General features: G+C 37.0%; 242 protein-coding genes, 4 tRNA genes and 1 other annotated feature (2 of these 247 only partly in view). Of the genes, 211 read left to right on the top strand and 35 right to left on the bottom strand.

The window, feature by feature from the left end; all coding sequences use genetic code 11:
- From LKF16_RS00280 to LKF16_RS00295, 4 genes are all read right to left on the bottom strand, one after another.
- Nucleotides 1–1,420, bottom strand: partial view of a hypothetical protein gene (locus LKF16_RS00280; protein WP_291471820.1) — the 5' portion only. It extends 278 nt beyond the left edge of the window; 1,420 of the gene's 1,698 nt are visible here — the first part of the coding sequence; its start codon is at nt 1,418–1,420; its stop codon lies off the left edge, out of view.
- Between the two features lie 206 nt (nt 1,421–1,626).
- Nucleotides 1,627–4,596, bottom strand: a complete 2,970-nt coding sequence (locus LKF16_RS00285; protein WP_291471822.1) for a hypothetical protein — start codon at nt 4,594–4,596, stop codon at nt 1,627–1,629.
- Nucleotides 4,597–4,761: 165 nt separating this feature from the next.
- Entirely contained in the window at nt 4,762–6,111 is a 1,350-nt protein-coding gene (locus LKF16_RS00290; protein WP_291471823.1) for a sensor histidine kinase, read from the bottom strand.
- Nucleotides 6,089–6,787, bottom strand: a complete 699-nt coding sequence (locus tag LKF16_RS00295) for a response regulator transcription factor (protein ID WP_291471824.1) — start codon at nt 6,785–6,787, stop codon at nt 6,089–6,091. The genes LKF16_RS00290 and LKF16_RS00295 overlap by 23 nt, the downstream gene beginning before the upstream one ends.
- Nucleotides 6,788–7,068: 281 nt before the next feature.
- Here LKF16_RS00295 and LKF16_RS00300 point away from each other — a divergent pair, with 281 nt between their 5' ends.
- Nucleotides 7,069–9,363 (top strand): glycosyltransferase family 39 protein, encoded by a 2,295-nt coding sequence (locus tag LKF16_RS00300; protein WP_291471825.1) that lies wholly within the window; start codon nt 7,069–7,071, stop codon nt 9,361–9,363.
- A 43-nt stretch (nt 9,364–9,406) separates the two neighbouring features.
- On the top strand, nt 9,407–10,375 hold the full coding sequence (locus LKF16_RS00305) for a glycosyltransferase family 2 protein (protein WP_291471827.1): 969 nt from the start codon (nt 9,407–9,409) through the stop codon (nt 10,373–10,375).
- 902 nt (nt 10,376–11,277) lie between these two features.
- Here the strand turns inward: LKF16_RS00305 and LKF16_RS00310 are convergent.
- Nucleotides 11,278–12,252: a GMP reductase gene (locus tag LKF16_RS00310; protein ID WP_291471829.1), complete on the bottom strand. Its 975-nt coding sequence runs from the start codon at nt 12,250–12,252 to the stop codon at nt 11,278–11,280.
- Nucleotides 12,253–12,550: 298 nt separating this feature from the next.
- Between LKF16_RS00310 and glnA the strand changes: the two genes are divergently transcribed.
- Complete coding sequence (glnA, locus tag LKF16_RS00315) at nt 12,551–13,879, top strand: type I glutamate--ammonia ligase (RefSeq protein WP_291472178.1); 1,329 nt, start codon at nt 12,551–12,553, stop codon at nt 13,877–13,879.
- 101 nt (nt 13,880–13,980) lie between these two features.
- On the opposite strand, the gene LKF16_RS00320 is transcribed toward glnA, so the two are convergent.
- A complete protein-coding gene (locus LKF16_RS00320; protein ID WP_291471831.1) occupies nt 13,981–14,484 on the bottom strand; it encodes a hypothetical protein in 504 nt (167 codons plus the stop codon).
- Between the two features lie 173 nt (nt 14,485–14,657).
- Here LKF16_RS00320 and LKF16_RS00325 point away from each other — a divergent pair.
- From LKF16_RS00325 to proC, 3 genes are all read left to right on the top strand, one after another.
- A tRNA-Gly gene (locus LKF16_RS00325) sits at nt 14,658–14,728 on the top strand.
- 108 nt (nt 14,729–14,836) lie between these two features.
- Nucleotides 14,837–15,178 (top strand): DUF2628 domain-containing protein, encoded by a 342-nt coding sequence (locus LKF16_RS00330; protein WP_291471832.1) that lies wholly within the window; start codon nt 14,837–14,839, stop codon nt 15,176–15,178.
- 128 nt (nt 15,179–15,306) lie between these two features.
- Nucleotides 15,307–16,104: a pyrroline-5-carboxylate reductase gene (gene proC / locus LKF16_RS00335; protein ID WP_291471834.1), complete on the top strand. Its 798-nt coding sequence runs from the start codon at nt 15,307–15,309 to the stop codon at nt 16,102–16,104.
- 39 nt (nt 16,105–16,143) lie between these two features.
- Here proC and LKF16_RS00340 read toward each other — a convergent pair whose 3' ends face one another.
- Nucleotides 16,144–16,458, bottom strand: a complete 315-nt coding sequence (locus tag LKF16_RS00340) for a hypothetical protein (RefSeq protein WP_291471836.1) — start codon at nt 16,456–16,458, stop codon at nt 16,144–16,146.
- Nucleotides 16,459–16,888: 430 nt separating this feature from the next.
- Here LKF16_RS00340 and argF point away from each other — a divergent pair, with 430 nt between their 5' ends.
- The 3 genes from argF (at nt 16,889) to LKF16_RS00355 (ending at nt 20,804) form a co-directional block, all read left to right on the top strand.
- On the top strand, nt 16,889–17,926 hold the full coding sequence (argF, locus tag LKF16_RS00345) for an ornithine carbamoyltransferase (protein WP_291471838.1): 1,038 nt from the start codon (nt 16,889–16,891) through the stop codon (nt 17,924–17,926).
- Nucleotides 17,927–18,178: 252 nt separating this feature from the next.
- Nucleotides 18,179–19,873, top strand: a complete 1,695-nt coding sequence (gene argS / locus LKF16_RS00350; RefSeq protein WP_291471839.1) for an arginine--tRNA ligase — start codon at nt 18,179–18,181, stop codon at nt 19,871–19,873.
- A 13-nt stretch (nt 19,874–19,886) separates the two neighbouring features.
- Complete coding sequence (locus tag LKF16_RS00355) at nt 19,887–20,804, top strand: prenyltransferase (RefSeq protein ID WP_291471842.1); 918 nt, start codon at nt 19,887–19,889, stop codon at nt 20,802–20,804.
- An 88-nt stretch (nt 20,805–20,892) separates the two neighbouring features.
- On the opposite strand, the gene LKF16_RS00360 is transcribed toward LKF16_RS00355, so the two are convergent.
- Together LKF16_RS00360 and LKF16_RS00365 are read right to left on the bottom strand one after the other, a co-directional pair.
- Nucleotides 20,893–23,016, bottom strand: coding sequence for a hypothetical protein (locus LKF16_RS00360; protein ID WP_291471844.1), 2,124 nt, complete (start codon nt 23,014–23,016; stop codon nt 20,893–20,895).
- A gap of 375 nt (nt 23,017–23,391) precedes the next feature.
- The gene (locus tag LKF16_RS00365; RefSeq protein WP_291471846.1) at nt 23,392–24,291 is read right to left on the bottom strand and encodes an RluA family pseudouridine synthase; all 900 of its coding nucleotides are present in this window, start codon (nt 24,289–24,291) and stop codon (nt 23,392–23,394) included.
- Between the two features lie 88 nt (nt 24,292–24,379).
- On the opposite strand from LKF16_RS00365, the gene LKF16_RS00370 reads away from it, so the two are divergent.
- The 5 genes from LKF16_RS00370 (at nt 24,380) to LKF16_RS00390 (ending at nt 31,424) form a co-directional block, all read left to right on the top strand.
- Complete coding sequence (locus LKF16_RS00370; protein ID WP_291471848.1) at nt 24,380–26,455, top strand: PBP1A family penicillin-binding protein; 2,076 nt, start codon at nt 24,380–24,382, stop codon at nt 26,453–26,455.
- A 9-nt stretch (nt 26,456–26,464) separates the two neighbouring features.
- Entirely contained in the window at nt 26,465–26,803 is a 339-nt protein-coding gene (locus LKF16_RS00375) for a YlbF family regulator (protein WP_291471851.1), read from the top strand.
- Nucleotides 26,804–26,864: 61 nt separating this feature from the next.
- Nucleotides 26,865–28,037, top strand: coding sequence for a metallophosphoesterase family protein (locus LKF16_RS00380; RefSeq protein ID WP_291471853.1), 1,173 nt, complete (start codon nt 26,865–26,867; stop codon nt 28,035–28,037).
- Nucleotides 28,034–30,487, top strand: a complete 2,454-nt coding sequence (locus LKF16_RS00385; RefSeq protein ID WP_291471855.1) for an ATP-binding protein — start codon at nt 28,034–28,036, stop codon at nt 30,485–30,487. The genes LKF16_RS00380 and LKF16_RS00385 overlap by 4 nt, the downstream gene beginning before the upstream one ends.
- On the top strand, nt 30,480–31,424 hold the full coding sequence (locus tag LKF16_RS00390) for a 3'-5' exoribonuclease YhaM family protein (RefSeq protein WP_291471857.1): 945 nt from the start codon (nt 30,480–30,482) through the stop codon (nt 31,422–31,424). Before LKF16_RS00385 ends, LKF16_RS00390 begins: the two co-directional genes overlap by 8 nt.
- Before the next feature lie 81 nt (nt 31,425–31,505).
- On the opposite strand, the gene LKF16_RS00395 is transcribed toward LKF16_RS00390, so the two are convergent.
- From LKF16_RS00395 to LKF16_RS00405, 3 genes are all read right to left on the bottom strand, one after another.
- Nucleotides 31,506–32,411, bottom strand: coding sequence for a peptidylprolyl isomerase PrsA (locus LKF16_RS00395; protein ID WP_434735171.1), 906 nt, complete (start codon nt 32,409–32,411; stop codon nt 31,506–31,508).
- A gap of 115 nt (nt 32,412–32,526) precedes the next feature.
- Complete coding sequence (locus tag LKF16_RS00400) at nt 32,527–32,826, bottom strand: hypothetical protein (protein ID WP_291471860.1); 300 nt, start codon at nt 32,824–32,826, stop codon at nt 32,527–32,529.
- Between the two features lies 1 nt (nt 32,827).
- Nucleotides 32,828–33,256 (bottom strand): HIT family protein, encoded by a 429-nt coding sequence (locus tag LKF16_RS00405; protein WP_291471862.1) that lies wholly within the window; start codon nt 33,254–33,256, stop codon nt 32,828–32,830.
- Nucleotides 33,257–33,345: 89 nt separating this feature from the next.
- Between LKF16_RS00405 and LKF16_RS00410 the strand changes: the two genes are divergently transcribed.
- From LKF16_RS00410 to trmB, 3 genes are read left to right on the top strand one after another with little or no spacing between them, the layout of a single operon-like run.
- Nucleotides 33,346–34,077, top strand: coding sequence for an ABC transporter ATP-binding protein (locus LKF16_RS00410; RefSeq protein WP_291471864.1), 732 nt, complete (start codon nt 33,346–33,348; stop codon nt 34,075–34,077).
- Nucleotides 34,078–35,307, top strand: coding sequence for an ABC transporter permease (locus LKF16_RS00415; RefSeq protein ID WP_291471866.1), 1,230 nt, complete (start codon nt 34,078–34,080; stop codon nt 35,305–35,307). It begins immediately after the preceding gene.
- A complete protein-coding gene (trmB, locus tag LKF16_RS00420) occupies nt 35,307–35,954 on the top strand; it encodes a tRNA (guanosine(46)-N7)-methyltransferase TrmB (protein ID WP_291471868.1) in 648 nt (215 codons plus the stop codon). Before LKF16_RS00415 ends, trmB begins: the two co-directional genes overlap by 1 nt.
- Before the next feature lies 1 nt (nt 35,955).
- Here trmB and LKF16_RS00425 read toward each other — a convergent pair whose 3' ends face one another.
- Nucleotides 35,956–36,270 (bottom strand): hypothetical protein, encoded by a 315-nt coding sequence (locus LKF16_RS00425; protein ID WP_291471870.1) that lies wholly within the window; start codon nt 36,268–36,270, stop codon nt 35,956–35,958.
- Nucleotides 36,271–36,397: 127 nt separating this feature from the next.
- Between LKF16_RS00425 and LKF16_RS00430 the strand changes: the two genes are divergently transcribed.
- Genes LKF16_RS00430 through murC form a run of 3 tightly spaced genes read left to right on the top strand, consistent with a single transcriptional unit; the run spans nt 36,398 to nt 38,719 of the window.
- The gene (locus tag LKF16_RS00430; protein ID WP_434735172.1) at nt 36,398–36,727 is read left to right on the top strand and encodes a thioredoxin family protein; all 330 of its coding nucleotides are present in this window, start codon (nt 36,398–36,400) and stop codon (nt 36,725–36,727) included.
- A gap of 19 nt (nt 36,728–36,746) precedes the next feature.
- Nucleotides 36,747–37,379: a YtpR family tRNA-binding protein gene (ytpR, locus tag LKF16_RS00435; protein WP_291471873.1), complete on the top strand. Its 633-nt coding sequence runs from the start codon at nt 36,747–36,749 to the stop codon at nt 37,377–37,379.
- An 8-nt stretch (nt 37,380–37,387) separates the two neighbouring features.
- Complete coding sequence (murC, locus tag LKF16_RS00440) at nt 37,388–38,719, top strand: UDP-N-acetylmuramate--L-alanine ligase (protein ID WP_291471875.1); 1,332 nt, start codon at nt 37,388–37,390, stop codon at nt 38,717–38,719.
- Between the two features lie 46 nt (nt 38,720–38,765).
- Here the strand turns inward: murC and greA (LKF16_RS00445) are convergent, their stop codons facing one another.
- The gene (gene greA, locus LKF16_RS00445) at nt 38,766–39,233 is read right to left on the bottom strand and encodes a transcription elongation factor GreA (RefSeq protein WP_291471877.1); all 468 of its coding nucleotides are present in this window, start codon (nt 39,231–39,233) and stop codon (nt 38,766–38,768) included.
- A gap of 206 nt (nt 39,234–39,439) precedes the next feature.
- On the opposite strand from greA (LKF16_RS00445), the gene polA reads away from it, so the two are divergent.
- The 23 genes from polA (at nt 39,440) to LKF16_RS00560 (ending at nt 60,330) form a co-directional block, all read left to right on the top strand.
- On the top strand, nt 39,440–42,097 hold the full coding sequence (gene polA / locus LKF16_RS00450; RefSeq protein WP_291471879.1) for a DNA polymerase I: 2,658 nt from the start codon (nt 39,440–39,442) through the stop codon (nt 42,095–42,097).
- Nucleotides 42,098–42,113: 16 nt separating this feature from the next.
- The gene (gene mutM, locus LKF16_RS00455) at nt 42,114–42,941 is read left to right on the top strand and encodes a DNA-formamidopyrimidine glycosylase (protein ID WP_291472180.1); all 828 of its coding nucleotides are present in this window, start codon (nt 42,114–42,116) and stop codon (nt 42,939–42,941) included.
- On the top strand, nt 42,938–43,531 hold the full coding sequence (gene coaE, locus LKF16_RS00460) for a dephospho-CoA kinase (protein WP_291471880.1): 594 nt from the start codon (nt 42,938–42,940) through the stop codon (nt 43,529–43,531). The genes mutM and coaE overlap by 4 nt, the downstream gene beginning before the upstream one ends.
- A gap of 20 nt (nt 43,532–43,551) precedes the next feature.
- Nucleotides 43,552–44,034 (top strand): transcriptional regulator NrdR, encoded by a 483-nt coding sequence (nrdR, locus tag LKF16_RS00465; protein ID WP_291471882.1) that lies wholly within the window; start codon nt 43,552–43,554, stop codon nt 44,032–44,034.
- 11 nt (nt 44,035–44,045) lie between these two features.
- Nucleotides 44,046–45,413, top strand: a complete 1,368-nt coding sequence (locus LKF16_RS00470; protein ID WP_291471884.1) for a replication initiation and membrane attachment family protein — start codon at nt 44,046–44,048, stop codon at nt 45,411–45,413.
- Nucleotides 45,414–45,415: 2 nt separating this feature from the next.
- Nucleotides 45,416–46,327: a primosomal protein DnaI gene (dnaI, locus tag LKF16_RS00475; RefSeq protein ID WP_291471886.1), complete on the top strand. Its 912-nt coding sequence runs from the start codon at nt 45,416–45,418 to the stop codon at nt 46,325–46,327.
- 297 nt (nt 46,328–46,624) lie between these two features.
- Nucleotides 46,625–48,574 (top strand): threonine--tRNA ligase, encoded by a 1,950-nt coding sequence (thrS, locus tag LKF16_RS00480; RefSeq protein WP_291471887.1) that lies wholly within the window; start codon nt 46,625–46,627, stop codon nt 48,572–48,574.
- Between the two features lie 129 nt (nt 48,575–48,703).
- Nucleotides 48,704–49,504, top strand: a complete 801-nt coding sequence (locus LKF16_RS00485) for an HAD family hydrolase (RefSeq protein WP_291471889.1) — start codon at nt 48,704–48,706, stop codon at nt 49,502–49,504.
- A 216-nt stretch (nt 49,505–49,720) separates the two neighbouring features.
- Nucleotides 49,721–50,248: a translation initiation factor IF-3 gene (gene infC, locus LKF16_RS00490; RefSeq protein WP_291472181.1), complete on the top strand. Its 528-nt coding sequence runs from the start codon at nt 49,721–49,723 to the stop codon at nt 50,246–50,248.
- Between the two features lie 14 nt (nt 50,249–50,262).
- Nucleotides 50,263–50,460, top strand: a complete 198-nt coding sequence (gene rpmI, locus LKF16_RS00495; protein ID WP_291471891.1) for a 50S ribosomal protein L35 — start codon at nt 50,263–50,265, stop codon at nt 50,458–50,460.
- Between the two features lie 34 nt (nt 50,461–50,494).
- The gene (gene rplT, locus LKF16_RS00500; RefSeq protein ID WP_076615968.1) at nt 50,495–50,851 is read left to right on the top strand and encodes a 50S ribosomal protein L20; all 357 of its coding nucleotides are present in this window, start codon (nt 50,495–50,497) and stop codon (nt 50,849–50,851) included.
- Nucleotides 50,852–50,918: 67 nt separating this feature from the next.
- Entirely contained in the window at nt 50,919–51,446 is a 528-nt protein-coding gene (locus LKF16_RS00505) for a YqeG family HAD IIIA-type phosphatase (protein WP_291471898.1), read from the top strand.
- Nucleotides 51,433–52,548, top strand: coding sequence for a ribosome biogenesis GTPase YqeH (gene yqeH, locus LKF16_RS00510; protein WP_291471900.1), 1,116 nt, complete (start codon nt 51,433–51,435; stop codon nt 52,546–52,548). Before LKF16_RS00505 ends, yqeH begins: the two co-directional genes overlap by 14 nt.
- Nucleotides 52,549–52,557: 9 nt before the next feature.
- Nucleotides 52,558–52,872, top strand: coding sequence for a YhbY family RNA-binding protein (locus LKF16_RS00515; RefSeq protein WP_291471903.1), 315 nt, complete (start codon nt 52,558–52,560; stop codon nt 52,870–52,872).
- Nucleotides 52,873–52,891: 19 nt separating this feature from the next.
- Entirely contained in the window at nt 52,892–53,524 is a 633-nt protein-coding gene (locus LKF16_RS00520) for a nicotinate-nucleotide adenylyltransferase (RefSeq protein ID WP_291471905.1), read from the top strand.
- On the top strand, nt 53,521–54,123 hold the full coding sequence (gene yqeK / locus LKF16_RS00525) for a bis(5'-nucleosyl)-tetraphosphatase (symmetrical) YqeK (RefSeq protein WP_291471907.1): 603 nt from the start codon (nt 53,521–53,523) through the stop codon (nt 54,121–54,123). The genes LKF16_RS00520 and yqeK overlap by 4 nt, the downstream gene beginning before the upstream one ends.
- 1 nt (nt 54,124) lies before the next feature.
- Nucleotides 54,125–54,490, top strand: a complete 366-nt coding sequence (gene rsfS, locus LKF16_RS00530) for a ribosome silencing factor (protein WP_291471908.1) — start codon at nt 54,125–54,127, stop codon at nt 54,488–54,490.
- The gene (locus LKF16_RS00535) at nt 54,480–55,211 is read left to right on the top strand and encodes a class I SAM-dependent DNA methyltransferase (protein WP_291471910.1); all 732 of its coding nucleotides are present in this window, start codon (nt 54,480–54,482) and stop codon (nt 55,209–55,211) included. Before rsfS ends, LKF16_RS00535 begins: the two co-directional genes overlap by 11 nt.
- An 8-nt stretch (nt 55,212–55,219) precedes the next feature.
- Entirely contained in the window at nt 55,220–56,326 is a 1,107-nt protein-coding gene (locus LKF16_RS00540) for a nucleotidyltransferase (protein WP_291471912.1), read from the top strand.
- Nucleotides 56,326–56,865 carry a YceD family protein gene (locus LKF16_RS00545; protein WP_291471914.1) on the top strand — a complete coding sequence of 180 codons (540 nt, stop codon included), beginning with the start codon at nt 56,326–56,328 and terminating at the stop codon, nt 56,863–56,865. The genes LKF16_RS00540 and LKF16_RS00545 overlap by 1 nt, the downstream gene beginning before the upstream one ends.
- 74 nt (nt 56,866–56,939) lie before the next feature.
- Nucleotides 56,940–58,361, top strand: coding sequence for an NADP-dependent phosphogluconate dehydrogenase (gndA, locus tag LKF16_RS00550; protein WP_291471916.1), 1,422 nt, complete (start codon nt 56,940–56,942; stop codon nt 58,359–58,361).
- 212 nt (nt 58,362–58,573) lie between these two features.
- A complete protein-coding gene (locus LKF16_RS00555; protein ID WP_291471918.1) occupies nt 58,574–59,260 on the top strand; it encodes a response regulator transcription factor in 687 nt (228 codons plus the stop codon).
- On the top strand, nt 59,257–60,330 hold the full coding sequence (locus tag LKF16_RS00560) for a sensor histidine kinase (RefSeq protein WP_291471920.1): 1,074 nt from the start codon (nt 59,257–59,259) through the stop codon (nt 60,328–60,330). The genes LKF16_RS00555 and LKF16_RS00560 overlap by 4 nt, the downstream gene beginning before the upstream one ends.
- Before the next feature lie 26 nt (nt 60,331–60,356).
- On the opposite strand, the gene yidC is transcribed toward LKF16_RS00560, so the two are convergent.
- Nucleotides 60,357–61,343: a membrane protein insertase YidC gene (gene yidC, locus LKF16_RS00565; protein ID WP_291471922.1), complete on the bottom strand. Its 987-nt coding sequence runs from the start codon at nt 61,341–61,343 to the stop codon at nt 60,357–60,359.
- A 56-nt stretch (nt 61,344–61,399) separates the two neighbouring features.
- A complete protein-coding gene (locus tag LKF16_RS00570; RefSeq protein WP_291471924.1) occupies nt 61,400–61,675 on the bottom strand; it encodes an acylphosphatase in 276 nt (91 codons plus the stop codon).
- Between the two features lie 63 nt (nt 61,676–61,738).
- Here LKF16_RS00570 and LKF16_RS00575 point away from each other — a divergent pair, with 63 nt between their 5' ends.
- The 14 genes from LKF16_RS00575 to menC all read left to right on the top strand — a co-directional run bounded on the left by LKF16_RS00575 (nt 61,739) and on the right by menC (nt 74,847).
- Nucleotides 61,739–62,500 (top strand): TrmH family RNA methyltransferase, encoded by a 762-nt coding sequence (locus LKF16_RS00575; RefSeq protein WP_291471926.1) that lies wholly within the window; start codon nt 61,739–61,741, stop codon nt 62,498–62,500.
- A 275-nt stretch (nt 62,501–62,775) separates the two neighbouring features.
- The gene (pheS, locus tag LKF16_RS00580; RefSeq protein ID WP_291471927.1) at nt 62,776–63,822 is read left to right on the top strand and encodes a phenylalanine--tRNA ligase subunit alpha; all 1,047 of its coding nucleotides are present in this window, start codon (nt 62,776–62,778) and stop codon (nt 63,820–63,822) included.
- Between the two features lies 1 nt (nt 63,823).
- The gene (gene pheT, locus LKF16_RS00585) at nt 63,824–66,232 is read left to right on the top strand and encodes a phenylalanine--tRNA ligase subunit beta (RefSeq protein ID WP_291471929.1); all 2,409 of its coding nucleotides are present in this window, start codon (nt 63,824–63,826) and stop codon (nt 66,230–66,232) included.
- A gap of 53 nt (nt 66,233–66,285) precedes the next feature.
- Nucleotides 66,286–67,434 carry an endolytic transglycosylase MltG gene (gene mltG, locus LKF16_RS00590; protein WP_291471931.1) on the top strand — a complete coding sequence of 383 codons (1,149 nt, stop codon included), beginning with the start codon at nt 66,286–66,288 and terminating at the stop codon, nt 67,432–67,434.
- Between the two features lie 133 nt (nt 67,435–67,567).
- Nucleotides 67,568–68,044 (top strand): transcription elongation factor GreA, encoded by a 477-nt coding sequence (gene greA / locus LKF16_RS00595; RefSeq protein WP_291471933.1) that lies wholly within the window; start codon nt 67,568–67,570, stop codon nt 68,042–68,044.
- A 61-nt stretch (nt 68,045–68,105) separates the two neighbouring features.
- Nucleotides 68,106–68,402 (top strand): HesB/YadR/YfhF family protein, encoded by a 297-nt coding sequence (locus LKF16_RS00600; RefSeq protein WP_291471935.1) that lies wholly within the window; start codon nt 68,106–68,108, stop codon nt 68,400–68,402.
- Between the two features lie 26 nt (nt 68,403–68,428).
- Nucleotides 68,429–70,543, top strand: a complete 2,115-nt coding sequence (locus LKF16_RS00605; protein WP_291471937.1) for a peptidoglycan D,D-transpeptidase FtsI family protein — start codon at nt 68,429–68,431, stop codon at nt 70,541–70,543.
- An 84-nt stretch (nt 70,544–70,627) separates the two neighbouring features.
- Nucleotides 70,628–70,777 carry a 50S ribosomal protein L33 gene (gene rpmG / locus LKF16_RS00610; RefSeq protein WP_291471939.1) on the top strand — a complete coding sequence of 50 codons (150 nt, stop codon included), beginning with the start codon at nt 70,628–70,630 and terminating at the stop codon, nt 70,775–70,777.
- A gap of 48 nt (nt 70,778–70,825) precedes the next feature.
- A complete protein-coding gene (locus LKF16_RS00615; protein ID WP_291471941.1) occupies nt 70,826–71,383 on the top strand; it encodes a 5-formyltetrahydrofolate cyclo-ligase in 558 nt (185 codons plus the stop codon).
- Between the two features lies 1 nt (nt 71,384).
- Nucleotides 71,385–72,059: a rhomboid family intramembrane serine protease gene (locus tag LKF16_RS00620; RefSeq protein ID WP_291471943.1), complete on the top strand. Its 675-nt coding sequence runs from the start codon at nt 71,385–71,387 to the stop codon at nt 72,057–72,059.
- Nucleotides 72,052–72,288 carry a YqgQ family protein gene (locus LKF16_RS00625; protein WP_291471944.1) on the top strand — a complete coding sequence of 79 codons (237 nt, stop codon included), beginning with the start codon at nt 72,052–72,054 and terminating at the stop codon, nt 72,286–72,288. Before LKF16_RS00620 ends, LKF16_RS00625 begins: the two co-directional genes overlap by 8 nt.
- A complete protein-coding gene (locus LKF16_RS00630) occupies nt 72,285–73,247 on the top strand; it encodes an ROK family glucokinase (RefSeq protein WP_291471946.1) in 963 nt (320 codons plus the stop codon). The genes LKF16_RS00625 and LKF16_RS00630 overlap by 4 nt, the downstream gene beginning before the upstream one ends.
- Before the next feature lie 13 nt (nt 73,248–73,260).
- Nucleotides 73,261–73,665: a rhodanese-like domain-containing protein gene (locus tag LKF16_RS00635; RefSeq protein WP_291471948.1), complete on the top strand. Its 405-nt coding sequence runs from the start codon at nt 73,261–73,263 to the stop codon at nt 73,663–73,665.
- 54 nt (nt 73,666–73,719) lie between these two features.
- Nucleotides 73,720–74,847, top strand: a complete 1,128-nt coding sequence (gene menC, locus LKF16_RS00640; protein WP_291471950.1) for an o-succinylbenzoate synthase — start codon at nt 73,720–73,722, stop codon at nt 74,845–74,847.
- A 70-nt stretch (nt 74,848–74,917) separates the two neighbouring features.
- On the opposite strand, the gene LKF16_RS00645 is transcribed toward menC, so the two are convergent.
- Complete coding sequence (locus tag LKF16_RS00645; RefSeq protein ID WP_125769889.1) at nt 74,918–75,112, bottom strand: DUF3042 family protein; 195 nt, start codon at nt 75,110–75,112, stop codon at nt 74,918–74,920.
- An 89-nt stretch (nt 75,113–75,201) separates the two neighbouring features.
- On the opposite strand from LKF16_RS00645, the gene miaA reads away from it, so the two are divergent.
- Together miaA and LKF16_RS00655 are read left to right on the top strand one after the other, a co-directional pair.
- Nucleotides 75,202–76,122 (top strand): tRNA (adenosine(37)-N6)-dimethylallyltransferase MiaA, encoded by a 921-nt coding sequence (gene miaA, locus LKF16_RS00650; RefSeq protein ID WP_291471955.1) that lies wholly within the window; start codon nt 75,202–75,204, stop codon nt 76,120–76,122.
- Nucleotides 76,123–76,234: 112 nt separating this feature from the next.
- Nucleotides 76,235–76,308, top strand: a tRNA-Arg gene (locus tag LKF16_RS00655).
- A 59-nt stretch (nt 76,309–76,367) separates the two neighbouring features.
- Here LKF16_RS00655 and LKF16_RS00660 read toward each other — a convergent pair.
- The 3 genes from LKF16_RS00660 to LKF16_RS00670 all read right to left on the bottom strand — a co-directional run bounded on the left by LKF16_RS00660 (nt 76,368) and on the right by LKF16_RS00670 (nt 77,789).
- On the bottom strand, nt 76,368–77,048 hold the full coding sequence (locus LKF16_RS00660; protein ID WP_291471958.1) for a hypothetical protein: 681 nt from the start codon (nt 77,046–77,048) through the stop codon (nt 76,368–76,370).
- A gap of 14 nt (nt 77,049–77,062) precedes the next feature.
- The gene (locus LKF16_RS00665; protein WP_291471960.1) at nt 77,063–77,440 is read right to left on the bottom strand and encodes a hypothetical protein; all 378 of its coding nucleotides are present in this window, start codon (nt 77,438–77,440) and stop codon (nt 77,063–77,065) included.
- 145 nt (nt 77,441–77,585) lie between these two features.
- Nucleotides 77,586–77,789 carry a hypothetical protein gene (locus LKF16_RS00670; RefSeq protein WP_291471962.1) on the bottom strand — a complete coding sequence of 68 codons (204 nt, stop codon included), beginning with the start codon at nt 77,787–77,789 and terminating at the stop codon, nt 77,586–77,588.
- Between the two features lie 287 nt (nt 77,790–78,076).
- Here LKF16_RS00670 and LKF16_RS00675 point away from each other — a divergent pair, with 287 nt between their 5' ends.
- The 14 genes from LKF16_RS00675 to recN all read left to right on the top strand — a co-directional run bounded on the left by LKF16_RS00675 (nt 78,077) and on the right by recN (nt 88,601).
- Nucleotides 78,077–78,337: a hypothetical protein gene (locus LKF16_RS00675; protein WP_291471964.1), complete on the top strand. Its 261-nt coding sequence runs from the start codon at nt 78,077–78,079 to the stop codon at nt 78,335–78,337.
- 98 nt (nt 78,338–78,435) lie between these two features.
- Nucleotides 78,436–80,109: a DUF6541 family protein gene (locus LKF16_RS00680; RefSeq protein ID WP_291471966.1), complete on the top strand. Its 1,674-nt coding sequence runs from the start codon at nt 78,436–78,438 to the stop codon at nt 80,107–80,109.
- Between the two features lie 58 nt (nt 80,110–80,167).
- Nucleotides 80,168–80,234, top strand: a sequence feature (ribosomal protein L21 leader region).
- Between the two features lie 9 nt (nt 80,235–80,243).
- Nucleotides 80,244–80,555 carry a 50S ribosomal protein L21 gene (rplU, locus tag LKF16_RS00685; protein WP_291471968.1) on the top strand — a complete coding sequence of 104 codons (312 nt, stop codon included), beginning with the start codon at nt 80,244–80,246 and terminating at the stop codon, nt 80,553–80,555.
- Between the two features lie 5 nt (nt 80,556–80,560).
- Entirely contained in the window at nt 80,561–80,902 is a 342-nt protein-coding gene (locus LKF16_RS00690; protein ID WP_291471970.1) for a ribosomal-processing cysteine protease Prp, read from the top strand.
- A 16-nt stretch (nt 80,903–80,918) separates the two neighbouring features.
- Nucleotides 80,919–81,191 (top strand): 50S ribosomal protein L27, encoded by a 273-nt coding sequence (gene rpmA, locus LKF16_RS00695; protein WP_291471971.1) that lies wholly within the window; start codon nt 80,919–80,921, stop codon nt 81,189–81,191.
- Nucleotides 81,192–81,323: 132 nt separating this feature from the next.
- Nucleotides 81,324–81,887, top strand: coding sequence for an elongation factor P (gene efp / locus LKF16_RS00700; protein WP_291471973.1), 564 nt, complete (start codon nt 81,324–81,326; stop codon nt 81,885–81,887).
- A gap of 25 nt (nt 81,888–81,912) precedes the next feature.
- Complete coding sequence (locus LKF16_RS00705) at nt 81,913–82,329, top strand: Asp23/Gls24 family envelope stress response protein (RefSeq protein WP_291471975.1); 417 nt, start codon at nt 81,913–81,915, stop codon at nt 82,327–82,329.
- A gap of 5 nt (nt 82,330–82,334) precedes the next feature.
- A complete protein-coding gene (nusB, locus tag LKF16_RS00710; RefSeq protein WP_291471977.1) occupies nt 82,335–82,742 on the top strand; it encodes a transcription antitermination factor NusB in 408 nt (135 codons plus the stop codon).
- A gap of 36 nt (nt 82,743–82,778) precedes the next feature.
- Nucleotides 82,779–83,627, top strand: a complete 849-nt coding sequence (folD, locus tag LKF16_RS00715) for a bifunctional methylenetetrahydrofolate dehydrogenase/methenyltetrahydrofolate cyclohydrolase FolD (protein WP_291471979.1) — start codon at nt 82,779–82,781, stop codon at nt 83,625–83,627.
- Entirely contained in the window at nt 83,620–84,972 is a 1,353-nt protein-coding gene (gene xseA, locus LKF16_RS00720; protein WP_291471981.1) for an exodeoxyribonuclease VII large subunit, read from the top strand. Before folD ends, xseA begins: the two co-directional genes overlap by 8 nt.
- Nucleotides 84,965–85,204: an exodeoxyribonuclease VII small subunit gene (locus LKF16_RS00725; RefSeq protein WP_291471982.1), complete on the top strand. Its 240-nt coding sequence runs from the start codon at nt 84,965–84,967 to the stop codon at nt 85,202–85,204. The genes xseA and LKF16_RS00725 overlap by 8 nt, the downstream gene beginning before the upstream one ends.
- Nucleotides 85,205–85,206: 2 nt before the next feature.
- Nucleotides 85,207–86,055: a polyprenyl synthetase family protein gene (locus LKF16_RS00730; protein WP_291471983.1), complete on the top strand. Its 849-nt coding sequence runs from the start codon at nt 85,207–85,209 to the stop codon at nt 86,053–86,055.
- 9 nt (nt 86,056–86,064) lie between these two features.
- Nucleotides 86,065–86,892, top strand: coding sequence for a TlyA family RNA methyltransferase (locus LKF16_RS00735; RefSeq protein ID WP_291471985.1), 828 nt, complete (start codon nt 86,065–86,067; stop codon nt 86,890–86,892).
- A gap of 11 nt (nt 86,893–86,903) precedes the next feature.
- Nucleotides 86,904–88,601: a DNA repair protein RecN gene (gene recN / locus LKF16_RS00740; RefSeq protein ID WP_291471986.1), complete on the top strand. Its 1,698-nt coding sequence runs from the start codon at nt 86,904–86,906 to the stop codon at nt 88,599–88,601.
- Here recN and LKF16_RS00745 read toward each other — a convergent pair.
- Nucleotides 88,593–88,925, bottom strand: coding sequence for a hypothetical protein (locus LKF16_RS00745; RefSeq protein WP_291471987.1), 333 nt, complete (start codon nt 88,923–88,925; stop codon nt 88,593–88,595). The two genes, recN and LKF16_RS00745, sit on opposite strands and share 9 nt — an antisense overlap.
- Nucleotides 88,926–89,102: 177 nt before the next feature.
- Between LKF16_RS00745 and gmk the strand changes: the two genes are divergently transcribed.
- The 10 genes from gmk to LKF16_RS00795 all read left to right on the top strand — a co-directional run bounded on the left by gmk (nt 89,103) and on the right by LKF16_RS00795 (nt 99,725).
- Nucleotides 89,103–89,717, top strand: a complete 615-nt coding sequence (gene gmk / locus LKF16_RS00750) for a guanylate kinase (protein ID WP_291471988.1) — start codon at nt 89,103–89,105, stop codon at nt 89,715–89,717.
- Between the two features lies 1 nt (nt 89,718).
- Nucleotides 89,719–89,973, top strand: coding sequence for a DNA-directed RNA polymerase subunit omega (rpoZ, locus tag LKF16_RS00755; protein WP_291471991.1), 255 nt, complete (start codon nt 89,719–89,721; stop codon nt 89,971–89,973).
- Nucleotides 89,974–90,057: 84 nt separating this feature from the next.
- A complete protein-coding gene (gene priA, locus LKF16_RS00760; RefSeq protein ID WP_291471993.1) occupies nt 90,058–92,472 on the top strand; it encodes a primosomal protein N' in 2,415 nt (804 codons plus the stop codon).
- Nucleotides 92,473–92,486: 14 nt separating this feature from the next.
- On the top strand, nt 92,487–93,440 hold the full coding sequence (gene fmt, locus LKF16_RS00765) for a methionyl-tRNA formyltransferase (protein WP_291471995.1): 954 nt from the start codon (nt 92,487–92,489) through the stop codon (nt 93,438–93,440).
- Nucleotides 93,433–94,755, top strand: a complete 1,323-nt coding sequence (gene rsmB / locus LKF16_RS00770; protein ID WP_291471996.1) for a 16S rRNA (cytosine(967)-C(5))-methyltransferase RsmB — start codon at nt 93,433–93,435, stop codon at nt 94,753–94,755. The genes fmt and rsmB overlap by 8 nt, the downstream gene beginning before the upstream one ends.
- 18 nt (nt 94,756–94,773) lie before the next feature.
- A complete protein-coding gene (locus LKF16_RS00775; RefSeq protein ID WP_291471997.1) occupies nt 94,774–95,517 on the top strand; it encodes a Stp1/IreP family PP2C-type Ser/Thr phosphatase in 744 nt (247 codons plus the stop codon).
- Complete coding sequence (gene pknB, locus LKF16_RS00780) at nt 95,518–97,485, top strand: Stk1 family PASTA domain-containing Ser/Thr kinase (protein ID WP_291471999.1); 1,968 nt, start codon at nt 95,518–95,520, stop codon at nt 97,483–97,485.
- Between the two features lie 8 nt (nt 97,486–97,493).
- A complete protein-coding gene (gene rsgA / locus LKF16_RS00785) occupies nt 97,494–98,381 on the top strand; it encodes a ribosome small subunit-dependent GTPase A (RefSeq protein WP_291472183.1) in 888 nt (295 codons plus the stop codon).
- A gap of 11 nt (nt 98,382–98,392) precedes the next feature.
- Nucleotides 98,393–99,064 (top strand): ribulose-phosphate 3-epimerase, encoded by a 672-nt coding sequence (rpe, locus tag LKF16_RS00790; protein WP_291472001.1) that lies wholly within the window; start codon nt 98,393–98,395, stop codon nt 99,062–99,064.
- 1 nt (nt 99,065) lies between these two features.
- Nucleotides 99,066–99,725, top strand: a complete 660-nt coding sequence (locus tag LKF16_RS00795) for a thiamine diphosphokinase (protein ID WP_291472002.1) — start codon at nt 99,066–99,068, stop codon at nt 99,723–99,725.
- A gap of 113 nt (nt 99,726–99,838) precedes the next feature.
- On the opposite strand, the gene rpmB is transcribed toward LKF16_RS00795, so the two are convergent.
- The gene (gene rpmB, locus LKF16_RS00800) at nt 99,839–100,024 is read right to left on the bottom strand and encodes a 50S ribosomal protein L28 (protein ID WP_048703405.1); all 186 of its coding nucleotides are present in this window, start codon (nt 100,022–100,024) and stop codon (nt 99,839–99,841) included.
- Between the two features lie 177 nt (nt 100,025–100,201).
- Between rpmB and LKF16_RS00805 the strand changes: the two genes are divergently transcribed.
- The 14 genes from LKF16_RS00805 to rplS all read left to right on the top strand — a co-directional run bounded on the left by LKF16_RS00805 (nt 100,202) and on the right by rplS (nt 115,512).
- A complete protein-coding gene (locus LKF16_RS00805) occupies nt 100,202–100,570 on the top strand; it encodes an Asp23/Gls24 family envelope stress response protein (protein ID WP_291472005.1) in 369 nt (122 codons plus the stop codon).
- Nucleotides 100,571–100,594: 24 nt separating this feature from the next.
- A complete protein-coding gene (locus tag LKF16_RS00810; RefSeq protein WP_291472007.1) occupies nt 100,595–102,283 on the top strand; it encodes a DAK2 domain-containing protein in 1,689 nt (562 codons plus the stop codon).
- 62 nt (nt 102,284–102,345) lie between these two features.
- Nucleotides 102,346–104,385 carry an ATP-dependent DNA helicase RecG gene (gene recG, locus LKF16_RS00815; RefSeq protein ID WP_291472008.1) on the top strand — a complete coding sequence of 680 codons (2,040 nt, stop codon included), beginning with the start codon at nt 102,346–102,348 and terminating at the stop codon, nt 104,383–104,385.
- 12 nt (nt 104,386–104,397) lie between these two features.
- Nucleotides 104,398–105,405, top strand: a complete 1,008-nt coding sequence (gene plsX, locus LKF16_RS00820; protein ID WP_291472009.1) for a phosphate acyltransferase PlsX — start codon at nt 104,398–104,400, stop codon at nt 105,403–105,405.
- A gap of 80 nt (nt 105,406–105,485) precedes the next feature.
- Nucleotides 105,486–105,728: an acyl carrier protein gene (gene acpP, locus LKF16_RS00825; RefSeq protein WP_291472010.1), complete on the top strand. Its 243-nt coding sequence runs from the start codon at nt 105,486–105,488 to the stop codon at nt 105,726–105,728.
- Between the two features lie 86 nt (nt 105,729–105,814).
- Entirely contained in the window at nt 105,815–106,504 is a 690-nt protein-coding gene (gene rnc, locus LKF16_RS00830; protein WP_291472011.1) for a ribonuclease III, read from the top strand.
- 10 nt (nt 106,505–106,514) lie between these two features.
- Nucleotides 106,515–110,060 carry a chromosome segregation protein SMC gene (gene smc, locus LKF16_RS00835; protein WP_291472012.1) on the top strand — a complete coding sequence of 1,182 codons (3,546 nt, stop codon included), beginning with the start codon at nt 106,515–106,517 and terminating at the stop codon, nt 110,058–110,060.
- Between the two features lie 8 nt (nt 110,061–110,068).
- Nucleotides 110,069–111,580 (top strand): signal recognition particle-docking protein FtsY, encoded by a 1,512-nt coding sequence (ftsY, locus tag LKF16_RS00840; RefSeq protein WP_291472013.1) that lies wholly within the window; start codon nt 110,069–110,071, stop codon nt 111,578–111,580.
- A gap of 1 nt (nt 111,581) precedes the next feature.
- Nucleotides 111,582–111,923 (top strand): YlxM family DNA-binding protein, encoded by a 342-nt coding sequence (gene ylxM, locus LKF16_RS00845; RefSeq protein ID WP_291472015.1) that lies wholly within the window; start codon nt 111,582–111,584, stop codon nt 111,921–111,923.
- Nucleotides 111,924–111,935: 12 nt separating this feature from the next.
- A complete protein-coding gene (gene ffh / locus LKF16_RS00850) occupies nt 111,936–113,375 on the top strand; it encodes a signal recognition particle protein (RefSeq protein WP_291472018.1) in 1,440 nt (479 codons plus the stop codon).
- A gap of 86 nt (nt 113,376–113,461) precedes the next feature.
- Nucleotides 113,462–113,734 (top strand): 30S ribosomal protein S16, encoded by a 273-nt coding sequence (rpsP, locus tag LKF16_RS00855; RefSeq protein WP_291472020.1) that lies wholly within the window; start codon nt 113,462–113,464, stop codon nt 113,732–113,734.
- Between the two features lie 68 nt (nt 113,735–113,802).
- Nucleotides 113,803–114,318 (top strand): ribosome maturation factor RimM, encoded by a 516-nt coding sequence (gene rimM, locus LKF16_RS00860; RefSeq protein ID WP_291472021.1) that lies wholly within the window; start codon nt 113,803–113,805, stop codon nt 114,316–114,318.
- Nucleotides 114,318–115,046 (top strand): tRNA (guanosine(37)-N1)-methyltransferase TrmD, encoded by a 729-nt coding sequence (gene trmD / locus LKF16_RS00865; protein WP_291472023.1) that lies wholly within the window; start codon nt 114,318–114,320, stop codon nt 115,044–115,046. The genes rimM and trmD overlap by 1 nt, the downstream gene beginning before the upstream one ends.
- A gap of 112 nt (nt 115,047–115,158) precedes the next feature.
- Nucleotides 115,159–115,512, top strand: a complete 354-nt coding sequence (rplS, locus tag LKF16_RS00870) for a 50S ribosomal protein L19 (RefSeq protein ID WP_291472024.1) — start codon at nt 115,159–115,161, stop codon at nt 115,510–115,512.
- A 57-nt stretch (nt 115,513–115,569) separates the two neighbouring features.
- Here rplS and lexA read toward each other — a convergent pair whose 3' ends face one another.
- Nucleotides 115,570–116,193: a transcriptional repressor LexA gene (gene lexA, locus LKF16_RS00875; protein ID WP_291472026.1), complete on the bottom strand. Its 624-nt coding sequence runs from the start codon at nt 116,191–116,193 to the stop codon at nt 115,570–115,572.
- A gap of 89 nt (nt 116,194–116,282) precedes the next feature.
- Here lexA and LKF16_RS00880 point away from each other — a divergent pair, with 89 nt between their 5' ends.
- The 13 genes from LKF16_RS00880 to purD all read left to right on the top strand — a co-directional run bounded on the left by LKF16_RS00880 (nt 116,283) and on the right by purD (nt 128,356).
- Nucleotides 116,283–116,525, top strand: a complete 243-nt coding sequence (locus LKF16_RS00880) for a DUF896 domain-containing protein (RefSeq protein ID WP_291472028.1) — start codon at nt 116,283–116,285, stop codon at nt 116,523–116,525.
- A 59-nt stretch (nt 116,526–116,584) separates the two neighbouring features.
- Nucleotides 116,585–116,806: a YneF family protein gene (locus LKF16_RS00885; RefSeq protein ID WP_291472029.1), complete on the top strand. Its 222-nt coding sequence runs from the start codon at nt 116,585–116,587 to the stop codon at nt 116,804–116,806.
- Between the two features lie 224 nt (nt 116,807–117,030).
- The gene (gene purE, locus LKF16_RS00890) at nt 117,031–117,516 is read left to right on the top strand and encodes a 5-(carboxyamino)imidazole ribonucleotide mutase (protein ID WP_291472030.1); all 486 of its coding nucleotides are present in this window, start codon (nt 117,031–117,033) and stop codon (nt 117,514–117,516) included.
- On the top strand, nt 117,509–118,636 hold the full coding sequence (gene purK / locus LKF16_RS00895) for a 5-(carboxyamino)imidazole ribonucleotide synthase (RefSeq protein WP_291472032.1): 1,128 nt from the start codon (nt 117,509–117,511) through the stop codon (nt 118,634–118,636). Before purE ends, purK begins: the two co-directional genes overlap by 8 nt.
- 8 nt (nt 118,637–118,644) lie before the next feature.
- Nucleotides 118,645–119,352 carry a phosphoribosylaminoimidazolesuccinocarboxamide synthase gene (gene purC / locus LKF16_RS00900; RefSeq protein WP_291472034.1) on the top strand — a complete coding sequence of 236 codons (708 nt, stop codon included), beginning with the start codon at nt 118,645–118,647 and terminating at the stop codon, nt 119,350–119,352.
- Nucleotides 119,352–119,606: a phosphoribosylformylglycinamidine synthase subunit PurS gene (gene purS, locus LKF16_RS00905; protein WP_291472036.1), complete on the top strand. Its 255-nt coding sequence runs from the start codon at nt 119,352–119,354 to the stop codon at nt 119,604–119,606. Before purC ends, purS begins: the two co-directional genes overlap by 1 nt.
- A complete protein-coding gene (gene purQ / locus LKF16_RS00910; protein WP_291472037.1) occupies nt 119,606–120,283 on the top strand; it encodes a phosphoribosylformylglycinamidine synthase subunit PurQ in 678 nt (225 codons plus the stop codon). The genes purS and purQ overlap by 1 nt, the downstream gene beginning before the upstream one ends.
- The gene (purL, locus tag LKF16_RS00915) at nt 120,284–122,497 is read left to right on the top strand and encodes a phosphoribosylformylglycinamidine synthase subunit PurL (protein ID WP_291472039.1); all 2,214 of its coding nucleotides are present in this window, start codon (nt 120,284–120,286) and stop codon (nt 122,495–122,497) included.
- Nucleotides 122,482–123,900, top strand: coding sequence for an amidophosphoribosyltransferase (purF, locus tag LKF16_RS00920; RefSeq protein ID WP_291472041.1), 1,419 nt, complete (start codon nt 122,482–122,484; stop codon nt 123,898–123,900). Before purL ends, purF begins: the two co-directional genes overlap by 16 nt.
- A 21-nt stretch (nt 123,901–123,921) precedes the next feature.
- Entirely contained in the window at nt 123,922–124,956 is a 1,035-nt protein-coding gene (purM, locus tag LKF16_RS00925) for a phosphoribosylformylglycinamidine cyclo-ligase (protein WP_291472043.1), read from the top strand.
- Entirely contained in the window at nt 124,953–125,516 is a 564-nt protein-coding gene (gene purN / locus LKF16_RS00930) for a phosphoribosylglycinamide formyltransferase (RefSeq protein ID WP_291472044.1), read from the top strand. Before purM ends, purN begins: the two co-directional genes overlap by 4 nt.
- Nucleotides 125,517–125,530: 14 nt before the next feature.
- Nucleotides 125,531–127,078, top strand: coding sequence for a bifunctional phosphoribosylaminoimidazolecarboxamide formyltransferase/IMP cyclohydrolase (gene purH / locus LKF16_RS00935; RefSeq protein ID WP_291472046.1), 1,548 nt, complete (start codon nt 125,531–125,533; stop codon nt 127,076–127,078).
- A 15-nt stretch (nt 127,079–127,093) separates the two neighbouring features.
- Nucleotides 127,094–128,356, top strand: coding sequence for a phosphoribosylamine--glycine ligase (purD, locus tag LKF16_RS00940; RefSeq protein ID WP_291472048.1), 1,263 nt, complete (start codon nt 127,094–127,096; stop codon nt 128,354–128,356).
- Between the two features lie 24 nt (nt 128,357–128,380).
- On the opposite strand, the gene LKF16_RS00945 is transcribed toward purD, so the two are convergent.
- Nucleotides 128,381–129,019, bottom strand: coding sequence for a lysophospholipid acyltransferase family protein (locus LKF16_RS00945; protein WP_291472050.1), 639 nt, complete (start codon nt 129,017–129,019; stop codon nt 128,381–128,383).
- A 51-nt stretch (nt 129,020–129,070) separates the two neighbouring features.
- Here LKF16_RS00945 and LKF16_RS00950 point away from each other — a divergent pair, with 51 nt between their 5' ends.
- From LKF16_RS00950 to LKF16_RS01085, 28 genes are all read left to right on the top strand, one after another.
- Complete coding sequence (locus LKF16_RS00950; protein ID WP_291472052.1) at nt 129,071–129,796, top strand: tRNA1(Val) (adenine(37)-N6)-methyltransferase; 726 nt, start codon at nt 129,071–129,073, stop codon at nt 129,794–129,796.
- The gene (locus tag LKF16_RS00955; protein ID WP_291472054.1) at nt 129,786–130,052 is read left to right on the top strand and encodes a GIY-YIG nuclease family protein; all 267 of its coding nucleotides are present in this window, start codon (nt 129,786–129,788) and stop codon (nt 130,050–130,052) included. Before LKF16_RS00950 ends, LKF16_RS00955 begins: the two co-directional genes overlap by 11 nt.
- A 143-nt stretch (nt 130,053–130,195) precedes the next feature.
- Entirely contained in the window at nt 130,196–130,990 is a 795-nt protein-coding gene (rpsB, locus tag LKF16_RS00960; RefSeq protein ID WP_291472055.1) for a 30S ribosomal protein S2, read from the top strand.
- A gap of 57 nt (nt 130,991–131,047) precedes the next feature.
- Nucleotides 131,048–131,926 (top strand): translation elongation factor Ts, encoded by an 879-nt coding sequence (tsf, locus tag LKF16_RS00965; RefSeq protein WP_291472057.1) that lies wholly within the window; start codon nt 131,048–131,050, stop codon nt 131,924–131,926.
- Between the two features lie 179 nt (nt 131,927–132,105).
- The gene (pyrH, locus tag LKF16_RS00970) at nt 132,106–132,834 is read left to right on the top strand and encodes a UMP kinase (RefSeq protein WP_291472059.1); all 729 of its coding nucleotides are present in this window, start codon (nt 132,106–132,108) and stop codon (nt 132,832–132,834) included.
- Nucleotides 132,835–133,395, top strand: a complete 561-nt coding sequence (frr, locus tag LKF16_RS00975; RefSeq protein ID WP_291472061.1) for a ribosome recycling factor — start codon at nt 132,835–132,837, stop codon at nt 133,393–133,395.
- Between the two features lie 20 nt (nt 133,396–133,415).
- A complete protein-coding gene (locus LKF16_RS00980; protein ID WP_291472063.1) occupies nt 133,416–134,159 on the top strand; it encodes an isoprenyl transferase in 744 nt (247 codons plus the stop codon).
- An 18-nt stretch (nt 134,160–134,177) separates the two neighbouring features.
- Nucleotides 134,178–134,972 carry a phosphatidate cytidylyltransferase gene (locus tag LKF16_RS00985; RefSeq protein WP_291472065.1) on the top strand — a complete coding sequence of 265 codons (795 nt, stop codon included), beginning with the start codon at nt 134,178–134,180 and terminating at the stop codon, nt 134,970–134,972.
- A 19-nt stretch (nt 134,973–134,991) separates the two neighbouring features.
- Nucleotides 134,992–136,263: an RIP metalloprotease RseP gene (rseP, locus tag LKF16_RS00990; protein WP_291472068.1), complete on the top strand. Its 1,272-nt coding sequence runs from the start codon at nt 134,992–134,994 to the stop codon at nt 136,261–136,263.
- A 15-nt stretch (nt 136,264–136,278) separates the two neighbouring features.
- Nucleotides 136,279–137,985 carry a proline--tRNA ligase gene (locus LKF16_RS00995; RefSeq protein WP_291472070.1) on the top strand — a complete coding sequence of 569 codons (1,707 nt, stop codon included), beginning with the start codon at nt 136,279–136,281 and terminating at the stop codon, nt 137,983–137,985.
- 37 nt (nt 137,986–138,022) lie between these two features.
- On the top strand, nt 138,023–142,327 hold the full coding sequence (locus LKF16_RS01000; protein ID WP_291472072.1) for a PolC-type DNA polymerase III: 4,305 nt from the start codon (nt 138,023–138,025) through the stop codon (nt 142,325–142,327).
- 106 nt (nt 142,328–142,433) lie between these two features.
- Nucleotides 142,434–142,901 carry a ribosome maturation factor RimP gene (rimP, locus tag LKF16_RS01005; protein ID WP_291472074.1) on the top strand — a complete coding sequence of 156 codons (468 nt, stop codon included), beginning with the start codon at nt 142,434–142,436 and terminating at the stop codon, nt 142,899–142,901.
- A gap of 10 nt (nt 142,902–142,911) precedes the next feature.
- Nucleotides 142,912–144,087: a transcription termination factor NusA gene (gene nusA / locus LKF16_RS01010; protein WP_291472075.1), complete on the top strand. Its 1,176-nt coding sequence runs from the start codon at nt 142,912–142,914 to the stop codon at nt 144,085–144,087.
- Nucleotides 144,088–144,104: 17 nt separating this feature from the next.
- Complete coding sequence (gene rnpM, locus LKF16_RS01015; RefSeq protein WP_291472077.1) at nt 144,105–144,413, top strand: RNase P modulator RnpM; 309 nt, start codon at nt 144,105–144,107, stop codon at nt 144,411–144,413.
- The gene (locus LKF16_RS01020) at nt 144,410–144,709 is read left to right on the top strand and encodes a L7Ae/L30e/S12e/Gadd45 family ribosomal protein (RefSeq protein ID WP_291472079.1); all 300 of its coding nucleotides are present in this window, start codon (nt 144,410–144,412) and stop codon (nt 144,707–144,709) included. Before rnpM ends, LKF16_RS01020 begins: the two co-directional genes overlap by 4 nt.
- A 13-nt stretch (nt 144,710–144,722) precedes the next feature.
- Nucleotides 144,723–147,563 (top strand): translation initiation factor IF-2, encoded by a 2,841-nt coding sequence (infB, locus tag LKF16_RS01025; protein ID WP_291472081.1) that lies wholly within the window; start codon nt 144,723–144,725, stop codon nt 147,561–147,563.
- 12 nt (nt 147,564–147,575) lie between these two features.
- Complete coding sequence (gene rbfA, locus LKF16_RS01030) at nt 147,576–147,932, top strand: 30S ribosome-binding factor RbfA (RefSeq protein WP_291472083.1); 357 nt, start codon at nt 147,576–147,578, stop codon at nt 147,930–147,932.
- A 64-nt stretch (nt 147,933–147,996) separates the two neighbouring features.
- A complete protein-coding gene (gene truB / locus LKF16_RS01035; RefSeq protein ID WP_291472085.1) occupies nt 147,997–148,905 on the top strand; it encodes a tRNA pseudouridine(55) synthase TruB in 909 nt (302 codons plus the stop codon).
- Between the two features lie 11 nt (nt 148,906–148,916).
- Nucleotides 148,917–149,852, top strand: coding sequence for a riboflavin biosynthesis protein RibF (ribF, locus tag LKF16_RS01040; protein ID WP_291472087.1), 936 nt, complete (start codon nt 148,917–148,919; stop codon nt 149,850–149,852).
- Between the two features lie 199 nt (nt 149,853–150,051).
- On the top strand, nt 150,052–151,098 hold the full coding sequence (hrcA, locus tag LKF16_RS01045; RefSeq protein ID WP_291472089.1) for a heat-inducible transcriptional repressor HrcA: 1,047 nt from the start codon (nt 150,052–150,054) through the stop codon (nt 151,096–151,098).
- A 14-nt stretch (nt 151,099–151,112) separates the two neighbouring features.
- On the top strand, nt 151,113–151,694 hold the full coding sequence (grpE, locus tag LKF16_RS01050) for a nucleotide exchange factor GrpE (RefSeq protein WP_291472091.1): 582 nt from the start codon (nt 151,113–151,115) through the stop codon (nt 151,692–151,694).
- 28 nt (nt 151,695–151,722) lie between these two features.
- The gene (gene dnaK, locus LKF16_RS01055; protein ID WP_434735152.1) at nt 151,723–153,594 is read left to right on the top strand and encodes a molecular chaperone DnaK; all 1,872 of its coding nucleotides are present in this window, start codon (nt 151,723–151,725) and stop codon (nt 153,592–153,594) included.
- Nucleotides 153,595–153,703: 109 nt separating this feature from the next.
- Complete coding sequence (gene dnaJ, locus LKF16_RS01060) at nt 153,704–154,843, top strand: molecular chaperone DnaJ (RefSeq protein ID WP_291472095.1); 1,140 nt, start codon at nt 153,704–153,706, stop codon at nt 154,841–154,843.
- A gap of 67 nt (nt 154,844–154,910) precedes the next feature.
- The gene (lepA, locus tag LKF16_RS01065; protein ID WP_291472096.1) at nt 154,911–156,755 is read left to right on the top strand and encodes a translation elongation factor 4; all 1,845 of its coding nucleotides are present in this window, start codon (nt 154,911–154,913) and stop codon (nt 156,753–156,755) included.
- Between the two features lie 86 nt (nt 156,756–156,841).
- The gene (locus tag LKF16_RS01070; protein WP_291472097.1) at nt 156,842–157,801 is read left to right on the top strand and encodes a quinone oxidoreductase family protein; all 960 of its coding nucleotides are present in this window, start codon (nt 156,842–156,844) and stop codon (nt 157,799–157,801) included.
- Nucleotides 157,802–158,204: 403 nt separating this feature from the next.
- Entirely contained in the window at nt 158,205–159,689 is a 1,485-nt protein-coding gene (locus tag LKF16_RS01075; protein WP_291472098.1) for a hypothetical protein, read from the top strand.
- A gap of 395 nt (nt 159,690–160,084) precedes the next feature.
- Nucleotides 160,085–161,524: a proline--tRNA ligase gene (gene proS, locus LKF16_RS01080; protein ID WP_291472100.1), complete on the top strand. Its 1,440-nt coding sequence runs from the start codon at nt 160,085–160,087 to the stop codon at nt 161,522–161,524.
- Nucleotides 161,525–161,649: 125 nt separating this feature from the next.
- Nucleotides 161,650–162,978 (top strand): dihydrolipoyl dehydrogenase family protein, encoded by a 1,329-nt coding sequence (locus LKF16_RS01085; RefSeq protein WP_291472102.1) that lies wholly within the window; start codon nt 161,650–161,652, stop codon nt 162,976–162,978.
- A gap of 29 nt (nt 162,979–163,007) precedes the next feature.
- On the opposite strand, the gene galE is transcribed toward LKF16_RS01085, so the two are convergent.
- Nucleotides 163,008–164,000: a UDP-glucose 4-epimerase GalE gene (galE, locus tag LKF16_RS01090; RefSeq protein WP_291472104.1), complete on the bottom strand. Its 993-nt coding sequence runs from the start codon at nt 163,998–164,000 to the stop codon at nt 163,008–163,010.
- Nucleotides 164,001–164,179: 179 nt separating this feature from the next.
- Between galE and LKF16_RS01095 the strand changes: the two genes are divergently transcribed.
- The 4 genes from LKF16_RS01095 (at nt 164,180) to LKF16_RS01110 (ending at nt 167,878) form a co-directional block, all read left to right on the top strand.
- The gene (locus LKF16_RS01095; protein WP_291472106.1) at nt 164,180–164,842 is read left to right on the top strand and encodes a class A sortase; all 663 of its coding nucleotides are present in this window, start codon (nt 164,180–164,182) and stop codon (nt 164,840–164,842) included.
- A gap of 62 nt (nt 164,843–164,904) precedes the next feature.
- Entirely contained in the window at nt 164,905–167,217 is a 2,313-nt protein-coding gene (gene recJ / locus LKF16_RS01100; protein ID WP_291472108.1) for a single-stranded-DNA-specific exonuclease RecJ, read from the top strand.
- A gap of 19 nt (nt 167,218–167,236) precedes the next feature.
- Nucleotides 167,237–167,755, top strand: coding sequence for an adenine phosphoribosyltransferase (locus tag LKF16_RS01105; RefSeq protein ID WP_291472110.1), 519 nt, complete (start codon nt 167,237–167,239; stop codon nt 167,753–167,755).
- A gap of 35 nt (nt 167,756–167,790) precedes the next feature.
- Nucleotides 167,791–167,878 (top strand) — tRNA-Ser (locus LKF16_RS01110).
- Nucleotides 167,879–168,098: 220 nt separating this feature from the next.
- Here the strand turns inward: LKF16_RS01110 and LKF16_RS01115 are convergent.
- The 4 genes from LKF16_RS01115 to LKF16_RS01130 all read right to left on the bottom strand — a co-directional run bounded on the left by LKF16_RS01115 (nt 168,099) and on the right by LKF16_RS01130 (nt 171,268).
- Entirely contained in the window at nt 168,099–169,238 is a 1,140-nt protein-coding gene (locus LKF16_RS01115) for a site-specific integrase (RefSeq protein WP_291472112.1), read from the bottom strand.
- A gap of 70 nt (nt 169,239–169,308) precedes the next feature.
- A complete protein-coding gene (locus tag LKF16_RS01120; protein WP_291472114.1) occupies nt 169,309–170,469 on the bottom strand; it encodes an Ltp family lipoprotein in 1,161 nt (386 codons plus the stop codon).
- A gap of 61 nt (nt 170,470–170,530) precedes the next feature.
- Nucleotides 170,531–170,929, bottom strand: a complete 399-nt coding sequence (locus tag LKF16_RS01125) for a M48 family metalloprotease (protein WP_048703794.1) — start codon at nt 170,927–170,929, stop codon at nt 170,531–170,533.
- A gap of 3 nt (nt 170,930–170,932) precedes the next feature.
- Nucleotides 170,933–171,268, bottom strand: a complete 336-nt coding sequence (locus tag LKF16_RS01130; protein WP_291472118.1) for a helix-turn-helix domain-containing protein — start codon at nt 171,266–171,268, stop codon at nt 170,933–170,935.
- A gap of 258 nt (nt 171,269–171,526) precedes the next feature.
- On the opposite strand from LKF16_RS01130, the gene LKF16_RS01135 reads away from it, so the two are divergent.
- Nucleotides 171,527–171,706, top strand: coding sequence for a hypothetical protein (locus tag LKF16_RS01135; protein WP_291472120.1), 180 nt, complete (start codon nt 171,527–171,529; stop codon nt 171,704–171,706).
- On the opposite strand, the gene LKF16_RS01140 is transcribed toward LKF16_RS01135, so the two are convergent.
- Nucleotides 171,699–172,103, bottom strand: coding sequence for a hypothetical protein (locus LKF16_RS01140; RefSeq protein ID WP_291472122.1), 405 nt, complete (start codon nt 172,101–172,103; stop codon nt 171,699–171,701). The genes LKF16_RS01135 and LKF16_RS01140 overlap by 8 nt on opposite strands.
- 51 nt (nt 172,104–172,154) lie before the next feature.
- On the opposite strand from LKF16_RS01140, the gene LKF16_RS01145 reads away from it, so the two are divergent.
- Entirely contained in the window at nt 172,155–172,886 is a 732-nt protein-coding gene (locus LKF16_RS01145; protein WP_291472124.1) for a phage antirepressor KilAC domain-containing protein, read from the top strand.
- Between the two features lie 233 nt (nt 172,887–173,119).
- On the opposite strand, the gene LKF16_RS01150 is transcribed toward LKF16_RS01145, so the two are convergent.
- Complete coding sequence (locus LKF16_RS01150) at nt 173,120–173,512, bottom strand: DUF2513 domain-containing protein (protein ID WP_048702603.1); 393 nt, start codon at nt 173,510–173,512, stop codon at nt 173,120–173,122.
- 62 nt (nt 173,513–173,574) lie between these two features.
- On the opposite strand from LKF16_RS01150, the gene LKF16_RS01155 reads away from it, so the two are divergent.
- From LKF16_RS01155 to LKF16_RS01390, 48 genes are all read left to right on the top strand, one after another.
- Nucleotides 173,575–173,778 (top strand): helix-turn-helix domain-containing protein, encoded by a 204-nt coding sequence (locus LKF16_RS01155; protein ID WP_048702604.1) that lies wholly within the window; start codon nt 173,575–173,577, stop codon nt 173,776–173,778.
- An 11-nt stretch (nt 173,779–173,789) separates the two neighbouring features.
- Nucleotides 173,790–174,122 (top strand): DUF771 domain-containing protein, encoded by a 333-nt coding sequence (locus LKF16_RS01160; RefSeq protein ID WP_291472129.1) that lies wholly within the window; start codon nt 173,790–173,792, stop codon nt 174,120–174,122.
- Nucleotides 174,123–174,252: 130 nt separating this feature from the next.
- A complete protein-coding gene (locus LKF16_RS01165; protein WP_291472131.1) occupies nt 174,253–174,423 on the top strand; it encodes a hypothetical protein in 171 nt (56 codons plus the stop codon).
- Nucleotides 174,424–174,810: 387 nt separating this feature from the next.
- Nucleotides 174,811–175,398, top strand: coding sequence for an NUMOD4 motif-containing HNH endonuclease (locus LKF16_RS01170; protein ID WP_291472133.1), 588 nt, complete (start codon nt 174,811–174,813; stop codon nt 175,396–175,398).
- Nucleotides 175,399–175,455: 57 nt separating this feature from the next.
- Complete coding sequence (locus LKF16_RS01175; RefSeq protein ID WP_291472135.1) at nt 175,456–176,268, top strand: recombinase RecT; 813 nt, start codon at nt 175,456–175,458, stop codon at nt 176,266–176,268.
- On the top strand, nt 176,234–177,046 hold the full coding sequence (locus tag LKF16_RS01180) for a PD-(D/E)XK nuclease-like domain-containing protein (protein ID WP_291472137.1): 813 nt from the start codon (nt 176,234–176,236) through the stop codon (nt 177,044–177,046). Before LKF16_RS01175 ends, LKF16_RS01180 begins: the two co-directional genes overlap by 35 nt.
- Before the next feature lie 9 nt (nt 177,047–177,055).
- Nucleotides 177,056–177,928, top strand: a complete 873-nt coding sequence (locus LKF16_RS01185; protein ID WP_291472139.1) for a Lin1244/Lin1753 domain-containing protein — start codon at nt 177,056–177,058, stop codon at nt 177,926–177,928.
- Nucleotides 177,929–177,937: 9 nt separating this feature from the next.
- Nucleotides 177,938–178,699, top strand: coding sequence for an ATP-binding protein (locus LKF16_RS01190; RefSeq protein WP_291472141.1), 762 nt, complete (start codon nt 177,938–177,940; stop codon nt 178,697–178,699).
- Between the two features lie 2 nt (nt 178,700–178,701).
- Nucleotides 178,702–179,022, top strand: a complete 321-nt coding sequence (locus tag LKF16_RS01195) for a hypothetical protein (protein ID WP_291472143.1) — start codon at nt 178,702–178,704, stop codon at nt 179,020–179,022.
- The gene (locus tag LKF16_RS01200) at nt 179,006–179,428 is read left to right on the top strand and encodes a RusA family crossover junction endodeoxyribonuclease (RefSeq protein WP_291472145.1); all 423 of its coding nucleotides are present in this window, start codon (nt 179,006–179,008) and stop codon (nt 179,426–179,428) included. Before LKF16_RS01195 ends, LKF16_RS01200 begins: the two co-directional genes overlap by 17 nt.
- Nucleotides 179,429–179,430: 2 nt before the next feature.
- A complete protein-coding gene (gene ssb / locus LKF16_RS01205; RefSeq protein WP_291472147.1) occupies nt 179,431–180,000 on the top strand; it encodes a single-stranded DNA-binding protein in 570 nt (189 codons plus the stop codon).
- A gap of 11 nt (nt 180,001–180,011) precedes the next feature.
- Nucleotides 180,012–180,176: a LuxR C-terminal-related transcriptional regulator gene (locus tag LKF16_RS01210; RefSeq protein ID WP_291472149.1), complete on the top strand. Its 165-nt coding sequence runs from the start codon at nt 180,012–180,014 to the stop codon at nt 180,174–180,176.
- 65 nt (nt 180,177–180,241) lie between these two features.
- Entirely contained in the window at nt 180,242–180,751 is a 510-nt protein-coding gene (locus LKF16_RS01215) for a hypothetical protein (protein ID WP_291472739.1), read from the top strand.
- Between the two features lie 117 nt (nt 180,752–180,868).
- Nucleotides 180,869–181,276: a hypothetical protein gene (locus tag LKF16_RS01220; RefSeq protein ID WP_291472153.1), complete on the top strand. Its 408-nt coding sequence runs from the start codon at nt 180,869–180,871 to the stop codon at nt 181,274–181,276.
- A gap of 48 nt (nt 181,277–181,324) precedes the next feature.
- Nucleotides 181,325–181,672, top strand: a complete 348-nt coding sequence (locus LKF16_RS01225) for a hypothetical protein (RefSeq protein ID WP_291472155.1) — start codon at nt 181,325–181,327, stop codon at nt 181,670–181,672.
- Nucleotides 181,669–181,881: a hypothetical protein gene (locus LKF16_RS01230; RefSeq protein ID WP_291472157.1), complete on the top strand. Its 213-nt coding sequence runs from the start codon at nt 181,669–181,671 to the stop codon at nt 181,879–181,881. The genes LKF16_RS01225 and LKF16_RS01230 overlap by 4 nt, the downstream gene beginning before the upstream one ends.
- Complete coding sequence (locus LKF16_RS01235; RefSeq protein ID WP_291472159.1) at nt 181,871–182,101, top strand: hypothetical protein; 231 nt, start codon at nt 181,871–181,873, stop codon at nt 182,099–182,101. Before LKF16_RS01230 ends, LKF16_RS01235 begins: the two co-directional genes overlap by 11 nt.
- A gap of 108 nt (nt 182,102–182,209) precedes the next feature.
- The gene (locus LKF16_RS01240) at nt 182,210–182,623 is read left to right on the top strand and encodes a transcriptional regulator (RefSeq protein WP_291472184.1); all 414 of its coding nucleotides are present in this window, start codon (nt 182,210–182,212) and stop codon (nt 182,621–182,623) included.
- An 86-nt stretch (nt 182,624–182,709) separates the two neighbouring features.
- Complete coding sequence (locus LKF16_RS01245; protein ID WP_291472161.1) at nt 182,710–183,423, top strand: DUF559 domain-containing protein; 714 nt, start codon at nt 182,710–182,712, stop codon at nt 183,421–183,423.
- Nucleotides 183,424–184,045: 622 nt separating this feature from the next.
- Nucleotides 184,046–184,106, top strand: a tRNA-OTHER gene (locus LKF16_RS01250).
- A 164-nt stretch (nt 184,107–184,270) separates the two neighbouring features.
- Nucleotides 184,271–184,453, top strand: a complete 183-nt coding sequence (locus tag LKF16_RS01255) for a hypothetical protein (protein ID WP_291472162.1) — start codon at nt 184,271–184,273, stop codon at nt 184,451–184,453.
- Nucleotides 184,446–184,949, top strand: a complete 504-nt coding sequence (locus tag LKF16_RS01260; RefSeq protein WP_291472164.1) for an HNH endonuclease — start codon at nt 184,446–184,448, stop codon at nt 184,947–184,949. The genes LKF16_RS01255 and LKF16_RS01260 overlap by 8 nt, the downstream gene beginning before the upstream one ends.
- 97 nt (nt 184,950–185,046) lie before the next feature.
- A complete protein-coding gene (locus tag LKF16_RS01265; RefSeq protein WP_291472165.1) occupies nt 185,047–185,529 on the top strand; it encodes a phage terminase small subunit P27 family in 483 nt (160 codons plus the stop codon).
- 4 nt (nt 185,530–185,533) lie between these two features.
- The gene (locus LKF16_RS01270; RefSeq protein ID WP_153494105.1) at nt 185,534–187,402 is read left to right on the top strand and encodes a terminase large subunit; all 1,869 of its coding nucleotides are present in this window, start codon (nt 185,534–185,536) and stop codon (nt 187,400–187,402) included.
- A gap of 222 nt (nt 187,403–187,624) precedes the next feature.
- Nucleotides 187,625–188,824, top strand: a complete 1,200-nt coding sequence (locus LKF16_RS01275) for a phage portal protein (RefSeq protein ID WP_048702631.1) — start codon at nt 187,625–187,627, stop codon at nt 188,822–188,824.
- Complete coding sequence (locus LKF16_RS01280) at nt 188,802–189,389, top strand: HK97 family phage prohead protease (RefSeq protein WP_291472166.1); 588 nt, start codon at nt 188,802–188,804, stop codon at nt 189,387–189,389. The genes LKF16_RS01275 and LKF16_RS01280 overlap by 23 nt, the downstream gene beginning before the upstream one ends.
- Nucleotides 189,379–190,572 carry a phage major capsid protein gene (locus LKF16_RS01285; protein ID WP_057766093.1) on the top strand — a complete coding sequence of 398 codons (1,194 nt, stop codon included), beginning with the start codon at nt 189,379–189,381 and terminating at the stop codon, nt 190,570–190,572. The genes LKF16_RS01280 and LKF16_RS01285 overlap by 11 nt, the downstream gene beginning before the upstream one ends.
- 63 nt (nt 190,573–190,635) lie before the next feature.
- Nucleotides 190,636–190,983, top strand: coding sequence for a head-tail connector protein (locus LKF16_RS01290; RefSeq protein ID WP_291472167.1), 348 nt, complete (start codon nt 190,636–190,638; stop codon nt 190,981–190,983).
- Nucleotides 190,967–191,320, top strand: a complete 354-nt coding sequence (locus LKF16_RS01295; protein ID WP_125705976.1) for a hypothetical protein — start codon at nt 190,967–190,969, stop codon at nt 191,318–191,320. The genes LKF16_RS01290 and LKF16_RS01295 overlap by 17 nt, the downstream gene beginning before the upstream one ends.
- Nucleotides 191,307–191,741: an HK97 gp10 family phage protein gene (locus tag LKF16_RS01300; protein WP_291472168.1), complete on the top strand. Its 435-nt coding sequence runs from the start codon at nt 191,307–191,309 to the stop codon at nt 191,739–191,741. Before LKF16_RS01295 ends, LKF16_RS01300 begins: the two co-directional genes overlap by 14 nt.
- A gap of 1 nt (nt 191,742) precedes the next feature.
- Nucleotides 191,743–192,108: a DUF806 family protein gene (locus LKF16_RS01305; RefSeq protein ID WP_291472169.1), complete on the top strand. Its 366-nt coding sequence runs from the start codon at nt 191,743–191,745 to the stop codon at nt 192,106–192,108.
- A gap of 1 nt (nt 192,109) precedes the next feature.
- Nucleotides 192,110–192,739, top strand: a complete 630-nt coding sequence (locus tag LKF16_RS01310) for a major tail protein (protein WP_291472170.1) — start codon at nt 192,110–192,112, stop codon at nt 192,737–192,739.
- Nucleotides 192,740–192,843: 104 nt separating this feature from the next.
- Nucleotides 192,844–193,452, top strand: coding sequence for a hypothetical protein (locus tag LKF16_RS01315; protein WP_291472171.1), 609 nt, complete (start codon nt 192,844–192,846; stop codon nt 193,450–193,452).
- Between the two features lie 53 nt (nt 193,453–193,505).
- On the top strand, nt 193,506–193,943 hold the full coding sequence (locus LKF16_RS01320; protein WP_291472173.1) for a hypothetical protein: 438 nt from the start codon (nt 193,506–193,508) through the stop codon (nt 193,941–193,943).
- A gap of 44 nt (nt 193,944–193,987) precedes the next feature.
- On the top strand, nt 193,988–194,377 hold the full coding sequence (locus LKF16_RS01325; RefSeq protein WP_048702640.1) for a hypothetical protein: 390 nt from the start codon (nt 193,988–193,990) through the stop codon (nt 194,375–194,377).
- A 14-nt stretch (nt 194,378–194,391) separates the two neighbouring features.
- A complete protein-coding gene (locus tag LKF16_RS01330) occupies nt 194,392–194,622 on the top strand; it encodes a hypothetical protein (protein ID WP_048702641.1) in 231 nt (76 codons plus the stop codon).
- Nucleotides 194,623–196,035: a phage tail tape measure protein gene (locus tag LKF16_RS01335; protein WP_291711579.1), complete on the top strand. Its 1,413-nt coding sequence runs from the start codon at nt 194,623–194,625 to the stop codon at nt 196,033–196,035.
- A gap of 305 nt (nt 196,036–196,340) precedes the next feature.
- A complete protein-coding gene (locus LKF16_RS01340; RefSeq protein WP_291467952.1) occupies nt 196,341–199,991 on the top strand; it encodes a phage tail tape measure protein in 3,651 nt (1,216 codons plus the stop codon).
- Between the two features lie 2 nt (nt 199,992–199,993).
- Nucleotides 199,994–200,833: a phage tail domain-containing protein gene (locus tag LKF16_RS01345; RefSeq protein ID WP_048702643.1), complete on the top strand. Its 840-nt coding sequence runs from the start codon at nt 199,994–199,996 to the stop codon at nt 200,831–200,833.
- On the top strand, nt 200,833–202,041 hold the full coding sequence (locus LKF16_RS01350; RefSeq protein ID WP_291467955.1) for a prophage endopeptidase tail family protein: 1,209 nt from the start codon (nt 200,833–200,835) through the stop codon (nt 202,039–202,041). Before LKF16_RS01345 ends, LKF16_RS01350 begins: the two co-directional genes overlap by 1 nt.
- Nucleotides 202,038–202,994, top strand: coding sequence for a hypothetical protein (locus LKF16_RS01355; protein ID WP_291467957.1), 957 nt, complete (start codon nt 202,038–202,040; stop codon nt 202,992–202,994). The genes LKF16_RS01350 and LKF16_RS01355 overlap by 4 nt, the downstream gene beginning before the upstream one ends.
- Complete coding sequence (locus LKF16_RS01360; RefSeq protein ID WP_291467960.1) at nt 202,991–203,434, top strand: hypothetical protein; 444 nt, start codon at nt 202,991–202,993, stop codon at nt 203,432–203,434. Before LKF16_RS01355 ends, LKF16_RS01360 begins: the two co-directional genes overlap by 4 nt.
- On the top strand, nt 203,435–205,033 hold the full coding sequence (locus LKF16_RS01365; RefSeq protein ID WP_291467962.1) for a BppU family phage baseplate upper protein: 1,599 nt from the start codon (nt 203,435–203,437) through the stop codon (nt 205,031–205,033).
- A 541-nt stretch (nt 205,034–205,574) separates the two neighbouring features.
- Nucleotides 205,575–205,880 (top strand): hypothetical protein, encoded by a 306-nt coding sequence (locus tag LKF16_RS01370; RefSeq protein ID WP_291467964.1) that lies wholly within the window; start codon nt 205,575–205,577, stop codon nt 205,878–205,880.
- Nucleotides 205,867–206,100: a phage holin gene (locus LKF16_RS01375; RefSeq protein WP_291467965.1), complete on the top strand. Its 234-nt coding sequence runs from the start codon at nt 205,867–205,869 to the stop codon at nt 206,098–206,100. Before LKF16_RS01370 ends, LKF16_RS01375 begins: the two co-directional genes overlap by 14 nt.
- On the top strand, nt 206,081–207,205 hold the full coding sequence (locus tag LKF16_RS01380) for a GH25 family lysozyme (protein WP_291467967.1): 1,125 nt from the start codon (nt 206,081–206,083) through the stop codon (nt 207,203–207,205). Before LKF16_RS01375 ends, LKF16_RS01380 begins: the two co-directional genes overlap by 20 nt.
- A 184-nt stretch (nt 207,206–207,389) precedes the next feature.
- Complete coding sequence (locus LKF16_RS01385; RefSeq protein WP_291467969.1) at nt 207,390–207,695, top strand: hypothetical protein; 306 nt, start codon at nt 207,390–207,392, stop codon at nt 207,693–207,695.
- A 1-nt stretch (nt 207,696) separates the two neighbouring features.
- The gene (locus tag LKF16_RS01390) at nt 207,697–208,119 is read left to right on the top strand and encodes a hypothetical protein (RefSeq protein ID WP_291467971.1); all 423 of its coding nucleotides are present in this window, start codon (nt 207,697–207,699) and stop codon (nt 208,117–208,119) included.
- Nucleotides 208,120–208,145: 26 nt separating this feature from the next.
- Here the strand turns inward: LKF16_RS01390 and LKF16_RS01395 are convergent, their stop codons facing one another.
- A complete protein-coding gene (locus tag LKF16_RS01395) occupies nt 208,146–208,298 on the bottom strand; it encodes a hypothetical protein (RefSeq protein WP_291467973.1) in 153 nt (50 codons plus the stop codon).
- 566 nt (nt 208,299–208,864) lie between these two features.
- On the opposite strand from LKF16_RS01395, the gene LKF16_RS01400 reads away from it, so the two are divergent.
- Nucleotides 208,865–210,019, top strand: coding sequence for a hypothetical protein (locus LKF16_RS01400; RefSeq protein WP_291467975.1), 1,155 nt, complete (start codon nt 208,865–208,867; stop codon nt 210,017–210,019).
- 200 nt (nt 210,020–210,219) lie between these two features.
- Here the strand turns inward: LKF16_RS01400 and LKF16_RS01405 are convergent, their stop codons facing one another.
- Nucleotides 210,220–210,507, bottom strand: a complete 288-nt coding sequence (locus tag LKF16_RS01405; protein ID WP_291467977.1) for a hypothetical protein — start codon at nt 210,505–210,507, stop codon at nt 210,220–210,222.
- 187 nt (nt 210,508–210,694) lie between these two features.
- On the opposite strand from LKF16_RS01405, the gene LKF16_RS01410 reads away from it, so the two are divergent.
- The 4 genes from LKF16_RS01410 (at nt 210,695) to LKF16_RS01425 (ending at nt 214,084) form a co-directional block, all read left to right on the top strand.
- Nucleotides 210,695–211,789, top strand: coding sequence for a DNA alkylation repair protein (locus tag LKF16_RS01410; RefSeq protein WP_291467979.1), 1,095 nt, complete (start codon nt 210,695–210,697; stop codon nt 211,787–211,789).
- A gap of 48 nt (nt 211,790–211,837) precedes the next feature.
- Nucleotides 211,838–212,146, top strand: a complete 309-nt coding sequence (locus LKF16_RS01415; protein ID WP_291467980.1) for a DUF2628 domain-containing protein — start codon at nt 211,838–211,840, stop codon at nt 212,144–212,146.
- An 86-nt stretch (nt 212,147–212,232) separates the two neighbouring features.
- Nucleotides 212,233–213,180, top strand: coding sequence for a zinc-binding dehydrogenase (locus LKF16_RS01420; protein ID WP_291467981.1), 948 nt, complete (start codon nt 212,233–212,235; stop codon nt 213,178–213,180).
- Between the two features lie 97 nt (nt 213,181–213,277).
- A complete protein-coding gene (locus LKF16_RS01425) occupies nt 213,278–214,084 on the top strand; it encodes a MerR family transcriptional regulator (RefSeq protein WP_291467982.1) in 807 nt (268 codons plus the stop codon).
- Between the two features lie 40 nt (nt 214,085–214,124).
- On the opposite strand, the gene LKF16_RS01430 is transcribed toward LKF16_RS01425, so the two are convergent.
- Both LKF16_RS01430 and LKF16_RS01435 read right to left on the bottom strand, forming a co-directional pair.
- A complete protein-coding gene (locus tag LKF16_RS01430; RefSeq protein ID WP_291467983.1) occupies nt 214,125–214,496 on the bottom strand; it encodes a hypothetical protein in 372 nt (123 codons plus the stop codon).
- A gap of 88 nt (nt 214,497–214,584) precedes the next feature.
- Nucleotides 214,585–215,694 carry a lactate oxidase gene (locus LKF16_RS01435; RefSeq protein ID WP_291467984.1) on the bottom strand — a complete coding sequence of 370 codons (1,110 nt, stop codon included), beginning with the start codon at nt 215,692–215,694 and terminating at the stop codon, nt 214,585–214,587.
- Between the two features lie 156 nt (nt 215,695–215,850).
- On the opposite strand from LKF16_RS01435, the gene LKF16_RS01440 reads away from it, so the two are divergent.
- From LKF16_RS01440 to LKF16_RS01505, 14 genes are all read left to right on the top strand, one after another.
- Nucleotides 215,851–216,627, top strand: a complete 777-nt coding sequence (locus tag LKF16_RS01440; RefSeq protein WP_291467986.1) for a hypothetical protein — start codon at nt 215,851–215,853, stop codon at nt 216,625–216,627.
- Nucleotides 216,628–216,703: 76 nt separating this feature from the next.
- On the top strand, nt 216,704–217,201 hold the full coding sequence (locus LKF16_RS01445; RefSeq protein ID WP_291467988.1) for a DoxX family protein: 498 nt from the start codon (nt 216,704–216,706) through the stop codon (nt 217,199–217,201).
- A gap of 115 nt (nt 217,202–217,316) precedes the next feature.
- Nucleotides 217,317–218,285, top strand: coding sequence for a LacI family DNA-binding transcriptional regulator (locus LKF16_RS01450; RefSeq protein ID WP_291467990.1), 969 nt, complete (start codon nt 217,317–217,319; stop codon nt 218,283–218,285).
- A gap of 182 nt (nt 218,286–218,467) precedes the next feature.
- On the top strand, nt 218,468–219,823 hold the full coding sequence (locus LKF16_RS01455; RefSeq protein WP_291467992.1) for an SLC45 family MFS transporter: 1,356 nt from the start codon (nt 218,468–218,470) through the stop codon (nt 219,821–219,823).
- A gap of 14 nt (nt 219,824–219,837) precedes the next feature.
- The gene (locus LKF16_RS01460; protein WP_291467994.1) at nt 219,838–222,093 is read left to right on the top strand and encodes a glycoside hydrolase family 65 protein; all 2,256 of its coding nucleotides are present in this window, start codon (nt 219,838–219,840) and stop codon (nt 222,091–222,093) included.
- Nucleotides 222,094–222,150: 57 nt separating this feature from the next.
- On the top strand, nt 222,151–222,840 hold the full coding sequence (gene pgmB, locus LKF16_RS01465; protein ID WP_291467996.1) for a beta-phosphoglucomutase: 690 nt from the start codon (nt 222,151–222,153) through the stop codon (nt 222,838–222,840).
- Nucleotides 222,833–223,837, top strand: coding sequence for an aldose epimerase family protein (locus LKF16_RS01470; protein WP_291467997.1), 1,005 nt, complete (start codon nt 222,833–222,835; stop codon nt 223,835–223,837). Before pgmB ends, LKF16_RS01470 begins: the two co-directional genes overlap by 8 nt.
- A gap of 177 nt (nt 223,838–224,014) precedes the next feature.
- Nucleotides 224,015–224,308: a type II toxin-antitoxin system HicB family antitoxin gene (locus tag LKF16_RS01475; RefSeq protein ID WP_291467999.1), complete on the top strand. Its 294-nt coding sequence runs from the start codon at nt 224,015–224,017 to the stop codon at nt 224,306–224,308.
- 110 nt (nt 224,309–224,418) lie between these two features.
- Nucleotides 224,419–225,051, top strand: a complete 633-nt coding sequence (locus LKF16_RS01480) for a pentapeptide repeat-containing protein (protein WP_291468001.1) — start codon at nt 224,419–224,421, stop codon at nt 225,049–225,051.
- 112 nt (nt 225,052–225,163) lie between these two features.
- Nucleotides 225,164–227,095 carry an elongation factor G gene (locus LKF16_RS01485; protein WP_291468003.1) on the top strand — a complete coding sequence of 644 codons (1,932 nt, stop codon included), beginning with the start codon at nt 225,164–225,166 and terminating at the stop codon, nt 227,093–227,095.
- 47 nt (nt 227,096–227,142) lie between these two features.
- Nucleotides 227,143–227,823, top strand: a complete 681-nt coding sequence (locus LKF16_RS01490) for a L,D-transpeptidase (RefSeq protein ID WP_291468005.1) — start codon at nt 227,143–227,145, stop codon at nt 227,821–227,823.
- A 34-nt stretch (nt 227,824–227,857) separates the two neighbouring features.
- On the top strand, nt 227,858–228,154 hold the full coding sequence (locus LKF16_RS01495) for a bacteriocin immunity protein (protein WP_291468007.1): 297 nt from the start codon (nt 227,858–227,860) through the stop codon (nt 228,152–228,154).
- Nucleotides 228,155–228,265: 111 nt separating this feature from the next.
- Nucleotides 228,266–229,888 carry an ABC-F family ATP-binding cassette domain-containing protein gene (locus LKF16_RS01500; RefSeq protein WP_291468009.1) on the top strand — a complete coding sequence of 541 codons (1,623 nt, stop codon included), beginning with the start codon at nt 228,266–228,268 and terminating at the stop codon, nt 229,886–229,888.
- A gap of 125 nt (nt 229,889–230,013) precedes the next feature.
- Nucleotides 230,014–230,686, top strand: partial view of an aldo/keto reductase gene (locus LKF16_RS01505; RefSeq protein WP_291468011.1) — the 5' portion only. The gene runs 134 nt beyond the window's last position; 673 of the gene's 807 nt are visible here — the first part of the coding sequence; its start codon is at nt 230,014–230,016; its stop codon lies off the right edge, out of view.

Below are 230,686 nucleotides of genomic sequence, written 5' to 3' on the forward strand. Positions count from 1 at the left end.
ATGAACGAATTACATTATCTTGTTTGGAACCTTTTCTTCGGTGATCACGTAAAAATGTAATGTCTCTAAAAGTATACCCTTGAAAATTATCAATGTATTTATTCCCAACGTTCTTAAATTCAGTTGTAATGATTACTGAATTATTTTCATCAAACTGTTGAGTTGTTGTAACTTGAATTGCATAGCCTTTCTTTAAAACTTGGCGATAAACTATCCGTTGAGCAACAAAATGATGCTGATTTTTGCCAGAGCCCACTGAATATTGTTTTACATAAAATCTGGCACTTTTTTCGTCCAAGCCCCAGTCACCGCTGAGTTTTTCAAAATCTGGACCATAAATTGCAGGTTTCATTATATTTCCAGTTGGCTTATAAAAATCAAAAACATTCGTGGTGGTCCAATTTCGCTGTGAGCCTCTATAGACAGCATCAGGACGGAATGCAGTACCATCACCGAAAAGCAGACCGTCACCAAATGTAAAATTTAAAAATTTGTTAGGGTCATTTTTCTTTTGTTGTTCAGCATCAACATTCCCGTTTTTTGGAACATTAATAATACCTGAATTAGCAGCCGTAATGTTATTTTTCCTTCCAGACCCTAATCCGACAGCACCTGGACGTCCACCAACCGAATCATATACTTTGGTATGATTTAGGGCATAATTTAGAGCTCCAAAATAGAGCACAGGATATGAAGTTCTACCATCATCCAATTTTTTTGGAATTCCCATTGATATTAATAAATTATCTTGTTTCAACCAATCTTGATTCCAATCTTCCCCGCCAGGGACTAGTGGAGGTTGTTTGTAATCCAAATTGGAGTCTGTGATTTGAGTTGTTTTATTTGCTGAGTTATCTTCTCGTGATGTTTCCTCCGATTCAACATCGTGTAATTCATCAATATTAGTATTTTCAGGTGTGTTATTATTGGCATTCTCAGTCCCAGTAACAGTATCATCAGCTGATTCTAAAGCTGTTTCTGGAATAGTTTTTTTACTATATAGTAAATTTTCATTTAAATCTGCAATTTCTATGTCTAAATCATCTTTACCAATTGCAGTTATTTGAAATTTGCCTAGGCCATTTTGATTAATATTATCTTTTAGATTTACATGTATTGAATTGTTATCTAAATCTAAACCAATATTTTTTTCACCTAATTCTTTTTTTAATGAATTAAGGTCAACACGTTTTACATCTCTTGAAAAAATTGTGATTAATGGATCATTAGGAGTTAGCGTATATTTAAATTTGTAGCTAATTTTATTTTGTGCAATAATTTTGTTACTTAATTCAATTTTTGAGTTGGTCGTTTTATCTTTTGCTTGCGAGTTGGAAATAGGGGAGTTGCAGAGGAATATTCCAAAAAAGCAAATAGTCGCAAACAATAAGGGGATAAAGATTGTTTTTTTTATATTCATTGTTTTCTCCTTTGGCTAGACTGATTTTTCAGAGATTTATAATATCATTTATGTATAAGTTTTCGATGTTAAAAACCATAAGGAATCGTATTGTGAATTGTTTCTTTTTTTAAGATAATTTTCATGTTAATAATGAAAAAAGCGTAACTCGTTTGAGTTACGCTTTCATAAATTAAATAAGAATAATTTTTTGGTATAAACCATTGTTAGAGGGAATTTATATTGGACCATGTCCAGGTACTTTTGTATGTACCTGGCTTGTTCGAATGATTCTTTTTGAATTTCATTTTTAGATTCTTTTCTAACAATTTAGTGTAATCATGAACAGTTTCCCATTCACCTTTGACAACTGAGATGTCATTAATAATGATGTTTGAGGTTCCGAACGAAAGTGGTTTGTTGTTATACATAATATTGTGGTTGAGTTTTTCGTTAGTTCCTTCTTCCCTAAATTCGGTCATTTGTAGAGTCAGAGGAACTGACGGTTCATCATCTTTTCGCCGATCAATTACTTTAAAAGAGCCGTTGAATTCAGAATCAACAATTTTGTGTCCACCATTTATTGGATGGTGTGATCCGAAATTAATTTTAGAAGGGGCGGTAATTTCAATTTCACCAGCTCGACGTTGAAACCAGAAAACAACTGTGTCATCGGGTGTGCTATCATCTCCGTCATTTATCGTAAATGTTAAGTGGTGTAGTTTAAAGTCGTTTATGTCTTTAATGGAGAAGTCATGTAAATACCACGGCATAACGTCTCCCTTGTTGTTTTTCCCGATGTTTGGAACATTGTACACTGGACCAGATCCGTCTAATTGATAAGTTATTTTTACAAAATCACTATCTAGATCAGAAAAGCCTCCTTTGAGATTAAGAACATCACTAGTGGGCATGTACGGGTTATTTTTTGTAATATCATTTGGAGACATGATTTTAATCTTTGGTTCAATTGTTGCCTTGCTTGGTTTGTTTATTACTACTTCCTTGATTGAAGAATATCGTTTGGGTGTATTTTCATCGACTGCAACGATATTTATATGATGAATCCCAGGAGGTAGATTACCTACAGGAATCTCAGTTTCCCATGGGAATCTTTTACCGACCTTTTGCTCAGCTTCAGTCTGTGTGTTCTTAGAAATATTTTTTCCGTGTTTAATAATTTCTTTAGGATCAGAGATGTTGTTCGATCCGATGATGTATTTTATTTCGACATTTTTATGTCCAAAATGAAACCAGCCACCGTCAATTTTGTATTTTTCTAAATCAGGTTGAATCACATCTGGATTTTCTTTGGTTCCTTTTTGATGCAATTCAATCATTGGATTATCGCTTGAAGGAGCAACATCAGTTGCATATGACATAGAAACAGATTGTCCAACTTTGAGAGTTTGATTTTTTGTATGCATGGAAATTCCCGAATCCCATCCTCTTTGGCCTTCTTCTCCAGCCCAGCGATTACCTAATCCTGGATCACGGTCCGGGTGGTTATCACCAACATCATTTACATCTTCGAATGCGTTAGGTTTTCCAAATAATTCTGTTGAATTAGAATTCCAAGGAAAATTCTCATCTTTACTTGAGAACCAAGTGGATTTTGTGCCACGTGCAGACCAGGCATAGGGGGCATCTGAAAATTCATTCATATGAAATTCAATACTACCGTTAAAGTTTTTTCTAGATGCGTATATTCCACGATTGGCACCTAATGAACGAAGGACGTTATCTTTTTCAAAATCATTAAAATCGTAATCTTTCATAAAAGTAATATCTCTAAAGGCATAACCAGTAAAATCAGGCAGATCTATATTTCCGATATTCTTGAATTCAGTTCGCACGTATATAGATCCATCTTCGGAAAAGCCTTGTGTAATTGATATTTTTACTCGATAGTTTTTCCTACCACGTTGATATAGCTGATGGAATACCATTCTTTGCTGCAAGTAACCTTTACTGTTTCGCGGATCACGACGAACGTATAAATTAACAGAATCTTCAACCATGCCAATCTTATCGTCCTTTGCAAAATCTGGACCTGCGATATTCGGCATGTTTTCTTTTTCACTCTTATGAGAATAATTGAGTAGGTTAGTTGTAACAAAATTTCTTTGAGATCCATAGTATCCTTTCACGTTGTGTCCATCTTTTTGTAACATTCCGTCCCCAAAAGTATTTGTAAACCAATGGTTCTTTTTCTTACTACGAGTTTGTTCGTCAGTAACTTTTCCGCCGTCTGGAACAATGATAACTGCCGAATTTGGAGCAGTTATATTATCTTTTCTCCCTTTTCCGGAACCAAAGGCAAGAACACTGTCGAGATCACCAGGTAAATCGGGTAACAACGATCCGACTAAATCACCGATAATAAAACCTCCTGGCCTGTCATCCACAGCATCGCCACCCCACATGCTTCTAATCCATAAATTTGATAATGCATAATTAAGAGCACCAAAGTAAATTACTGAAACAGCCTTAGAACCATTTGGAAGGGCGTGTTCCGGGCCAGTTGTGATCAATAATTGTTTGTGCCTCTCCCAACCGGATTTAGAATCTTCTTCATTATCGTTAATCTCATTACCTGGAGATTGACTTATATTGCTGGAGCCTTTGCGTGAGGAATCAACATCAGTTTTTTCCGTAGATTCATCTTTGATTGGTTCATTTTCGGTTGTATCTTCAGTATTATTTGATTCTCCATTGTTTGGGCCTAACTGTGAATCACTTTCTGTCGTTTGAAATTTATTAATTGTTTTTTCTTGAGTTACTTCATTGTCAAAATCAGATGCTTTAATTGTCGTTTTGTCCTGATTTTTTGTCTCAAGTTTCAATTCGCCTTTACCGCTTGTATCAGTTATGTTCTTTAAATCCAGTGTTAATAAGTGTTTTTTTAAATCTATATCGAGGTTATTTTTTCCTATTTCGTCTGAAAGCTTATCAATATTCAAATTGTTAAGTGGGTCGATTTCAATTAACATTGTTGGGTTTTCCACTGGAAGTTGGTAGGAAATTTTGATTTTAGTGGAATTATCATTATGTTTTATTTCAGAAATATCTATTTTTTTTGAAAAAATGATCTTCTCTGCGCTGATAGTGTGCGTTGATGATATACCAATACAAATTGTCAGAATTGTTAATGATATCGAAATTATGCTACTGATTATTATTTTCTTCTTATTCATGTTGATCTCCTTAGTGGGGGATTCGAATACGAATTGAAATAATAACATTTATGAATTAGCTTTCTTAATCAAATCGAGTTGCATTTTCTATTCTAAAAAAACGCTTTCATCAAAATTAAATTTGTTCGTTATACAAAAAAAGCATCACTCGTTTGAGTGATGTTTTTATATTTTGTGCTTGATAGGTAGTTCAACAATGAATTTGCTTCCGGTTGGTTTGTTATCTTCGATATAGATTTTTCCATGGTGAGTGTGAACGATTTGTTGAGCAATCGATAACCCTAGTCCATGTCCGCCGGTAGCTTTGGTACGTGATTTATCGACTCGATAGAAGCGGTCAAAAATCTTAGTTTTATCTTCGTCAGAAATACCAACGCCGGTATCGCTGACCGTTAAATAATATTTTCCATTATCGACTCGGTCGGATATCCTGATAGTCCCGTCTTTTGGCGTGTACTTTGTGGCATTATCCAACAGGATGATAATTAGTTGCTTAATTTTATCTCGATCGACATTCAAGTTAACTTTTTGACTAATATCGATTTCAAAGTGTTTGGATTGAGATTCAACAATGTCTGTGAAAGGCTTGATTGGATCTGGCAAGAAGAAGTCTGGCTGCGTAATCTTAAATTCAAATTTAGATGACGCTGCATCGGCTCTGGCCAATTCCAACAGACTGTTGGTCAACGAATTTAGTCGACTGACTTCATCCAGCGAAACTGAAATCGATTCGGCTTCGTCCAAAATGGTGTCATTTGGTTTAGTTAACAAATATTCCATTTTTCCTTGAATGATTGCTAATGGCGTTCTCAATTCGTGGGCCGCATCGTTGACGAATTCGCTTTGCTGTTTCCAAGAACGAATAATTGGACGCATGGTGATATGGGTCAAGAAGTATGAAAGAATCAATGATATCAACCAAAATGCTCCAAATGAGATGATCAAAATTCTTTCAAAGTTTTCTAAAGAAGTTATTTGATTATCAATATTTTGGACGACCATAACGTAATTGCCGGCATAAAATTGGTTGTTGTTATCTTTTGAAACCTTGATCAACTTAGTTCTAAAATTCATTCCGCTAATCACGATAGTCTGTTTTTTATTTAACTGCGATTTTCGCAATGGTAAGTGTTTTAAAAGTGTGTATCGATTACCCAAGCTACTCTTATTCAGTAATTTCCCCTTGGAATTATATACCAAAAGTGAAGTTTGAAAGGGAGAATGTGGTGAGGGTTCTTTGTGTTGATCCGCTGGATCTGGCGAGGGACCATCTTGACCAGGGGCACGAATATTATCTTGAGGCTTGGTGAGTTTTTTGTTGTCTCCTTGGATCAATTTGACTTGATTATTAATGCCGTGGTCAATTCCTTCATATGTATCGTTTTCAAATGAATTGTAGACGATCATTCCCAAGGTAATGAACAAAATCGCAAAGGTCGCCATTACGAGTAAAAATTGTTGACGCTGTTGTTTGCGGATAATCCGACTTAATCTAGTTTTTCGCTTTTTCTTCATTTTGGAAAATATACCCAACATTTCTGATTGTCTTAATTAGATAATCATTATTTGATGCACGTAATTTTTTACGAAGGTTGCTCATGTAAACTTCTACGACAGTGATTGAAGTGTCAGAGTCAAAGCCCCAGATTCTTTCAAAAATTTGGTCTTTTGTTAAGATAGTATTTTTGTTTTGAACTAAATAAACTAGCAAATCATATTCTTTACCATTTAAGGAAATAGGTTGGTTTTCAATCATTACTTCGTGATTGTTCAAATTGATCTCAATATCATTGATCTTCAAAATTGAATCATCAGCCAAGGCGCCGCTTCTTTTGAGTAAGGCGCGAACTCTAACTTGTAGCTCCTCACGATGGAATGGCTTAGTTAAGTAATCATCAGCGCCTAAGTCGAATCCACGCAATTTGTCATCTAATTCAGCTTTTGCGGTCAAGATGAGAACTGGCGTGGTGATTTTTTCTTTTCGAATGTCTTTTAAAATGTCGTATCCATTCATTCCTGGAAGCATTAGATCCAAAATTATCAAGTCATAGACGCCCTCAACAGCATCGAATTTACCTGATAATCCATCGTTTTCAATATCGACTTGTGCAAAGTCGGAAAGGAATGATTCCACATTGTTAGCGAGATCTACGTCGTCTTCAACGACTAAGATTTTAATATTATTATCCATACAAAACTCCTATCTATTTATCAATTGTTGTATTCATTATAAATGACTGCCATGAATATTATTTCATTTTTAATCAAAAATCAAATTTTTTTGGAATATTAAAATCATTTAAGTTTAATTTAAGTTGCGTCAATTATTCTGTATTCAACGTTGAAAAAGGGAGTGAAACAAATGAAAAAGTATTTTAAAAAAACAACACCAATTTATGTGTCGATGCTGTTATATACCGCAATTTGTTTCCTAATCAATATTGCCCTTTAAAGATTGGAGAATAATAATCAATGGAATCAAAGGAACCGCGTAACACAAAACGGCAAGATGGGTTTCTTGCTAAATTGAAAAACGTTAAGTGGGATTACTGGTTAATTGCAATATTAATTTTAGCCGCATTCCTATACGCATGGAATATTTGGGAAGCTGGGGAAGCTAATAACTTCTATACTGCAGCTATCACAAGTATGACTCAGAACTTTAAGAACTTCTGGTACGCCAGTTTTGACCCAGCTGGATATATCACGGTCGATAAACCACCCGTAGCTTTATGGTTTATGGCAATTTCAGCTAAGATCTTCGGTGTACATGGATGGAGCGTTGTGCTTCCATCAATCCTCTTCGGGATTGGATCAGTTTATCTGATCTACAACTTGATCCATAAGAGATTTGGTCGAGTTCCCGCAAGAATTTCAGCCTTGATCATGACATTAACACCTATCGTGGTCGCTGACTCAAGAACTAACAATATGGATGCGACATTAGTATTTTTCTTACTACTGTCAATCTGGTTCGTTCAAAAAGCTGCTTTAAAGAATCAACAACGTTATCTTTGGATCGGCTTTGCATTAATGGGTGTTTCATTTAATATCAAGATGCTTCAAGCATTTATGATTTTACCAGCACTATATTTCTACTATTGGATCGCTACCAAGATCAGTTGGAAGAAAAAGATTGGTCATTTAGCGATTGCAACTATCTTTTTAGCAATATTTACTTTGATTTGGCCATTATCCGTAGATATGACTAACTCAAATAATCGTCCTTATGAAGGTGGTTCAGAACACAATTCAGCTCTTGAACTAGCTTTTGGATATAACGGTACTGAACGTTTGCTTGGTCAAACAACCGGTACTGGTGGAGCATTCCCAGGTATGGGTAACAATAAGAAAGGCTCTTCAGAAGGAATGCCAACACCTCCAGGTGGAAGTTCTAAGAAGGGTTCTACACAAGGTAATCCTCCAGGGATGCCTGGAAGCAACAGTAAAAAGGGTTCTCAAGGTGGACCTGGTGGTCCCGGTGGAAACTCTAAAGGTAATAAACAAATGGCCGGAGGTGGCGGTGGTGCATTTAACATCGGTACAGCTGGACCGTTAAGACTTTTCCAACAAGAATTAGGACCTCAAATCAGTTGGTTATTAATTGTAGCAATTTTAGGATTCTTCTCAAGTTTCTTCTATTATAGAGGCTCAAAGATGAAACACTGGTGGTCATTAACGCCACAAAGAAAAGAACTTTGGCTATGGGCAGCATGGATGGTTCCAGTCTTTGGATTCTTCTCAGTTGCTAGTTTCTTCCATCCTTACTACACGATCATGTTGGCACCAGCAATTGCTACTTTAGGTGGTGTTGGATTATACACAATGATCAAACAATGGATGCATAAGTCCGGCTGGTCATTAATGCTTCCAACTGCAATTCTTGGAACAAGTTTATTGCAAGCTTGGTATCTATACGAAACTTACCCAGTTTGGACTTGGATTTTAGTAGGATTAGGAACATTAGTTTCAATTATTTTATATGCAATGCCATGGATCTCTAAAAAAGCTGCCAAAGCTTATACTTGGCCAGTTATTGGTTCGATTTTAATCATGATCGCACCAGCTTGGTGGTCATTAACACCAACCTTAGCTGGGTCAAGTGATGGTATTCCTTCCGCAGGACCATCATTACTTCAATCATCCGGAATGGGTGGCGGAGGAGGAATGGGTAATTCCCAAACTAACTCTGAACTATTGAAATACGTTGAAAAACATCAAGGCAATGCCAAATATCTTTTTGCAACAGATGATTCAAGTACTGCAGCACCATACATTATCAAGACTGGTAAAGCAGTTATGGCAATGGGTGGATTCAATGGTACTGATCCAGCCATCACGTTGGCTCAATTTAAGAAATTAGTTAAGTCAGGACAACTCAAGTATTACTATTCAGGTGGAAAATCCGGTAGTGGTAACTCTGAAATTGTTAGTTGGATCAAGAAACATGCTAAGAAGGTAACTTTGAAGAGTACATCTTCAACTACTTCAACAATGGGCGGCGCAACAACTAGCTCATCAACGAAGAAACCATCTGCTGCACCAGGTGGACAACCTGGTGGTCAAGGTGGCCCAGGTGGACCAGGTGGACAAGCTCCAAGTGGTACCAAAGCACCATCTGGAACTAAACCAGGAACTAAACCATCAGGCACCAAAGCACCAAGTTCATCAAGTTCAGAATCGTCACAGGGTGGAATGCCAGACGGTGGAATGGGTGGATCAGGTCAATCAGGTACACTTTATGATTTAACAAGCATTTATAAATAAAACTAGGTAGCACCAATTGAGAAATAAAGAAAGGAAGTCAATTATGACAGATACAATTTCAATCGTATTACCTGTCTTCAATGAAGAAGAAGGTATCAAAACAACAATTGAGACCCTTGAAACATATGTTTCAAAGCAACCAGAAGAATATGAATTAGTTTTCGTTGACGATGGTTCAAAGGATAGATCAGTTGAAATCATCAAATCCGAATTAGAAAATTATGACAACATTAAGTTAGTAGAATTTTCGAGAAACTTTGGTCATCAAATTGCCATTACTGCCGGACTTCAATATACATCTGGGGATGCAGTTGTCGTTATGGATGCCGATTTGCAAGACCCACCGGAAGTTATTCCGGCCATGATCGAAAAGTGGCATGAAGGCTACGATATCGTTTATGGAAAAAGAAAACAGCGTGATGGAGAAACATTTTTTAAAAAGATCACTGCAGCTATGTTTTACAGAACCTTCCAAAAATTAGCAACTATTGATATGCCGCTCGACACAGGTGACTTCAGATTGATGAACCGCAAGGCCGTCAATCAAATGCAACGTTTGCATGAACAAGATCCATTCGTTCGTGGACAAGTCACTTGGATTGGATTCAAACAAACCAGTGTTGAATATCATCGTCATGAAAGAGTGGCAGGCGAAACTAAGTACCCATTGTCAAAAATGATCAAATTAGCTCTTGATGGAGTTACATCATTTTCAATGAAACCACTACAATTGGCAAACGTATTTTCAGCCTTGCCATTAGTGGGTGGATTGGTCTACTTGATCTATCTAATAGCAACCGGTGGTTTCACAGCAGCAACAGTCGGTATTACATTAATGTTGTTTAGTGTTGGTTTCATCTTCTTGTCACTAGGCATATTTGGAAGTTATTTAGGAAGAGTTCTGGATCAAGTAAACGATCGTCCACGCTTTATCGTTAGAGATACCGTGGGTTTCGAAAAAAGAGCAAGTAGCATTCATCACCTTGATACCAGACAGAGAGCAAGTAGATAGAATTGCATTTAGTAATGATAATACTTAGTTTCTTGATCTTAATTGGAATACTTTTTTTACCTAGCGATAGAAATGATGTAAGACATTCTAAGAAAACATTTTTTGTGAAAAAAAGAGTTCACATAAGGAGGTGATGTTTGATTCTCTCCTAATCTTTAAAAGCACAAAGTGAGTTATGGTAGGATATAACTCATGACAAATACAATTGGATGGAATGTGAACAATTTGAGCAAATCCACTATATAATTTAGCAACTTTATGTTACAGTAATGTTAAATTTGATAGGAGGGGTATCTAGTTTTCTGAGCTACGGTCAGTAAACTTCATACTTGTTTGTCAAATTGAACAAAGAACTATCCCATTCATTAAAACCAACGATTACCCAGTCGTTGGTTTTTTTTGGCCTTCAAGCGCTCCACCGTTAGGTGGAGCCGTAGAAGGCTTACGCGAACGAACGAAAGTGAGTCCGCGATTCCGCTAAAAAGAAACTAGAGTCCAACAGAAGAAAAGGCAAGGCGGAGGAGGTTCCAATACTTAGTAAACACACAAATCTTCCCCAAGGGGAATCTTAGAAGGACATACGCGAAGGAACGAAGTGAGTCCGCGATTCCGCTAAAAAGAAACCAGAGTCCAGCAAAAAAAGAGGCAAGTCGGTTGATGTTCTAATACTTGGAGAACGTACCAAGCTTCCACCGGAGGTGGAGCCGTAGAAGGACATGCGCGAACGGACGAAAGTGAGTCCGCGATTCCGCTAAAAAGAAACTAGAGTCCAGCATGAAAAGCTGCAAGACAGTTGATGTTCCAATACTTGGAAAACGTACCAAGCTTTAACATTAAATTTCAAACCAAAAAAATAGCTCTATCAATCTGAAAATGATTGATAGGGCTATTACTTTTTATTTTTACATATCGCCATTAAAAATTGAGTTTCTTACGATCACATAATCAACGTGACGAAGCGAGTCTAAATCTTTTCCACCTGCATATGAGATGGATGACTGGAGATCTTCTTGCATTTCACGCAAAGTATCAGCAATGTTTCCACGACACTTGATCAACATCTTTTTACCTTCAACGTTCTTGTAAACGCCTTTTTGATATTGAGATGCTGAGCCGAAGTATTCTTTATACTTGACGCCATCCTTCATAACTGTCTCACCAGGAGATTCTTCGTGGCCTGCTAGTAATGAACCAATCATGACCATACTTGCTCCAAAACGGACGGATTTTGCGATATCGCCATCGTTTCTGATACCGCCATCAGCGATGATCGGTTTTTTAGCTGCTTTGGCACATAATCTGATTGCAGCTAGTTGCCAGCCACCTGTACCAAAACCAGTTTTAATTTTTGTGATACATGCACGACCTGGTCCAATACCAACTTTAGTAGCATCAGCTCCAGCATTTTCAAGTTCACGTACACCTTCTGGGGTGCCGACGTTTCCGGCAATTAGGAAAGTATCAGGGAGTTCGTTTTTAACGTGTTTGATCATATCGATCACGCGGTCGCTGTGTCCATGGGCAACATCGATCGTAATATAATCAGGATGCAAATTATTGGCAACCACATCATCGATGAAAGAAAATTCTTCATCTTTAATACCTAAACTAATTGATGTAAAAAGATTCTTTTCATTCATAGTTTTAATGAAATCAATTCGTTTATCAGGTTCAAAACGGTGCATGATGTAGAAATAACCATTTTTTGCAAGGTATTCAGCCAATGATTCATCGATCACGGTCTGCATATTAGCAGGGACTACTGGGATCTTAAAGGTCATTGGGCCAAACTTTACACTTGTATCGCATTCAGAACGACTATTAACGATACATTTATTCGGAACTAACTGGATATCTTCGTAATCAAAAACTTCCATATCTTTTACACACTCCAAAATGCGAACTTTTATTAAAATTTTCGCACATTTTGTTCGCATATATAATTTAACTGTTATTCATCTTTTAGTCAATCGAAAATGTTAAATAATTTTTTCTAAAATTTACCCTAGTTTACTCATATTTCGTGGTAAATTAGAATTGGTTTAAAATATTAGTATATAAGTTTGACAGTTATAAATGAAATTGGTATTATCGTTTTATTGTTAAAAATTAGTTATTGGAGTAACGGTTTTTAGTGACGAAACACGATTGGTATATACAAGAAGGAGCGATATGATGCACAATTATAATGCAGACGATATTAGAGACATGGTCAGCAAAGAAAATGTAGAATTCATTTGCTTGATGTTTACTGATATCAACGGAATGATTAAAAATGTTGAGGTGCCTGTATCTCAACTAGATAAGGTTTTAGCTAATAAGATTACTTTTGATGGTTCTTCAATCGATGGTTTCACACGTATTGAAGAAAGTGATATGTTACTTCATCCTGATCTAAGTACATGGATGATCTTCCCATGGGGTTCTGAACATGGAAAAGTTGCACGTTTGATTTGTGATATTTATGGAACTGATGGCAAGCCATTTACTGGTGACCCAAGATATAACTTAAGTAGAATCATTACTAAGATGCGCGACAAAGGCTTTTCAAACTTTAACATCGGACCAGAACCTGAATTCTTCTTATTCAATACTGATGAAAAAGGTCGTCCAACATTACAACTTAATGATGATGGTAGCTACTTCGACTTCTCACCAGTTGATTTAGGTGAAAACTGCCGTCGTGATATCGTAATGATCCTTGAAAAAATGGGATTTGAAATTGAAGCTAGTCACCACGAAGTTGCTCCTGGACAACAAGAAATCGACTTCAAGTACGAAGATGCCTTATCAGCAGCTGATAGTATCCAAACTTTCAAATTAGTTGTTAAAACAGTTGCTAAGCGTCACGGTCTATATGCAACATTTATGCCAAAACCACTACAAGGTATCAATGGTTCAGGTATGCATATTAATATGTCACTATTCAAAGGAGACGATAATGTCTTTGATGATGAAAATGACATGCTTTCAGATACAGCCAAGAAATTCTTGAGTGGATTATTAACACATGCACGTGCATTGACTGCCATTAATAACCCAACAATCAATTCTTACAAACGTTTAGTACCAGGATTTGAAGCTCCAACTTACATTGCTTGGTCAAGTAAGAATAGATCTCCATTAGTTCGTGTACCAGCTGCCAAAGGTAAATCAAAACGTCTTGAAATGAGAAGTGTTGATCCAACAACAAACCCATATCTTGCAATTGCTGCTATTCTTGATGCCGGACTTGATGGTCTCGATAATGAATACAAGCTAATGCCAGAAGTTCAAGAAAATATTTATGCAATGACAGACGAACGCCGTGAAGAATTAGGTATCGATGAGCTTCCATCAACATTGCACAACTCACTAAAAGCTTTGAGAAAAGATAAATTCGTTCAAAGCTCACTAGGTACTTCATTAACAAATAGTCTATTCGCTGCTAAAAATGCCGAATGGGACCAATATTGTCAAACTGTTTCCCAATGGGAAAGAGACACATATATGCCTTTATACTAATTATAATTGTCACTCTGAAAACGTCCGAAAGGGCGTTTTTTTGCGTCTAAAGATAAAAAAACACGGCTAAGAATTAACTTAGTCGTGTTTGTAGTTGAAAATTATTGAGCGTCTTTCATGTTCTTAGCTTGGTTTTGTGCATGCTTTACAACATCTTTTTTGCTACCATCGAATAATTTCCATGATTGTTTGTTTTCTGTTGATTGGATTGTTGTCTTGCCAGTCTTCTTGAAGTTGTAGTGGAATTCTGGTTCGGCCATGATGTTCATTCCACCGTCAATCTTAAATTTCTTAGGATCTTTCTTGTTGATAACCAATTTTGAAGCAGGTTTCTTTAGGTAATATGAAATAGTCTTTTGTGAACCATCTTTTGATACACGGTTATGGAAAATAGGTTTGTCAGTTCCGTTGTAGAATGAGATATATTGGTTCTTGTTGTCCTTGCTTGTACCTACGTAGTATTGGTTCTTAATTTCAGCCTTTGTGATCTTGCTTGCTGAATGTTGTTCTGTTTGTTCAGTCTTTGCGTTTGAACAAGCAGTAGCAAGTGTGGCAGTACCCATTAATGAGACTGCTGCTAGCAAAGTAACTATAGTTTTTTTCATTTCCCTTAACTCCTCAATGAAGATAATATTAGATAGACATCTATCGTTATCTTCGATTTTAGGTTAGAAGGTGAAAAAAATCAATTTTTATTCATATTTGAGAACTCAATTTAAATTTTATTTATCATTTTCGTAAAATTTAAGGTATAATAATTAGTTGTGAAGTAATAGATGCGAACTTAGTTTAATGGTAAAATACCAGCTTCCCAAGCTAGTGTCGCGAGTTCGATTCTCGTAGTTCGCTTAATTTTTTTACAATCAGGCTGCCGACGGCAGTCTTTTTTGTTGCATAAATCTTTTCCATTAGATAAAGTTAATGTTAACTATAAGTATACTGTCAAGGGGAGATTTTATGATTATTAGAATGAGAAACGAACAGACTGGACAAGTTCGAGAAACTAAGGTGGGGTATTCTTGGACGACATTGTTGTTTGGCTTTTTTTCAGCATTGTTTAGGTCTGATTGGAAGTACGCAATTATCCAATTCTTGACTGCACTGGCAGTGGGGACTGTCACAATGGGATTTGGAACTCCATTAGTTCCGGTAGTATTTTCATTTATTTACAACAAATTGTATATCAATGAATTGATTGCAAATGGATTTACGCCAGCTGATCAATATTCAAATGACACACTTCGTAATGAGGGCTTTGCGGTGGAAACATCTAGTTCTGTTGATGTCGAAGCAGATTAAAATAATTTTTCATGAATTAAAGATACTTGGTAATACGACAAGTATCTTTTTATTTTGCCTATCCATTCAATAACAAATACATTTATAATGAAAATATAATAATCAATTGGAATAGGGAGGCATGATTTATGAAATTAGGTTTTATTGGTGCAGGTAAAATGGCGACCGCAATTGTTACCGGCGTGATCAATAGTGGTGCAATGGATAATGCAGACGTAGCGATGTATGATCCAAACCCAGATAAACTTGAGAAGTTAGAAGAAGATCTTGGTATTAACGTTGCTAATTCAAACGATGAACTAGTTAAATCCAGCGACATCATTTTAGTGGCTGTTGGTCCAAAAGTTGCATTAAATATTTTAGCAGAACAGAAGGGTAATATTGATGCAAGTAAGACGGTGGTCTCGATTGCTGCAGGATTAGAATTGCATTCGATTGCTGAACAATTAAACGCTGGTATTCCGATTATCAGACTAATGCCAAATATCAACGTTGTCGTTAATGAAGCAGGGATTGCTTTGACTTCAAATGAATACGTTGATGAAAAAACTGTTGCTGAGGTCAAAAAACTGTTTAGTAGCGTGGGAACAGTCTATGAACTTCCTGAATCACAATTTGATGTCTTTACAGCAATCTCCGGCAGTTCACCAGCTTATGCATATTTGTTTATCGATAGCATCGCACGAGCTGCCGTTGAAAACGGAATGGCTAAGGACATCGCCACTGATATTGCGAGTCAAGCAGTGCTCGGCAGTGCCAAAATGATCCGAGATACTAAGGAAGAACCATGGACATTGATCAACAACGTTAGTTCACCAGGTGGGACAACTGTTGCAGGATTGGTCAACTTGGAAGATAACAAATTTATTTCGACCGTCATCAAAGGTATTGATGCAACTATTCAGAAATCAAATGAACTAAAATAATCAAAATAAAAGGATGCCGAGTTTTTTCGACATCCTTTTTTAGAATCCTAATTGTTCTGACAAAAAATCAGACCATGCGCTGTGTTTCATATCTTTCCAGTTGGAAAAGTTAGTATTATTTTGAATATGTTCCTCTAATTTGTCGTCGGGAACATTTTCAAAATCTTCATTAGTCTCAACACCTAATGGTGCCATGAATTCTTCAATGCTGTTGCATTGTGTATGAATTTTCATAAAAGTTTCTGGGAACAGATCATCAAAGGTGATTTCCGCCTTATCTGATAACTTGCCTGCATTGCTGCAAATGAGTGAAAGCTGATTTTCTAATTTGATATTATTCTTTCTAAAACTCATAATAATCCCTCCAATTGCTACTTAACATAACACCGAATTATACACTAATTATCTGACAATGCTACTATTATCTATCAAAAAAATAATCCTAAAATATAAATGTAAAATATCGCACTATTAAAACAATGTAATTGCTTTCATAAACGATTACGTTTACAATTAATTTGTTAAGTTATTTTAGGTCGAAGGAGTGACATTAATGTTCAAATTACAAACAAAATTGGGCTCATTGATTGGTTCATTTGGCGGAGATGTTTTAGGAACAGCATTTAATATCTACGACAAAATCACAGAAAAGAAATAGTTTCAACTATGCTTAGGATCAGGTCCTAAGCATTTTTTGTGACCACTTTGAAAAATCTGGCTGGAAATATCACAAAATTAAACTATAATTAGAATAATATTAAAAAGATTAAGAGGAGGAATACACTTGGCTTATCAAGGGAAAGAAAATTCGGTGTTTCAAGGACGTAGCTTTTTAAAGGAAAAAGATTTTACTCCTGCAGAATTTGAATATTTGATCGACTTTGGTCTACATCTGAAGGCATTAAAGAAGCAAAACATTCCACATCACTATTTAGAGGGCAAGAACATTGCTTTGCTTTTTGAAAAAACTTCTACTAGAACTCGTTCAGCATTTACCACTGCTGCAATTGATTTAGGGGCACACCCAGAATTTTTAGGATCAAACGATATTCAATTGAATAAGAAGGAAAGTGTTGAAGATACCGCCAAAGTTTTAGGTAGTATGTTTGACGGCATCGAGTTCCGTGGATTCAAACAACAAACAGTTGAGGATCTTGCAAAATATTCTGGAGTTCCCGTTTGGAACGGTTTGACTGATGAATGGCATCCAACTCAAATGATTGCTGATTTTATGACAGTTAAAGAAACATTTGGAAAATTGAAGGGAATCACTTTGACGTTCGTTGGTGATGGCCGTAACAATATGGCTAACAGTTTCTTAGTTGCTGGTGCAATGCTGGGCGTAAATATTCATATCGTTGCTCCAAAACAATTACATCCTGCACAAGATATTGTTGATCTTGCCCAAAGTTACGCCGATAAGTCAGGTAGTCAACTTTTGATCACAGATGATATTGATAAGGGCGTCAAAGGTTCTAACGTAGTTTACACAGACGTTTGGGTCTCAATGGGTGAAGAAGACCAATGGGACGAACGTATTAAGCTGTTGAAACCTTATCAAGTCAACATGGAATTACTCAAAAAAGCCCAAATGCCTGATGATGAACTGATCTTCATGCATTGTTTACCTGCATTCCATGACGTAACTACTGAATATGCTGAAAATATTCAAGAAAAATATGGTTTGACTGAAATGGAAGTTACTGACGAAGTATTTAGAAGTAAATATGCTCGTCAATTTGAAGAAGCAGAAAATAGACAACATTCAATCAAAGCAATCATGGCAGCAACACTCGGAAATCTATTTATTCCAAAAGCATAAATTAAAAAAGGTTGAGAGATAAGCCCCGATGTGCTAATATTTTTATGCACAAAAGAAGGATTAATTAATCGAAAAATTTTTAGCGAGATCAGATTTGGTGTGAGCTGGTCAATTATTAGATTAAGTCGCACCTCTTTTATAACTAAATATTAGTAATGAGTGGATATTAATCAATTAGAGTGGTACCGCGGGAAAATCTCGTCTCTTTCAATATACTGTATTGAAGGGGACTTTTTTATTATGGAGGAAAATATGGATTCGAAAATATTAGTCGTAAATGCACTATCTAAAGTAGTTCCAGCAGAAATTACTGCTGATCAAATTCAAAATTTAATTGAAAAACCTAAATCATCAGACTTAGGCGATTACGCCTTTCCAACTTTTATCTTGGCAAAATCATTGCATAAAGCACCTAACATGATTGCTCAAGAACTAGTTTCAGAAATCAGTCAAGATGGCTTTGAAAAAGTTGTTAATACTGGAGCTTATATCAACTTCTTCTTAGACAAGAGCAGTTTTTCAAATGATATTTTACACACTGTCTTAAAAGAACAAGATGATTATGGTAATCAAAATGAAGGCAATAACGGAAATGTTCCGATCGATATGTCTTCACCTAATATTGCTAAACCTATGTCAATGGGTCACTTGCGTTCAACAGTTATTGGTAATTCAATTGCTAAGATCATTACTAAATTAGGATATCAACCAATCAAGATTAATCACTTGGGTGACTGGGGAACACAATTTGGTAAGTTGATCGTTGGTTACAAGATGTGGGGTTCAAAGGAACAAGTCGAAGAAGATCCTATCAACAACTTGCTTAAATATTACGTTCGTTTCCACAAAGAAGCTGAAGATAAACCTGAACTTGATGACGAAGCACGTGCTTGGTTCAAGAAGATGGAAGATGGCGATGAAGAAGCCCTAGCACTTTGGACTTGGTTTAGAAAATTATCATTGGCCGAATTCCAAAAGATCTATGATCGTTTAGGCGTAACCTTTGATTCATACAACGGTGAAGCTTTTTACAATGACAAAATGGATGCTGTAATCAAAACCATTCAAGATAAAGGCTTGTTGCAAGAAAGTCGCGGTGCAGAAATCGTTGATTTATCAAAACTTGATCTTTCACCAGCCTTGATCAGAAAAACTGATGGTGCTACTTTGTACATCACTCGTGATCTTGCTGCAGCTATTTATCGTAAAGATACTTATCACTTTGTTAAATCTCTTTATGTTGTTGGTAGCGAGCAAGCTGAACATTTCAAGAAATTAAAGGCCGTCTTGAAGATGATGGGTTACGATTGGGCTGATGATATTCATCATATCGAATTTGGTTTGATCACAACTGGCGGTAAAAAGCTTTCAACACGTAAGGGCAATGTTATCCTACTTGAAAACGTATTGAACGATGCTGTCGATCTAGCTAAGAAACAAATTGAAGAAAAAAATCCTAATCTCAAGAATAAAGATGAAGTTGCTGAATCAGTTGGTGTCGGAGCCGTTGTCTTCCACGATTTGAAGAATGAAAGACGTGACAGCTTTGACTTCAATCTTGAAGAAGTCGTTCGTTTTGAAGGTGAAACTGGACCTTATGTTCAATATACAAATGCTCGTGCATTAAGTATCTTGAGAAAAGCTGGTAACACTGACTATCAAACTGCATCTGATCTAACTCTTTCAGACCCTGAAGCCTGGGATACTATCAAAATGATTCAAGAATTCCCAGAAATTATTAGTCGTGCAGGTGCCAAATATGAACCTTCAGTTGTTGCTAAATATTCATTGAAGCTTGCCAAGAGTTTCAATCAATATTATGCTCATAGTAAGATTCTGACAGACGACTCGGGATTAAATGCACGTTTGGCACTGGTTAAATCAGTGTCGATCATCTTGCAAATGTCTCTAGCCTTATTAGGTGTGAAGGCACCAGAGGAAATGTAGTAGGTGTAAAAATTTGGATTGGAAACTTTTTAGAGAACTTTCTGATGTGAAATCAGCATTACTAGATTTATGTTTAATGATCTTGGTCATAAGCTATTCATTTATGAAGTTTATGACCTTTGATTTTGTCAACGGACTTTTAGGACTATTGGCAGTGATCATTTTTCACATGATCATTAATTTTCATAATAATTACAACGAGTATAAATCGGCAAAGTCGAGTGTATTTTTAAAGAAGATCCACGAATTGGGAGTTAATCGAGAAGCACTTTCTCACGCCAAAAGAATGGTTTATGTTTTGGCATTTATTCCCATAGTGATCACAGCATATTTGGTATATACGACTGGTTGGTTCATCCTGGTGATTGCCATTCTTGGTATCGTGATGGGTATTTTGTATACTTCTGGTCCGAAACCCTTGAACCAAACTGTGATCGGTGAATTTGTGATGGCAATTGCCACAACGGTCATCATTCCAGTTGCCTTTATTTATTTGGGATTGGCTAGTTCCGGTAAGATCGATTCAAGTACGATCATCGATATCATTGTTATTTGTTTACCAAATACATTTGCTGTGTTCTCAGCAATTATTGCTGGGAACGTGACGCAACTTGAAAAAGACTCATCAAAAGCTGATAGCTTGGTAGAACGTATCGGTTTTCACAATTCGATCAACTTGTTTAGAGCCAGTTGGGCACTTTCATTTCTACTAGTTCCAATTTTAGCAATCATGCAAGTTGTTCCATATACAGCCTTGATTCTGATTTTGTTTTATCCGGGAATTTGGGATAAATTTAGACCATTTTTAAAAGAACCAACGCAGGAACACTTTGATACAGTCTTGGAGGCAACAATTAGACTAGCAGCGTATTACGTGGTACTAGTCGCACTTGGAGCCATCATTACTGTGATCATGAAGCTCGTAAGTTAACGATTTTAATTAATATTTATCAAAAAAAGTCCCTTTGAACTGTATCCGCGCCAAATCGGCGTCTGGATAGTTAGTTCAAAGGGATTTTTTATCGATAATTTTGAATATGCGAAGTCAGGATAAATTCATTAGTTGAAACACGGTAATGCGGTTTTTCCTTATCACCTAAATAGGCAATTCGGTCATATTTCCAACTAGTACTTTTTCCCAAGCTACGGTGTTTGATAGCACTATTATTGCTATCCACTAGTGAGGTGAAATCACCAGAATCTTGAGTGGTAATGACACCATTGGTGCTTTCGTATCGATAAACATCAGAAATCTTGCACCATTCGTTGGTTGATACTCGATAGTATGTTTGACCATCGATGTTGATCTTTTGATCAGATGCCCAATCAGAATGCGCAGCTAGAGATCTATTGCCTAACGTAGCCACGCCATCGTTAATTGAGTAAAGTGGTACGTTTTTCTTATGGGTTCCTAGAAAGCCGTCAAAATCTTCTGGAACAGGGAATTGTGGGGCAGGAAGTGGGCTAGGATCAGGATTTGGTTCTGGATCTGGGTTAGGCGATGGGCTTGGATTTGGTGCAGGAGAAGGTGCTGGATCGGTAGTTGAAATTTTAGTATATTCAACTTTTTCATCAGTGGTGATGGATCCATCTTTATTAACCTTAGCCTTTACAGTTGCCTTGTTTGCCTTGTATCCTGGCAATTCTGGGACGGCAACGACGACTGTATCGCCAATGTGACCCTCAACGTCTTTCACAGTTACTTTTCCTAGGTTGCTTTCAATTTCAACGTCAGCAGATACTTTTTGGCTATCTTCATTTACTTTAGTATAAGTAACAAATTCGTCAGTGATGATCTGTCCATCGTCAGTAACCTTAGCTTTAACTGTTTTTTTATCAGAAATGTAACCATAGACTTGAGGGACATCGATCGTAATAGTGTCACCCTTTTTACCGTAGACATCACGGACTATTTGATCACCCAGATTGGATTTTATGATAACGTCACTAGTAACGGCATTTTTGGATTTGTAGTAAATATCCAGCGTGATTTTTCTGCCGGCAAATTCTGGATGCAAGTAAGTGTGGCCACCATATTCAGTGTTGATAATATTGAGATACGATGAATCATCGATTCCGCCATTTTGAGCAACGTGTTCGTTGTTATCGATCAATGCTTGAAACTTATTATAAATTAATTCTCCACCGGCAAAAATCCTTGATTCAGGGTTATATGACCAGTCAATCGTCAATTGAGTTTTAGATTTATCTACCGATGCTAAATCTGCATCAGGAATCTTGTTTTGCTCGTTTGATCGATATTTTTCGAATGTCGAATACTTATCGTTCTTGGAATCATATAATTTTCCATCTAAATAAATATTTACGTGACCGTTGAACTTTTCAGCTTTTTTCAGATAATAAGTTCTCTCAGAATTCTTATCAGAAAAATCAGACGGATCAAAGTAATCAGTTTTTTCTTTAGTATCAAAGTAAGTTAAATCATCGCCATTCAAGCTATCCTCAGGATCAAGTATTAGGTAGTCCTCAGTATCAAAATATCCAATAGGGTATTTATTTGTCTTATCAACTGAGGGGATGTTGAACTCACCACTATCGGCATCATTTGGTCTGACAAAAATTTTTTCAGTCGCAAATTCTTCTTTTGTATCTTCTTTAACAAAATGTACTAGCAAGGTATAGCCGTCAATCCTATAACGAAGAATACCAGAATCACCTTCAAGCTCAAGGGCTTTAGTTTGATTGTTGTATCTTAAATAATCTGAATTATCGTGAATAAATATAATGTCTCGACCAGATGGGGAAGTTTTGGTGATTTTCTCGCCATCGATTCTAATTCTTTTGCCATTCTTTAAATCTGAAATTTGTGATGCAGTTAAACCTTCAGATTTACAAAATCCCAAGTCGATTATTTTGGCATTTTTATCTTTGTCAAAAAATTCTGCGTCAGCTGGCATTTCGACTTGATCTCCAACTTTAAGAGATTGTAGGTCGATTGGTTCCGTCAGCTTGTGGATAGTTCCAGAGTTAGGATTAGATTCATCTTTTGAAGAATTTTTTGAGATGATTTTTGAATCTGCTGGTTTATCAATTGGTTGTGCTTGTACAGCCGTCGGCATTATGGAAGGAACAACAAATCCTCCGAGCACGATAGCTGACATAAACATTGTTTTTGCTTTCATTTTAGAACTCCATCTTTGAATTGTGGTAGGGTTCTACAAGTCGTGGCACTTGAATTGTTACAAGTATAACAAATGGTTTTGCACTATGAAACGATAATAATTATATATACCAATTAACAATTGGACGTGGAAATGATATTTATACTAAAATATATTCCTCCAATATTCACATAGTGAAAATGTTGATTTATCAGTTAACGTCAACAGAAATTCAAATTACAAAATCTGTTCTTTTAACAACTTGACCAGTTATTTGATATGGATGGTTAATATTATTAATAAGGATTGATTTGATGGATATAGATATATTAATCACAATCTTTTATAAAAAAAACGGCAGAATTGATCATCTGCCGTTATGTTTATGAGTAAATTTTAAAATTCATTTTTTAGATGATGGTTGGTCAAAAAATCCATCATCTGGTCATCAGGTTTTATCTCGGTCGTTCGATATTCATCGGAAAATGGAATTTGATAACTCAGTCTAAACGCACAGAGCATCATTTCTCCATCAGGTGAATCCCGGTTGTACAAGACGTCATTTACAATCGGCCATCCCATGCTGGCCAGATGAATCCTGATCTGATGTGTTCTGCCAGAATGCAGAGTCAATTGGATAAGTGCATATGAATCATTTTTAGAAATTACTGAGAAATCAGTTTGTGATGACAAGCCACTATCGCTGATGGTCTGTTTTCGAATATCAGTTGGATCTGACCCGATAGGTTTATCGATCGTTCCAGAATTTGGGATTGGATTATTCAATTTTACGATTGCCAAATATTCCCGATGCAATATTTTGGTCGTTAACTGTCGGTTAAAAATCGGAACGAGATAGGGAGTTTTCGAGATCAAAACTAATCCTGATGTCAGCATGTCGATCCGATGGACCATATAGGGATGTCCTGGTGCCAAATAAGTTTGCACATCGTTGAATAACGAATCATTTTCAGTTGATAAGTTCGGATGAGTTTTGACTCCAGCTGGTTTATTGACAATCAAGACGTCTGCATCTTCATATGAGATATTTATTTTTCTTTTGCCAGGTAGATAGTTTTGAGATTCCGTCCGCGGAGGAAAATCGAATTTTAACGTCACACTATCTTGATCATGCACTAGCTCGTTAAAAGAATGATATTTTCCGTTTATCAAAATGTTTCGTTCAATCCGTAAGAAATGTTGCCATTTTTTGGGGATGAGCCATTTTTTGAGCAATTCACGGATCGTTGGTTCATAATTATTTTTCGAGTGAAAAATTATTGTTCTTTGATACACGTTTTTACGGACTCCTTAAAGATTGGATTGAAATAATAAAACATCTCGATTATATGGTAAAATTTGTTTTTACAGAGGTAGGACAACTATGAATAACAATCGAGGATTTTGGAATTGGCTGAAGCCAAAACTAAAAGTTGCTTGGTCATACATTAAAAGATATTGGCGTAGATTTCAAATCACTAGATGGATAATACTTTTATTTTTAACATTGATCTTAGTATTAAGTGGATTTTGGACTTATAAAGCAAAGACTTCAAATATCGAGGATTTAAAAGCCTCGCTGCAAACTAAAACGACCGTTTTAGACAAAGATGGGGACAATGCTGGTGCATTGTACTCACGAAAGGGTACATATGTTGGATTAGACAAGATTTCACCAAACATTCAAAATGCGGTGATCTCTACCGAAGATCGAACTTTTTGGACTAACCCAGGATTTAGTGTCAAAGGATATGCCAGAGCCGCTGTTGGATACTTGTTACACCGAGGTATCAGTGGTGGTAGTACCTTAACGCAACAGTTGGCAAAGAATGCCTTGCTGACACAGAAACAGACACTGTCGAGAAAGGGAGAAGAACTATTTCTCTCAATTGAAATAAACAAGGTTTACTCTAAAAAATCGATTTTAGCAATGTATTTGAACAATGCTTATTTTGGGAATGGTATTTGGGGAGTTCAAGACGCATCCGAAAAATATTTCGGAAAAAATGCATCTGAATTAGACCCCGGAGAAGGTGCAGTTTTGGCTGCTATTTTGAAGAGTCCCAACGCATACAACCCAATTGATAGTATGTCTAACTCTAAAGCTAGACGTAATTTGGTCTTGAGTTTGATGGCTGACAATAATAAGCTAAGTTCTCAACAGGCTAAATACTATCAGAGCACACCTATCGACTTAACTGATAACTATCAAGAGTCAAGTTCATATAAGTATCCTTATTTCTTTGACGCTGTGATCGATGAGGCCGTTAATAAGTATGGTCTTAAAGAAGATGACGTTTTAAATAAGGGATATAAGATTTACACGACGTTGGATCAAAATATGCAAAGTGCAATGGAGAAATCGTTTGATAACAGTTATTTGTTCCCAGCTAACGCGACTGATGGCAAGGAAGTACAAGGGGCATCAATCGCTGTTGATCCTAAAACTGGTGGCATTTTGGCAGTAGTCGGCGGTCGTGGCGAGCATACCTTTAGAGGTTATAATCGTGCCACGCAAATGCAACGACAACCAGGATCGACAATCAAGCCATTAGCCGTATATACTCCAGCTATTCAAAATGGATACAGCTATGATTCTGAATTACCGGATCAAATTACTAGTTTTGGTAAAAATAAATACAGTCCAACCAATGCGGATGGTCAATATCAAGATGAGATCCCGATGTACAAAGCATTGGCCCAAAGTGAAAACGTGCCGGCTGTTGCATTGTTGGATAAGATCGGGGTCAAAAAAGGCGTTGCATCCGTTGAAAACTTTGGTATCAAGGTCAATAAGAACGACCAAAACTTAGCTTTGGCACTAGGTGGATTATCAACCGGTGTTTCGCCATTGCAAATGGCACGAGCATACACAGCATTTGCCAACGAAGGAAAGTTAGCTGATACGCATTTTATTACTAAGATCGTTGATGCAACTGGAACTGTGATCGTTGATAATACCAGCAATGCAACTAAGCAGATCATTAACAAGGATACTGCTAAAGAAATGACTAGTATGATGTTAGGTGTTTACAATGAAGGAACTGGTTCTGCAGCAAAACCAGATGGTTATAAGATTGCCGGTAAGACTGGTAGTACTGAAGTGCCGCGTTCATGGGGTCAAGACGGGACCAATGATCAGTGGATGATTGGCTATACGCCAGACATCGTGGTCGCAAACTGGATCGGGTTTGATACTAGAAGCGAGACCCACTTTATTCCAGGTACGAGTGAAAACGCAATTGCTCCACTTTATAAAAATGAAATGGAAAACATTTTGCCTAATACTAACGGAACTTCTTTCAACACTAAGGATGCCGCGGAAATTGCTAACGAGGATAGCCAAGATAGCAACGGAAACAACAATGATTTTATTAAATCTTTTGAAGATGACGTAAACGGCGTGAAAGATAAAGCTAGCCAATGGTATAATGAAATCAAGAACTTTTTTGGTCAATAGGAGGACTATATGAACATTTATGACAGTGCCAACAAATTGGAACAAGACTTACGAGCATCATCAGAAGTAGCTGAATTAAAGCTTGCTTTTGAAGCTGTTAAAGCTAACGATTTAGCATACAAGCTTTTTGATAAGGTTCAAAACGAACAATTTGCTTTGCAACAAAAGCAAATGCAAGGTCAAGAAATTACTGATGCTGACATTGAAGAAATGCACAAGTTAACAGATCAACTTCAAAACTTTTCAGAAATCAGCAACTTAATGGATAAAGAAAAGAAAGTTGATTCAATGATGCAAGAATCGAACAAAATTATTTCAAAGCCAATTGCAGAAATTTATCAAGGCTAATTGTTGAAACTCTAAAGACTGGGCAAATTCTTGCCTAGTCTTTTTTTCTAGGAGGAAGTAAATGAAATTCATTCATGCAGCTGACCTACATCTCGACACTCCGTTTGTTAACGTCAAAAGTTTTTCAAAACAACTTCAAAATAATTTGCAGAAATCGACTTATACGGCGGCCACCAAAGTCTTCGACACTGCGATCCGAGAAAGAGTTGATTTTGTTATTCTGGCGGGGGATACGTATGACAACACGCAGAGATCGTTAAACGCACAAGCATTTTTAAAAAATCAATTTACGCGCTTGAAAGAGAATAACATTCAAGTTTATTTAATTTATGGAAATCATGATTATTACCGAAATAACTTTTCGGTAATTGAATTTCCCGCTAATGTTCATATTTTTCCCGAGACCGTTTCAACAGAGACGTTAACTAGCCGTGATGGTTTGAAAGTAGGAATTACAGGATTTAGTTATCACCAACAGCATATCTCTGACGATATGGCTCAAAATTATCCGATGAGAGAAGCTTTTGACTATCAGATAGGGATTTTACATGGAAGTGTCGGAAGCGGCGAGTATGCACCATTTATGGTAAATGAATTGATTTCAAAAGGTTATGACTATTGGGCTTTAGGCCATATTCATAAACGTGAAGTCATAAATGAGAATCCCGACGTAATTTATTCAGGGGATACCCAGGGACGAAATCCCAATGAGACAGGTGAAAAAGGATTTTATTTGGTAACTGTTTTGAATCAGCGAACAACGCTAGATTTTATTGCCAGTTCTAGCTATGTTTGGACAAAACAAACAATCGATGCTGTTTCTGATGACAATTTGGATTCTTTGATCAATAAAGCCACGAAATTTCTTGATACAGAAACTCCTGAGTTGATCTCGTTTACGATCAATAATGCTCAACGTTTAGATCCAGAAATCATTCGAGCAATTCAACGTGATGAACTGTTGACATATTTTAGTCATCAAACTTTGAATGGTGTCATGTATCAGTTAACGCTTGAATTTAAACAAGAACAACGCTTGCAAAACATTGATCAAAAATATTGGGACGAAAGTGCTGAACAAGTTTTTGATTTAAATGACATTAAAGAGATGGATCAAAAATTATACAACATTGATTTGATCAGAGAGCATTTGAATGATCCGGAATTTATACAATCTATCAAAGCTGCCACTCAAAATATTATTAATCAGAAACATATTGGAGAAGAATCGTGAAATTAATTAAAGTTAAAATTTATGGCTTTGGTAAATGGGTCAATCAAGAATTTTCAATCGACCCAGATTATCAAATTGTGTTTGGTCATAATGAAGCTGGGAAAACGACATTTTTGAATTTCATCAAAAGTATTTTATTTGGTTTCGCGACTGCTCGTGGAGCCAATAAATATCAGCAGTATAAGCCCAAAAATGGCAATGCCTATGGCGGTGAGTTGACCTTTCAAGATGATCAAGGAATCGAGTGGTTAGTCAAAAGAGTTGGTGGTAAAGCTGAAGGAGAGTTGTCCCTGTTTAGAGACTCTCAATTAGTTCCGAATGCACTGTTGGATAAAATCACTGCTGGGTTTAGCAAGGATGATTTCGAATCAACGCACGTGATCGATGAACAAAATATACGCTCCATTTACGATCTAGATTCCCAAACTCTCGAGACACAAATACTTTCATTAGGAGCCGCGGGAAGTCGACGGTGGCTACAAACTGCTGAAGAGTTAAATTCAGACAGCGAAGAAGTTTATAAACCACGCGGGTCGAAACAACCTTTGGCAAAATCGATCAAACGATATCAACAATTACAGCTCGAGAAGAATAATTTTGAAGATCAACAAACGCAATATCGAGAGATCACTCAAAAATTATCGGTCTTAAAAAATAGTCTAGAAGATTCAAATAAAGAATTATCTGATCTTCGAACCAAACAGACTAGAATACACGAGTTAGTCGATAAGCTTCCTAAATATCGGCAATACCAAGGACTAAATCGAGATTTTGTTCAGTCAGATCAGTCGATTTCTGACACCGATTGGGACGATTTCTTGAAATTGGATCAACAGATCAAAACGTTGCAGATATCACAGAAGCAGCAGTCAGAAAATCAGATCAGTCAAGCTGAAAAGCAAACGTTAGATAACTATTACTCTAATCAAGCAGATATCGATTATTTGAACAATCGACGAATTGACCTACAAAATAATGTTTTTGACAATCGTCAATTGCAACAACGGTTGCGCAAATCTGATTTTGAGACAGATCAATTGATGGAACAACATTCGAATTTAACTGATCAAATGACGCTTTTATCTGACGAAGAATTAAAATTGATCGGCAAACAATCTAAATCAACCGTGAATCTTCCGATAGTATCAGTTGGATTGATCTCGTTGATATTAATCTTATTTTTGCCAATGACGTTCAAGATTATTTTTGGAATTATTTTTTTATTAGCAATTGGATACGGCATCTATCAATATAAATTGGTCAACGATAACAATCAGAAAATTGCCAGAGTAACGAATGAGATTTTGGAAAAGCATCATTTTGCTGGAAAATCCATTGAAGAGGTCCAACAATTACAACCACTGATCATGCAATTGAATCAGCAAAAACTGGAACAATTTGAATTAGATAAGAAGCTCTCTGAAAGCGACAAAGAATTGAACAAATGGAAGAATTTGTTATATCAAATTGGGATTTTAGATCAGAATTTAAGTCAACCTGATTTTATCCCAGTAATTGATCAGTATTTTCAACATTTGAATGAAGTCAAAACAAAACAGGAAATGTTAGATCAGGATCAAGTAAATCGAGCTCAGCATTTACAATCAAACGAATTGAATCTGACCGACCTTCAACATAGAATGCAGACGTTATTGGGGAATTATTCAGTTAGCTCTGCGAGTGAATTTGAGCAAAAATATGAATTGCAACGAAGTCAGCAACAACAAATTCAACAGTTTGATTCGATCAAGGAATATCTTGGAAATGATTTGGAGACTTTTGAAAAAATACCTGATGCCAACCAGTTAACAGATAAGTCACATGAAATCGATCAATCAGTGGAATCCGTTACGGCTCAACAAAATGAATTACTGACGAAAAAAGGATACTTGGAAAGTTCGTTAAAACAAGTTTTTAATGATCAAGCATATCAACGTGTGATCGATGAGTTGACTCAGGTCAAGGCAGAATTAGTCAATCAATACGATGAATGGTTAGCTGATAAATTAGCTAGCAATTGGATCAAATCAATGTTGAACTTGGCTAGCCAAAATCGTTATCCAAAGATGATCAAGCGAGCAGTCGGATTCTTCACAACATTGACTAATGGCAATTATATTGATATTAATATGAATAATACCAATACCTTGTCGTTAATGCGCAAGGATAAGACTATCTTTGATGTCCATGAATTATCAAAAGCAACTACGGTCCAGCTATATATTGCATTGAGACTTGCATTTGTCATTGAAATTTCGGATGTGGTTGATTTGCCAATATTGATCGATGATGCCTTTGTTGATTTTGATCAGGAGAGGTCAGATACGGTTTATAAATTGATCAGGGATGTTTCCAAAGATAATCAAGTGATTTTTGTGACAGCTAACTTAGATCCGAAGTTGTCACAAGAACATGTGCTAAGTTTTGAGGGGGATAAAAATAATGGCTAAAAGAATTACTGACTATAAAAATGGGGAACAGATGAGTTTGGAAGCAGTTATCAAGCTTTCTGATTATCGTCTCGCTAAGAATGGCAAAAACTTCTTATCATTAGTTTTTGAAGATAAATCTGGTCAAATCCCAGGTAAGTACTGGGATGCCAGTGAACAAAATGCCAAAGACTTTAAGGTTGGCGCAGTGGTTCAGCTTGATGGTAAAAGAGATCTCTATCAAGGTAAGCCTCAGGTGACTATCAGTCGTTTAGGCGTAATTGATCCCGCTACCGTTGATATGTCACAATTCGTTCAAACAGCACCTGAAAAGATCTCAGACATGGAAAACGAATTTGAAGACGTCTTTTTACAAATAACCAACGGAACATGGAGTAGGATCGTGCGATATTTATTCAAGAAATTTCATGATCAATTCTTTACTAGTCCGGCTGCAAAGACGAATCATCATGATTTTCAAGGTGGTTTAGCATTTCACACTCTGAGCATGGTTCGTTTGGCTGAAAAAATTTCTGATCAATATCCTCAAGTAAATCGAGCTTTATTGATTGCTGGTGCATGTATTCATGATCTTGGTAAGGTCATTGAATTAAAGGGGACCTTAGGGATTGAATACACCTTTGAAGGCAACATGATCGGACATATCACGATTGTTGATGAAGAAATCGTGCTTGCTGCTAAAGAACTGAACATGACCATGGATTCAGAAGATTTGATTCTACTACGTCATATGGTACTTTCGCATCATGGATTGTTAGAATATGGTTCACCAGAACGTCCTAAGCTATTAGAAGCCGAGATCTTGCATGATATCGATGTGCTAGATGCTTCGATCAATATGATCACAAAGGCGTTAGATAAGACAGATCCTGGTAAATTCTCAGAAAGAATTTTTGGAATGGATAACCGTTCATTTTACAAGCACTCAGAAAAATAAAATAAGGTATCAACTGGCTTAAGTCAGCTGATACCTTATTTTTGTGAAAAAAAATAACCCCGAAAGGGGTTATTGATTTAATTATTTAGAAGAACTTGATGATGATTTAGAACTTGTGTTTGAAACATATCCTGCAAGAACATCTTTCAAATCGTCATCCTTGATTGAAACGTCAGCCTTCTTCAAGACTTTAGAGATAACAGATTGCATTACTGTTGAATCTTGCATCCAACCAGCATAAATCTTGCTCTTAAGTTCAGCTGTATGGTCGCTCATCTTACCCTTAGCAGGTTTCTTGTCTAGCTTGATAACACTGTAACCATATTGAGTCTTAACTGGTTCTGTTGAAATGTCGCCAGCTTTCTTAAGTTTGAAGGCAGCTGATTTCAATGATGTATCAACACTTGAGCTATCGCTATCAAATGGTGTCATCTTGCCACCCTTGTTCTTTGTAGCTGAATCTGTTGAATATTGTTTTGCTAACTTAGTGAAGTCTCCACCATCGTTAAGTTTGTCAATAACTTCTTGAGCAGTTGCTTTCTTAGCAACTAAGATTTGAGAAACTGTGATCTTAGGTGAGTAAGTCTTCCATTGTTTCTTAAGGTCGGCATTTGTAACTTTCTTGTTGTCTTCAAGAGCTACTTTAGTAAGTAGGTTAGTACGAATGTTCTTCTTGAATTGAGCAGTTGTCATACCATTTTGTTGAAGAATTGAACTAAATGAAGAACCGTATTGGCTCTTGTATTTGTTGTATTCTTTATCAACTTGCTTGCTTGAAACTTTCTTACCATATTGGTTTTCAAGAGCTTTAGAGATGATCATTGTTTGTAGTTGTTGCTTACCAGCAGAGGAATTCTTCATTTCCTTGTAGTAATCATTTTGAGTGATTCGACCACCCTTTAATGTAGCAACGGTTTTATTACCGGAACAACCAGCAACAACTGTTACTAATAATAGACCCGCAATTGCTAAGATCCATCTAGTCAATCGTTTGTTCATCGTTTTACACATCCTTATTTAATATGTCTACAATTGAAGAGAATACCATAAAACAGGGCGCTTTTATTAGTTATTAAGAAAAAAAGCACAAAAAATTCATAATTTACTTGTTCAGATTCTGAAGTTTTTCTAGGTTTCCCTTCAATTCTGTGACTGAATCACGTAACTCTGAAACGTTTGGCTGAATATCTTCGGCATAATTTTTAACATCGTTAGTAATGTCTGAAACTGTACTTGCAGCGTCTTTTGATTGATCTTTGAGTTGGACTAAATCATCCTTTAAATCTTTTATATTCTTGATTATGTTGTTATGATAATGTTTAGGTGTTGCATAGGTTGACTGGTAATACTCAGCTCCAACTCCAGATATGCCTCCCAAAACTAATCCTAGAATAAAACTCATATTAAGCCTCCAAGTTTTTCTTGATATTGTCAGCACGTTCTTGGAGTTGCTCGTTAGTTGCTTTACCAGTGTTGTCTCCCCAAGTCATTGAGAAGTCATCATTCTTCGAGTAACGAGGTACCAAATGGACGTGTGAGTGCATGACGCTTTGATATGCGATCTCACCATTGTTTTGGCAAATGTTCATACCGATTATATCCTTGTTCGAAGCTTTGATAGCACGAGCAAGCATAGGAATCTTTCTGAAGACTTTTTCAGCTAATTCCTCATCATATTCAAAAATATTTTGAACATGTTTCTTTGGAACTACTAATGTATGTCCGGGTGTAACTTGCGAGATATCGAAAAAGGCCTTGATATCATCATCTTCATAAATGGTGATGTTGGGAATCTCATTTCGAATTATTTTACAAAAAATACAGTCGTCCATGTAAATTTCTCCTTCCAAAAACAGCATTAAAATTACCTTAATGCTATCATAAATAAGTTATTATTAAAAACAGTATAGGTGGTTTATCCATGACTTTAGAAATTAAAGATTTAACAGGTGGCTATGGTCAAGTAGCTGTCCTTAAAAAAGAATCGTTTACAGTCCAAGATGGTCAAGTTGTTGGTTTAATTGGATTAAACGGTGCCGGAAAATCAACGACGATCAAACATATCATTGGTCTTTTAACGCCCCGAGGCGGACAAATCTTGATTGATGGGATGAGTCTGAATCAAGACGTCGAAAATTACCGTAAAAAGATTGCTTACGTTCCAGAAATGCCGATCCTTTATCCAGAATTGACTTTGAAAGAACATATTGAATTAACAATTATGGCGTATGGACTTGATCACGACAAGACTTGGGAAAGTGCTAATCGCTTGTTGAAGACTTTCCGTTTAGACAATAAGTTAGATTGGTTCCCACAAAACTTCTCAAAGGGTATGAAACAAAAAGTTATGATCGTTTGTGCGTTCATGACTGATGCAAGACTTTTTATCATTGATGAGCCATTTACTGGTTTGGATCCATTGGCAGTCAATGATTTGTTGAATATTGTCGAAGAAAAGAAACAGCAGGGATGTTCAGTATTGATGTCAACGCATATTTTAGCGACTGTTCAAGACCATGCTGATAAATTCATTCTGCTTAATCACGGACAGGTACGTGCTGATGGCACATTAGATGAATTAAAGGCTAAGTTTGATATGCAAGATGCAAATCTTGATGATATCTACATTAAAATGTCTCACGAGGATTTATAGATGATAGAACTGTGGAAAGAAAGATTAAGAAGACATCAACTTGATCAATTTAAATATTTACGTTTAATTTTTAACGATACCTTTGTCTTAGCATTCATTGTCTTGTTAGGTGCTTTAGGATTTTGGTATTCAAACATCTTAAAAACAATACACGGTGAATTATGGTTCGGGAAAATTGTTGTCGTGTTGTTATTGTTTATCGGTGCCCAAGCTGGACATTTGGCAACATTAATGGAAGATCCTGATAGTACTTTCCTATTAGTTAGGGAGAAGGAATTTTATCAGTACTTCAAATCAGCTGAAAATTACAGTCGTGCTGTTCCGATTGTGCTGATTGCAATTGTGACATTTTTACTATCGCCATTTGCATTTCAAGCTGCCTCAATTTCGGTCCTAAATATTGTGTTACTAGGGGTCTCCGCTGCAGCATTTAAAATGTTAATGTTGGATGTTGAATTGCTGGGATTGTATAACCATCATTCTATATTTGGAATCAACTTACGCTTATTTGTTAACGTAATTTATTTGATTCTCCTTTTTGTATCGATCTACACATTCCCAGCCATCGCTGCGATTGTTTCCATCATCGCTTGGCTAGTCGTTACTACACAAACTAAGAAACTGGCAGAATCAGGTCAGTTACAATGGCAAAAAGCAATTTCAGATGAGAATCAAAGAATGTTCAGAGTCAAAAGATTTTATAACTTATTTACTGACGTACCAGGTGTTACCAGCAAGATCAAACGTCGTAAATGGCTTGATTTCTTATTTAATGGTATCAAGCTTGATCATAAGAACACTTACTTATATTTGTTTGCTCGTGGAGTGGTCAGAAACAATGAATACATGGGATTATTTGTTCGCTTAACTATCGTTCAAGTAGTTTTGTTGGCATTGATCGATAACTTCTATATCTCATTGATCTGCGAAATGCTGTTCATTTATTTGGTCGGTTTCCAATTGAAACCTTACTTTAAAGAAGTTATGCAAAACTTAATGCAGAGACTTTATCCAGTCAGCTCACAAAGCAAGATCCATGACTTTACTAAAATCAGTAATATCATGTTGCTGATCCAATGGTTCGTTAGCATTTTTGCAATTGTCTATAAATTTGGTTTCAGTACCAACAGCGTGATAATCCTAGCAGCAGGTTTAGTAGTTATTATTTTCTTGAATTATTTCTACATGCCTCATCAATTAAAAAAATATTTAAGTAACGGAGAGTATTAATGCGATTAAGAAATAAGCCTTGGGCTAAAGACATGATCAATGAAAACTTAGACTTGATCTCAATTCAACCAGAAGGCATGCAAGGTAAGTGGCAATCAAAATTTGAAAAAGAACAGCCACTATTTTTAGAAGTTGGTTCTGGCAAAGGTAGATTCATTACAGAATTAGCCAAACAGAATCCTCAAAATAACTACATCGCCATGGAAGTTCAAGAGGGAGCGATTGCTTTACTTCTTAAAAAACAAGTTGAAAATCGTTTGCCCAATTTACAATTGCTTTTAGACAATGGTTCAAAATTGACTGAGTTATTTGGTGAAAGCGAAGTTGATGGAATCTATTTGAACTTTTCAGATCCATGGCCAAAAACTAGACACGAAAAAAGAAGGCTTACATATAAAGCCTTCTTACAACAATATAAGACCGTTTTAAAAGATGACGGTTACGTTAGATTCAAGACGGACAATCAGGGATTATTCGAATATTCATTGATCAGTATGAATAATTTTGGAATGAAGTTTGATGAACTATCATTAGATCTCCACAATGATGAAGCTTTGAATCAAAACAACATTCAAACTGAATATGAAGAAAAGTTCTCAAAAAAAGGCTTCAGGATCAATTACCTGAAAGCCCATTTTGAAAAATAGATTATTGTACTTTTTTAATGTTAAGTAGTTCGCCTGAAACAGCATCAGCAATGAAGTGATATTGTGAAACATCGAAATCATCCATAGTTGTTACGCCACCGACAATTCCCCATGATGATTGTCCATTAACATCTACGCGTTGATAGAATGGTTCAACCCATGATCCGATGACTTTACTATCTTCTCCGAGAACTGATTTTACTTTGTCGATGATTTTTTCGCTATCTAAATGATGTTTAACTAGAACGGTTGCAGCTGCACCAGCAACTAAAACGGTTCCAGCAAAAATAACTGAACCAATACCTTTTTTACTCATATCTAAATCACTCCTTGATGTTTTATAGTTTCATATTAACACTATTATGTATTATCAGGCTATATAAGAGCTGTTTAATTGACCGTTTTGGTTGAAAAAAGTATATTCAAATTACGAGGTGAAGAAAATTATGAAAAAATTTGAAGATTTTGGTACTACTGACTTGAAAGCGGTAACTAAAGAGGGCAAGTATATATTATTTTTCTATGCTGACTGGTGCCCAGACTGCAAATTTATCGAACCAAAACTACCAGAGCTTGAACAAGAATATTCCGATTTCCAATGGATAAGTTTTAATCGCGATAATAATATGGAAATTGCACGTGATTTGGATATCATGGGTATTCCTAGCTTTGTTATTATTGAAAATGGCGAAGAAATTGGTAGACTAGTTAATAAAGACCGTAAAACAAAAGATGAGGTTGAGTCATTTGTAAATTCGGTCATTAATAAATAATGTGAGTGAGGGCACTAACTTGTTATTAAGTTTTTATAATCCGGACGTTTTAGGTGACGTCTTAATAGTAGAGTTGGCAGATGATACCAACGTTAAACAAGCTTCCACTAAGAATGATGATGTTGTTAGGATCTACAACAGCGAAACTAATGAAACCATTGGTTTTAACTTTTTTGGAGTAGCAGAAGAGCTTAACTTGACTGAAAATGGTCAGTTGCATCTGGATGCTGGACAAGTAGATATTCTTAACTCTCACATTCTTGAAGCAGGTTTCAAGGATACATTAGCAGAGGATAATGCTCCTAAGTTTGTCATCGGTCACGTTGATGAGATGGTTGCCCATCCAGATTCAGACCATTTACACATTACACAGACAGATGTTGGACTTGATAAGCCCGTTCAAATCGTTTGTGGCGCACCTAATATCGATCAAGGACAATTAGTTGTTGTTGCTTTACCTGGTGCAGTTATGCCTACTGGTATGGAAATCTGGCCCGGTGAATTACGAGGGGTAGATAGTTACGGAATGATTTGTTCTGCAAAGGAACTAGGAATACCAAACGCGCCTAAGAAGCGTGGAATCCTAGTTTTAGATGAGGGAAAAGCCGGCGATGCTTTTGATTTCGTTGCCGCAGAAAAAATGTTCGAGTAGGAGTAATTATGGAAAAGACAGTTTATCATTTTGTTGGAATTAAAGGTACAGGAATGAGTGCGTTGGCACTTATTTTGAAAGACTTAGGATATGAAGTCCAAGGTTCAGATATTGATAAATATACTTTCACGCAACGTGGACTAGAGCAAGCTGGCATCAAGATCATGCCGTTTGATGAAAAAAATATACATGAAGGCCTAACTGTTATTAAAGGTAACGCCTTTGATGATGACCAAGTTGAAATCAGAAAAGCTCGCGATTTGGATCTACCAATCGTTACATATCCACAAATGGTCGGTAAGCTCGTGTCTGAATACACTTCGATCGGGATTGCTGGATCTCATGGTAAGACGAGTACTACAGGTCTTTTAGCTCATACCTTAAGCGGTATTGCAAAGACTTCTTATCTTATCGGTGATGGTACTGGTAAAGGTGAAAAGGATGCAAAATTCTTCGTGTTTGAAGCTGACGAATATCGTCGTCACTTCTTAGATTATTCACCAGATTACTTAGTTATCACTAATATTGATTTTGACCATCCAGATTACTTCTTTGGTGGAATCAATGATGTTGTCGATGCTTTCGAATCAGAAGCTCGAAAGACTAAGAAGGGTATCTTCATTTGGGGCGAAGACAAGCACGCCAGAAATATCAAAGCAGACGCACCTATTTACTACTACGGTTTAAATGAATCTGATGATATCAGAGCTACAAACATCAAACGTACAGTTAAGGGATCATCTTTTGATGTCTCAATCAAGGGTGAAGATATTGGTAACTTCCAAGTTCCACTATTTGGCGAACACAATGTCTTGAATTCACTTGCAGTTATTGGCGTTGGTCATATGGAACATTTGGATCATGCTTTGATCAATCGTGAATTGCAAACATTCAGTGGCGTTAAGAGACGTTTCAGCGAAAAACAAGTTGCTGATATGACAATTATTGATGACTACGCTCATCATCCACAAGAAATCAAAGCTACGATTGATGCCGCTAGACAAAAGTATCCTGACAAAGAGGTAATTGCTGTTTTCCAACCTCACACATATACAAGAACATTAGCTCTCATGGATGATTTTGCTAAATCATTGGACTTAGCTGATAAAGTTTATCTAACCAATATTTTTGGTTCGATCCGTGAGAAGCATGGTGATATTTCAAGTAAAGACCTTGGAAACAAAATCCATAAGGGTGGAGAGGTATTAACACTCGAAAATATGTCCCCACTTTTGGATTATCACAATGCCGTAATCATCTTCATGGGTGCTGGGGATGTTCAAAAATATGAAACAGCATACGAACATCTACTAAGTACCTTGAATCCTAATCAACAATAAAACAAAAACTTCAATTCACACATTTGCGAATTGAAGTTTTTTTGCGCTATTTATTTAGTTTAATAATTTTTACCTGATAAGATCCATTTGGAGCTGTGACGGTTACAATATCGTTTTCCTTATGATTGTTTAACGCTTTGCCAATTGGGGACGTGAAGGAAACCTTATTTTGATCCAAATTAGCCTCATGTTCGCCCACTAATTGGTAAGTTTCTTGCTCGTGATCGTCCATGAATTCAATCGTGACATATTTTCCAATATCCAGTATGTCGTTATCAGCGGGTTTTACAACGTTGGCATATTTCAATTGTTTTTCCAAATAATGCAAACGCCCATTCAACTGTCCCAAATCACGCTTTGAACTGCTATATTCAGCGTTTTCAGAACGGTCGCCTAAAGCAGCAGCTGCCGCCAATCTTTTGATCAAACTGGGACGTTTTTGTTTCAAATCAACAATTTCTTGTTCGATATCTTTGTACCCGTCAGGAGTCATTTTGTGGAAAGTTGGTTCCATAATAAAACCTCGAATCTATTGAGTTTCTGGGAACAATTTACCGCAAAATCTATTTTTGGTAAAGAAACAGATATGAATGCCGAAAAAATTCACATGAATTGTCTTTAGGCTACCATCAATTCCGTCAGTATTTGTCAAATGCTGTTACAAAGGTTAGTGAACTGTTAAAATAGTATTAGTTAATTTCAGTTAAAATTGGAGGAAATATGACACAAAATAACAAATTACTTTTAATTGATGGAAATAGTGTTTCTTTCAGAGCATTTTTTGCCATGCACAATGTTTTAGATAAATTTGTCAATGGCGATGGTATTCATACTAATGCTTTGTACGCCTTCAATAACATGTTAGAGATAATTTTAAAAGAAGAAAAACCTACCCACGCATTAGTTGCATTTGATGCGGGTAAAACAACGTTCAGAACTAAGATGTATTCAGAGTACAAGGGTGGCCGCGCTAAGACACCACCAGAATTGACTGAACAATTACCTTTGATCAAGGAATTGTTGAATTTACGTGGCATCAAGACTTACGAGCTTAAGGATTATGAAGCTGACGATATCATTGGGACCATGGCCAAAAAAGGTGACGAAGATGGCATGGACGTTACCATCGTCACTGGTGACCGTGACTTGACCCAGTTGACAACTCCTAAGGTTACAGTACGAGTAAATGTTAAAGGTGTGACTGAAACAGAAGCTTACACGCCTGAACACGTCAAAGAAAAATTGGGCATTACACCTGACCAGATTATCGATATGAAGGGACTAATGGGGGATAATTCTGACCATTATCCTGGTGTTGAAAAGGTTGGCGAAAAGACTGCCATTAAGTTATTGACTGAATACGGCAGCATGGAAGGTATTTACGATCACGTTGATGAAATGAAAAAAAGCAAGTTAAAAGAGCATTTGATCAACGATAAAGACCAAGCTTTTTTGAGTAAAAAGTTAGCAACCATTAACCAAGATGCTCCGGTCGAATTGAAATTGTCAGACTTGGAATACGCTGGTGATAATCAAGAACAGTTGATCCAGTTTTATCAAAAGCTCAATTTCAATTCATTTTTGGAGAAACTGAATGTTGATACGACGTCTAATGTTGAAACATTAGCAGAGATTGAATTTGCTGAATTGAATGCGGATGCGGTTGATAGAATTGTTCAAGACAATGGTCCACAAACGGTTGTAGTTGAGAATTTGGGTGAGAATTATCATACTTCGCCTATCATCGGATTGGCGGTGGCTAGCGGCGATAAATATTATGCTACCGATGATATTTCGATACTTGAAAATGATGAATTCAAAAAATGGCTTGAAGACGACAGTAAAGAAAAATTTGTTTTCGATTATAAGAGAACAATTGCTTTATTGAACCGTTATGGATGTCAGTTAAAGGGCGTAACCTTTGACATGTTATTGGTGGCTTATTTGTTGGACACAAATGATAACAAAACTGATATTGGCTTAGTAGCTCAAAACTACGGCCACCAACTCCCAACAGAAGATGAATTTTATGGCAAGGGTGTTAAAAAGGCAATCCCAGAAGATACTCATAAATTCTTGAATTATTTGAGTCAACAAGCTCAGATCATCAATGTTTTGCACGATCGAATGATGCAAGAACTTAAAGATAATGATCAAGATAGTTTATACGACGAAATCGAATTGCCACTGACAATTGTTTTGTCAGATATGGAAATTCAAGGAGTTACCGTTCAAGCTTCAAAACTAAAGGAAATGCAAAACGATTTTGCTCAGCGTTTAGTGGATATTGAAAAAAATATCTACAAAGAAGCTGGACAAGAATTCAATATTAATTCACCTAAACAATTAGGTGTCGTTCTCTTTGAAGATTTGAAATTGCCAGTCATTAAGAAGACTAAAACTGGCTATTCAACAGCCGTTGATGTTTTAGAGAAATTAAAAGATAAATCTCCGGTTGTTCAACAAATCTTGGACTACCGTCAATTGTCTAAGATCAATTCTACATACGCAGTCGGATTACAAAAATTCATCCAACCAGATAACAAGATCCACACGATCTACCAACAAACTTTGACTCAGACGGGACGTTTGTCATCGATCGAACCTAATTTGCAGAACATTCCAATCAGAATCGACGAGGGCCGTCAAATTCGTAAAGCCTTTGTACCACAACATGATGATTGGGAAATGTTTTCTGCCGATTATTCCCAGGTTGAATTACGTGTCTTGGCCCATATTTCTGGTGATGAGAATATGCAAGAAGCCTTTAAAGAAGGTTATGACATTCATGCCCACACCGCGATGAGAATATTTGGCTTAAATAGCACTGACGAAGTTACACCAGACATGAGACGAAAGGCCAAGGCTACAAACTTCGGAATTGTTTACGGAATTAGTGACTATGGCTTGTCGCAAAATATTGGTATTACAAGAAAAGAAGCCGCTTCATTTATTGAAAACTACTTCGAACAATATCCTGGCGTTAAAAAATATATGGACGATATTGTTAAATTTGCACGTGAAAATGGCTACGTCGAAACGATTATGCATCGTCGTCGCTATTTACCTGATATTCATGCTAAGAACTTTGCATTGAGAAACTTTGCCCAAAGAACTGCAATGAATACACCGATTCAAGGTAGTGCTGCCGATATCATCAAGGTAGCCATGATCAATATGGAAAAGAAGCTCCGTGAAGAAAACTTGCAAGCGAATCTATTGCTACAAGTGCATGATGAAATGATTTTTGAAGCACCACAATCAGAGATTCCAATTTTAGAAAAACTAGTTCCAAGTGTCATGGACTCTGCCGTTAAGTTAGATGTGCCACTAAAAGTGGGAACTGCACATGGCAAGACATGGTATGAAGCTAAATAGGTGGTAGGTGAAAATAGTGCCAGAAATGCCAGAAGTTGAAACAGTCCGCCGAGGTCTGTTGACACAGGTTAAAAATAAACGAATTGAAAATGTTGAGATACGTTATCAGAATTTGATCACAGGGGATGTCTCAGAATTTGTTGAGACAGTCACTGGTGCCAAAATTACCGACGTTGGACGTCGGGCTAAATTTTTGTTGATCCATTTGGATAATGGATATACCATCATCAGTCATTTGCGGATGGAGGGTAAGTACCGTGTTTCAGCTGATAAAACAGCTATCGATAAACACTCTCATGCAATTTTTACATTGGATGATGGTGAAATGCTGATTTATAATGACGTGCGAAAATTCGGTCGCATGCAACTATGGCCGACGGCCACTTTGGATGAAAATAAATCGTTGAAAAAGTTAGGCCCTGAGCCGCTATCAAGCAGGTTTACCTTTGAAAATATTAAACCTCGAATTATCAAGCATCGAAAGGATATCAAAACGGTCTTATTAGACCAGTCCGTTATGAGTGGCCTAGGAAATATTTATGTTGATGAAGTTCTTTGGCAGTCAAAGATACACCCTGAAACACCTGCCAATCATCTGACAGATGATGACATCAAAAAGGTCATCGATTGTTCTAATGATGAAATCAAACTGGCCATCGAATCTGGTGGTTCCACAGTTCGTTCATATCTGGATGCCAATGGACACAAAGGTAATATGCAAGACCGACTTAAAGTTTATGGCAAAGAGGGTACTCCATGTCCGAGATGTGGAACCGAAATCGAAAAGATCAAGGTCGGTGGACGAGGAACTCACTTCTGTCCAACTTGTCAGGTGATCAAATGAGTAAGATCTATGGTTTGACTGGGGGCATTGCAGCCGGAAAAACTACAGTTTTAAAGATCTTTAAAGAACTGGGATGCCGAATTTTTGATGCTGACAAGGTTGCCCGACAGGTAGTTGAGCCCGGTACTCCAGGATTAAAACAAGTTGTTAAACAATTTAGCAAGCACATCCTTTTACCTAATGGCTCGCTTGACCGAAAAAAATTAGGCCGCATTGTTTTTTCTGATAAACGTCAGCTGAAAATATTGAATAATATTATGGGGCCGTTACTAAGGTCAACCATCGTTCAAATAATTGACGATGCAAAAAAAGACTCAAGTTCAACGATCAATATTTTTGAGATCCAACTGCTATTTGAGGGTTCTTATCAGGAATATTTTGATGCTACGATTGCAGTTTATGTTGAACCGGAAATCCAACTTGAACGCTTGATGAAACGAAATGATTTGAATAAACAAGCCGCTTTAGATAAAATTAATTCACAAATGCCGATGACGGAGAAAAAACAATTAGCTGATTATGTACTTGATAATTCGCATGACATTGCTAGTTTGAAAAACGAAATCAGCCAATTGTTAAAGCAGCTCTAACATAGAAAAGAGGAACGCTTATGATATGTCCACATTGTCACCATGACTCGTCAAAAGTTGTCGATAGTCGACCTAGCGATGAAGGTCGTGCCATTCGTAGAAGAAGAGAATGTGAATTTTGCGGCACCCGATTTACAACTTTTGAAAGAATCGAGAAATCACCGCTTTTAGTAATTAAAAAGAACGGAAATCGTGAAGAATTTCGGCGTGAAAAATTATTGCGTGGCCTAGTCCGTGCTGCCGAAAAACGTCCAGTTACCATGGATCAAATGAATGCGATCGTAGACCGGGTTGAAAACAAGATTCGTGCAACCGGCGAAAATGAAGTTAAGTCTCAAGAAATTGGCGAATATGTTATGAAGGAATTAGCTGACGTTGATGACGTAACTTACATTCGTTTTGCCAGTGTTTACCGTGAATTCAAGGATATGAGTGGATTTATGAATGAAGTTCAAGAAATGATGGCAAATGACAAGAGCGATAAGAAGGATTCTAAGAAATAAGGAGGAGCAGCGTGAGTTTAAATGCAAATAAAAATAATTTAACTCCTTTGACTGGCTATTGGTGTTTACCCAATGGTCAAATCAGCGACGTTGATCGTCAAGTATTGACAGATTTATACTTGCCGCTCCTTGGAACTCGTGCCTTTGGAATTTATCAATTGCTTTGGCAACAAATCCCCAATAAACAATTGGTGACTGATCGTCAAAGTCACTCGATACTTTTGTCGTTATTGGATATGGATATCAATACTTTTTATCAAGAACGTCTAAAATTAGAAGCATTGAGTTTGGTTTCGACTTATTCAAAGACAGATGAGATTGGGACGTTTAATATTTATCAGCTTTTTCCACCATATTCACCAAAAGTTTTTTTTGAAGACGACTTGATGAGTATTTTTCTGTTGGAAAAAATTGGTGAAGATCAATATTCTAAATTGGTCGATAAGTATCACCAGTCAGAATCAGTTTTAGACGGTTCGAAGAATGTTTCAAAAACCTTCATGCAAGTATTTCAATTAAGCGACAGTGACATCGTCGATAAACCAAATGCTGTTCAAAAAGCTCAAACTGATTTTAATAATGTATCTAAGCAAGGTAGACCTCAATTGGATGCAACTCAAGATGATAGTTTTGACTTTGAGTTAATTTGCGAGAGAGTGGAGCAAGTTTATCAGGTCAGTCATGAGAATCTATTAGAAAACCAACAGCTTTTGCTCAGCTTGCATGAGTTTTACGGAGTTCCCGATGTTTCTATGATTGAAATGATTGGTAAAACTGTTGATATCACGACTAACGAAATCGATCCAGATGCACTCAAACGTCTAGTTCAGAATCGTTTTGAAAGAAAAGCTAATTTATCCGCCCGAGTAGAGCAGGCTCCTGTCGAACAATCGGCAGTTACAACAAACAGCAATGATCCTGAACGACTGCTATTGCAACGGGCTAAAACTATGCCGCCAGCTGATTTTCTGGCTGACGAAAAAAATCGTCTCGGCGGATTCACGGGTAATTCTGAAGCTAGGGCATTGCGGACTTTATCTTCTCGTTCATTATTGCCAATTCCAGTTCTTAATATTTTGGTGCACTATATTTTGCAAAACTCACCAACATTAACTTTGGCATTCATGGAAACCGTTGCTAATGACTGGAAGCAAAATAACGTTACGACACCAGAAGCGGCTCTCAAGAGAATCACTGAGTTTCAAAATCGACCCCGTAAAAATAATAATCAACGACGTTATTCCAAAGGTCCAAGGAAGGTCGAACAGGCTACTGACTGGACCAAGGTCAAAAGTAAGCCGGTCGAACAAAAAAATGACTCTCAACTGGAACAAAATCGTTTAGAAATGCTCCGTAAATTACGGAATAAAGGTAAATAATTATGGAAAAATTTAGCGATGCTTTAGCGGCAGGCTTGAAGAATTATCGTTTCAGCAATGCTGATTATCAAAAATTGATGAATGAAGCACTACAGGATCCCGATGTAGAAAGCTTTTTGGTACAAAACCAAGATCAAATCAGTCAAGAAGGAATCGACGTTTCAGCGGCCGCAATATACGAATTTTATAATCAAAAAAAGAACGGCAGCGAATATACTAAAAATTATGATCCCAAGCTAATTGTCAGCAATCACAAAATTGAAGTGGCTTACGTTCCTAACCAACGTAAGATTGCAAGTGACAACCGCAAGAATTATGAGTCAGGATTTGCCTTGCTGGATATTGCTCCCGATGTCAGAAATGCCAGTCTAAATGATTATGATGGTGCAGGCAGACAAGAAGCCTTTGCTGCAGCAATCAATTTTATCGACAAATACGACCCAAACGGTAAGTTTGTTCCAGGTCTATATTTAGCAGGCGACTTCGGAGTCGGGAAAACTTATTTATTAGGCGCCATCGCTAATGAATTATATGCTCAAGGCGTAAAATCAATGATGGTGCATTTCCCAAGTTTTGCTAACGACATTAAAAAGGGGATTCGCGATAATTCGGTTGGTGATCGTGTCGACCGAGTTAAAGATACTCAGATCTTAATGATCGATGATATTGGTGCAGATTCAATGTCAGCTTGGATGCGTGACGAAATCTTTGGAGTGATCCTGCAATATCGGATGCAAGAAAATTTACCAACCTTTTTCTCATCTAATTTTTCAATGAAAGAATTGGAAACTTATTTGGCGGATACGACCGGTGGAGACCATGAGCCCGTTAAGGCTGCCAGAATTATGGAGCGTGTTAAATATCTATCTCGTGAAGTGATCGTGACTGGGCCAAATCGTCGCCCTAAGGGGTAAAAACCTTGCAAATATAAATAATTAATGTTTCAATAAACACATGAAAGATAACACTTCGGTTCTATTCAGGGAGGGTACGTCAACTGAAAGCTTACCCATTACTGAAGTTACCACTTCCATGTTTTAACGTTTATTAAAGTTGGTTACTTTACAACCGTAGAGCGAAAGCTGTGATAAACAGTTTTAATGTGGGTGGAACCGCGCAAAATGCGTCCCTGAAGTATGAATACAATTATTGTATTTGTACTTCAAGGACGCATTTTTTTGTTGTCTAAATATTAGGAGGTTACACGGATTATGTCAGAAATCAAATTAACATTCCCAGATGGAACAGTTAAGGAGTTTGATCAAGGCACAACTACTTTAGATGTTGCTAAGTCGATCAGTACATCACTTGGTAAAAATGCTATCGCTGGTAAACTAAACGGTACATTAGTTGACTTGGAAAGACCTATTAAACAAGATGGAAAGATTGAAATTATTACTGGTAAAGACGATGAAGATAGTCTAAAAGTATTGAGAAATACTGCTAGTTTAATTTTCAGTGCTGCTGCTAAAGAGTTTAAGGCAGATCTTCATTTTGGCGAAAAGCATTCTAACGATGATGGCTTTTATGTTGATACTGATGACAAGGAACAAATCACAGTTGACGAGTTACCTAAGATCGAAGAGACAATGAACAAGATCATCAAGAACAATGACAAAGTTGAAAGAACCTTGATGGACAAGTCAGAATTAGTTGAAATGTTCAAAGATGACCCATACAAGTCATCATTACTTGGTGCAATCGATGCTGTCCAAGTTCCTGTTTATAAACTAGATAACTTTATCGACTTTGGTTACGATGCAGTGCTTCCTAACGTTAAGAATTTGAAACACTACAAATTGCTATCCGTTGCTGGTGCTTACTGGCAAGGTAAGTCAAGTAACCCAATGCTTCAAAGAATTTATGGTACATCATTCTTCAAACAAGAAGATCTTGATGCAGATATGAAACGTCGTGCAGAAATCAAGGAACGTGACCATAGAACAATTGGTCGTGAACTTGACTTGTTCTTCGTTGACCCAGAAGTTGGTGCAGGTCTTCCATATTGGATGCCAAATGGTGCAACTATTCGTCGTGTAATTGAAAGATATATCATTGATAAGGAAGTTGCTTGGGGATATCAACACGTATATACACCAGTTTTGATGAACTTGAATGCTTACAAGACTTCAGGTCACTGGGAACATTATCGTGAAGACATGTTTCCACCAATGGACATGGGTGACGGCGAGATGCTTGAACTTCGTCCAATGAACTGTCCTTCACATATTCAAATTTACAAGCACCACACACGTTCATATCGTGAATTACCAGTTCGTATCGCTGAATTAGGTATGATGCACAGATACGAAAAATCAGGTGCTTTAAGTGGTCTACAACGTGTACGTGAAATGACATTGAACGATGGTCACACATTTGTTGCACTTGACCAAATCCAAGAAGAATTCAAACGTACGCTTCAATTGATGGTTGAAGTATACAAAGACTTCGATATCACAGACTACTCATTCAGACTTAGTTATCGTGATCCAGCTAACACTGAAAAATACTTTGATGATGATGAAATGTGGAACAAATCACAATCAATGCTTAAAGCTGCTATGGATGATCTTGGCTTGGATTACTACGAAGCAGAGGGTGAAGCTGCATTCTATGGTCCAAAACTTGATGTTCAAACAAAGACAGCACTAGGTAATGATGAAACATTATCAACAATTCAACTAGACTTCATGCAACCAGAGAAGTTTAAGTTGACATATGTTGGTGCTGATGGTGAAGACCACCGTCCAGTTATGATTCACCGTGGTATTGTTTCAACAATGGAAAGATTTATCGCTTACTTGATCGAAATTTACAAGGGTGCATTCCCAACATGGCTAGCTCCTACACAAGTAAGAATTATTCCAGTTAACAAGAAGTACCACGAAAACTATGCTCAAAACTTGCTAGCAGAATTACGTCGCAAGAATATTCGTGCAGTGATCGATGATCGTGACGAAAAGATGGGTTACAAGATCCGTGATGCACAAACAATGAAGATTCCATATACAGCTGTGGTAGGTGACGATGAAATGGCAGACGCAACCGTATCAGTTAGAAAATATGGTGAAGAGAAGTCAGAGTCAGAATATGTTGCAATGTTCGTTGATTCTGTGGCTGCAGATATCGCAAACTTCAGTCGTACAGGTGAAGCTAAATAATTATTCAAAAAGTCGAGGAGATCTCGGCTTTTTTTGTGCCTAAGATTGTTCATATCAGTAAAAATCCGTTATTATTGAAGAGATGATAAATTGATATTGATGAAATAAATATGAAAGAGGCATAATTTAATGATTAAATTAATCGCCACAGATATTGATGGCACATTTTTTGATGATGAGCATCAATACAACCATGAAAGATTCAATAAACAATTAGAGATGCTCCATGAAAAGGGAGTTAAGTTTGCAATTGCCAGCGGTAATTATTTAGGCCATCTACAAAGAGTGGTTCAATATTCGCCAGTTGATGCGTTTGTATCTGAAAATGGCGCCCACATCATGGTCGGCGACAAAGAAGTATTTGCTGCTTATTTAAAACCTGATGTCGTGAATGAAATAATTGACAGTCTAGATTATTTAGGTGACAATTTAAAATCCTATATTGTATCAGGCGAAAAAGCCACTTACGTTGATAAACAATATGAGTCGGTCTTGAACAAATACTACATTCACAATTACAAGTTAGTTGATGATGTAAAAGCTGTTCAAGATGATATCTTTAAAGTGAATATTAGTTTGAATAATGATAAACTTTCAGAAGTCGAGCAATATTTGAACAAGCGTTTTAGTGACGACATTCATGCAACGGCTAGTGGATTTGGAAGCATTGATGTTATCTCCAAGGGAATCAACAAGAGTTTTGGTCTCCAACAATTAACCAAATATTATAGTATAGATTTAAAAGATGTCGTTGCATTCGGCGATAACAGCAATGATGATGAAATGTTACAGGAATCCGGTCTAAGTTTTGCAATGAAGAATGCTAAGGAATCAACTAAAGAAGCTGCGGATAAGATCACAGAATTCGACAACAATCACGAAGGTGTACTTAACCAAATAGATGAATTGTTTGGATGGGATACTAAATAATATTTGAGACATAAATTCAATAAAAAATATCATTCAATGATTGACAACTACAGATACGACTGGTATTATTAATACCTGTTGAGATTAAGCAGAAGCGCCCGCTTCTCACCTATGCGTAAGCCTCTAGGTAAATATACTGTATATAACAATTATATTAGTGGGCGTGCGTATGCACCCCACTTTTTTAGTGGGAACATTTTTCGGAGGTGACTACTCATAGCAAGAGATTTATTAGTAAACGATCAAATTCGTGCAAAAGAAGTTCGATTGATTACAGAAAATGGTGATCAAGTTGGTGTTAAACCTAAGGCAGAAGCACAACGTCTAGCAGACGCAGCTAATATGGACTTAGTTCTAATGTCACCTGGAGCAAAGCCTCCAGTAGCAAGAATCATGGACTACGGTAAATATAAGTTTGAACTTCAAAAGAAAAATCGTGAAGCTCGTAAAAAGCAAAAGGTCGTCAGCATCAAGGAAGTTAGACTTAGTCCAACTATTGAGGAAAACGACTTTAACACAAAGCTTAACAATGCCCGTAAGTTCCTGAGCAAGGGCGATAAGGTCAAAGTTTCTCTTCGCTTTAAGGGTAGAGCTATTACTCATAAAGAGATAGGAAAAGAAGTTTTAGATCGAGTAGCTGACAAGACAAAAGATATTGCCAATGTCACTACAAAACCTAAGATGGATGGCCGAAGCATGTTCTTAATGCTTGATCCAATTAGTAACGATAAAAAGAAAAAATAGTGGAGGGATTTTCAATGCCTAAACAAAAAACACACCGCGCATCAGCAAAGAGATTTAAGAAGACAGCATCTGGTGAGTGGAAGAGAAGCCATGCTTATACAAGTCACCGTTTCCACGGAAAGACAAAGAAGCAACGTCGTCAATTGGCAAAATCAGGTTTAGTTTCATCAAGTGATATGAAACGAATCAAACAAATGTTAGCAACATACTAATTTAACAGTTTAGCAATTCAAAGGAGGAGTCATTATGCCACGTGTAAAAGGTGGAACAGTAACTCGCAAGCGTCGTAAAAAGGTTTTAAAATTAGCTAAAGGATATCGTGGTTCAAAACATATCACTTTTAAAGCAGCTCATACACAAATCATGGTTTCATACCGTTATGCATTCCGTGATCGTCGTCAAAGAAAGCGTGATTTCCGTAAGTTATGGATCGCAAGAATCAACGCTGCTGCAAGAATGAACGAAATCAGTTACAGCAAATTGATGCATGGTTTGAAATTAGCAAATGTTGACATCAACCGTAAGATGTTAGCTCAATTAGCTATTGAAGATCCAAAAGCATTTACAAGTTTAGCAGATACAGCTAAGAAAGCTTTAGCTTAATTATTAAAACGTAATTTGGACAATCCAAATTACGTTTTTTTACTAAGTATACGAATGAGGGCAGATTATGTTTAAACCTAATATTATGTTAAATAAGATCACTGACATTGATGTTGAAGATCTAAAAGAGAAAAATATTACTACTATTATGACGGACCTGGATAATACTATCCTGCCTTGGAATAGTAGTGAATATAGCTTGTCATTGAGAAAATGGCTTAATATAATGAAAAAGGCAAATATTGAAGTTTTAGTCGTATCAAACAATAGCTACAAGCGAATTGAAAAAGCAGTCAGCGACTTACAAATCGGAATTGTTGCTCGTGCTAAGAAGCCACTGCCTTTTGAAATTATCAAATATCTTAAAGAGAATCAGATTGACCGTAATTCAGTTTTATTTGTTGGCGATCAAGTTTTGACTGATGTACTTGCTGGTTCATTATCAGGAGTAGCAACAGTATTAGTTAAACCAATCGTTGATACAGATGCCAAAAAGACTCGTGTAAATCGATTTTTTGAACGACCAATTTTGAAATATCTACAACATAAAGACAAAAACTTATACTGGAAGGATTCATTAAATGACAGAAAGTAATGAAGAATTATTTTGTATCGGCTGCGGGGCAAAACTTCAGACAACTGATAAAGATTTACCCGGCTACGTGCAACAATCAACGTTAGATAAATATTTGGAGGATGATTCCAAAGAATTATTTTGTAAACGTTGCTTCAGATTGAGAAATTACAACGAGATCACAGATGTTAATATTGATGACGACGAATTTTTGAAATTATTGGATTCGATTTCTAGCAAAAAAGGTTTAATTGTCAGCGTAGTTGATATTTTTGACTATGAAGGTAGTGTTATTCCCGGACTTCAGAGGTTCGTTGGTGATAAGAACATTCTAGTTGTTGGTAATAAAGTCGATTTATTGCCACATTCAGTTAATCAAAATAAACTACTGAATTGGCTTCAACAAAAGAGTAAGGAAAATGGTATCAAATCAGTTGATCAGATCATGGTTTCAGCTGAAAAAGGGACCAACATTGATAAGTTAATGCGTTTGATCGAAAAATATCGTGACGGTCAAGATGTATATGTAGTCGGAACTACAAATACTGGAAAATCAACTTTGATCAACAAGATCATCAGTGAAAATTCTGACGTCAAAAATTTGATCACCACATCGCGTTTTCCAGGAACAACCTTAGATAAAATCGATATCCCGCTGGATGACGGACATTTCCTAATTGATACACCAGGTATTATTCATAAATATCAACTTGCTCATTACTTAGATGAAAAAGAACTCAAGGCAATCACTCCTAAAAAGCCTTTGCGTCCAGCAACTTTTCAACTTCGTGATGGTCAAACGATATTTGTGGCAGGATTGGCTCGTTTCGATTTCTTAGATGAAAAAACTAACGTTGTATTCTATGTCAATCAAGGTTTAGTATTGCATCGAACAAAGACGGTTAATGCTGACGAATTTTATCAAAAACACTTGGGTGAATTGTTGAATCCGCCTTATGATGTCAGTGAATTTCCTAAACTAAAAAAAGAAGAGTTTACGTCACATAAGAAGTCAGATATCGTCATTTACGGGTTGGGATGGGTAGTTATCCCAGCTAACTGTAAAGTACGCGTTTATGTACCAGAAGGAGTTAGCGTCTCAATGAGAGATGCAATCATTTAAGGAGAAACTATGATTATTAAAGGTAAACAAAATCGTTATTTGCGTAGCCAAGCTCAAACAATGAAACCTGTTGTTCAAGTTGGGCGTGACGGAATTAGCGACAATTTATTAAAGCAGATTTTACAATTGCTTAATAAGGATGAATTGATTAAAGTAACATTATTACAAAATACTATGGTTGGTTCTGAACAATTAGTCGCAGCATTGAATGAAATCGATGGTGGCGTTGCACATGTTCAGACAATCGGTTCAAAGGTGATCTTGTACAAAAAGTCATCTAAGATCAAGAATCGCAAATATTCTTTAGAACTTGAAAAAATTTAGTATTAAGTGAAGATGAATAATGAGAACAAATAAGCAAATTTTAACTCAAGTCAAACCAGAAATAAGGTCAACTCAGCCAAAGAGACACGTTGGTATCTTGGGAGGTACTTTTAATCCCATACATACTGGTCATTTGGTGATTGCTGAACAAGTTTTTCAACAGTTGCATTTAAATAAAGTGTTATTTTTACCTGACAATATTCCACCTCATCGTGGCGTCCAAAAGACTAAACCAATCGGTGGTAACGAACGAATTGAAATGATCAAATTAGCGATTGAAGATAATTTGCATTTTGATTTGGATTTAACCGATGTTAATCGTGGTGGAGTCAGTTATACGTATGAGACTGTCAAAATTTTGAAGCAACTAAACCCTAACACGGAGTTTTACTTTATTATTGGTGGAGACATGGTCGAAAATTTGCCAAAATGGTCTCACATTGATGAATTGGTCCAAATGATCCACTTTGTTGGAGTTTGTCGAAAAGGTTTTGAAAAAAGTTCTAAATATCCTATACTTTGGGTAAATACTCCTGAACTAGAAATTAGTTCAAGTATGATCAGAGAATCAGTTAGAGAGGGTAGATCAATTAAATATTTGGTCCCCGAACGAGTTGAAGACTACATTTTGGATAAGGGGCTTTACCGATGACAGACTTTAATTATGATAAGATCGTACCAGGATTTGATCGCGAAGCTGTGGTCAATCGCATGAAGACGCAATTAAGCGACTTTCGTTTCGGTCATTGTCTGCGTGTTGAAAAAGAGGCACGTGGATTGGCTGCGGAAAATGATTTAGACGTTGAGCGTGCGGGCTTAGCTGGTCTTCTGCATGATTATGCAAAAGAAAGATCAGATGATGAGTTCATTGATGTTATCAAACGTAAGAATTTGAACAAAGAGTTATTAAATTATGGAAATGCAATTTGGCACGGAATCGTAGGTGCCGAAATTATTAAAGATGAACTAAATGTTTATGATGAAGATGTCTTAAATGCCATCAGAAGACATACTGTTGGTTCCACAACAATGACTGGAACTGATAAATGTACTTTTATCGCCGATTTTATTGAACCAGCGCGAGACTTTACTGGCATCGATGAAGCACGAGAATATGCCGACAAATCTTTAGACGCAGGTGTTGCTTTTGAATTAAAGCATTCAGTTCAACATTTGATCAATAAAAATAGACAGATTTATCCAGCAACTTTTGCAAGCTACAACTACTGGATAAATAAGGGAGAATTATAATTTGAATTCAAAAGAAATTATGGAAGTTGCAGTTAAAGCTGCAGACAGTAAGCATGCAAACGATATTGAAGTTCTCGATATCAGCAAGGTAAGTATCATGACTGATTACTTTGTCATTATGGATGCAAATTCACAACGACAAGTTGATGCTATTGTTCAAGAGATCTTGGACAAAGCCGGCGAGAACAATATTGAAATTGGACATGTTGAAGGTAAAAGAGATTCAGATTGGATCTTGATCGATTTACATGACGTGGTAGTTCATGTCTTTACAACTGAACAACGTGAATTTTACAACCTAGAAAAGTTATGGTCAGATGCACCATCAGTCGATATTTCAAAATTGGTGACTGTAAATGATCTATAATTCGTTTGCTCGCGTATACAGCGAATTAATGGATGATAGTTTATATGCAAAATGGGCCAATTATGTCCGCAATCAAACTGATTCTTCTGCTAAGACGTTATTAGACGTTGCTTGTGGGACCGGAGATCTGACAATTTTGCTGGCAAATGACTTTGACGTAACCGGAACGGATTTGTCAGAAGAAATGTTGAATATTGCCGATGAAAAAGCTAATCAGGCTAAGGTCAACATTCCTTTTGAACAAAGCAATATGATGGATTTATATACCTTTGATAACTATGATGTCATCACTTGCTTTGATGATTCAATTTGTTATCTAGGAGACGAAGATGAGTTATATATTGCTGCAAAACAGGCTTATGATCATTTAAATGATGGTGGTAAATATTTGTTTGATGCTCATTCGCTTTATCAAATGGATGAGGTCTTTCCTGGTTATATGTTTAATCACAAGGCAGAAGACTCAGCGTTTATGTGGAGTAGCTATGAAGGTGAATATCCACATAGCATTGAACATGAGTTAACTTTTTTCAATTGGGATGACAAGATCGGTGGATATAAAGCTAATACAGAAATTCATCACGAGAGAACTTACCCAATAGAAACATTTTTGGAAATTTTGAAGGACGTGGGTTTCAAAAACACTCACGTTTCCGCTGAATTCGGTGAATCAGAAGTTAAGGATGATTCAAATCGTTGGTTTTTTGCTTCAGAGAAATAGGTGAACAAATGACGAAAATTTTTGGAATTGTGGCAGAATTTAATCCATTTCATAATGGTCATAAAATGTTCGTTGACATGATCCGTGAAAAATATCACCCTGATGTGTTAATTGCCGTAATGTCAGGCAATTTTGTGCAGCGGGGTGATTTTGCTGTATTAGATAAGTGGAAGCGAAGTCAGATTGCAATTGAAAATGGCATTGATATCGTAATTGAATTGCCATTTTCGAGTGCTGTTCAACCGGCAGATATTTTTGCTCGAAAGTCAGTCGAACTTTTAAATCAAATCGGCGTGACCGACATAGTTTTTGGTACTGAAGAGAAAATTGATTTTGTTGAAGCTGCCGATAAGTTGATTAACAACAAGGGTCAGTTTCAACAGCAGTATGATCGAAGTTACGCAGAAAATTTGAATGAACAGCTTGAATCGTTGGGAATCAATACAATCGGCAAGCCAAATCAACTGTTAGGATTGAATTATTCACTTACCATTGTAAAAAATCATTTTCCAATCTCTATCCATTCACTGGTCCGTCAACCAAACGGATACAGTGCAACACGAATTCGAAAACAATTGTTGACCAGTCCCGAATTGACAAAAAGTTCAGTCCCCGATGAGATGTTTGAGTCATTAAAATATTCGTCAATTTATACATGGAATGATTTTTATTCATTTTTAAGGTATAAAATTTTGACGAACTCTACTAATGAATTACAATTGGTGTATCAAATGGTGGAGGGGTTGAACTTTAAGTTAAAAAAAGAAATTAAGAATGCAGATTCATTTGATCAATTTCTGAGTGCAGTTAAGTCTAAACGCTATACTTTAGCTAGGATTAGACGACTATTGCTGTATGTATTAATGAACATTAGTACAAAGGAGATGACTGCTGCATTAAATTCTTCATATCTACGAATTCTTGGTTTTAACGATACTGGTCGACAATATTTGAATAATAATAAGAAACAAATTAACATTCCACTGATAACTCGAGTTGGTAAACAAGAAACTAGTTTGTTGGCAACGGAACTAAAGGCTGACAGCGTTTGGCAACTTATCAGTGGCAAGGAACAAAATTTTGGAGTCATTCCTTATATTAAGGGGGAAAATTAATGCTTAACTGGGATGTTCAAGAGGTACGCAAGTACAAGGATAAACCCTTTGATTTTAAAGAAAAACTTGATCTAGCTAAAGAACTTAAGGAACGTTATCCCGATATTATTGATGCTAAAGAAGTTGATATTGACGGAAACCTTTTTAATGATCGTGGCTTAGTAATATCAGATGTTAAAGTTAATACTAAAGTCGTTGTTCCATCAACGAGAAGCCTTGAGCCAGTTGAACTTAAATTAAATTTTAGGATCAATGAAGCATACAACATTGATAATATCGATACCGAGGAAATTGATGATTATTCAATTATTATTCCGATAGATGAAGATAATCCAACTATCAATGTTTATGAGTCAATTATTGATAACATTTTGTTAAATATTCCAACTCAAGTTTTAACTGAAAAAGAGAAGCAAGATGATGTGATGCCATCTGGAAAAAATTGGACAGTCATATCTGAAGATGAATTTAATCAACAAAAAGAAGAGGAGCATGTTAATCCTGAATTTGCCAAATTGAAGAATTTGTTCAAAGAATAGGGTCAAACATGAGCCTCTTTTATTATTTTTTGGTAATATATATTATGAAATAACTTATTATTGGAGGTATACGTATGAGCAAACCACAAATTGGTGTTGTTGGAATGGCTGTAATGGGTAAGAATCTTGCCTTGAACATTGAAAGTCGCGGATATGAGGTTGCTATTTATAATAGAACTGCATCAAAGACTGAAAATGTTGTTAAAGAACATTCAGAAAAGAAATTAGTTCCAAGCTACACAATTGAAGATTTTGTAAACTCACTTGAAAAACCACGTCGTATTATCATGATGGTTAAAGCTGGTGCCGGTACCGACGCAGTTATCAACGAATTATTACCATTACTAGATAAGGGCGATGTCTTGATTGATGGTGGTAACACATTCTTTGAAGACACTATGGAAAGAAACGAGAGACTCGACAAGTCAGGAATCAACTTCATCGGAATGGGTGTTTCTGGTGGTGAACTTGGTGCTTTGCATGGTCCTTCATTGATGCCAGGTGGACAAAAAGAAGCTTATGATCTAGTTGCTCCTATTTTGGAACAAATTTCTGCAAAAGCAGACGAAGATGGAAAACCATGTGTTACTTACATCGGTGCCAATGGTGCTGGACACTATGTCAAAATGGTTCACAACGGAATCGAATATGGTGACATGGAATTGATTTCAGAAAGTTACAACTTACTTTCACATCTATTTAACAACGATTTAAATAAAGTTGCCGAAACATTCAAGGATTGGAATAAGGGCGAACTATCAAGTTATTTGATTGATATCACAGCTAATATTCTAACTAGAAAAGATGATCAAGGCAGCGACGACTTCATCGTTAATAAGATCATGGATAAAGCTGGTAACAAGGGTACTGGTAAATGGAGTTCACAAAGTGCCTTGGAACTTGGCGTTCCTCAATCACTAATTACTTCAGCCGTATACTCACGTTACATTTCTGCATATAAAGACGAACGTGTTAAGGCAAGCAAGGTCTTGAACGGACCAAAGGAATTGCCAGACGTTGACGTTAAAGAATTAGTTGAAAAGATCCGCAAAGCTTTATACTTCAGTAAGATCATGAGTTATGCTCAAGGATTTGCACAAATGAAGGCAGCCGGAGAACATTACGACTGGGATCTTGACTTTGGTAAGATTGCTCAAATCTGGCGTGCCGGATGTATCATTAGAGCTCAATTCTTACAAAAGATCACTGATGCTTACGACAAGGATCCTAAATTGGATAACTTGTTGCTTGATGACTACTTCAAGAATATTGTTGAAGATTATCAAGATGCAGTTAGAGATGTGGTCAACTTTGCCGTTAAAGCTGGTATCCCTGTTTCAGGATTTATGTCAGCTGTTTCATATTACGATCAATATCGTTCAGAAGTATTGCCTGCTAACTTGATCCAAGCACAAAGAGATTACTTTGGTGCTCATACATATGAGCGTAACGATAAACCAGGTATCTTCCATTACACATGGTATACAGAACAATAAACATTTTGTCTTGAATATTAATGCCAAAGTGCCCCGCAAGGTGCTTTGGTATTTTTTTTTGAATTCTTCTTAAAAATTAAAAAAAGAGTGCTTTAACTATTTTTAATATTTATGATATGGTAAAATCATTAGTGCATTGCCTTGCAAAAGGCAAAAAAACGGTTAATAATTAAGGATAATTAAATTTAATTTAATATACGGGAGAATTTAGTATGGCTAAGATATTAGTTATTGAAGATGAAGAGAATATGGCCAAGTTTGTTCAACTTGAACTTCAACATGAAAATTACGAAGTTAAAGTTGCTGCGGACGGTCGTACTGGTCTCGATGCAGCATTAAATGAAGACTGGGATTTGATCTTGCTTGATTTAATGTTGCCTGAACTAAACGGTATCGAAGTATGCCGTCGAGTTCGACAAGAAAAGAACACACCGATCATTATGATGACCGCAAGAGATTCAATCATCGATCGTGTTTCTGGTTTGGATCATGGTGCCGACGATTATATTGTCAAACCATTTGCAATCGAGGAATTGCTTGCACGTATCCGGGCCTTGTTAAGACGTATTGATTTGGATATCGATGTTACTAGAAATAATGACCAAGTTTTGAAGTACAAGAATTTGGTGATCGATAAAACTACCCAAACGTCAAAACGTAATGGTGAAGTTATCGACTTGACTAGACGTGAGTATGACCTTCTTAGTGCATTAATGGAAAACGTTGGTACTGTTTTAGGCCGAGACGACTTGTTGGAACGTGTTTGGGGAACAGGTTCTAGCACTGAAACTAATGTTGTGGATGTTTACATCAAATATTTGAGAAATAAGATCGATCGTGGAGGAGCACCTAGTTACATTTCTACTGTTCGTGGTAAAGGATATGTGATGAGACGATGAGAATATCAATTAGGTTCAAATGGACCTTTCTGATATCACTGGTAATTTTAGCGGCATATTTGATTGTTGCCTTTATTGCCTTCAATACTGTCAACAACGTTGCCAGTGCGGCAGTGGTCCATCATTTTGTGACAAAACTTATTTGGGTCGGAATCTTCGTTTTGGTAGTCGGCATCGCAATCAGTTTTTTTGCAGTATCTTTGGTATTACGAAATATCAAGGTGATCAACAATACAATTGACGATTTAAACAAGAAACCCGATTCTGATTCACGTATCAAGATCAGGAAAAGAAATGATGAAATTTACGACCTGACGATCAACATCAATAAAATGCTCGATCGTATGCAAGCCTACACTAATCAGCAAAAAGAATTCGTTGAGGATGTTTCTCATGAGTTGCGTACGCCTGTTGCTGTGTTAGAGGGCCATTTAAGCATGCTGCAACGATGGGGTAAAGACGATCCAGAGGTATTAAATGATTCGATCAATTCATCGATGCAAGAGTTAAAACGCATGCAATCATTGATTCAAGAAATGTTGGATCTGACTAGAGTTGAACAGATTGATAGCGAATATCTTGAGCAGGAGACTGAAGTAAAACCGCTTTTCACGCAAGTTTACAATGATTTTAAAATGCTTCATCCTGATTTCGTGGTCAATTTTGATGATGATATTCAAAAGGGTAGCAAGGTCAAGATCTATCGTAATCATCTTGAACAGATTTTGGTGATACTACTAGACAATGCTTTCAAGTATTCTGGAGAACGAAAAGAGATCAACCTTTCAGCATCTACCAATGAAGCTTTATTAGAATTCGTTGTGCAAGACTTTGGTGTAGGAATCGATAAAAAGGACCTTAAACAAGTTTTTAACCGTTTTTACAGAGTTGATAAGGCACGCTCTAGAAAACGTGGAGGGAATGGATTAGGCCTTTCTATCGCTAAAAGATTAGTTGAGATATATCATGGTACTATCACGGTCGAAAGTGTACTAGGTTCTGGTACCGTATTTAGAATTGAACTGCCAATCGTAACTGAACCTATTGATGATGCACAAAAAAATGACTAAACCGAAATTTTCGGTTTAGTCATTTTTTATTTGTCTTTTGGTTTTTGTTGTTTGCCTTTGTTTAACTCACGAATGTTCTTGTGGAGATCAGTGTGACTTTCGTCATCGTCTGAATTACCATTTGATGAATTGCTTGAACCAGATTCGTTCATTAATTTAGCAATTGATTCTTCAGTAACGACAATTTTCACAGGATTCTTTTCAAGATTTGCATCAGCTTGTTTTCTGATCCTTGGAGTAATGATGTAGTTTGTAATCAATTGTTGGATCAAAATTACGATACCACCAACCAAGAAGTAAAGTGCTAGTGCAGCAGATGAAATCATTGAAATAAAGAATGTGATCAATGGGTTCATCAATAGCATAGTAGACATTTGACGTCTTTGCTCTTGAGGAACGATCTGTAGAGATAACCATGATTGAATAACATAAAAGACCGTAGCAACAAGTGCAATCACTAGACTAGGTTTTCCAAGTGGAATACTCAAGAACGTAGCGACACCAATTTCTTGTGAATATTGAACCGCTTGATAAATTGCAATCAAGATCGGCATTTGAAGAAGCAATGGAAGACAACCGATACCGCCAGTCAAACTGATGTTATTTTGCTTATAAACATCCATCATCAATTGGCTGATCTTTTGTTGAGTTGCCGGATCCTTAGCTTCTTTTTGTTTTTCTTGGATCAATTTCAACTGAGGTTGAATAGCACGCATTTTTTCTTGTTGTGCAGTTGATTTGTATTGTTGATTAAGTGAAAGAGGTAGCAATAAGAGTCTTACAACAAAGGAAATAATCATAATTCCCCATGCATAGGCATCTCGACCTCCAACATGTTTTGCCGTTGCCAAAATCAAGTTTTGAAATGGCACGCCAAGCCACTTATAGATGAACGCGTAAGGTCCACTGGTTGGAGCATGTTGAACGCCGCTTTGGGCACAACCAGAAAGGACAACCGCAAACACCACAATAAGTGATAGTACGGAGACGTACTTCAGTATTTTTTTATTCAATTGTAAACCACCTTTTAAAAATCATATAAACAATATACGTTAACTTAAATAGCGTTTCAACCAATGACCCGAAACTTTTTGTAATTTTCAAGGTTATCAGAAAAACTGTAATCAACGGTCTTAACTTTTGCAAAAGGGGAAGGAGATTGTCTTATTTTTGTGAGAAATGAGTACAGTTTCATTTCTTCTCCTTCAGCTTCAATCTTGACCGAACCATCCATTTCATTTTCAACAGTTCCAGTTACATCGCTTTCGATAGCAACTTGCAGAGTTGAATATCTAAATCCGACTCCTTGGACTAAACCGTATACATGCATGGAAAGATGTTTCATATAAATCACTCCAAATTCATGAATATGTTACCCTTGTATTATAAATCAAGAAGGAAGAAATTTATGAAATATATTGAATCCAAGAAAAACGAAGAAATCAAACAGATCAATAAGTTGAATAAGACTAAAGAAATTAAAAAGACCGGAACTTATTTGATTGAAGGATTCCACCTTGTCAGAGAAGCTGATCAAAATGGCCAAGATATCGTTACGATTTTGGCAACTGAGAAAAACCAAGAAGATCGACTTGTGAAGAAATACTATGATGACGCAATTATCATATCTGAAGATATTGCCTCGATGTTGTCCGATACCAAGACTCCACAAGGAATCTTTGCCGTGATCAAATTGAATGAAGATCAAGAACTTCCGGAACTCAAGGGTCAATGGGTCATTTTGGCAAACGTTCAAGATCCAGGCAATGTTGGGACTATTGTTAGAACTGCTGATGCTGCGGGATATGCTGGTGTGATCACTAGTTTAGATACTGCAGATATTTATCAACCTAAAGTTCAACGTTCGATGCAAGGAAGTCAATTTCATTTGCCCATTTATAGAATGGACCTTCAAAAAGCAATTTCTGATGCTAAAGATGCCGGTTTAACGGTATATGGCTCGGAAGTAAATGACCAAGCTGTACCATATAACACTTTAGATAAAATTGATAATTACGCTTTGATCATGGGTAACGAAGCACATGGATTAGATGAAAATACGTTACAAATGACAGATCAAAATATTTATATTCCATTGTTAGGAAAAGCTGAATCACTGAATGTTGCAGTGGCTGCCGGAGTTTTAATGTATGGATTGAAAAAATTCTAAAACTTGCAAAACATTTTTCATTTTGTATAATTAATTCATATGAATATCGTAGGTGTTGAAGAAAAATAGTAGCTGAATCGATTTGAAACAGGAAGAGTCGTTAACTGAGAAGACTTGCCAAATCAATCAGTGAATTCACTTTCGGAGCCTAAATAGTTAAGTTACTATATAACTTTTGAGTGCACGCAAAAGTTGCGTGAACTAGGGTGGTACCGCGAGTCCTCGTCCCTTTTTTGGGAGAGGATTTTTTTTATGCAATAAATTAGGAGGAAATTATGTCATTAAACGATAGATTAAAAGAACTCCGTGAAAACGGTATAAACGATGCTAAACGTGCTGAACATTTAAAAGAACTGAATGATTTGCGTGTTCAGTTACTAGGTAAAAAAGGACCAATTACTCAAGCCTTGCGTGGTATGAAAGACGTGCCTAAGGAAGAACGTCCGGAAATTGGTACTTTGGCAAATAATGTCAAAAAAGATATCCAAGAAGCCATTGAAGGTAGAATTGCTGAAGTAAATAAACGAATCATTGCTCAAAAGTTGGAAGAAGAAACACTCGATGTTACGCTTCCTGCTGAGTCTCATAAAATTGGAACAGAACATATTCTTAACCAAACGATTGAAGATATTGAACAATTTTTCATTGGTTTAGGTTATGAAGTTGCGCCTGGATATGAAGTTGAAGAAGATCATTATAATTTTGAACGTTTGAATATTCCTAAGGACCATCCTGCTCGTGACATGCAAGATACTTTTTATATTACTAACGAACTATTGATGCGGACTCAAACATCTGCTCAAGAAGGTCGTGATATGGATGCTCACGATTTTTCAAAGGGTCCACTAAAGATGATCTCACCAGGTATCGTTTACCGTCGTGATGATGACGATGCAACCCATTCACATCAATTCCATCAATTAGAAGGACTAGTTGTTGACAAGAATATTTCGATGGCTGATTTAAAGGGTACCCTTGAAGCACTTTGTCGCCACGTCTTTGGGCCTGACCGTGAGATTCGTTTCCGTCCTAGCTTCTTCCCATTTACCGAACCATCTGTTGAAGTAGACGTTTCATGTTTTAACTGTGGCGGTGAGGGATGTCGCATTTGTAAATATACCGGTTGGATCGAAGTATTAGGTGCTGGATTGACTCATCCAAATGTTTTGAAGATGTCAGGTATTGATCCACAACAATACAGTGCATTTGCCTTCGGACTTGGACCTGAGAGATTTGCAATGTTGAAATATGGTATTGATGATATCCGTGATTTTTACACGAACGATATTAGATTCTTAGAACAATTCAAAGGAGTAAATTAGTATGAAAATTTCAATTGATTGGTTAAAAGAATATATTCCCGTCAAACATTCAGTTGATGAGATTGCTAACAAAGTATCACTGACCGGTATTGAATCTGGTCCAGTCAAGTTAGGTACTGATTTATCGAATTTAGTTGTTGGACACATCAATAGTATCAAACCACATCCAGATTCAGATCATTTGAATCTTTGCCAAGTAGATGTTGGTGGTTCTGAGGATATTCAAATTGTCTGTGGGGCACCAAACGTTGCTCAAGGACAATATGTGATCGTAGCACTCGATGGTGCTGAACTTCCTGCTGGCAAAAAAATCAAACGCGGTGAGATCCGTGGACAAGAATCTAACGGTATGATCTGCGGATTGGATGAATTAGGAGTCAAAGAATCGCTAGTTCCTAAGGCATATCAAAAGGGAATTTACGTTTTCCCTGCTCCTGAAAAAACCGGAGCTGATGCTAAACACTTGTTGGGATTAGATGACGAGATGGTTGATTTAGATATCACTCCTAATCGTGCTGATACTTTGGGTATGCACGGTGCAGCTTGGGAAATCGGCGCTACTTATGATGAAAAGCCATCATTTACCGAACCAAGTATTGCCGATGTGCCAGTCAAGGATGTTGATGATGTGCAAGTAAACATTAAAGCTGACGAGTTAGTAACGGATTATTTAGTAAGAACCATCAGCAATGTTGAAGTCAAAGAAAGTCCACTTTTTATCCAAAGACGTCTTTGGAACCAAGGTATTCAGCCTGTTAACAATATTATTGATGCTGCTAATTACGTCATGATCGAATACGGCGAACCAATTCAAGTTTACGATCTTGATAAATTAACAGATAAAACAATCAATGTTGAAATGGCAACTGACGGTCACAAGTTAGATCTTGGCGATAAAAATGTTAAAGATTTAAACCATGAAGACTTAGTAATTAATTCTGGTTCAACTACTGTTGGGTTGGCTGGGGTTATTGGCGCCAAGAATGCTGCCGTTACATTTGATACAAAGAATGTTCTGGTTGAGAGTGCTATTTTTGATGGCACTTCGGTTAGAAAAGCTGCCCAAAGACATGATTTACGTGGAGAAGCTTCAAGTAGATTTGAAAAGGGTGTCGACACTGGTGCAGTCAATGTTTCACTTGAGAGAACAATTCAACTCATCAGTGAAAATGCTAAATTAGACTCAATTTCACAATTGATTGTTGGCAAACAAACTCCAGCTTTACAAACGGTTATCACTGCTTCTGTCTCACACATTAATCGTTTGATGGGAATTGAATTGTCTGAATCGGAAATGATCAAGATCTTGGATCGACTAGGTTTTTCAGTTCAACAAGATGATGATGATATTACTGTTACGATTCCAAGCCGTCGTTGGGACATGACAATTGAAGCTGACTTGGTCGAAGAGATCATGCGAATTTATGGATATGAAAATCTTAAGGGCACACTTCCTTCTGGAAATGAGACTAGTGGAGGCTATATCCCAGTTCGAGAATTCATCAACAAACTCAAGAGCGTGCTATTGAGTGAAGGTATGGATGAGACAATCAATTTTGGATTAGTCAGCAAACAAGAAGCCGATGATTTCAATACTATTGAATCCGAGCATACTAGGGTTTTGCATCCGATGACTGAGGATCATGAATATCTAAGATCAAGTTTAATTCCTGGTTTAATCAAAAATATTGCTTACAATAAAGCTAGAAATAATAGCAATATTAGTATTTTTGAAGAAGGTCGTATTTTTGATCGTCTTGAAGGTACTGATCGTCCCAAAGAAATTGAATACATTGCCGGTGCATTAAGTGGAAATATTGGAGACGATACTTGGAATACCTCATCTAAGACAGTTGATTTTTACGATATAAAAGGTATTGTTCAAGAATTGTTATCGTTTATTAACATCGATGCTGATTTTGAATTTAAGGCTACAGACGAGATAACGAACATGCATCCTGGACAAACGGCTCAAATCATTGTCGATGATCAAGTGATGGGATTTGTAGGTAAGATACATCCAGAATATGAAGCAAAACATGATATTGACGACACGTTTGTCTTTGAATTAAACGTCGATGCATTATTCGGATTAGGCAAGAAGAACGTTAAGGCCCAAAGTGCTCCTAAATATCCTAGTGTAAGTCGCGATTTGGCTATTTTAGTTGATAAGCAAATTGCAAGTGGCGATATTGTCAAAAATATTTTTGACAATGGTGGTGAATATCTTCACGACGTTAATATCTTCGATGTTTATGAAGGTAGCAATATCGAAACTGGTCATAAATCACTTGGATATCATTTGATTTTCCAGAACCCTAATGATACATTGACAGACGATACTGTTGAAAAAGCATTCACTCAAATCAAAACTGGTCTAATTAACCAATTTAACGTTGAAGTTAGATAATTGAGTTGAAAGTAATGGTATAATTTTATTAAATCAAACCAGGAGGCTGCATCTTGAGTCAAAAAGATGAAAAAAAAGATGCACTAAAACGTGAATCCCAAGATAAGATAACAACTCGCGCCCGTGAACGTTCGGTAGCTAATCACATAGCTTATTGGATCGTTGGTGTTATTGCAGTTTTAGCAGTAATAGTTGCTATCATTGGATTTAATTACGTTAATAGTTCACTTCAACCTTATAATTCCAATAGTAAAGAAGATATGATCGTTAAGATTCCCGCAGGATCATCAAGTAAAGATATTGCTAAGACACTTGAATCAGACAAAGTCATCAAGAGTGCGACTGTATTCAATTATTACATCAAGGCACATAACTACACTGATTTTCAAGCCGGTTACTATACTTTCAATCAATCCATGTCAATGAGCGATATTGTTAATCAGCTTCAAAAGGGCGGAAGTGCCGAACCAACTGGTACTTCATCTAATACAGTCCTTGTTCGTGAAGGTGTAACAATTGATCAAATTGGTGATCAGATTCAAAAGAGTACTAAGTTCAAGAAATCTGACTTTTTAAAACTCATGAAAGACCAATCTTACATGAAACAATTGCAGAAGAAGTATCCTGAATTGTTGGATTCTTCAATGGCAAATAAGAATGTCAGATATCATCTTGAAGGTTACTTGTTCCCAGCTACATATGGTGTCTTCAAGGGAATGACTTTGAAGCAATTAGTTGACCAAATGGTCGCAAAAGAAAATACAGTCTTGCAACCATACTATTCACAAATGAAGGAAAAGGACATGACTGTCCAAGAGACATTGACTCTTGCTTCTCTAGTTGAGCGTGAAGGACTTAACATGAAGGATCGTCAAAAGATTGCTGGTGTATTCTACAATCGTTTCGATGCTAACATGCCGCTTCAATCAGATATTTCAGTAATGTACGCCTTGAATACTCACAAAACGAGTTTGAGCAACAAAGATACTAGTGTAAAATCTCCTTATAACTTATATAAGAATCGGGGATACGGACCTGGTCCATTTAACTCGCCTAGTTTGCAATCCATTCAAGCTACATTGAATCCAACCGATAGAAGTGCTGGATACCTTTACTTCTTCGCTAATTTGAAGACTGGTAAAGTTACATATTCAACAACCTTCAGTCAACATCAAAATAGGTATGATACGCTTGATCAATAGTGTAAAATGTAAATAGTTTAAAACTGTCATCTAATCAAATTTTGGTTAGATGACTTTTGAAATTATGAGATTGGTTATGAAACACCTTACGTTTTCAAATATTAATGAATTAAAGATTTATGGAGGAATTACAATGGCAGACAAAAGCTATCCAATGACAGCAGAAGGAAAGAAGAAACTTGAGGAGGAATTAGAAGACCTCAAGAAAGTAAAACGTCCTGAAGTTATCAACCGTATTAAAATCGCTAGAGGTTTTGGCGATTTGTCAGAAAACTCAGAATATTCAGCAGCTAAAGATGAGCAAAGTGTCGTTGAATCACGTATTTCACAAGTTATTGAAATGCTTCAATATGCGGATGTTGTTGATACTAACGAAATTGCTCATGATGAAGTGTCAATCGGTAAGAAAGTAACAGTCCAAGAAGACGATGATGATCCAGAAGTTTATACTATTGTAGGTTCTGCTGAGTCAGATCCTGACAATGGTAAGATCTCGAACGATTCACCAATTGCTCAAGCTTTAATTGGCAAACGTGTTGGTGATGATGTGACAGTTCAAACGCCTGCTGGAAGTTACACGTTGACAATCAAAGCCGTAGATGTTGCCTAAAGAAAACGTTTTCTGGTAAGCTTACTTCGTGTGGTTTAATATAAACGATGAGGTGAGTCAAATGAAAATCGAAATTAGTGAAAAAGCAGCAAAGTGGTACGAGGAAAATGTTGGTCTAAAAGCTGGAGACGGCATTAGATTTTACGGAAAAGTTTACGGAAAAACTATGGTACATGAGGGTTTCTCCATCGCATTTAGAAAAGAAGAACCAGTTAAGCCGGAGTCAAGTACAGTCGTGGATGGTATTACGTACTTTATTACGGATAATGACACTTGGTTTTTTGCAAGATACGATTTGGAAGTAGAATATGACCCAAGTATTGATGGTCCACAGTATATTTTTAAATCAAATGAATAAGGATTTAGTATTTTGAAGGGAAACCTATGAAGAGAATACTGGAATTAATAAGAAAAAGAACAGGTAGTCAAGCGAAGTCTACTATTCCGTTTCGTTTAAACCTGCTTTTTTTTATTGTCTTTGCATTGTTCGCACTTCTAGTCGGACAATTAGCTTATCTACAAATAGTTTATGGTGGTAAGTTTCAAGCAGAGGTCGATAGAACAGACAAAACTGTAATGCAGGGTAATGTTCCACGAGGGATGATCTATGATTCCAAGGGAAGATTATTAGTTGGTAATTCAACTCAAAGTGCAATTACCTACACTAAGAGTGCGGGAGTAAAGACTAGCGATATTTATCAAATCGTTAATCGTTTGACTCAATACGTGAATATTAAAAAAGGCAAGTTGACTGAGCGCGATAAAGCAGATTATATTTTGGCGGCGCCAAATAAATCCGCTAGCGTAGCAAAACAAATGCCAAAATCTTATTCACAAGATTCAGATGGAAATGCTTACTCTGCTAACAAGATATATGCTAACGAAGTCAAGTATATTCAAGAACAAGGTATCCATTTATCAAATAAAGAACTTGCTAAAGCTACTGCCTTTAAGACAATGAGTTCGGCATATTCTCTATCAACAGTTTTTGTTAAAGATGAGGGTTTAACATCCAAGGAAATTGCCCAAGTCAGTGAACATTTAACTGAGTTACCAGGTATTTCAGTCGGAAGTAACTGGAATCGTGATTATCCACAAGGAAAGTCAATTGCTAGTATCATTGGTGGCGTATCGACTGAACAAGAAGGTATTCCCAATGATGAATTGAATATTATGCTTGCATCTGGATATTCACGAAATGACCGTGTTGGAACTAGTTACCTTGAAAAGAGCTATGAATCGATTTTGGCTGGAACGAAGAGTCAAAGACAGGTAGCAATCGGTTCAAACAATCAGATCAAGAGCAGTAAAGAAATCTATGCTGGTCAAAAGGGTGGCAACCTTAATTTGACGATTGATTCTGCCTTCCAGAAAAAGGTTCAAAGTGCGTTAGATACACAGTTTGCTGCTGCTAAGGGTGCAGGAATTACTCAATATTCCGATGGTGCCTATGCTGTAGCAATGAATCCTAAGACTGGTGCAATTTTAGCCATGGCCGGGACTCGTAATGATACCAATACTGGTAAGACAACTGAGGATTCTCTTGGGGTTATCAATCGGACATTCGTTATGGGTTCTGCTGTTAAGGGTGCCACAGTTTTAGGTGCCTTGATGGACGGAGTTATCACACCGGATAACAACACGTTACCTGATCAACCAATTTATCTACCAGGCACACCAGTCAAGAAATCTGTCTATCCAATTGGGACTTATAGTGCCTTGAGTGCTGAAAAAGCCCTTCAAGTATCTTCTAACGAATACATGATGGCTTTAGCAATCAAAGAAGGTAAAGCTACGTACACGCCTAACACAGCGCTTCATCTAAGCAATGATGTTTTCGATGTTATGCGTGGATACTTTAATCAATTCGGACTAGGTGTCAAAACTGGGATCGATATCTCTGGTGAGACGACAGGTATTGAAGGTGCAAGTAGAACTAGCGATGGTCAATTAAAGACTGGTTCTGCACTGGATTTGTCCTATGGTAACTACGATGCCTATACGTTAATTGAAATGGCTCAATACATTTCAACCATCGCAAATGGTGGATATCGGATGAGACCATACATCGTACAGTCTGTTCAAAAGACTCAAAATGATGGTAAAAAGGGTGCAATCGAATCAGTTACAAAGCCAAAAGTTCTCAATCGTGTTGGCTTTACTGATGCAGATTTAAGGGTTGTTAAGAACGGTATGTACAATGTAGTTCACGGAACTGATCCATGGACTACAGGTACACTATTGAAGGATATTAGCCCTTCAGTATCTGCCAAAACAGGTACAGCTCAATCGTTCTACTATAATCCAGAAGACCCTAACAATCCGGATCCTCCTGCAACTATCACTACTAGTTTGGTATCATTTGGTCCTTCAGATGATCCTAATATCGCATTGGCCATTGTATTTCCAAACTTGTCATCTGAAGACGGTAACTACCCACAACAGGTAGCTAAACAAATCTATACTGATTACTACAAGATGACTAATCAAAGTAAATAAAAATTCACTCTTTTAAATTAAGTGAAAAAATGCTATATTTAATTAGTTGAATTTAGTTAAGAATTATGAAAGGATGTTCCAATAATGAGAGTAAATATAACTTTGGAATGTACTTCATGTCATGAACGTACATATCTAACAAGTAAAAGCAAACGTAATAGCCCTGATCGTTTGGAGCTTAAGAAATATTGCCCACGCGAACGTACTGTTACATTGCATCGTGAAACAAAATAAACAACAGGTATAATTCCTGTTGTTTTTTTTTACTGGAGGTGCCTCTTTTTGGATAAAGTTAGTTTTAGAAAACAACAACTTGATACAGTTAACAAATTTATGAAAACTGAACAAGCACAAAAAGAAATTAACGAAATTTACTTGCAGCTATTCTCAAATCCTGATTTTCAGACCGCAAAATCAATCGGGATAACTTTGAGTATTGATAGCGAAATCCCTACATTTCCGATTATCAACAAATGTTGGGAAGATGGTAAATCTGTTTATATCCCGAAAACATTCAATGATTATTCGATGACCTTTGCTCGTTATCAAAAAAACACTGAATTGGAAATGAACTCGTTTGGGACTAATGAACCAAAGGATTTTACGACTGATACGTTGAATCCCCCTGAGTTATTGATTGTTCCTGGAATTGCATTTTCTCGAGAAGGTCACAATCGTTTGGGATTTGGTTCTGGATATTATGACCGGTACTTGGCACAATATCCAACCAAAACAATCGCTTTGGCTGTTTCTAGACAGTTTTTCGTTAAGGCACCTTGGCCAATTTATACATTGGATAAACCGGTAGACCAAATAATTTCAGTTGCAGAGGGTGAGTAATATGTCAAATAGACGACAACAACCATTTGTGACCTGGGCACTGCTGTTGATCATTGCAGTTGTCTTTGTATTTGAATCAATGATGCCTGGAGGTTCCACCAGTGTAAGCACTCTGATTAAAATGGGAGCGGAAACTAATTCCTTAGTTCAATCTGGGGAATGGTGGAGATTGATCGTTCCAATGTTCTTGCATATTGGCGTTGCTCATATCTTGATGAATGGTGTTACACTGTACATTGTTGGTCAAATTTTAGAGCCACTGATTGGACACGTTAGATTCTTCGTGATATTCATACTTAGTGGTATCACCGGTAATTTAGCTAGTTTTGCATTTGGCTCAAGCAATTCGATTTCCGCTGGTGCAAGTACTTCTTTATTTGGATTATTTGCGGCATTTTTGGCACTGGCATTGGTTTACCGTGAAAATCATTTTCTAAGTGAATTAGGTAAATCGTTTTTAGCATTAATTATCATTAACTTGTTGCTCGACTTTACGATGACTGGCGTTGACATTTGGGGACACATTGGTGGCGCTGCTGGCGGATTTTTATTAGGAATCGCCCTAGGCTTGCCAGGAATCAGAAGACCAAATGTTTTTATTCGTGTCATTGCGGTCATTGCATGTCTAGTAATGTCTTACTTCATGTATTCAAAGGGTATGGTAGTTTATGGATAACAAGAATTTACACTTTCGAACCCTGTACGACGTTCAGCAACTGCTGAAAAGGTTCGGGACCTATGTCCATTTAGGAAAAAGGCTTTGGGACATAGAACTTATGTCAATTGAGTTGAAAAATATATATAATAATGAAATGATAGATAAACAGACATTTATCAATGCTCAGATCGTTTTAAAATCAGAGCACAGAAAAGAAGAAGAAAAGGAAGAGGAACGTTCGAAGTGACAGATAAAAAGTTAATCGGTGTTGACCTTGGTGGTACAACAATTAAATTCGCTATTCTCACACCCGAAGGTGAGATCCAACAAAAATGGAGTATTGAAACTAACATCCTTTCTGATGGACAATTAATTATTCCTGATATTATCGATTCAATTAATCACCATCTTGATATGTATGAAATGAAAGCAGATCAATTTGTCGGAATCGGTTTAGGTTCACCCGGGACAATCAATTTCAAGAACGGTACGATCAAGGGTGCCTACAATTTAAACTGGAAAGATTCAGTTTATCCAGTTAGAGATATTCAAGAAGGAACAGGTATTCCTGTTACGATTGAAAATGATGCTAACGTTGCTGCACTTGGCGAAAGATGGATGGGTGCTGGTAACAACGCTGATGACGTCGTATTCGTTACATTGGGTACAGGTGTCGGTGGCGGTATTATCGCTGACGGCCATATCCTTCATGGTGCTGGTGGTGCTGCTGGTGAAATTGGTCATGTAACTGTTGATCCTAATGGATTCATGTGTACTTGCGGCAAACGTGGCTGCTTAGAAACTATCGCTTCAGCAACTGGTGTTGTTCGCGTTGCTCGTGATCGTGCATCAGAATATGCTGGTAAATCAGAACTTAAAGCTATGCTTGATGATGGTCAAGATATTTCTGCTAAAGATGTTTTTGATTTGGCTAAACAAGATGACGACCTTGCATTGATCGTGGTTGACTATGTCTGTGACTCATTAGGTTTTGCTTTAGCAAATATCGCTAATTCATTGAATCCTAAGTATGTAATTATTGGTGGCGGAGTTTCAGCTGCAGGTAAGTTCCTAAGCGATAAAGTTGATGCAGCAATGAGAAAGAATGAATTTGCTACAATCAAAGATTCAACTGAGTTGAAATTAGCTAGTTTGGGTAACGAAGCCGGTGTAATTGGAGCTGCTTCACTGATTAAAGTTGATTAGAGGGATTCTTTAGATGCAAGTGTTAAATATTGTTTTATATATAATTGTTATTGGTATATTCGCTTATATGGGTGGATCTTGGTTATATTACCGATATCAGGGAAAGAAACTTGGCGGCTCTATTACCCAAGAGGAATTTGAAGAAAATATGCGTAAAGCACAAATTGTTGATTTGAGGGAGAAGAATAACTTCGATTCAAAGCACATCCTTGGTGCCAGAAATTTACCATATTCACAACTCAAATACGTTGAGGGCGAACTGCGTCCAGATCTTCCAGTTTACTTATATGATGAACGTAAAAATATTTGTATTCGAGCAGCTTTGAAATTCAAAAAATGGGGTTTCACTGATGTTCATTGGCTAGAAGATCGTTTTTCCGATTGGACAGGCAAGACTAAGAAAACTACTAAGATATAACAAATAAGAGGGGCTGAGACAATTGTTTCAGCTCCTATTTTTATGGTGAGAAAAATGCAGATAGTAGAATATAAAATGGTTCAATTTTTGATGAGATTGAAAAAACCCTATCGCTTCGCAGAATCGACGTACCAAACTCGGCCAATCAATATATTAGCTTTAAAAGACGAGTTGGGTAACGTTGGTTTAGGCGAGGTAGAAGCATTTCAATTTCCAAATTATATTGATGAAACTCAATCAGAATGCGTACGGATCTTAAATACTCGGATCTTGCCGTTATTAGGGTCAAAAAAATTTGATACTCCCTTTGAATTCAGTAAGTTTATCGACTCCACTAATGGACCATATATGGCTCGCGCGGCCGCAGAAATGGCTATCTGGGATCTATTTGCAAAGCGTAACGGAGTTTCAGTCCAGAAGCTAATGATGTTAGCTTTAGGTCGAACTGACGCAGTTAAGCCAGAAGTTTCTGTCGGTGTTGCTATTGGAATAAAAGATGAGACAAGTGAATTAATTGCTGAAATTCGCCGACAATTGGAATTAGGTTATACGCGCATCAAGTTGAAAATAAACCCAAAATACACGGTCAAGATGTTAAAAGAGGTCAGGACTGAATTTCCAAATCAGCTGATGATGATCGATTGTAATTCTCAATATGGATTAAAAGACAAATCATTTTTTCAAAATATCGATGGTTTAAACTTTGCAATGATCGAACAGCCTTTAGCAAAAAACGATTTTAGAAATCATGCGAAATTGCAAGCACAGCTGAATACTGATATTTGTTTGGATGAAAATATTTTTAACAGCGAAGACATTTGGAAAGTGATCAACTTACAAGCTGGCCGAGTTATCAATATGAAGATAGCCAGAGTAGGTGGCATTTCAAATGCATTGGCTCTTACAACGTTGGCTGAGAAACATGGACTAAAAGTTTGGTGTGGCGGTATGTTAGAGACTGGAGTTGGACGAGCATTTAACTTAGCGTTAGCAAGTATGCCGCTTTTCAGTTTTCCAGGCGATATCTCCGCTTCAGATCGTTATTATGAAAAAGATATCGTGAATGAGAAATTTTCAATTGTGAATGGAAAAATCAGGGTGCCTGATACACCAGGCCTCGGAGTATCGTTGAACGAGTTTGCACAAGCTAAGTTCAATGAAATAGAATGGACTAAGATTTAATTTTCAATCAAATTTTTCCAACAAAAAAACGATACCAAATGGTATCGTTAGAAAATTTATGTTTAGTTGATTAGCCTTGATGAGCTTGTAGGCTCTTTCTGTTGGCACGACGGCGATTTGCTTCGATTCTTTCGTTTTCAGCATCTTCTGGTTCAATTACTGACTTTTTGAAGGCATGTAATGCACCATAAACTGCTGTAGCTGTTGTTACAGAACCGAATAAAAATCCCTTAACAAAGCGGAAACGTTTTTCTTTTTTAGCCATGATAATTCCTCCAATCTTCAATACCATTATGACTTACTTTGTTAAAAATTTCTATAAATTCCGAATAATTATACAGAAGAGGTGTTTTTGTGAAAAAATCTATTGCAATCGTTGGTCCCACTGCAGTTGGGAAAAGCGCACTAGGATTAAAACTTGCCCAGAAATTTGATGGTGAGATCATATCTGGGGATTCGATGCAAATTTATCGGCATTTAGACATTGGTACTGCTAAAGACTCTCCTGAAGAGTTGGCTGCAGTACCACACCATTTAGTTGATATATGCGATGTCTCTCAAAGATACACAGTTAAAGATTTTCAGGAAAACGCTGAAATTGCGATTGATTCAATTATTTCACAAGGGAAAACACCATTTATTGTAGGAGGAACTGGATTTTACTTAAATTCGTTGTTGAAAAATCTTCATCTTGGTGGAAATAACGATAGTGATCCCAATTTGCGTGAACAGTTATTAAAGCAAGAAAAAGAACAGGGAATCGAATCTTTGCAAACTCAACTTATTTCCTTGGACCCTGTCGCAGCAAAATCGATCGATATGGATAATCCGCGTCGTGTTATTAGAGCAATTGAAGTGTTCAAAACTACAGGACGGTCAATTGTTGAGCAGGACAATGGTGATAAAATTGCTGATTTTAAGATCATTGGTTTGACCGATGATCGACAAAAACTCTACGATCGAATCAACCAACGAGTGGATAAAATGGTTGAGATGGGCTTATTGGCTGAAGCTAAGCAAGTTTATGAACACCAAGACGAAATACCACAGGCCAAGAATGGGATTGGATATAAAGAACTTTTTCCTTATTTTGCGCATCAAGCTGATTTAGATTCGTGCCTAATTGAATTGAAGAAAAATTCTCGTCATTTTGCTAAGAGACAATTGACATATTTTAGAAATCAAATGGATGTGGATTGGTATAACATTACTGAACAACCAGATTATTATCAGTCGGTAGTTGAGGATATTCAAAAATTTCTATTGGAAAAATGATTTTTAATAACGATCAAGATTGGTAAATAAAAGTACGGGAAATATTTCCAATATTTTTTGAAATCAATCGTTGACATCTAAAGGTACATTTCTCTATAATAGTACAAGTGATGTCACAGTGGCTCAGTTGGATAGAGCAACGGTCTTCTAAACCGTAGGTCGTGAGTTCGAATCTCACCTGTGACATTTTTTCTTTACAGTGAAAAAGAGAGCCAGATTTGTTATTCAAATCTGGCTCTCTTTTTTTAATTTATATTTAGTGAATTGGTTATTTTATTAATCGATTTGGTGGAACTTATTTTGTTAAGTTTACGATTATTATCTTGGAATGGTTGATAGAGGTAGTATCCATCAGCGTTCTTAAATAAATTCGTGTAATTTCCAGAACCGACATAATCAGAATAGTTACTATTAAGCGATTGAATATTATCCTGGGTAAAATACAATGCGAATGAAACTTTGTTTGAAGTCTTTCCAGAATTAGTTTCGTAAGGATCACTGCCGTAGAAGATAATTCCGTTTTTTGCCAAATCATAGCTTCCTAAAGACTGCATCTCGTCAGTAAGTTGGCTAAATGAGTTTGATGCACTATTGTTTGACGAAACGTCGACATTATTGACCTTCACCATTAAAATGTTTGAGTTCTTTGCGATCGAAATCGTGTCGATGGTCGAGGCGTTGTTGTCTGAGAATTTGTGGTTAGCGTATTTTTGAATCTGCGCAGTGGTAGCATTTGGACCGGGTGCTTGTGGGGTAGCATTTTTGTTATTGGAAGCAACCCAAACAATTATTGCCACGATTATAACAATTGCCACGATGAGAATCATCAATGCGGTTCTGATTGCCATTCTTTTGTTGATGCTTTTTTGAGCTTGTACTTGAGTTTTATCCCATTTAGGGAGATTCTTATCATTTTCATTTTTCATGATGAAACCTCATTTCACAAAATTGATAGTGGGTAACGTTGTTTATAAGTTTGATTTGTAATGATATCAACATACGTCAATTCAATATCGAGCGTTGATAGTTGTTTGTCAGGAATTGATAGTTTGGCCGTTTGTCCGGGAACAAATGTAAAATCGTTTAGGCTATCAAAATATTTTGATTCTGGTTCTAAAAAAATATTTAAAATTTTTGCTGCTGAATCGCCATTATTCTTGATCAACAGGGTGTTGTTCTTTTTCTTGAGCACTAAGTAAGGACGATGCGATCGTTTTTGAAAGTTTCTCATTTTAAATAATGGGATGGCAATCAAGATAACACCACAGACGATACCGATTGCAATTATGAATAGAAAAATTTGTTCTAAAATAAGCAAATGTATCCCTCCATTGAAAAATAATTATTATTGATTATATTTTACAACTTGATTTGTAAATTTATCACTTTAAATGAAAATAATCACATATTCTAAGTGAAATGGAGTCAGTTTTGTTACATTTCCAAATAAAAAAAGCGTAAATCTATTGATTTACGCTTTCAGGAAAATGACTCAATTCAGTTCTACGAGACTTAATAATCTTCTCAAGTTCGTCCAAGTCTTCAAGAGTAGACTTCTTTCTGATGAAGCTTCTTGCAGATGATCTCATCGCAATGTAGTTTGCTCGTTTGCGGTTTTTTCGATGCCACTTTTCATTGGCTCTTTTTTGTGCTTCTGTTAGTACCATAATTACTCCCCTAAAACTTACTAATGAAAAGATTATAAACGGTTATTAGGTGTGAAAGCAAGGAATTATAAAAATAATTATGCAAAATGCGCAAAAATATTGAAATTTACAAAAAAATTGGCAAATCATTTGAGTTAAAATGCCAAAATTTGTTAATTATTTCGAATTATTAATTTAAATTTAATGATTTGTTGTTGCATTGTGCAAAAATTAATTTTAATATATATCTTGAAATGTGTATAATATAAAAGTTGCAGTATATTCTAGGGATTTACGAGGTGGGATACTTGAAAAGAAAGTATTCGTTTGTGTTTACGATTGCGTTTATCATGGTTGACTTGGTCTTTGCTGTATTAGCGCAGACAGGTCGGATCAGTGACTTTGTTGGCATTATCGCGGGGATTATATTAATTGTTTCTCTGTACGTCATAACTAGGTTATTTGCTCGAATCAACACTCAACGAGGACGATTTGCTTTATCGCTTCTGAGTGCGGTGTTCATCTTTTTAACCGTTGTACCACTTGCAGCAACTTCGATCGCTGCATAATTTAGAAATTAAATATGGATTAAGACATGCGTTTTGCCTTAATCCTTTTTTTATACCGTCGTATACTAACTTTATAGATTGTTTGTAGGGGAGCATAAATGAAAAAACGCACATTAAGAACTATTATTTTAAGCATCATTTTTATAATATTGAGTATTTTATACACTTGGTTATTTGCTCCGCATGGATACATTCGCCTGATGGATAGTTACGACATGTTATTCCACTTAAATCGAGTTTCGAGTTTAGGCAATATCTTTGTGTCTCCCGTTAATTTTGATTATTGGGGACACGTCGGCAATATGACTAGTATTTTTTATCCATGGCTGACAATGCTTCCGGGATTTTTGATCTTTCAACTCTCCGGAAATCCAGTCACAGGATATTTGATTTTTTTAACAATGATCACATTTTTAACATTTGTCAGTTCGTACTACTTCATGAAAAAGTTTTCTGACAATACATTGCAGTCATTTCTCTTCTCAGTAATTTATACATTGGCATTCTTTAGGATGGCCAGCGTATTTTATCGAGCAGGGTTAGCTGAATATACTTGTTATATATTTATTCCAATGCTTTTTTACGAGCTATATCAGCTCCTTAAGGGGCATTTTTCAAGTTGGCCTTGGTTTGCGTTAAGTTTTGCATTGATCGTATTGACACATCCATTGACTGCCTTTACGACAGTTATAATTATGATTCCTATCGTAGTTTTGGCATTGTTTTCGAAGGTGTCTCATCACTGGAAATATTGGGGATTTTTGATTTTGTCGGGATTAGCAGCCATAGTTTCTGTAGTTATTGTTACCGCTGGATTTACCATTCCAATGATCCAACAACAGAAATATATTTCAGTCAATCGACCGGCACTCTTAGATCTTGCATCTACTGCTAAGGTACCCAGTCAATTATTCTCCAATGCATTAGGAACGGATCTTAGAAACTATTCTTTTGGTTCGATCATGATTTTAGGATTGATTCTGTTGGTTTTCTTTGTCTGGAAAGATAAGCTCAAGTATCGAATCATTGGGTTTGAAATGTTGTTTGCCTTGTTATTATCGACAAATTTGATACCGTGGAATCAGTTACAGCACACATTTTTTAATTATCTGCAATTTCCATGGCGCTTTTTAAATCTGTTTACGTTCTTTGCCGCCATCTACATTAGTTATGGCTTGACTAAATTGGTTGATAAGCATTCATCATTGCTGAAATTATTGATGATGATAATTGTCTTAGTTGGGTGCTCTACACAGGCGTATATCAGTGGAGACCAATTAAATCATCAAATAACTTTGGCTAAGCCTTTATCTAAGATAACAACCAAAGACGCTCAAAAAAATGTTCAGAACTATCAACAGACCGATTATTACCCACAGAGAAGTCTGAAGTATCAAGATGAGTTAAAAGGTCATGTATCAGTGGTTGATGGCAAGAGGACCAACTTGCATGGATCATGGAATAGCAACAAATATTCTGTTAGTTACTACAACCAAAAGCCGGAGACAATTGATTTACCAATTCTGGTTTATAAGGGTCTTAACTTAAAAATCAATAACGAAACGGCACACTATCAAATTTCAAAACGCGGTACAGTCGAATTCAAGACCAAACCTGGTCAAAACCAAATTGATGTAGCTTACAGTTATTCTTCTGTCGCCAAAGCAGCATTGATCGTTAGTGCAACTGGTATGATTGCGTTGATTTGGTTAGGAATCAACAACGGACGGATCCTGTATCGAACTAGGCCTAAAGAACAGGATTCGAAATAACTTAAAAGTATTGAAATCTAAGCAAATATTTGATACTATTTACAAGTTGCAATCACTATTGCATCTACAACCGCTCAAAATTAGGTTTAAGCGCAAGCACCTAATTGGCGAGTCTTAGAAGGGAGTGTACTTATATGTACGCAGTAATCAAAACAGGTGGTAAGCAATATAAGGTTGAAGAAAAAGACTCAATCTTTATTGAAAAACTTGACGTTAAAGAAGGAGACACAGTTACATTTGACGATGTAATTCTTGTTTCTGACGGAGACAGTGTTAAAGTAGGAGACCCAGTAGTTAAGGGAGCCTCAGTTACAGGTAAAGTTGAAAAACAAGGTAAGGACAAGAAAGTTGTTACTTACAAATACAAACCTAAGAAGCACTCACATACAAAGACTGGTCACCGCCAACCATATACTAAAGTAACTATTGATTCTATCAAGGGTTAATAATTATGATTAGGGCAAGTTTTCATCGGAATGACGATGCTTTGATTGATTCTTTCTTGATACTAGGACACGCTGATTCAGGGCCTTATGGTCAAGACTTAGTCTGTGCTGCAGTGTCAGCTGTGACAATCGGGACCATCAACAATCTGGAGAAGCTTACAAAGATCCAACCTCAAGTTGTATTAGATGAGGTCAATGGTGGCCATCTCGGCTGCCGAATACCTGATCAAGTGTCTCACGACACTGCATTATTACTCGAGAACCTATTTGAAATATTGAAAGATATTGAAGGTAGCTATCCTGATAATATTCAGGTAAAGTCACAAGAAAATACAATTGAATTCTAATTAGGAGGTAAACTTCATGCTTAAAATGAATTTACAATTTTTCTCTCACCATAAAGGTGGAGGTTCAACAACTAACGGCCGTAACTCAGCTGGACGTAGATTAGGTGCAAAGCGTGCCGATGGTCAAGCTATTACTGCTGGTGCTATCATTTATAGACAACGTGGAACAAAGATTCACCCTGGTTCAAACGTTGGTCGTGGTGGCGACGATACATTGTTCGCTCTTAAAGATGGCGTTGTTAAGTTCGAAAGACTTGGCAAAGACAAGAAGAAAGTTTCAGTATACTAAGATATACCGTAAAAGAGGACAATGTCCTCTTTTTTTTATATAAACAAACTACATATTATTGCCATAAAGCTATTAGTATTGGTAAAATAAAGGGAACGTTGTAATTTAACCATAAATATTGAGGAGATAAATATGTCAATTTCAGTAAACGAATTTAAAAACGGTTTGACAATTGAAGTTAAAGACGGCATTTGGCGTGTTATTGAGTTCCAACACGTTAAGCCAGGAAAAGGTAGTGCCTTTGTTCGTTCAAAACTTAAGAACTTGCGTACAGGTGCTGTTCAAGAAATGACTTTTAGATCAACAGCTAAAGTTGAAAAAGCCAACATCGAAAACAAGAAAATGCAATATCTTTATGCCGAAGGTGAAAACTATGTCTTCATGGATATGACGACATATGAACAATTGTCACTTTCAGGTGACCAAATTCAAGATCAATTGAAGTACTTGAAAGAAAACATGGAAGTTAACGTTGTTATGTACGGTGGCGAAACACTTGGTGTGGATCTTCCTAACACAGTTGACCTTAAAGTTGCTGAAACAGAAGCTGGTATCAAAGGTGATACACAATCAGGTGGTTCAAAACCTGCAACTATGGAAACTGGTCTTGTTGTTCAAGTTCCATTTTTCGTTAACGAAGGCGACATGTTAACAATCAACACTCAAGATGGTACTTACATTTCACGTGCAAATTAATTTATAGTTATTGGAGATAAAGTTTATGGCTGATCAAAAATACGTAACATTACAAGATGATGGCAGAGTCAAAGGCAATGTTGAGATCTCTCATCAAGTCATAGAAATTTTACTTGGTATTGCAACTAGCCAAGTTGATGGTGTCTATGAAATGCGCGGTACAATATCTAACCGTATCAATTCACTATTTGGTAGAATGAATCATGGAAAAGGTGTTGACGTCGTCTTTAAAGATGATAAAGTTACTGCTGATGTTTTTGTATATCTGGAATATGGTGTTTCGATTCCAAAAGTATCATTGGAAATCCAAAAATCAGCTATTGAACAGCTTAAATTCATGACCGATATTGATATTTCACAAATTAACGTGCATGTTGTAGGCTTGATTGCCAAAAAGGCTAATGGAGACATTGAACAAGTTACAACAGACAAAAAGGAATAATACCATTGAGTATAAACAGACATGAAATCAGAGAACTTGCAGTACAATCACTATTTTCTATCGATACGACCAAAGCAGATGCTGAGACTGCAATCAGATCAACGCTTGAATTATCAGATATGAGCGATGTTGAAGTCCCAGATTATCTTACTTTTTTAGTATCAGGAACTCTTGAAAAAGAGAGTGAATTAGACGAACAAATTTCTAAGAAATTAAAAAACAAATGGACGATAGCTCGTTTGTCTCGTATTGACCGTGCAATACTTCGCATGGGATTATTTGAAATGCAAAATAGCTTAGAAGTTCCAAAAAAAGTAGCGATTGATGAAGCAATTGAGCTTGCCGGAGATTTTGGCGACAAGGATTCAAAAGCATTTGTCAATGGTATCTTATCTAACTTTGTTGAAGGGTAGGCTGGTACAATGTACCAGCCTTTTTGGGTAAAAAACATGATTAAATTAGATGGTAAAAAGGTCGCCGCAGCACAGGATGAGAAAATGGCTCAACGTGTGGCTGATCTTAAAGATAAAGGCGTAACTCCTGGCATTGCTGTTATTTTGGTAGGTGATAACAGTGCTAGTGCGGTATACGTTCGCAATAAGCAACGTCGTGCTGAGAAATTAGGAATGAACTCTCAATTGATTCACTTCCAAGCAGACGTCACTGAAAAAGAATTACTAGAGAAAATTGACGAACTAAACCATGATCCAGAGATCGATGGCTTTTTAGTACAATTGCCATTGCCAGACCATATTGATGAAGATCGAGTAATCAACGCAATCGATTCAAAAAAAGACGTTGACGGATTCGCTCCTGAAAATGTTGGGCATTTATGGATCGGTGAGCCTCAAACTAAACCAGCAACAGCAGCTGGTATCTTAATGATGCTGGATTATTATGATGTTGATCTTGATGGTAAAAATGTGGTAATTATTGGACGGAGCAATATTGTAGGGAAACCTGTTGCAGCTATGATGTTAGATAAAAATGCTACGGTCACAGTAGCCCATTCTCATACTAAGAATTTGAAAGAATTGGCTAAGACTGCAGATGTTTTAGTAGTAGCAATTGGTCGTGCAAAAATGATCAACAAAGATTACGTCAAAGATGGTGCAGTAGTTATCGATGTCGGTATGGACCGCGATGAAAACGGTAAGTTGTGTGGAGACGTCGATTTTGACGATGTTGAAAGCACTGCTTCTATGATGACACCAGTTCCTGGTGGCGTTGGTCCGATGACAATCACAGCCTTAATGGATCAAGTTATTGAAATTGCAGAGAAGAGAGCAAATGGATAATACAGAACAATATTTGACGGTTACAGCTTTAACACAATACATTAAAAGAAAATTTGACGTGGACCCATATTTGGGCCACGTTTATTTGACTGGTGAGATTTCTAATTTTAGGATGCGTCCAAATGCACACCAGTATTTTACTTTGAAGGATGATAAAGCTAAAATTTCCGCAATAATGTTCAAGGGTGCTTTCAATAAAATCAAGTTCCGACCAGAAGAGGGTATGAAGGTTCGTGTCCGCGGAAGAGTTGGATTATATGAACCTAGTGGTTCTTATCAAATTTACATAGACTCAATGGAACCTGATGGATTAGGCGCTTTGTATTTAGCTTTTGAGCAATTAAAGGCTAAATTAGCTAAAATGGGCGTCTTCAATTTACCTAAAAAACCGATTCCAATGTTTCCTAAAAAAATTGCAATTGTCACTTCTGAATCTGGTGCCGTAATTCATGATATTATGACAACAGTTCAACGTCGATATCCAATCGTTCAGCTGGTTTTATTTCCAGCGGTGGTTCAAGGAGATGCTGCAGCAGCGACGATTGTTGAGCGGCTAAAGCAGATCAACGAGATCGGAGATTTCGATACGATAATCATCGGACGTGGCGGTGGTTCAATCGAAGATTTGTGGCCGTTCAACGAAGAAATCGTGGCTGAAGCAATCGTTCAGAGCAAGATTCCTGTAATTTCATCTGTTGGACACGAAACTGATACGACTATTGCTGATATGGTTGCCGATCAACGTGCGGCAACGCCAACGGCGGCGGCAGAATTAGCCACGCCAGTCTTGAGGGATGTTTTACAACATATCCAAGATTTGAATTCTCGGCTTTATGTTGCACAAAACAATTTATTGAGTAATTATCGTAAACAAGTGCAGAAGTATTCACAGAACGTTTTTTTACATCATCCTGAGCGAATCTATCAAGTTTATTTACAAAATGTTGATATGCTCGAAAATCGTATGCAGCAAGCTGTTAGTCGTCAACTGAACAAGCACAAAGAAGAACTGTGGAATTATGAGAATCAACTGGTTCGATTGTCTCCACAAGGTCAGATAAACTTGGATAAGAATTACGTTTCTAATTACGTTCAAAGAATGAACATGACCATCACGTCAATGATCAACAATAAACGTAACTATTTTAGTAAACAGGCAGCAGCTTTAGATTCCTTGAGTCCTCTGAAGACTTTGAGTCGTGGCTATGCAATTGCGACCGATGATCAAGGAAAGGTCTTAAAGAAGGCCAGCGACTATCAAAAAGATCAGTCGATCAACTTAAGAGTTGTTGATGGAACAATTACAGCAGTAACAAAAGATATTAGTGAGGAAAACAATGGCTGAAAAGAAAAAAACTTTTGAGGAAAATTTAGCAGATTTAGAAACTATCGTTACAGATCTTGAAGCAGGTAATGTTCCGCTTGAAGAAGCGATGGAAAAGTTCAAGGCAGGGGTCACTTTAAGTAAAAGCTTAGAGAAGACTTTGTCGGACGCTGAACAAACTGTAACGAAAATCATGTCTAAAGATGGCAACGAAACTACCATGAATGACGATGATAGTAAGGACAATGAATAATATTGGATATCAAAAATTTTCAAGATTTTCATAAACAATTACTCCCACAATTTGATCAGTTTTTGACTGATAAGTTGACTCAAGAGGTCAAACAACCATTAATGCTGGAATCAATGCTTTATTCCTTAAATTCTGGTGGTAAAAGAGTTCGTCCTATGTTGATGCTGGCAACAGCATATTCTTCAGGTGTCAAATTTGAAGATCTGCCAAAGTATTTTGATGTAGCGGGTTCGATCGAACTGATCCACACATACTCATTGATTCATGACGATTTGCCAGAGATGGATAATGATGATTACCGTCGAGGAAAACTAACTTCTCACAAGAAATTTGGAACAGGCCCAGCTGTCCTTGCTGGAGATGGATTGTTAACTCAGGCATTTTACTGGATCGCTAAGTCTAGCTTGGATACTAGTAAGCGGATGGCGGCTGTTCGTATCTTGGCACACAATGCTGGTCCAATGGGGATGGTTGCTGGTCAAATGACTGACATCACTAAGGACGATAAACAGTTAAATATTGATGAGTTGACTCAACTCCACAAGCAAAAAACTGCAGATCTGATTTCTGCAGCAATTACGATCGGAGCTTCTTCTGCTGATCACAAATTATCAAAAGAATTGGTTGAATATGCTGAAAAAGTTGGTTTGGCATTTCAACTCAAAGATGACCTTGATGATGCAGATGACGGTGAAGATGTCGACAAAAATACTTTTCCAAATTTAATTGGAAAACATGCAACTGAAGAAAAATTGCATAATTTAGTTAAGGACGCATTAAATGCAGTTTTGAAGGAAGAGAAATTTGATAAAAACTTACTCGTAAGTTTCTTAGATTATTTCAAGAAGTAGGAGAAAAAATTGGCAAAAAAACGTGTTGATGTTCTCTTGGTAGAACAAAATCTATTTGAATCGCGTGAACGAGCAAAACGATCAGTCATGGCTGGCGAAGTTTATAATCAGGATAACTTGCGCTTTGATAAACCGGGTGAGAAAGTAGACCCTGATACGGTTTTTCACGTCGTTGAAGGTGCACATAGCAAATATGTTAGTCGTGGTGGGTATAAGCTTGAAAAAGCCGTCAAATCCTTTGATATCGACTTACAGGACAAAATTTGCTTAGATATTGGTTCATCAACTGGTGGATTCACTGATGTTGCACTGCAAAATGGTGCTAAGTTAGTTTATGCGTTAGACGTTGGATATAACCAGCTAGCATGGAAACTTCGTAGCGATGAACGTGTGGATGTAATGGAACGTGTCAATTTTCGTTACAGTAAGCCGGAAGACTTTCACGATGGATTGCCTCAATTTGCGATGACAGATGTCTCGTTTATTTCTCTCGAACTGATTTTGCCACCAATGTTCAATATTATTTTGCCCGGCTCTGAGGCCGTTTGTTTGATCAAGCCTCAATTTGAAGCTGGTCCAGAAAATGTTGGTAAGCATGGAATTGTCCGAGATCATAAAGTTCATCAAATGGTTTTGGAAAAGATTTTAAATTTTGCGGCAGCAACAGGCTTTATCGTGGAAGGATTAGATTTTTCACCTATCAAAGGTGGAGAAGGAAACATTGAGTTTTTGATGCATATTCAAAAACCAATTGACCTGAATCAAACTGGTTCGATCAACGGCGACGTGTCAATTCCTGATACAATGGACGCTGCTTATGCAAATCTGAATAAATAGCAGGTGATTTTTTGTTAAAGAAACTCATTATTAATAATTTTGCTATTATTAGTCAATTACAATTAGATTTTAAAAATGGGATGACTGCCTTGACTGGTGAAACTGGTGCTGGTAAGTCAATCATCATTGATGCGTTAGGTCTTTTAGTCGGCAGTCGTTCGTCAGTCGACTTTGTTCGGACGGGTCAAAATAGTTTAACAGTGCAGGGATTATTTGAGGTTTCCAAAAATAGCCCTGTTTTTGCTATCCTGGATGGTTATGGAATCAAACATGAGGACAACATTCTGATCATCAAACGTGAAATCAATCGTAAAGGACGTAACGTTTGTCGGTTAAATAATGAATTGGTCAAAACTAACGTGCTCAAAGAGGTTGGTCGCTATCTGGTAGAGATTCATGGTCAAAATCAATCCCAAGAATTGTTAGATGAAGACAACCACATTGGTATCTTGGATCGATATGCCAATCCATCATTTGAGGACTTGATCGTGCAGTATCAAGAACAATTTCAAATCCTTCAGGAAAAGAAGAGTCGATTGAGGGCGATTCAAAAGGATTCGCAAAATATTGCTCAAAGAATCGATATGCTGAAATTTCAAATTGACGATATTGACAGTGCCCAACTGCAAGCGGGGGAAGATGATTCACTTGAAGAAGAGAAAAATCATTTAGCTAATTTTGAAAAAATCAGTACCGCCTTACAAACTAGCTATGAGATTTTGTCAGAGAATAATACTGGTGCAGTAGATGCTTTAGGAAACGTGCGTCAACAACTTGAAGATATCAAAGAATATGACCCTGAATATCAAGAATTATATGAGTCGATCGATGGAGCATATTATCAAATTCAAGATGACATGGCGACAATTTCCGAACAGATCGATGGTTTAGATTTTGATGAGAATCGTTTGGATAACATTCAGAAACGATTGATCGTGTTGGATAATTTAAAAAAGAAGTACGGTCCATCATTAGATGAAGTCATTCAATTTGGTAAAGATGCTCATGCTGAATTGTCCAAAATCGATATGGATGACAATTCTGAAGAACAATTGATCAAAGTAATTGCCAAACAACAAGACAAGGTCTTTAAGATCGCCGAAAAAATTTCCAAAGCTCGTCATCAAACTGCCAAGACTTTGGTCAAGTCGATCAACCATGAACTCAAAGATCTCTACATGAAAAATGCTAAATTTGATGTAGATTTCACGGTTCTATCTGCTGATAACATGACTGACATGGGAATAGATCAAGTTAGATTTATGCTCAAAACCAACGTCGGTGAAGATTACAAGCCCTTTGTAAAAGTTGCCTCTGGTGGTGAATTATCACGTGTTATCTTAGCGTTTGAATCGATCATTGCTGAGAAGATGAATGTCGAAACGATCGTATTCGATGAAATTGACACTGGTGTCAGTGGCCGGGTTGCACAATCGATTGGTGATAAAATCTATCGAGTGGCTCAGTCGCTACAGGTATTATGTATCACTCATCTGCCACAAGTAGCAGCAATGAGTGATCAGCAGCTTCAAATACAAAAAAAGACTGCCAACAACAAAACTGAAACTGAAGTTTCATTGTTGAACAGTCATGAAAGAATTGAAGCAATTTCTTTGATGTTAGCTGGGACAAAGATCACCGATCTAACGAGAGACCACGCAAAAGAATTATTGGAATTAGCCCAAGGCGAACAAGAGAAGCTAGATTGATGCTAAATTAATTGATTTGAGTTCATCAATCTCAAAAATTTTGTAGAAACCAGAAGTGATCTTCATTATATATTTATTGGGAGTAACGGACTTGATTAACTTGCCTTGAAACTGCTCTTCGTTTAACATAGTTACTACAACTAAATATTTATTTTGAAGGCTTTGCTGAGCTAGAAGGTCTAGTTGATTAGTAGGCATTTGCATTAGTTTTGTGGGATTGTTGTCTCCAAAATTAATATCAAAAGTGCGATCGATAAAGTCGGTTGTGGTTTTGATCAGATTTTTGGCGAATTGGTTATTAGTTATACGAGTTTGACGTTGCATTTGTATTCCCCCGAACATTTGTTTGTATCTACATTATACGAACCCATGTTCGCATCGGCAAGCTTATTTTAGATTTTCTTAATCTTTTTATTTTGAAGTGTCCGTAAACCCTTGAAATGAACGCAATTCTATTGCAAGATAGATAACAATATATATTAGATAGTAGGGATAGTTAATATGTCAACAAAGGGAATGTTAATAGTTTTATCAGGTCCTTCTGGCGTCGGTAAAGGTACCGTCAGAAAAGCCATGCTAGAAAAGTCATCGATCCGTTTTGATTATTCAGTTTCTATGACAACTCGAGATATGCGACCAGGTGAAGAAGACGGTGTGGATTATTATTTCCGCACAAATGAAGAATTCGAACATGAAATCGAAACCGGTGGGATGCTCGAATACGCAAAATACGTTGACCATTATTATGGAACGCCATTAAAGTATGTTAATCAAAAACTAGAAGCAGGAACAGATGTATTGTTAGAAATTGAAGTAAATGGTGCAATGCAAGTTCGTGAAAAAATGCCAAATGGCGTCTTTATTTTTCTAACTCCTCCTGATTTGCCGTCACTTAGACGTCGCATCACTCATCGTGGTACTGACGATCAAAAGACGATCGACAAACGTATGGAACAAGCTAAAAAAGAAATTGCTATGATGTCAAACTATGATTATGCCGTGGTAAATGATAAAATACCTAACGCAGTCAAAAAAATTGAAGGTATAATTAGAAGTGAACATTTAAGTGTGCCTCGAGTAATTGATAAATATAGAAAAATAATAGGAGAAGACTAATATGATAAGTTATCCATCAATCGATAAACTCTTAGATAGAGTTGATTCAAGATATTCACTTGCAGTACTTGCTGCTAAAAGAGCTCATGAACTTGAAGATGGCGACATTGAACTTTTGAACCATTACGAATCACCAAGAACAATTGGTAAAGCATTTGAAGAAATTGCTGACGGCAAGATTGAAATTGATCCTGATTCAATTCTTCTTGAAAAAGATGCCGAAAAAATTGAAGAAGAGAAAAAAGAAGAAAATTAATTTTGATTCCTTCACAGATTGTCGAGTAGATGATTGTGAAGGTTTTTTTTTTAATGTTATGGTTTATGTAAGGGTGGTGGAAAAATGACCGTAGCAGCAGTCATAGTTGACGTACCAACTATGCAGACTAATCGTCCATTTGAATATGAAATTCCGGAAGAATTAAGCGATGTCGTTGTTCCTGGTATGCGAGTCGAGGTAGGATTTGGCCGCGGTAAACGAAAGATTCAAGGCTTTGTAATGGAAGTCAAGGACCATAGTGAGTTTTCAGGCAAACTCAAGCCCATCATTAGGGTGATCGACGTAAAACCCGTATTGTCTCCAGAAATGATCAAGCTGTCATACTGGTTGGCAGACCGTACTTACGCTTTTCAAATCTCGTGTTTACAAACTATGTTGCCAAATGTTATGCGGGCAAAATATAAGCAATTCATTCAGGCAGCAGTCGGATTTGAAGATGATCCTGAAGTTAAGGACTTATTAAATGATCATTTAGTAGTGGAATTGACTAATGACACAACTGATTCAACTATTAGAAAAATTGCCCACCTTAAGAAATTAAACAAGCTGGATGTCGAATATGTGGTGGAAAATCAGGCCAATTCTTTAACTAGGCAGGCAGTTACTACTAAGCTGACCATTGAACAGCTCAAAGATAAGCGACAAAATTTGCGAAGTAATGCTAAGGCACAATTTAAGCTTTATGACTTTTTGATTGAACATTTAAAGGATCTGCCAATTGAGACCAGTGAATTCGAAAATAAATTTCATATCACCAGGCCAACATTAAAAACAGCCGAAAAGAATCAAATTATCGAGTACGTTGAGGTAACCAAGCGTCGTAAGCCAGTCGGTATTATTCCTGAGAAACAATCGATTCCTGAATTGACCGATGAACAAACAGCTGCTGTTCAAATGATCAACGATTCAGTTGATAATAATGAAGCACAAACTTTTTTGATTGAAGGAGTCACCGGAAGCGGAAAGACGGAAGTTTACTTGCAGACGATCCAAAAGGCAATCGAAAATGGACAAACGGCTTTGATGCTAGTTCCAGAGATATCTTTGACGCCACAGATGGTTAATCGGGTTATTGGCAGATTTGGAAATCAAGTTGCCGTTCTTCATAGCGGTTTATCAAGTGGAGAACGATACGATGAGTGGACCAGGATCGAAGACGGATCGGTTAAGGTGGTCGTTGGTGCTAGAAGTGCTGTATTTGCCCCATTGACTAATATTGGTGTCATTATAATAGATGAGGAACATGAGGCTAGTTATAAACAAGATGATAATCCTCGCTATCATGCTCGTGATGTTGCAAAATGGCGCTCAGAATATAATAGTTGTCCACTTGTATTAGGAAGTGCAACGCCTAGTTTGGAATCACGTGCTCGGGCTGAAAAAGGCGTTTATAAGCTAATATATATGAAGAAACGAATTAATGATCATCCATTGCCTCACGTTCAGATCGTTGATATGAGGGATGCTGAGAATTCAGCCACAAAGGGTGATTTTTCACCTCTCTTACAAGATAATATTTGGCGTGCTTTGAAACGTAAAGAGCAGGCAATCGTGTTGTTGAATCGCCGTGGATACTCGTCATTTTTAATGTGTCGGGAATGCGGATTCGTATTGAAATGCCCCAATTGCGACGTTTCGTTAACTTATCATAAGAACTTAGGAAAAATGAAATGTCATTATTGTGGACATGAGGAACCAGTGCCACATATTTGTCCAAACTGTAAAAGCAAAAAAATCGGATTTTATGGTACCGGAACAGAAAATATTGAAAAGCAGCTTAATGAATTATTTCCTGAAGCACGCGTTTTGAGAATGGATGTCGACACAACACGAAAAAAGGGTTCACATGCTGCAATCATTAAGAAATTTGGCAATCATGAAGCTGACATTTTACTGGGTACTCAAATGATTGCTAAAGGGTTGGATTTCCCAGACGTCACGTTAGTCGGAGTTGTGAATGCTGATACTACATTAAGTATTTCTGACTATCGTGCGAGTGAGCGAACTTTTCAACTACTAACGCAAGTCAGTGGTCGTGCTGGACGTGCTGATAAAGAAGGACATGTTATCATTCAGACGTACAACCCTGATCATTATGCGATTCGGGATGCAGCCAAGCAGGACTACGAAACTTTTTTCAAACAAGAGATGTATTTAAGACATCAATCAGGCTATACGCCTTATTACTTCACAACTTTGATCAGCGTTGCACATCAAGATGAAGGACAAGCCATGAAGCAAAGCTATTGGCTTAAAAAACAGCTTGAGGGCGTACTTTCTGATAGTGCTAAGCTATTGGGGCCAAGTCCAACGATGATTTCCAGAAAACAAAACAAATATTTTTATCAAATTATTGTAAAATATAAGCGTGAATCCAATTTGCATCAGAAACTATTAGAAATATTATCTGACACGCAAGCCGAGACGAAAAAAGGCTTTACAATTGCAATCGATAATGAACCACAACATATAGATTAACGGAGGTCGATTAAATGACGAATGTTATTTTTCTAGGTACACCAGAATTTTCTGCGACAGTCTTAAAGGGATTATTGGCTGCTGATTATGACGTAGCTGCTGTAGTTACTCAACCTGATAAGCCAGTTGGTAGAAAACAAGAATTACGCGAGAGTCCGGTAAAAGTACTAGCTCGCGATGAAAATATTGAAGTTTATCAACCAGCAAAATTATCTGGTAGCGAGGAGCTAGAGGTTCTCAAAAAAATCAATCCTGATTTGATCATCACTGCAGCTTATGGACAATTTTTGCCCAATTCATTCTTGGAATCTGCCAAGGTTGCTGCAATCAATGTCCATGGATCACTTTTGCCAAAATATCGTGGCGGGGCACCGATCCAGTGGTCTTTGATCAATGGCGATAAGGAAACAGGAATTTCGATCATGTATATGGTCAAAGCCATGGATGCCGGTGACGTTATTAGTCAAGCTAAGATTGAGATCGAGCCTACTGACGATAATGGGACATTGTTCAAGAAATTGGCGATTGTCGGCCGTGATCTGTTGTTAGAGACGATTCCCGACATCATGTCAGGCGACATTACTCCAGTTAAACAAGATGAATCTCAAGTGGTATTTTCACCAAACATTTCGAAAGAAGAAGAGCATCTTGATTTCCACAAATCTGCAGAACAACTTTTTAATCAGATTCGTGGATTGAGCCCTGAACCAGGCGCTTGGGTCAATATTGATGGCAAGCGTACTAAAATTTATCGCAGTCAAGTCGTTACCGTTGACGGAGACTTTAAACCAGGAACAATTGCAGAAATCTCCCGTAAAAAATTAGTTATCGTGGCTGGTGATGGATCTGGTCTCTCAATCCAGATCATTCAACCAGCTGGTAAGAAAGTTATGGAAATTGCTAATTACCTTAACGGTATGGGCAAGAATCTAGAAAAAGGACAAGTAGTGGTCGACATAAATGAATAATTCTCGAGCCTTAGCAGTAGAAGTTCTTCTAAAAGTACTCAGAAACAAAGCTTATTCCAACATCGAAATCAATAACGTCTTAAAGGGCAGCGACCTATCAGATGCTGATTCGCGTTTAATGACGAATATTGTTTATGGAGTTTTGCAGCATAGATATGTTTTGGAATATCAGATCAAACCTTATATCCAAGATAAAAAAGTCGAACAGTGGGTCATGATTCTTTTGATGACTGCAGTCTATCAAATGCAGTACTTAGATAAAATTCCTGAACATGCGATTTTTAACGAATCGGTTGAAATTGCTAAAGCTAACGGAAACAAGGGTGTCGGTAATTTTGTTACTGCTGTTCTTAGAAATTATCAACGTCATGGATTTCAAGAATTACCCAAAGGAAATTCAACTTATGCTTTAAGCTTGCGTCACAGTACGCCACAATGGCTAGTTGACCTATTGATCAATCAACAAGGTTTGAACAAAGCCAAAAGCGTTCTAGAGTCGATTAATCAAGCATCAGATATTTCAATCAGAGTTAATACCAATAAGATATCTGTTGATGAATTGATGACTAAAATGAACAATCAAGGTTTTGACATGAAAAAGAGTCCGATTTCCTCAGTTGGGTTAACTTGCCCTCATGGGAATTTAGTTAACACTCAAGAATTTGAAGAAGGTCTCTATACGATCCAAGATGAGAGTTCAATGACTGTTGCTCCGGCACTTGACCTTCAACCTGATGACCAAGTTTTAGATAGCTGTGCTGCACCAGGTGGTAAAACGACTCATATTGCTAGTTATTTGGAAAATGGTTCCGTAATGGCACTTGATATCCATAAGCCAAAAACGAAATTGATTCAAGAAAATAGCCACCGTTTAGGTTATGAGGATATAATTAAGACCAAAGCACTTGATGCCCGTAAGGCGAAAGATGCTTTTGAGCCACAATCATTTGATAAAATTTTAGTTGATGCACCTTGTTCTGGTTTAGGTTTAATTAGAAGAAAACCAGAACTGCGTTACTTTAGAAAACCAGAAGATCTGTTGGACCTGCAAAAGATTCAATTGCAAATTTTGGATAGTTTAACAGAGTTAGTAAAGGTCTCAGGTTTGATTGTCTTTAGTACTTGTACTTTTGATGCTGAAGAAAATGAAGATGTGGTCATCAAATTTTTACAAACGCATGAAAACTTTGAAGTTGTTCCGGTTAAGCATGAAAAGGGCTTGGACAAAAATGTTCATGACGGTGTCCTTAAATTGATGCCTGATGATTATTTCACCGATGGCTTCTTTGTATCGGCTTTTCGTAGAAAAAAATAACGAGGTAAGGTTAAATAAATGGATTATGCATTACTAACTGACGTCGGAAAATTAAGAGAAAATAACCAAGATTACGTAAATGTCTTCAAGAATCAAGAAGGCATAATTTTTGGTATTGTCGCAGACGGAATGGGTGGCCATCGTGGTGGCGATGTTGCTTCTGACATGGCTGTATCACATTTAGGACACACATTTGAAGAAACGAAAATATCAGATGTTGATGACCTTAGAGAATGGATCATCAAGGAAATCAGTAAAGAAAACGATCGAATCATCTCAGTTTCAAATCAATTTGATGATTTAAATGGTATGGGTACGACTATGGTCGGCGTCTTTTTCACTAAAGACAAAATGATTGTTGTGAATGTCGGCGACTCGCGCTGCTACATTTTTAAAAATGGTAAGCTAGATCAACTCAGTGTTGATCATTCTTTAGTACATGAGCTAGTTGAAACTGGTCAAATTAGTCCTGAAGAGGCTGAGAATCATCCACAAAAAAACATCATTACGCAAACCTTAGGCGTTTCCCAAACGGTTCAGCCTAGGATCAAAAATTTTGATTTGGTAGATGATGCGATTATTTTGCTGTGCTCAGATGGTTTGACGAACATGGTCTCTGAAGCTGAAATTGCTGAAGTCTTGTCACGAGACATTAGTTTAGATGCAAAATGCCATATCTTAATCGATAAAGCAAATGAAGGCGGTGGCCGAGATAATATCACAGCCCTTCTTTTTGCCTCAGAAAATGGGGGTAAGAAGTAGATGGACAAAGGTTACCTAGTAGGGAATCGTTATGAGATAATTCGTACCCTTGGTGAAGGTGGAATGGCCAATGTCTATTTGGCTAACGACATCAAGACGAATCAAAAGGTAGCCGTTAAAGCTTTACGTTATGATTTACAAGATGATGAATCAGTTAAAAGAAGATTTGAACGTGAGGCCAAGGCGACCGGTACGTTGTCTCATCCCAACATTGTTAATGTCCTCGACGTTTGTAACGATAATGGCAAACAGTACATTATTATTGAATACGTACATGGACCTAATCTAAAAAAATATATTCGTGATAATTTTCCGATTCCATATCATGAAGTGGTTGATATCATGGAGCAAATCACTGCTGCCGTTGCAGTTGCACATGCTCATGGAATTATTCATCGTGATCTGAAACCCGAAAATATCTTAGTGGACGACTCTAAAGATCCTATTCAAGTCAAAGTATCTGACTTTGGTATTGCATTGGCGCTGAGCGATCGTTCAATTACTAGAACTAACTCGCTTTTAGGGTCGGTTCACTATATGTCGCCAGAGCAAATTCGTGGAGGTTCAGCCACTGAATTGTCAGATATTTATGCTCTAGGGATAATTTTGTTTGAATTACTAGCTAAAACGGTTCCGTTTCAAGGGGATACCGCTGTAGCAGTTGCTTTAAAACATTCAAAAGAAGACATTCCTGATCTACAAAAAATTGATTCTCATATCCCACAGCCATTGGAAAATGTTGTTTTAAAAGCAACTGCCAAAGATCCTGGTCAGCGTTATCAATCTGTTAACGAAATGCACAAAGATCTTGAAACTGTGTTGCTACCAGAAAGAGCAGGGGAAAAGAAGTTTGTTCCTGATCCAATGGCAGGTCGGAATTTAGATGAAACACGGGTGATGCCACCCTTGCATGAGTCAAAACAAACTGAAGAGTCAAAACCTGAAAAGAAAAAAGATCACAAACGTAGGAACATCATCATTGCAGCAGTTGCAGCTGTACTAGTTCTGATCTTGATCATTTTCTTTGCAGTCAGGGGAAATCAAGAAACAACAGTTCCTGATTTAAGCAACTTGACGCTCAAGCAAGCTAAAGTGATGTTACGAGGATCCAACTTGCAGGTCGGAAATATTTCCAAAGAAAATGATGATGACGTTGAAGCCGGGCATGTTATTCGCTCTATTCCCAACAAGGGATTAAAGCTAAAGAATAATGCTGACGTAAATTTAGTCGTCAGCTTAGGAGCAACTTATTATAAGATGCCTAACTTAGTCGGCAAACAATATGAGGATGTTTCTGATAATTTGGATAAGCGTGGATTCAAAGTGAAACTCAAATACATTGCTAACAACAACTACACTTCTGGTACGATTCTTAAACAAAGTATTCAGTCAGGAGAGCAAGTGGTTGCCAAAAAGAAGACGTTGACATTGACCTTAGCTAAACCGCAGACTGCCAAGAAGAAGGTAACTCGGGTTCGCGACCTTACAGGCTATAACTTAAAGAGCATTCAGGATTATGCCAAAGAAATCAATGTGACACTAGACGTTTCATACGCATACTCTGATAGCATCGCAGATGGTATCTTAATCAGTCAGAATCCAGAAGCTAATAGCGTTATCAGTTCAGGCGGAACGCTGTCAGTTACTATGTCCAAAGGTCCTGAATCGTCAAAGGGCAATTCATCCAACAATAATGATAACGACAGTAACTCCAGTTCAAGCAATTCTACTAAAAACATCACGCGAAACATTACGATTCCATATACCAATGATGGTTCGGGGACCCCTAATAAAGTCACGATTTATTTAGGGGATGCAAATCATAATATTTCAAATCCCTACAGAACCATGAATATTTCTCAAGATACACCGGTGCTATTAAGTTTCAACGTAAAAGATGGACAGACAGGGAACTACACGGTTGAAAGCAATAATTCAACGATCTTAAGTGGTTCAGTTAGCGGGTAGTTGACATGATAAGACAAGGAAGAATTATAAAATCGATCAGTGGTTTCTATGATGTTATCGATAATGAAAACGACAAATTGATCAGAACCAGAGCTCGAGGAAATTTTCGTAAACGTGGGATCAAGCCGATTGTTGGCGACATGGTCTCATATGAAGATGGCGGAGACTTAGGTTACATTTTGGAATTGTTGCCAAGGACTAACAGTCTAGTCAGACCACCAATTGCTAATGTTAATCAGGCAATTGTTGTAACATCGGCAATTGAGCCAAAATTTTCCAGTAATTTATTGGACAAAATTTTGATCAACATTGAGCATAACGATATTCAACCGTTGATTTATTTAACCAAGTCAGATTTGATTTCTGACAATGAATATCAAGATTTAAAAAAGATTTTATCCGGCTATAACGAAGCCGATTATGTAGTATTTGATGATCAAGATAGTTATAATAATGAACAATTGTTAGCATTAGAAAATCATTTTGCTGACAAGGTCACAGTATTCACCGGACAGTCTGGTGCCGGCAAATCGACATTGCTGAACCATATTAATCCGGAGTTAAATATTGCGACAGCGGCGATTTCACAGACGTTGAATCGTGGTAAACATACAACTCGGCAAGTTTCATTGTTTGAAATATCAGGTGGATTAGTTGCCGATACGCCAGGATTTTCTTCACTTGACCTAATTGATATAGACAAAGAGGAATTGCCAAAACTTTTTCCTGAGTTTGTTAAATACAGTCCAGAATGCAAGTTCAGAGGTTGCATGCATGTTAATGAACCTGGCTGCAAAGTCAAAGAAATGGTTGAAGAAAATGTCATTATGAAGAGTCGTTACGATAATTATTTGTATTTCTTGAATGAAATCAATTCATATAAAAAAAGATACTGAGGGGCGAAACTATGACAAAGAAGATTGCACCATCAATTTTAGCGGCAGATATTATGAACCTTGAAAGAGATGTCAAGGTAGCAGAACAGGCTGGAGCAGATTTATTCCACATCGATATTATGGACGGACATTTTGTTCCTAATATGTCATTTAGTCCAAGCGTTGTTGAAGGAATGAAGAGAATCACCGATAAGCCTTTAGACGTTCACATGATGATCGACAATCCAGATCAATTTATTAAGCCGGTCGTGGATGCGGGAGCAGACACAGTTTTGATTCATACCGAAAGCACCAACCATATTTATCGCTCAATTGAGTTGATCAAGAGCCTTGGCGCCAAAGCAGGGGTGGTTGTTAATCCAGGAACACCTTTGGAAAATGTTAAATATCTTTTCCCAATCATTGACCAAATCTTAGTTATGACTGTTAATCCTGGCTTTGGTGGTCAAAAGTTTATTCCTGGTATGTTGAAAAAGATTCAACGTCTTGACCAACTGCGTCAAACTACTGATGACGACAACTTTAAGATTGAAGTTGATGGTGGAATCAACCCAGAAACTATCCAATTATGTTCAGAAGCAGGAGCTGACATTTTTGTTGCTGGTTCATACTTATTTGAGGGCGAAGGAGAATCTGAATTTTCAGATAAAATCCAAAATTTAAAAAAGTTAGCGGCAGAATAATATGAAACGAGTAAATGTTCTTTTAGGAGGCCCTACAAGCGAGTATCCCAACGAATTATTAAATAACGCATCAATTATACCTGGTAAGTGGGTTGGAGCTGACAGGGGAAATCTGTACTTAATTTCTCATGGTGTTATGCCAGCCATTGCTGTCGGAGATTTTGATTCAATTAATAAAAAAGAACAAAAGTTAGTGAAGGACAATATAGCTGACTTTGAAAAGTATCCACCTGAAAAAGACGATACTGACTCACAATTGGCAATTCTGGCAGCGCATGATAAGTTTGATCCAGATGAATATTATGTCTATGGTGCTACTGGTGGTCGAGTTGATCATTTTTTGGCAAATCTTTATTTGCCGTTTGATCCACGATTTGCTGATTTTTATGACAAGCTATACTTTAAATCAGCTACGAATACGATCAGATTTTTCAGACCAGGTAGTTATACGATTTATCATGAGAATGGTATGAAGTATGTTGCATTCGCCCATTTAGGGCCAGTTTCCAATTTAAATATTGTCGATGCTAAATATACTCTGAAAAACTTTAGTGCTGATCATGCGATTAGTTGGGCCAGCAATGAGTTTGTCAAAGATACGATCGATTTCAATTTTGATAGCGGCGTAATCGCTGTGATTCAAAGTTGCGATAAAAAATAAAAAGAAGATGCAAATTTTGCATCTTCTTTTTATTTTGTCTCTAACAAAAATACAGGGCACTAAAAAAAGACTAACGACATTATAAATGTGCTAGTCTTTTTTAGATGATTAAATTATACACGAGTAACTTTTCCTGATTTCAAAGCTCTTGCTGAAACCCAAACGCGTTTAGGTTTACCATCAACTAAAATACGAACTTTTTGCAAATTTGGCTTCCAAGAACGTTTTGATTGATTAAGAGCGTGTGAACGTTTGTTACCGAACACAGTCTTACGGCCTGTAATAATATCTTTTGCCATGGGACCGACCTCCTTTGGCTACATGTTTTCTTTAAAATATCACCTAAATAACTTACCATACCGAGGTGTCCAAATCAATAGGGGATTTATATTGTAGTTATTTCTTTAATTAAAAATCTGGCTATGATAGAATTTTAATGTTTATACAGTACATTGATCCAGATAGGAGGATCTACAATGGCAATTACAATAAATACCAAACATGGACAGATCGATATTTCAAATAGTACAGTTGCATCGATCGTTGGTGGAGCTGCATCTGATATTTACGGAATCGTAGGGATGGCTAGTAAAAATCAATTACGTGATGGTATGAACACTATCTTAAATCGTGAAGATTTTTCACGTGGCGTCGTGATTCATCAAGAGGATGATAAACTTGCCGTTGACGTCTATATCATTGTTGGCTACGGCATTAAAATTTCGGAAGTAGCTAAGAATTTAAAAGAAAAAGTTAAATATAATCTAGAAACAATGCTCGGAACACCAGCCGGCACTGTAAATGTTTATGTTCAAGGAATTAAAGTTTTAGATGATATCAAATAGGAATTGCTGGTTGGAGGAGAAATTTTGAGTATAGAACGTATTACTAAGAAAGAATTTTCTGATATGGTCCGAATCGCCGCTCACAGACTTGAGAAGAATGCGAAGTTTGTTAATTCTCTCAACGTCTTTCCGGTTCCGGATGGAGACACTGGTACTAATATGAGTTTGACGGTTCAAAGTGGTTTTAAAGCAGTTAATGAATCTGAAGCTGAGACTGTCGGTGGATTAGGTAAGGCTTTAGCAAAAGGCCTATTAATGGGTGCTCGTGGAAATTCAGGTGTTATCACATCTCAATTATTTAGAGGATTTTCCAAGAGTATCGAATCTAAAGATGAATTGACAGCGATCGATTTAGCAAAAGCTTTTGACGACGGTGTTAAAACTGCATACAAGGCGGTTATGAAGCCTGTTGAAGGAACAATTTTAACTGTTGCAAAGTATGGGGCTAATGCTGCCGTTGATGCTGCAAAATCATCTAACGATGTTTCCGTGATCATGCAAGCTGCTGTTAAAGGCGCCAAAGTTGGTCTAGAGAAGACGCCATCGCTTTTGCCAGTTCTTAAAGAAGTTGGCGTAGTTGATTCAGGTGGTCAAGGACTAGTTTTCATTTACGAAGGCTTCCTTGAAGGTTTGACTGGCGAGTCAGCAGCAGAAGAAGAATACACTCCAGACGAAGGTGAAATGGATGAGATGGTAAATGCCACTCATCATCAAGCCGTTCAAGGACAATTCACTAATGACGACATCAAGAATGGCTACTGTACGGAAATGATGGTCGAATTGGGTCAAAATCCTACTTCAGACGAGAAGTTCGATAATGATACGATGAGAAATTATCTCAGCACTATCGGTGATTCATTGATCGTAGTTTCTGACGATGAAGTAGTCAAAGTTCATGTGCACACCAATTACCCACGTAAGGTTTGGGAAGAGGGACGCAAATTTGGATCATTGGTCAAAGTTAAGATCGACAACATGAGAATTCAACATGAGACAATCGTCGATGATGACGAAGTTGCATCGTCAGTTGCTACAGCTGAAAAACCAAATGAACCAATTGATTATGCAATCATTGCCGTATCATCCGGCGAAGGGTTGTCAGAATTGTATAAGAGTTTAGGCGTAACTAATATCATCAGCGGTGGACAGACGATGAATCCATCGACGAACGACATTGTTGATGCTATCAATAATTCGAACGCAAAACGAGCAATTATTTTACCAAATAACGGTAATATCATTATGGCAGCTAAACAAGCTGCTGGCTTAGTTGATATTCCAGTTGCAATCGTTCCATCGAAAACTATTTCTCAAGGGATGACAGCAATGTTGTCATTTAATCCTGAGGCGGATATTGATGAGAACCAAGAGAATATGGAAGATTCATTAGATACTGTTAAGAGTGGTCAAGTGACTCAAGCTATCCGTAACACAGCAATTGATGGATTAAATATTACCAAGGGTCATTTTATGGGTATCGTTGATGGTAAGATCGAAGTTGACGATGCAGACATCGTTAAAGCCACTGAAGATATGCTAGATAAAATGATCGATGAAGACAGTGAAGTTATCACGATCCTTGTCGGTAAAGATGGAAATGATCAAGATGCACAAACAATTTCAGATTACCTGTCAGACAAATATGACGATCTAGAAACCGAGATTCATCAAGGCGACCAACCAGTTTATCCATACTTGATTGCCGTCGAATAACTACTAATACATCTAATTCTTATGGATTAGGTGTATTTTATTTTTTTGTGAGGGGGAATTAAATGAATTTACAGCAAGTACCAGTCTCAGAGCTTCCTGGAGTGGGTCCAAAGCGACTAACTGCGATTGAATCGTTGGGCATTAAATCAATTTATGACTTGTTGTTTTATTTCCCCTTCAGATATGAGGATATGGAAGTCAAAGATTTAGCTGATGCAGTTGATCAAGAAAAGATTTTGCTCAAAGGCGTTGTTGCATCTGATCCAGTGGTTGCTCATTTTGGATATCGTAAAAATCGTTTGAACGTTCGGATCTTATCCGAAAGTGAATCGATCATGGTGACGTTTTTTAATCAGCCTTGGCTCAAGGATAAATTTGAAACGGGTAATGAGGTTGCTGTCTACGGCAAATGGAACGAGGCTCGACGGGCACTGACCGGTATCAAGGTTATTGGTGACAGCCACTATGAGGGTTCGATCGATTCGGTCTATTCGGTGAATAAGAATATTCATCAGAAAACATTGATAAATCTGATCAAGCAAGCTTTTGACAAATATCATCAGGATATTGTTACGGTGATCCCTGAAAAAATCCGAGAGAAGTACAAACTTTTAAATGATGAGCAAATTGTTAAGGGGATGCATTTTCCTGAAAATGAATCAGAAAGTGAAGTTGCAAGAAGAAGTGCAAAATTTCGAGAATTCTTTTTGTTCGAGTGTGGTATCCAGAGCGTTAAAGCTAAAGAAACTCAAGCTAACGACGGAATCAAGGAAGAATACAGCCAAGAATTTGTTCAGAAATTTTTAGACAGTCTCCCATTTGAACTGACTAAGGCACAATCACGGGTGGTTCAAGAAATTTTAGATGATATGAATTCAAGTCATCACATGAACCGTCTTCTACAAGGTGACGTTGGTTCTGGTAAAACAATCGTGGCTGTGATTGCAATGCTGGCATCTGTTACAGCTGGGTATCAGGCGGCAATCATGGCTCCGACTGAAATTTTGGCGCAACAGCATTTTGAAAAAATCAGCAAATTATTGACTCCGCTGAAATTGCGAGTAGGGATTTTGACTGGTTCGCAAACCAAAAAAGAGCACGATACAATTGCACAAAATATTGCCGATGGCAAAATCAACATCATTGTTGGAACGCATGCATTGATACAAGACAGTGTCACTTTTAAAAAATTAGGCTTTATCGTAATTGATGAGCAGCATCGTTTTGGTGTCAATCAACGAAAAGCCTTGCGACAAAAGGGCGAGAATCCTGATGTCTTAGCTATGACGGCAACCCCGATCCCAAGAACGTTAGCAATCACAACATACGGTGATATGGACGTTTCTAGAATTGATGAATTACCATCAGGTCGAAAAGCAATTGAGACGTATTGGATCCGCAGTCAGAAAATCGAACAGATGTATCGCTTCGTTCAAAAGCAATTGGAACAACAAGCTCAAGTTTATGTAGTAACGCCGTTGATCAGTGAGTCTGAAAAAATCGACTTGAAAAACGCTGAACTGATTTTTGATAAATTTAACGAGCTCTTTGCTCCAAAATATAAGATTGGTCTATTGCATGGACAAATGCCAAACGATGAAAAAGAGTCGGTAATGAACGAATTTAGTAACCACAAAATTGATGTACTAGTTTCAACGACCGTTATTGAAGTTGGGGTCGATGTTCCAAATGCAACAGTTATGGTGATCTATGACGCTAATCGTTTTGGTTTATCTCAGCTCCATCAACTTCGTGGCCGTGTTGGTCGAGGAGACAAGCAGTCGTATTGTATTTTGATTGCGGATCCCAAAAATGATATTGCATTGGAAAGAATGAAGATCCTGACTCAAACCACTGACGGTTTTGTTTTAGCAGAAGAGGACCTGAAAATGCGGGGTTCTGGTGATCTTTTGGGAAGTAAGCAATCTGGTTTGCCTGATTTTAAAGTGGGTAATCCAATCACTGACTTCAACATTTTGGAAACAGCTCAACAAGAAGCTGAACAATTGTTTAAGGAAACTGATGCAATCAATAAACCAGAAAATAAAGTGTTAAAATTGTTCTTGAATGTTGAATTTGAACAATTAAATAATTTCGATTAGTGAGGAATGAAAATGAAAATTGCTGTTGACGCAATGGGCGGAGACAATGCCCCCCAAGTTGTTGTTGAAGGTATCGAAAAAGCGCGAGACGAATGGGCTGATCTCCAATTCGTTTTATATGGCGATGAAACTAAGATCAAGAAGTACCTTAAGAGCAACAAAAATATAACGATCGTGGCTACTGATGAGGAAGTACTAGGGACAGATGAACCGGTCAAGGCCATTCGTACTAAAAAGAATTCTTCAATGGTCCGTGCAGCTAAGTCGGTCAAAGATGGCGAAAATGATGCGATGTTCTCATTAGGAAATACTGGTGCACTGTTAGCTGCCGGAATTTTCATTATCGGACGAATCAAACAAGTTGAACGTCCCGCACTGATGCCGACTTTACCCGTAACCAATTCTCCATTGGGCGTAAATATGCTTGATGTTGGTGCAAACGCTGAAGCCAAATCGTCATATTTACAACAGTGGGCAGTTATGGGATCGATTTACGCTCAAGATGTTAAAAACATCAAAGAACCTCGAATCGGTCTATTGAACAACGGTTCTGAATCTGACAAAGGCGATACTTTACATAAAGAAGCTTATGAATTGCTTCAAAATACTGACGAGATCAATTTTATCGGAAACGTTGAATCTAACGATATTTTAGCTGGAGTAGCTGATGTCATCGTGACAGACGGTTTCACTGGAAATGCAGCTTTGAAAGCGACAGAAGGTACGGCAACGATTTTATTAAAACAACTTAAAAAGGCATTAATGGACAATGGACTATACACTAAGATTGGTGCTGCCATTGTCGCCCCATCATTGCGTGGCATCCGAGACATGTTCGATACCTCAAAAGCAGGGGGCGCGGTATTATTAGGCCTCAAATCACCAGTTGTTAAAGCTCACGGTGCTGCTGATGTTGACACTATTTTTTACACTGTAAAACAGATTTATGATATGTTATTGAATGATACAATCAATAAAGCAAATACATATTTTGAAAAAATGCAAAAAGATAATAAGTAATTGGTTAAAATGTTGAAAGCATCATCAAAGTGTTGTATAAATATCAAATACATTGATGACACTATCTAAGGAGAAACTAAATGTCTGAACAAGAAATTTTTGATAAGATCACTGGCCTCTTGGCTGATAAATTTGAAGTCGATAAGAGTACTATTACCAAGGAAACATCATTTACCAAAGATTTAGATGCTGATTCGATCGATTTAGTTGAATTCGTACTAGAATTAGAAGAAGAATTTGGCTCAGAGATCCCTGATGACGATGCTGAAAAGATCACAACAGTTGGAGAAGCTGTATCTTATATTGCAAATAAACAAAAATAAGGCCAATCAGCCTTATTTTTTTTACCTAATCAATTATTTAGTTGTGAAATTTAGTATAATGATAGTTATTTGAAGGGAGTCGTAAAATGTTAGATCCTAAATTTTTTGAATTATTAAAAGAAGACTATGGTATTACATTCAATGACAAGAAGTTAGTTGAACGTGCAATGACCCATTCTTCATACGATAATGAACATCGTGACCTTAACATTGGAGACTACGAACGTTTAGAGTTTTTAGGGGATGCAGTTCTAGAAATCAACATTTCGGAGTATTTGTTTACCCATTTTCCGGAGCTACCAGAAGGTAAGCTGACACGTTTGCGGTCTGACATTGTTAGAACTGATAGTTTTGCTCGGTTTGCCAAACAGATCCATATTGATAAATATCTGCAGATTGGTAGAGGCGAAGAAAAGCAAGGTGCGCGCCAAAGACATACGCTGCTTGAAGATATTTTCGAAGCATTTAATGGTGCCTTGTATTTGGATCAAGGAAACGACGTTGTTGAACAATTCTTGACACAAGTAGTCTACCCACATATCGCCTCAGGTGAATTTTCAGAAGACACAGATTTCAAAACTCATTTACAAGAAAAATTGCAACAATCTGGCGAGGTTGACATCAACTACCGCGTGATCGATGAAGAAGGTCCAGATCACGACAAGAAGTTTGAAATTGAATTAGTCGTGAATAATAAAGTACTATCAAAAGGCTTTGGTTATAGCAAAAAACATGCTGAACAAATGGCTGCAAAAAGAGCATTAGAAGAATTATAGGAGTTAGTTTATGCCATTAAAATCATTAACGATCAATGGATTTAAGTCTTTTGCTGATAAAACCAAAATTGATTTCACAACAGGAATCACTGGTATCGTTGGTCCAAACGGAAGTGGAAAGTCTAATATTACCGAAGCTATTCGTTGGGTCATGGGTGAACAATCAGCTCGAAGTCTTCGTGGTGATAAGATGGTGGATGTTATTTTTGCTGGAAGCGATACACGTCCGCAAATGAACCGAGCCGAAGTCACGATGGAATTTGATAATTCTAATCACGAACTTAAATCTTCACAAGAAAACGTCACTATCCGTCGCAAACTTTTTCGCAATGGGGATAGCGAGTTTTCAATCAATAATCATAATTGTCGATTAAAAGACATCAATGAGATCTTCATGGACTCAGGAATGGGAAAACAGTCATTTTCGATAATTTCTCAGGGACGAGTCGAAGAAATTTTCAATAGTAAACCAGTTGAAAGACGTTCGATCATTGAAGAATCTGCCGGAGTTGCTCTTTTTAAACAAAAGAAACAACAAGCAGAGAGTAAGTTGTCTGACACTACGGATAATCTTCATCGAGTATCGGATATTGTTTCAGAATTAGCTCAACGTGTTGAACCCTTGAAAAAACAAGCTAGCATTGCTCGTGATTATCGTGAGCAAAAGGGTAAATACGATGAGTTATATCAACAAATATTGGCTCTTGAAATCAAAGATCTTTCAGCACAAAAGAAATCAGTTCAAACTGAGATCGACCAAGTTAAAACTAGTTTGAGAAATATTGGTAATCAGGTCAAAAAGTCTAATCTGCAAGTTAATCAAAACCGTAATGCAGTACATGAGATCGTTTCAAAAATAGATCAAAAGCAAAATGACCTGGTTAACCATACTCGAAGACTGGAACAATTAAATGGACAAATAGCCGTTTCTGATGAAAGAAACGGTTTTAATGCGTCAAATAAAGATTCAATCAGTCAAAGAATCAATGATTTAGCTACCGATAAACAAGGTAAGCTTGATCAGTTAAAACAAGTTCAAGAAAAAATTTCCGAATATCAAGCAGATATTGATAAGTATTCAAAACAACTGCATGACATCAAACAATTGCAAGATAAGACTCCTGAACAGTTGAATGAAAGTATAGCGGCGGCTAGAGATAATTATGTCAACGCCTTGCAGCAACAAGTTTCAAATAGCAATGAACAGAAGTTCTCTAATAAACAGTTAACAAGAATTGCATCTGCTTCAGCTGATCAAGAAAAACGATTAGCCGAAGTCGTAAAGTTTTTAAATGATGCAAATTCTAAAATCAATCAAGTTAAAGATCAGCTCAAAAAGCTGGATAATGACAACCAAGAATTAGTTGATAAGAGTCATAAGATCGAACATTCGATCAATTCGGTGACTGAACAAGGTCAGAAAGAAAATTCTGAATATCTGAAGCTCTTGGAATCATTGCAGGAAACTAAGGCACGCAAGAATGTTCTGGAAAACATGGAACATGAGCATGCTGGTTTTTACGATGGTGCGAAAAATGTCTTGAATAACGCCAAAGAAATTGGTGGTATTGTCGGAGCCGTGGCAGAATTGATTGATGTTCCGCAAGATTACCAATTGGCAATTGAAACAATTGCTAGTAATCAACTCCAATCCATTGTTACTGAAAATGAACAGGCTGCCAAGAAGGGAATCAATTACCTTCGTCAGAAACGTGGAGGCAGAGCGACGTTTTTACCACTAAATATTATTAAAGCTAGAAACATTTATTCGACTGATTTGAACAATGCCAAAAAAATCGATGGATTCATTGGAATTGCCAGTGATTTGATTTCATATAAATCAGACGTTGAAAATATTATCAAAAGCATTTTTGGGAACGTACTAGTAGCACATGACATTAATGCTGCGACGAGAGTTTCTGCAGCAGTTGGTCGAAAATATCGAGTAGTTACGATTGATGGGAATGTGGTTAATGCTGGTGGATCCATGACTGGTGGTCAACAAAGAAGATTCAATACTAGTATTTTGACTCGGAAAGAAGAACTGGATAAGCTCACTGAAAAGTTGCAACAGCAGGAATCTCTTAGCGATCAAAAACAACAAAACGTTCAACATTTACGTAACCAATTAGTTCAACTTCGAGAAGAAAATAAATCAATCGAAGAAGAATTGAAGACTTATAATGATTCGCGAAATCAATTATCGAATCAATTATCAAGCCATCAAAATGAACAGAAACATTTACAAGATCAACAAAATGCACTTCAGTACAATCAAAAGAGAACTCAAGAAGAACGCAGTGAGATCGAATCAGATCTTCAAAAACAGGTTGATAAGTCTAAGACCCTTAAACAAAGTATCTCGGATTTACAAGCTGACATTGAACACAAGCAAGAAGTTTTGAATGATTTTGATGCTGAACTTGAAAAAACTAACGCACAGGCACAAGAAGTTCAAACTAAACTGGTTGTTGTAAAAAGCAATTTTACGAATGAATCAGCACAGGTCAAACGACTGAAATCTGAGATCAACGAGATAACAGATCAATCAGCTGCATTACAAAAACGACTTGATGAGTTGAATTCGGAAAGAATGCAGTTAGATACCAATAATTCTGAAATAAAACAAGATGTATCGAAATTAGAATCTGAAATTGAAATCGTTAAGACAGATCTGCAGAAACTTCAAACGCAACGTACTGAAAAAGATGAAGAATCAAAGCGCTTGAATCAGGAAGCTGAAAGAAACTTTGATCTACAGAAATCTGCTTCAGATCAACAAGAAAATTTGGCTATCCAATTAACAAAGTTATCTAATAACATGAATAGCCGACTTGACACGCTTGAACAGGACTATCAAATTACTTACGAGGCCGCCATCAAGGAAATTCAGACCGATGAAATAGATACTGATAAATTGCGTCACGACGCTCATCTTTTAAAGATGGGTATTCAAGAATTGGGTACGGTCAATGAGGCTGCAATTGAGGAATACGACAGTGTCAAAGATCGTTACGAATTTTTGACAACGCAACAAAATGATCTAATTAAAGCCAGAAAACAATTGCTAGATACAATGGCCGAGATGGACCATGAAGTGGTAACTCGTTTCAAGAAGACTTTTGATGACGTCTCGGCTGCGTTTGAAGTCATATTCCCAGAAATGTTTGCGGGAGGTCGTGCTAAACTAGTCTTGACTGAACCAAACGATCTTTTGGAAACTGGGATTGAAATTATTGCACAGCCACCTGGGAAAAAATTTCAACGATTGAGTTTGTTGTCCGGTGGTGAGAAGGCATTGACTGCTATTACATTGCTGTTTGCAATTATTAAGGTCAATCCAGTTCCATTTTGTATTTTGGATGAAGTTGAGGCATCCTTAGATGATGCTAATGTTTATCGATTTGCAAATTATTTAAATCGTTATGATGACAATACTGAATTTATCGTTATTACTCACCGTAAAGGAACAATGATGAACGTCAATCGCCTTTATGGAGTAACTATGGAAGAATCCGGAGTTTCAAGAATTCTTTCTGTTTCGGTAAAGGATTAGGAGTAAATATGGGACTTTTTGATAGAATTAAAAAGGCATTTAGTGGAAATAACGAAGAAGCCGACAAAGAAAAAGAAACTGAAAAGTCGACCCAAGAGACTGACCAACAAACATCAGAATCTACTGACACTGATCATGCAACAAGTACCGAGAAATCTGAAGAAAAGCCAGCAGAGAAAAATAAATCTGCTGAAACAACAACTCCAGAAGATCAACAAAGTAATGAGACAGTGGATGAAAATAATTCTGAAGAGATTGAGAATCCTGAACAAGGTACAACTGATGTAAACGAACCACAAACTAACGACAGTGCAGTTATTTCAGATAAACATGAACCACAAGCACAGGCTGAAAATTCTAAACTTGCTGAATCTGAAGAAACTAAGTCTGAAACTGAAGAGTTCAATCCATCAGAGTCTGAAAACGATTCTGAACCTGCAGATAAAGTAGAGTCAGAACCTGAACGGCCTGTGAATGAGAAATCTGCAACAGCTGATGAAAATACGAATGGTGACGAAGAATCAACAGAAAATGTTGAAACAGATGAGTCATCTGAAGAAACTGAAGATGAACAAGAAGTCAAAGAATATGATGAAGGTTTAAAGAAGAGTCGTAATTCATTCAGTGCCAGATTCAATCGTTTCTTGGCTAATTTCAGAAGCGTGGATGAAGACTTTTTCGATGATCTTGAAGAATTGTTGATCGAATCAGATGTTGGTTATGAAACGGCAATGCGTATTTCTGACGAGCTCCGAGAGGAAGTTAAACTCAGAAATGCCAAGAAGCGTTCCGATGTTTCTGATGTTATCGTTGAAAAATTAGTCGACATGTATGATGAAGAGGGCAAAGAAGAAGACAATGCCTTGCATTTCAGTACCGATAAAACACCAACTGTGTTCTTGTTTGTTGGTGTTAATGGTGCAGGAAAGACTACAACTATTGGGAAACTAGCTCATCGTTTCCAATCCCAAGGTAAGAAAGTCTTGTTAGCAGCTGGCGATACTTTTAGAGCGGGAGCAATTGAGCAAATTCAACGCTGGGGCGATCGTGTCAATGTTCCTGTTGAGGCAAAACCTGCACAAACTGACCCCGCTTCAGTCGTTTATGATGCGGTCCAACGTGCAATTAACGAAGACTTTGATATACTGTTGGTTGACACTGCCGGTAGATTGCAAAATAATCAAAACCTAATGCGTGAACTTGAAAAGATTAAACGTGTGATAACACGTGAATTACCAGAAGCACCTCAAGAAGTTTTACTGGTTCTTGATGGATCGACTGGTCAAAATGCCTTGAGTCAAGCTAAACAATTCAACGAAACGACTAATGTTACTGGTATTGTTTTGACTAAGATCGATGGTAGTTCACAAGGTGGTATCGTTTTGGCAATCAGAAATGAATTGCATTTGCCTGTGAAACTGGTTGGGTTAGGCGAACAAATGGATGATCTACGTGACTTTGATCCAGAGAAGTTTATTTATGGATTGTTCAAAGAGCTGATTGTCGGTTCTGGAGAATAAAATGGATATCAAAAAAACAAATGAGATAAATTTGTTGTACAATTTTTACCATTCACTACTAACTTCAAAGCAAGAAAAATACATGAATCTATACTATGTTGAAGATTTTTCACTAGGGGAAATTGCCGAACAACTTGGCGTTTCTCGACAAGCGGTATTAGACAATATTCATCGTTCTGTAGGTTCGCTTGAAAAGTTTGAAAGAGAACTCAGCTTAGTAGAGAAGACTCAAGAAATTGATAACGTTGCTAGTGAATTGAGTAAAGTGGTTCGTGAAAACTATGCTGATGATAAACAATTATTGGATTTAGTCAGACGAATCTCAAAAATAAATGAGATGTAATAGGAGTTAGTTATGGCTTTTGAAGGTTTAAGCGAGAGACTTAACAAAGTTTTTTCTTCATTAAGAGGAAAAGGTAAGCTATCTGAAGATGACATTCGTACAGTTACACGAGAAGTCAGAATGGCATTGTTAGAAGCCGATGTTAACTTTGATGTCGTTAAAGATTTTGTTAAACAAGTACGTGAACGTGCCTTAGGCGCTGAAGTAATGGAAAGTTTAACTCCATCTCAACAAGTCGTTAAGATCGTTGATGATGAGTTAACTAAATTGATGGGTACAGAAGCAGTACCTTTAAACAAGGCCCCACATATTCCAACAATCATTATGATGGTTGGTCTTCAAGGTGCTGGTAAAACTACTACAGCTGGTAAGTTAGCAAAAAGATTGATGGATAATGATAAGGCTCGTCCATTATTTATCGCTGGAGACGTTTATCGTCCAGCTGCTATCGAACAGCTACAAACTATTGGTAAGCAACTGGATGTACCTGTTTATCAAGAGGGTACTGATAAAGATCCAGTTGAGATCGTCAAGAATGGTCTTGCCCAAGCTCATGAAAATAAAAATGATTACGTGATCATTGATACTGCTGGTCGTTTGGAAATTGATGAACAATTGATGGACGAACTTAAACGTATTAAGGAATTGGCACAGCCAAACGAAATTTTATTCGTTGCTGATTCAATGACTGGTCAAGTTGCCGCTAAGGTTGCCCATGGTTTTGATGAACAATTGGATATCACTGGCGTTGTCCTCACAAAATTAGATGGTGATACTCGTGGTGGTGCTGCACTTTCAATTCGTGCAGTCACTGGTAAGCCAATCAAGTTTATCGGACAAGGTGAAAAATTAGATCAACTAGATGTCTTCCACCCAGATAGAATGGCTAACCGTATCTTAGGCATGGGTGACATGTTGACGTTGATCGAAAAAGCTCAACAAGATTATGATCAAAAACAAGCTGAAGATATGGCACAAAAGATCAAAGAGAACAGCTTTGATTTTAATGACTTTATCGATCAAATGGATCAGATCCAAAAGATGGGTCCACTTGATGAGATCATGAAGATGATCCCTGGTATGGCCAATAATCCTGCCTTAGCAAACATCAATGTTGATGAAAAAGATATTGCCCATCTTAAGGCAATTGTTTATTCGATGACTCCACAAGAACGCGAAGACCCTAAATTGCTCAATCCTTCAAGAAGACGAAGAATTGCTGCAGGTTCCGGTCGTTCGGTCCAAGAAGTCAATCGAATGATCAAGCAATTCAAGCAATCACAAGATATGATGAAGCAAATGAGTAAAGGAAACATGAACGGCATGGACCAGTTAATGGGTAATGGCGTTCAAGGTCGTCTTGGAAAAATGGCGATGCATTCCATGGTCCGTAAACAAAAGAAGAACAAGAAAAAGCGTCTCAAGAAAGTTAAACGATTCAAGAGTAAATAAAAAGGTAATGTGTAAAGTTTTTTTCTTTACACGTTACCTTTTTTTGTGTATACTAACAAAGTTAAGAATTTTTAGGAGGAAACACAATGTCAGTTAAAATCAGAATGAAACGCATGGGTAGTAAATTAAGACCTTTCTACAGAATCGTTGTTGCAGATTCACGTTCACCACGTGATGGCCGCTTCATCGAACAAGTTGGTTACTACAACCCAATTTCACAACCTGAAGAACTTAAACTAGAAGATGACAAGATCATGGACTGGTTACAAAAAGGTGCACAACCTTCAGATACAGTTCGTAACTTGCTTAAAAAACATGGTTTAATGCAAAAATATCATGAAAGCAAATTTTCAAAATAATTAAGATATTGGGATCAGATAAAACTTGCTTTTATCACGATCCCTTTTCTTTTTAAATGGAGAATTAAATGTCAGACAAACTTTACCGAGTTGGTAAGATAGTTAACACACATGGTATTAAAGGTGAGGTTCGCGTAGTTTCGATTACGGACTTTCCTAAAGAGAGATTCAAACCAGGTTCAAAGTTGATCATCAAGACACAATCTGGACAACAAGAATTTACAGTTGAATCTTCTCGTGCTCACAAGAATTTCATTTTGTTGAAATTCAAGGGATACGACAATATCAATGATGTTGAACAATTCAAGAATGATCAATTGTTTACAACAGACGAAATCACACCCAAATTAGCCGAGGGTGAATTTCTTTACAGCCAAATCGTTGGTTTAACAGTTATTGACCCTAACTTGGGCGAGATTGGCAAGATCACCGAGATAATGGAATTAGGACCAAATGATGTTTGGGTAGTAAAGGGCCCCAAGTATGATGAAGTTTTAGTACCTTACATTGAGGACGTCGTTAAAAAAATAGATTTGGAAAATAAACAGGTTACTGTCGATATTCCGGATGGGTTGATCGACTAATGGATATATCAGTCTTAAGTATTTTTCCAAAAATGTTTGATGCCCTTAACGAATCTGTAATTGGCAAAGCTCAAGAAAAGGGGCTACTCAATTTACAGGTGGTCGATTTTCGCGACTTTACCACTGATAAACAAAATCACGTTGATGATGCTCCTTATGGCGGTGGAGCAGGGATGCTGCTTCAAGCTCAACCAATCTATGATGCAATGAGCTATCTAGACAATGAGAACCCCGGCAAGAAAAGAGTCATTTTATTAGATCCAGCAGGGAAAACATTTGACGCCAAAATGGCTCAGTCCTTTGCAAAAGAAGACCACTTAGTGTTCATCTGTGGGCACTATGAAGGTTTTGATGAACGAATCAAAGATTTAGTAACTGATGAAGTTTCAATTGGAGACTACGTTCTGACAGGTGGAGAACTCCCAACAATGAGTATGATCGATGCAACGATGCGATTTGTTCCCGGAGTTTTAGGAAATAATGTGTCAGCAGATGAGGATTCGTTTTCACATGGATTGTTAGAATATCCGCAATACACGCGTCCAGCTGATTTCCGCGGTAAAAAGGTACCTGAAGTATTAACTAGTGGCAATCACGAAAAAATTCGAGTTTGGCGTTTAAAACAAGCTCTGAAAAAGACGCTTGAACGTCGACCAGACTTACTAAAAACAATTGAATTAAATGACGAAGAGAAAAAGCTTCTTCGTGAAATTCGTTCAGAAATGTAGTTTACATTACAATGTAAATAATGTAATATATTATAAGTGTTTAAACACAATCAACGATGTTCCGCTGTGTATTATCAAGATATGCATGAGTGTCGGATAGGGAGACAGATTAATGAAACCATTAATTCAAGAAATTACTAAGGAACAACTTCGTTCAGATATTCCAGACTTCCGCCCTGGTGACACAGTACGTGTTCATGCTAAGGTTGTTGAAGGTTCTCGTGAACGTATTCAGTTGTTTGAAGGCGTTGTAATCAAGAAACATGGTACAGGTATCCAAGCTACATATACTGTACGTAAGATGTCAAGTGGTGTTGGTGTTGAAAGAACATTCCCACTTAACACACCTCGTGTTGAAAAGATCGACGTTGTTAGATATGGTAGTGTACGTCGTGCTAAACTTTACTATCTACGTGATCGTACTGGTAAAGCAGCTCGTATTAAAGAACGTCGTCGTGATATCTAATCAGGACATAATAAAAAGAAGACTTGCATTTGCAAGTCTTCTTTTTTTGTTCAAATGTTAAAAAATTTGTGGACGATAGAGACCAACGACTTTACCAACGACTTCAACGTTTTCCAAGATAATTGGATCCATAGTATCGTTTTCTGGTTGAAGACGGAAATGTCCGCTTTCGGCGAAGAAACGCTTGCACGTTGCCTCAATATCTTCCGTCATTGCAATGACGATCTCACCATTATTTGCAGTATTTTGTTCGTGGACAATTACTTGATCTCCATCCAAAATACCGACATTTATCATACTATCACCATGGATCTTCAACATGAATAATTCACCAGAATCTCTTGTTAAATCAGGTGGTAGTGGGAAAGTACCTTCAAAGTCATGTTCAGCTGAGATTGGTTGACCAGCAGCAACAGTACCAATAATAGGTATCTCCTTTGATTTAATTCCAATCAAATTCAAACCAGCAATGGTTAATTCGAGTGCACGTGGCTTAGTAGGGTCACGTTGGATGTATCCTTTTTTCTCTAAACGAGATAAGTGGCCATGAACAGTAGAAGTTGATGAAAGATCAACTGCTTCACAGATTTCTCGAACTGTTGGTGGATATCCATGTTCATCCAAATAGTCATGAATGCACTCTAGAATCTGAGTTTGTTTTGATCCTTCGTTTTTTGACATTAGAACACCTCATTGTTAATATCTTATTTAGATTGTATCAAACCGCATGATATAATTCAAACAAGTGTTCGGTTATTGGAGTGAATAATATGACAAAACAAGAAACACTGATTGCGAAACTAAATGACTTGGCCCACAAGGCTAAAGCTGGAACAATCACAAAAGAAGAAGAAGAGGAGCAACGTGCTCTTCGTAAAGAATACCTGGAGAATTTCAGGGCTGAATTTAAGACTCAAATTGAGAATATGAGAGTCTTCGATAAAAAGGGTGAAGAAGTGACTCCTGAAAAGGTTCGCCGTATTCAAAGAGAAAAGGGTCTCAGAGACGATTAGACTTTTATTTATATATAAATTAATGTAATATTAACTGGTATGGAAAGGGTGAATAGCATATGTGGCCTATAATAATCGCTGCCGTTATTGGTATTTTGGTTGGTGTAGTTATTGGATTCTTCGTTGCAAGATGGTATATGAAGAAATATTTCCAAGACAATCCACCTATCAGTGCTGATATGATCAAACAAATGATGTCTCAAATGGGACAAAAGCCATCACAAAAGAAACTTAATCAAGTTATGGCTTCTATGAAAGCACAACAAAAGAAAAATAATTAATCATTTTATATCCCGATACGAAAATTTCGTATCGGGATTTTTTTGTACCCTTTGAAATATACCATTAAAATACGAACTATATATATATAATATATTTCATATTAAATTATAAGCAGTAATTAACGAACTATATTCATAAAATAACGAATATCATACGTTAATTTGTTGAAAATCCAAATTAAACTTGGTAGACTTTAAATATGCTTAAAGGAAGAAGATGACTTATGAAAGATGTAGCGATTATTATGGGTTCAATTTCTGACCTATCAACTATGCAATTTACGATCGATACTTTGAAGGAATTAGGGGTTTCTTATTCGGTCAAGGTTATCTCGGCTCATCGTATGCCTCAAGAAATGATCGACTTTGGTACAAATGCTTGCGATGAAGGCTTTAATGTGATCATTGCTGGTGCTGGAGGTGCAGCTCATTTACCAGGAATGGTAGCAGCAACAACTAATTTGCCAGTAATTGGCGTACCCGTTCAGTCCAAGGCACTTAGCGGAATGGATTCTCTTTTATCTATTGTGCAAATGCCTGGTGGAGTTCCAGTCGCAACAATGGCAATCGGGAAAGCCGGTGCAACTAACGCTGCCTTAATGGCTACAAAAATTTGTGCACTAACTAATGATGATTATGCACAAGCACTAACAAAATATCGCGAAGATATGCATCAAAAATCAATCGAAAGTGGGCAACAGTTTGAATAAAATTCATTTACCAGGTGAGACCATTGGAATCATCGGTGGGGGTCAATTAGGACAAATGATGGCCGCTTCTGCCAAAGAAAAAGGATTTAAGGTATTGATACTAGATCCAACACCGAATTGTCCAGCAGCTCAAGTATCAGACGGACAAATTGTCAGCAGTTATGATGATTTATCAGGATTGATCAAATTAGCCAAAAAGTGCGATGTGTTGACATACGAATTTGAAAATGTTGATGCAGAAACCATCAGCGAAGTCAAGAAATATACCGATGTGCCACAAGGTACTAAGGCGTTGATCGTGACGCAGAATCGCATCCGTGAAAAAAGCTTTTTGGAAGATAATGGATTTCCTGTTGTCAAACACGCAATTGTCAACTCGTATTCTGAATTTACAAGTGCAATCGAGTCAGTAGGAATCCCTGCAATCCTCAAAACAGTTGAAGGTGGATACGACGGTAAAGGTCAATTAAGAATTGAAGACAATTCGTTTTCTGAAAATGACGTTCAAGAATTATTGACTAGCGGAACTTGTATCTTAGAAGCTCAAATTGATCTTCTAAAAGAAGTCTCCGTTGTAATATCAGGAAATTCAAATGGCGAACAATCGGTTTTTCCAGTGATCGAAAATGAACATCGAAACAACATTCTTCACATCAGTAATTGTCCAGCTTTTATCAAAGCAGAAACAGAACAAGAATGTTATCAAATCGCTGCCAAAATTGCTTCAGGTTTAAATCTTGTTGGTACAATGTGCGTTGAATTTTTCATTGATACTAAACACCAGGTTTATGTTAATGAAATTGCTCCACGTCCACATAACTCTGGACATTTAACTATTGAAGCTTGTAACGTGTCGCAATTTGATACTCATATCTTAGGTGTCTGCGGCTGGGAAATGCCAAAGGTGAAGTTGTTTGAATCAGCTATCATGGTCAATTTATTGGGACAACACTTGCAACCTGCAAAAGATGCAATCACTAAACATGTTGATTGGTATTTTCACGATTATGGCAAGGCGGAGGCCAAGCATAATCGTAAAATGGGTCACATCACGATTTTGACTGACAATATTGAACTTTCTAAACTACAAATACAAAATGATCCCATTTGGGACAAATAGGGGGAACTATGTCTGATCAATTAATTTATTCAGGAAAAGCAAAGGATGTTTTTGCAACTGATAATGAATCAGAACTATTAATGGTTTACAAGGACCAAGCCACAGCATTTAATGGCGAACGAAAAGAACAAATTCCTGGAAAAGGAAAATTGAACTGCCAAATTTCTTCCTATATTTTTGATTATTTGATCAAAAATGGTATCACGACACATTTAGTCAAAAATGTTTCTGACCACGAACAATTAGTTTTGAAGACTGAATTGATTCCAGTGGAAGTTGTTTTGAGAAATAAAATCGCCGGAAGCTTTGCTCGAAAATTCGGTTTAGATGAAGGTAAAGATCTTCAAAAACCAATTATTGAATTTTATTACAAAAGCGATGAATTAGATGATCCATTCATTAACGACAACCAAATTGAATCGTTGAACATCGCAACTGAAGCCGAATTAACTTACATTAAGGAACAAACCTTAAAAATCAATCAACTGTTGATCAAACTTTTTTCACAGGACGATTTGGATTTAGTTGATTTTAAACTTGAGTTTGGAAGAGTCGACGGAAAAATTATTTTGATCGATGAATTTTCTCCGGATAACTGTCGTCTATGGGATTCTCAGAGCCATCAATCATTAGATAAAGACGTTTTCAGAAAGAATCAAGCAGATCTTGTTGAAACTTACACCAAAGTACTTAATCGCTTAGAAGGAGCCAAATAATGACTTTAGTAAAGGTATATGTTACTTACAAAAAATCAATTTTAGACCCACAAGGTGAAGCAGTTAAAAAGGCTGTCCACGGAATGGGGTTCAATGACATCAACGGGATCAGAATGGGTAAATATTTTGAAATCACTGTCGATGGAAATTCACCTCATGTTAAAGAAGATATCGAAACAATTTGCGATAGCTTATTGGCTAATCCAAACATGGAAACTTATCGTTACGAATTCGTTGAACCGGAGGCAATTTAATGAAGTTTGCTGTGATCGTTTTTCCTGGCTCCAATTGCGATAAAGATTTGTATTTTGCTATCAAAGACGGCGTTAAGGCTGAAGTAGAACTGGTAGATTTTCGTCAAACATCATTGGCTGGATTTGACGCAGTGCTAATTCCTGGTGGTTTTTCTTATGGAGACTATTTGAGAAGTGGAGCGATTGCTGCACATGCACCAATTATCCCGGAAATAAAACAACTTGCTAATGAAGGAAAACCTGTATTGGGAATTTGCAACGGGTTCCAAATTTTAACCGAGATTGGATTATTGCCCGGTGCTTTGATCAGAAATGAACATAACCGTTTCATTTGCGAAACAGCACAATTACAAGTCGTTAATAACGACACTTTATTTACTTCAGAGTATCAAGCTGATGAAGTGATCGATATTCCTGTTGCACATGGAGAAGGCAATTATTATTGCGATGATGCCACACTTGCGGAATTGAAAAAGAATAACCAAATTGCTTTTTCATACGTAGAAGACATTAACGGCAGCGTCGATAAAATTGCCGGTATAACTAACAAGCAACGAAATGTTTTAGGGATGATGCCACATCCTGAACGTGCATTGGAAAAATTAGTCGGTTCTGATGATGGATTGAAGATGTTCCAATCAATGGTAAAAAATCAAATGGATAGGGTGAATCAATAAATGACAGAACCAACAGCCACAATGATCAATGAGCAAAAACTCTATAAGGCATGGGGATTAAGCGAATCAGAATTTAAAGTGATCACAGAAAACATTCTTCACCGTTTGCCAAATTATACTGAAGCTGGACTTTTTTCAGTTATGTGGAGTGAACATTGTTCTTATAAGAATTCTAAAAATGTTTTGCGTAAATTTCCTAACAAGGGAAAACGAGTTCTAGCTGGACCTGGTGAAGATGCTGGAATTATTGACATTGATGACAACCAAGCTGTCGTTTTCAAGGCCGAAAGTCACAATCACCCTTCAGCTGTTGAACCTTATCAAGGTGCTGCTACAGGTGTCGGTGGAATCATCCGTGATATTTTTTCAATGGGTGCAACTCCGATTGCAATGCTGAATAGTTTGAAGTTTGGAAACTTGGACGATGAACACACTAAATATTTAGCAAACGAAATTGTTGCTGGTATTGGTGGATACGGTAATTGTATTGGTATTCCAACTGTTGGTGGTGAAATTTCTTTCCAAGACAGATACAAAAATAACCCTGTTGTTAACGCAATGTGCGTAGGGTTGATCAATAATTCAGACATTAAGTATGGAAAAGCCAGTGGCGAAAATAACTTGATCATTTATGTTGGAGCAAAAACTGGTCGTGATGGTATTCACGGTGCAACATTCGCTTCAGATGAATTTACTGATGACAATAAGACACAACGTTCAGCGGTTCAAGTTGGTGATCCATTTATGGAAAAACTTTTGATGGATGCATGTATCGAATTAGTTCAGGAACATTCCGACTGGATCATGGGAATTCAAGACATGGGCGCAGCTGGTTTAGTTTCATCAACTGCAGAAATGGCTTCAAAAGCTGAAAGTGGCTTAGTGCTTGAATTAGACCAAGTTCCACAACGTGAAACTGGAATGACTCCTTATGAGATCATGCTTTCTGAATCACAAGAACGCATGGTGTTATGTGCAAAACCAGAACATGAAGAAAATATCTTGAATTTTTTCAAGGATGCAGGATTAGACGCTGTAGTAATCGGAAAAGTTACAACTGACAATCAATACAAGATCTATCAACATGGTGAATTGGTTACTGATATCCCAGTTGCAGGCTTAGTAGATGACGCACCAGAATACGTTCATAAGGGTACTATGCCAGAACGGTTAAATGACCAAAATTACAAAGAACAATACCAACCAAAAATTGATTCATTGACAAATACTTGGATGGATCTTTTGCAACAACCAAATATTGCTTCAAAAGAATTTTTCTATTCAACTTATGATTCACAAATTAAAGCTAATACGATGGTAAAACCAGGTAGCGATGCTGCAGCAATTAGAGTTCGCGGAACTCAAAAGGCTTTGACTATGACTAATGATGGAAATTCCAAGTTAGTTTATGTCGATCCATATATTGGCGGTCAAATTGCCATTATTGAAGCTTCTGCTAACCTGATTGCAACAGGTTCAGAACCATTGGGAATTACTGACTGTCTAAATTATGGTAATCCTGAAAAGCCAGAAATTTTCTGGGAATTTAATCGTAGTGTTGAAGGTATGGCTTCAGTCTGTAACGAATTAGCTTTACCTGTCATTTCTGGAAATGTGTCACTTTATAATGAATTTAACGAAGAAGCAATTTATCCAAGTCCGATGATCGGAATGGTTGGTTTGGTTAAAAATCTTGAAAATGTTATGACACAAGGCTTTAAGAACATCGGGGATGAAATCTACTTGGTGGGTAAGACTGGCAATGATTACAACGGTTCAGAATTGCAGTTAATGCAAACAGGCGATGTTAAGGGTGAACTAAATCCAATCGATTTGGAACAAGTTAAACAACTACAAGCTGATATGCTCGAGGCAATTGAATCTGGCTTGATCAACAGTTGTCATGACTTATCTGAAGGTGGCTTGGCAATTGCTTTGGCAGAGTCATCATTTGAAAATCAACTCGGATTTGACGTTGAAACTAAATTGTCAACTTCAGAAGTATTTTCAGAAACACCAGGCAGATTTTTAGTTTCTGTTTCCCAAGAAAATAAGGACAACTTTGAAAAATTATTCGCATCAAACGAGGAGTATTTGGGCTCAGTTACACAAGAAAACAAATTGCAATTAAAAACAAATGATTCCAGTGCCGAACTAGATTTATCTGAGGCATTTAAGAATTGGAAAGAGGCCATTCCTTGCTTAATGAAATAAAGGGATTGAATGAAGAATGCGGCGTGTTTGGTGTTTGGGGAGCTGAAAATGCAAACTATTTAACATACCTTGGATTGCACAGCTTACAACACCGTGGACAAGAAGGTGCAGGAATTGTTACAAACGATGGTGGAAAATTAAATTGCTATCGTAATTTAGGATTATTGACGCAAGTTTTTAACCGACCTGAATTATTGAATTCATTAACTGGAAATTCTGCCATTGGTCACGTTCGCTATTCAACAGCTGGTGGTAATAAAATCGAAAACGTTCAACCATTGTTGTTTGACTTTACCGATCAACAATTTGCGCTAGCTCACAATGGTAATTTGACCAACGCACTTACCTTGAAAAAAGAGCTTGAACAAAAGGGCGATATTTTCAAGTCAAGTTCTGATTCTGAAGTGTTGGTCCATCTGATCAGACATTCGGACAAGCCAACCCAAATGGAACGTATCAAAGAATCATTGCAACAGATCAAAGGTGGATTTGCATATCTGATGCTTACCTCAGATTCATTGATCTTAGCACTTGACTCTCACGGGTTCCGTCCGTTATCGATTGGAAAACTGCCTGAAGGTGGCTATGTGGTAGCCAGTGAAACATGTGCCTTGGATTCAGTTGGAGCAACTTTTGTCAGAGATGTTAAACCAGGTGAATTGACTGTCATTAATGATGAAGGAATTACCGTTGACTCCTGGACTGAAGACACTAAAATGGCAATTTGCTCAATGGAATATATTTATTTTGCCAGACCAGATTCAAATATTTTAGGTGTAAATGTTCACACTGCTAGAAAACGTATGGGTAAGATCTTAGCTCGTGAACAACCAACAGATGCAGATATCGTCGTTGGGGTTCCAAACTCATCATTATCAGCAGCTAGTGGCTATGCCGAAGGTAGCGAGCTTCCATATGAAATGGGCTTGATCAAGAACCAGTACATGGGACGAGAATTCATTCAACCTAGTCAGGAATTGCGCGAAAAAGCTGTTCGTCAAAAGTTAGCCGCTGTCAAAGGTGTTGTTGACGGTAAGCGTGTGGTGTTAGTAGACGATTCGATTGTTCGTGGAACAACGTGTGCTTTCATCGTGAAACTGCTCAAGGATGCTGGTGCCACAGAGGTGCACTTAAGAATTGCTTCACCACAATTTAAATATCCAAGTTTTTACGGAATCGATATTCAAGATCGTAAAGAGTTGATTGCTGCTCATAAGAGTAAAGAGGAGATGCGCCAACAATTCGGTGCAGATTCATTGGAATTCTTGAGTGAAGATGGATTGATCGAAGCTATTGATCTTCATTTTGACGCTCCGTACAACGGTTTAGACTTGTCGTACTTTAACGGTGATTACCCAACGCCTTTATACGACTATGAGAAAAATCTTTCCGAAGACTTTTAATCGAAACTAAAGGAGAAATAAATGGCTAATCCATACGAAGAAGCCGGGGTTAACGTTAATTCAGGCTATGAAGTATCGAACTTCGTCAAACAGAATTTAGCGATGCAACATGCCAACGCCAACAATATCGGAAACTTTGGGGGAATGTACGAGATTCCTGAAGGTTATGAACATCCAGTTTTAATTTCTAGTAATGATGGTGTCGGTACTAAATTGCTCTTGTCTGTCCAGGGTAAGAAATATGACACCGTCGGGATCGACTGTGTAGCAATGTGTGTAAATGATTTGTTGGCTCAAGGTGCTAAACCACAATATTTTTTGGACTATTTAGCAACCGGCAAAGTTGACAGTAAAATCAAGCAAGTACTCAAAGGTATTATGTTTGGCTGTGAATTAGGTCAAGTGGATTTAATTGGCGGAGAAACGGCTGAAATGCCTGATGTCTATGCAAATAATGATTACGACATTGCTGGCTTTTCAGTCGGTATCGTTGAAAAATCCGACATTCTTCGAAAAGAAAATGTTCAAATTGGCGATAAGTTGATAGGTATCAAGTCTAGTGGCCTCCATTCAAATGGTTTTTCACTGATTAGAAAAATCTTTTTTAAAGATCATGATTTTTCGTTTGATACTCATTTGCCTGAAATGCCTGATCAAAAATTAGGCAATGTGCTCCTTGAACCGACTAGAATTTACACTAAGCAGATCGTGCCACTTTTGGAACAAAAAATGATTCACGGGATTGCCCACATTACCGGCGGTGGCTTTTACGAAAACATTCCCAGAATGTTGCCTGAAAACGCCGCAGCAATGATCGATATCAATAGCTGGAAGCCACAAGCAATTTTTGACATTGTGCAAAAATACGGCGATATCCAATTAGACGATATGTTCCATATTTTTAATATGGGTATTGGCATGGTTTTAGCAGTCGATTCAAATATTTCGAGTGATGTTTTACGTGAGTTGAATCGGGCTGAAAAACAAGCCTTTATCATCGGAGAAGTATCCGAACGTGAAACAGATTCAGTTGTATTGTCGGGAGGTTCAATATGAAAGTTGCCATTTTTGCTTCCGGAAATGGAACGAACTTTGAAGCCCTGGCAGATAGTCAAGAATTGAAAAATGCCGGATTAGAGATTGAAGTTTTAGTTTGCGACCAACCAAATGCCAAAGTTTTAGCTAAGGCAAAGCAGAGAAACATTCCCACATTCGTCAATCGTTTAAAAGATTATTCAGATCGACATGCGTATGAACAAGCAATTGTCGAAAAGCTCGCGCCATTGAAAATCGAATATATTTTGTTAGCTGGCTATATGAAGGTTGTTACTAGTACGCTTTTGTCAGCTTATCCCAACAAGATCATCAACATTCATCCATCTTTGTTGCCAAAATATTCAGGTTTGGAATCAATTCAAAGAGCTTTCGATGCCGGAGAATCAGAGACTGGGGTTACCATTCATTACATTGATTCAGGAGTGGATACTGGTCCAATCATCCGTCAAGCTACAGTACCGATTTTAAAAAATGATACTGCGGAAACACTCGAAGCTAGAGTACATGCAACAGAGCACCAAATTTATCCAGAAGTCGTCTTAGAACTACTAAAAAAATAATAGGTGGTATAAACATGAAAAACGCTCTTATCAGTGTCTCAGATAAAACAGGAATCGTTGAATTTGCAAAGGGTCTAATTGATGCCGGATATTCAATCATTTCTACTGGTGGTACATATAAGAAATTGCAAGAAAACGACATTAAAGTAACTGAGATCGATGAAGTTACTGGATTCCCAGAAATTTTGGATGGTCGTGTTAAAACATTGCACCCAAAGGTTCATGCAGGTTTACTTGCTAAGCGTTCTAACAAGGAACATATGGAAACATTGAAGGAACTAAACATCAATACAATTGATTTAGTTTGTGTCAACTTATACCCATTTAAAGAAACAATCTCTAAAGAAAACGTTGAACTACCGGATGCAATTGAACAAATTGATATCGGTGGTCCTTCAATGCTCCGCTCTGCTTCAAAGAACTTCGAGAGCGTTTATGTAGTTGTTGATAAAAATGATTACGATTCAGTATTGGCAGAGATCAACAACGACGGCGATGACAAAGTTGCGTTCCGTCAAAAATTAGCTGCTAAAGCATTTAGACATACTGCTGAATATGATGGAATCATCTCAAATTATTTAACAAACATTGCTGGAATCGAATTCCCAGAAACAAAGACAATTCCATTAGAATTCAAACAATCATTGCGTTACGGTGAAAATTCACACCAACAAGCAGCTTTTTACAAAAACTCAATGGCAACAGATTATTCAATTGCCTCAGCTAAACAATTGCATGGTAAGGAACTTTCATACAACAATATTCGCGATGCTGATGCTGCCATTAAGATCGTTTCAGACTTTGACACTCCATGTGTTGTTGCCTTAAAGCATATGAACCCTTGTGGTATCGGAATTGATGACAATGACATCTATGCAGCATGGCAAAAAGCTTACACTGCAGATAAAATTTCTATTTTCGGTGGAATCATCGTAGTCAATCGAGAAGTCGATAAGAAGATTGCCGAAGAAATGCACAAGATCTTCTTGGAAATTGTTATTGCACCAAGCTTTACAGATGAAGCTTTGGAAATTCTTGAAAGCAAGAAAAACATTCGTCTAATGACACTTGATTTCAGTAAGGCTAAAGATGCTGACAAGCATGAATACACATCAGTTCTTGGTGGTATGTTGATACAAGAAAGAGACACTGTTGTCGATAGTTTTGATGATTTTGAAGTTGTTACTGAAAAGCAACCAACTGAAGAAGAAAAGAAAGCTTTGTTATTTGCTCAAAAAGTTGTTAAGCACGTTAAGAGTAATGCCATCACTGTTACAACCACAGACATGACCTTAGGTATTGGTGCCGGACAAATGAACCGTATCGGTTCAGCAAAGATTGCGATTGAAGAAGCCGAAGAAAATGGCAACATTAAGAAACCATTCGTAATGGGCTCAGATGCGTTCTTCCCAATGGATGACTGTGTGCAATTTGCTGCTGAAAATGGTATTACAGCCATTATCCAACCAGGTGGTTCGATTCATGATCAAGATTCAATTGACATGGCAAATAAATATGGAATTTCAATGGTCTGCACAGGCAGAAGACATTTCAAGCACTAATACCAGGAGGACAAAATGAAAATATTAGTCGTGGGTTCTGGCGCTAGAGAAGATGCTATCTGTCAGGCGTTGCAAAAATCAGATCGTTACAATGATGTATTTTGTGCACCAGGCAATGCAGGAATGAGATTGTTTGGTGTTCAGACCGTGGGGATCGATGAATTAGAATTTACTAAATTAGCAGATTTTGCGATTGAAAATGATATTACATATACCATTGTCGGACCAGAAAAACCGTTGGTAGAGGGTATTGTTGATTATTTCCAATCACGTGGATTAAAAATCTTTGGACCGAATAAGGCTGCTGCTCAGATTGAAGGATCCAAAACTTTCACAAAAAGATTGATGAGTGAAGCTGGTGTTGCGACAGCTTTTTATCAGGAATTTACAGACTTCGGATTAGCTATTGAATATATCGAAAAGAAAAACCAATTTCCAATTGTTATCAAAGCTAATGGTTTGGCCAGTGGTAAAGGTGTTTTCATTATCGAAACATTAGATAACGCCATCAATATTTTGCACCAACTTTTGAATGACCATCGATTCGGAACTGATAAAGTTATCGTTGAAGAATACTTGGAAGGTGAAGAGTTTTCATTAATGGCTTTTGTTCATGATGAGAACTTTTATCCAATGCCAATTGCTCAAGATTATAAACGAGTGTTAGATGGCGATAAGGGCCTTAATACTGGTGGTATGGGGGCAATTTGTCCGTTAGATAATATTGATTGCGATATCGTTTATCAAGCATACAAGGACATATTAAAGCCATTCGTTAAACAAATGCATCGTGAAGGAGTTAGTTACACCGGCGTGTTGTACGCAGGTTTGATCCTTACTCCTAATGGTGTTAAGGTCATCGAATTTAATGTTAGATTTGGTGATCCTGAAACCGAGGTCGTGTTGCCACGATTGAAGTCTGATTTGTCGAAAGTGATCGCAAATTTGTTGAACGGCGAAGACGTTGATAACATTTCCTGGAGAGATGATGGTGTTGATCTCGGGGTGTTTGTCGCCAGCAATGGTTATCCGGTTAAACCAGAGATAGGTAAGAGCATTGGACCTAAAGAACAATTCACCAATACTCAGTTGAACTTAAATTTTGCTAGCGTTGCTGAAAATAGTCACGGCTTAGTGACTGACGGTGGTCGACTTTATTTAGTCCATACGCATGCAAACACGTTACAAAATGCTCAAGATAAAATTTATTCATATTTAGATTCAGTTGATACGACGAATGTATTTTATCGAAAAGATATTGGTCGAAATGCAATCTAGACATCAAAAAAAGGAATTTGAAGATTAATCTTCAAATTCCTTTTTATTTGGATCAGGTATGTATTTAAAGTTAGGATCAATTTCATTATCAATTTGTTTCCAAGCTTCTTCCATATCTTCGTTTACTTTTTGAGTTTGTTCATCGTCCAATTTTGCTTTAAAATTAAAGTCAATTTCCGGTCCAATACCGATGGTTACTTTTTTATGCTTCAATAAATCGCCAAATTTAACTGGCCCTTGATAAACAAACGGAACTAACGGTGCTTTTGACATCTTGGCGATCAATGATGCGCCACCGCGTAGCTGTTGTGAATATCTCGTTCCAGAAGGGAACATGATCAAAACTTGTCCCTTATTTTTCAAAGCTTTAACAGGTGTTTTGATAACTGATGGCCCGGGATGTTTACGATCAACCGGAAAGGCATGTGAATGAACCAAGATGAATCGTAGAATTGGATTTTTGAATAATTCAATTTTTGCCATAAAAGTTGCTTCTCGCGGTTTGATTGCTAATGCAAAGAATATTGGCTCCCACCATGTTCGATGAGGAGCAACAATAATATAAGGTTTGTCGGGTAAATTTTCTTTACCGACGATGTCGAATCGTCCATTAACTACAAAAACCACAAATCGGGCGACTTGTCGGATAAACTTATAGAACATGTACTAATTTCCTCCAAATGAGATTTATGTAAAAAGTAAGGTAGGTATATCATGAGTAAAATGTCAAAGGATATTATAGCAAACAGTGGCGTAATAATAAATCAAGACAAAGACCTATATTCATTTAATTTAGACACCATTCTACTATATAACTTCGCAAAACCGTCAAAAAAAGGTCGAGTAGTTGATCTATGTTCCGGAAATGGTGCTATCGGACTTTCTTTGACCGCAAAAACTAATGCTCATATTTACCTTGTTGAGATCCAACCTGAATTGGCAAAGCTAGCTCAACGGAGCATTGCAGAAAACCAGCTCGAACAACAGGTAACGTTAATAATTGATGATTTGAATAATGTGTTGCAATATCTTGATCACGATACAGTGGACACAATCACTTGCAATCCGCCTTATTTTGCCAATGATTCTCAAGCAAAGATTAAGGAAAATCCCGTTTTAGCAATCGCCCGACATGAAATAAAAACTAACCTTGACCAAATTCTTCATCAATCAATGATCTTGTTGAAAGAAAACAGCCATCTATTTATGGTTTATCGTCCTGATCGATTGCCAGAATTATTCTCTGATTTGCTAAAAAATAAATTGCAGCCCAAGAAGGTGCGTTTTGTCAGAACACGTGCCAATGCGGCTGCCAATTTGGTTTTAGTTGACGCAATCAAGACAGTAAAGTCAGGTAATCTAGAAGTATTGCCTGATTTAATTATGTATAATGGGGATGTTTTAACCCAGGAGGCAGCCAAGATTTTAAATGAAAGATGATAGTTATTTCGTATACATATTACTATGTGCAGATGGGACGTTTTACACTGGCACATCTAATGACGTGAAAAAAAGAGTCAAGACACACAACAGCGGTAAGGGCGCAAAGTATACCAAAACAAGACGTCCAGTTAAATTACTTTACACTGAAAAGCTCGCGGATAAATCAGCAGCGTTAAAACGAGAAGCTGCGATAAAAAAACTAACTCGTCCTAAAAAAGAAGAACTACTGATTGCCAATGGAATAAGTTGGTAGAATCTCTTGATTTTGAAGTGTTTATCCTCTATAATATTTGCTTGTATTGCAAATACACACACTTAATGATTTAGTCAACGGTGCGTTAAGACGTCTTGACTAGAAATGATTTAGGTGGAGGAAAAAACCAGGAGGACATACATATGTCAGTTATTTCAATGAAACAACTTCTTGAAGCCGGTGTACATTTTGGTCACCAAACAAGACGTTGGAACCCTAAGATGAAACCTTTCATCTTCACACAAAGAAATGGTATTTATATCATTGATTTGCAAAAAACAGTTCGCATGATCGACGATGCTTACAACTATATGAAAGCAGTTGCCGGTGATGACGGTGTATTCTTATTCGTTGGTACAAAGAAACAAGCACAAGATGCCATTGAAGAAGAAGCAACACGTGCAGGTCAATACTACGTTAACCATCGTTGGTTAGGTGGTACTTTGACTAACTGGAACACAATCCAAAAACGTATTAAGAGATTAAAAGAAATCAAAGCAATGTCAGAAGACGGAACTTTCGAACGTCTACCTAAGAAAGAAGTTGCTTTGTTAGAAAAACAAGAAGCAAAACTTGAAAAATTCCTTGGTGGTATCGAAGATATGCCAAGAATTCCTGATGTTATGTTTATTGTTGACCCACACAAAGAAAACATCGCTGTTAACGAAGCCAAGAAACTTAATATTCCTATTGTTGCTATGGTTGATACAAACACAGATCCAGATCCTATCGATGTTATCATTCCATCAAACGATGACGCTATCCGTGCCGTACGTTTGATCGTTTCAAAGATGGCTGATGCCATTGTTGAAGGTAAACAAGGTGAAGATTCAGTATCTGCTGACGACTTTGCTAAAGATGGTTCAAATGACGAAGGTCAATCCATTGAAAATGTTGCCGAAAACGACGATAATGAAAGTGCTAACGATAATAAATAATTTAGATTTGATTAGTCATCTGTAAAGATGACTTTCTTTCTGACTGGAGGATAATTAATGGCTGCTAAAATTACTGCTGCTCAAGTTAAAGAATTACGTGATAAGACAAGTGTTGGTATGATGGATGCTAAAAAAGCATTGGTTTCTGCTGACGGAGATATGCAAAAGGCAATTGACGAACTTCGTGAAAAAGGTATCGCCAAAGCTGCTAAGAAGGGCGACCGTATCGCTGCTGAAGGTTTAGCACATATCGAAATTTCAGGTAACAAAGCTTCAATCATCGAAGTTAACTCAGAAACTGACTTTGTTTCATCAAACGACAAGTTCAAAGCTCTCGTAAACGAGATCGGTAAAGCTATCGTTGAAAATGAACCAAAAGACATGGACGAAGCACTTGCACTTAAAGTTTCAGAAGGTACAATCCAAGAAGCTGTTACTGGCTTAACTGCTGTTATCGGTGAAAAGATTACCTTGAGACGTTTCAAAGTCTTAGACAAGACGGACTCACAAGTATTCGGTTCATACTTGCATAATGGTGGCTTGATTGCTGCTGTTACTGTCCTTGAAGGTTCTGATGAAGAAGCTGCTAAGGATGTTGCAATGCATGTTGCTGCTATCAATCCTCGTTACATCGACCGTGACCACGTTCCTAGTGATGTTCTTGAACATGAAAAAGAAATCTTCACAGAAGAAACAAAAGCCGAAGGAAAACCTGAAAAGATTATCCCTCGTATTGTTGAAGGCCGTGTAAACAAGTTCCTTTCAGAAATCAGTTTAGCTGATCAAGAATTTGTTAAGGATTCTGATATGACAGTTCAACAATTTGTTGAATCTAAGAATAGTAAACTTGTTGATTACGTTCGCTTCGAAGTTGGCGAAGGTATCGAAAAGCCTAAGGAAGATTTTGCTGAAGAAGTTAAAAATCAAATGAAATAATAATCATTAATGGGGGATCGCTTAATTTTATAATTAGGCGGTCTTTTATTTTATCTTCATTTATATTCGACAATAGCTTTAAACCAATCTAGGAATCGTGTAAAATTAAGGGTTGAATTTAAATTTTTTAATATGGAATATGTTAAAATATTAAATAGCAAAATTAAAGGAGTGCACTTATGCCTGACATTAAATACAATCGAGTAATTCTAAAGGTTTCTGGTGAAGCATTAGCCGGTGAAAAAGGATTTGGAATCAATCCTCCTGTTATCAAACAAGTCGCAGAACAGATCAAGAGTATTCACGAATTAGGAGTTCAAATTGCTATCGTTTGTGGTGGCGGAAATATTTGGCGTGGAGAAACTGGCGCTGAGATGGGCATGGATCGTGCTCAAGCTGATTACATGGGAATGATGGCCACAGTGATGAATGGTTTAGCATTGCAAGATGGTTTGGAGCAATTGGATGTACCTACACGTGTACAAACATCAATTGAAATGCGCCAAGTTGCAGAGCCATATATCAGAAGAAAGGCAGTTCGTCATCTTGAAAAGGGACGTGTCGTTATCTTTGCAGGTGGAACTGGTAACCCTTACTTCTCGACTGATACAACTGCTGTATTACGTGCAGCTGAAATCGAAGCAGACGTGATTCTAATGGCTAAAAATAATGTTGATGGTGTTTATTCAGCTGATCCACAAAAAGACCCACAAGCTAAGAAATATGACGAATTGACACAACTTGATATTATTAACAAGAACCTTGGTGTTATGGATTCTACAGCTTCATCATTATCAATGGATAACAACATTCCTTTGATCGTCTTTAATTTGAACAAAGCAGAAAACATTAAAAAGGTTGTTCAAGGTGAAAACATTGGAACAATCATTAAGGGTGGTACAAAATAAATGGCTGAAAATAGTGCAGTTTCAACATCAAAAGAAAAAATGAACAATTCGATTGAAGTTTTGAATCGCGAATTAGCTAATATTCGTGCAGGTAAAGCTAATGCTTCGATCCTTAGCAACATCCAAGTACAATATTACGGTACTCCAGTTCCATTGAACCAAGTTGCCTCAGTTAACATTCCTGAAGCTCGTGTTCTTATGATCACACCTTATGACAAATCATCATTAGACGACATTGAACATGCAATCAACTCATCAGACTTGGGTTTAAACCCTGCCAATGATGGTGATGTTATTCGTTTAGTTATTCCACAACTAACTGGTGAACGCAGAAAAGAAATTGCCAAAAAGGTTGGTAAGGAAGCTGAAGATGCACGCGTTGCAGTTAGAAATGTCCGTCGTGAGGGTATGGACTCAATCAAGAAACAACAAAAAGATGGCGATATCTCTGAGGATGACTTCCACGATATTGAAAAGCAAATTCAAAAAGTTACTGATTCAGCAGTCGACCGTATTAATAAATTAGCTGAAGACAAAGAAAAGGAAATCACTGAAGGATAAACCTTCAGAACGATTGTACGATGACAGAAAATAATATCGATGGGCAGATCAATAATTTAAGAGTGCCAGATCATATTGCGATAATCATGGATGGAAACGGTCGTTGGGCAAAGAGAAGTGGTCAACCACGAATTGCTGGTCACAAAGAGGGTATGAACAATGTTAAACGCATTGCCACCACTGCTAGTCATTTGGGTGTTAAAGTTCTCAGTTTGTATGCTTTTTCTACCGAAAACTGGAAACGTCCTAGTACCGAAGTAAGTTTTCTAATGAAACTTCCGGTTGATTTCTTTGGCGTTTTCATGCCTGATTTGATCAAAGAAAACATTAAAGTCGTAATTACTGGATTCAAGGACGATTTACCGACTAAAACTCAAAATGTCGTTAATAAAGCGATGGAAGATACCAAAGATAATACCGGAATGGTCTTAAACTTTGCATTCAACTATGGCGGACGTGCAGAAATCATCAACGCTACCAAGATCTTGGCTGAAAAAGCTGTCGCTGGTGAGATCAAGCCACAAGATATTGATGAGAAAGCTTTTTCAGATGAATTGTTTACCAGTGTCTTAGGCAAGTACGCTGATCCTGATCTCTTGATACGTACGAGTGGCGAAGAGAGAATTTCTAATTTCTTATTATGGCAAATGGCATATACTGAAATGGTGTTTGACGATGCATATTGGCCGGACTTTACATCAGACAACCTGATAAATGACATCCGGACTTTTAACGATCGTGATCGCCGATTTGGAACAGTTTAACAACTTTGGGGGAAAATTATGAAACAACGTGTGATAACTGCCGTTATTGCTCTGGCAATTTTTATTCCGATCCTACTAGCTGGTGGGGTATGGCTTGAAGTTGCAGCAGCGGTATTAGCAGCAATTGGTGTTTTTGAGATTTATATTATGCGTAAGCGTATAATAGTTTCAATCGACTTCGTAATTACCATCTTGGGTACTTTAGCTTTAGCGGTACCTGTTAATTTCTACCGAGGTTGGTTACCAAATGGATTTAATCGACTGGATATCTTATATATCTTTGTCGTCTTGTTACTAATGGTTACTGTATTCACCAAAAATAAATTCAATTTTGAAGATGCAGCAATTTCTGCGATTACCATGGTTTATGTAGGAATTGGTTTCCATTACTTAGCTTCTGTCAGAAATTCTAAAGCTGGTTTGGGACTATTGTTATTTGCTTTAATCGTAGTTTGGTCAACTGATATTTTTGCCTATACATTCGGTAGAAAAATCGGAAAGCATAAGCTTTGGCCAGCTATCAGTCCCAACAAGACTTGGGAAGGTACGATTGCCGGAATCGTCTGTGCATTGATTTTTTCAGGAATATACATGATTTTTGTTCCTCAAAAATACCCAATGGTAGATATGTTAATGATTGCATTCGTACTTTCGATATTTGGTCAAATTGGAGATTTAATAGAATCAGCTTACAAGCGTTTCTACAAGGTTAAAGATTCAGGTAACATTTTGCCAGGCCACGGTGGTATTTTGGACAGATTTGATAGTATGCTAATTGTTTTACCAATGTTACACATTTTTGGTTTAGTCTAATCGCTTCGTGGAGGTTAAAATGACCGCGATAATAACATTTATAATTGTTTTTGGTATTTTAGTGATCGTGCATGAATTTGGACATTACTATGCTGCCAAGAAATCAGGAATTTTAGTTCGAGAATTTTCGGTCGGAATGGGTCCGAAAATTGTCGCTTATCGAAAAAATAGCTCTACATATACATTGAGGTTATTACCGCTCGGTGGATACGTACGTATGGCTGGATCTCAAGAAGACGATTCCGAGATAAAACCCGGGACTATGTCTTCTTTAGTCATGGATGATAACGGAAAAGTTACTAAAATTATCATCTCCAGCAAAGTTTATGATGCCAATGCCGTTCCAGTTCAAATTTCTAAGGCCGATTTAGTTGACGACTTGACGATTGAAGGATATGAAAACGGTGATGAATCTGAAACCAAGACTTTTAATGTCGATCATGACGCTACAATTGTCGAAGAAGATGGAACTGAGGTGCAAATTGCCCCTCGAGATGTTCAACTTCAGTCAGTTTCGGTTTGGAAACGGATGATCACAAATTTTGCTGGACCATTCAATAACTTTGTCTTGGCAATTGTTTGTTCAACTATTGCTGCATTTATGATGTCGGGCGGAGTTTTGACAAATACTAATCAAATTGGCCCAGTTATGCATGATAGCGTAGCTCAAAAGGCCGGTTTAAAAGAGAATGACACAATCACTAAAGTTCAAGGTAAGAAAACCACTAATTGGACCGAATTGATTTCTGCCATTCAGGCAAGACCTGACAAAAAGACCACTTTAACGGTTAAGTCTGGAAATAAGACTAAGGACGTAGTGGTAGTTCCTAAGTCTGCGACAAGCAATGGTCAAAAATACGGGATGATTGGAGTTGCCGCACAACGCGATAATTCTGTTGGCGCCAAGCTTAAATATGGATTTACTTCAAGTTTTCAAACAACCGAAGCAATCTTTGGACAACTAGGCAAAATGTTGACCGGAGGATTTAATATTAATCAACTGGCTGGTCCCGTTGGTATTTATTCGATGACATCTGAAGCATCTTCGTTGGGGATAGTTTACGTGATTCAATTTATGGCTATGCTTTCTTTGAACCTGGGGATCGTAAACTTGATTCCAATCCCAGCACTAGATGGTGGGAAAATCATCATGAACATCGTTGAAGCCATCAGAAGAAAACCAATTCCAGAAGAATATGAAACGATTATTTCTTTGATCGGTGTTGGTATTTTGGTTCTATTAATGGTCGCAGTAACTTGGAACGATATCCAAAGATTCTTTATTAAATAGGGGGAACTAGCGAGAATGAAACAATCTCGAATGTATATTCCAACACTTAAACAGGTGCCATCCGATGCTGAAGCAGTCAGTCATCAGTTGATGCTACGTGCTGGATATATCAGACAAGTATCCGCTGGAGCATATGCATTGCTGCCTCTAGCTTGGGACGTAATCCAAAAAATTGAAAATATTATTCGTAAAGAAATGAAAAAAATTGACGCTGTTGAAATGATGATGCCAGTATTGTTACCTGCTGATTTGTGGAAAGAAAGCGGACGATACGAAACATATGGCGATAATCTTTTTAAATTTGAAGATCGTCACAAAAGGGAATTCATTCTTGGCCCAACGCATGAAGAAACTTTTACCAGCGTGGTCAAAGAGAATTTGAATAGTTACAAAAAGATGCCAATGGTTCTGTACCAAATGCAGCCTAAGTATCGAGACGAAGATCGTCCACGTTATGGATTATTGCGTGGAAGAGAGTTCTATATGAAGGATGCATATTCATTTACATCCAACTACGAAGATTTGGATGTTGAATTTAATCATATGGAAACAGCTTATCGCAATATTTTTGATGCATGCGGATTGAATTATCGCATTATTCTTGGCGATGCTGGTCCAATGGGTGGAACTGCATCCAAAGAATTTTCAGCTGTTGCTGATATTGGTGAAGATACGATTGCTTATTCTGAAGAGAGCGAATATTCTGCCAACTTAGAGATGGCAACTAGCAAGATCGAACAAGTTCCTTCAGAGGAACATAAAGCAATTGAAAAAATCGATACGCCTGATTTACACACGATTGAAGCTTTGGCTAAGTCTTTAGATATTGATGAATCCAAGATCATGAAGGCTGTTGCTTATATTGCCGATGAGAAACCTGTATTGGTAATGATCAGAGGAGATTATCAAGTTAATGACGTTAAATTGACTAATTTACTTAAAGCAACCTTTTTAGATGAAGCAACTGCTGAACAAGTCAACGATTTATTTGGCAGTAAGCCAGGATTTATCAGTCCATTAGGTATCAATGAAGATGTAAAAGTTATTTATGATAGTTCTTTAGAAGGACTAGATAATTTTGTCATTGGCGCAAATGAAGAAGATAAGCATTATATCAATGCTAACTTTGAAGATTTGGTCGATGGCGAGCCTGAGTTTAACGACGTTAGGATCATTAAAGAAGGAGAACCTTCTCCTGACGGTCATGGATTGCTTAAGTTCACGCGAGGAATTGAAATTGGTCATATCTTTAAATTGGGAACTAAATTTTCCGTTGATCTAGGTGCTAATTTCTTAGATGAAAATGGAAAATCACAACCGATTATCATGGGAAGTTACGGTATTGGAATTTCACGTCTACTTTCTGCTATTATTGAACAGCACAACGATGAAAATGGTATTGTTTGGCCAGCTGCACTGGCGCCATATCAAATCCACGTTGTACCAATTAAATATAAAGATGATACTCAAAAGAAATTAAGTGATGATGTTGTTGACCTCCTCAAAGAAGAAGGCTACGACGTATTATTAGACGATCGTAATGAACGTCCTGGTGTTAAATTTGCCGATTCAGATCTGATGGGATTCCCAATCAGAATCACAGTTGGTAAAAAGGCAGCAGACTCAATTGTTGAACTGAAGTTGAGAAAGACTGGAGAGACAATTGAGGTAAATAAAGACGAATTAGTTAATTCGGTAAAAATTTTGCTTAAGAATCAGTAATGAGGCTTAAGCTTTTTTTATTTAAGAAAGGTATTTTATGTCAGATAATCAAGACTTATTTAAAATTCTGATCAAACAGATAAAACTCGAAAATGTTTTACCAAACAATGATTTGTTTGATAATGCCAAATTAAATAAAGTGGAAGTCCATAAGCAGTCAAAAAGATGGACTTTCTTTTTTGAGTTCAATAATATTTTGCCATTTAATGACTTTCAAATTTTTAATGAAGCTTTGAACAATGGCTTCACAGATATCGCAAAAGTAGACTTTGAGATCTCGGTTCCCAATGCCAATCTAGATGAAAAATTAGTCCGTGATTATTGGAAATATGTTCTAAGCCATGCTCAAATAAATTCGCCGGTCGTTTCACAATTAATGGTTCAGAATCCACCACATTTTGAAAATGGTCAAGTTTTCTTGTCAGTCTCAAATAGCTTCATGGCAGATTTTATGAATGGTGAAATTATTGAGGGAATTCAGAATGAGTATTCAAATCTTGGCTTTCCAGCATTCAAAATTCGCTGCAATGTTGATGAGGCGAAATCGCAGGCTAAGCTTGATGAGTTAAAAGCTTCTAACGCTGAAAAAGAAAAGGTATTCCAAGATAAGGCGAAAGAAGTCAGCGAGAAAAAAGCTGCTCAGAAATCTACTCCTAGCAGTGGTAATAAATTAGGTAAGAAGATTGCTGATGACCAACCAATCATTTCAATGATTGACATTGTTGAAGAAGACCGAAACAAAGTCGTTGAGGGATATATTTTTGATAAAGATGTCCGCAAACTAAAATCAGGTCGTTCTTTGATGATCCTCAAAGTTACAGATTATACTTCTTCATTCAGTATCAAGAAGTTTTCTAATGGTGAAGAAGACGAAGCCTTTTTTGAAAACCTCGACAAAGGTGCTTGGATCAGAGTTCGTGGAAATGTCCAAGAAGATACTTTCTCACGTGAACTAGTTATCATGGCTAACGATATCAATATCATCAAACATGAAACTAGACAAGATACGGCTGAGGAAGGTCAAAAACGTATCGAACTGCATGCACATACTAATATGAGTCAAATGGATGCCATTCCAAGTGCTACAGCATTGGTCAAACGTGCAGCTGATTGGGGACAAACAGGTATTGCTATAACTGACCATCGTGCATTACAAGCGTTCCCTGAAGCTTATTCAGCTGGTAAAAAATTTGGCGTCAAAATCGCTTATGGCGTCGAAGTAGATTTAGTTGATGAGGGCAATCCAATTGCCTATAATTTACGCGATCAAATTCTTGATGGTGCCGAATATGTTATTTTTGATACCGAGACTACCGGTTTGTCGGCCGTTTATGATTCGATCATTGAAATTGGTGCTACCAAAATGAAAAACGGTGAAGTTATCGATCGATATGACAAATTCATTAATCCTGGACATCCATTGTCTGAGATCACGACAAATCTGACTAGTATCACTGATGATATGGTCAAGGATGCCCCTGATGAGAGTGTAATAATCCCTGAATTTATGGACTTTATTGGCGATGATATCTTGGTGGGACACAATGTAACTTTTGATATGGGATTCATGAATTCTGCTCTTAGCCGTTTAGGTAGAGAACGACTATCAATGCCGGTCATTGATACGTTGGAAATGTCGAGAACGCTTCATTCTGAATACCGTAATCATAAGTTGGACTCCTTAGCCAAACGCTATAACATTGTCTTAGAGCACCATCACCGTGCCGATTCTGATGCTGAGACAACTGGATATTTGATGTATAAACTTTTTGATGAATTAGAAGAAAAGTATGGAACAAATAATGTTTCGCAGCTAAATGATAATGTTGGTGGAGAAGAGGCCTATAAACAAGCTCGCCCAAGCCATGCGATTTTATTGGCAAAGACTCAGGCAGGATTGAAAAATCTTTTTAAAATCGTTTCTTACTCGATGACGCAGTACTTTTATCGTACAGCCAGAGTGCCAAGAAGAATGTTAAACAAATATCGTGAAGGTATTATCGTTGGTTCTGCTTGTAAAGAGGGCGAAGTCTTCACGACCATGATGCAAAAAGGGTATGATGAAACCCGCGAGATTGCCCAATATTACGACTATCTAGAAGTTATGCCAAAACCGGTTTATCAACATTTTTTGGATGCTAAGATCATCAAAGATGAACAATCGCTCGAAGAAATTATCAGTAACATTGTTAAATTAGGAAAAGAGATCAACAAACCAGTTGTTGCAACTGGCGACGTCCATTATCTTGACCCGTCAGACAAGGTTTATCGAGATATCGTAATTAAAGCTGTTAAGAGTAATCCTCTAGCACGTCAGGAATTACCGGATGTTCAATTCAGAACTACTAATGAAATGTTTGACGAGTTCAGTTTTTTGGACGATGACGATGCTCAAGAAATTATTGTTGATAATGCGCATCAGATTATGGACTCGATCGATGAAATGTCTCCGGTCAAAGACAAACTGTACACGCCGAAAATGGAAGGTGCCGAAGACGAGATCAAGAACTTGACCTTGAATAAGGCTCATGAATTATATGGCAATCCGTTGCCAGAAATTGTTCAAGAACGAATGGACAAAGAATTGAAAAGTATTATCGGTAATGGATTCTCAGTTATTTATCTGATTTCGCAGCGTCTGGTGTATAAATCTAATAAAGATGGATACTTGGTTGGATCTCGTGGTTCCGTTGGTTCCAGTTTCGTTGCGACAATGACTGGTATAACTGAGGTTAATCCATTGCCACCGCATTATCGTTGCCCTAAGTGTAAATATTCTGAATTTTATACCAAAGGTGAAGTTGGTTCAGGATTTGATCTGGCAGATAAAAATTGTCCAAAATGTGGTACAGAATTGTTAAAAGATGGTCAGGATATTCCATTTGAAACTTTCCTTGGTTTCAAAGGTGACAAGGTTCCTGATATCGATCTTAACTTCTCTGGAGACTATCAACCTGTAGCGCACAACTACACTAAAGTACTTTTTGGTGAGGATCACGTATTCCGTGCTGGTACCATTGGTACGATTGCTGATAGAACCGCCTTTGGTTATGTTAAAAATTATGAAGAACTGACTGGCAAACAATTGAGAAACGCTGAAGAAGAACGACTGGCTATGGGTTCAACTGGTGTTAAAAGAACTACCGGTCAACATCCAGCTGGTATTATTGTTGTGCCAGATTATATGGATATTTTTGACTTTACGCCGATCCAATATCCTGCTGACGATCAAAACGCAGCTTGGAAGACCACTCACTTTGATTTCCATTCGATCCATGATAATATCTTGAAACTGGATATTCTTGGACATGATGATCCAACCATGATCCGTACGTTGCAAGATTTATCCGGAATCGACCCTAAAACTATTCCAGTTGATGACCCAGATGTCATGGCATTGTTTTCAGGAACACAGTCGTTAGGTGTTACGCCTGAACAAATTTTTTCAAAAACTGGTACGTTAGGCGTCCCAGAATTTGGTACTCGATTTGTTCGTGGAATGTTGGAAAAAACTCATCCAACGACATTTGCTGAATTACTGCAAATTTCTGGATTATCTCACGGTACTGACGTTTGGCTAGGAAATGCCGAAGAGCTGATCGACCAAGGCGTGGTAACTCTAAAAGACGTTATTGGCTGTCGTGATAATATCATGATGGATTTGATTCACTACGGTATGGATTCGCAAATGGCATTTCAAATCATGGAACATGTTCGTAAGGGTAGAGGTATTCCCGATGATTGGAAACAAGCAATGAAGGATGCCGACGTTCCTGATTGGTACATCAAATCTTGTTTGAAGATCAAATACATGTTCCCTAAGGCCCATGCTACTGCCTATATTTTGATGGCATTACGGATTGCTTATTTTAAAGTTCACTATCCACTTTATTATTACAGTGCTTACATGTCAGTTCGTGCTGATGATTATGATTTAGTGGCGATGACTTCTGGTAAGCAAGCAGTCAAAAATGCTATGCAAGAGATCAATAACAAAGGGATGGACGCATCTACAAAAGAGAAGAATTTGTTGACGGTACTAGAGATTGCCAACGAATGCCTCGAACGTGGATTCAATATCAAGATGGTTGATTTGGAAAAATCCGATGCGTTTGAATTTAAGATCATCGATGACCATACTTTGTTAGCACCATTTAACGCAATTCCTGGCTTGGGTGACAACGTTGCAAAACAAATTGTTGCGGCCAGAGAAGAACAGCCATTCCTTTCTAAAGAAGACCTTTCGATTCGTGGAAAGGTATCAAAGACGATTATCGAATATATGTCCGATAATCATGTCTTGGATGGAATGCCTGATGAGAACCAATTATCGCTGTTTTAGTTGATTTTATTGGGAATATATGGTAAATTATATTTCAGTTAATTACCGTGAATGAGTGAGCAGAAATGCTCGCTCTTTTTATTGCCGATTACTATGGAGGGTAAATTTGGACACAAAAACTGATGAATTGAAAGCCATTTTACAACCAATCTTGGAAAAACATGATTTTTTCCTAGTTGATTTGGAATTTGTTCATGAACGTGGTGACTGGTATTTAAGAGTTTACGCTGACAAAAAGGGTGGAATCACGATTGATGATTGTGCTGTTATCAGCGAGGAATATGGGGAAAAGCTTGATGAACTCGATCCAATCGATCCTGCCTACTATCTAGAAGTTTCCTCACCAGGCGCAGAACGTCCATTAAAAAATGATCAAGATTTAAGTAATTATCAAGGTGCCTATGTTAATGTTTCTCTTTATCAAAAGGTTGATGGAGAAAAGATTTACGAGGGCAACTTAGATTCCGTTACTGATGATCAGATCACAATGACTTATAAGGTTAAAACTAGAACCAAGCAAGTAACAATTGACCGGGACAAAATTGCGAAGATCAGACTTGCAATAGAATTCTAAGGAGATAAGTATGACAAAAGAAATGGTCGATGCACTTGATGCATTGGAAAAAGAAAAAGGTATCAAAAAAGAATACGTTATTGAATCACTAGAAGCAGCTTTAGTTGCTGCTTACAAACGTAATTACAATCAAGCCCAAAACGTTGAAGTTAAATTTGATGCTAAAAAAGGCAATATTCATGTATACTCTGTCAAGGAAGTAGTTGATGAAGTTGCAGATGATCGCTTGGAGATCTCATTAGCAGACGCACAAGCTATCAGTAAAGGTTATGAAATTGGCGACCATATTCAAGAAGAAGTTACACCTAAAGACTTCGGACGGATCGCTGCTCAAACAGCTAAACAAGTAATTATGCAACGAATCCGTGAAGCTGAACGCGATATCATCTATAATGAATATAGCCAATACGAACATGAAATAATTCAAGGAATCGTTGAACGTAGCGATAATCGTTTTGTTTACATTAGTTTTGGTAAGATCGAAGCTGTTATGTCAAAATCTGACCAAATGCCAAATGAAACATACAATCCTCGTGACCGTGTTCGCGTTTATGTTACGAAAGTCGAAAACGCAACTAAGGGACCACAAGTGTTTGTTTCTAGAACCGATCCGAACTTAGTTAAACGTTTGTTTGAACAAGAAGTTCCCGAAATTTATGATGGAACAGTAGAAATCGTTTCAATCGCTCGTGAAGCTGGCGATCGGACTAAGATTGCTGTTAAATCAGACAATCCTGACATCGATCCTGTTGGAACTTGTGTTGGTCCAAAGGGTGCACGTGTGCAAGCAGTTGTTGATGAATTAAATGGAGAAAATATTGATGTAGTTCCTTATGTTGATGATCCAGTAGATTATATCGCCAACGCCTTGAATCCAGCCGAAGTAATTGCTGTTCAATTTGACGATGAAGACAAGCAACAATGTATGGTAATCGTTCCTGACTATCATTTGTCATTGGCAATTGGTAAAAAAGGTCAAAACGCCCGTTTAGCAGCTAAATTGACTGGATACAAGATTGATATCAAACCAGAGTCACAAGTTGAATTCGTTGACGATGACGACCAAGATGTTGACATCGATGACATTGAAAATGGTGACGACTTATCATCAGAAACTCCAAACGATAGTTCTGATAATGAAACAGATTCAAACGACAACGACTCTGATTCTGATTCAAACGAATAATAAAGGGGGAGATGGAATTGGCAACTCGTAAGGTACCAATGCGTAAAGATATTTTGACAGATAAAATGTTTCCTAAAAGGGAAATGGTCAGAATAGTCAGAGATAAAGAAGGTAACATCTCCATCGATCCTACTGGCAAGAAGTCTGGTCGAGGTGCATATGTTGGTCTTGATCCCGACGCAATCAAAGAAGCTAAATCTAAGAAAGTGCTTGAAAAGGTATTTTCAAAGAAAGTTTCACCAGATTTTTATGACGAATTGTTTGAATTCGTTGATCATCAAAAGGCTAGAATGGATTTGTTTGGTGATTTAGGTAAGAAACATTGAAAAATGAATTCTTAAATTTCTTAGGAATTGCAGTCCGAGCTGGCAAAATAGTTAGTGGGACTGACCTAACTTTACAAGGAGTTCGTGACAATACGGTGAAATTGGTTATAATGGCAAGTGACTGTAGTGTTAGAACTCACAAAACTATAAATGACAAAACTACTTTTTATAAAGTACCCGTAGTGGATAGTTTTACAAGTGAAGAATTAAAAAAATCAATTGGTAAGGATAGGAAAGTTATGGGTATAACTGATACTGGAATTGCTAGAAGGTTAAATGACATTATGAAAAAATAAGGAGTGTGATAGGATGGCAAAAAAGAGAATCTATACTATTGCGAAAGAAAATAGTGTTGAGAATCAAGTTGTATTAGATGCTGCTGCAAAATTAGGTCTAGACGTTAAAACTGTTTCTTCATCCGTTGATGAAGGTAATGAAAAGAAAATTGTTTCTGCAATTAAGGGTGGTTCATCAGCTAAGAAACCTGCTGCTAAACCTGCCTCAAAACCTGCAGAACATTCTGCTGCACCAAAAGCTGACAAGGGCGAAAATAAAGGTCAGTCAGGTGATCACAAGACTAAGATCAAGATCACTGCAGTAAGACGTGATCCAAATAAGACTAACCGTGGTCATTTTGAACACAATAATAACCATGGTCACAACAATAATAATTCGCACAATAATCAAAATGGCAATCGTAACCATACGACTAATAATGCGAACTCAAACAATAACAACAATCGCCCTAATAACAACAACCGTTATAACAATGGTTCAAGCAACAACCGTTCAAATAACAATAACCAACGTAATAATGGTTCAAACAGCAACAACAATAACCGCAGTTTTCAATCTCGCGACCGTCGTAACAACAACAACGTCAGACGTGAACAAACTGCTCAAGCACCAAGACCTAGACAAAGTGCCGGTAACAAGTATCTAGAGAAGTATAAGACAAACATCCAAGATGCAAGTCGTACAACTAACCGTCCTAATACTAATAGACGCAATAACAACAACAGTAACAACAATAATCGCTCAAACAATAACAATAATCGTCCAAATAATAATCGTTCAAACAACCGTCCTAACGATAATAACAGACGCTTTAACAACAATAACAACAACAACCATAACAACAGTACAAGACCAGTAGCAGCAAATGCTAACAACACCGCTGCTAAGGCAAAAGCTACTGCAACTCCAAAGGTTGAAGCTCCAAAGGCAGAATACAAGAAGCCAAATGCAACTCCAAACCGTAACTTTGGCCACAAGACAAATCTCGCTAACCCATTCGGAACTCGTAAGAAGAAGAAGGAAAGAAAGAGACAACAACGTCAACGTAACAATGAGCCTAAGAAGGTTATGCCACAAAGAAAAGAACGTCCATTACCAGAAACACTGGTTTATACAGTTGGTATGAATGCTCAGGACTTAGGTAAGATTTTGCATCGTGAACCAGCAGAAATCGTTAAGAAATTATTTATGCTCGGTATCATGATCAACCAAAACCAATCACTAGACAAGGACACAATTGAGTTGTTGGCTACTGATTACGGTATTAATGCTGAAGAAAAAGTTCAAGAAGATGTCGCTGATATCGACAAGTACTTTGAAGAAGAAAGCAAGAATACTGAAAATCAACAACCAAGACCACCAGTTGTTACAATCATGGGACACGTTGACCATGGTAAAACAACCTTGCTTGATCATTTGAGACATACACACGTTACTGCTGGTGAAGCAGGTGGTATCACGCAACATATCGGTGCTTATCAAGTAAGACTTCAAGATCGTTTAATTACATTCTTAGATACACCTGGACATGCTGCATTTACAAATATGCGTGCCCGTGGTGCTGATATCACTGATATTGTTGTCCTAGTTGTAGCTGCTGATGATGGTGTTATGCCACAGACAATTGAAGCTATCAACCATGCCAAAGCTGCTAACGACCCAATTATCGTTGCAGTTAACAAGATTGATAAACCAGGTGCAAATCCACAACACGTTACAGAACAATTAATGGAATACGACTTAGTTCCTGAAGATTATGGTGGGGATACTATCTTTGTTGATATTTCTGCTAAATTGGGTACAAACGTTGACCAATTACTTGAAATGATCAACCTTGAAGCTGATGTCTTGGAACTTAAAGCTAACCCTGATCAAAAAGCTGTCGGTACTGTTATCGAAGCTAAATTGGACAAGGGCCGTGGACCAGTTGCATCACTATTGATTCAACAAGGAACTCTTCACGTTGGAGATCCAGTTGTTGTTGGTAATACTTATGGTCGTGTCAGAACTATGACTAACGACCATGGTAAAGAAGTTAAGAAGGCCTTGCCTTCACAACCAGTTGAAATTACTGGATTGAATGATGTTCCAGAATCTGCCGACAAATTCGTTGTCTTCGATGATGAAAAGACAGCTCGTGCAGCTGGTGAAGAGCGTGCTAGTCGTGCTCTTCAAAAGGAACGTCAAAACACAAACCCTGTTACATTAGATAACTTGTTTGAAACAATGAAAGAAGGAGAACTTAAGACTGTCGACGTTATTATCAAAGCCGATGTTCAAGGTTCTGCTGAAGCCATTGCCGGAAGTCTTAAGAAGATCGAAGTTAAGGGTGTACGAGTAAACATCATCCATCAAGCCGTTGGTGCTATTACTGAAAGTGATGTCAACTTGGCATCTGCTTCAAATGCTATCATCATTGGTTTCAACGTTCGTCCAACTGCTCAAGCTAGAACTCAAGCTAAGGAAGAAAATGTTGATATCAGACTTCATAGAGTTATTTATCAAGCAATTGATGAAATCGAAGCTGCTATGAAGGGTATGCTTGAACCAGTATACGAAGAAAAAGTTACAGGTAATCTTACTGTTCGTGAAACATACAATGTTTCTAAGATCGGTACTATCGCTGGATGTATTGTTAATAATGGAAGCATCACACGTGATAGCGGTGTAAGACTTATTAGAGATGGTGTTGTTAAGTACGAAGGTAAACTTGCTTCTCTCAAGCGTTTCAAAGATGACGTTAAGGAAGTTAAGTCTGGCTTCGAATGTGGTATCACTATCGAAAATTACAACGATATCAAGATTGGCGACGAAGTTGAAGCCTATGTGATGGAACAAGTTCCTGTCAAATAGGGGGATAAAATTATGAAACATCGTATTGGTAGAGTTGAACAAGAAATTCAAAAAGAAGTAAATGATATTTTACTTAAACGTGTTCGAGACCCTCGTGTCCAAGGCGTTACAGTTACTGGTGTCGAAATGACCGGTGATTTGCAACAAGCTACGATCTATTACAGCATTTTGTCTGAAAAGGCGAGTGATGTAGAAAAGACACAAGCAGGTCTAGATAAAGCCAAAGGATTAATTCGTGGAGAATTGGGTTCAAGATTGACCTTATACAAGGTTCCTGAACTTGAATTTAAACAGGATCAATCAGTTCGCTATGGCGAAAAGATCGATAAATTAATTGCTAAGCTTCATCAAGATGAACAAAATCGTTAAATAATTTAAATTACATCTAATTGCATAGCTGATTAGGTGTAATTTTTGTATGTGGAGATAAATTATGAATGGTGTCGTTCCTTTAAATAAAGAAATAGGAAAAACTAGTTCCGATTATGTATATGTGTTGAGAAAAGTTCTCAAAACTAAAAAAATTGGTCACACAGGTACATTAGATCCGTTAGTTAATGGCGTTTTGCCTATTTGCGTCGGTCAGGCTACTAAATTAGTTAATCTTCTCACCAATTCACCTAAGGAATATGAGGGAGAAATAACACTTGGTCGGTCTACGACGACAGAAGATCGTGAAGGAGATACCGTTGAGCAGACTAAGCTTGAACATCCAATTGAATTGGATCGTCTAAACGAAACTTTTCAAAGCATGACCGGAGAATTAAAACAGATTCCACCAATGTTTTCAGCTGTAAAAGTTAACGGTCGAAAATTGTATGAATATGCTCGTGCTGGAGAAACGGTTGAGCGACCAGTGAGAGATATTATGATTTATGACTTTCATATTTTGGGAGATCCTAAATTTGATCAAACGACTGGATTACAAACACTAAGATTTCACGTCCGTTGTTCAAAGGGGACTTATGTTAGAACTTTGGCTGTCGAATTTGGCGAGCGATTGAATTTACCAGCTTTCATGTCGCAATTGACGAGGACTAAAAGCGCGGGATATACTTTGGACGACACATTCAAATTGTCAGATATTGAATCAATGGTAGAATCAGGTAGTACGGATTTTATAAAAAGCATTGATGATGTATTGGACTATATTCCGGCACATCAACTCTCAAACGAAGAATGGGATATCAAAGTATCGCATGGTGGATTTTTGGATCTTCCAGATGCAGATATCAAACAAGACTTACGTGTGACTAAAGATGGTGTCACTAAGGCAATTTATCAATGGGATACGCAACGTAAGACTTGGGTTCCAGATATTATGTTATTAAAGAATGAATAGAAGAGATGGATATGAAGACACTGCACGTAACACACCCACTTAAAGATTACGAAATACCTACCGAAAATACCGTTTTGATTATGGGATTTTTTGATGGCGTCCATTTGGGACACCAAAAAGTCATCAAAACAGGTGTTGATCTGGCACATGAGCATAATTTAAAATCGGTTCTCTTTACATTTGATCGGTCACCTCGTGTGGTCTATCAAAAAGAACAAAATTTTAAATATCTTTCTTCTGAAAATAGAAAACAAGAACTCATTGCACAATTGGGTGTTGATTATTTGTACTTCATTGAATTTACCGAAGAATTTTCTAAGTTGTCTCCACAAGAGTTTGTCGATGACTACATGATCGGATTGCACGCTAAATATGTGGTCGCTGGGTTTGATTATACTTATGGCAAGCGAGACATTGCTAATATGGAAACTTTGCCTAACTATTCGCATGATGAATTCAAAATAATCACAGTTCCCAAACAGACATTTGATCAAGAAAAAATTGGTTCAACTTCGATCAAAGAATTGATTGAAAATAATCAAATTGACGAAGCTAATGAGTTACTGGGATATACTTATCAAAATTCTGGAATCGTTATTCATGGACTCCAACGTGGTCGGACACTGGGATTTCCAACAGCAAATCTAGCTGTCGGAAAAGGTGAACTGATTCCATCTATCGGAGTCTATGTCACTAAAATCTTAGTAGGTGACAAGTGGTACGATTCAATGACTTCAGTTGGTTATAACGTAACTTTTTCAGAAAATACTGGTGTTACCGTAGAATGCAATATATTTGATTTTGACCAAGATATTTATGGACAAGACGTCAAGATTGAGTGGCTGCATTATTTACGTGGCGAAGTTAAATTTGACGGAGCCCAGGGATTGGTCGATCAGTTGAAACTTGACCGTGAAAATTCAAAGTCATTTCTTTATGATAAATAAGTAAACTGAGAGTCGTAGTGATGCGATTCTCAGTTTTTTTGTGAATTGATTCATAAAAATATTGATTTTTAATAGCAATGAATTCTTTCTGAAAAAAATGAATTATTTGAAAGTCATTACTTGACACATAAGGGCTACATTGTTATATTTTACATTGTTAGCACTCCAATATGTTTAGTGCTAAAAGGAGGACGGTATAATGTTATCGGAACGTCAAGATGCAATCTTGAGAGAAGTCGTGCGCATTTTTACAGATACCGGCCAGCCGGTTGGATCCAAAACGTTAATGAACGCATTGCCGTTTCATGTTAGTTCGGCAACGATCAGAAATGAAATGGCTACTCTAGAGGAAATAGGCTATCTCGAGAAGACTCATTTATCCTCCGGACGTGTCCCTTCAATTAACGGCTATCGTTATTATTTAGATTATTTGGTTCAACCTAGTATTGTGCCACAAGATATTGCCAAAAAGATTGATGAGGATTTTGGCCAAACGTATCATCAACTCGATGACATCATCGAAAGATCTGCTCAGATTCTTTCTCATCTAACTAGTTACACTGCAATTACGTTAGGTCCAGAAAGCAATCGTACGCTTTTAACTGGTTTTAGAATCGTTCCATTAAATTCGCACCAGATCATGGCAATCATAGTTACTAGCGACAATAATGTTGAGAGTAACATTTACACAGTTGACGACGAAATTGATAGTTCATTGATCGAGAAATTCGTCAAAATTGTCAACGATAAATTAGTCGGTCAACCTTTACCAAAAGTAATTCAAATGTTACATGACGATGTACCAATGATCTTATCTAATTACATGCATTCAGCTAATGGATTAGTCGACATGGTCGATGAACTTTTCAAGAAAGCAGATTCAGATAAGTATTTCGTTGACGGTCAATTGAACTTATTAAATTACGCTGATGGAAACGATATGGAAGAAGTACAATCGCTTTTTTCAATCATTAACCAAAGTAATGATTTGAAAAAATTACTTGATCCTAATTCTTCAAACGATGGAATCCGTGTTCGTCTAGGTAGTGAACTTGGTTCAGATGCGTTGAAGAATTACAGTATCATCACAGCAAATTATGACGTCGGTCATCATGGTAAGGGTATCATCGCTCTGTTAGGTCCAACGACAATGCATTATTCGCAATTGATAGGACTGCTCGGCGAGTTTAGAACCGAATTAGCAAAACGCTTGATAGATTATTACTCAAGGTATGATGATTCATGAAATGGGAGGCTGTAATGTCAGATAAAGAGAAGGAAAAGAAAACTGAGGTTTCTGAAGACGAAACTAATGCCGCAACTAAAGAGGCAAAGGATTCAACTAAGAAGGAAACTTCAAAGACTGAAACTAATAAGACTGCTGATTTGGAAAAACAAATTGCAGACTTACAAAAAAAGAACGATGAATTGGAAGATAAATACATCCGTTCACAAGCTGAAATCCAAAATATGGCTGCACGACAAAAGAAAGAAGTTGCCGGCATTATTAAATATGATGGACAAAAGCTTGCTAAGGAAATTCTTCCAGTATTAGATAATTTGGAACGTGCTCTTTCCGTCGAGGCAACTGATGAAACTGGCAAACAGTTGAAAAAAGGTGTCGAGATGGTTCAACAACATATGATCAAGGCATTTGATGATAATAACGTTACAGTGATCGATAATGTTGGTGAAAAGTTCGATCCAAATGATTCTCAAGCTGTTCAAACTGTTCCAGCAGATGATGATCATCCAGCTGATACAGTCGTTCAAGTTCTTCAAAAGGGTTACAAACTCAATGATCGAGTTTTACGCCCAGCAATGGTAATAGTTGCACAATAATTAATTATAAAAAAAGAGGTATTTGTATATGTCTAAAGTAATCGGTATTGATTTGGGTACTACAAACTCAGCTGTTGCTGTTCTTGAAGGTGGTTCTCCAAAGATTATCGCTAACCCAGAAGGTGCTAGAACTACTCCTTCTGTTGTTGCATTTAAAGATGGTGAAATTCAAGTTGGTGAAGTTGCCAAAAGACAAGCTATCACAAATCCTGATACAGTTTCTTCTATTAAGAGACATATGGGTGAAGCTGGATACAAAGTTACAGTAGCCGGCAAATCATATACTCCACAAGAAATTTCTGCAATGATCCTACAATACATTAAGAAATTCTCTGAAGACTACTTAGGTGAAGAAGTTACAGACGCAGTTGTTACTGTACCTGCATACTTCAATGATTCACAAAGACAAGCTACTAAGGATGCTGGTAAGATTGCCGGATTAAACGTTAAACGTATCGTTAACGAACCAACAGCTTCTGCATTAGCTTATGGTCTTGACAATGACAAAGGTGACGAAAAGATCCTTGTTTATGACCTTGGTGGTGGTACATTTGATGTTTCTATCCTTGAATTAGGAGACGGAGTTTTCGAAGTACTTTCAACAAACGGTGATACAAAACTTGGTGGTGATGACTTTGATCAACACATCATGGATTGGTTAGTAGAACAATTCAAAGCTAAGAACGGCGTAGATTTGTCACAAGACAAGATGGCTGTTCAACGTTTGAAGGATGCTGCTGAAAAAGCTAAGAAAGACTTGTCTGGTGTAAGCCAAACAACAATCAGCTTGCCATTTATTTCATCAGGTGCTAATGGTCCACTTCACTTGGAAGAAACATTGACACGTGCTAAATTTGACGAATTGACAGCTGACTTGGTTGAAAGAACTAAGACTCCTGTTGACAACGCACTTAAAGATGCCGGTCTTTCAAACAGCGACATCGACAAGGTTATCTTAAACGGTGGTTCAACACGTATTCCTGCCGTTCAAGAAGCTGTTGAAAAATGGACAGGCAAGACACCTGATCACTCAATCAACCCTGATGAAGCTGTTGCCCTTGGTGCTGCTATTCAAGGTGGTGTTATCTCTGGTGATGTTAAAGACGTTGTACTACTTGACGTTACACCTCTATCATTAGGTATTGAAACAATGGGTGGCGTATTTACTAAGTTGATCGATAGAAATACAACTATCCCAACAAGTAAATCACAAGTATTCTCAACTGCTGCAGATAACCAAAGTGCTGTTGATATTCACGTACTACAAGGTGAACGTCCAATGGCTGCCGACAACAAGACCCTAGGTCGTTTCCAACTTACAGACATTCCTGCAGCTCCTCGTGGCGTACCTCAAATTCAAGTTACATTTGATATTGATAAAAACGGTATTGTTAACGTATCTGCTAAGGATATGGGAACAAATAAGGAACAAAAGATCACTATCAAGAGTTCATCTGGTTTGAGCGATGAAGAAATCGATCAAATGATGAAAGAAGCTAAGGAACACGAATCTGAAGATAATAAACGTAAGGAAGAAGTCGATGTTAAGAATGATGTAGAACAAGCATTGTTCCAAACAGATAAGACTCTAAAAGACGTTAAGGGTAAAGTATCTGACGATGAGATCAAGAAAGCTGAAGATGCTCGCGATGCATTGAAGAAAGCTCAAGACTCTGGCGATATTGAAGAAATGAAGTCAAAACGTGATGATTTGAATAAGATCATCCAAGACTTGTCAGTTAAACTATATCAACAAGCTCAACAAGCACAAGGTGGCGCTGATGGTGCACAAGGTGCAGCTGGAGCAACTGGTTCTGACAGTTCTGATGGTAAATCAGATGACGGCAAGACTGTTGATGGTGACTTCAAAGAAGTCGACCCAGACAAAGATAAAAAATAATACAACTAAAGATAATGACTAGCTAAACTGGTATAATCTTGTTGTTGCAATAAATTAGACTGTTGGGACAAAGTAATTTGTCCCAACTTTCATATAAAGGTGATTTTTAATGGCTGACAGAGATCCATATGACGTGCTAGGCGTTGATAAAGACGCTTCACAAGATGACATAAAACATGCATTCCGGAGACTTTCAAAGAAATATCATCCAGATATTAACAAAGCTCCCGATGCTGAAGAAAAGTTTAAACAGATCAACGATGCATATGAAACTCTTAAAGACCCACAAAAACGTGCCCAATATGATCAATATGGTTCTGCCGGTATGAATGGTGGAGCTGGTCAAGGATTTGGCGGTTTCGGCGGTGGCGGAGACCAAGGATTTGGTGGCTTTGAAGATATTTTCAGCCAATTCTTTGGCGGCGGTACAGCCCGTCAACAAAATCCTAATTCACCACGACAAGGTTCAGATCTTCAATACAGAATGGATCTGACTTTTGAAGAAGGTGTCTTTGGTAAGAAGACAACTATTTCATACAACCGTGAAGAAAAATGTGCTACCTGTGGCGGAAATGGTGCTAAGCCAGGTACCGAACCGATTACATGTAGTAAGTGTCATGGATCAGGTTATATGGAAGTTGATCGTCAAACCCCACTCGGTCGTATGCGTACACGTGTAGTATGTGATGTTTGTGGCGGTACTGGTAAGGAAATTAAAGAAAAATGTGAAACTTGCCATGGTAAAGGTAAGGTTAATGAAAAGCATTCTCTTGAAGTAACAGTTCCTGCTGGTGTTGAAGATGGACAACAAATGCGTCTTGATCAACAAGGCGAGGCCGGTGAAAATGGCGGACCTTACGGTGATCTTTACATTGTATTTAGAGTTGCACCAAGTAAAGAGTTCAAGCGTAATGGTTCAACTATTTACACTTCTGTAAATATCAGTTTCCCTCAAGCTGCACTTGGGGATGAAATTGACGTTAACACAGTTCATGGTCCCGTTAAATTGACTGTACCTAGTGGTACACAGACAGGTACATCTTTCCGTTTGAAGGGTAAGGGTGCACCTGTATTGAATAGTAAGAACGTCGGTGACGAAAAAGTCACTGTAAACATTGTTACGCCAAGAAAACTTTCTGGCGCACAAAAAGAAGCTTTGAAACAATTCTCTGAAGCGGGTGGAAATAAAATCCGCGAAAAAGATAGCAACTTTTTCAATAAGATCAGAGATGCCTTTAATGGCGATTAATCAAAAGGTTGAGGGCGAAACCTCAACCTTTTTTTGGTATAATAGTCTGGTTAAAGGAGATTCATAAATGGACTTAGATAAATTAAAAGAACGTCAAAAGCATATCCGTAACTTTTCAATCGTTGCGCACATTGATCATGGGAAGTCTACAATTGCCGATCAGATCTTGGAGAAGACTCATTCTATTGCAAAACGTGATATGAAAGCTCAAATCCTTGATGATATGCCATTGGAACGTGAACGTGGAATTACCATTAAATTGAATGCTGTTGAACTTGAATACAAAGCCAAGGATGGAGAAACTTATATCTTTCATCTAATCGATACACCAGGACACGTCGATTTTTCATACGAGGTGTCTCGTTCGCTTGCTGCCTGCGAGGGTGCTTTATTGATTGTTGATGCTGCACAGGGTGTTGAAGCTCAAACATTGGCTAATACTTATTTAGCTATCGATAACGACTTGGAAATTGTTCCAGTTATCAATAAAATTGATTTACCATCCGCTGAACCTGAAAAGGTCAAAAATGAGATCGAAGAAATGATTGGTATCGATGCTGAAGATGCTGTTTTAACTAGTGCTAAAACTGGTGTTGGAATTGATGAATTGATCGAACGGATCGTAACTGATATCCCGGCACCTGAAGGTGATATCACAGCTCCGTTGAAGGCATTGATCTTTGATTCTAATTACGATAGTTATCGTGGTGTCGTTTTAAACGTTCGCTTGTTTGAAGGTACAGTTAAACCTGGCGATACCATTGAGATCATGAATAACCACAAGAAGTTTGAAGTTACTGAAGTAGGTGTGATGTCACCAAAGGCTGTGACGAGAGATTACTTAATGGCAGGTGATGTTGGCTATATAACTGCTGCAATTAAAACTGTTAAAGATACTCAAGTTGGTGATACTGTCACATTAGCTGATAATCCTACAGATGAACCATTAACAGGTTATCGTCCAAGTACGCCAATGGTATACGCTGGTATGTATCCAGTTGATAATGCAAAGTACGAAGATCTTCGTGAAGCTTTGGAAAAATTACAACTAAACGATGCTGCACTGGAATTTGAACCTGAAACTTCTCAAGCCTTGGGATTTGGTTTCCGTTGTGGATTTTTAGGTTTGTTGCACATGGATGTTATTCAAGAAAGATTGGAACGAGAATTCAATCTAGAATTGATCATCACATCACCATCTGTTGATTATCATGTCACTAAAACTGATGGTGAAGAGATCGTTGTTGATAATCCTGCTGAACTTCCTGAAGTATCCGAGATCAAAGAAATACGAGAACCATACGTTCGTGCTGAGATAATGGTTCCTGAGGATTATGTTGGTCCAGTCATGGAATTGTGTCAGAGAAAACGTGGCGAATTTGTCACAATGGATTATCTGGATAAATATCGAGTTAATGTAATTTACAAATTGCCGTTGCTAGAAATCATTTTTGATTTCTTCGATGACTTAAAATCAAACACCAAGGGTTATGCTTCCCTAGATTACGATGTGGAAGATTACAAACCTAGTGATCTAGTCAAAATGGATATTTTGCTCAACGGTGAACCAGTTGATGCTTTGAGTTTTGTTGTCCATCGTGATTTTGCCTTCCAACGTGGTCGTGATATTGTTTCTAAGCTAAAGGAAGTTATTCCACGACAAATGTTTGAAATTCCGATTCAAGCAGCTATTGGGAACAAGATTGTCGCCAGAGCTACTGTTAAAGCTTATCGTAAGGATGTTACCGCCAAATTATATGGTGGTGATAGAACTAGACGTGATAAGCTGTTGAACAAGCAGAAGGCGGGTAAGAAGCGTATGAAGGAAGTGGGGAAAGTTTCAATTCCTCAAGAAGCCTTTATGTCTGTCTTGAACTTGAACCGCGGCAAAGAATCATCAGAAAATAAATAATTAAAGAACGTTATTGAAGTTAAAATCAATAACGTTTTTTTGTTGGACTAGTATGATGTAAGTGAGTAGGAAAATGGGGTGAAAATATGAAAGCTGCTTTCATTAATAAAACTGGATCTGTGGACGAGATAAATATTGGTGATTTACCGGTACCAGAAATAGGTGACAATGACGTCTTAATTAAGGTTGAGTACGTGTCGATCAACCATGTTGATACATTTGTACGTTCTGGTGCGTTTAAGACGAAAATGGATTTTCCATTTGTCATTGGTAGAGATGCTGTTGGAGTAATTGAAAAATGTGGTGCAAATATCAAAACTTTTTCAATTGGTCAACGAGTCTGGACTAACAGTATGGGCTATGATGGACGAAATGGCGTCACTAGTGAATTTGCAGCCATTCCAGCTGATAGAACTTATTCTGTTCCCGAAAATGTCGATCCAAAACAATTGGTTGCTTCGGTACATTCATCGGCGACTGCATTTATTTTATTAACAAACGTTTTGCGGATAAAGTCAGGAAACAAGATTTTGGTTGAAGGAGCTGCCGGTCATGTTGGCAGTAAATTAGTTGAAATCGGCAAATCATTAGGATTGCAAGTATCTACAACCAGCAACCCCAAGGATTTTACTTTTTTGAAAAAAATTGGCGCTAGCAATGTCTTAGATTATCATCAGGGGCTTGATAAAATTGCTGGGACCTATGATTACATCGTTGATACATCGGGGAAGGTAGACTTATCTGATAATTTATGCAAATTAAATCTTTCTGGCATGGTTGCATTGATAACTGCTCCTGCAAACAATCAGTTTAATTTTGATGTGAGAGATTTCTATATGAATCTTAAACAGATCAAGGGATTCGTTATCAGTCATGCCACTCTAGGACAATTAAGTAAAGCTGCGGAATTTTTAAATCATTATTTCTCGGAAGGAAAGCTACTAAACGATGATCTTCTAGAGCTTTCACTAACGGATGCTCAAGAGGGGCAAAATATGCTTGAAAATAATGAAAAACACACTAAAAAGCTAATACTAAAAATATAATGTAAGCGTATTATTAAAGAAAAACATTATTGATAATGACAATTTAGTTAACATTACTAAATAATCACTAAAATTTATTAAATGGTTTTATGTAATTTGAAAATTAAAAAATTATTTTAATGGTTAGCTAAGTAACAAATTTAATTAAGCCTATTGTTATGCGAAAGAATTCAGTTATTTTTTATTAAAAAATGAAACCGTTTTATTAAAATGTGAGCGATTTCATGATAGATTCAGCTAATATTATTGATAAATAAAATTATTTGGTTTGTTCATGACTAAAAAAATACTATATTTAATGATTATATTTATATAAAAGCGTTTACATTCCTGGTGCATGGGTTTATAATATATTTATTCAGAAAATGATTAATGAATGAATATTTTCTTGGGGGAATGCAATATGAAGAAATACAACTTACTATATGCCTCAGTTTTGGCAGTTCCATTCACACTACTTATGGCAGGCAATGGTAATGTTCAAGCCGCTGACACAACAACAACTGATCAAACGACAGTTGAAAATGTTCAAGCAGCCAGCCAGGCATTGACACAATCTACCACAACTGAAGAATCATCAGACGTCGTAGCAACAACACAATCACAAAATTCACCACTTGTAGTTGCTAACGACCCAACAGCCAATACACAGGCTGCTGCAACAAGTGCACCAACTGCAGATCCAATTGTTTATACAGATTCAGCAGCAACAACACAAAACACACAAGCAACAACAGCCGCTGCAACTGATACAAACACTTCAGAACCACTTAACACAGAACCAACAGTATCAAATCCTGGTAACTACACAGAAGGACGTGCATATTGGATTGCAAACCCGGATTACTACATCTGGGACACTCCTTACAGCTCATCATCAAAAGTAGTCGCAAAGGCTGCAGATTACACACACACTACTTTCAAAGGTTTGAACCAAGTTGCAAACGCTCAAGGTAACCTTTACGAAAACATTACTAACAATGATAATGTTACAGGTTGGATTTATCTTCCAGCATTGACAGAAAATGAACCAACTCCTGCAAAACCTGCAGCTCCAGCTGACACATCAACTGATACAACAAAGAAAGACGATGAAGCAGCCACACCAAAGAAGGATCTTTTAGATACAATCAAAGATGCTGCTACTAAGATTGGTGATACAACTGCCGCAGTCACAACTGCCGTGGACAATGGTCAAAAATTACTTCAAGAACCTGGTAACGTTCTCACAAATGCAGTTACGAATGGTCTTGACAACCTTAACAAAGTTAACAGTAGTTTAAGTGACACTCATGATTCAGTTAAGAAATTAGTTGAAAATCCAATCAACGATGCAAAAGAAGCAATCAATAACATTGGTACAGATTTGACAAATGCTATCAAGAATCCGCTTGATAACCTGTCTAAGATTAACGACAGTGTTGCAAGCACAACTAAGAGCTTTGACACAGCCGCAAACACCGTTCATAATGCAGCTAAGAACTTAGTTACAACACCAATTAACGATGCTAAAGATGCAATCAAGACAGTTGCTAGCGATGCTAAAGCAGTTGCAAGTGATGCTCTCAACACTGCTACAAACGCTGTTTCAAAACCACTTGATTCATTAGCAACAGTTAACAAGAGTGCTAAGGGTACTCTTGACAGCTTAAATGATTTACATGATTCAGTTAAAACTGCTATCACAAATCCTATCAAGGACGCTTCAGATGCCATTGGTTCTGTTACTAATGGACTTTCAAAAGCTGGTGACACAATCAAGAATGTTACCGACGGAATTGGAAATGTCGTAAGCGGTGCTTCAGATGCTCTAGGCAAACTTACAAGTGCTGGTTCAACAGTTTCATCAATCATCAAAGGAATCACAAGTTTGATCCCTGGTGCATAATCAAAATTGTTTTGTAATTAGACTCGATGCTAGTGCATCGGGTTTTTTTATAACTAAATTTTTACTTAAATGAGTCGATTGAAAAAAATGTTCGCGTTTTCACGTTTCATATTGACAAAAATGCTAATTTTAATTATATTTGAATTGTATTAAAAATTTGGATTAGTAATGATCGTGTGGTTACAGAGAACTCGTCGAATTCTGAGAGGCGAGGTTAGCCGAAAAATGGTCATGAACCTGCCAGGTTTAACCATTGTCGGTTGGCAATCGCTTTTCAGCGTTATAGATATTGAGTGAATCTTCATTTGAAGATTAACTAAGGTGGCACCACGGAAACTATTTCGTCCTTTATTAGGATGAAATAGTTTTTTTTTACACAAATTAGGAGGGATAAGATGTCAGATTTACAAAAAGAGAACTTTTCAGAATGGTATATTCAAACCATTAAAAATGCCGACTTAATGGCATATGCACCTGTCAGAGGCTGTATTATTTTTAAGCCGGATGGGTTTGCTCTTTGGGAAGGTATTCAAGACCAATTCAATAAGTATTTAGCAACTCAAGGCATACGTAATGCTTATTTCCCAATGTTGATTCCAAAGCATTTCTTTGAAAAAGAAGAAGAACACGTTGAGGGCTTTGCTCCTGAAATTCCTTGGATGACACAAGTTGGTAATGAAAAGTTAGATGAACCTTACGGTTTACGTCCAACTTCTGAAACAATTATTGGTAACGCGTTTAGTGATTGGATCAACTCATATCGTGATCTACCATATGAGATCAACCAATGGGCTAATGTTTTCCGTTGGGAGAAAAAGACGCTTCCGTTCTTGAGAACTTCAGAATTCTTATGGCAAGAAGGTCATACAGCACACGTTTCTGAAGAGGATGCACGACACAGAACAATGGCCATTTTGGATGCTTATGAAGATTTGATTGTTAATTATCTAGCCATCCCTTCATTCAAGGGTCAAAAGACTCCATCAGAACGTTTTGCTGGTGCGGTTGATACTTATTCAATTGAAACAATGATGCGTGATGGTAAGGCTGTTCAAGCTGGTACATCACATTACTTAGGTCAAAACTTTGCGAAGTCATTCGATATCAAATTCCTTGATAAAGATGATACTCACAAGTATGTTTACACGACTTCATGGGGAATTTCGACACGTCTGATTGGCGCTATGATTATGGTCCATGGTGATGAAAAGGGTCTGGTATTGCCTCCTAAAGTTGCTTCTACACAAGTTGTCTTGATTCCAGTTGGACCATGGCAAAAGAATCCTGAAATCATGGAAACACTTGATAAGATGTTAGCCACTCTTAAAGAAAAGGGTGTTCGTGCTAAGATCGATGATTCCGATAATACTCCTGGATACAAGTTCAACGAGTGGGAACAAAAAGGTATCCCAATGCACGTGGAATTAGGACCTAGAGATATTAAAAATGGCCAAGCAGTTATCAAGATGCGTGATCTTGACGATAAGCAAACTGAATCACTTGACGGTATCGAAGATTACATCAAGGATCAACTTGAGACAATGCAAACTAGATTGTTAGAATCTGCTGACGCTAGAAACAAAGAAAATGAATACTTCGATATTGATACTCTTGACGATTTAAAGAAACACATCGAAACAAAGAAAACTGCTGGTGAGGTTCCTGGATTCGTACTTATCGGATGGGACGGAACTGAAGAAACAGAAGCTAAGATCAAAGAAGAGACTGGTTTTACAACTCGTAATATTCCTTTCAACCCACCAATGGAAAAGAAAGTTGATATTGTTAGTGGAAAGCCAGCTAAATACACAGTTTGGATTGCTAGATCATATTAATATTAAGTTTCAAAAAGTCGCATTCATGCGGCTTTTTTTAGTGGGCAGAGCCTCCTAATATCACTATTTTTTTGATTAGGTTACAATGAAAACGATAACTTATTCGTAATTTGGAGGTATGTGGGATGAAACAATACGATGCAATTGTAATCGGCGGTGGCCCGGCTGGATTAGCAGCTGCTTATAAATTAAAATCTGCCGGCAAGAATACAGCGGTATTTGAAAATGACCTTTGGGGCGGCACTTGTCCTAATCGTGGCTGTGATCCAAAGAAAGTATTATTGAGTGCAGTTGAAGGACGTGATCGGATTGCGCAGTTTCAAGGCAAGGGCTTTAGCAACGTCCCTTATGTTAACTGGACAGAACTAGAGGCATTTAAGAAGACCTTTACTGATCCCGTTTCAGCTGGTAGCAAGTCTGGCTTAGTCTCTGCTGGAATTGACACCTATGAAGGAAGTCCAAAATTTATTTCCGAGAATGCATTGAATTTAGGAGATGAAACTTTTCAGGCGAACGATTTCATTATCGCAACCGGACAACGTCCATCGATTTTAAATATCACAGGATCTGAAAACTTATTGACCAGCAACGAATTCTTGTCACTAAAAAAGATGCCTAAATCTATAACCTTTATTGGCGCAGGATACATTGCAATGGAGCTGGCCAATATTGCCAATGCTACCGGCGCTGAGGTTCATTTAATTCATCATAATGACCGTCCACTGAAGGAGTTTGACCAAGAATATGTCAATGAAATGGTCGAACAAATGAAACAACGAGGGATTCAATTCCATTTCAATGTAGACACCAAGGAAGTGGAAAAGGTAGATGACCATTACACAATTAAAGCAGATGACTTCATTTTAAACACTGATCTAGTTATTTGTGCTACTGGGCGAATCCCTAATGTTGAAGGGATGAGCTTGGATTCTGCTGGTGTTGAAATTGGCAAACGTGGCATCAAGGTCAATCAATATTTACAAACTACTAACAAGAATATTTACGCAGTCGGTGATGTGATCGACAAAACTGGTCCTAAGCTAACGCCAGTTGCTGGATTCGAAGCCGGATATGCTGTTGACCATATAATTGGAAATGATAATAATCCAATTGACTATCCAGCAATTCCAACATTAGTCTACGGAAGTCCAAAACTAGCTAAAGTTGGCGTTTCGATTCCTGATGCTGAAAAAAATAAAGATAAGTATCACATCGTTGCCCAAGATTTGACTGGCTGGTTTACTTATCATCGGATAAACGAACCTGTTGCAAAAGCTAAAATCGTCTTTGATAACGATGATCAAATCGTTGGAGCAACGATACTAACTGAACAAGCAGATGAACTCATCAATTTATTGACAGTCGCTATCGACAAGAAAATTAACAATGAAAAAGTTAACCAGATCATCTTTGGCTATCCAACAGTTGCTAGTGATTTAGAATATTTGATTTAATGAAAAAAGGAATCCCATTTGGGATTCCTTTAGTTGTCTTGATAACCATTTAAATGTTTTGATTTAAAGTTCCATGCATCCTGAATCATTTTGTGGACGTCGTCGAATTTTGGCTCCCAGCCAAGAACTTTTCTAGCTTTGTCACTGGCAGCAATCAATGTACTAGGGTCACCAGCACGTCTAGGACCAATCGTGGCGGGAATTTCTTTTTGAGTAACTTCTCTGGCAGCAGATAAGATTTCTTTGTTTGAAAAACCATTAGAAGAACCTAAATTAAAGATATTGCTTTGGTTGCCATCGCGTAGAAATTCCATTGCCAGGCGATGTGCTTCAGCAAGATCTTCGACGTGAACGTAATCACGCACGTTAGTACCGTCTTTGGTATCGTAATCATCACCAAAGATCGTTAATTCATCACGTTGTCCGGCAGCAACTTCTAAGACAACTGGAATCAAGTGAGTTTCTGGATGATGGTCTTCGCCGATACTGCCGTCAGCTTTCGCTCCAGCAACGTTGAAGTATCTGAGTGCTACGAATTTAATGCCATATGCAACGTCAGACCAATGCATGATTTTTTCCATAGCCAGTTTGCTTTCGCCATATGGGTTGGTCGGAATAGTTGGATCAATTTCTTTGATGGGAATTTGTTTAGGTTCACCATAGGTTGCAGCAGTCGATGAGAAGACGATATGCTTAACGTCGTTTTCATTCATTGCCTCTAACAACGAAATCATCCCATAGGTATTGTTGTCAAAATATTTAAGCGGGTTCTTCATTGATTCTGGAACGATTGAAAAAGCTGCAAAATGGATCACATCAGTGATATCTTCTTTTTGAAAAATTTCATTTAAAAAACTTTTGTCACGAACATCGCCCTGATAAAATTTTGCCTTGGGGTTAATAGCGGTTTTGTGTCCTGTTGCTAAATTATCAGCAACGACGACTTGATAGTCCATTTGACAAAGGTGATCGACCGTGTGGGAACCGATGTATCCGGCTCCACCTAATACTAGAATACTCATTTATTTACCTCCGAATTTGATATACTAATAAATATGATAATGAAGTTAAGATTAATTGAGTGACCTTTAAGTAACCTTAAACTACTATGATTTGGCAGAAGTCTCAATAATTTAACTTTTGAATTTAAATAAGATATTATTACCACGAAGATAATAAATCTAAGAATGTGAAGGATACTATGAGAAAATTTTTTTCAATCACGGGAATAGTTTTACTGTTTCTAGTTGCACTAGGTTTGATATTTAATGAACCTTTGAAAGAATTTGCCGTTGACCACATGTCTAATCGTTATCTCAGCTCTTTGACAGCTGATCAAGTGGACAAGAATCAACATAAGAAGGCAAATTATGACTTCAAGAAGGTCAAGCCTTTGAGTGCATCTCAAGTTGCCAAGGCATCCGTCAATAATGACGCTGCGACGATCGGTAAAATGTCGGTACCTTCAGTTGGATTATACTTACCTATATTAAAGGGCCTGAGTAATGATGCACTGTCCACAGGCGGCGGTACAATGAAGCCGAATGAGAAGATGGGCAAAGGCAATTACGCCTTAGCAGGACATTATATGACCAATAAGGGTGTCTTGTTTTCAAGACTCGAAAATGTTCAACTCGGAGATCTAGCATACATCACTGATATGAAACATGTTTATACGTATAAGGTTTACTACAAGAAAGTCGTTGCTCCAACAGCAGTTTATTTGATCGATGATTCTCCTGGCAAAAAACTTTTGACACTGATCACTTGTGCTGATGGGGGTACGAATCGTTGGGCCATCCAAGGTTCATTGGTCAAAACCCAAAAGGCAACCAACAAATCATTGTCCGTATTTGCAAAATAAGTCGTGAGGCTTATTTTTTTTTGAGTTTAATTGTTATAATAAATTGGTTAGTAGGTGATGTATTGGTTTCAATCAAGTGGACAAAACGTAAAAGTCCAACCAAAGAAGAAATTGCAAAGTTCGCAACCGATAATAATGTCAGCAATATTGTTGCGGAATTATTGTTAGAGCGAGATTTCAGTAATCAAAATGAAGTAAATGATTTTTTGCATCCAGACGTTTCAGGTCTCCAAGATCCATTTGCCTTAAATGACATGGATAAGGCATTAGAGACATTAGATGAAGTCATGCAACGCGAGGGGAAGATTGCTATTTATGGCGATTACGATGCTGATGGAGTAACAAGTGCTTCAATCATGCGTTTGACTCTCAAAAAAATGGGCGTTGATCCAATCGTATTTATTCCCAATCGTTTCAAAGACGGCTACGGTCCTAATTTAGATGAGTACAAGAAATTAGTTGAACAAAAACATATCGACTTGTTGATAACGGTCGATAATGGTGTTAGTGGAAAAGAACAAGTTAAATATTTGAAAGACCAAGGCGTCAAAGTTATTATTACTGATCACCATGATTTGCCAGCCGAACTGCCTGAAGCTGATGCAATCGTGCATCCGACGATTCCTGGTTCTGAATATCCTTGTCCATACTTATCAGGTGCAGGTGTGGCATTTAAGTTTGCTGACGCGCTCTTAGGAGACGATGCACTAGAGTTTGTTGATCTAGCTGCTATTGGTACTGTTGCTGATTCAGTTGCTTTAAAGGGTGAGAATCGCGTGATCGTGACCGAAGGATTAAAGCGGATGAAAGACAATCATCACGTGGGACTTGAGGCTTTGGTCAAAAAGTGCAAGTTAAAGCTCAACCAGATCTCTGAAGAAGATATTGGTTTCAAGATTGCTCCAAGATTAAACGCCATCGGCCGTTTAGATGACGCTAGTTCAGCGATGGAGCTCTTGACGACGAGCGATGAAGGCTTGGCTAAAGAAATCGTTGACGAGACCGAGGAAATCAATGCCAAACGTCAAGGTTTGGTTGCTAGTGCTTATGCAGATGCACAAGATCAAATTGAACAACAAGCTGAAAATGGCGTGTTAGTTTTAACTAGCGATCAATGGCATCAAGGTATCTTAGGTATCGTTGCCAGTCGAGTAGTTGACCAGACCCACAAGCCAACTATGGTACTTCAATATGATAAGGATTCAGAGTTGTACAAGGGTTCGGGAAGAAGTCCAGAAGGATTTAATTTGTTCGATGCTTTGAATGCCCATCACGATTTATTTGCTGGATTTGGGGGACATGCGCAAGCATGTGGTTTTTCAATTGCGGAACCTGAATTGAATCAACTGATTCCATTGCTTCAAGAGGAACCTGCCAAGCAATCATTCGACCCAAATAGTCCGGTAGAAAAAGTTTTTGATCTGGATTTGAAGATCAAGGATTTTAACTTTGACTTAATTAAAGAAATTAACCAACTAGCACCGTTTGGAATGGGAAACCCTAAGCCAGTGATCCAATTGAGGGATGTTAGATTTACCAACAGTCAGTCTGTAGGAAAAGACGCTACCCATTTGAAAACAACGATTTCAGATTCCAACAATCAAGTTTCTGCAATTGGTTTTAACCTTTATGAAAAAGAACAAGAGAATAAAGATAGCATTTGTGATGTATACGGCGAGCTAGGTGTCAATGAATGGGCAGGTCGAAAAAATCTACAAATGATGATCAATGACTTTGAAGTTTCACCAGAAGCGGCTGAGTTAAATCATTTGCAAAAAATTTATATCGACTATCGTCAAAAGATCTTATCCAAACAATTGATGAATCGTTTCGATGCCATTGTCTGCTTTAATCAAGCATATTATGAAATGCTGCAAAGACATGATCTCGACTGTAAGATAATCATGTTCGATGAGAACTGCGATGGTCAAAATATTTTGATTTATGATCGACCTCATAACCTTGAACTGTTCAAACAATTTTTAGCTAAAAACAAAACGGCTCATACAGCGCTTTATCTGCATACCACATTAACAAGCAGATATTTGAAACCTGATATGAATAATATGAAAGAATTTTTAAAATATTTGTATTCGCATGAAAATATCAAGCCATCTGATATGGATGTTGTTGCCAATTACCTTAATATTGATAAAAATGACATTGATTTCTATTTAAAAGTGTTTTTTGAACTGAGTTTTGTTAAAATGGTAAATGGCTTTGTTAAAAAGGCTGAAGTATCAGAACAACGCGAATTAATCGAATCTCCAACTTATTTGAAACGATTACAACGCAATGATGTTGAAAAAATACTAATTGAGTCTGATTTTGACAATTTGTTGAACTGGATCAGCGAGTTCGATTGTCATAACTAGATTGAATGGAGAATGAATGATGGATATTGATTTTAAGAAATATGTTGCCAACGTTCCGGATTTTCCAGAACCAGGTGTACTATTTCGAGACATTTCACCACTAATGCTGGATGGAAAGGCTTATGCTGCTGCTACTGACGAAATTGTCGATTATGCAAAGAGTCGTGGCGCAGAAATGATTGCTGGACCTGAAGCACGTGGATTCATCGTGGGATGTCCAGTAGCTTATAAGTTAGGAGTAGGTTTTGCTCCAGCTCGTAAGAAAGGGAAGCTCCCTAGAGAAACAGTCTCAGTTACTTACGATCTTGAATATGGTCAAGGATCCCTCTGGATGCAAAAAGACGCCGTTAAACCAGGACAAAAGGTCCTAGTTGTTGACGATCTAATGGCAACAGGTGGAACTTTAGCAGCAACTATTAAGTTAGTTGAACAACTTGGCGGAATCGTCGTCGGAACTGCTTTCTTGATTGAATTAAAAGATTTACACGGTCGTGACAAAATTAAAGGCTACGACATGTTTACATTGATGCAGTATTAATATTAAAATAAGAGAGTAGAAATACTCTTTATCATGGTGAGTTGGCAGAGTGGTAATGCACCGGACTCGAAATCCGGCGAACCGGTTAATACCGGCGCGCAGGTTCAAATCCTGTACTCACCTTATATAGCACTTTTGGGAGTTCCTACGGGAACTCTTTTTGTTTAGTTAAATGTTGATATGACGGCGTTTATAGGCGTTTTTGAAATTTATAAGTATTCCCGGAAATTCCCGAGTTTTGAAATTCTTGTCCCCAATTTGTCCCCAATTTGCTTAAATTGCGACATTTGGGGACAAAAACGGCTGTACCCGTTGGTAGATAATAGGTACAGCCGTTATTTTTTTATTTTGATAGACGTTCCATAGCTTGGATAGTTAGATCAGTTTGTTCCTTGTCCTGTTCCTCTAATAGATGTTCATAGACTCGGCTTGTAATCATAGTATTTGCATGTCCTAAAAATTGGGATACATATTTCATTTGTACTCCCGTGGATAATAAATAGCTAGCAAAAGTATGACGTAACCCATGTGGGCGAATTTGGTTAGCTGTAGGGATTCCTACTTGAGTTTGAATGTACTTCATTGATTTAATCAAACCTGCATCAGAAGGGATTTTACCGTTCTTAGAAAGGAACACAATATTATCGTTGTTTCTAATTTCACTCTGTGATATCAGCCACTCATTCTGCTCCATCTTTAGTTGCTTTAGAATCACAGCTAATTCATCAAGCAACGGAATAACACGTTTTGATGTCTTTGATTTAGTTCGTTGCTGAATCTCACCGGCATCCATATAATCGTACACGCTATCCACAGTAATTGTTTTACTCTTAAAGTCGATTGCTGACCATCTAAGCCCGCTTATCTCCTCAAACCTTAAACCAGTATATGCACCAGTCAATACTTCGTAATAGGTGATACTATTGTACGATTTATGTTTGTTCGTATAGCCAATGACTTTTTGGAAATCAGAAATGGAAAGATACTTTTTAGACTTTTTTCTTTTTGATGTCCCACTGATCTTAACTTTACGAGTGAAGTCAGAATATATTATTTGGTCATCAATTGCATCTTGAACACATGACCGTATTATTCCATTAGTTTTTTCACAGGTCAGTGTTGACCGTGTTTTCATGTAATCATTCATGAATTCTTGATACTGCATTTTAGTCACTTCATTAAGTCGAGTGAGTGGGAAATAGTTATTGATGACTGTAGCAATGTTATTAAACCGATTCATAGAAGTTTTACCTACATTAGGTTTCTTATAAACATTCACCCAATTTCTATAGTAATCATAAAAAGTGGTATTGCTATCAATAATGCTACTGCCTCGAATTAAACTATTTTCCATTTCATTTGCAGCAACCTTAGCTTCTTTTTTAGTATTGAATGATTTTGTTTTTGATTTCCATTTTCCATCAGCATCTTTATATTTAATTCGATATTTCCATTTTCTTCCAACTTTTTCAAAGTTTGCCATGACTGTACCTCCTAATTTAGGTAAAAATAAATAAGCCTAGTTATAGACTTAGATTTATTTTTGTGATTAATTAATCGTTTAAATGCTGGATTGCATAGTCAGCCTGCTCTTGAGTAAATTCTTCACCATATTGAGATGTTAATTGTTCTTGAATATCGTTAGGTGACATGCTCATTTTGTCTTGATAATCTTTAGCTTTTTTTAAAGCATTTTCATCCCAATTAACCTTTACATTATCAACCGCATATTGTGCAGCTTCAGCTGAAAAACCATCACCGAACTGTGAAGTAAGCTGGTCATAAATTCCTTGTTGTGACATATTCATAACTTTAGCATATCTATTAGCACGGAGTAGCGCTAACTTGTATTCTGTAGGAACTTTACCATTTGATGAAGATGAATCATCTGTTTCAGAATCTGAACTTTTTGCTGTATTAGATTTAATGTCTTGCTTCTTTTTATGATTAGGATTTTCAATAAAAATAGAGTCATCATTTTTAGTAGCTCTATTTTTCACTTTTGCAGAAAAATCATATTCCTTTTCTTTTTTATCATTTTCCCCTGTACCAGGCCCATTTAAAGTAGTAGCCCATTTACCATCAGATTTTACATGTAAAGTTTTAACTACAGAATAGTTCATATCAGGATCAGTAATTTTAATAGTTGAATGTGGTGAGGCAGTTCCACTCACTGAAACAGTATTATCATTACCATTATTTAAAGTAAGTGTTCCCACATCGTTAGCATTTTTTATATGGAACTTTGTATACGCAGAATCAGGTATATCACTTACCGAAACTTTTACTGAATTTGACTTTTTACCATTTTTTGAAGATACAATTTTATAATCAGTATTATTGTCTAAATTTTTAGCTGTAAAATTACCCTTATTATCTGCTTTTACGTTTATATTCTTATCGACTCCGTAAGTATCCTTTAGCGTGACCATTGCATTCGAAAGTGTTTTGCCGGTTAATATTCCTTTTTGACTAGTTCCAGTCAATTTTATATGTTTAGTATCTACAGATAAGAATGGTGTTGGATTAATAATTTCTTCTGCATTGGCTGTAATTCCTTTGAACAACGGGACAATCAAGATGATTGAAATAATTACTAAAGCAACAAATGGTATTTTATTGTTGTTTAATCCTTTGTAAAATTTTAAAAGTGCATAAGCAAGAATAGCAATGATAGCAACATCAAGTATCATTCCAAATATATTTAAACTCATAATTTCCTCCATAAATATATATTTAATCAGTATAAGTGTATCAGAAGGGATGTATTAAAAATCACATTACAACCATTTTTCTTTTGGCAATGTATTCATATCTCAATGGAATACAGAATTGCTGTAGAAACATAATATAGCTATTGAAGTGGATATCATAATCTTTACAATATTGTAGTAGTAAATCTATAGCTACTTTATTAGCAGCACTTTCAGCATTAATCTTCCCCACACCAGACTTGTCATACATATAGCAAGAATCACCATTAAGCATATGACCAATCTCATGAGCTACCACCATTGGTAGTTCCTCTTGCTTGTACCAATTCGTATTAATAAACATCATGTTACGTTCTGGTATAGCTAAGGAAGGCCAATCAGAATCTATTCCATTAAGTAATTCGAATCCTATGTGATTATCTAGTGCGTAATTCAGTAAGTAAGTTGTAACATCACTCATATATTATTTTCCCCCATCTAAGATACGTCTAATCATTTCTAATTCCTCCGGTGGTATTTCTCTACCACCATAGCTCATGATGGTGTAGTCATCTTGCATAGCATCTTTAATATCTACTTTTTTAGATTTAGCGTTAATATCCGGATCATCCGTTTTACCCAATAGGTAGTCTACAGATACGTGTAAAACATTAGCAACAGCCTTAAGATTATTAATTCCAGGCTCTTTATGTTTCCATGAATATATAGTGTTGGTACCTAAATTAGCCATATCGTTCACTTTTGTAAGACTAAAACCTCTTTGCTTTGAAATTTTTTTAATTCTATCTAACGTTGTCATAATAGGCTTTCTCCAATATATGACGACTAATAATTAGACTTAGACTAAAAATATACTTGCATAATTTTAGACTTAGTCTTATTATTAATTCATCAAGTAATTGAGCAACAAAAACACACGACCACCGATACAATGCTTTGGCGAGAATTGCGGTAGTAATAGGGTTTAAATTGCTTATTTGATATGCCTTTATATTAGACTCAGTCTAATAATTTGTCAACAACTTGATGAACAAATAACAGAAAGGAGGTGAAAGATATGAATGATGAAGAATTTACTTTAGAAAGTTCCATATATGGAAGAGCATCAATGGAAATTGCTTTACAAAATGGAAACGAATTTATGGATCTAATAAAAAAAGCTCAGCAGGATTCTGCTGAACTTCAAAAAGATTTAGAAAGACTACAACATATGAATCCTATTTTTAAAACTAAATAATTCCGACAAAGTCAAAGTTTTCTTGAAATTTGTAATACTTGAATTTCTTGTTAGGAATTTCTAAGAATTCAATATTTGTAACTTTTTCAGTGAAATTAATATGGTTCATATTAATTTTGCTAACAGCTTCAATTAAAGAATCCATGTGGTCAATCAATCCATCTTTCATCTTATCTTTGAGTTCTTTGAATTCTTTGAATTCGGATCCCTTATAAATTTCCAGATTCAAATTAATGTTGTCATAGTTCTCTGAATTAATACTTATCCAATCAGCAATCAAAAGTTTTCCATCATTTTTAAAAACAAATGATCTTTGATTTAATTCGCTGTGATTTTCTAATTGATGCTTGATTCGAAAGAACGTATAAATTGTAGCTTGTATATTTTCAATTTCCATTATTATCATCTCCTTTCTAAGGAGAAGTATATCAAACAGGAGGTTATTCACATGAATAACTTAGTAATTATGAAAGACCAACAGGCAGTGACTAGTAGTTTGCAAGTTGCGGAAACATTTGATAAAAGCCACAAGCATGTATTAGAGGCGATCGACAACTTAAAAGAGGGGGTGGCCGAAAATTGGGCAGACCTATTTTACGAAGATACATACATTCATCCTCAAAACAGACAACCATACCGCGTAATTTACATGAACCGAGATGGGTTCACATTACTAGCAATGGGATTCACAGGCAAGAAAGCTCTTAAATTCAAAATGCAATATATTGAAGCTTTTAACAAGATGGAAGACCAAATCAAAACAGGTGGTTTCAAAATTCCGTCGACAATGGCCGAGGCTTTACGTTTAGCAGCAGACCAACAAGAACAACTTGAGTTAATGAAACCGAAAGCAGTATTTGCGGATTCGGTAGCCACATCACATACCACTATCTTAGTTGGTGATCTTGCCAAAATCATCAAAGGAAATGGCGTTGATACAGGTGCAAGACGTTTATTCCAATGGATGAGAGACAACGGTTATCTGATTAAGCGTAAAGGTACTGACTATAATTCTCCAACTCAAAAATCAATGGAAATGGGATTGTTCAAGATCAAGGAATCGAGCCACGTTAACGGTGATGGGGTAACTGTCGTTACTAAAACACCTAAGGTTACCGGTAAAGGACAACAATACTTCGTAAATAAATTTCTTGCAGATCAGCAGTTAAAAATCTTATAGACGTTTGATGAACAAATTAATGGATGGAGCAGGTGACCTATCAGTGAAAAGATACGATTTCATTTACTTTTATAAAAATTTTTTCAACCAATGGATACCGCTGAGCGTCGGTCATACTAACGACTTGTCTTTGGTTTTATGGAAGAAGAACAACGTAAAAGAAGACCTACAACGAGCGGGATATAAGCCTTCAAAAAAAGTATTCATATATATAGACGGTCGGGTGTTTCTAGTTAAGGATTACCCATTTGATTCAAAATCATCTCGGCAATAACTTTTGATCCTATGTTTTCAATCAAAGAAATAGAAACAGACGCGAAATCTTTGGTGATGGATTTAGTTTTACTCCATACCTTATTATCACGAATTGTGTCTAAAAATTTATGACCATTCCAAGTAATCATGCCAGTACTAAATGAATAAATGTCACCGTTCACCCATTGAATAGATGACTTTAAGTAATTGGTTTCGTCTAACTTAGCAAGAACATATTTAATTGTATCCTTCTCGTAGTTGGATAATTCACTTGCTTCTAGAAATTCGTCTAGGAACAAGAATTTTCCAAAAACAGCTTTATCTTCAATATAAAGCATAACGTCACGAACACAATCCTGGTTTAAACGCATTATAATTTAACCTCTAATATTTTCGCATAACCAAAGTATAACAATAGAAAGGAGTTGATCGTATGCCAGAAGAAAAAATTGCAGAAGTTGCGTATGAATTAGAAAGTTCAATCAAGATTGCACTTATTAAAAATCATATTACACAACGAGAACTTGCAGAACAAATTAATGCAAATCCTCAACAACTCAATAGAGCAATCAAAGGTGACATGACACCTAAATCTAGAGAATTACGAAAGCAAATTGAAAAAATTCTTGGAATGTAGGAGTTATGAACATGCAAAAAATAACGGCAACCGTAGTAATGGAAGTTCCAAAAGACAAAGTTGTTATTACAAAAGCAGAATACGAACAGCTTAAACATGATGCGGATGCAGGAACTTGGTGGACAACGCAAGATATCACTGATCGCTACCATCACAAAATGGACTGGTTTAAGGAGAAGATATTTTACCAGCCTAAATATAAGAAGCTGCTAAGTGATGAATACGGTGGACCAGTTCATTACTCGAGCAATGACAACGGAAGACATTGGAGCTTTGAACCAAATGGCTTCAAAATTTTTATGGAGAAATATTTCTCGGAAATAAACGGAGGTAAATCAAGATGATTAAAGTATCACTAGATTTTTTGTTCGTAGCATTCATGACCACTATGCTATCAAGTGTTTTGATTACTAGGTATGTAATGATTCACGCACGCAGCAAAGCTAAAAAATTCATGAACGGGTGGTTCGAGTAATGGATGAGATCAAAGATCTTAAGAAAAAGATTAGACACTTAGAAATGATGTTGGCATTAAGTCCAGAGATTCTTGAATGTGGAGAATATCGGGATTGGGAATTAGTCAAGAAACACGGTGAACCAGTTAGCATGCCAGAACACTACGAAGTTATCGTATTAAAAAAATAAACACCCGGAGGTGTTAGGAAGTGCTAAATAGAAATTGTAAAAACTGTGGGAAGAGGATTTACCCAGAAGATAACTATTGTTCCCGGTGCGGGGTTAAGAACCCGTTAAAATTTTCTTGGCTGTTTCGGAAGCAAAATCAACTAAGAAGTTGTAAAGCAAAGGTTCAACTACTGTATCTGCTTTTGAAAGATAAACCTTAATTATTGTATTTGCTACTTCTGAATTAATTGTTGGAATCATTTAAGGAAAAGGAGTGACAGCAATGGACGGTTTTGACGAATGGCTACAAGATGAAACACGATACGGATCACTAACTCAAACAGAGGAAGAAAGCGAACCATATTACCCCGGTGCAGAACCTTGCGACGAAGAGAACGGGTGGTAGATATGGAGCAATGGAAAAAAGTGCCTAATTTTGAACGATATGAGGTTTCAAACCTTGGAAGAGTCAAAAGTACAGTAACCGGACAAATTCAGAAGTTGTCAAAACCCGGACGACGGACTGCTTACTTGAAAACGTCCTTTCAAGATGACAACGGAAAAATCAGAACCTTTGACGTTCACAGGTTAGTTGCCGAGTTGTTTTGCACCAAGCCGGAAATAGACAAAGTGCTTGTTGTGGATCACTTAAACGGAAACACCAAAGACAACAGAGCAGACAATTTGGAATGGATCACGATAAGTGAAAATCAACGCAGACGAAAAGCATACGAGTTTGGTTACTCGGTAAAAGATACCTCAATAGTTTGGTTCGACGAGAACGGAATTATACAAGGAATTTTCGAAAGTTGCCGACAAGCCTCAATCAAAACGGGCTTGGCATACACAGCAATTACAAAGTGTTGTTCAACAAGATACCCGAGAGTTGTAAACGTCGGTCGTTGGGGCTTTGAGAGAGTACCAACAAAAGATATTTACAACTTGTATTGGGAACAAAAAAAGTCCCGTACCACGGCAATGGCACAGGACGAGTAAATATAAAAAATAACTTATCAGTATTTTATCACAAATCAACGAAAAGAGGATCACAAAATGGCAAACGCATTGTCAAGACTACCAATTCAAACACTGGTAAAAGAACCAAAGATTTCAGAAAAATTCGAGGAAGTATTAGGTAATAAATCAGCTCAATTTGTCACGTCACTAATTAACGTTGTTAACAGTAACCAATCACTTAAAAACGTGGATCAAATGAGTGTCGTTGCCTCTGCAATGGTCGCTGCTAGTTTAGATTTACCAATTAATCAAAACCTCGGTTACATGTGGTTAGTTCCATACGGTGGCAAAGCACAACCACAAATGGGCTACAAAGGATATATCCAATTAGCACAAAGAACAGGACAATACGAAAAATTAACGGCAGTTCCCGTATATGAGGACGAGTTCAAAAGTTATGATCCATTGACCGAGGAATTAGTTTACAAATCTAATTTCAAGGACAGAGGGGACGAAAAGCCGGTTGGATATGCAGGTCGCTTTTTATTAAAGAGTGGTTTTGAAAAGACAGTCTATTGGACTAGAAAAATGATTGACGATCACAGACAGCAATTTTCAAAGACAAGTGGAAAAGCAAAACCAACAGGAGTTTGGGCTTCAAATTACGACGCAATGGCATTAAAAACCGTTATAAGAAACCTTATCAGTAAATGGGGACCAATGAGTGTTGAAATGCAAACAGCTTATGAGAACGACGAACAAAACGTTCAAATGGAAACCAATGGAATTAAAGAAGTACAAGCCGAAGAAACGGATCAACCTGCAACCAACTTGGATCAATTAATCAACGGATCAGAAGAGGAGGGTTCAAGCAATGGATCAATTAGCAATTCACAGAGTGTTGAATAAGAAAACATATTACACGATTGAGTCGGATAGATATTATCAATCAGCAACATTCTTCAAAAAGTTCATGAATTGCGAAGCAGCAACAATGGCGGAACTAAAGGGCATTTATCAACCCGATAAAAACGCAAAGGCTTTGTTAGTCGGAAACTACTTACATTCGTACTTTGAAAGCAAGACAGCACACGACAAGTTCATTAAGGATCACGAGAGCGAAATGCTTACTCAAAAAGGAACGTTGTTGAAAGATTACAAGGTCGCAGACTCAATGATTGCAACTCTTGCGGACGATCCTATGTTTAACAACCTCTATGTGGGAGATAAAGAAACTATCGTCAAAGGAAAAATTGGCGGCGTGAAGTGGAAAGGCAAAATTGATTGTCTAAATCTTGAACGCAAGATTTTTCTCGACCTCAAAACAACCCGAGAGATTGATCGCAAGTATTGGAATGAGGACACAAGAATGTGGCAATCATTCATGGACGAATACAACTATCCGTTGCAAATGTATGTGTACCAACAACTCATTTACCAAAAGTTCGGAGTCATGTGTACGCCTTATATTATCGCAGTCAGTAAACAAGACATTCCTGCAAAAGCAGTGATTTCGATACCACCAAAAAGAATGGATCAAGCACGGGATCAAATCGAAGAAATGCAGCAAAGAGTCGAAGAGGTAAAAAACGGCTTAAAAGAACCAATGCGTTGCGGTAAATGTGCTTATTGCAGACAAACAGCAGTGTTGAGGGACATTACAAGCATGGACGATTTAATCAGTTAGGAGGGCAACATGGCAAGACCGATCAAGAACGGCATGGACTACTTTCCAATGGACGTTGATTTTCCTACGAACGAGAAAGTCGAGGCAATCATGGGAGAGTTCGGCAGTGAGGGCGTTGTTGCTCTGTTGTACCTATTAACAGCAATTTACCGAAATGGCTATTTCTTGAAGTGGGATAAGTTGAGTCAAATGCAATTAGTCAACCGAATTGACGGAATGACAATCGAAAAAATGGATCAGTTAATCGAGAGATTGATTTCATATGACACATTCAGCAAAGAAGTATTCGACGATCACAACGTCCTCACAAGTAGCCGAGTTCAACAAACATTTTTGGAGGCAACAAAACGTCGAAAAGAACAGCAAAAATTGCGGTTTTTAGTTAATGCAGACAATAACCTCGTTTCAAGTGTAGTTAATGTTGACAATAACCCCCGTTCAAGTGGGGTAAATGATGACATTAGTACACAAAGTAAAGTAAAGGAAACTAAAGAAAAGAAAAGCAAAGAAAAGAAAACAAAAGAAAACAAAAGCAAAGGAAAGAAAGAGGAAATTTCTGCTGTTGTTTCCCTCCGAGATACTTTCAATTCTTATCAAGAAACCATTGGAGTGTTGAACCCTTATGTTCAACAAAATATCGAGTATCGGATCAATGACTTTGTAAACCAAGGAACAAGCGAGAGCGAAGCAAACGAAATAGTTCAACTTGCAATTGAAAAGGCAGCACTAAGCAACAAGCTCTCTTGGAACTACGCAGACGGCATATTGAAAAATTGGCTCGATCACAGCTTGTTCACATTAAGCGACGTAAAAGCAGAACAAAAACCGAGGGGCAAAGGACAACCATATGAGGTTGACGACTCCGACAAATTACCTTATTAGGAGGTCAACATGGAGAACTTAGGCACGATCATGAGTGACATTCTCAAAAGAGTTGAAAAAGAACGAGGGATCACAGTTGACTTGGAAAATATCGACATGGAGGAACGTCGAAAGCAGGACGAAATACGGATCACGAAAAAATACAAAGCACAAGAAAAGTATCGAATGTTTAACAGCTCTCTTGTGAGTGATCCAGACGACCTCAAAAGCACGTTTGATGATTTCCTAACAGATACACCAGAGCAAGAGGAAGAACTCTCACAAGCTCAAAATATCGCAAATAAGATATACAAAGGGGACACGTCGAACTATTTATTTACCGGTAAAGCAGGAAGAGGAAAAACAATGTTGGCTGTCAGCATTCTAAACGGCTTGAAATCACTTGATACCGACATAACTTGTTTGTTTGTGAGTGTGGAAATGCTCGTGAACCTCGAACGACAAGCGGTTGTTGATAAATTCAACATTGAAAAGAACGACGTTTACCGACTAGAGAAATGTATCGAGAAATGCGACGTTCTCGTCCTTGATGACTTGGGAAGTGAAACCAGTTTTGTAACTGGATCAGACATTCAACCTGCTACACGGTTCACACAAGAGGTGTTGTTCCGTATAGCCGATTATCGAAAGAACAAAGCAAATATCATTACAACAAACAATGCAGGCGGAGAACTACAACGAATGTATCACGGAAAAATAGTAAGTCGCTTGCTCACTAGAAAACCAGAAAACGTGATCGTGTTTGGCGGTCAAGACATGAGAGAGGTGTAGGAATGGAAGATCAAAAGTTCATTAATGATTTAAAGATAATTCACAACGTGGACACAGACAGCAAAGCACACGCAATGAATGAGTTGTTGATTGCTCACGACGTAATGACAAGCACGATCAAAGTTCAAAAAATTCAGTTCGACAAAATAAAACGGTTATCGGTTGAAGTCCCAGAATATACTGCGGACAAAAATCTTGAAGAAAATTTCATACTCGGCATTTCACAGCTTGAAGAAGTTAAAAAAAGCATTGATAAACAACTCGTTGAGGGTAATTGGTTACTGAAAGCGTTGAAAGAACATGTTAATGAAAATCACGATTAAGGGAGAACCTGTTGCAGCACCACGTCCAAGGTTTTCAAGGTGGGGAACGTACAATACCCCGAAATATACGAAGTACAAGACGAGTATCGAAGAACAATATCGTGCAGAGTTCAACGACGAACAACTTTTTGATCGTGGAGAACCATTACGAGTTGAATTGCATTTTTACAGAGGAATACAGAAGTCAGTTTCAAAAAAAGAACACGAACGACGAGCAAATCACGAAGTTAGACCTGCGGTCAAGTCTGATATTGACAACTACACAAAATCAATACTCGACGGACTCAAAAAAGCATGGTTTGACGACGGGCAAATTGTCGAACTAGTAGCGATCAAAGATTATGACGAAAACCCGAGGGTTGAGGTCAAGGTATCAACAATAAATGAAAACGAGGAGGACGAATAAACGTGATAAACAGAACAGTATTAGTTGGCAGATTAACAAGGGACGTTGAATTGCGTTATACGGCAAACGGTAACGCCGTAGCGAGTTTTACAGTCGCAGTCAACAGAACATTCACGAACTCACAAGGAGAGCGTGAGGCGGACTTTATCAACGTTGTTATGTGGAGGAAAGCTGCGGAGAACTTTGCAAACTTTACTCACAAGGGATCACTTGTTGGAATTGACGGACGTATTCAAACAAGAACTTATGAAAACGACCAAGGAAACCGTGTTTTTGTAACCGAAGTAGTTGCAGAGAACTTTTCATTGCTTGAACCAAAATCACACGATCAAGAACAAGGATCAAGACCAACTCAACAACAACCCACAAAACAAGAACCAACTCAATCACAACCGCCTTTGAAATCAGAACCAACAAAGACGGATATTCCACCACGTCAAAAGTCGTATGAGGAAACAAACGGAATGAATGCAAACGGAACATACGGAAAACAACTGTCAAGTCAGAACAACGATCCATTTGCAAACAATGGAAACACCATTGATATTACCGACGACGATTTACCATTTTAGGAGGTTAAACAATGACGGATCAAAATTTAGCAGTATTTCAAATGAGAGCAAACGGATATTCATTTATCGACATTGCGGACGCCTTGAAGATTTCCGACGAAACAGTGCAAGAGCTAGACAACTACAACCGAGTTCATGAAAGGGAGTTGCAGTACCAAAGCGACTTTTACGCATAATCATGGATAAAAAACAGGCATTAGAAATCATTTACGACTTGGAACGGAAATATAAAGGTGGGATCATGGGCATTCCAAACGACCACCCTTTGTTGAAGAAAACACAAGCGTGGTATCAAGATAAACAACAAAATTATGTGGCAAAAAATAGATATGACTGGAAGTCTATTCAAGCGGACTTTGACAAGGGTCTAAGGAAATCAGATATTGCCGATAACAACGGGTTATCGCTTAGCAGTTTGAGAAATGGAATAAATCAAGGTCTAGTTGATGATACGAAGTGGAAAAGAATTACAAATGCACGGCTTGCAAGGCTTGAAACAATGCACAAGCAAGAACGGAAGCGAGTCAAAGCACGAGAACAATTCTACAAATACAACTGGAGCGAAGTACAAAAACAGCTCGACAAGGGTACTCCAAAGACTGAAATTTGCAGGATATTCAGCATACAAACAGGCGTACTAAAAACAGCAGTTGAGGACGGCTTAATAAGCGATTTACGTTGGAAAAAAGTTAGTAAAAGAGTCAACGCTCGAAAGAGCTATCACAAATTACGAAGAAAAGGCGAGGCATAAAATGGTGTATGCACTTTATCATGGTGAGGAGTTCTTGAACGTCGGGTGGAATAAATATTGCACAAGATATTGTAGTTGGGAACTTGCACGAGAACCAAAAACTATTGGAGGCAGACAATGAATAAAACAATGAAATATAAATTAAAGCTAGATTACACGGCAGATGAACTAAAGGAATTAAAAGAACTCAGTAAAGCTTACGATAGCCCTATGTACGCAATAAGTAAGCTACTCATAGCAAGAACCCACAGTGTCGAAAACTTGCAGGCAAAATATTTCGCAATTGGACATGAAGACGAGTTTGATCTTATGGCAGACATTAACAACGTGGTAATGGGAACTGCTGTTTTTCCTAATAAACTGTATATTGTTCATGATAAAGCCACAGATCACTATATTTATTACAATGAATTATTGGACAATTTACGTTGGAGTCAACTACGGATACCAGATAAAAAGACCAAAAAGGAATGGTTAGAAATTAACCCAGCATACGAACCAATGCTAGAAGAGGTAGAAGACTAATGAAAAACATTGATGGGCGATTGATCCAGTTCACTGTGGAGGTAGATGATGAACAATAAATCAGTTCTAAAAGACTTGCTCAAGATAAAACAATTAGTCAGTGACCAAAATTTAATGACTGGCCTATATGATCAACAGTTGAAATCTCTTGATACAGCTATTGATAAAGTAACACCAGTTAAAATGCCAAGGTTGTTCGATGATTGGGTAAAAATAACGAATGATGCACAAAACAAAGAATATTTAATTCAAGCGCTAATTGGAGAAGTTCATGATTTTTATGTAGACGATGACAAAGAAGTTCTATGCCTAACACGTTGGATTGGTGAGGATCGCGATAATCGTGTAATTCAATGCGTCCGAGCAATTCTGGACGGGTACGAGGTTGAAGAATGAAAGTAAAAAGCTTAATAAACGAATTGAAAAAATATGATCCTAATGCAGAAGTTGATCCCTATCCAAACTCAAGTCAAACACCATTATGGATTCCTGACTATGATCTTGATAATCAAGTATTTCAAAGTCATAGTATTGCTGAAGAAATTCCAATAAAATATTGTCCTATGTGTGGACGTGATTTAAGGAGTGAGCGAAATGTTAGATAACCTATTTGATGATGAATGTGAAAGAAAGACATACACAACAACTTTGATTTATAAAGATCATAGAAAGTTTGCCAGAGAAGTCATAGAAAAAGCAGTGAGTACGAAAATACTCTCAAATAATTGGCTATGTGTGGAACTTTTAAATGGAACAAAAGGTTATTACAACTTAAAAAATGTTGATAGTTTCTATGTCAGGGAGAATAACAGTGATGATATTTAATCCCGTGGATAGGGGGTAAGTGATTTGATTACGGAAATGATCATGAAACTCTATTCAATAATTATTCGGATATACGATTTTCTATTCAAACCAAGGGGGTGACTAATTATTGAACTATCGAAACGTAAACTAGCATATTTGGAAGAATTGTATTCAGATTACACGAACATCAACAATTTAATTGCCACTCGTGTCCTAGAACTCGATCACCCGTGGAAACAGACTGATGAAAATATTGGTGGTGGGCGTTCTAGTCACATATCCAGACCACAAGAAGAAATTGTTATCAAGCGTGAGAATGATATTCGGCTCCAGTGGCTATTAAAATTGCAGGTAGCTGGTGATAAGGCAGTTGAACAATTTACTGATGAGCAACAGCGCATGTACGAATTGAAATACCTATCGAATGATTATTATGACTGGGAAATAGTTGGGGATATCATGGGATGTTCACATACCTCAATCTACCGCAAACGGTATAAATTTCTTGAGTTATTGGGTAAACAAATTGGATATTGCTAAAGTGGTACTAGAATCGCTATTAATACCACCCCAAAAATTTTATTATAGTATTATAGCCTACGGCTATAAAATCTGGAGGTAACAGAATGAAAAAGTGTTGGAATTGCCATCAAGAAATTCCAGATGATGATTTAGTTACTTATGATGGATTATCATTTCATGATCTTTGCAGAGATCAATACATAAGCAAACATGATGATATTACACAAGAATATCTAAAACTTAAAACTGTATTGATGTTTGATAGGGCTGTACATCAGATTGGACAATCATCAAACAACGATGATTATTATGAAGAAGCACAGATTGTTAAGCAATTTGCTTTAAAGGATTTAAATAAATTTCAATCATCTGATGAAATGATGACAGCTATGGAGTTATTGAAGAATAGAATTCAGATGAAAGCACAGTACAAAGTGTTTAATTACCGAGTAGACTTTTTACTTCCAGATTTAAAGGTGTGCTTAGAAATTGATGGCATGCTTAATAACTACAAGCAAATAAAAGATTCAAAAAGAGATGTAAAAATTCTAAACGCCTTAAATGAAGAAAGTCCAGGATGGGAGTTTGTAAGAATACCAACCGACTTGCTTGAACGAAATATCCAAAGACTAGTTCCTGCAATCAAGGCGGTTTATAAAGCTAAGCAAGAAGAACGAAGGAAACATAACGGTTTTCTTCCAACTAATTGGTCAGCAACAAACCGAGCTGCACAAATAAGTGTGGTAAGTCCAGAAGACGACGATTCAACAAAGGCATACAGAATTTTAATCAGTAGAGAGTTAAAGAAACAGATCTAGACAAGGATAGTCTATAAAACCAAAATAAAAATAAAATATTTATAACACAAAGACAGCTTGTCTCTAACTGCAGAAACCGTTCTTTAAAAACAACCGTGAGATAACACGTAAAAATCTAGCTCTTTGCTATTTTTTGACAGCTTATGATAACGGCTGTCAAAGTGGATAGTGGCGTAAAGGGTAAACGCTATGAATAGTAGACGATTCGGTGACGACTATTTAGTAAGTCGAGAGTGCACGTCTTGTATGGTTCGATTCCATACCTATCCATTGATACTTTTTAGTATCATCCCTAATTAATTTTATTCTCCTCAACAGGAAAGCCATTGGTTAAGTCCACACGAAAACGTGATGATCGTTCGTTCGACATATGGCTATTGATGCCAAAGGGCATCAACATATTTATACTCTTTTCTTGGAAGTCATTAGATTAAGTTCCACATTGGCAGGTGGCACCATTCGTTTGGTGCATGACTATTGTGTGTTGTGCCGACGTGGCCAAGCTAGCTCGACTGGTAACACTCTCGATACAGGTGGTTGTATTTAAATTAGATCTAGGCCTTGTCCATGATTATTTGGTCTCAAACCACAAAGCGGTAATCAGTCATGAATGGATATCGTTAGGAACGTAGCTCAGTTGGTAGAGCATTGAAACGGCACAGGTTCGAGTCCTGTCGTTCCTATTGCAACAAAAAAAGACATCCTTTATTTAGGGGTGTCCTTTGTTTTATCTTAATAATTCCAATCGACATCATCTTATTAAAATGGGATTGCAATAGTTATTTTTAGCACGTTACACATTATCAAGGTATGCCTTGATAATCTTTTTTTATTAGGAGGAAAACAAATGAATAATAATAATACATCGCACATAGGCTTTCTAGAACTACTCACTCTCATCTTTGTGGTTGCTAAGCTGCTATCATTCATCACGTGGTCATGGTGGTTAGCGTTCTTACCAATCATACTTAAAGTAGTGTTAAGTCTTATTGTTGGTTTCATCGATGGTATTGCCAATGTTGATGAGTAGATGTAAACATCTTGGTTGCCATACATTAGTACCACGTGAACAAGTATTCTGTGATGCCCATAAGAGCGATATACAACTCTATGAGCAACGTAAGGAAGAACAACGTAAACATATCAAGAGACATACCAAGTCTTATAACAAGCAAGTACGTAGTCAATCAGAAGAACGAAGACAACGTGAGTCGTTCTATCATTCAAAGCAATGGAAGAAGATACGTGAGTATGTATTAACGAGAGACAATTACTTATGCCAGTATTGCCTAAGGTTCGGCATTATTAGACCCAGCAAGACGGTAGATCACATTGTGCCAGGTCAAGTTGCTCCAGATTTGATAACGGATGTGGATAATCTGTCAACGATTTGTTATTCATGCCATAGACGAAAGACGGAATGGGAACAAGGATTTTATAAGACTGGTTATAGAAATGATAAGCAAAAAGTTAAAAAAGATATTTTATTGAAAAATATTTCTGACTTACCCAATTTTTCAAAATAGCCCCCGGCCTACTGTCGCAAGGGAGACAGCTCGCACAGTGGGCATGAGCTAAAAAAATAACCCCAAAATCAAAAGTTTTTACCTAGGAGGTGATGATATGAAGCAACCAAATGCAGGGCGGAAGCGCAATTTAGCAGTAGTAGATCCAAAGCATCCAGAGCAGAACAAGAATAAAGAGGCCCTAATAGAGGCAAATAAGAAATTAAATGAGCTTAATGAAAAACCACCTGCACACTTGCCGAAATATGCAAAACAATTATGGAAAGAGTTGGCTCCTGAATTAAATAAGGTAGGTATGGTTACATCCTTAGACAGTACTAACTTTGAATTGTTTTGTATGCAATATCAAGAACATCGTGATGCAGTTAATACTATAAAGAAATATGGAAGTGTATATGAGGATTCAAATGGGAATTTGAAAAAGAATCCAGCCGTTAACGTTGCTGATACAGCTACAAAAAATTTAAGATCACTAGGCATGATTTTAGGTATCGATTATAATTCACGTTCACAGAATGCTAATACGGAATCGGATAACAATATAGATATTAATGAAGCGATGAAGGCGTTTGGTGGTTAATGTTATGGACTTAACAAAATTAAGACAGAGTGACAAAGAAAAACAATTATTGAAGCAGTACTCCAATGAGGACTTCACAGATATACAGAAGAAATATCAAGATGAAGGAACAAAATACTGCTTTGAAGTTTTAAACGGTAAGAGGACTACTGGTTATAATATTAAATTAGCTTGTTACAGACATTTAAGGGATCTCAAACGTGTTGAAAATAATGCGAATAATTTCCCTTTTTATTATGATTTAACAAAGTGTAAGCAGGTAATGAACTTTGCAAAAATTTGTCCCAATGTCGATACAGGTAAGCCTGTCGCATTAATGGCTTGGCAGAATTTTATCTTATGTCAAATATTTGGTTGGAGAGATAGTAATAAGAACAAGCGATACAGTTCAGTCATAGTGTCTGTTGCTAGAGCACAAGGAAAAACCTATCTTTGTGCGATAATTGCTTGTTATGCATATTTAATCGAGGCCAGCGGAAAGAATAACCAAGACCTAATGGTTACAAGTAACATTACCGAGCAAGCCAAAAAAATCTACGGTTATATTTCAACCATGATGAATCAATTGACCACTACTAATCCAGTATTTAAAGAATATAAGAAGAAAACTGACATGGACGTACAGTTTAATCGGGTTATTCAAAGAAATACGAATAATCGATTATTACAATTGTCTGCTGAGTCAGGCAAGTTTGATAGTTATCACTTCTTATCAGCTATATTCGATGAGGCTGGCGAAACTAATCATAGCGTGGTAACCGACAAAATTACTTCTGGTCAAATTAACACACCTAATTCTCAATTTATTCAAATTTCTACTGCTTACCCCGACTCGACTGTTCCCTTCAAGCAAGAAGAAGATGTTGTTATTCGTGCTATGGAACAGGATGATAAGCGAGAAGGCGACCATCAATTGGCCCTTATTTGGTCTCAGGATAGTGAAGATGAAATCAATAAACCTGAAACCTGGGTAAAGAGTAATCCATTGCTGGATTTACCAGATAAACATGATGGTCTTATTTCTGGTCTGCAGCGAGAATTAGACATTAAACGTATCAACTCGCAAGAATTTAGTTTTGCAAACAAAAATCTAAATATTTGGCTGGATCATAAGGTTAATTCATACATTGATAATGAAGATTGGGATTCAACTACTATTGATGATTTTGATGTTAAGGGTAGAGATGTATATATTGGATTTGATGCCAGTTTAACTTCAGATAACACAGCTCTTGCCTTTATATATCCATATCGGTCGAATGGACAAAACCTATTTCACATTGAACAACATTCCTTTGTTCCTTGGAAATTACTTGGTTCCATTGAGGCTAAAGAAAAATCTGATGGCATTGAATATCGAAAGTTTGCAGATTTAGGGTTCGCTACAATCACTAATAATGAGCGTGGACTAATTAATCTTGATCAAGTATACAATTGGTTACTTAATTACGTTCAAGAGAGGGATTTAAATGTTAAGTTCTTTGGTTATGATGCATTGAGAACTAATAATTTTATTCAAACACTAAACGATGAGACTGATTGGCCGATTGAACCTTTGAGACAAACTAGTTATAACCTTTCTGAATCTATCAAATATATTCAAGATAGTTTTTTCCACAGAAATGTGACACATTTAGATGATGAGATCATGAAAAAGGCCCTTCTGAATGCGGAAGTTGGTGAAAATAAGGCTGGTATGGAGATTGGTAAATCAAAACAATCAATGAAAATTGATGTGGTTGATGCTTTGATCGACGCAATGTATCAGGCAATGTATTACTTTAATGATATGCGTGACCGTGATGATCCACTTAGCAAATATAGTGACCAAGCAATCCAGGATTATTTGGAATCGGATGATTTTGGTTTTTAGGAGAACAACATGAAGAAAATATTAAATAATTTGAAGCATTGGTTTCTATCAAACATAGACACCGTGCTTTTTTTATTGGCTTTAGTGATTGTCGATGTAAATTCTTATCATTTTGGAAGTCTAATTGGTAATTATGTTGTGGCTGGTAGCTTGTTCGTAGTCACTTACATATTAAATAAACCCCAAAAATGATTTTAATAACGGTAGAAAGGAAGTGAGCACATGTTATTCAGATCATTAAGACCAACAAGTAAGCCTTACCAGATGTTGGGGAGTGGAGATTATGAATTAGGTTATTCATTGAGAAATGGCCAGCTAGTATTTAACTCTGGTTATGTGTCAGCTACTAAAGCATTGAAATACTCAGATGTATTTGCAGTTGTAAATAAGCTTTCTGAAGATATGGCCAGTGTACATTTTCAAACGGATAATAGCTTTACTAAAAAAGTATTAACTAATCCCAGTCATTTAACTAATAGCTTTGCTTTTTGGCGATCAATGTATGCACAAATGCTTCTAACAGGAAATTCTTATGCCTACATTTGGGGTGATAAATCTAACAGAAGTGACCATCTGGAGTATCTGAAACCATCTCAAGTTAATATTTACAAGTCGGGTGATGGTGAGAACTTAACTTATGATTTAACATTTCCTGATACTCAAGAACCAGATATGAATAATGTTCCCAGTTCACAGATAATTCATTTGAAGACCATGAGTATTGACGGGGGATTAGTTGGAATCTCCCCCTTGAGTGCTTTATCTAAGGAACTTCAATTACAAGATGCTAATAAGGGACTAGCTTTAGACGCGATGAAAAATGGTCTTAATATATCGGGTATTTTGAAACTAAACCGTGGAGATTTAAGCAACCCTAAAATTAGAAATAGCGTAAGGAATAAATTTGAAGAGACATCTAAAAACGGACATACAATCGTTTTAGATGCTTTGGAAGATTACCAATCTTTAGAAATTAATAAGGATATATCTAAGCTTCTTTCTTCTACAGATTGGACTGGTGATCAGATTGCCAAAGTATATGGAGTTCCCCAAGATTATTTAGGTACAGAAAGTGAACATTCAAATATTGAACAAGTTGCTATTCAGTACTCGCAAACTATCGGTAGATATATAAGGGGTGTTCAATCTGAGCTCAGTTTAAAACTTAACGGAAATATTGATTACGATATTAACCAAGTATCTGACATTGATGGCCAACAAGTGGAAAATAGAGTATCCAATCTTGTAAAGAACGGTGTTATAAGTTCGGAACTCGCTCAAAATATTTTACTTAAGAGCAATTCAGATTTATTGACGGTAGAGGCAATGAATGAAACTGATAATCCTTTACCACCCGTTGTGACAAAGACAACGGTAACGGAGAAGGGTGGTGATGATAGTGAACAAAATCAAGGAAATTAGAGTAGCTAATAATAGTGATTTTAAGCTTGAAAAGCGTGCCGAGAGTAATGGTAATAATTTATCAGGTTATGCAATTATATTTGACCAACCAAGTGAAGACTTAGGCGGATTTATTGAATATGTTGATAGGTCAGCATTAGATGGTGTTGATTTAAGTAAGGTTCAATTACTTTATAACCACAATTGGGACAACATTTTAGCAAGAACAGATAGCAGCACTTTATCACTTCAAGTAGATGATAGAGGGCTGTTTTTTAATGCCCAAATTCCTGATACGACGCTTGGTAGTGATGTTTCAGAAAATGTTAGAAACGGTAATTTAAAAGGTTGCTCATTTGGATTCACCATTAGAAATGACAGCTGGCAAAATACTGCTTCTGACACCGCTATTAGACATATTACTGAGATTGATGATCTATTTGAATTGTCTATTACACCAATGCCTGCCTATCAAGAAACTACTGTATCAAAACGTTCTTTAGATAAATTTAAGCAACAAGAAATTAAATCATTGGGTTCTGAATTAGAACTCATCAAATTAAGGAGTAAATTATATGGATATTAAAGAAATTCAAACAAAAATTGATGAAGCAGAAAAATTCATCAGAAGCGATGCACCACAAGAAGAAAAAGATAAAAAAATGGAAGAGATCAGAAGCCTTACTAAAGATTTTGAAAATTCCAAAGAAATCGAACGTGCTAAGAGCATGATTACTAAGAATAACGATGATGATAAGAAAGATTCAGAGGATGAAGATAAATCATCTGATGAAGGTGATAAAAAGAAAGAGGATAAAAGATCAATGCCAGAAAAGACATTTCAAAATAAAGAAGTAAGAAACAAGATCACTGTTAAGCCACAAGAAGAAGTACGTTCAGCACTAAACGCCTATGTTCATTCACGTGGTGAAAAACGTGATGGTGTCAAGGAAGTCGGTAATGAAGTTATTGTTCCAAAGGATATTGTTTATGATCCTAAACAACCAGTGCAAACTCAATATGATTTGAGACAATTTGTACAAAATACCTCAGTAACAACTGCTTCTGGAACATATCCAGTACAGGATAAAGTTGATGCCGTATTCCATACTGTTGAAGAATTGGAACAAAATCCAACACTAGCCAATCCAACTTTCAAGTCAATCGATTATAAGGTAGCTACATATCGTGGACAATTGCCAATCTCTCAAGAAATGATTGATGATACAGACTTTGATGTTGCTGGTCTTATTGGTCAATATATCCAAAAACAAATCTTGAATACTACTAATCAAGCAATTGCTGAAAAGATGAAGACAGCTACACCTGTTTCACTTTCATCAAAAGATGACATTACAGACTCAATTAAAGAAATTCTCAATGTAAAGCTCGACCCAGCTTATATGCCTAAGATTGTCGCTACTTCAAGCTTTATTCAAGCCGTTGATACATTAAAAGACAAGCAAGGTCATTACTTACTACAAGATAATATTGCTCAAGGAACAGGCAAAATGTTATTAGGATTAGACCTAGTTCGTATTCCTGATACATTGCTTGGAAAATCTGGTGATGCCATTGCTTGGATTGGTGACCCACGTGCTATTACATTCTTTGACAGAAATCAAAATACTATTCGTTGGCAAGATAATCCAACATACGGCCAAATTCTTGCCGGTAATATTCGTTTTGATACGGAAGTTACTGATTCAGAAGGTGCTTTCTTATTAACTTTGGCTGGAACAACAACTCCAACACCCAGTAAAGCCTAGTGAGATTTCTTTAACATCAAATGATAAAGAAACAACTATTAAGGCTGAATAGGAGGTCACTTCATGAATGACGATAAGTTATTGCAAGTGCTTAAGCTCAGTTTACGTGTTGATGGAGACGAAGATGACGAAATTTTAAAGAGAAATATTTCCGCTGCCAAATCTTATGTGATTGGTGCTATTGGTTATGATGATGGCATTATGACAGGATTTTATGAGCTTGCCGACATTAAGGATCAATTTGAAATGGTAGTTATTGCAATTGCAAGCTCTTATTATACTTATCGTTCGGCAATTGTAGGAAACGCAGTCAGTGAAGTCGACTTGGTCAGTTATTCGATCATTGGACAACTTAGAGGCAAGTATATTGATTTAGAGCAACGAGGTGGCGCAAATGGTTCAAAGAATTAATTTCAGCCGTCTTAATAAACGTCTTTCCTTATGTGGTGTAGGAAATAAAGAAACTGCACAGCATACAAACAAACCAGTATTAACCCCTATCAACACCATTTGGTGTGGTCTATATACACTTACTATGAATCAAAAAGTCACATTGCTTGGAACCCCTGATAGTTTCGATGTAATAGTAATCGTACGTCACCAAGCAAAGGGATTAAATGGTGCTAAGTACGCAGTATTAGACCATCAGAGTTATCAAATAACAGACTATAACCCAGATTCTGAAAATATTGCTGATGCGTATGACCTTATCAGTCTGAAAAGAGATGACAAAATTGGATTTAGTTGAAGGCTTAGAACAGTTAGACAACGAGCTAGGTAAATTAATTCCAACTGAAACTCAAAAGAAAGCAATGACAAAGGCGGGTGCAGAAGTTTATAAACAACTGCTTACAAAAAATATGAACAATTCTCTTCATAAGGGAAAACATTCAAGAGATACCAAGATAGATTTGTCTAAATCGATTTCAATGAGATATAAATCTGAAGATGGTGCCACTTTTGTTGGATTCAAGAATGATAAAGAAAATCCTGGCTATATAGCACGATTTTTAAATGATGGCTATATGGCTCATGGTGGGAAAGGTAAAAATTCTCATAGTACTAAGTACATTCCAGGACTTCATTTTCAAGAACGTTCAATTGAAGAGAGTAAGTATGATGTTTTAGAAGCTGAGGCGAAAGTCTATAGACAATTAAATGGAGATTAACATGGTCTCAAATGTGATTTTAGATATATTAAAAGAAAACTCGGATGAATTAAAAATTGATTCATCCAATTTTTTTGCTCAAAACATTCCGCAGCAATATGTGGATGTTGAAAAAACAGTCGTCCTAGTATCTGAAATACATAATATCTTTACAAATCGTGCAAGTGATATCAGTACAGCTAAGGATCAAATGATAGAAATACAAATTTTTTATCGTGGTGATACGGATGACGAAAATACACAAAACAAAATTAATCAAATATTGGAAAAACAATACTTCTACCAAATAGACTCTTATCCAGATATTGATCCGGTGACGGGAGCTTTTAGTAGAACTATGAAATACGAACATACGGAGGAAATTTAATATGGCATTATCAGGTTTTGAAAGAGTAAGAATTGGTATTTATAACGCGATTGATGATGAAACAATCAAACCAGAAAATATTTTTGATATCGGACCAGATAGCAAAACTTTTGGTTCAACGGTTAGTGCATCTATCACAAACATTGCACCTACTACAACTCCAATCAATGGATCGGACCAAGTTTGGAAGACTCCAGGAAAAGGTACAGGAAATATCTCAGTTGCCTTTGTAGCAAATACAATGGATAAAGCTGTTCGTGCAAAAATTCTTGGAATGGATACAAAAGATGGATATCAAACAATTTCATCAGATACAGAAGCACCTTATTGTGTATTTGAACTGATTTCACATGATGCACAAAATGAAAAAGCCAAGGCTAGAATCGCACTTCTCAAAGGAAGATTTAGTTTAGGTAACGTTGATCCAAAGACAAACACAAATACAACTGTTTATTCGCAAGACAATTTAACATTTACTGCAGTAGACAGAAATGATGGCAAAACATATGTTGAAGCTATTGAAGATGATGATTTTGATATTGATAAGTATGAGATGGACGTATTTGGACAAAAAATTACTAATGCTGGCGGCGTGGAAACTCCCAGCAAAACCAGTTCTTCAAAGGCTTAGTGATAAGTATGCAGAGCTGGGTACTAAGAAAGATAAATCATTTAGTGGCTTGTCTAGTGATTATTCATCAAGACGGGTTGACTTTTAGAAAGGGGTAAATATTTTTGCAACTAAATCTTTATAAAAATGGAACGTTGTATAAAAAGAACGTTACTAAAGAAGAAATCGTTAATGAACTTACACCGAATACTTCTTATGAATTTACGTTAACTCAAATTGTTAATGGGTCAGAGTCAGACCAGTCGGCACCATTATCTGTTAAGACTTTTACTAACCCAACAGCAAGGTCAATTATTGCCGTAACCGGTGGTAGTAGAACAACCAAACTATCATTAACGGCTGGTGATAAATCAGTAATTAATATTTTAGGTTTGGAAAATAATGTTGAGTTAGTTAATGCCGATTTGCAATTTGCAGTTGCATCATCTAATGAGAGTGCCTTTACAGTTACTCAAGACGCAGAAGATAAGACTAAAATTACTATCACTGCTCAATCAATGGCAAGCGGTGAATTAAAATTCACAGGTGTTTCTTCTAATGGATATGCTTTAGATGATTACTCATTGCCAGTTTCAGTTTCCGCATTGGATGTTCCTAAAGCTCCTGAAGTCGTTTGGATTTCAAATGACCACATGGTACTTAAGATATACGATGACGATGAAGCTAAACCAATGAATTTATTTGTCAACGGAGAAATGCAAGCAAAAAATTAAAAGCGGGGGAGTTTACACTTGATAAAATTTCCCCGAATACTGATTACAAGATAATGACTGCTTATGATAATTATCCCGCTAATCACCTTGCTCACTCGCCAGAGTTGGCGGTTAAGACACCATCTAGTGCTACAACGTATCGCTGGATCGCCCCCGCTGTGGAAGAAGGATTGATTTTCAAGACCAGAAAGGTTATTGATAAAGTCAACGCTACTACCAGTGGTGGACTTAGCAAAATTGTTTATCCTATGTATCAATATGAAAACGGAACTACAAACGTAGCTAGTGTGGACATCAGTAATGTACATTTGTACCTTAGTGACCCAACAGCAGGCAAACTATATGTTCAAAAAGTTTACGATGGATTGTTTAGTTCTCATATTGAGATTAAGGGTGAGTTTAGCAAGAAAGGTGTCTACGAGGCAACGGGTAGTTTTGTTATTAACGGTATTATGATACCTCTAAATAAGCTGACCATTACTGTATATTAAAACTATAAACAGAGACGAGAAACGTGAGACGATAAGGAGAGAATATGTCAAAGACACAAGCAACAATTACATTTTTAGGAAAGAAACGCATTATTAAAAAGTCAGTCAAGAATTTCAGACTAGCATTGGAATTTCAAAAGAAAGACGTGCTTACACAAAAACAGTCACATGTAAAAATGAATGAATACAAAGAATTAGCAGATTCAGATCTTGGCAATGAAGATAACTATTCAGCAATTGTTGATGCGACTGCAAGTCTAACAGATATTTCTATTGAACAAATAAATGCAAGTTTAGAGTTCATTCAAGAAACTTTGAATTTAAGTGATGCTGAATTCACAAAGTTAGAAGAATTATCAAATGAAGAAGTAGCTGCGACTACTGCTAAGATTTCAAATCTAATTACTAATGATGATACAGACCCAAAAAAGTAGAAGAGTCAGATTATGTGGCTCCTTCAGAGGTTTTAAATGAATTCTTAGATTTTGAACGAGGCTTAATGGAAAACATGGGCTGGGATATCGAAACCGTAGAATCTCAGCCTTATTTTTTGCTTGTAGAAGTTATGAGTGAAAAAAGAAAAAATGAAAATCCAAATAATGACGTTGGACAAATGAATTTAGGCGATTTCATTCGAACGGGTGGAATTGCATCAATTTTCCAGAAGGGAGGAAAATAAATGGCAAAAGATATGCAATTAAACACTGGTATTCATATTGATACCATTCAGTCGGAAGGCTCAATCAAGTCATTGAAAAACCAAGTACGTGCTCTCACTTCAGAGTGGAAAGCAAATGAAGCGGTCTTGAGAGCCAATGGCGACTACCAAAATGCATATAAGTCAAAGGTTGACGGTCTCAATCGCTCCATTGAAGGTCAGAAGAATTATATCAATAGACTTAAAGATGAAATGAAGCTTTTGGACACCTCCACATCTGAAGGGTCTAAAAAGTATTCCGATTTGGCCAGCAAAATTAATAATGCAACTCGACAAATGAGCAACATGTCTCAGCAACAAGAACGTGCTAAGAATGTTTTAGATTTATACAATCAAGGAATAATGAAACAAAAAGATGCTCTTGAACGTACTAAATCTGTCACTGATAGTCTAATCGAAAAGTACAAAGCTGAAGGCCAAAGTATCAAAGCCAATTCAACTGAAAGAGAAGCTCTCAAGAAACGAATTACTGATTTAAATTCATTATATGAAAAAGAATCCAAACAACTTCAAAATGTTAAGAAGTATAGTGGATCAACGTCAAAAGAATTTTCACAGCAACAGACTCGTGTCAATGAGCTTGGTGCTGAAATAGGCAGAAGTAATTCAAGATATCGTGAGTTAGGCACTCAATTGGGAATTGCTGGCACACACTTTGTTGGTTTCAGAGAGAACGTTGGTAAAAGTAAGCAAGTTCTATCAATGACTCGGGACTCCATTAAAAATACAGCTTCTCATTTGAAGAATCTTGCCTTAACTGCAACACTTGCAGGTACGGCTTTGGGTGCTGCATTAGCAAGCGGAGCACGAAACGCTACTGAACTACAAAATACTACTAAGGTTACTAGCAATTTACTTGTAACTGGTGGAGAAAAAGTTAGTGAAGTTACAAGAAACGTTGCTGAGATGCAAAAAGATGGTCAGCAATATGCACTGAAATATGGTAAATCTCAAAATGAAATTGCTTTAGGATATCAAGATCTTGTAAAACGTGGTTATAACTCAAAGCAAGCACTAGGAGCAATGCGCTCTGAACTACAAGCTTCTGTTGCATCCGGTGACGATTTTGCTGACGTTGTAAAAGTATCTTCGCAAACTTTAGAAGCATTTGGTATGAGAACTGATTCCACAAAAGGGATGATTAAGAATACCAAGACAGCGGTTAATGACCTTGCATATGCTGCCGATATGACAGCTACCAATTTCTCTGATTTAGGAATTGGAATGTCTTATGTAGGATCAACAGCTCATCAAGCTGGATTTAGTTTAAGTGAAACTTCTAGTGCGATGGGTATCTTAAGTAATAATGGGCTTGAAGCAGACAAGGCTAAACTTATAGTTATTATAAGTGATAACTATTCACTGGCCGCTTAAGTAGAAATACTTTTGAAAAAGAATTCCGTTAACTCGGGGAAGGCTACGTGATTTTAGAAAAGTAGTAAATGAATTCTTAGATAATCATATGTTGATCCCGAACCAAGCCGAATAGGAAACTTTCGGAAGGCGTAACGACTAGATAAAGTAACCTAAACAAAGAGCACTTAATTGGTGCTCTTTTTGTATGGAGAAATATCCACGAAGGCGGAAGATCTCAACAAGTAAAGTTGGAGACCGAGATATAGTCTGAACTTATGTGAAAGCATAAGAAGTAAAGGATAAAGAGCCTTTACGATAACACATTGGGTACAGGTCTGCGAAAAGCAATTAATAGTCTTATTTCTCCAACTAAGGGTGCTTCTGATGCTTTAGGTCAGATGGGATTGAGTACCAAGGATTTCGTTGGACAAGATGGAAAACTCAAGTCGATGACTGACATTTTCGGTCTGCTGAATGAACATACACAAGGAATGAGTAAACAAAGTAAGGTTGACTTATTCCACAGTATTTTTGGTACAACAGGACAACAAGCCGGATTGATTTTAGCTGATAATGCCAAGCAGCTAGGTGAGTTGAATAAAAAAGTCGAAGAGTCATCAAAAAATAACTATGTAGCTAAGTTGGCTGAAAAGAATAGTAAGACTGGTAAAGTTGCATTAGATAGATTAAAGCAAGCATTTGATTCTATTACTATGACAATCGCCTCTAACGCTCTTCCTGCGATCACTCAAATTGGCGATAAACTCGCTAAAGGTGCTGGTTCAAAAGAATTTGAAAAAGATATTCAAGGAATTGGAAAAACTGTCGGTCATTTGACTGATAATGTTGCGGCCTTTTTTGGTTATTTAGGTCAACATCATGAAGATGTTCAAGGAATCGTAACTAGTACAGGAAAAATCGTTGGATATTTGGCTAAAGGTGTTTGGAATACTTTTGCTGGAACATTAAAAGTAATTGGTGGTGCTTTTGGCCTTGTTTCTTCTAACGGGGAGAAAGCAAAAGATCCTTTACATGTTATGAATGAATTTGTTACCAATCTAGCAAAACATAAGACTGCTGTTGAGGTAATTGGCGGGTCGATTGCAGCTATATGGGCCGTAAATAAAATGTCCAACTTTGCATTAAAACTAAACGAAATAACTGGATTGTTCAGCAAACTGTCTGGATCTTTGAAGAAAAGTGACTTACCAATTGAAGCAAGCAATTTAGCTGATAATACCGCAACAAGTTTCAACAACAAACTTTCTACAAAACTTTCTTCAAGTCAAATGGGTTCTAATATCATGGCTATGGGCAAATCTACTATGGGTAAGTTTGCTTTAGGTATGAGCGCTGTGGAAGTAGGGTTTGATGTTGTCGGTGCTATTAATGCAAAGAATCCTCAGGAAAGAGTTACAAAGTCTGGAGAAGCAGTTGGTACTGCGCTTGGAACTGGTATAGGTGCAGTTCTGGGTGGTCCAGTTGGTGCAATGATTGGTTCACAATTGGGAGACCAAATTGGAAAATATGCGGCACCTAGCATTAGTAACTTGCTTAAAAATGGTACATTTTATGACAGTAAATCTTTAGAGTACATGAAACAGAAACGTGAGAACGCCAAAGAAAACATGGACAACACCAATAAAAAAGCGGACTTTGGTAATTTACTTGAAAATAACTTCGATCAAAAGAAGGCAGATGCAGACGCTGCCAAGAATTTTGAGAAGCAAAAAGCAATTTTTGATAAATGGGATAAGAAGATTAAGGATTATAAGCGTGAAAAATCTAAATCTTCCAAAACTTCTACCAAAGATGCAGTTGAGAGTGTCGCAACCACACATGTTTCAAAGAAAGATATTGAAAACGTTAAAGCAATGGTTAAGCCAATCAAGAATTATAAGGACGCCATTAAAGATCTTAAATCGTTCTTGAAGAAGAATGATCCTAGCAAGGATCTAGATTCTATTAATAAGCGATTATCGGGTTCCAGCAAAAATTGGGATAAGATGGCAAAACCAATTAAAAAAGTTGGTGATGCATTCAAAACATTAACTCAATTTTCTAAATCAATGGCGAAGACCGACGCCTTTGCAGCGCTGAATAAGGATTTACCAAAGCTTGAATCTACGGTTAAGAAAAGTAAATTAGATGATTACTTGAATAAAATGAGTAAGAATCTCAAGAAAAATAAATTAGCTGAGCAGATTAAGGATTTGGACAAGAGTATCAAGAAGAGTACTCCAAATTGGACTAAATTCGAAAAACCAATAATTAAAGTTGGACAAGCATTCGACACTCTCAATAAATTTCTTAAAAGCTATGGTAAATCAAATCCCTTTGGAAAATTAGAAAAGGATTTTACTTCATTAACAAAAACTCTTAATAAAACAAATATTGGTACTGTATTAAAGAAACAAATTGATACAGCAAACAAGGCCACCAAGGGTAATACATTCGCCTCTAGTTTCAATAATTCAATGAAGACTATTGAGAAAGGTCTTAAATCCTTCGATAGAACATTCCAGAAGAGTTGGAACAATGTTTGGAAGAGCGCAAATAGTAACTTGAAGAGCCGAATGAATACAATTGTAAGTACTTTTAATAGCGATACTAACAAGCTGAAGTCGAGAGAGAAGAACTTTACAAATTCGTTTATGAGCGAGTGGAAGAGTTGGTTGAATAAAGTCGTTAATTCATTTAAGGGTGGATTTAACCAACTTCCTGGTATTGCTTCAAAGTCCATGTCAAGTGTGATAAGCAAAATCAACAAAGGTATTGGCGGTGTAAATACTGTTATAAGTGCATTTGGTGGAAAGAAACTGGGGATGGCTAAATATGCAACTGGTACCTCAGGCGCTCCTGGTGGATTAGCAGTAGTTGGAGAAGAAGGTTATGAACTTGCTTATGATAAATCAAACGGAATATATCCTGTAGGAACAAAAGGCGAGGAGATCAGATATTTATCACCAGAAACATCGATATTACCGCATCATTTATCAGAGAATTTCATGAGTATGGTAAACTCGCTTCCACATCACGCCAATGGTAAAGGTGATGCTGAGAATGATATGATGAGTTACTTATTAGATCATTTGGATGATATAAAAAAGAATCCACTTAAATTGTTAAAGAAAGAATTCTTTAACAAAACTAAGTTTGATGGCAGTCAATTTGAAAGAAAATTTGGTACTGCACTGTCTAATGGATTTTTAAAGGCTATTTCAGCACCATTTAAGAAACAATTGGAAAGTATGGATTTCTCAATGGGTGGTAATTATGATCCTAAAATGATTATGGCGGCAGCAGCAATGATGAAAGTTAGCCCGAGTGCTTCGTTCATTAAGATGTTGCAAGCAGTTATCCAGTCAGAGTCTGGTGGTCGTAATATCGTTCAACAAATTCATGATGTTAACTCTGGAGGTAATGAAGCCCGCGGTATTTTGCAATATACGCCACCAACATTCAACTACTATGCTGTCAAAGGACACCATAATATTATGAATCCTTTTGATCAGTTACTTGCATTCTTCAATAACAGTGCATGGCAAAGTTCTATTGGTCCAACAAGTATTTGGGGTGTATCTAAAATTGATTGGTTGCATTCTGGACCTCAAGGTCACAGGCGTATGGCAAATGGTGGTTTCGTTTCCTCAGAAACCAAAGCAATCGTTGGCGAGGCTGGGCCTGAAGTAGTTATCCCACTGAATAGAAAGCAAAGAGCTTTAGATTTAATGGTTAAAGCAAATCAATATATGAATGGAGGTCAGTCAACACCCAACACTGAAAATCAAAATAATGAATTAAATGATACGATGCAGTCCCAATTAATGGCTACACAAGAGCAGAATTCATTATTGAAAAATATTCTTTCTGCAATCGTTTCTAGCAATGGTAACGGCGGTTCAGGAATGGACAGCTTTTTACAACAAATGGCAGGTTCAAAAAGAATGCATGACTTTCAGGCGGGCTATTAATTATGCAAGTATCTAATATGCAGACATTATACATAAAAAAACAAGGCGAACCGGAGATTGCAATTACTGCTAATCATCAGTTTGCCTTTTTAAATTTGGTTAATGGCACTCCTAAGCCCAAGATGAATACATATACTCCAACAGGTATTGATGGTCAGATACAACAAGGCGCCATTACTTACGATGCCACAACTGTTCAAGCTGATTTTTTAATAAATGCTCGAAATGCATATGAGCTCGATCTTTTAGAACATAAAATTTATGATCTATTTTCAAGTCGTGCGGTAATGAGATTACGGAGTTCGGTAAGCCCTGCTTTGGTGGTTTATTGCTATCCACAACCATTTACGATGACAAGAGTGGACTATGCAGAAAAGAGTTTTTCAGTCACATTTAATAATTTGTCAGGTTTTAGACAATCAATTGTTAATTCAGATGAGATATTTAAATTCAATGGAAATTACCAAATAGGGTTAAATCTTCCAAGAGACAAAGATTACTCATATCATTTTAAATCTAATGACTTTAATGTTTATAATCCAAGTGATGTTGATATCCAGCCTTTGGAGCAACGACATGATCTAGTGATTAAAATTACCGGTACAGGAAATAATGTGGTTTTAACTAATACTACTTCGAATGAAACTTTTACTTATAAGAAAGGATTAACGGATGGCCAAACGCTGACTATTAATGGTATCAATCCATTTTTAGATGATACTTCTTGTGGCATTGACACTGACCACGGAACAATCAGTCTGGTCAAGGGAAATAATCATTTCACTGTATCTGGGTTAGACAATCCAGATATAACATTTAGTTTTCCGTTTTTATATTTCTAATGACTGAAAAAATAATAGTTAAAGAACGTACCGGTAAGTATGAAGAATTACTGAATAATTGTATCGAACCTGAAACTTTTATCATTGATTGGGAAAAAAATAGCAACTATGAATTGTCATTTACAGCTTTTGATGATCATTCGTTAGCTTTTAGCCTACTTACTAACGAGAATCATATAATCGCAGATGGTCAAGAATTCGTGATTAAAACATCTGAACCAACACTATCAGGTTCAACACATACTATAGATGTTAAAGCCACACACATCGGTTATGAATGCACCTATGTTAGAACCAACGAAAGTATGGACGGTTCATTTGGATTTACACCTAAAGGATTATTTGATTATGTCACTAAGAATGGTCAAAAGACCGGTGGATTCACCTATGAAATTCATGGAGATTTTCAGCCAGTTCAATTTGACAATATGGGTAAATGTTCCTTAAAAGATGTGCTGAGTAAAATTACTGATTCATGGAAAGGGTCGGTTTATACATTTGATAATCGGCATATTGATATATGGTCTGAATCTGAATTTAAAAAGGATAACGGTAGAGTAATTCATTACTATCACGATACATCAGATGTTAAATTATCTGCGGATACCACGGAGTTACAAAACATTGCAATGGTATATCCAAGTCAAAAAGAAGCCACTAAAACTGACACTTCAGATAATAGTTCGGATGACTCAACAACTAAATCTGATGACACAAAGAAAAACGATTCTGATACTACAGAAAGTAAACCAGAGTATATTTTCCCACCATTTGAAGTGCGAGATGAGGATTCTATTGCACGTTTCGGTGAAAAAGCTGGAGAAGATATCAATGACGACAAATCACAGAACGCTGATGATGCTAAGAAATCAGCATTATCACAGATGAAATCTGAACCAGCGATCACATTAACTTCTACCTATTATGGAGACGATGATTTTTTTAAAGGTGAAAGTGTTCTGTTAAAAGTTCAACCGTTGAACTTAGATACTAATGTTACAGTTGTGGGAATAAAAAAGGCCTTACTCAACTTTGAGCAGGTCAAGCAAATTACTTTTAACAATACGGTTCAGACTTACTTTGATCTTGAAAATAGTACCAAAAACACAATTACTAATTTAATTGATTCTAAGGTTAGTAACATTACGAATAATTCAAATGGAAATAATCAAAGTAATAAGTTATGGGAAGTAGGTGAGGTTAAATGACAAAAATAATGCAGCTCTCTGATTTTGAAGGTAATCGGGCATATGCAAAAACTCATGCCGATGATGATTCTGTTGAAGGGCTGACTAAGTTCGTAAACAATCTAATTAAAGGCACTAGTACAAATATTGACCTCACTGATTATTTTACTAAGGAAGAAATTAAACAATTACTTTCTGATTCGTTCAAGAATTCCTTAAAAAATTATTATACGAAGGAGGAAGTTAAAGAGCTTATGGCAACAGGAACCGATTTAAGCGATTACTATACCAAAGAACAAATTGACAGTATCATCGATAAAATTCCAAAAGCAGATTTATCAAACTACTACACAAAAGCTGATGTGGATGAACTAATTAAACAAATTTCTTCTGTAGATTTTTCTAATTATTCGACTACTGAGGAAATGAAGAAAGCAATAACTGATGCAATCGCAGCGCATAAACCTGATATGAGTAATTATTATGACAAAGCTGATATTGATAACAAAATTTCCGAGGTAGACAATAAGATTTCTGGAATCAAAGTGCCAGATACAAGTCAATATTTATCGAAAGACGAGGCTTCCAGTATTGTCAACACAGCAGTACAGAAGGCGTTACAGAATTCTAATTTACCTGTCATTAGAACACAAACTTTCACTAAGTTGCTTAATGGGAACGAAGGATACTTACAATTCACGAAAATAGATAATCTCATCCAAGTTTTCGGCGTTATTGATCAGTTGCAGATAAACCAAGACATTCTTGATTTGCCAAATTGGGCTATTCCAAAGGATGGAGAATATGCTCAAATTCCTGGTTTCTCGTCAGATAGTGATATGGGTCATCATTATATAAGAAACGATATCATGACAATCGAAATAGAAAAGGAAAGGAAAGTACTAAGATATGCAGGAGGAGGCGATGACGGTTATGGTACTGTCTGGTATTTTAATGGAGGCTACGCATTATGAGGTTAACTTTACAAAGTATCAATAATCAGACTAAATATTTTGGTTTTTTGTCAATTACTGATGATAACTTTAACCAGATTTCCGATTACATTAGTAATGCATACAGGTTATTGCAGAGCTTATATATGACTGATAGAAGTTACACAAAAGGCTTTAAAAAGTTAGTTAATAGTTCTGATGATGTGGAATTATACAATAATTCATATGATAATTATCAATTATTAAATGAAGTATTAAAAAACACTGTAGATATGTTAAACGAAGCAGGAGTTATTAATTTAGTGACTCATGATGAGTTCAAACATATTTATCTAGAAATACCTAAGCAATTAGAATTAAACAAAACATATATAGAAATATTTAATAAGGACTGGCAAGCCGTTGATGATTTTATTAACGAACTTGATACCAGTCTTTTTATTTACAAGGAGGAAAAATAAATGGACGAAAATATTAAAGATATCTTGGATCAAGATACTTGGTTGCCAGTAACCCCTGATATCACTAAAGATGGATATATCAAAATTGATTTAAATAAAGTAGATCTAGTTACATATTCATTCAATAAGCGGTTTAGACAGGGTGAAAATGGTCCACAATTGAAATTATGGTTTTATGATGGTAACCAACCTCATCAGTTAGATAAGGATAACTCATCTGTAACATTATATGGCTTAGATGCTGGAGATAAGATCAAAGTAATTTCTGCAGACCAAAGCGATACGTGGCAAGCAGGAAGAGTTGTGATCGCATTATCTTCACAGGCGATGGCAACTGCTGGACAGTACAAACGCTGTGTAATCGAAGTTAAGAATAAGGATCAAGTTATTGCGACAATCAATTTTAATTTAGACGTTTTACCTAACGATTTTTATAATTTGAATATTGGCAGCGATACTTTTAGTTCTCAAGTCGATGAAAAAGTAAAAAATACAATCAATTACTTTAATGATATTTCAAAAGAAGCAACTGATAAATATGATGGATTGAAACAAGCCATCGATAATATTACAGATCAGATTGCTAAGAATAACATAGTAACTAAAGATCAATTATTAAATTATTATACTAGAGACGAAATCGATGCAATGCTAAAGAAGTTGAAGGGCGATGGAGAAGTTACTAATAAACGGTCATTACCATCAGGTTCTTTCGTTGGTACACCAAGTACAGTAACTGCATACCTTGGAAATGGGACCGTTTCACGTACTTTAGATAGTGGAGAAAATTTTGCAACCGATGCCTCAGCTATTTTAAACAATAAAACTGTCTATCATGTATCCACAGATGAATGGGTATATTCAAATGAGGTGACGTATGTAACACCAAAGATTATTACAGTTACACCTTCTTCGACATCACCACGTCTTTATAATAGCTGTGGCAAGGATGTATCTAGATCTCTAGCTGTGGTCCCATATCCTGCTGATATGGTTATGACTTATGGAGATATTACAGCATATAGAATTTCTACAAATGAATATATTGATAGTCGTGATACGACAACTGGAAATAGCGGAGGAAATACTGGTACAACTGGAAATAGCGGAGGAAATACTGGTACAACTGGAAATAGCGGAGGAAATACTGGTACAACTGGAAATAGCGGAGGAAATACTGGTACAACTGTTATTACTGGAATAAAAGCAACTAGTTCTAACCTGGAAAAAGTTGGTGTTATTAGAGATACAAAAGTTATTAGTAAATCAGGAGTGCCTGGAAGAACGATACCAGCAGGACAAGATTTCCAGGTGTCACACTATGGAACTTATAACGGAGAAGACTATTATCAAATTTCAACTGATGAATGGATCAAAGGTTATGATGTGACTAAAGTTATAAAGGGTAATCATAATGATGTAACGATTACAGCCTCAAATCCAAGATTATATAATGATTGTCTACAAAATGTTTCTAGATCAATTAGCGGCACTTTCTATGTAGACGCTACTATTAATGGTATTGATAATAATGGTAATACCATTAATGGCTTCAGGATTTCTACAAATGAATATGTAGATCAAAGAGATGCGGGATAGCGGTGGACATATATGAAAGAAAAAATTGATCATTTTAGAAGACATTACCGTAGAAATTACGTTTGGATATGGATATCTATGGCAACGTATGGGATCTGCGAATTACGCTGTATTGCCACTCATTGATTCTGTAGAATTCTACTAAAGAAGGTGACGACATGAAATATGTTCGAGAGAACAGGTTCTGGACTATCACGGGGCTAGAGACTTTTATCCTAGGAATGTCGCTCGGGTTCAAAGATAATTTTATTGTTCAACCTCTGCACATGCCCGCATTCGTCAAAGTCGTGGATGACCCACCGTTTGCTATCGTATTAATGATTGTGGGATTTTACGTTACACTCATATCATTGTCGAAGCACTTTACAGAGGCAAACAAGGCAGTTGTTACATTTACACTTCTATTTATTTGGACCTTCTATTTCATAATCTTTTTACTACATGATATAGTTGTTCCTTTTACTATCCCCAGATACACAACAATCATCACAGGTTTCATTGTGTTGCGTGTGATGGTTGAATCGATTTGGGGCATACCACGTTGAACGATACGCTGAAAATTATTATCTCTGCTATTGGTGGTGCTATTGTATCGGGCATGTTTGGCGTTTGGGGACAGAAGTTAAAGAACACAAGTTCAAATGAATCTGTATACGCTGAACACACTGATATCATGTGGGATAGATTAGATAAGATAACTAATGAACGGGACGAGTTGAAAGAACAAGTTATAAAACTAAATGCGAAAATTGATGAACAAAGTAAAATCATTGATCAATTAACAAGGCAAATGAGTGCCTTGAATAGTAAATTTCAAGATTGGGAGCAAGCAGATGAACAAAGGTAAATTAACTTTAGATTATCATTCTAAAGTTTGGTGGGTATCAGTGGTGTCCATCATTCTGGTACTGATACAGCAGGTGCTTAAAATATTTGGTGTGGACATGCCAGCAGGATTGGATACAGAAATAATGAATGTAGTCAATTCACTGTTAGCATTAGGCGGATTGATGGGAATTATTTATGACACATCAAACGGGGGTAAAAATGAAAAAGAAAGTAATTAATTTAATTGGTCTGTTACTGTTGGTAACAGGCTTTTTTGTTGTAGGAAACACTGAGGCTGCTAACACTGATATGGTTGATGTTAGTAACCATAATGGATATATGACTACAGCAAATTTTATTGACATGAGAAATAACTACGGCGTTAAAGCTGTAGTAACTAAAGTGACCGAAGGAACTTATTACCACGACTACACAGCAAAAAATAATATTTATACTGCACAGCAAGCAGGTCTATATATTAATGCTTACCATTTCGCTAGATACACAACGTATCAAGGCGCAGTTAACGAAGCAAATTACGCAGCGCAAATGGCAAAAGCTGACGGATTGCCAATCGGTTCAGTAATCGTTGCTGATGTGGAAGCTAGTCAGCAACAAGGCATTTCACGCTACCAAAACAACATTAACAATCAAGCCTTCATGAATACTATCAAACAATACGGATATCGTTCTGATGTTTACACAATGTCCAGTTGGTTAGGTTCAGTTATGGATGTTAATGCAGGTGGTTGGATTGCCAGTTATCCGTATAACGCAAGTGGCAAGCAATGGTACTCAAGTAATCACGCATGGCAGTGGGGGAGTACCTACCAGTTTGCTGGTTCGTATGGTAATTTTGACGTATCGCAACTATATGACAATTTCTACACCGGACAATTACAAGCGCTTGTTGATCCAAGACAATCAATCAACAATGTTGTATCTGTAAAAGGCAATAAATACAAAGCTTATTCTACTTATACAAAAGAAGGACAAGCTAATGAAGGTACAGATGTATTAAGTGGAACAGACTGGCAATCAGCAGGTATTATTGAAGTCGCTGGACTGCCTTATTACTACATTGGTCTGAATACGTATATTCCACAAAATAAAACTACATTCAATAGGAAAGTAGTAATTAACTATCGTTCAGATTATGGAGTTAATGCGTACAATAAAAAAGGTCAAAGTATCAAGGATAGTAATACTAGATTTAAGGGTGGTACTGAATGGGCAACAGTTGATAAGTTAACGTATATCAACAACGTTGGATGGTGCTACCAAGTTTCCACAGATGAATATATCCCAGTTAAATTCCAGCAAGGTTCTGGATTCAAGGGATAAACATGATATAATTAAAGTCAGTAAGACGCTCGAAAGAGTAAAAATTACCCACATCTATTAATTTAGGTGTGGGTATTTTTTTGTTTATTAATGTAAATTAATTATACAAATTCTGTAAAGTGACTTTACAAGCACCACATTCTAGTATATACTAGTGTCAACGAGTAAGGGAGAGGTGCTAGACATGAAAGATTACAATTCATACGTTCAAGAAAATACAGAAGGTTTTAACTATTTAACAGACATTGGAGATTATGATGTTTACCAAAATGAAAATACATTCAGAGCCATCTTACACCAAAATATTGTAGGTTGGGAAAACGACAGATTCTATGAAATCACATTGACAGATTCAGAAACAGCTGACTTTCTTGAAGATATCGAAGGATTTGATGACGACTTAGAAATCTCATTCGACCCAGAAAACCCAGAAGCATTAACAGACAGAGATTTCTGGCTTTCAGCTATCCAAGAAACTTTGGGGGTTTAATATGAATATTGAAGCTAAAATAAATACACTACTAAATGATGAAACACTAACTACATCCTACATTGCAGAGAAGTCCGGTATCAGTCGGGTAACGATCACCAACTTACGCAATGAAGACCACGTTGACATTAATCGAATGATGTACGCCAATGTGATGGCACTATCTAATATGGCTGATGATTTAGCTATTTATAGAATGGCATCTCATAACGCAGGGCTACAAAACTTTATTGCTAGGTTCGGCGTGTGGATAGGCGAGGCATATAAAGACCAACTTGATGCATACCGTTCTGATGAGATGTATATTGATGATTTAGCTATTGGTCACGTTGTTCAAGATTTAGGACATCTAGCGATAACAGACAAGGCTACTTTAATAATGCTGTACCGCACCTATGTCGAAAACTTACCAGGCGAAGAATAAAACCACGCTCAACGGCGTGGCTTTTTTTATTGCAATAATGTTAGTACTGCTAGAACATCACGGCTGTAGAATAAATAATATCTATCTTCACTCCACGTGCTACGATCAATTAAAAATTCTTTCAAGAAATCGGGTAAGTCTATCAAGTAACTTTCATGTACTAAAATTAAATCATTCATGTTGTTTCCTCCTAATTTGGGTATGTATTAAATTACGAGAAAATGCTGATTATTACCGTGGAAAATATAGCGGTGTTGAGTAAAACAGAGTAGTGATGAGTAAAATAAAGCACAGATTTCTTGTCCCCGAAATGTCCCCATTTGCCGTAAAGAATACCTTAACAACAGTGCTTACAGAGATTTAATTAATCCTGTACTCACCTTAAATAACGAAAGCTGGTTACTTTTTTAAAAGTAGCCGGCTTTTTTTGTTTCCTAACACTAGATGTACAATTCAAATTTTTCTCTTATTTGTTTAATTATATAAAATAAATGAAATTCATTTCAGTTGACAAAACGTAAATCAAATTTAGTCAAAATACATATTTAATCAATAGGAAGACGCGAACAAAAAAATTTATGACATTAATATTTTGCTCTGTTTTTAATGTAAATTTCACGTAAATTAATTTTAAAACAAAAATAAAGAATTAAATTGCCATATTGTGAACTGTAATGAATTGTTTAAAAATTAGATCGTACATTATTTGAATTTATAAACTTTAAGAATACGAGGAGAAATTTCATTGAAAAAATTTACGTCAGCGAGCTTAACGGCTGCTATTTTATTGTCAGTTTCACCAATTCTTAGTACGAGTACAACTACCTTGGCAAGTGTGTCAGGTGAGTCAGCTTCTGAAACTAAAATTCAATCTGCAATGAATAATATCAATAGCTTAAACCTAGAGTTTGAGAAATATTTGAATATTCCAGTGGGAACTGATATTAGTGCTATTTCAAATCGTTCTAGTGTGATTGCAAATGTCAGTAGCCCCGATCAAGTCGGATATGATTCATTGGCTACAGTGACGGCTGGAAATGTATATAAATCGATGGATGAAGCGTTAAAGGGTACCAGTACTCCGGTTTCAAATATTTCTGACGCCAAGAGTGGTACGAGATTTTACCAACCAATTAAAATTGTTTTTGACTCAAACCAAGTTGATCTTTACAAGATGACTAACAACGGGCACTCTTTTGCAAACATTAACTTAACTGAAAATAAATACAACGGAATTGTCTCATCAAATGATATTAATTTTGTTAAATCTAAATTCAGTGGGCTAATTAAGCCTGCCGACAATACTATGGTTGACGTAAGAATTATTACTATGATTGGCAACAACGATAACGATGATAATTCAAAGGATACCTGGTCCATAACTCAAAAAAATGGCGCTGTTAAAGTTGGAACTAAAGATGTGGCCTTATATTCTGATGATGATCAGACGATTGCCAATCGACAACTTGGAAAGGGTACAATCTGGGCAACCGATGAATATCGAACAAATGATGCAACGGGTAAGATACAATATCGAGTTTCTACTCACGAATGGGTGGATGCCCAAGATGCAGATTTTTTACAAATTGAAGCTAATAAAACTGATGAATCAAATAAGGTTTTGTTGAAGAACGTTACAAAAGTACCTCTTGGAAGCGTAGTGGTAAATTTGAAACCAGGAAAGTCATATGATTTGTACAAGTCAGACGGTACAATTTCTAACAGAAAATTAATAGGAGGAACATCATGGATTTCTGATGAATGGTCAAGTGTTGGTAGCGATGATTATTGTTATTATCGTGTATCAACGGATGAATGGATTAAGTATGAAGTTCAAAAAGATGGATACGGAAATGGTGTTTTTATAGGAATTGATCGTGATATACCATTTACAAAATAATGATTTTCGCTTATTAAACAGCAAGAAATAATTTTTCAAATTAGTAGAACAATGTTTGAGACTTAGAAAATTCAGCTTCATTCAGTCAAAACAATTTCACGTCTGAAGATAAACGCAAAGAGCGCATTTCAAGTTTTCTTGATATGCGCTCTTGTTCATTGGACAAATTAATTTGCGAGTTTTTTTATCAGGTAGAAATTTTAACTTATCGACAGAATACTTGTAGTTTTATAGAAAACTTGTTGATCATCAAGCCTAAAATAATCAGCTTCAGCTAGTAGTCCAGCTACACCGATTTGTTGAACGGACGAGTCTAGCTCTTTTGAATTGATTGAACCCTCAAAGAATTGTGATAGGTATCCTGTTTCAAGATATCCATTGGGTTCTCCGCTGATTGTATCAACTGTGTTGTCATGTTTATATGCGTGAATAATGGTGTCGTTATTTAATGAAAGAGTTTGGTTATTTACAAATGTGATTGTGATCATAAAATTGCCCCTTTTTATTTGATACCAAAATTATACCAAGCATTTGTAGTTATTAGTTCTGTGAAATAATTAAAATGTTGATTCCTGTCAATTAACTCAATTGTGGGATAATGTATCAAGCAAATCGAATGTCAAAAATATTGGGCATCTCCCATACAAATTTTTGACAATTTCAACGGGGGAAAACATGCTACTAAAGGATATGTACTCAAAAGATTTTCTTGAATCATTAGGTGATTCATTAAAAAATGTATACGGGGAATTTGATATTGAAAAATTCATGACAGATTGTTTGGTCGAAAATTGGGACGATCTAAAACTAATGGAACGTAGTAATCAAATAACGATCAGCCTTCATAATCAGTTGCCGGATAATTTTGAAGAATCAGCAGTCATTATTGAAAAAATTGCACCTCAATTTACTGGCTTGGTTGCGATTTGTTTACCAAATTATGTTGCTAAATATGGATTAAATGACTGGCAAGTTTCAATGAATTTATTGGAAATATTAACAAAATACTCAAGTGGTGAATTTGCCATCAGACCGTTTTTGATCAAGTATCCTGAAAAAACAGAAGCACAAATGTTGGACTGGTCAAAAAGCAAAGACATAGATGTCAGACGACTTTCCAGTGAAGGTATTAGACCACGTCTGCCATGGGGGATTAGGTTAAAACAATATGTTGAAGATCCAACCGTAATTTGGCCGATATTAGAAAACTTGATTTATGACGATAGTGAATACGTTCAAAAATCAGTTGCAAACAATTTGAACGATATTAGTAAAGATCATCCTGACTTAGTGATTCAATTTTCAAAACGTCATTGGGGTCATCAAGAGTCTTCAGATTGGGTCATCAATCGAGGTTTACGAACTTTATTCAAACAAGGCAATCCGGATGTTTTATCCTTATTAGGTTATGAAATAGCTGCAGCACAGTCGATTGATTATGTCCAACTGACTTCAAATTTGAAAGAAGTTAAAATCGGTGGGACCTCGACATTAAATTACCGAATTTATTCAAACGAACAAAAATCCAAACCGGTGTATTTGGGCTATCGAGTTCACTATGTGCGTAAAAATAATTCAGATTCGTACAAGGATTTTTTCATCAAGAAAACAAATCTTTTAAAACGGGATATTTCAGGTTCGATAAATATTAAATGGAAACAATTAAGTACTCGCAAATTGTATACGGGAGAGCATCTAATTGAATTGTTGGTAAATACGATTCCAATTGCGAATGTCAAAATAGACCTTACAAATATGTTAGACAAATGATTTTATCTTTTGTGATAATCTAGACGTATGAGATAGGGGGATATCACAATGAATGTTAATTTAAACAATCCCAATACGGGTGCTAACAAATCAGTCAAAATCGGATTCTCCTGGACCACATTTTTCTTTGGATTCTTTCCAGCAGTATTTCGGGAGGACTGGAAATGGGCTGCAATTATTTTCATGATTGAGATCATCGTATCAATTCCAACCTTAGGATTCGGATTTTCCGTGATCGGAATAATTTTCTCGTTTTTCTATAATCGCCTATATATCAATGACTTACTTAAAAAAGGATTTGTTCCCGGAGATGACTATTCAGCAAATGCTTTGAAGTCAAAAAATTTTATAGTCTAAAATATAATAATAATTGTTGACTGTAACGTAACGTCATAGTTTATATTCAATAGTGAAAGTTAAATATAAATAAAGAGGTTATACATATGAGAGCAGTCGTTGTACATAAGGCCGGTGGGCCTGAAGTTTTAAAAATTGAGGAACGTCCGATTCCGGAAGCTACTGACACGCAATCTGTTATGAGAATTCACGCGTTTTCAGTTCATCGATATGAAGTATTAACTCGTGAGGGTGGTTCTCCATCGGTTAAATTTCCTAGAGTTATTGGTATTGAAGCAGTTGGTGAAGTTTATCAACCAGCAAAGAACAGTCACTTGAAAAAAGGGCAGCGTGTATTCACTATTAGTGGGGGATTTGGTCGTGAATTTGATGGTGCCTATCAAGATTATGCTTTAGTTCCAGACAATCAGTTATATGCTGTCGACTTTAACGGATCATGGGAAAAATTTGCCAATTATCCCGAAACATTTTATACCGCATTTGGTGCATTAAAGACCATCAAACCAGAACCTGGAAAAACATTATTAGTCCGTGGTGGTACTACAGGTGTGGGGATGGCAGCTATCGAGCTGGGCAAAGCGATGGGTATGAATGTTACAGCTACATCACGTCGTCCGGAAAGACTGCAATCCTTATTAGATTTAGGTGCTGACAGTGCGATTCTTGATACAGATGAGAAACTAGACACGACAGATTCCTTCGATAAAATTGTCGACATGGTTGGGTCAATTGCCATTGAAGATACATTGGCCCATTTAAATCGTGGTGGATTTTACACACTAGTGGGAATGTTATCGGGTGAGTGGATCTGGAATAATTTTGATCCATTTGAAAACTTGGGTGAAAAATACATTTCTGCATTTGATGGTATCGTCCGTCAGGAGTGGATTGATGAAATGTTTGAGTTGATCAACAAAAACAACCTCGAAATCCCAATATCAAAAGTATTTAAATTAGATGATATCCAAGCGGCACATGAATATGTTATGAAAAAAGATCGTCCAATGGGACAAGTGATTGTTACAACCGATTAATTAAAATGGGACCAATTTCTGTTGATAGAATTGGTCCCATTTTTGCCTATATTAAATTTGTTATAATGAGGTTAATTAATTAATGGAGTTTAATTCGATGATCAAGATCAGTGAAATGGCTAAAATGGCTAATACTACTAGAAGGACCTTAATTTTTTACGATGAGCAAGGGCTATTTTGTCCGGCAAAAAAGACTGATGCTGGTTATCGGTTGTATGAATATGATCAGCTGTATGATCTGTTGTTTATCTTAGGGCTACGTAATTTGGGTATTTCCGTCGATCAGATTCATGAACTTCAATCAAATGATGATGATACTGTAAATGACAAGTTACTAGGTGTTCAAAAGTCGATTGACGATAAAATTGAGAATTTATCCAAGATACAAACAGTCATTAATAAAAAAATCTCTGATTCTCGCCCTCTAAAAGACGATTCTCTATATGAAATAGAAATAATGACTTGTCCAAAAATGATATTTTGGTGTTCCGAGAATTCTGCATCTTGTACTGATGAAGAAATTGCCCAACTATTCTCTGGATTCTATCAGCAATTAGATACCTTAGCCTATATGGATACGACTAAATCTGGTTTTTTAACGAATTTAGAAGATGCCGACCCTAAGGGATGGATGGATGCTGGATTCCGTGTGATCAAACAAACATCGCCAACGGATTCTTCAAAAATTATTCCTTCAATTATCAAGACTTCAGGAAAATATATTTCCATTCGGGTCAAAGGGGATACTGAAGGAATTCAGAACGGACTTTTAAAAATTCAGCAGGAGTGTCATTCTCAAAATTACCAAATCGACAATAATCTTTGGCAAATCAATGAAGGTAATAACTTAGCTGAACACGGCGGCACTAAATTTCAAAGATTGGAATACCATATCTTAAATTAAAAATATCCTCTAATTCGTTTATCGAATTAGAGGATATTTTTTATAGTTTCATAGCATTTAGATCAGCAATGATTTGTTTTATATCTTGTTGTTGCTTGCTACTCAAAGCGTCTGAGTCCCCAACGACATCAATTATCGCTGAACCTTGAGCAATGATATCAATCGTTTTATCGTTGGTTGCTAGCATTGAATAAACCTGCACGAATCCTTGCAACTCGGATAAAATCTTGTCTGATTTAATATTAGTATCATGCAATAACTGTTCAGCTGTACTGATAATCACTTGTTTTGCACGTTGATTCTTTGCACGATTTTGCCGACGTTCCTGAAAATATGGCAGGAATAGGGCAACTGAAACAGCTAATATTTCTGCACCGCCTTCGACCCATTCTGCTAATGACCCAATTTCCATGAAAGTGCCTCCTGATGTTCTTATTGGTTAGAATAATAGCATCATTTATGGGATCAAAATTGTACGAGTAACAAAAAAATTTTTACAATTAATAGTTCAATTTCAATAATTGAGCATTTTTAACATCATCGATCGTCTTTGTCCCAGCCAATTGCATGACTGTCTTAAATTCATCATTGAGATGTTCAACTACAGAATAAACGCCATCAGCTCCACCTAGTGCTAATCCGTAGATGATCGGACGTGCTAAGGCTACCATGTCGGCACCGGAGGCTAAGGCTTTGAAGACATGAGATCCACGGCGTACGCCAGAGTCAAAAATAACAGGTACTTTATGATTGACCGCTTTTGCGACACTTTCAAGAACGTCAAATGAGGCAGGTCCGCCGTTAAGTTGACGACCACCATGATTAGAAACGTAGATACCGTCAGCACCAGCACCGATGGCCAATAGCGCATCTTCTGGGCTTTGAACGCCTTTTACGATAACTGGAAGTCCGGTAAAGTCTTTGATTCTTTGAACGTCTGCAGGGCTGATCTTTTGAGCGGCAGCAGCATAGATCTCACCAATTCCTTTGCCTTTTCCATCGCCTTCACTAAATTTTTCAAGGTTGGCCACTGGGATTGGGAATTGGAAATCATTAACAATGTCGGATTCACGATAACCATCAACAGTTGCATCTGAAGTTAAAATAATTGCTTTTGCACCAGATTTTTTAGCTTCACTCAATAAGCTTTCGTTGAAGTTCCAATCTTTACTCATATACAATTGGAAAAATTGTGGGGCACCGTCGCCGGCTGTTGCTGTATCAGCAATCGAAGTCGAAGAGTAAGTACTTTGTGACATCAAGGCACCAGCTTTTGCCATACCTTTAGCAGTATCTTTTTCGCCTTGTGAATGTGCTAATCCTTGAGCTGCAGCAGGGGACATCATGATTGGAGTTTTGACATCAATTCCAAAGATAGAGGTATTCGTTTGAGGATCATCGATATTGCTCAAAACGTGAGGCACGATTTGAACGTGATTGAATGCTTCAGAGTTATGATTCAAAGTCCACTCGTCTTCTGAACCACCACTAATGTAGCCAAAACCTCCAGTAGGAATAATTTTCTTAGCTTCATTTTCCAAAGAAGGTAAATTTAAAATATCTAATTTCTTTTCGTTATCGCTTTGCGTATATCCATTAATTTCTGTCATTTAAAATTCCTCCAAAAAAAACGTGTTCGATTTAACAGTGATCAAATTAACATGTATTTTTAATTATCACAAGTATTCTTTCTCGAAAAAGAATTATTTTTATTTGAAGGCTATAAGTGAGAAAATTTAAATAAATATATTTATGGGATGAGGAAAATGTCTGATCAAAGGTTTAAATTAGCAAATAAAGTCAATCAAAGATTAATTTTCAGTGCCACAGTTGGGGAATTTACCCATAAGAAAATTCGTGGAGGTGGCAAAGGCCCAGTATTGCTACTGAAGGATCTTGATTTAGTCGATTCTAAGGGGAAAGTCATCGAGTCAGACTTGGCAGACCATGTCTGGGTCAACGCCAATAAAAATGTGTTTAGCATCGGTAAGGAAATTATGCCAAATGATGAATTAATGTTCTCGGCCGTAGTTAAAACTTATGGCATCACGCGTAATGATGTAATTAATAAAAGGGACAACATCATTAATCAAGCTAAGTCTAAAAACCAATCATTATTCTCTGAATATCGCGAGGATTATCTGGACTGGAAAGACGATTGGCAAAATGTTCTAGCAGAAAATCAGACCGCCAAAAAAAGGTTTCAAGCCGGAGAAATAGATCGCCAAACTTTAAAACAAATTGAATCGGACAATATTAATGCTTATAAACAGGCACAGCCAGATGGAGTTGCCGTTAAATCAAAAGAAACACAAAACCAGAGAATTGCCCAACGAAAGAAAAAATCTGTAAAATTAGTCGATTATCAATTGGAAGATTTGCAAAACGTCAAATTTTTAAAAGAGAGACGACTTCATCATGGCTGGACTCGATTGAAAATATCTGAAAATGATTTTCAAAAAATCAAATTTACAAAGTATTTAGCTGCACGAAGTTTTGCCTATCGAGACGGTGTTCCTTTCGACGTTTTCGATAACAAATAATTTATCCGAGAACAATTAATTGATATATTTCTAAAAGATTACTTATAATGAAAACGTTATTTTGAGGAGGAACATTATGGTTAAATTTTTAAGGAATAGTAAGGTTGCCTCGATACTTTTGACCTTGGTCAGAATTTATCTAGGTATCACTTGGACAATGTCAGGCTGGAGCAAGGTCACTGGTGGCGCAACTGATGCAACGCGTGGCATGTTGTCGGCGGCAATTAAAAATCCGGTCAAGGGACCAACTGGAAATGTGGTTTATCCTTGGTTCAATGACATGATCAGTAGCATTTTGCCACATTCAGCAGGTATGAGTGTCTTGATTTCTTGGGGCGAACTTTTGGTAGGCTTAGGATTGATTTTCGGATGCCTAACGACCGCTGCAGCATTCTTCGGATTATTGATGAATTTCTCATACTTATTGGCTGGTGCCATTTCAGTAAATCCAGAGTTTATTTTCTTGGAATATTTCATTTTGATTGCTGGATTCAATGCTGGAAAAATTGGTTTAGATCGTTGGGTGATTCCGTGGATCAGAACGCATATTTTTAGGAAAAAGCAAATAGCATAACAAATAACTGGACCGAGTTTGCAACTCAGTCCAGTTTTTGTTTATCATAGGCTTAACTAATATAAAAAATTAAAGTAGACTAATATAAAACATCTTATTAGCAGGAGTGATAAATTTGGTAACTATTCGTGATATTGCAAAAAAAGCCGGTGTATCAGCATCAACTGCATCACGAGCACTAAATAATAATCCGCATATCAGTAAAGATACCATCACTAAAGTACAAAAGATCGCGGATAAGTATGGCTATATGCCAGATTACAACGCGAAAAATTTGACCACTGGAGAAGCTAGTGCCGTTGGAGTGATTTTTCCAGTGGGAGGTAATGGCGCTCCTGCTAATCCTTTTTACGTCAACGTATTAAGCGGTGTTAATAATGAATTGATAAAACGTGGTTACGCATTGTCAGTGGCAATAACACAATCATTGGAAGATTTGACTAAGAATGTAAAATCAATGGTTTATCAAAGTAAAATCAAGCGTTTTATTTTGTTGTACTCCCAAAAAGATGATCCAATTGCTAAATTTCTCCGTGATAATAAACTAAGATTCGTAGTGATCGGTCAGCCAATTGAAAAAAACGATTATTATGTCGATAACAATAACGTTGAAGCAGGTGCCGCAGCAACCAGATATTTAATTGAACAAGACCATCCTAAAACTTTGGCATTTGTTCACTCGAAAAATGATTGGATCTTTGAACAGCAACGTTTTGCTGGATTTCAGTCTGTCGTATCAGAAGCCAATTTGAATTATATCGATTTTAAAATTGACGATGATAATGCAGACAAACTTCAAAGAAAGATTTTTGAAAATCCTCGCATCGATGGGGCAGTCGCAACTGATGATTTAAATGCAATGAATTTTGTTGATTCGTTTAATAAAGTATTTCCTCTCAAAAATTTGGAAATGATTGGATTTAATAATTCATTGCCGCATATTTTGTTAGAAAAAAATTACAAAACGACCGATCTATTTCCAGAGGAAATGGGAAAAAAGGCTGCACTATTACTATTTAGCGACCGTGAGAACCAAGAAATCGACCGCAAGCAACATTTAATTGTTGGATATAAAATTATTTAAAAGACCAAAATTTTTTTGGTCTTTTTTTTGTTGCCCAGAATCATTGATAAATCAGACGATGAGCAGTTTTTTGCTTGTAGGAAATATCACATTCTTTTATGCAAACGGTTGCATTAATTTGAAAGCGGTTTTATACTGTGTTCATAAATTAATTTGTACAACGAATTAAGGGAGGAAACATCATGTCAGATAAAGAGTCAAAACCAAAGGATGGCGCTGGTTTACCAAAACTATCCTCAAATACCATCTGGATGCTTAGTTTAGGATTTCTAGGCGTTCAAATGGCATTCACGCTCCAAAGCTCACAGATGAGTCGTATTTTTCAAACTATTGGGGCTGATCCTAACAAACTAGGTTGGTTTTTCATCTTGCCACCACTTGCAGGATTGATCGTTCAACCAATCGTTGGTTATTATTCAGATCGTACTTGGGCACCTAAATTAGGTGGTAGAAGATTGCCATACTTAATTCTTGGTACCGTAGTTGCTGCAATCGTTATGTTCTTATTGCCGAATTCAGGCTCAATGGGATTCGGATATGGTTCACTGGCAGCTTTATTGTTTGGTGCAATTACAGTTGCTTTTCTAGATTTATCTTCAAACGTTGCGATGCAACCATTCAAGATGATGGTCGGAGACATGGTCAACGATGACCAAAAGAGTTACGCCTATGGTATTCAAAGTTTCTTGTCAAACACGGGTGCCGTTATTGCAGCTATTTTCCCATTTGTCTTTACTGCTTTAGGTATCGCAAATACAGCTAAAAAGGGTGTTGTACCACAGTCTGTTATTTGGTCATTCTACATTGGTGCAGTTATCTTAATTATTTCAACTATTATTACAATGTTCAGAGTTAAAGAATATGATCCTGCTACATATGCTAAGTATCACGGTATTTCAGAAGACGCTAACAAAACTGGTGGTAACTGGTTAGCACTTCTTAAAAAAGCTCCTAAGGTTTTCTGGACTGTTACATTAGTTCAATTCTTCTGCTGGATGGCGTTCCAATATCTATGGACTTATTCAGCCGGTGCTATTTCAGTCAACGTTTGGAATACAGCAAATCCAAGTTCTTCCGGATATCAAGCTGCTGGTAACTGGTATGGTGTTTTAGCTGCTGTTCAATCTATTGATGCCGTTATCTGGTCATACGTACTTGCCAAGGTTCCTAACAATCATCACAAACTAGGTTACGCATCAAGTTTAGTATTAGGTGCAATCGGATTTATCTCAGTATTCTTTGTTCATTCACAATATGCATTGATCGTATCATTCGTATTAGTTGGTATGGCATGGGCAGCCATGAACACTTATCCTCTTACAATGATCACTAACGCTTTATCAGGTGAACACATGGGTACTTATCTTGGATTATTCAATGGTTCAATTTGTTTGCCACAGATAGTTGCTTCACTAGCAAGTTTTGCTTTGTTCCCATTATTTGGAAACTCACAACCACATATGTTCCTTCTAGCCGGAATTATTATGGCAATCGGTGCATTATCAGTTGGATTTATTAAAGAAACATATAAAGCTTAAGGAGAATACACAACATGAAACGTATTTTTGAAGTTCAACCTTGGAATGTCTCAACACACGAATTCAAAGCTGAAGATAAAAGATTACAAGAATCCATGACTAGTCTTGGTAATGGCTATATGGGTATGCGTGGATTCTTTGATGAAGATTATTCAGGCGACAGTTTGCCAGGGATTTATCTGGGAGGAGTTTGGTATCCAGATAAGACTCGAGTTGGCTGGTGGAAAAACGGCTATCCAAAATATTTTGGCAAGGTTATCAATGCCGTTAACTTCATCAAAATGAATTTTTTGATCAATGGCGAAAAATTAGACTTAGCCAAAGATGAATTTACTGACTTTGATTTAGACCTTCATATGAAAAATGCAGTTTTAACCAGATCATTTGTTGTTACAAAGGGTTCAGCCAAATTGCAATTCAATTTTGAAAGATTTCTAAGTGTTGCTCAAAAAGAACTTTCAGTCCAAAAGGTCACAGTCAAAAATCTATTATCTGAAAAAGTTGATTTGAAGATCATCTCGTCAATCGATGCCAATGTTAAAAATGAAGATGCCAACTATGATGAGCATTTCTGGGAAGTCCGCGATATCGAATCAGGCAGTCTAGTGGCTGAAACTAAACAAAATGACTTTGGTACACCAAGATTTACATCTGGAATGCAAGCTAACTATGTGACTTCATTAGAACCAGTTGGAAATGAGATCACCGATTACGAAACTGCCACAACATTTGCTGGCGAACTTCAAGCTGGAGAAACTGCCAGTTTTGAAAAACGTGTAGTTGTTGTTACTTCACGTGATTACGATACTCAAGATCAACTAGTTGCTGCTATGAATGATCTGTCAGTTAAAATTTCAAAGATTTCTTATGATGAATTGTTAACAGCACATGAAAATATTTGGGCCGAACGTTGGCAACAATCTGACGTCAAGATTGAAGGGGACACTGAAGCACAACAAGGTATGCGTTTTAATCTCTTTGGATTATTTACTACATATTATGGTGACGATGCACGTTTAAATATCGGTCCGAAAGGATTCACCGGTGAAAAATACGGTGGGGCAACTTATTGGGATACTGAAGCATTTGCAGTTCCAGTATACTTAGGTATCACTAAACCAGAGATCACTCGTAACTTATTGATGTATCGCTACAAGCAACTTGACGGCGCATTTGTAAATGCCAAGGAACAAGGACTAAAGGGTGCATTGTTCCCAATGGTTACGTTTAATGGTATTGAATGTCACAACGAGTGGGAAATCACTTTTGAAGAAATTCATCGTAATGGCGATATTGCTTTCGCAATTTACAATTACACTCGTTATACAGGAGATAAATCTTACGTCCTAAACGAAGGTTCAAAAGTTCTGACTGAGATCTCAAGATTTTGGGCAGACCGAGTTCACTTCAGTCAACGAAACAATCAATATATGATCCACGGTGTTACGGGTCCTGACGAGTATGAAAACAACGTTGATAATAACTGGAATACAAATTACTTAGCACGTTGGACTCTAGAATATACCTTGAAAGTGTTGAGTGAAGTTGGTCCTGAACAAGCAAAAGAATTAAATGTTTCCGATGCTGAAAAAGCTAAATGGCAAGATATTGTCGACCGGATGTATCTACCATATGACAAAGATTTGGACATCTTTGTACAGCACGATGGCTTTTTAGATAAGGACTTGCAACCCGTTTCAGCAATTCCAAAGGACCAATTGCCAATTAATCAACACTGGTCATGGGATAAGATCTTGCGTTCTCCATACATCAAGCAAGGTGACGTTCTCCAGGTAATGTATGACTTTATCGATGAGTTTACTCCAGAACAAAAGAAACATAATTTTGATTTCTATGAACAATATACGGTGCATGAATCAAGTCTTTCACCAGCAATTTATTCAGTCATGGCTGCTGACCTTCATTATGAAAAGAAAGCGGTTGAATTATATGAAAGAACAGCTAGACTAGACTTAGATAACTATAATAATGACACCGTAGATGGTTTACACATCACCTCAATGACAGGTGGATGGATTGCCATGGTTCAAGGATTTGCCGGAATGCGTGTCCATAACGACACATTAAGCTATAAACCATTTTTACCACAAAAATGGAATAGCTATTCATTCAGACAAGTCTTTAGAGGTCGCGTTATCGAAGTGAGCGTTGATAAATCTGGCAATCACTTCAAGTTGATCTCAGGACAACCATTAGACATTGAAGTTGATGGCAAACCACTTACACTTGAATCACTACAAACTAATTAATAAATTGGTGTCTGAGTTATCTTAATTCAGGCACTTTTTTTGAAAGGGAGCACGAATATGGTTGAGTTTAAGGATATTAAAGGCTTTGTATTTGATTTGGACGGCGTGATTGCCGATACCTCTGTGTATCATTCAAAAGCTTGGCATCAATTAGCTGATGAATTAGGCGTTCAATGGAGTGAGGACCTAGCCAATAATCTTAAGGGTGTTAGCCGGATGGATTCGCTAGAATTGATCCTCAAAACAGGTGGCAAGGAAAACGACTACACGCAAGCCGAAAAGGAACATTATGCAACAAAGAAAAATACTAATTATTTGGAATTGTTAAAGGGTATGGATTCTTCAGCAATTCTCCCCGGGATTTCTGATTTCTTAAAGAGTCTTGAAGAAAATAATTACAAACTTTCACTAGCTTCAGCTTCAAAGAACTCACCATTGGTTCTTAAACAACTGGGATTGGATCAATATTTCTCAGAAAAAGTTGATCCCTCAACGTTGAAACATGGTAAGCCAGATCCAGAGATTTTTGCACGCGGTGCTGAGGTTTTGAACCTTAAACCAGAAGAATGTATTGGGATCGAAGACGCTAAAGTTGGTGTTGAATCGATCAATTCGGCCGGTGAGACTTCAGTTGGTATTGGTGATAAAAATATTTTGAGCGAAGCAGATATTAACTTTGAAGATACTTCAGAATTGACTTTAGAAAACATCAAAAACGCAATGGAAGTAGGAGCAGCTAATGATTAAAGTTACTAATTTCGGTCAGGCAAATGGTGAGGACGTTCAACTTTATACCATCGAAAATGACCATAAAACTAAACTAAGCGTGATCAGTTACGCGGCAGCTTGGCAAAATTTTGAGGTAGTTGAAGATGGTGTTAGTCATTCATTAATCGAACATTATGACACAGTGGATGGCTATATCGATAATCCTTATCAGGTCGGTAAAACCGTTGGGCGTGTCGCTGGTAGGATTGGTAATGCCAAGTTTGAAATTAACGGCAAACAATTCCATCTCCCAGCTAATGAAGGAGACAATTTATTGCATGGTGGCAATAATGGTATTCAAACTCACAATTTCGTCGGTACAGTTGATGAAAAAAACAATTCCGTCACATTGAAAACTACGATGAAATCTGCAGAAGACCATTTCCCTGGTGATTTAGATTTAACGATTACTTATACTTTGACAAAAGATGACGAGGTCCTAATTACTTATACTGGTAAAAGTACTGAAGCAACGTTATTTAATCCAACTTGCCATGTTTATTTCAACGTTCTAAATGATACGACTGATGTTTCAGAACAAAAGCTTCAAATCAATGCCGACGAATCATTGGCAGTTTATGGTGATAAAGTTCCAACAGGCCGTAAGTTACCAGTTACTTCTGGATATGATTTCAGACAACCAAGAACTATCGGACAAGGTTTAAAAGATTTATACGCTGAAAATGAAAAAATTGAATTTGATGATTGTTATGTAACTGGCAAGACCAAATCTGCTGTGGCTGAATTGAGTGGAGACGGACGTGCAGTTGACCTTTATTCAGATCGAAATGGAATGGTTATTTTTACGGCTAATCCTCAAGATGATGATAAGGCAGCCAAACATGAATACAGTTGCTTAGCAACTGAGCTTCAAACATTGCCTGATGCAATCAACCACAAGGATTTTGGCGATATTGTCTTACCAGCAAACCAAGAAAAATCATTTACTAACAAATACAAATACATTAAGAAATAAATTAAACTCACGGATGGTCCGTGAGTTTTTTTAAGAAAAAATATTTAAATTAGGGTTGCCGAACATTCCATTTAGGACTATTTTAGATATGGACAAATACATTAGCGAAAATCAAAACGGAATTCCGTCACGATGTATCTTAGAGAATTTATTCAAAAAGAAAGGTAGCGAAGTATTGTGTTAAAGACAATCGATTTTCCTGTAGTTTTAGGTGGTTTGAATTCAAAGAATGGAGAAATTACCGCAAGTTTTCCGGATGTTCCCGGTGCCCAAAGCAAAGGACAAGATGAAGACCACGTTATAGATCAAGCAGTTGCAGAGCTTGAAAGAATCGTTGGTGAAGGCGATTCTATTCCAACTGCTTCAGATCTTTCGTATATTTCAAGAGAGTATCCTGGCAAAGTAATTAGACTGATTACCATCGATGTCGCTGAAATAAATAATAAACATAAATTAGTAACTAATTTCTAAACTGATTAAGTTCACGTGTTATAGCGTGAACTTTTTTCTTTGTGTTAATATTCACAAAAAATGATGAAACCATGCTCAGTGATGATAAACTAGAATCAAGAGGTGGTTTTATGATCGAACAAATAACAAATAAAAATTTAGAAAATGCAGATCTGAAGGGTAAGAATTTCGATCAAGTAAGATTTGACCACGTAGATTTTTCCGATGCAGATCTTGAAAGCACTAATTTCCACAATTGCCTTTTTGAAGCATGCGATTTCACAAATGCCAAGTTGAATAATGTCAACTTCGCTGGTGCTGACTTGCGTGGCTGTAATTTGCATCATGCTGATATTTCTGGTGCCAATATGAATCATTCGATGTTGGAAAATGCAAATTTATCAGATATTATTAGCGATAAGAATACCAAGTTTTTTAGAATGTATTGTCCGGAACATGGAGCATTCTTGGGTTATAAAAAGTGTTTTAATTCGTTGATTGTTAAATTGCTGATACCTGCAGATGCACAAAGAACTTCTGCCACGGAGACCTCCTGCCGTTGTGATAAAGCTAAGGTAATGGAAATAGAAGATATGTACACTGGCGAGCATTATAATGAAGCAATTTCATATGTTGATGAAAACTTTATTTATCGTAAAGGCGAATACGTCTATGCTGGAAACTTCAATCCAAATCGTTGGGTCGATTCAACAGGCGGGATTCATTTCTGGCTCGATCGTAAGGAAGCTGAAGGCTATATGTAAAAATATTAATAATAAATTTAAGAAAATCTTGAGGATGTTCAATCTTCAAGATTTTTTTGTACTAATAACTGGTATGATATTAATTATGAATTGATTATGTGGGGGGATAACTTTGAAAGAAATTACTGCGGGAGTCGTTGCTCACGTTGATGCGGGCAAAACCACTCTTTCAGAAGCAATGTTATATAACTCCGGTGCATTAAGGACTTTGGGGAGAGTTGACAATGGGGATGCTTTTTTAGATCCTGATCGACTGGAGAAAAAACGTGGTATCACGATTTTTTCCCATCAAGCAAGTTTAGAGACTGGCAACACCAAACTTACGCTTTTGGATACTCCCGGTCACATGGATTTTGCCAGTCAAACTGAACAAGTTTTAAGCGTTTTGGACTACGCAGTGTTAGTGATATCCGCTGTTGACGGAATTCAAGGATATACTCGGACCTTGTGGAACCTTCTAGATCGGTATTCAGTTCCAACATTTATTTTTATCAATAAAATTGATGCTGCCACGACTGAAATCAGTAATGTAATGGAAGAATTACAGTCAGGATTATCGCAAGGATGCGTTTTGTTTGATGAATTCAATGCAGATGTCTACGAAGAAATAGCGATGCAAGACGATGATGCTTTGAGTCAATTTTTAAATGATGAGACTTTATCCGATGAATCGATACAAAAACTCATTAATGAACGGAAAATTTTTCCATGTTTTAGTGGCTCGGCACTTAAGAACTCGGGTATTAATGAGTTTTTAGCGGGATTTGATAAGTGGACAGTCGAACCAAATACAAGTCAGTCATTTGGGGCAAAAATTTTTAAAATTTCACATGATCAAGGCGAACGTTTGACCTGGGTGAGAGTCACTGGCGGAACTATCAAAACGAAAGCTGAATTGTTTGAAAATGAAAAAGTCAACCAGATCAGGATTTACAATGGTGCAAAGTTTCAAACTGTCGATGAGCTATTGCCTAATCAGGTTGGTGCATTAACTGGATTAACTAGTTCACATCCAGGAATGGGTCTTGGCAATCAATCTAGTCAAGCAAAGCCGGTGATTCAACCGGTATTGAATTATGATTTAGATCCTTTGGATAATGATATTCATACATGTTTGACTGCTCTTAGAGAGCTTGAAGACGAGGACCCACAGCTTCACGTGCAGTGGTCAAATCAATTGCAACAGATCAGTATTCAGATCATGGGTGAGATCCAGCTAGAAATTATTCAACAATTAATGTTGGAGCGATTCAACTTAAATGTTAGTTTTGGACAAGGTAAGATCTTATATCAAGAAACCATCAATGAATCTGTTGAAGGGGTAGGACACTTTGAACCACTCCGACACTATGCTGAAGTACATTTATTGATGCGCCCCGGTGAACCTGGATCAGGTATCTCAATCAACTCTGACTGCAGCTTGGATGTGTTAAGCAGTAATTGGCAACATCAAGTCTTAAGCAACCTGACCTCTAAAGTTCATTTAGGAGTATTAGTTGGGGCACCGTTAACAGATGTCAAAATAACTTTGATCAATGGTCGCGGTAGCAATGTCCATTCAGTTGGTGGCGATTTTCGCGAGGCAACTTGGAGAGCAGTCCGTCAAGGATTAATGATGCTTAAAGAAAAAGGTGCTGACAGATTATTGGAACCATGGTACCGATTCAAATTGGTTGTCAATCAAACTGAAGTTGGACGAGCTCTGAATGATATTCAAAAAATGAGTGGGGAATTTGATCCGCCACAGAATTCTGAATTATCAGACATGGTGATTTTAACTGGAGTGGCTCCAGTTTCAGAAATGAGAGATTATGCTCAGGATGTGCGTTCGTATACTCATGGACAAGGACAATTGGAGTGTATACCTGATGGATTTAAACCATGTCATAATGCCGATGATGTGATTGAAAAAATCAATTACCAACCAGTCTCTGATTTGGAAAATACACCAGATTCAGTTTTTTGTGCACATGGGGCCGGTTATCCTGTAGCTTGGGACGATGTTCCGAAAATGGCACACGTTCCTTATGCTACTAATCTTTAATATTTGGGGATACAAATTTACAATTTATTACAAAATGGGGATTAATATTGAATTATAAACGAATATATCAAATAACTTTAATTGCATTATTATTGGGCTTATTTTTTATCACAGCTCAACAGGTTTATTCCGGGCAAGGGAATGGATATCAAACTAGTCAAGTTGATGCTGATTCGACATCCGATAAAAGCAACACTGATAAAGCACCAAAAGAAAAGCCTACAAAGATTGATTCAAAACTCAGTCAGGACTCAAAAGATATGATTGCTTTAGAAGATTTTAAATATACAGATTCGTCTGAGAAAAAGGATTATCCCGATTTGATGCAACATCCGGAAGCATTTATTGATGTTGATATTGCTCTACAAAGAGTTTTCATTAAAGAAGGGGACAAAGTTTTATACGAAATGTATGCTTCCACTGGTAAGAACGATACCACTCCTCGTGGTACGTACTATATCGAAAACGAGCGTGGCGAATATTTCTATACGCAACCACTTAAACTAGGTGCACATTACTATACCTCATTTTTAGATCACGGCGTATATTTGTTCCACACAACTCCAACTGATGAAAACAAGGTAGTTGTTCCATCAATTGCTAAAACTTTAGGACGCGAACCTTCGTCGCATGGATGCGTTCATTTGTCAGATCCAGATTGCAAATGGGTCTACGATAAAGTTCCGGCTGGTACCAAAGTTGTCATTCATGGAACTTTCAAGAGTTAGAATGTAATTAAAGAATTTTAAGGGGGATGTAAGTTTGACAAAAATAAATGAAGAAGAAAAAGCTAATCAATTGATGGATGCGATTCATACCGCCAGTTTAGATGAGGGAATCAAAAAAATTCCAGAAATCTATCAGATGCTGATCAAGAATGCAAAGGAGCTTAAAAAAACTGGCAACTACCACGATGTTTCGGCAGAATTGAATCGACAGATCTCGTTTTATGCCATGGGAAATCCTAATGGACCCAAGGCACTAGATACTTTGTATCAAGCTACGATCGATGGAACTCATGGACGTGCGTATCAAAAATTACCAACTGGATTTAACTAATGAAGAGGATCAGACAATGTCTGGTCTTTTTTAATTGGTGTTACTTGCTACTGAGTCAAATACTCCGTATAATGCTCGTTAGACTACAATCAAGAAATGAGGATTATATATTTGATTACTGTTAGTGACGTAAGTTTGCATTTTGCAGACAGAAAATTGTTTGACGATGTAAACATTAATTTTACGCCGGGAAACTGCTATGGCTTAATTGGCGCAAATGGCGCTGGAAAATCAACGTTTTTAAAAGTTCTTGCTGGAGATATCAAACCTTCAACTGGTAACGTATCTATGGGAACCAATGAACGTTTGGCGACTTTAAAGCAAAACCACTTTGATTACGATGATTATACAGTTATGGAAACTGTTATCATGGGACATTCTGACTTGTATCGAATCATGCAAGAAAAAGATGCTTTATATGCAAAACCAGATTTCAATGAAGAAGATGGAACAAAAGCTGCCGAATTGGAAACTGAATTTGGTGAAAAAGGTGGCTGGGAAGCTGAAGGTGAAGCCTCACAAATGCTTCAAGGATTAAATATTCCTGAAAGCCTGCATCAAGAAAAAATGTCTAATTTGACCGCCGGCCAAAAAATCAAAGTTTTGTTGGCACAAGCATTATTTGGTCAACCCGATGTTCTATTGTTAGATGAGCCAACTAATGGTTTGGATGTTGATTCGATCGACTGGTTGGAAGACTTTTTGATCAACTTCGAAAATACCGTCATTGTCGTATCCCATGACCGTTACTTTTTGAACAAAGTCTGCACATACATGGCGGACTTGGATTACGGTAAGATCAAACTTTACGCTGGTAACTATGATTTCTGGCTGAAATCATCTGAACTTGCCCAAAAGATGATGCAAGATCAAAATGCTAAAAAAGAAGAAAAAATCAAAGAGCTACAAGAATTTATCGCAAGATTCTCTGCCAATGCTTCAAAATCAAAGCAAGCTACTTCACGTAAGAAAATGTTGGATAAGATCACGTTGGACGATATTCAACCAAGTTCAAGACGTTATCCATTTATTAAGTTTGTTCCTAATCGAGAAATTGGGAACGATTTACTGCAAGTAAAAGATTTAAATTTAACAATCGATGGTAAGAAAATTTTAAATAATGTTAGTTTTATTTTGAATAAAGATGATAAAGTCGCCTTTTTAGCAAAAAATGATATGGTGACAACAGCATTATTTAAAGTGATTACTGGTGAATTGACGCCTGATTCAGGTACGATCACTTGGGGAGTAACGACTAGTCGAGCATATTTGCCAAAAGACTTCAGCTCAATGTTTGACGAAGAAACACCAATTATTGACTGGCTCCGTCAATTCGCTGAAAAGGGTGAAGATGACGATACATTTTTACGTGGATTCTTGGGGAGAATGTTGTTCTCAGGAACCGACGTAACCAAGATGGTCAATGTTCTTTCCGGTGGTGAGAAAGTCCGAGTAATGCTATCAAAAATGATGCTGTTAAAGGCAAATGTTCTTTTGATGGACGATCCAACTAACCATTTGGATCTTGAATCAATCACAGCCTTAAATGATGGTTTGATCGATTACAAAGGGTCAATTTTGTTTGCATCTCATGACCACCAATTCATTCAAACAATCGCAAATCGTTTGATCTACATTACTGAAAATGGAATCGTCGACCGTGCAGACACTACTTATGATGAATTCCGAAACAATAAACAAGTAGAATCACAAATTGCAGAATTAGAAAAATAAATCAATTAAACCGTTGAGAATATCATCTCAACGGTTTTTTCTATTAAAGTGTAAGAACAGACATTTATTCAAAAAAATTATATAATTAAATAAGTTATTAAAATTAAATTCTTGAGGAGGACCATATGGAATACCAAAAGTTAAGTAATGGAGTTGAAATCCCAATGTTAGGATTTGGGACTTATCAACTAAAACCAAATGAAGTTGCTGATGCGATGAAGGGTGCTTTGGATGCTGGCTATCGTCATTTCGATGGGGCCCATATTTATGGAAACGAAGTTGAAGTAGGTAAAGCATACAAAGCTTCATCAGTAAAACGTGAGGATCTATTCATCACTTCAAAAGTTTGGAATGAAGATCAAGGCTACGACAAAACACTAGCTGCCTTTGACAAGACATTAAGTGAATTGCAATTGGATTATTTGGACTTGTATTTGATTCACTGGCCAAATGAAGACAACTTCCAATTGTCGCTTGATACTTGGAAAGCTCTTGAAAAAATTTATAAAGATGGCAAGGCTAGATCAATTGGTGTTTCAAACTTCTCTGAAGACCAATTGAAACAAGTCTTTGATATGGCTACTGTTAAACCAATGGTCAATCAAATCGAACGTCATCCCTACAAAGTTCAAAAAGAACTTGGTGATTTTGACGCAGCCAATGGCATTATCAATGAAGGATATTCACCAATTGGCCATGGTCACTTGATTCTTGAAGATCCAACAATCAACAAGATTGCTAAAGATCACAACAAGTCAGCTGCTCAAGTTGTGTTGCGTTGGCAAATCGATACTGGAT

The sequence above is a fragment of the Companilactobacillus sp. genome, assembly GCF_022484265.1.
Taxonomy (GTDB): Bacteria; Bacillota; Bacilli; order Lactobacillales; family Lactobacillaceae; genus Companilactobacillus.

Bases quoted from the DNA above. Each gene is read 5' to 3' on its own strand.
- LKF16_RS01410 (WP_291467979.1), top strand. From the start codon at position 210,695: ATGCTACTAAAGGATATGTACTCAAAAGATTTTCTTGAATCATTAGGT.
- LKF16_RS00560 (WP_291471920.1), top strand. From the start codon at position 59,257: ATGAGAATATCAATTAGGTTCAAATGGACCTTTCTGATATCACTGGTA.
- LKF16_RS00555 (WP_291471918.1), top strand. From the start codon at position 58,574: ATGGCTAAGATATTAGTTATTGAAGATGAAGAGAATATGGCCAAGTTT.
- purD (WP_291472048.1), top strand. From the start codon at position 127,094: ATGAAAATATTAGTCGTGGGTTCTGGCGCTAGAGAAGATGCTATCTGT.
- LKF16_RS01445 (WP_291467988.1), top strand. From the start codon at position 216,704: ATGGTTAAATTTTTAAGGAATAGTAAGGTTGCCTCGATACTTTTGACC.
- LKF16_RS01360 (WP_291467960.1), top strand. From the start codon at position 202,991: ATGAGGTTAACTTTACAAAGTATCAATAATCAGACTAAATATTTTGGT.
- LKF16_RS00660 (WP_291471958.1), bottom strand. From the start codon at position 77,048: ATGAAAAATGAAAATGATAAGAATCTCCCTAAATGGGATAAAACTCAA.
- LKF16_RS00535 (WP_291471910.1), top strand. From the start codon at position 54,480: ATGATCTATAATTCGTTTGCTCGCGTATACAGCGAATTAATGGATGAT.
- LKF16_RS00670 (WP_291471962.1), bottom strand. From the start codon at position 77,789: ATGGTACTAACAGAAGCACAAAAAAGAGCCAATGAAAAGTGGCATCGA.
- trmD (WP_291472023.1), top strand. From the start codon at position 114,318: ATGGATATATCAGTCTTAAGTATTTTTCCAAAAATGTTTGATGCCCTT.
- LKF16_RS00285 (WP_291471822.1), bottom strand. From the start codon at position 4,596: ATGAATAAGAAGAAAATAATAATCAGTAGCATAATTTCGATATCATTA.
- LKF16_RS01395 (WP_291467973.1), bottom strand. From the start codon at position 208,298: ATGAATGATTTAATTTTAGTACATGAAAGTTACTTGATAGACTTACCC.
- LKF16_RS01120 (WP_291472114.1), bottom strand. From the start codon at position 170,469: ATGAGTTTAAATATATTTGGAATGATACTTGATGTTGCTATCATTGCT.
- rsmB (WP_291471996.1), top strand. From the start codon at position 93,433: ATGAATAATTCTCGAGCCTTAGCAGTAGAAGTTCTTCTAAAAGTACTC.
- LKF16_RS01405 (WP_291467977.1), bottom strand. From the start codon at position 210,507: ATGATCACAATCACATTTGTAAATAACCAAACTCTTTCATTAAATAAC.
- LKF16_RS01130 (WP_291472118.1), bottom strand. From the start codon at position 171,268: ATGACAACGTTAGATAGAATTAAAAAAATTTCAAAGCAAAGAGGTTTT.
- folD (WP_291471979.1), top strand. From the start codon at position 82,779: ATGATTAAATTAGATGGTAAAAAGGTCGCCGCAGCACAGGATGAGAAA.
- yqeK (WP_291471907.1), top strand. From the start codon at position 53,521: ATGACAGACTTTAATTATGATAAGATCGTACCAGGATTTGATCGCGAA.
- LKF16_RS01455 (WP_291467992.1), top strand. From the start codon at position 218,468: ATGTCAGATAAAGAGTCAAAACCAAAGGATGGCGCTGGTTTACCAAAA.
- LKF16_RS01135 (WP_291472120.1), top strand. From the start codon at position 171,527: ATGAATGATGAAGAATTTACTTTAGAAAGTTCCATATATGGAAGAGCA.
- LKF16_RS01195 (WP_291472143.1), top strand. From the start codon at position 178,702: ATGGAAGATCAAAAGTTCATTAATGATTTAAAGATAATTCACAACGTG.
- LKF16_RS00620 (WP_291471943.1), top strand. From the start codon at position 71,385: ATGTCAAATAGACGACAACAACCATTTGTGACCTGGGCACTGCTGTTG.
- LKF16_RS00545 (WP_291471914.1), top strand. From the start codon at position 56,326: ATGCTTAACTGGGATGTTCAAGAGGTACGCAAGTACAAGGATAAACCC.
- menC (WP_291471950.1), top strand. From the start codon at position 73,720: ATGCAGATAGTAGAATATAAAATGGTTCAATTTTTGATGAGATTGAAA.
- LKF16_RS01150 (WP_048702603.1), bottom strand. From the start codon at position 173,512: ATGCGTTTAAACCAGGATTGTGTTCGTGACGTTATGCTTTATATTGAA.
- LKF16_RS00600 (WP_291471935.1), top strand. From the start codon at position 68,106: ATGAAAATCGAAATTAGTGAAAAAGCAGCAAAGTGGTACGAGGAAAAT.
- efp (WP_291471973.1), top strand. From the start codon at position 81,324: ATGTCAATTTCAGTAAACGAATTTAAAAACGGTTTGACAATTGAAGTT.
- LKF16_RS01295 (WP_125705976.1), top strand. From the start codon at position 190,967: ATGGTTCAAAGAATTAATTTCAGCCGTCTTAATAAACGTCTTTCCTTA.
- LKF16_RS00775 (WP_291471997.1), top strand. From the start codon at position 94,774: ATGGATTATGCATTACTAACTGACGTCGGAAAATTAAGAGAAAATAAC.
- LKF16_RS00360 (WP_291471844.1), bottom strand. From the start codon at position 23,016: ATGAAAGCAAAAACAATGTTTATGTCAGCTATCGTGCTCGGAGGATTT.
- LKF16_RS01215 (WP_291472739.1), top strand. From the start codon at position 180,242: ATGGGCATTCCAAACGACCACCCTTTGTTGAAGAAAACACAAGCGTGG.
- LKF16_RS00945 (WP_291472050.1), bottom strand. From the start codon at position 129,019: ATGTTCTATAAGTTTATCCGACAAGTCGCCCGATTTGTGGTTTTTGTA.
- LKF16_RS00625 (WP_291471944.1), top strand. From the start codon at position 72,052: ATGGATAACAAGAATTTACACTTTCGAACCCTGTACGACGTTCAGCAA.
- LKF16_RS01145 (WP_291472124.1), top strand. From the start codon at position 172,155: ATGAATAACTTAGTAATTATGAAAGACCAACAGGCAGTGACTAGTAGT.
- LKF16_RS01470 (WP_291467997.1), top strand. From the start codon at position 222,833: ATGATTAAAGTTACTAATTTCGGTCAGGCAAATGGTGAGGACGTTCAA.
- pheS (WP_291471927.1), top strand. From the start codon at position 62,776: ATGTCATTAAACGATAGATTAAAAGAACTCCGTGAAAACGGTATAAAC.
- rpmI (WP_291471891.1), top strand. From the start codon at position 50,263: ATGCCTAAACAAAAAACACACCGCGCATCAGCAAAGAGATTTAAGAAG.
- nusA (WP_291472075.1), top strand. From the start codon at position 142,912: ATGACAAAAGAAATGGTCGATGCACTTGATGCATTGGAAAAAGAAAAA.
- LKF16_RS01160 (WP_291472129.1), top strand. From the start codon at position 173,790: ATGCAAAAAATAACGGCAACCGTAGTAATGGAAGTTCCAAAAGACAAA.
- glnA (WP_291472178.1), top strand. From the start codon at position 12,551: ATGCACAATTATAATGCAGACGATATTAGAGACATGGTCAGCAAAGAA.
- LKF16_RS01075 (WP_291472098.1), top strand. From the start codon at position 158,205: ATGAAGAAATACAACTTACTATATGCCTCAGTTTTGGCAGTTCCATTC.
- LKF16_RS01190 (WP_291472141.1), top strand. From the start codon at position 177,938: ATGGAGAACTTAGGCACGATCATGAGTGACATTCTCAAAAGAGTTGAA.
- acpP (WP_291472010.1), top strand. From the start codon at position 105,486: ATGTCTGAACAAGAAATTTTTGATAAGATCACTGGCCTCTTGGCTGAT.
- rseP (WP_291472068.1), top strand. From the start codon at position 134,992: ATGACCGCGATAATAACATTTATAATTGTTTTTGGTATTTTAGTGATC.
- LKF16_RS01345 (WP_048702643.1), top strand. From the start codon at position 199,994: ATGCAAGTATCTAATATGCAGACATTATACATAAAAAAACAAGGCGAA.
- LKF16_RS00570 (WP_291471924.1), bottom strand. From the start codon at position 61,675: ATGAAACATCTTTCCATGCATGTATACGGTTTAGTCCAAGGAGTCGGA.
- LKF16_RS01180 (WP_291472137.1), top strand. From the start codon at position 176,234: ATGGATCAATTAGCAATTCACAGAGTGTTGAATAAGAAAACATATTAC.
- LKF16_RS01000 (WP_291472072.1), top strand. From the start codon at position 138,023: ATGTCAGATAATCAAGACTTATTTAAAATTCTGATCAAACAGATAAAA.
- LKF16_RS00405 (WP_291471862.1), bottom strand. From the start codon at position 33,256: ATGGACGACTGTATTTTTTGTAAAATAATTCGAAATGAGATTCCCAAC.
- pknB (WP_291471999.1), top strand. From the start codon at position 95,518: ATGGACAAAGGTTACCTAGTAGGGAATCGTTATGAGATAATTCGTACC.
- LKF16_RS00880 (WP_291472028.1), top strand. From the start codon at position 116,283: ATGACAAAACAAGAAACACTGATTGCGAAACTAAATGACTTGGCCCAC.
- LKF16_RS01335 (WP_291711579.1), top strand. From the start codon at position 194,623: ATGGCAAAAGATATGCAATTAAACACTGGTATTCATATTGATACCATT.
- LKF16_RS01105 (WP_291472110.1), top strand. From the start codon at position 167,237: ATGGATATTGATTTTAAGAAATATGTTGCCAACGTTCCGGATTTTCCA.
- LKF16_RS01375 (WP_291467965.1), top strand. From the start codon at position 205,867: ATGAACAAAGGTAAATTAACTTTAGATTATCATTCTAAAGTTTGGTGG.
- lexA (WP_291472026.1), bottom strand. From the start codon at position 116,193: ATGTCAAAAAACGAAGGATCAAAACAAACTCAGATTCTAGAGTGCATT.
- LKF16_RS01275 (WP_048702631.1), top strand. From the start codon at position 187,625: ATGTTATTCAGATCATTAAGACCAACAAGTAAGCCTTACCAGATGTTG.
- LKF16_RS00645 (WP_125769889.1), bottom strand. From the start codon at position 75,112: ATGGCTAAAAAAGAAAAACGTTTCCGCTTTGTTAAGGGATTTTTATTC.
- LKF16_RS01235 (WP_291472159.1), top strand. From the start codon at position 181,871: ATGTTAGATAACCTATTTGATGATGAATGTGAAAGAAAGACATACACA.
- LKF16_RS00340 (WP_291471836.1), bottom strand. From the start codon at position 16,458: ATGAGTTTTAGAAAGAATAATATCAAATTAGAAAATCAGCTTTCACTC.
- grpE (WP_291472091.1), top strand. From the start codon at position 151,113: ATGTCAGATAAAGAGAAGGAAAAGAAAACTGAGGTTTCTGAAGACGAA.
- trmB (WP_291471868.1), top strand. From the start codon at position 35,307: ATGCGATTAAGAAATAAGCCTTGGGCTAAAGACATGATCAATGAAAAC.
- dnaJ (WP_291472095.1), top strand. From the start codon at position 153,704: ATGGCTGACAGAGATCCATATGACGTGCTAGGCGTTGATAAAGACGCT.
- LKF16_RS00290 (WP_291471823.1), bottom strand. From the start codon at position 6,111: ATGAAGAAAAAGCGAAAAACTAGATTAAGTCGGATTATCCGCAAACAA.
- argS (WP_291471839.1), top strand. From the start codon at position 18,179: ATGGATTCGAAAATATTAGTCGTAAATGCACTATCTAAAGTAGTTCCA.
- LKF16_RS01230 (WP_291472157.1), top strand. From the start codon at position 181,669: ATGAAAGTAAAAAGCTTAATAAACGAATTGAAAAAATATGATCCTAAT.
- LKF16_RS01320 (WP_291472173.1), top strand. From the start codon at position 193,506: ATGACTGCTTATGATAATTATCCCGCTAATCACCTTGCTCACTCGCCA.
- LKF16_RS01095 (WP_291472106.1), top strand. From the start codon at position 164,180: ATGAGAAAATTTTTTTCAATCACGGGAATAGTTTTACTGTTTCTAGTT.
- gndA (WP_291471916.1), top strand. From the start codon at position 56,940: ATGAGCAAACCACAAATTGGTGTTGTTGGAATGGCTGTAATGGGTAAG.
- dnaI (WP_291471886.1), top strand. From the start codon at position 45,416: ATGGAAAAATTTAGCGATGCTTTAGCGGCAGGCTTGAAGAATTATCGT.
- LKF16_RS00520 (WP_291471905.1), top strand. From the start codon at position 52,892: ATGAGAACAAATAAGCAAATTTTAACTCAAGTCAAACCAGAAATAAGG.
- LKF16_RS00540 (WP_291471912.1), top strand. From the start codon at position 55,220: ATGACGAAAATTTTTGGAATTGTGGCAGAATTTAATCCATTTCATAAT.
- LKF16_RS00400 (WP_291471860.1), bottom strand. From the start codon at position 32,826: ATGAGTTTTATTCTAGGATTAGTTTTGGGAGGCATATCTGGAGTTGGA.
- LKF16_RS01325 (WP_048702640.1), top strand. From the start codon at position 193,988: ATGTCAAAGACACAAGCAACAATTACATTTTTAGGAAAGAAACGCATT.
- gmk (WP_291471988.1), top strand. From the start codon at position 89,103: ATGTCAACAAAGGGAATGTTAATAGTTTTATCAGGTCCTTCTGGCGTC.
- LKF16_RS01270 (WP_153494105.1), top strand. From the start codon at position 185,534: ATGGACTTAACAAAATTAAGACAGAGTGACAAAGAAAAACAATTATTG.
- LKF16_RS00725 (WP_291471982.1), top strand. From the start codon at position 84,965: ATGGCTGAAAAGAAAAAAACTTTTGAGGAAAATTTAGCAGATTTAGAA.
- tsf (WP_291472057.1), top strand. From the start codon at position 131,048: ATGGCTGCTAAAATTACTGCTGCTCAAGTTAAAGAATTACGTGATAAG.
- LKF16_RS01170 (WP_291472133.1), top strand. From the start codon at position 174,811: ATGGAGCAATGGAAAAAAGTGCCTAATTTTGAACGATATGAGGTTTCA.
- rbfA (WP_291472083.1), top strand. From the start codon at position 147,576: ATGAAACATCGTATTGGTAGAGTTGAACAAGAAATTCAAAAAGAAGTA.
- ffh (WP_291472018.1), top strand. From the start codon at position 111,936: ATGGCTTTTGAAGGTTTAAGCGAGAGACTTAACAAAGTTTTTTCTTCA.
- rpmG (WP_291471939.1), top strand. From the start codon at position 70,628: ATGAGAGTAAATATAACTTTGGAATGTACTTCATGTCATGAACGTACA.
- LKF16_RS01085 (WP_291472102.1), top strand. From the start codon at position 161,650: ATGAAACAATACGATGCAATTGTAATCGGCGGTGGCCCGGCTGGATTA.
- LKF16_RS01210 (WP_291472149.1), top strand. From the start codon at position 180,012: ATGACGGATCAAAATTTAGCAGTATTTCAAATGAGAGCAAACGGATAT.
- ftsY (WP_291472013.1), top strand. From the start codon at position 110,069: ATGGGACTTTTTGATAGAATTAAAAAGGCATTTAGTGGAAATAACGAA.
- pheT (WP_291471929.1), top strand. From the start codon at position 63,824: ATGAAAATTTCAATTGATTGGTTAAAAGAATATATTCCCGTCAAACAT.
- LKF16_RS00415 (WP_291471866.1), top strand. From the start codon at position 34,078: ATGATAGAACTGTGGAAAGAAAGATTAAGAAGACATCAACTTGATCAA.
- LKF16_RS01070 (WP_291472097.1), top strand. From the start codon at position 156,842: ATGAAAGCTGCTTTCATTAATAAAACTGGATCTGTGGACGAGATAAAT.
- LKF16_RS01200 (WP_291472145.1), top strand. From the start codon at position 179,006: ATGAAAATCACGATTAAGGGAGAACCTGTTGCAGCACCACGTCCAAGG.
- LKF16_RS01285 (WP_057766093.1), top strand. From the start codon at position 189,379: ATGGATATTAAAGAAATTCAAACAAAAATTGATGAAGCAGAAAAATTC.
- dnaK (WP_434735152.1), top strand. From the start codon at position 151,723: ATGTCTAAAGTAATCGGTATTGATTTGGGTACTACAAACTCAGCTGTT.
- LKF16_RS00805 (WP_291472005.1), top strand. From the start codon at position 100,202: ATGGCAATTACAATAAATACCAAACATGGACAGATCGATATTTCAAAT.
- LKF16_RS00795 (WP_291472002.1), top strand. From the start codon at position 99,066: ATGAAACGAGTAAATGTTCTTTTAGGAGGCCCTACAAGCGAGTATCCC.
- LKF16_RS01430 (WP_291467983.1), bottom strand. From the start codon at position 214,496: ATGGAAATTGGGTCATTAGCAGAATGGGTCGAAGGCGGTGCAGAAATA.
- murC (WP_291471875.1), top strand. From the start codon at position 37,388: ATGGAAAAGACAGTTTATCATTTTGTTGGAATTAAAGGTACAGGAATG.
- LKF16_RS01440 (WP_291467986.1), top strand. From the start codon at position 215,851: ATGTCTGATCAAAGGTTTAAATTAGCAAATAAAGTCAATCAAAGATTA.
- LKF16_RS01260 (WP_291472164.1), top strand. From the start codon at position 184,446: ATGAGTAGATGTAAACATCTTGGTTGCCATACATTAGTACCACGTGAA.
- coaE (WP_291471880.1), top strand. From the start codon at position 42,938: ATGAGTAAGATCTATGGTTTGACTGGGGGCATTGCAGCCGGAAAAACT.
- LKF16_RS00980 (WP_291472063.1), top strand. From the start codon at position 133,416: ATGACAGAAAATAATATCGATGGGCAGATCAATAATTTAAGAGTGCCA.
- LKF16_RS00745 (WP_291471987.1), bottom strand. From the start codon at position 88,925: ATGCAACGTCAAACTCGTATAACTAATAACCAATTCGCCAAAAATCTG.
- purN (WP_291472044.1), top strand. From the start codon at position 124,953: ATGAAAGTTGCCATTTTTGCTTCCGGAAATGGAACGAACTTTGAAGCC.
- LKF16_RS01305 (WP_291472169.1), top strand. From the start codon at position 191,743: ATGGTCTCAAATGTGATTTTAGATATATTAAAAGAAAACTCGGATGAA.
- LKF16_RS00995 (WP_291472070.1), top strand. From the start codon at position 136,279: ATGAAACAATCTCGAATGTATATTCCAACACTTAAACAGGTGCCATCC.
- LKF16_RS00300 (WP_291471825.1), top strand. From the start codon at position 7,069: ATGGAATCAAAGGAACCGCGTAACACAAAACGGCAAGATGGGTTTCTT.
- LKF16_RS01425 (WP_291467982.1), top strand. From the start codon at position 213,278: ATGATCAAGATCAGTGAAATGGCTAAAATGGCTAATACTACTAGAAGG.
- nrdR (WP_291471882.1), top strand. From the start codon at position 43,552: ATGATATGTCCACATTGTCACCATGACTCGTCAAAAGTTGTCGATAGT.
- LKF16_RS00305 (WP_291471827.1), top strand. From the start codon at position 9,407: ATGACAGATACAATTTCAATCGTATTACCTGTCTTCAATGAAGAAGAA.
- LKF16_RS01310 (WP_291472170.1), top strand. From the start codon at position 192,110: ATGGCATTATCAGGTTTTGAAAGAGTAAGAATTGGTATTTATAACGCG.
- purL (WP_291472039.1), top strand. From the start codon at position 120,284: ATGACAGAACCAACAGCCACAATGATCAATGAGCAAAAACTCTATAAG.
- LKF16_RS01355 (WP_291467957.1), top strand. From the start codon at position 202,038: ATGACAAAAATAATGCAGCTCTCTGATTTTGAAGGTAATCGGGCATAT.
- hrcA (WP_291472089.1), top strand. From the start codon at position 150,052: ATGTTATCGGAACGTCAAGATGCAATCTTGAGAGAAGTCGTGCGCATT.
- LKF16_RS01265 (WP_291472165.1), top strand. From the start codon at position 185,047: ATGAAGCAACCAAATGCAGGGCGGAAGCGCAATTTAGCAGTAGTAGAT.
- purQ (WP_291472037.1), top strand. From the start codon at position 119,606: ATGAAGTTTGCTGTGATCGTTTTTCCTGGCTCCAATTGCGATAAAGAT.
- LKF16_RS00390 (WP_291471857.1), top strand. From the start codon at position 30,480: ATGGCTAAAAGAATTACTGACTATAAAAATGGGGAACAGATGAGTTTG.
- rpsB (WP_291472055.1), top strand. From the start codon at position 130,196: ATGTCAGTTATTTCAATGAAACAACTTCTTGAAGCCGGTGTACATTTT.
- plsX (WP_291472009.1), top strand. From the start codon at position 104,398: ATGAAAATTGCTGTTGACGCAATGGGCGGAGACAATGCCCCCCAAGTT.
- truB (WP_291472085.1), top strand. From the start codon at position 147,997: ATGAATGGTGTCGTTCCTTTAAATAAAGAAATAGGAAAAACTAGTTCC.
- rpmA (WP_291471971.1), top strand. From the start codon at position 80,919: ATGCTTAAAATGAATTTACAATTTTTCTCTCACCATAAAGGTGGAGGT.
- purC (WP_291472034.1), top strand. From the start codon at position 118,645: ATGTCTGATCAATTAATTTATTCAGGAAAAGCAAAGGATGTTTTTGCA.
- LKF16_RS01115 (WP_291472112.1), bottom strand. From the start codon at position 169,238: ATGGCAAACTTTGAAAAAGTTGGAAGAAAATGGAAATATCGAATTAAA.
- LKF16_RS00295 (WP_291471824.1), bottom strand. From the start codon at position 6,787: ATGGATAATAATATTAAAATCTTAGTCGTTGAAGACGACGTAGATCTC.
- LKF16_RS00985 (WP_291472065.1), top strand. From the start codon at position 134,178: ATGAAACAACGTGTGATAACTGCCGTTATTGCTCTGGCAATTTTTATT.
- LKF16_RS01225 (WP_291472155.1), top strand. From the start codon at position 181,325: ATGAACAATAAATCAGTTCTAAAAGACTTGCTCAAGATAAAACAATTA.
- LKF16_RS01480 (WP_291468001.1), top strand. From the start codon at position 224,419: ATGATCGAACAAATAACAAATAAAAATTTAGAAAATGCAGATCTGAAG.
- LKF16_RS00950 (WP_291472052.1), top strand. From the start codon at position 129,071: ATGAGTAAAATGTCAAAGGATATTATAGCAAACAGTGGCGTAATAATA.
- LKF16_RS00885 (WP_291472029.1), top strand. From the start codon at position 116,585: ATGTGGCCTATAATAATCGCTGCCGTTATTGGTATTTTGGTTGGTGTA.
- LKF16_RS01380 (WP_291467967.1), top strand. From the start codon at position 206,081: ATGAAAAAGAAAGTAATTAATTTAATTGGTCTGTTACTGTTGGTAACA.
- LKF16_RS01185 (WP_291472139.1), top strand. From the start codon at position 177,056: ATGGCAAGACCGATCAAGAACGGCATGGACTACTTTCCAATGGACGTT.
- purM (WP_291472043.1), top strand. From the start codon at position 123,922: ATGGCTAATCCATACGAAGAAGCCGGGGTTAACGTTAATTCAGGCTAT.
- LKF16_RS01415 (WP_291467980.1), top strand. From the start codon at position 211,838: ATGAATGTTAATTTAAACAATCCCAATACGGGTGCTAACAAATCAGTC.
- LKF16_RS00410 (WP_291471864.1), top strand. From the start codon at position 33,346: ATGACTTTAGAAATTAAAGATTTAACAGGTGGCTATGGTCAAGTAGCT.
- rplT (WP_076615968.1), top strand. From the start codon at position 50,495: ATGCCACGTGTAAAAGGTGGAACAGTAACTCGCAAGCGTCGTAAAAAG.
- LKF16_RS01390 (WP_291467971.1), top strand. From the start codon at position 207,697: ATGAATATTGAAGCTAAAATAAATACACTACTAAATGATGAAACACTA.
- LKF16_RS00425 (WP_291471870.1), bottom strand. From the start codon at position 36,270: ATGAGTAAAAAAGGTATTGGTTCAGTTATTTTTGCTGGAACCGTTTTA.
- rplU (WP_291471968.1), top strand. From the start codon at position 80,244: ATGTACGCAGTAATCAAAACAGGTGGTAAGCAATATAAGGTTGAAGAA.
- LKF16_RS00635 (WP_291471948.1), top strand. From the start codon at position 73,261: ATGCAAGTGTTAAATATTGTTTTATATATAATTGTTATTGGTATATTC.
- frr (WP_291472061.1), top strand. From the start codon at position 132,835: ATGGCTGAAAATAGTGCAGTTTCAACATCAAAAGAAAAAATGAACAAT.
- xseA (WP_291471981.1), top strand. From the start codon at position 83,620: ATGGATAATACAGAACAATATTTGACGGTTACAGCTTTAACACAATAC.
- rnc (WP_291472011.1), top strand. From the start codon at position 105,815: ATGTTAGATCCTAAATTTTTTGAATTATTAAAAGAAGACTATGGTATT.
- LKF16_RS01220 (WP_291472153.1), top strand. From the start codon at position 180,869: ATGAATAAAACAATGAAATATAAATTAAAGCTAGATTACACGGCAGAT.
- LKF16_RS00705 (WP_291471975.1), top strand. From the start codon at position 81,913: ATGGCTGATCAAAAATACGTAACATTACAAGATGATGGCAGAGTCAAA.
- LKF16_RS00690 (WP_291471970.1), top strand. From the start codon at position 80,561: ATGATTAGGGCAAGTTTTCATCGGAATGACGATGCTTTGATTGATTCT.
- greA (WP_291471877.1), bottom strand. From the start codon at position 39,233: ATGGAACCAACTTTCCACAAAATGACTCCTGACGGGTACAAAGATATC.
- rpsP (WP_291472020.1), top strand. From the start codon at position 113,462: ATGTCAGTTAAAATCAGAATGAAACGCATGGGTAGTAAATTAAGACCT.
- polA (WP_291471879.1), top strand. From the start codon at position 39,440: ATGACACAAAATAACAAATTACTTTTAATTGATGGAAATAGTGTTTCT.
- LKF16_RS01155 (WP_048702604.1), top strand. From the start codon at position 173,575: ATGCCAGAAGAAAAAATTGCAGAAGTTGCGTATGAATTAGAAAGTTCA.
- LKF16_RS00485 (WP_291471889.1), top strand. From the start codon at position 48,704: ATGATTAAATTAATCGCCACAGATATTGATGGCACATTTTTTGATGAT.
- priA (WP_291471993.1), top strand. From the start codon at position 90,058: ATGACCGTAGCAGCAGTCATAGTTGACGTACCAACTATGCAGACTAAT.
- LKF16_RS01420 (WP_291467981.1), top strand. From the start codon at position 212,233: ATGAGAGCAGTCGTTGTACATAAGGCCGGTGGGCCTGAAGTTTTAAAA.
- LKF16_RS01175 (WP_291472135.1), top strand. From the start codon at position 175,456: ATGGCAAACGCATTGTCAAGACTACCAATTCAAACACTGGTAAAAGAA.
- pyrH (WP_291472059.1), top strand. From the start codon at position 132,106: ATGCCTGACATTAAATACAATCGAGTAATTCTAAAGGTTTCTGGTGAA.
- smc (WP_291472012.1), top strand. From the start codon at position 106,515: ATGCCATTAAAATCATTAACGATCAATGGATTTAAGTCTTTTGCTGAT.
- LKF16_RS00330 (WP_291471832.1), top strand. From the start codon at position 14,837: ATGATTATTAGAATGAGAAACGAACAGACTGGACAAGTTCGAGAAACT.
- rplS (WP_291472024.1), top strand. From the start codon at position 115,159: ATGAAACCATTAATTCAAGAAATTACTAAGGAACAACTTCGTTCAGAT.
- ylxM (WP_291472015.1), top strand. From the start codon at position 111,582: ATGGATATCAAAAAAACAAATGAGATAAATTTGTTGTACAATTTTTAC.
- LKF16_RS00515 (WP_291471903.1), top strand. From the start codon at position 52,558: ATGATTATTAAAGGTAAACAAAATCGTTATTTGCGTAGCCAAGCTCAA.
- LKF16_RS00310 (WP_291471829.1), bottom strand. From the start codon at position 12,252: ATGGAAGTTTTTGATTACGAAGATATCCAGTTAGTTCCGAATAAATGT.
- rimM (WP_291472021.1), top strand. From the start codon at position 113,803: ATGTCAGACAAACTTTACCGAGTTGGTAAGATAGTTAACACACATGGT.
- LKF16_RS01165 (WP_291472131.1), top strand. From the start codon at position 174,253: ATGGATGAGATCAAAGATCTTAAGAAAAAGATTAGACACTTAGAAATG.
- LKF16_RS01365 (WP_291467962.1), top strand. From the start codon at position 203,435: ATGGACGAAAATATTAAAGATATCTTGGATCAAGATACTTGGTTGCCA.
- thrS (WP_291471887.1), top strand. From the start codon at position 46,625: ATGTCAGAAATCAAATTAACATTCCCAGATGGAACAGTTAAGGAGTTT.
- LKF16_RS01125 (WP_048703794.1), bottom strand. From the start codon at position 170,929: ATGAGTGATGTTACAACTTACTTACTGAATTACGCACTAGATAATCAC.
- proC (WP_291471834.1), top strand. From the start codon at position 15,307: ATGAAATTAGGTTTTATTGGTGCAGGTAAAATGGCGACCGCAATTGTT.
- LKF16_RS00370 (WP_291471848.1), top strand. From the start codon at position 24,380: ATGAATAACAATCGAGGATTTTGGAATTGGCTGAAGCCAAAACTAAAA.
- yqeH (WP_291471900.1), top strand. From the start codon at position 51,433: ATGACAGAAAGTAATGAAGAATTATTTTGTATCGGCTGCGGGGCAAAA.
- LKF16_RS00320 (WP_291471831.1), bottom strand. From the start codon at position 14,484: ATGAAAAAAACTATAGTTACTTTGCTAGCAGCAGTCTCATTAATGGGT.
- lepA (WP_291472096.1), top strand. From the start codon at position 154,911: ATGGACTTAGATAAATTAAAAGAACGTCAAAAGCATATCCGTAACTTT.
- fmt (WP_291471995.1), top strand. From the start codon at position 92,487: ATGACGAATGTTATTTTTCTAGGTACACCAGAATTTTCTGCGACAGTC.
- rpoZ (WP_291471991.1), top strand. From the start codon at position 89,719: ATGATAAGTTATCCATCAATCGATAAACTCTTAGATAGAGTTGATTCA.
- LKF16_RS01385 (WP_291467969.1), top strand. From the start codon at position 207,390: ATGAAAGATTACAATTCATACGTTCAAGAAAATACAGAAGGTTTTAAC.
- purE (WP_291472030.1), top strand. From the start codon at position 117,031: ATGAAAGATGTAGCGATTATTATGGGTTCAATTTCTGACCTATCAACT.
- LKF16_RS00380 (WP_291471853.1), top strand. From the start codon at position 26,865: ATGAAATTCATTCATGCAGCTGACCTACATCTCGACACTCCGTTTGTT.
- LKF16_RS00680 (WP_291471966.1), top strand. From the start codon at position 78,436: ATGAAAAAACGCACATTAAGAACTATTATTTTAAGCATCATTTTTATA.
- LKF16_RS00605 (WP_291471937.1), top strand. From the start codon at position 68,429: ATGAAGAGAATACTGGAATTAATAAGAAAAAGAACAGGTAGTCAAGCG.
- recG (WP_291472008.1), top strand. From the start codon at position 102,346: ATGAATTTACAGCAAGTACCAGTCTCAGAGCTTCCTGGAGTGGGTCCA.
- LKF16_RS00375 (WP_291471851.1), top strand. From the start codon at position 26,465: ATGAACATTTATGACAGTGCCAACAAATTGGAACAAGACTTACGAGCA.
- LKF16_RS01350 (WP_291467955.1), top strand. From the start codon at position 200,833: ATGACTGAAAAAATAATAGTTAAAGAACGTACCGGTAAGTATGAAGAA.
- pgmB (WP_291467996.1), top strand. From the start codon at position 222,151: ATGGTTGAGTTTAAGGATATTAAAGGCTTTGTATTTGATTTGGACGGC.
- LKF16_RS01255 (WP_291472162.1), top strand. From the start codon at position 184,271: ATGAATAATAATAATACATCGCACATAGGCTTTCTAGAACTACTCACT.
- LKF16_RS01140 (WP_291472122.1), bottom strand. From the start codon at position 172,103: ATGGAAATTGAAAATATACAAGCTACAATTTATACGTTCTTTCGAATC.
- LKF16_RS01290 (WP_291472167.1), top strand. From the start codon at position 190,636: ATGAATGACGATAAGTTATTGCAAGTGCTTAAGCTCAGTTTACGTGTT.
- galE (WP_291472104.1), bottom strand. From the start codon at position 164,000: ATGAGTATTCTAGTATTAGGTGGAGCCGGATACATCGGTTCCCACACG.
- infB (WP_291472081.1), top strand. From the start codon at position 144,723: ATGGCAAAAAAGAGAATCTATACTATTGCGAAAGAAAATAGTGTTGAG.
- rpe (WP_291472001.1), top strand. From the start codon at position 98,393: ATGACAAAGAAGATTGCACCATCAATTTTAGCGGCAGATATTATGAAC.
- ribF (WP_291472087.1), top strand. From the start codon at position 148,917: ATGAAGACACTGCACGTAACACACCCACTTAAAGATTACGAAATACCT.
- LKF16_RS01245 (WP_291472161.1), top strand. From the start codon at position 182,710: ATGAAAAAGTGTTGGAATTGCCATCAAGAAATTCCAGATGATGATTTA.
- greA (WP_291471933.1), top strand. From the start codon at position 67,568: ATGGCAGACAAAAGCTATCCAATGACAGCAGAAGGAAAGAAGAAACTT.
- LKF16_RS01460 (WP_291467994.1), top strand. From the start codon at position 219,838: ATGAAACGTATTTTTGAAGTTCAACCTTGGAATGTCTCAACACACGAA.
- LKF16_RS00575 (WP_291471926.1), top strand. From the start codon at position 61,739: ATGAAATATATTGAATCCAAGAAAAACGAAGAAATCAAACAGATCAAT.
- purH (WP_291472046.1), top strand. From the start codon at position 125,531: ATGAAAAACGCTCTTATCAGTGTCTCAGATAAAACAGGAATCGTTGAA.
- LKF16_RS01435 (WP_291467984.1), bottom strand. From the start codon at position 215,694: ATGACAGAAATTAATGGATATACGCAAAGCGATAACGAAAAGAAATTA.
- rpmB (WP_048703405.1), bottom strand. From the start codon at position 100,024: ATGGCAAAAGATATTATTACAGGCCGTAAGACTGTGTTCGGTAACAAA.
- LKF16_RS00955 (WP_291472054.1), top strand. From the start codon at position 129,786: ATGAAAGATGATAGTTATTTCGTATACATATTACTATGTGCAGATGGG.
- purS (WP_291472036.1), top strand. From the start codon at position 119,352: ATGACTTTAGTAAAGGTATATGTTACTTACAAAAAATCAATTTTAGAC.
- proS (WP_291472100.1), top strand. From the start codon at position 160,085: ATGTCAGATTTACAAAAAGAGAACTTTTCAGAATGGTATATTCAAACC.
- LKF16_RS00505 (WP_291471898.1), top strand. From the start codon at position 50,919: ATGTTTAAACCTAATATTATGTTAAATAAGATCACTGACATTGATGTT.